The following is a 226,816-nucleotide window of genomic DNA, read 5'->3' on the forward strand; positions in this document are numbered from 1 at the left end:
TCGCTCCAGCCGTCGGTGCCCCCGGGGCGTTCCGGCAGCACGAGATAACGCACTTCCGCCGTCGAATCCCACACCTTGATCGCCTTGCCGGCGGGCAGCGTGATGCCGAAATCGGCCAGCACGCCGCGCGGGTCGCGCACCGCCTTGGACCGGTAGGGCGCCGACTTGTACCAGACCGGCGGCAGGCCGAGCACCGGCCAGGGGTAGCAGGAGCAGAGCGTGCAGACGACCATGTTGTGGGTGTCGGGCGTGTTCTCGATCGCCACCATATGTTCGCCCTGGCGGCCGACATAACCGAGTTCGGCGATCGCCGCCGTGGCGTCGTCGAGCAGGCGGCCGCGGAAAGCCGGATCGGCCCAGGCCTTGGCGACGACACGCGCGCCGTTATGCGGGCCGACCTTGGTCTCGTAGGTCTCGATCAGCGCGTCGAGGGCAGCCGGATCGACATAGCCCTTTTCGACGAGGATCGTCTCGATGGCGCGGACACGGGCGTCCATCGGCGAGAGTTCGCTATGATCGTGGTCGTGGTGATGATCATGGCCGTGCTGATGGCCATGGTCGTGATCATCATGGCTGTCGTGGTCGTCATGCATGGTCGCCTCCGGCGGATGGCCGGAGGCTAGCGCGGCTCATCCGGACTTGGAAGACGCGAAGACGAAGGTCCGCCGCAGCAAAAACACCAGGACGAAACTCAGCGCGACCGCGACGGCCTTTGCCAGGATCGGCCTGATGCCGGCGTAGTCGGCCAGCAGGGCGACGGTCGCCGCCGTCACCACCAGTCCGCAGACACCGCTCAGCGCAAATTGCCAGAACAGCCGCGCGGCCGACTTGCGGGTCGCGGCACCGTCGAAGGCGATCCGCGCCGACAGCAGGAAATGCACGGCGAGCCCGATGCCGTAACCGGCGACCGCCGCCACGGAGGCCCGTGTGCCGAGATGGATGAGGCCGAAATAGACCAGGAGGTCGATGCCGAGCGCCAGCACGCTGACCAGGCCATAGACCAGTGCCTGCTGCGGAATGCCCGAGGTCGCGAAACCCAGGATCCGGTCGGCCAGCGACGGACGGCCGGTGCCGTCCGGCCGCCGCAGCGTCAACTCAAGCGCTTCGGGCGACACGGCCGGGCACCATGCGCTGGCTGTTCAGCGCGTCCTGTGCGCCGGACTGGCCGGCTTCGTGATATTCGGCGTCCTCGTTGACATTCCAGATATCGAACAGCTTGCTGCCGGCCTGGATGTTCTTGACCGTCAGCATGGCGGTCATCATCGCGTGGTCCTGGTTGTTGTATTTGTGCATGCCGTTGCGGCCGACCAGATGCAGGTCCGGAAACGCGCCGGCGAGTTCGTCGCGGATCGCCTGGACGTTCTGCTTGTAGCCCTCGTCATAGACCGGATAGGCCTTCTTCTGCCGGACGACGCAGCCGTCGATGCACTCGGCCTCGGTGGCGAGGCCGATTTCAGCCAGTTCGCGCTTGGCGAGCGCGATCAGGTCGTCATCCGAACTGGTCCAGAGCCCGTCGCCCTCGAAGCAGAAATATTCCAGGCCGAGGCAGGCGAGGTTGGCATCCGGCACCATTTCCGGCGACCAGGAGCGGAAATTCTGGATGCGCCCGACCTTCACCGAGGGCTCGTGGATATAGATCCAGTTGTCGGGGAACAGGTCGGGCTTGTTGACCACCAGCGCGACGGTGATGAAGTCGCGATAGCGCAGCCGGGCGGCCGCCTCCCGCGAGGCCAGGGGGCGGTCGATCGAGGCCATCAGCTCGGTGATCGGCGCCGACGAGACGACATGGCGCGCGGTGAAGGTCTTGATCTCGCCCTCCACCGTCCTGACTTCGATGGTGCTGAGGCCGGTCGCTTCGTCGCGGGCGAGCTTGTGCAGCCTGTGGCCCATGTGGATGTGCCCGCCATGCTCACGGACCTTGGCGGCGGCGGCCTCCCACATCATGCCCGGGCCCTTGCGCGGATATTCGAAGCTCTCGATCAGGGTCTTGATCGGCTTGCCGTCCTTGCCGCGCGCGGTGGTGTTCGGGCTGATCGACTTGCGCAGCGCGGCTGCCAGCGCGCTCCAGAGATCCAGGCCCTTGATCCGCTGGGCGGCCCAGTCGGCGGAGATCTCGTCGCAGGACATGCCCCAGACCTTCTCGGTATAGGTCTTGAAGAAGATCGAGAACAGCCGGTCGCCGAACTGGTTCGACACCCATTCCTGGAAGGTTTCGGGCTTTTCGTTCGGGAACACCTGCTTGTACATGAAGGACAGCATGCACAGCGTGGATTCGACGTAGCCGAGATTGGTCAGGGCCTCGAAGGCCTTGAGCGGGTAGGAATAATATTTGCCGTCATAATAGATCCGGCTCAACCGCGGCCTTTCGATGAAGTCCTGCGGCAGGATCTCTTTCCAGAGATCGACCACCTCGCGGGATTTCGAAAAGAAGCGATGGCCGCCGATATCGAACAGGAAGCCCTTGTAGCTCGCCGTGCGGCTGATGCCGCCGACATAGTCGGGATCGGCTTCGACGATGGTGGTCGACACGCCTTGCTTGGTCAGCAGATAGGCTGCCGTCAGTCCGGCCGGGCCGGCGCCGATGACGAAGACGTCGGTGTGCTGCTGCTGCGTCATGGCGACCTGTCGACACGCGTTTCGATTTCCGCCGGCCGGTGCGGAGCCGTCGCGGCCGGCGGGACGCACGATGGATAGCCGATATCCGTTAAGGGGAGAGAAACGCGTCGCCGCGGCCGTCGCCGGGCAGGTTAACCAGCAAACAAGGCCTTTCCTCTAGAAGCAGGTGCCGTGGGCGCGCGCCGGCGTGTCGCCAGGAAGCTGCTTATGACTGCGATCGACGATGCCGCGCCGGGCCTTCGAATGCGGCTGCGTTGGCTGACGCAGGTGCCGGTCGCGGCCTGGCTGGCGCTGGCGGTCCTGTTCACCGCGGCGCGTGAGCTTCATTTTCGCCTGTCCGTGCTGCCCGACCGGCTCGGCGATACCGATGACGCGGTCCGGCTGCTCCAGGTCCGCGAATGGCTCGGCGGCAAATCGTGGTTCGACCTGCATACCGACCGCTTCGGCCTGGCCGACGGTCTCTTCTCGCATTGGTCCCGGCTGGTCGATGTCGGCATTGGCGGCCTGATCACGCTGTTCGGCTGGTTCCTGCCGGCGGAGCAGGCCGAGCTCACCGCCCGCGCGGTCTGGCCGCTGCTGTTGCTGGTACCCCTGTTCGGCCTCGTCGCGCGCAGTGCCGGGTGGCAGGGCGGGCGCCTCGCCGCGACGCTGGCGATCGCCTTCGCCGCCACCAGCCTGTCGGCCCTGTCGCAATTCCGGCTGGGCCGGATCGACCATCACAGCGTGATGGTCATTGCCGTTGCCGGCGCAATCCTGGTCGCGGCGCGCTCCTATGCCGATCGACGGGTGGCGCCGCTGGCCGGAATGCTCGCCGGATTCGGCCTCGCCATCGGCTATGAAGGCCTGTCCCTGGTCGTTGCCCTGATCGCGCTGGTCACCCTGATCGGCTTGTTCGAGCGCGAGGCCGCGCGCGTCGCCGCGTCGATGACCACGGCTTGCGCGGTCACGCTCACCCTGGCCTTTCTCGCCGGCGTCGCGCCCGATCGCTGGTTCGACATTCCCTGCGACGCGCTCGGTCTCAATATCGTCCTGGCGGCGGGCATCGGCGCCGCTTCGGTCCGGATGATGGCAAGCGAGACGCTGGCGCACCGGGCCCTGGCGCGATGGCTGGTCGTCGGCGCCGGCGGGTTGGCGGCCCTCGCGGCCTATGTGATGTCACAGCCGGTTTGCCTGGGCGGGCCGTTCGCCCTGGTCGATCCGCTGGTCAAGGCCAATTGGCTGGCCCAGGTTTCCGAAACGCAGTCGCTGCTGAAGCTCGCGCGGACCGCCCCGGGCGATGCGCTCACCGCGGCGCTGACCCTGGCTGCAGCCCTCGTCGCCCAGACCTGGCTTTGGCGGCTGGCGCCGCGCGACATGGGCAGGCTCGTGGGCCTGGTGATGCTCGCCGCGGCGGCGGTCCTGGCATCCTGGCAGATCAAGCTCCTGCCCTATGTCACGGTGCTGTCCTGCGTCTCGCTGGCGGTATTCGCGGCGCGGTTGCCCGCCAGTGCCGGAATCTCCGCGGCGACGCTACGCTTCTGCTTCTTCGCCCTGTTCAACCAGGTGATGCTGTCCCAGGTCGCCGGCGCCGCACTTGGCCTCGAAGGCCTGCTGCGGCCGCGGCCGGCGATCGCCGCACCCGCCGAGACCTCGGCCTGTTTCGATCGCAAGGCCGTCACCCCCCTGGCGCAATTGCCGCCGGGCCTGGTCGTCGGCCCCATCGATATCGGCCCCTTCGTCGTCGCCTTCACGCCGCACCGGGCCCTGGCCGCGCCCTATCACCGGCTCAACGCCGCGCTGCATGCGCAGATCGCGATCTGGACCAGCAAAGACATGGCCGAGGCGGAGCGGCTGCTGCGCGGTGTCGGCGCCACCTATGTGGTGGATTGTCCGTCGCTCGGGCCGAGCCTCGACAAGGCGGAAGACGTGGACCGGTTCGGCGCGCGGCTCGCGCGCGGCGACATTCCGGCCTTCCTCGAGCCGATACCGCTGCCGGCGGCAGCGCCGATCAAGGTGTTCCGGCTGCGGCCCGCCGGGCGTGGCGCCGGTGCGTGACCGGCGAAGGCGGCGGGGCGAAGGCGCGCAAGCCGCCTTGGCCCGGCCGTTCAGCCGTTCAGCCGCTTGGCCAGCTCCTCGGCGCGCAGATCCTTGCGCAGGATCTTGCCGACGTTGGACTTGGGCAACTCGTCGCGGAATTCGACGAATTTCGGCACCTTGTAGGCGGTCAGGTGCTCCTTGCAGTAGGCGCGGATCTGCTCGCTGGTGATCTCCGTGCCGGGCCGCTTGACGATATAGGCCTTGACCGCCTCGCCGGCGGCGCCGTCGGGCACGCCCACCACCGCCACCTCCAGCACCGCCGGGTTCTTGGCCAGCACATCCTCGACTTCGTTGGGAAAGACGTTGAAGCCGGACACCAGCACCATGTCCTTCTTGCGGTCGACGATCTTGAAGAAGCCGTCGGCGTCCTGGGTGGCGATGTCGCCGGTATAGAGCCAGCCGTCGCGAATGGTCTTGGCGGTGTCGTCGGGCTTGCGCCAATAGCCGGCCATGATCTGCGGCCCCCGGGCGACCAGTTCGCCCGGCTGGCCGAGCGGCACCTCGCGGCCCTCGTCGTCGACACATTTGATGTCGGTCGAGGGCACGGGGATGCCGATGGTGCCGGAGCGGACATTGCCGAGCGGGTTGAACGACAGGACCGGCGAGGATTCGGTCAGCCCATAACCTTCGATGACCGGCGTTCCCGTGACCTGCAGCCAGCGCGTGGCGACCGCTTCCTGCAGCGCCATGCCACCGGCCGAGGCGGTCTTCAGATGCTTGGGCGGGTTGTCTTTGAACCAGGCCTCGTTGTTGAGCCCGTTGAACAGCGTATTGACGCCGGTGATCGCGGTGACCGGATATTTCTCGAAGGCTTTCTTCAGATTGCTCAGCGGGCGCGGATTGGGGATCAGGATGTTGTGCGCGCCGAGATACCAGAAGCCCAGCATGTTCACCGTGAAGGCGAAGATGTGATAGAGCGGCAGCGCCGTCAGAATGGTGCCTTTGCCCTTCTCGATGTCGCCGGCGACCATTTCGAGCGACTGGGCCATGTTCATGATCAGGTTGCCATGGGTCAGCATGGCACCCTTGGAGACCCCGGTCGTACCGCCGGTATATTGCAGGCAGGCGAGCGTATCGAGGCCGATATCGTTGGAATAGCTGATGACGTCGACCGAGCCGCGCCTGGCCTCGCCGGCGGCGAGCGCGGCCTGGAAGGTGGTATGCGCCACCGGCGCCGTCTTCACCGACTTGTCCTTGTATTTCTGGACGAAACCGACGATCGCGCCCTGCAGCCACGGCATGAATTCGGTGATCCGGTTGATCACCACGTGGCGCACCTTGTGAATGGCGAAGGCGGCGGGCAGCTTGTCGGCGAACATGTCGATCACGACGAGGCAGTCCGGCTCGGCGTCGGCGAACACCTTGCCCATCTCGTCGGCGGTGTAGAGCGGGTTGATGTTGACCAGGACGCAGCCGGCCTTGAACACGCCGAAGGCGACGATGGGGAAGGCCAGCGCGTTCGGGGTCTGCAGCGCCACGCGGGCGCCGGGCTTCAACTGCAGCTGTTCCCGCAGATAGAGCGCGAAGGCATCCGACAGCCGGTCGATATCGGCGAAGGTCAGCGTGCCACCCATGCCGTTGGGCAGGCAGAGCGAGAAGGCCGGCTGGGTCGCATAGGTCCGGGCGATCGACCGCACCATGGCGGCGAGCGAGGGGTAGGGCGCCTCGTCGATCGTCGCGCGGATGCCGACGGGGTAGAATTTCGCCCAGGGCCGGTTCGGGGTGGCGGTAATCGTCGTCATGAAATCCTCCCGCGATTTTTTTGCATCCTGGCGCATTTGCGCGGATCACGCGAGCCGCGGCAACCGCCAAATTGTCACAAGCCCGCACAAGGTTCGGGCATCATCATCGCAAACGGCCGGCGGCGCGCAGCACGAAGCCGATCACTTCGGCAACCGCGCGATAGAGATCCTCGGGAATTTCCTGGTCGAGTTCGACGCCGGACAAGGCCTCGGCGAGCAGCGCATTGCCCTCCACCGCGATGCCATGCTCGCGCGCCGTGGCGATGATCTTCTCGGCGACCGCGCCGCGGCCGGTGGCGGTAACGCGTGGCGCGTGATCCTTGCCCTGCTCATATTGCAGGGCAACGGCGACGGGCGGGCGCTTCGGTCCGGTCTCGTCGGTCATGTCAGCCGGTCCAGCCGCGGCGGCTGCGGCACGGCGGCGAGCTCGCGCGGGTCGGCCGGCTTGCCGGCGACGATCGAGAGCTGATCGATGGTGAAGGCGGACGCTTCGAGCGCGTCGCTCAGATTGGCCCTGGCCTGGTCGAGGCGGGCCGCGACGCCCTCGCGCTCGGCCCAGAGCTGAACCCGGACATGGCCGTCGCGCCAACGCACGGCCGCGTGGATCGGGCCGAGCGGCTCGGCCTCCATGGAGAAGCGCATGGTCCAGTTGGCGGATCCCGGTGCGACGGGGCCGGCCGTCTTCTCCTCCTGGGAGCGTTCGCGGACGATCTGGAACTGCATCATGGCGGTCTCGTTGCCGATCCGCAGCGGCACTTCGACGGTGGTCTGCAGCGGCACATCCGGCCGGCCGATCTCGCGGGCGTCCGGCAGGGAGGCGGCCTGCAGCAAGGTGATGCGGGCGAGCGCCGCCTCGGTCCGGTCGATGAGTCTGGCCACCGTCTCGGCCGGCGTCGCGTCGGCCTGGAGACCGGAGGCGGCCGGCGGCTGGCCTTGCGGCAGGGCACCGCGCAACGGCGGCCTTTCGTGATCGGGATTGCGCGGGGCGGCCTGAGGCTGGTCGGGCAGGCCGAGATCGTGGGCCCAGGCGCCGAGCGCGCCGCGCAGCACGGCAAGCGCCGCCTTCAGGTCGGCCGGCGGCGCCGTGCCGGCTGCCAGCGTGGCCTCGAGGAAGGTCCCGGCGGACGCGACCGCCCGCGCCAGGCCGGCGGGCGTGGCGGCCGCCTCGGCGGCCAGGCGGAAGCCGAGCACCTGGGCCATGGCGCGAGCGACCGGCTCGGGCAAGGTGGCGGCGGCGGCCGGTCCGCGTCCTTCGGCGACCGCGGCGATGTCGGCGAACAGCGGGCTCAGGCTGTCCTGGCGGGCGGCGGCGGCGCGGACCGCCTCGACCAGCGCCTCGCGCGGCGTGGCCGGTTGCGGCTGTCCGGCCGCGGATTCGAGCACGCGCGAAGCATCCGGCGAGCCGCGGGCGATGACCGTCGCCCGGGCGCCGTCGACGGCGCCCGCCAGCCGCGAAGCGCTGGTCTCGCGCGCGACCAGGTCGACCAGCGCGGCCACGACATTGGCGGCGCCCTGGCCGGGCAGGAGGCCGGCCGTGGCGGCGGACAAGGGACCGGCGGCGGCCGGCGCGACGGGCAGCGCGGGTGAAAGCGCCGGTTGCGCCGTGCCGGCCGTGATCCCGGCCGGGACGGTCGCCAGCAGCAGGCGCAGCGCCTGGCCCTGGCGTTCGACCGTCATGGTCAAGGTCGCGCCGACGGGCAGGGCCTGCGGCGTGCGGACATCCAGCGTGCCGTCGCCGATCACCAGCCTGGCGATGCCGTCGGCGACCATGGCGGCGACACGCGCCTCGATCGCCTGGCCGGGCTTCAGGCCGAGCGCATCGATCAGCGCCTTGATCTGTGTGCCGTCGACCGCCGGTGTCGCGGCGACCGGGACGATACCCTCGACACTCATGCGGCCTCCGCAGGTGCGACCTGGATCCAGGCTAGGGCGGCAGGCGCCGGGCCGCAACTGTCGTGCGCCGGTGGCGGCTCAGCGCGGCAGACAGCCGAACATTTGGGAATCATGGCGAAATTGCGCTCGACCGACTTGACTCCCCGTCGTCCGGGTCACGAAGCTGTATCCAGACAGACACAGGCAGCCGACCCAGGGGGGCGGCGAGGGCCGATCGAGGCCCTCGCATGCGCAGCCCGCGGGAAAGCGAGGACGATATCATGCCGTTGCAGCCGCGTTCCTGGTTTTCCGGTCTCTTGCCCCTGGCCCTGCTGGCGGGGGCATCGCTCTGGTGGAAACAGGCCGATATCGAACGCGACCTGGCGCACCGGGCCGCCGCCGCGATCGCCGCCGCCGGGCCGACGGTCGACGGCAAGCCCTGGGCGACGGTTGCCATGGCCGGCCGCGATGCCACGATCACCGGCGAAGCGCCGGCGACCGATGCGCTGACCGGAGCCGCCCGGAGCGCCGACGATACCTTCGGCGTCAGGCGCGCCGCGATACCGCAGGGGCTGCTGCCGGCCGCCAATCCGTTCGGCTGGTCGGCCCGCCGGGACGGCCAGACGATGACATTGTCGGGACAGGTCGCCCCTGACGGCTCGCGCGGCCGGATCGTCGCGGCCGCGCGCGCAGCGGTTCCCGGTGGCGAGGTGGTCGACCAGATGACCACGGCGCGCGACGTGCCCGCCACCGCGACCGCGGCCGCGCTGATCGGCATCCAGGAGCTCGGCCGGGTCACCAACGGATCGACCGCGCTGGTCGGCTCGACCTTCTCCTTTGCCGGCAATGCCGCCGATCAGGCGACCCAGGCATTGATCACCGTGGCGCTCGGGGCGCTGCCGCAGGGTGTGGCGCGCGGTGCGGTGCAGGTCGTGGCGCCCGCGCCGCCACCGCCGCCGGCACCAACGCCGGAGCCGGCGCCGCCCGTCCCGGTCGGTCCGGCCGCGGCAGGGCCGGCGACAGCGCCGCTTTCCGAGCCACGGCCAGCGGCCGTCCCGCCGCCGGTTGCCGGCTGGAACGCCACCAAGACGCTCGGCGGCATCACGCTCACCGGAACCGTTGCCTCCGAGGCGGCTCGCGACCGCATTCTCGCCGCCGCTCGCGCCGCGACATCGGGCCAGGTGATCGACGAGATGCAGGTTGCGGCGGGCCTGCCCGAGGCGGTCGAGGCCAAGGCCATCGCCGCGCTTGGCCAGATCGGCCAACTCGCCAGCGGCACCGCGGCCATCACCGACCGGGTCTATTCGCTGGCCGGCGTCGCTGCGAACCCGGCTGCCTTCGACAGCATCGCCAAGGCACAGGATCCGGCCGACGGCTTCAGCATCGGCAACCTGGCCATCGCGCCGCCCGCGGTCAGCCCGTTCACCTGGAGCGCGACGAAGCGCGAGGGGGTGCTGACGCTTTCCGGCTTCGCGCCATCGGCGGCGGCCAAGGCGACGGTGCTGGCGCTGGCTACCGGCGCGGCGGGCCGGGCGCGGATCGTCGACGAGATGCAGGTGGCCTCGGGCCTCGCCCCCGGGGTCGACTATGCGGCGGTGAGCGGGCTGGCGCTCGGCCAGCTGGCGCGGCTGCGCGAGGGCACGGCGCAACTGACCGACCGGGCCTTCGCGCTGGCCGGCAGGGCGCCGGATTTCGACACCGCGACCGCGGTGCGCCAGGCGGTTTCGGGGCTCGGGGCGGCGGTGACCGCGCGTTCCGATATCACGCTGCCGCCGGCCGAGCTGCCGGCGCCGGTGGAGGTGCCGCCGCTCGCCGCCGATCTTACGCCGCCGCCGGCGCCACCGGCGCCTTCGCCGCCGGTCTTGGCGACGTCGGCATCCGGCGTCGGCCCTGGCAGCCCGGCTCCGCCTGCCGCGGTACCCCAGCCGGGCGTTCAGCGCTGGCCGGATTGCATGGTGGCGATCTCGACCGCGCTCGAGGGCGATCGCATCCTGTTCGACTATTGGAAGGCCGAGCAGCGCGCCGAGCATGGCCAGGTGCTCGACCGGCTGGTGGCGGCGCTCGGGCGCTGCGATCCGGCACTGCGCATCGAGGTCGCCGGCCACACCGATATCCGCAACCTGACCAATGGCAACCAGCTCTTGTCGGAGGAACGCGCGCAGGTCATCCGCGATGAACTGGTGCGTCGCGGCATTGCCGCCGAGCGGCTGGTCGTGGTCGGCCATGCCGCGTCGCGGCCGGTGGTTCCAAACGACAGTGAAGCGAACATGGCGCTCAATCGGCGGGTCGAGTTCGCCGTCTTGCCGCGGTCCTGAGGAGAACGGTCATGCTGTACCTTGTTCAGACCTTCTGGCTGCCGCTCGCCATCGCCCTTGCCGGCGGGCTCATCTGGGGCTGGGTCAGCGCCGGCCGTCCGGACAATCGCGGCCGCAGCGGCTGGGTCGGCTTCGCCGGCTTTCTGCTGGTCACGGCGGTGGTGGCGGCCCTGCTGAAGTGGCTGCCCGGCCGGCCGGGCCTCTGGCTCGACACCGCGCTCCTGTTCACCATCGCCTTCTTCGGCGGCTGCGTCATCGGCAGCCTGGCCCGCCAGACCCAGCGCGGCGAGCAGGTCGAAGAAGCGATCGAGCGGCTGGAGGCGATCGCCGAGACGTCGCTCGATCCACCGGCGGGAATGGTCGACGCGCACCCGCATGCCGCTGCCACCCAGGCGCTAACGGGCGCGGCCGCGGCCGCCGAGGCCATGGCGCGCGGCAGCAAGCCGACGGGCCTGGCCGCGCCGCGCGGCGAGGGCGGCGATGATCTCAAGCTGATCCGCGGTATCGGCCAGCAGAACGAGGCGCGGCTGCACGCGCTCGGTGTCTGGCATTTCGATCAGATCGCCGCCTGGACTCCGGCCGAAAGCCAATGGGTCGGCGGCTATCTGGCCTTCCCGGGGCGGATCGAGCGCGAAGACTGGGTTGGCCAGGCCGCGGTTCTGGCCAGGGGTGGCATGACGGAGTTCGCGGAACGGGCCAGCCGCGGCGAGGTGGCGAGTTCCAGGGACGACGGATCGCGCGGCGAAGGCAATATCGCCGACCTCGCTCAGGTCCATGGCGGAGCGCTTCCGCAGGGCCTGGTTGGCCCGCGGCTTGGACAGGCCGACGATCTGACGCTGATCAGCGGTATCGATCAGGCGATCCAGGCCAGGCTCTATGAGCTTGGCATCTGGCATTTCGACCAGATCGCCGCCATGAGCGAGGCGGAGCTGACATATGTTTCCGATTTCACCGGATTTGCCGACCGGGCCAAGCGCGAAAACTGGGCCGCAGAAGCCCGGATCCTCGCCGGGGGTGGCGAAACCGAACATGCCCAGGCGGTGCGGGCCAGCCGCCAGGCCTGAACCGGGCGCGTGTCCGCCCGCAAAGATCGAGGCCCCGGCGGTGGTTGCCGTCGAGGCCGGGTCTCCAGGTCCTGATCAGGTCAGGTAGTGCATTCCGGCGGCGATGATCAGTCCCCAGACAATGAAATTGCCGGTGAGTGTCAACGCCACGGCCTGAGTTGGCGACATCGAAAACCTCATGATCGCGCTCCATTCCCGTCCCGGAACGTCCGCTGCCGATCATCCTGGCCGAAGCGCGGAGCGGCGTCGACCGAAGGATGAAGAAACGGTTAATCCGCGGTCCCGCTTCGGTGCGGCGGGCCGTCTCGATGCGATCGGGCCTCAGCGCGTCTCGGCCAGGCGCCCCGCGATATAGCGGTGCTCCTGGGTCAGCCCGCCGAAACCATAGGCTTCGGCCCGGACGTCATGGACATAGACATAACTTTCCGGATGCAGGTCGCCGAGCAAGGCCGCCATGGCCGCGAAAATGGCAGCCACATAGGCCGCCTTCTCGTCCTTGGTATTGGTGCCGTCGACGACCTTGATGTCGAGATAGAAAGAGGCCTTGTGCTGGGCGGCGAGCGAGGGGCCGCCGACGAACCAGCGCGCCGCCTCCAACTCCTCGACGGTCACCGCGGTCAGCTTCGGGTTCTTGCGCAGGATGTCGGTGGTGATGCGCACCGCCGCGGCCGCGATCTTGTCGGGCAGGTTCGGCTGGGATGACGGAGCGGCGAACTTGATCTGGATGATGGGCATCGGGGAGGTCCCTGGTTGAGGCCGCGAAGAGCGCGGTCCGTTGACAATTGGCCCTTGCCCAGAAGGAAACAATTGTGAATTCATTTGGCTCAGTTTTTCAAAAATCGCACAAATCGGAAACGGTGCGCGCCGCTGTCGCCTCTGCCGATTGACGCGGCTCGCGACCGGCCGGGATAGTGGGTGCGCCAATGCGCGCCGGCCCTGTACCAGCCGCCGGACAACAGCTTTTCCGGAGAAGACGCCCATGTTCCGTTTGCCGTCGGTTCACTGCCTGGTCGCCGCGCTCGCGCTCGGCGCGCCGTGGTTCGCGGTGCCCGCCATTGCCGAGGAGCCGCCGCTCGAGATCGTCGGCATGGGCTCGTTCCATGTCGGCGGCAGGCTCGCGGAGGTCTCCGGACAGCCGTCGCGCGAGGTCGTCCTCACGCCCGGCGGGCCGCCGGCCAAGGTCGATCCGAACGGCCTCTACGCGGTCGAGCAGATGTATGCGCAGTGGTTCAGGCCGCGCACCGAGCGTGGCCGGGTGCCGATCCTGCTCTGGCACGGCGGCGGCCTGTCGGGCGTCACCTATGAGACCACGCCCGATGGGCGCGAGGGCTGGGTCAACTGGTTCCTGCGCCGGGGCTGGACGGTCTACAATTCCGACGCGGTGGAGCGTGGCCGCTCCGGCTGGGCCTCGCCCGACATCTGGCCGGCGCCGGCGCTGCACCTGCCGGTCGGCAACCCCTTCGAGCGCTTCCGCATCGGCCAGGGCGAGGGCTCCTACAGCAACGATCCGGCCCAGCGGCGCGTGCTGCCGGGCAGCCAGTTCCCGACCGAGGCCTATGACCAGTTTCCGCGCCAGCTCTCGCCGCGCTGGACCACCACCGACCAGCCGACCATCGCCGCCTATGTCGCGCTAGTCGACAAGGTCTGTCCCTGCGTGATCGTGTTTCACAGCCAGGCCGGCCAGTTCGGCTTCCGGGTCGCCCAGGCGCGTCCCGACAAGGTGATGGCGCTGGTCGCGGTGGAGCCGTCGAGCATCGGCGATCCGGCCAAGGCGGATGTGCTGAAGACGGTGCCGACCTTGATGCTTTATGGCGACTTCATCGAACAGGATCCGCGCTGGCCGACGATCCGGCGCACCGGCATCGGTTTCGCCGAGCGGATTCGCGCGGCCGGTGGCCATGTCGATGTCGTCGACCTGCCGGCCGCCGGCATTCGCGGCAACAGCCATATGATCATGATGGACCGCAATTCGAACGAGGTCGCCCAGGTGATTCAGACCTGGCTGCAGCAGAAGGGCCTGTGGCGCTGATCTGTCGCCGGCGGCGGAAGGTTAGGGACGTGCCGCGCCGTCGCGGCGGTTCGCCGCCGGTGCTTGCCGGCGGCGGCGCTCGCCCTCGCGGCAAAGCGGCGGCAGCTCCTGCGGCGAGTGACGGCACCAGGTCGCGCGGACCCTGCAATCCGAGGAGGTCATCCTTTGTCCATCGCTCGAAAATGCGATGGCGCAGCCATCGGTGCGCGACGGGTCGGTTTCGGCGGCGAGCCAGTTCGGCGGCTGGTTGGGTACCAGGATCTGCAGCCGGCCCTGCTCGACGCGAAAGCGCGCCTGGACCGGCCAGCCCTCATTCACGCCCGGGCCGAGCGCATCCTTCCGGATGACCACGCCCTCGACGAAATTCTCGGCGGTGATGCACAGGCGGAATTCGGTCTTTTCCTGCTGGACATCGGCGTACCAGCAATCGCCGACGCGCAATCCACCCGGCTGCGCCGCGGCGGCGAAGGCCGCAAGATCGAGGAGCAGGGCAAGGCCCCATGACGTGGCGCCGGCCGCGAAAAGCGGCGATTTCCGGAACGGGATCCTGGCGGCGACCGGCCAACGCATGAGGGATGTCTAACTCGCGGCTCGGCCTCGCGCCATGGCGGGCAGGATGGAGCGCGCCTGGCTCAGACGCTGCCCACCGTCTTCAGCCGCACCCGCGGATGGACCTCGGCCTGGCTGAGCACCGGCGTCTGCGAGCGGAACCGCTCGACGATCGAGCGCACGAAGGTGCGGATGCCCGGGCTGGTCAGCAGCACCGGGGCCTCGCCCATACGGGCGGCATCCTCGAAGGCGTCGCGCACGAGCGTGATGAATTCGGACAGTTTCGAGGGCTGCATGGCGAGCTGGCGGTCGTCGCCCTGGCCGATGATCGAGTCGGCGAAGGCCTGTTCCCAGCGCGGCGACAGCGCGATCAGCGCGAGCGCGCCGTCGGGCCCGGCATATTGGGCGCAGAGCTGGCGCGACAGACGGGCGCGGACATGCTCGGCGATCTGCGTCGGCGAGCGGGTGAACGACACCGCCTCGGCGATGCCTTCCAGGATCGCCGGCAGGTCGCGGATCGAGACACGCTCGGCGAGCATGACCTGCAGCACCCGCTGAATGCCGGAAATGGTGATCTGGCTCGGCACCAGGTCCTTGACCAGGTCGGCCTGGTCCTTGGCCATTTCCTTCAGGAGCTTCTGCACCTCGGCATAGCTCAAAAGGTCCGAGGTATTGGCCTTGAGGATCTCGGTGAGATGGGTCGACAGCACGGTCGCCGCATCGACCACGGTGTAGCCGCGGACGCTCGCCTCTTCCTTGAGATTGGCGTCGACCCAGGTGGCAGGCAGCCCAAAGGTCGGTTCGGTGGTGTGCACGCCGGGCAGGTCCACCTGACCGCCCATCGGATCCATCACCATATATTGCGCCGGCCAGACATAGCCCTGGCCAGCCTCCACCTCCTTGACCCGGATGATATATTGGTTGGGCTGGAGCTGGACATTGTCGAGGATGCGCACCGAGGGCATGACGAACCCCATGTCGGTGGCCAATTGCCGGCGCAGCGCCTTGATCTGGTCGGTCAGCCGGTCGGAACCGCCCTCGGACTGGACCAGCGGCAACAGACCGTAGCCGAGCTCGACCTTCAAGTCGTCGATCTTCAGGATGCTGGCCATCGGCTCTTCGGCGGGCGGGGCATTGGCGGCGGCGTGCTCGGTCGCGGCCTGCACCACTTCGGCGGCGGCGGTGCGGTTGGCGGCCCGCGACACCGCGAAGGCGGTGTAGCCGGCAAGGGCCGCCAGGCCGAAGAACGGAATGAAGGGAATGCCGGGCAGGAAGGCCATCAGGCCCATGACGCCGGCCGACAGGCCGAGCGCCTTCGGATAACCGGTCAGCTGGCGGATCAGGGCCTGGTCGGCCGAGCCGGTGACGCCGGCCTTGGAGACCAGCAGGCCGGCGGCGGTCGAGATGATCAGGGCCGGGATCTGCGAGACCAGGCCGTCGCCGACGGTCAGGATGGTATAGGTGCGCGCTGCCTCGCCGAACGGCATGCCCTGCTGGGCGACGCCGATGATCAGGCCGGCGACGATGTTGATGAAGGTGATCAGCAGGCCGGCGATGGCGTCGCCTTTGACGAATTTCGAGGCGCCGTCCATGGCACCGTAGAACGAGCTTTCGTCTTCCAGTTCCTTGCGCCGGGACTTGGCCACCTTTTCGTCGATCAGGCCGGCGGAGAGATCGGCGTCGATCGCCATTTGCTTGCCGGGCATGGCGTCGAGCGAGAAGCGCGCCGCGACCTCGGCGATGCGGCCCGAGCCCTTGGTGATGACGATGAAATTGACGATCACCAGGATGGCGAAGACGATGATGCCGATGACGAAATTGCCGGCCATCACGAAATTGCCGAAGGCCTCGATGACATGGCCGGCGGCGGCCGTGCCTTCGTGGCCATGCGACAGGATGAGGCGGGTCGAGGCGAGATTGAGCGCCAGCCGCAGCATGGTCGCGATCAAGAGGACGGTCGGGAAGGACGAGAATTCCAGCGGCTTGTGAATGAACAGGCCGGTCATCAGGATCATGACCGAGGTGATAATCGACACCGCCAGCATGACGTCGAGCAGCAAAGCCGGCAGCGGGAAGATCAGGATCACCAGGATCCCGAGCACGCCGACGGCCATCCAGAGATCCGGCCTGGTCAGCCAGCCGGTCATGGCGCCGAGCGACAGACCTCCCGCGCCGGCGGCCCTTGCCGCCCCACCTGCCGTCACATCGGTCATGCCACGCCCCCGGGCCGGCGAAGAGATGAACGGCCCTGGGCAAGATTTGCCGGGGGGATGGTTAACGGAGAGTTACGATCGCGGGCATGCGACAATTTCGGCCCGGGCTGCGGCATGCGCGCACCACGCCCCCGCCTACGGCTTGCCCCCGGGATGCGCTGATGTCAGTTCTTTGGCATCGGCCCGGGGCCGGACCAGATCGCATGGAGAGCAGGGAATGCCGGATTTTCGTTTGAGCGGCGCCGGCGGCACGCCGGGCGGGCTGATCCCGTTCTTTGTCGGCCTTGGCATGACGATCGCCGGCGCCTATCTCTTCACCACCCAGGTCACCGTCTCCGGCGGGTCCTGGACGCTCGGCGGCTACTCGGCCTTCGGCCTGTCGCTGGTGCCGCTCCTGTTCGGCATCGGCATGCTGTTTTTCGACGGCGGGTCGCGCCTCGGCTTCCTGCTCCTGTTCGCCGGCGTGGTGATCATCCTGGCGGGGATCCTGACCAATCTGACGATCTATTTCGTGCCGACCAGCCTGTTCAACACGATCATCATGCTCGGGCTGCTCGCCGGCGGCATCGGGGTGGTGCTGAAATCGCTGCGCTGAAGGCGATCGTTAGGCCCGCGTTAACTCCCTGGTAACCACCCACCCGGCAATTCTTGCCCACCGCACCGGCCGACGCCGGTTCGGGGGTGCAAGAGGCCCGACGCATTTGAACGGCATCCTTGAGTTCGTGAGGAACATCGGCGCGACGCGCATCGCCGCCATGGGCGCGGTGGCGCTCGGGCTGGTCGGCTTTTTCATCTACATCATCCTCCGGATGAGCCAGCCGAACATGTCGCTCCTGTTCTCCGACCTGACGCTGGAGGATTCCGCCCAGGTCGTGAAGGAACTCGAGCGCCGGCAGATCCGCTTCCAGATCCGCAATGACGGCGGCCAGATCTTCGTCACCCAGGATCAGGTGGCGCGCGTGCGCATGCAGCTCGCCGAGGGCGGCCTGCCGCGCGGCGGCGGCGTCGGCTACGAATTGTTCGACAAGGGCGACGCCCTGTCGTCGACCTCCTTCGTCCAGAACATCAACCACCTCAGGGCGCTGGAGGGCGAGCTCGCCCGCACCATCCGCGGCATCGAGCGGGTCCAGTCGGCGCGGGTCCATCTGGTCATGCCGGAGCGGCCGCTGTTTTCGCGCGAACGCGTCGAGCCTTCGGCCTCGATCGTGCTGCGCATGCGCGGCGGGCTGGAGCCGCCGCAGATCCGCGCCATCAGGCACATGGTCGCTTCCGCCGTGCGCGGCCTGTCGCCGCAGCGGGTGTCGATCGTCGACGAGGGCGGCCGGCTCCTGGCCGACGGCGCCGGCGATCCCGCGGGCATGTCGGGCACCACCGCGGACGAACGCCGGGTCGGCCACGAGCAGCGGCTGCGCGAACAGGTCGAAAGCATCATCGCCTCCGTCGTCGGCCCCGGCCGCGCCCGCGTCCAGGTCACCGCCGACATGGACTTCAACCGGATCACCCAGACCTCGGACGATTTCGATCCGGAGCGGCGGGTGGTGCGGTCGACCCAGACCCGCGAAGAGCAATCGAGCTCGGCGGACGGCAATCGCGATGGCCAGGTCACCGTCGGCAACGAACTGCCCGGCGCCAACAATACCGCGGCCGCCAACAACAGCCGCGAGGCGAGCAAGAAGTCCGAGGAGATCATCAATTACGAGATCGCCCGCACCCAGCGCACCGAGGTGGTCGAGGGCGGCCGGATCAAGCGGGTATCCGTCGCCGTGCTGGTCGACGGCATCTATGCCCGCGACGGCCAGGGCAATATCAACTACCAGCCGCGCGCGGCCGAAGAGCTCGAACGGATCGGCGCGCTGGTGCGGTCGTCGATCGGCTTCGACCAGCGGCGCGGCGACCAGGTCGAGGTGGTCAACCTGCGCTTCGCCGAGGGCCCGCAGCTCGCCGCCCTCGAACCGCCCCGGCCGTGGTGGCAGGTCTATGAACCGACCAAGGACGACGTCCGCTCGGGCATCGAGCTCGCCGTGCTGCTGCTCGTCTCCGGTCTGGTCATCCTGTTCGTGGTCCGGCCGCTGCTGAAGCGCATCGTGACGCCCGATCCGCCGGCCAAGCTGCCTGCCGTCGCGGCGGCGTCGGCGGGCGCCGCTGCCGCGGAGGCGGCGACCCAGGCCGCCGCCGCCAGCCTGCCGGTCCCGGCGCCGCCGCTGGTGCCGTCCGACAACCCGACCATGCGCATGATCGAGATGGCCCAGATCCACGGTGAAGTGCATGCCGCCTCGCTCGCCAAGGTCGGCGAGCTGGTCGACAAGAACCCCCATGAGACGGTGTCGATCATCCGTCAGTGGCTGAGCGATGCGGAGCCGAAATGAGCAGCGCCGGCACCGCCCGCGAAAGCGAATTCGCCTCCGCGCTCGCCGCCCTCTCCGGCGGCGGCCGGGTCTCGACCGATGCGGCCAAGGGACTGACCGGCGCCCAGCGCGCCGGCGTGCTGATGCTGTCGCTCGGCGACAAGGTCTCGGCCAGGATCTGGAAGATGCTGGACGACGACGAGATCCGCCAATTGTCGATCGCGATGTCGCAGCTCGGCAATATCGGCGCCGAGGTGGTCGAGGGCCTGCTGCTCGAATTCATCGGCCGGCTGTCGTCGGCCGGCGGCCTGATGGGCAATTTCGACGCGACCGAGCGGCTCCTGTCGCAATTCATGCCGTCCGAGCGCGTGGCGCTGCTGATGGAAGAGATCCGGGGACCTGCCGGCCGCAACATGTGGGAGAAGCTCTCCAACGTGCAGGAGCAGGTGCTCGCCAACTATCTGAAGAACGAATATCCGCAGACGGTCGCGGTCGTCCTGTCGAAGATCAAGCCGGAACATGCCGGCCGGGTGCTGGCGATCCTGCCCGAGGAATTCGCGCTCGACGTGGTCGGCCGCATGCTCAAGATGGAAGCCATCCAGAAGGACGTGCTGGAGCGCATCGAGCAGACCCTGCGCACCGAGTTCATGTCGAACCTGTCGCAGACCAGCCGCCGTGACAGCCACGAGGCGATGGCCGAGATCTTCAACTCGTTCGACCGGCAGACCGAAACGCGCTTCCTGACCGCGCTGGAAGAGCAGAGCCGCGACTCGGCCGAGCGCATCAAGAACCTGATGTTCACCTTCGACGACCTCGCCAAGCTCGATTCCGGCTCGGCCCAGACGCTGGTGCGCCAGGTCGACAAGGACAAGCTGGCGGTGGCGCTGAAGGGCGCGACCCAGACCATGCGCGACTTCTTCCTGAAGCAGATGTCGACCCGCGCCGCGAAGATGCTGCAGGACGACATGCAGGCGCTCGGGCCGATGCGGCTCAAGGATGTCGACGAGGCCCAGGCGATCCTGGTCAACCTCGCCAAGGATCTCGCCGCCAAGGGCGAGATCATGATCTCCAAGAACCGTGCCGACGACGAACTGGTCTTCTAGGACAACGATGATGACGAGACCGGTCAAATTCCTGTTCGACACCGAGTTCGCCGCCGAGGCGAAGCAGGAGTCCGAGCCCAAGGTGACGCTGGTCGAGCATCAGGCCGTGGTGGCGCTGGCCCGCCAGGAGAGCCATTCGGCCGGCCTGGCGCAGGGCGAGAGCCAGGCCATGGCGTCGATCGAGCGGCAGCGGGCGCAGGCGCTCAGCAGCATCGGCAGCCGCATGGTCGACGCGGCGGCCGCGCTGATGGCGCTGGAGAGCCGGCTCGAGCAGGAGGCGATCGACATCGCGGTGGCGGTCGCCACCAAGCTCGCCGCCTCGCTGGTCGAGCGCCAGCCGCTGGCCGAGATCCGCGCCCTGGCGGGCGACTGCTTCACCAATCTGCGCAGCGTGCCGCATCTGGTGGTGCGCGTGCATGACGACCTGCTCGAGGATGCCCGCACCGAGCTGACCCGGCTCGCCGCCGAACGCGGCTTCGACGGACGCCTGGTCATCCTGGCCGAACCGATCATCGCGCCGGGCGATTGCCGGATCGAATGGTCGACCGGCGGCATCGTGCTGGACCGCGACGAGACCGCCTTGAGGATCGCCGAGGCCGTGCAGCGTTACCTGGGCCCCGAGACGCCCGCCACCTTCGAGAGGACGCCATGACCGATACGCCCGAAAACGGCATGCCGCTGCCCGATCTCGAACAGGATGCCGATATCGATCTGGTGCCGGGCGAGGGCGGTTTTCCCGCCTTCGGTGCCGCCGACGGCGATGGCGGCTCGAAGACCGCGGCCGACCTGGAGGCGGTGTTCGACGTGCCGGTGCATGTCTCCGCCGTGCTCGGCCGCTCGCGCATGGATGTCGGCGAGCTCTTGAAGCTCGGTCCCGGCGCGGTGCTTGAGCTCGACCGCAAGGTCGGCGAAGCCATCGACATCTATGTCAATGATCGCCTCGTGGCGCGAGGCGAGGTGGTGCTGGTCGAGGACAAGCTCGGCGTCACCATGACCGAAATCATCAAGGCCGACCGCTGAAGGAACCCGAACCATGCGCCTCCTGATCGTCGGAACGCTCAAGGGCCAGCTCTCCATCGCCACCAAGATGGCGGTCGACAAGGGCGCCGCCGTCACCAATGCCGAGGATATCGATACCGCGCTGAGGGTGATGCGCGCCCGCGGCGCCGACCTGATCATGGTCGACGTGGCGATCGACGTGCGCGCCCTGGTGAAGGCGCTGGCGGACGAAATGATCGCCGTGCCGGTGGTCGCCTGCGGCACCTCCAACGACGCCCGCGCGGCGGTCGCGGCGATCCATGCCGGCGCCAAGGAATATATCCCGCTGCCGCCCGACCCGGAGCTGATCGCGGCGGTGCTGGCGGCGGTGGCCAATGACGCCCGTCACCTGATCTATCGCGACGAGGCGATGGCGCGGGTGGTGCAGCTGGCCAACCAGGTTGCCGGCTCGGATGCCTCGATCCTGATCACCGGCGAGAGCGGCACCGGCAAGGAGGTGCTCGCGCGCTACGTCCACACCAAGTCGAACCGCGCCAAGGCGCCGTTCGTGGCGGTGAACTGCGCCGCGATCCCGGACAATCTCCTGGAGAGCGAATTGTTCGGCCACGAGAAGGGCGCCTTCACCGGCGCCGTGGCGCGCCGGGTCGGCAAGTTCGAAGAGGCCAATGGCGGCACGCTGCTGCTCGACGAAATCTCGGAGATGGACATCCGGCTGCAGTCCAAGCTGCTGCGTGCCATCCAGGAGCGGGTGATCGACCGGGTCGGCGGCACCCGGCCGGTGCCGGTCGATATCCGCATTCTCGCCACCTCCAACCGGACGCTCGCCGACGAGGTGCGCAAGGGCACTTTCCGCGAGGATCTGCTCTACCGGCTCAACGTGGTGAACCTGAAGCTGCCGCCGCTGCGCGACCGGCCGGCCGACGTGCTGGAGCTGGCGGCCCATTTCGCCAAGAAATATGCCGAAGCCAATGGCATGGCGGTTCGGGTGCTGTCGGCCGATGCCCGCCGGCAACTGACGGTCGCCCGCTGGCCGGGCAATGTCCGCGAGCTGGAAAACACCATCCACCGGGCGGTGCTGCTGTCGTCCGGCGCCGAGATCGGCGCCGATGCGATCCGCACGCCCGACGGCGCCAGGCTCGACGAGCGGCGCGGCGGCGATGCGGTGGCGGCCCAGGCGGCGGACGTGGCGGAGGCGGTGACCCGCGGGCTCATCGGCCGGACCGTCGCCGATGTCGAGCGCGACCTGATCCTCGATACGCTCGGCCATACGCTCGGCAACCGGACCCATGCCGCCAATATCCTGGGCATCTCGATCCGGACATTGCGCAACAAGCTCAACCAATATGCCGACGAGGGCCATGCCGTCACGCCGCCGCCGCAGGGCGAGGCACGTTACGAGGCGCGCTACGGCTGAGGCGGGGCAAGGTCGCCATCTGTCCTCCGACGGGGCTTTCGCCCCGCGCCGCGATCGGCTTTGATGGCGTGACGTGCCGATACACGTCCCGTTCATCAGCCCCGGATCGCCCAAGCCCATGACGCTTCCCGCCTCGCTCGCCGGCCGCCTCCAGCTTCCGGTCATCGGCTCGCCGCTGTTCATCGTTTCCAACCCGGACCTGGTCATCGCGCAATGCAAGGCCGGCGTCGTGGGCTCCTTCCCGGCGCTCAATGCCCGCCCCGGGCCGGTGCTGGAAGACTGGCTGAAGCGGGTGATCGACGAACTCGGCGCATATGACGAGGCCAATCCGCACGCGCCCTCGGCGCCCTTCGCGGTCAACCAGATCGTCCACAAATCGAACGACCGGCTGCAGCACGACATCGATCTCTGCGTCAAATACAAGGTGCCCGTCGTGATCACCTCGCTCGGCGCCCGGCCGGAGCTGAACGAGGCGATCCATTCCTATGGCGGCATCACGCTGCATGACGTGATCAACATCACCCATGCCCGCAAGGCCCTGGAGAAGGGCGCCGACGGGCTGATCGCGGTGGCGGCGGGCGCCGGCGGCCATGCCGGCATGATCTCGCCGATCGCGCTGATCCAGGAGATCCGGCAGTTCTTCGACGGGCCGCTGGCGCTGTCGGGAGCGATCGCCACCGGCCGGGCGGTGCTGGCGGCCCAGGCCATGGGCGCCGATCTCGCCTATATCGGCTCGGCCTTCATCGCCACCCGCGAGGCCAATGCGACCGAGGCCTACAAGCAGGCGATCGTCGACGGCAAAGCCGGCGACATCGTCTATTCCAGCCTGTTCACCGGCGTGCACGGCAACTATCTCAAGGCCTCGATCGTCAATGCCGGCCTCGATCCCGACAATCTGCCCGACGGCGATCCGAGCAAGATGAGTTTCGGTTCCGGCGGTTCGTCGAAGAGCAAGGCCTGGCGCGACATCTGGGGTTCGGGACAGGGCATCGGCGCGGTCAACGGCGTCGAGAGCACAGGTGAGTTCGTCAGCCGGCTGAAGCGCGAATATGTCGCGGCGCAGGCCGAGCTCGCCGGCGCGACCCATTGGCCGAAGCGCGCCGCCGGCTGAAACAGGCGGAGACACCCGGCGTCGGGCGGCTGAAACCGCGATGGGCGAAGAGGCGCTGCCTCTTTCCCGTTTGCGGCAGCATCGCCATGACCGTGTTTCGTTTCGTCCTCGCCGCCCTCGGTTTTGCCGGAAGCCTGGGCCTGGGCTCCGGTTCCGCCGCGATGGCGCAGGTCGCGGCCGACGGCAGCCGGCATTCGTCCGGGCATGGGCTCGGCTGCTCGGTCGTGCTCGATCGTTGCGTCCTGCGCTCCGGGGTCATCGAGATCAGCCGCGGCTATGCGCCCGACGCCACCTGGGAGATCGCCGTCGTGGACGCGGCGGCGCCGGATGGAACGCTGCGCTTCGGTCCCGATTCGGGCGGTGCGACTGACACGTCGCCGCTGGTGTTTCCGCCCGCGGCCTGGGCCATGCAGGGGCCGGCCGGCCGCGCCGTGCTGCTCGACCGCGCCAAGGCGACCACATTGCTGGCACGGCTGATCGCACAGGGCGAGCGGCGCTCCAGCCTGACCGTCGATGGTCCCGGGGGCGCGCACGGCGGCATCATCGATATACCGGCGCTCGGCACCGATCTCATCTGGATCGACCGGCAGCAAGGCCGGAGGGATGCCGACAGAAACGCCGGTTCGCCGCGGGCGCCGCGGCTGGGCAATGATGCGCGCGACGCCATGGCGCAGCGGCTTGCCGGTCCCGGGGCCGGCTTCGACGCCTTGCCGCCGCAGGTCCTGGCGGTCCATCGCCGGCGCGCGCCGGAATGCGTCCGCGACGTGCCCGCGCCCGGCCGGCGCGGAGCCCCGCCGAGCGACGTCAGCGTCAATCATGGCCTCTGGCTGAACAATGGTGATGCCGTCTTCGTGGTGTTCTGCCGCCGGGTCGGCAACGTCTCGACAAGCCGGCTCTATCTGGCCGAGGGTGAGGCGCTCGACCGGATCAAGCCGCTCAGCGCGCCGGTGTGGGACCCCCAGGCGCGGCGGTTCTCGCCAAAGCTCGACCTGCCCGGCGATGTCGTGTCCTGGTCGGGCCTGCAGCAGCTCAGCCACCGCTGGACGGTCGGCGACTGCGACCTCGTCCAGACGACGCGCGTGCTGCGTGGTGAAGCCGTGGTCGTCGCGATCGCGGGCAATGGCTGCCGGACACTCGACGGCCGGCGTCAGGCCAATCGCATGGGCCAGGAGCAGGAGATCTTCCGCGCGCCGCCCGAGCATCGCTAGGGCCGGCCGTCACCGCGCCGAAGCGCTCACGCCGAGCCTTGGCAAAGTTCTTGCGAAGCCTCGTTCCGGCATGGCCGGCCACGCGACGCGTGAGCCTCAGCACGGAGCAAGACCATGATCACTCGCCGGACAGCGACCGCAGCCCTCGGCCTGACGCTTTTCGCGCCACATGTGCGGGCGCAGGCGCCGACAACGATCAAGTTCACCCTGGGATGGAAAACGCAAGGCTCCGATGCGCCGTTTTTCGTGGCGCGCGACAAGGGTTATTTCCGCGAGGCCGGCCTGGATGTGATCATCGACCAAGGCGAGGGATCGGGCGCCACCGTCACGCGCATCATGGGCGGTGCCTATGATGCAGGCTTCGGCGACATCAATGCGATTATTCAGAATGCAGCGACGCGGCCGGCCGACACGCCGGTGATGGTCTACCAGATGTGGAACCAGCCGCCGTTTGCCTTCGTCGCCAAGACGTCGAGCGGCATCAAGACCATCCGCGACCTGGAGGGACGCACGCTGGGCGGTGCGCCGGGCACGCCGACCACGCGGCTCCTGCCGGTCTTCGCCAAGGCCAACAATCTCGACCTCGCCAAGATGAAACTGACCAGCATGGCGCCCAACCTGCAGGAGCCCATGCTGATCCAGGGCCAGATCGACGCGGCCCTGGTGTTCAACATCACCAGCTATTTCAACCTGGTGCTGAACCGCCAGGATCCGGACAAGGATTTCACCTGGTTTGCCTTCGGCGACTTCGGGCTCGATCTCTATTCCAACGGCATGATGGTGTCGCAGAAGCTGATCCGCGACAATCCGCGCGCCGTGGCCGGACTGGTCAAGGCGGTGAACCGGGCGAGCATCGAGGTCGCGGCCGATCAGACCATGGCGATGGCCGCGGTGCAGGCCTATGACGGCCTGGTCAACATCCCCGTGGAGAAGCGCCGGCTGCAATATGCCTTCGACAAGCTGATCATCTCGCCGGAGTTGCGTGAGATCGGTTCGGGCGACGTCAAGGACGACCGCCTGACGCGGGCGATCGGCATGGTGGTGACCGGCTACGAACTGGCGCGCACGCCGGCGGCGGCCGAGATCTTCAACCGGACATTCCTGCCGCCGCGGGCTGAGCGCGAACTCGCCTACAAGATGAGCTGAGGGGAGGTCAGGCATTCGAACCACCTGGCTGAGCGGATCGACCGGCTGCCGCAGGGCGCTCGCCGGGGGTGACGTAGAGACCCTGCGACGCTCGTCGTGACGCCGGACGGGGACGGCCGTATGAGGGCAGCCCTCACGATCCCGGAACGATGCCCTCGGGCAGGCCGGCGACATGGGCGGCGATGGCGCCGGCGGTGCAGAGCCAGATCTGTTCGCGCCGCTCCGCGATATGGGCGAGCGCCCGGCGCAGATGGCGCAGGCGGTAGGGCTGACCGACAATATAGGGATGCAGCGCGATGCCCATGACCAGCGGCCCCGAGGCCGACTGCTCCAGCATCTCGTCGAACTGGTCGATGATCATCGCCGCGAATTGCTCGGCCGAGTCCTTGCGCGCCACGATCGCGGGAATGTCGTTCAGCTCCTGCGGGTAGGGCAGGCTGAGAATGCGCCGCTTGTCGCGGGTGGCGAACCAGATCGGCTGGTCGTCCTGGCACCAGTCGAGCAGGTAGCCGTAGCCGGCTTCGGCGAGCAGATCCGGCGTGACATGGCTCTGCGAGATCCAGGGGCCGAGCCAGCCTCGCGGCGGCGTTCCCTCGGCTGCCGTGATCGTCGCCGTGGTCTCGGCGATCAACTGGCGCTCGGAGACTTCGTCGAGCACGCCCTGGCGCTCCGAATTGCTGCGGCCATGGCCGAGCACTTCGTCGCCGCGCGCCCGGAAGGCATCCATCACCTCGGGGCAATAGCCGTAGATCGAACTGTTCACCAGCACCGAGGCGGGCAGCCGCAACTGGTCGAACAGGTCGACCATGCGCCAGATCCCGACACGGTTGCCGTAGTCGCGCCAGGCGTAGTTCAGCACGTCGGGTTGCGGGCCCGCCGGCGCGAGTTCGGCGCCGAGCCCGGTGCCGAAGGCGAAGTGTTCGAGATTGACGCCGAGATAGACGGCAAGCCGCTTGCCGCCAGGCCAGTCATAGACCGGCCGTGCCTTGATCGGGCTATAGGCGTAGCGGCCGTGGCCGGGCAGGTGCGGGGCGGACGGGGAAGCGGTCATGGCAACCTATGCGAAAGCGGTGGCGGCGCTGCGCGCCCTGGCGGTTTGACGGATCGGGCTGGTTCAAGGCAAGTGCCATGCCGACCACCGTCGTCTCGTCATGCGGGTTGCCTTCGCCGGGCGCCGCGCCATGATCCCGTTCGAGCCCTCCAGTCCGGATTTGCCATGACCGCATCGTTCCCCGCAGCTGCCGATCTCACCATCTGCTTTGCCCACGCGGCCTATCGCATGGGCGAGGAATTCGCCCGGCGCGCCACCGGCCTGAAGTCCTTCGAGGTGCGCAATGCGGAGGAGTTCGCCGCCCGCATCGGCGAGGCGGATGTCGTGGTGGTCTCGGGCATGTGGCGCAACGCGCCGGTCGAGCGTGCCGGCAAGCTGCGCTTCATCCAGTCGATCAGCGCCGGCCTCGACCAGTATGATCTCGCCGTGCTGCGCCAGCGCGGCATCAGGCTCGCCAGCGCCCAGGGCGTCAACGCCAATGCGGTCGCCGAGCACGCCATGGGCCTGATGCTGGCGCTGACCCGCAAGATTCATACGAGCCGGGACAACCAGGCCAAGCGCTTCTGGCGACCGATGATCGGCAATCCGGCCGAGCGCGAGGACGAGCTCGCCGGCAAGTCGCTGCTGATCGTCGGGCTCGGCGGCATCGGGCTGAGGCTCGCCCGCTTCGCCCGGGCCTTCGACATGAAGGTGACCGGCGTCAAGCGCGACACCTCGGTCAAGCTCGACGGGGTCGACCACCTGGTCTCGCCGGCCCAATTGGCCGAGGCGATCGGGGAAGCCGACATCGTGGCGCTGACCTGTCCGCTGACGCCGGAGACGACGCATCTGATCGACGCGTCCATGCTCGGCCGGATGAAGCCCTCGGCGCTGCTGATCAATTGCGCGCGCGGCAAAGTGGTCGACGAGGATGCGCTGATCGAGGCGATCAAGGCGGGCGGCATTGCCGGCGCCGGGCTCGACGTGCTGCGCGAGGAGCCTTTGCCGGCGACCTCGCCGCTCTGGGGCTTCGAGAACGTGCTGATCACGCCGCATGTCGGCGGTGAGACCGCCGCCTATGAGGCGCGCGTGGTCGATCTTCTGATCGAGAACCTGGCGCGGCTCGGCCGCGGCGAGGCGACGCTTGCCAATCAGGTGATCTAGCAACCGGCGCCGGGCGCCGCACGTGGGAGGAGAGCATGAGCGGACTTGATCATCTCGGTGTGTCGGCGAGCGACTATGCGCGCTCCCGCGCCTTCTACGTGGCGGCCCTGGCGCCGCTCGGCATCAAGATCCTGATGGAGTTTTCCGATCCGGGACGCGAGGTCAGCGGCTTCGGCGGCGACCGGCCGTTCTTCTGGGTCAGCGGCGGCGGCGCGCACCAGGGCCGCCTGCATATCGCCTTCAGCGCGGCGACACGCGCCGAGGTCGACGCCTTCCACCGCGCGGCGCTCGCCGCCGGCGGCACCGACAATGGTGCGCCAGGCATCCGCGCGCATTACCACCCGACCTATTACGGCGCCTTCGTCCGTGACCTGGACGGCTACAATATCGAGGCGGTCTGCCACGCGCCGGAATGAAGCCGGCGGGGCCCGTCAGCCGGCCAAGGTCACCACGACGGCGCCGTTGCGGGTGGCGACGACGGTGTGTTCGTACTGCACCGTCGGCGCCATCGGCGCGCTGTAGAGCGTCCAATCGTCGTCACCGTCCTCGGCCCATTCGGCGCCGAGCGACAGGAACGGCTCGATGGTGAAGACCAGGCCCTCGGTCATCCGCCGCCGCTCGGAGCGATCCGGCCAGGTGGCGATCTCGGTCGGCTCCTCGTGCAGGGAATGGCCGACGCCGTGGCTCGCGAGATTGCGCACCAGCGTGTAGCCGTTCCTGGCGGCGAAAGCGCCGACGGCGTCGCCGATGCCGGCCAGCGGCCGGTTGACGCCGACCTCGCGGATGCCGGCCCACATGGCGCGCCGGCCGTCGCGGCAGAGCCTGGCGACCTTGGCCGACACCGGCGGCACCGGGAAGGACGCGCCGGTATCGGCGAACAGGCCGTCCTTTTCGGCGGAGACATCGATATTGACGAGATCGCCGGCCCGGATGATGCGCGCGCCCGGAATGCCGTGGGCGATCTCCTCGTTGACGCTGATGCAGGTGGCGCCGGGAAAGCCATAGGCCATTTCCGGAGCCGGCCGGGCGCCGGCCTGGTCGAGGAGCGCGCGGCCGATGCCGTCGAGCTCGGCGGTGGTCATGCCCGGCTCGATCGCCGCGCCCATGGCCTCGAGCACACGGGCGACGATCCGGCCGATCGCCTTGAGCCGGATCAGGTCGTCGTCATTGGAAATGGTCATCTGGCGGTTCGAGCCTCGCGGGTGGCGAATGCCTCTTACACCAGCGCGCCGGCTGCGTCAGGTCGGCCGTCGGTCCGGCCGCATCGGTTGTCGAAGCGCCGGCTCAGGGCACCAGGGTGGCGAGCAAAGCCGGCCAATGGCCCTCGGCCCTGGCGATGGCGGCCTCCGGATCGGCGGCGAAGCGGGCGCGGTTGCGTTCCGAATGGAACACGTAGAGCCGCTCCTCGTGGATGCTCCAGACCGAGGGGTGGCCGGTCGCCGGATTGCCCTCGCCGACGGCGATCGGGTCATAGCCGCCGAAGCGCGGCTCGTAGACCGAGGGATCACGCATGAAGGCCGCGCGATTGCCCTCGTTCAGGAAGCGCCAGGTGGCGCCGGCCCAGGGCAGTTCATAGTCGCGCAGGCCCTCGCGTGGCGCGCGGTCGGTGAAATAGGCGACCGGGTCGATGCCATAGAGGGCGAGCCCGGTGAGACGATCGGTCACAACCCGCTCGGTGGTGGCGGCGCGTGGTGACGATTGGCCGTCGGCCATCGCGATGATCAAGGCAAAGCCCGCATAAAGCCCCGTGATCGCCATGGTCCAGGCCAGAGGGCGCAGGAACTGCCTCATCACCGACATCATCTTCCCCAAATCTGCACGTCATCGAATCACTGAGCGAGCTTCGCAATTCACGGTGTGCACTTCGTTACCGAGAACGTCGAAATCATGGCCTGGTGACCAAATGGTTACCTTCATCCACTAGCTTATTTGCCCAAGGGCGTGCCCAAGGCGGCCGCACCGACATTTGCCGCGAGGTGATCAATGCGCAGTCTTTCCAAGTTTGACCGGCGGGCCATCCTGACCGGTCTCGCCGCGACGGCCCTGGTCGGTTTCGACCGACAGGCGCTGGCGCAGCGGTCCTATCAATCGGAAACGCCGCAGACTTTTTCCGGCAACGAGGTCGTCACGGCCGGCCATCGCTTTTTCGGCGGCACCAGCCGGGGGCTGGCCAACCTGGTCGAACGGGCGACCCAGCAATGGGGCCAGCCGAGTGCCTATATCCTGGGTCAGGAAGGCTCGGGGGCCTTCGTCGCCGGGCTGCGCTACGGCGAGGGCGTGCTCTATACCAAGCACGGCGGCGACACCAAGGTGTTCTGGCAGGGCCCGTCGCTCGGCTTCGATTTCGGCGGCGACGGCGACCGCACGATGATGCTGGCCTACCGCGTCCGCAATCCCGACGATCTCTATCGCCGGTTCCTCGGCGTCAACGGTTCGGCCTATCTGGTCGGCGGGCTCAGCATGACGGCGCTGGCCGCCGACAACATGCTGGTGGTGCCGATCCGCACCGGCGTCGGCGCGCGCCTGGGCGTCAATGGCGGCTACCTGAAGTTCACGCCGAGCCCGACCTGGAACCCGTTCTGACCGGTGCCGGGCAAAGCCCGGCACATTGCTTTCATGATATGGATTGAACGGCCGCGGACCTTTCCGCGGCCGTTTTGGCGTGGCAGAAGGGAGTTGCCGACCCTGACGCGCATGGGAGTAGCCCGACCGTGACGATCGAGACCGCCATGGTCTTCGCCCTGGGGTTCCTGCTGGCCGCGCTCCTGGCGCTCGGTCTGCTCGGAGCCGTGTGGCGGCGTGCGGTCAGGCTGACCACCCGGCGGGTCGAGAATGCCATTCCACTCTCGATGGCGGAGATCAAGGCCGACAAGGATCAGTTGCGCGCCGAATTCGCGGTCGCCGCGCGCCGCCTCGAAATGAGCGCGGAGACCTTGCAGGGCAAGGTCAACGACCAGACCATCGAGCTGGCGCGCAGGACCGAGGCGATGCGCGACCTGGACGTCGAGCTGCGGGCACGGGCGGCGACGGTCGCCGGCCTGGAGACACGCAAGGCGGAGCTCGAGGCGGCGCTCGCCGCGGCTGTCGCCGCCGATGCGGAGAAGGCCAGGGAGCTGACCGTTTCAGCCACGGTCCTGGCGCAGAAGGAAGCCGAGTTCGCCGCCCTCGACAAGGAACTGGCGGCCAAGCTGGTCGAAAGCGATGGCCAGCGCGTCGAGATCGTGGCGCTTCGCACGCAGACGGAAAACCTGCGCAGCCAGGTGACCCAGCTCAGCAAGAGTTTCGCTGAGGCCGAGACCGACCTTGCCGGTCACCGGCAGTCATTCGCGGAAACCGCGACCGTGCTCACGGCTGAGCGTCAGCGGGCGGGTGAGCTTGGCGACACCATCACGGCGCTGCGCGCGAGCCTCGACGCCGAGGCGAGCCGGACCGCGCAGCTGAAGGTGGAGATCGAGAATCTGAAGGGCGCGATCGCCACCGAGCAGCAGCGGGCGAGCCGCGAGCAGGAGGCGCGCGACGCCGCCGAGCGCGCGCTCGCCACGCTGGAGGCCGAGCGCGACAAACTCAAGACCAAGCTGGCGGCCCAGACCATGCGCAATACCGAAACCGTCAAGGGCCTCAGGGAAACCGCGGAAACGCTGAAGGCCGAAAAGGGCGTGCTGGACGGTTCGCTGGCCCAGGCGCGGGACGACCGCGAGAAGATCCAGCGCGATCTCGCTCAATTGAAACGTGACATCGAGGCGGCCAAGAGCCGCGACGGCCGGGACAACGCCCTGCTGCGCGAACGGGTCAGCGCGGTGGCGGTCGAAGTCGCCCGCGTGACGGCGCTGCTCGAAGGGCCGAATTCGAAGATCGAGGCCATGCTTGCCGACTATGCCGCCGGCAAGACCGGCAAGGTGCGTGGCGAGCTCAGCCTGGCCGACCGCATCCTGGCCATTCAGGCCCATGCGGGGGCCGCCGCTCCGACGCCGGTCAACGGGGCGGAACAGCCCGCCGAATAGTCGGCCCGGCCCTGCACATTCGACGTTGACGGATTTGGCTTGCAACAAGGCCGCCCGGCAGGCCATCGCAGGCGGACGCGAGGAGGGCGCCATGCCGAATCAGCCGCCGACGTCCGTGCCGCCCGAGGCGGCCGGCCGCATGCCAGTCAACCAGGGCCGGGCCGATAACGCCTTGCGCGCGGCGATAGCAGTCGCGGCGATGGCCACGCCCGGACGCGTGGCGCGGTCCGGACCGTGGACGGGGCACGACGCATGATCACCAGCATCGCCGAGCAGTTCAACCTGCTGGCACTGCACGCGACGATGGAACTGGCGGAGGCCGGCGAGGCCGGCAAAGGTTTCACGGTGGTGGCCGCGGCGGCGGCCGGGCTCACCGAGCATGCCTGCGCGGCCGCCGGCCGAATCCAGGCGGAGATCGCGGCCTTGCGCGCCCTGCCCGATGATCTCGCCGATACATTGGCCTCGCTCGCCATCGCGATCGAGGCTGCGCAGAGCTTCGTCCAGGCGGTTGCCGTCGTCGGCAAGCAGCTGAAGCCGGCCGAGGCCTGAAATCCGGTCGAAGGGGCAGGGCCTACGGCTCGTTGAGGAAGGCCTCGACCATGGCCGCGGAGCGCGCCGGATCGGTCACCACGAACAGATGGCCGTCGTCGATCAGTTCCAGGCGCGCCTTCGGGATCAGCGTCGCCAGCAGGCGCGCATTGATCACCGGGATCAGCGGATCGTCGGTGCCCGACAGAATGAGGGTCGGCTGCTGCAGCATCCACAGCCAGGGCACGCTGGTCCAGCCGAGCATGGCCAGAAGCTGCAGCGTATAGCCATATTGCGACGAGCCGCGCATGGCCGCCGCGTGACGGTCGATCAGGTTCGGGTCCTTGCGGAAGGCGCCGCCATAGATCTCGGCGGCGATCGATTTCATGTAGCCGCGGTCGGTATAGCGCTGCGGGCTCGCCATCTTGGCCAGCACATTGGGCGCGCCCGGCAGCATGATCATGCCGGCCGACGTCGAAACCAGGACGAGCCGGCGGCAGACCTTGGGGAACTGAAAGGCGAATTGCTGCGCGAGGCCGCCGCCCCAGGATACGCCGGAGACGTCGACCTGATCGTAGCCGAGCTGGACGATCAGGTCGTAGGCGAGCCTTGCCATCGTCGAGGGCCGGTAGGGCAAGGTGGGCGCCGGCGAGCCGCCGATGCCGGGCACGTCGAAGATCACCGCCTCGGTCTCGGTGAGCGCCTCGAAGAACGGCTCGGCGAGCTCGAGATTGGCGCCGATGCCGTTGAACATCAGCAGCGGCGGCTTGTTCTTGGCGCCGGACTTGATGCCGACGCGCAGGACCTGCCCGCCGACGTCGATCATCCTGATGTCGAAGGCCGGCGGGCTCGCTGGGGCAGTCCGGGCTTGGGTCAAGGCATGCTCCTCAGGGGCGCGCGCCGGCGCGGGGAATCACCGATCGGGCTTGGTCGGCACGAAGGTTAGCAGATCGCCGTTTGCCGCAGCATCCGCCGGTGGACCTGGGGATAAGGCGGCCGGCCTCAGGGCTCGAACACATAGGTGCCGGGTGCCGGGCCGATGGGTTTGTGCGTCTTGCTGCCGGCCTGTTTCGGCGCGGCCACCTCGCCATTGCCGCGCTGCTTCAGCCAGTCGACCCAATGGGTCCACCAGGAGCCCTCCTGCTTGGCCGCGCCGGCGGCCCAGGCATCGGCATCGGCCTGTCCGGCCTTGCCGGTGACGAACCAGGCCTTGGGATTGCCCGGCGGGTTCAGCAGGCTCTGCAGGTGGCCCGAGTTGGACAGCACGAAGGTGGTGTCTTCGCCATAGATGCGGGCGGTCTGATAGACCGCCTTCCAGGGCGTGATGTGATCGGTCGTGCCGCCGATGACATAGGTCTCGGCCGTGACCTTCTGCATGTCGATCGGCGTGCCGTGGATCGCCATCTTGTTGGCGTTGACGAAGGGATTGGTGAAGATCAGGTCGAGGAAGTCGCCGTGCAGGCGCGCCGGCAGCCGGGTCGTGTCGGCATTCCAGAACAGGATGTCGAAGGCCGGCGGCTGGTTGCCCATCAGGTAGTTGTTGACCCAGTAGTTCCAGATCAGGTCGTTCGGCCGCATCCAGGCGAACATCTTGGCCAGTTCGTGGCCGTCGAGAATACCTCTCGTGGCCGACATCTGCTTGGCGGCGAGCACGGTCTCCGGGGTGACAAGGGCGGAGAAATCGGTGTCGGCGCCGGCCTCGGTATCGATCACGCAGACCGCCAGGACGATGCCGTTGAGCTTGTCCAGCTTCTGGCCGGCGAGCCAGCCGGCATAGGTCGATGTGGTGATGCCGCCCGAGCACGAGCCCATGACGTTGATCGTGTCCTGGCCGGTGATCTCGCGGGCCGCGTCGACCGCCTCGTCGAGCGCCTGGATATAGGTGTCGAGACCCCAGTCGCGCTGGCGGGCGGTGGGGTTGCGCCAGGAGATGCAGAAGGGCTGGATGCCGTTGGCGAGCAGGAAGCGGATCATGCTCTTGTTCGGCGACATGTCGACCGCATAATATTTGTTGATCTGCGGCGGCACGATCAGCAGCGGGCGCGCGAAGACCTTGTCGGTGGTCGGGGTGTAGAGGATGAGTTCCAGCACCTCGTTCTTGAACACCACCGTGCCCGGCGTGTTGGCGAGGTTCTCGCCGACCTTGAACTTGGACATGTCGACCTGGCTCGGCAGGCCGCCATTCTGCGCGAGGTCGGCAAGGTAGTTCTTCATGCCGTCGAGCAGGCTCTGTCCCTTGCTGTCGACGGCCTGCTTCAGGGCCAGCGGATTGCCGATCAGGGTGTTCGACGGCGACATGGCGTCGACGAAGATCGAGGTGACCAGGCGCGCGCGGGCGGCGTCCTTGTCGGGCAGGCTGGTCTTGGCGACCGCCTCGGTCACGGTATTGGCCCAGGCGACATAGGATTGCATGAGGCCGCGATGCAGCGCGTTCTCGCTCCAGGAGGGATGGGCGAAACGCTTGTCCTTCGGGTCGGGCGCGACCTCGGACCGGCCGGTGACGATCTTGCCGAGCTCACCGAGAAAGCCCATCCACTGCTGGGCGACGATCTGCGGCTGGGCCGCCAGCGCGCCGATCACCGTCTTCGCGGCGCTCATGAGATCCTCGCCGCGCAGGCCGACCAGCGGATTGAGCGCCAGGGTATTCTGCGAGGCCTCCTCGGCGATCTCGTCAGCGAGCGACCGGGCCGCTGGCCTGGCTTCGGCGGACGGTTTCGCCGCCCCCGCCTTGGCTGCGCCCGTCTTGGCCTCGGCCGCGCGCGTCGCGGCGGGCGTGGCGGGCATCTCGGCGGGCTCGGCCTTCGCCTTGCCTTTCGCCTTCGCCGGCGCGGCCCTGCCGGATGCGCCGGGCTTGGCAGTGGCGGCTTTTGCAGCTGCCGTCTTGGCAACAGTGGACTTGGGTGCCGGGGCGCGGGCCATGGGTCATGCTCCTGGTCATGTGATCATGCGAAGCGGTCGGGTGGTCGGTCAGGCGGCCTTGGTCATGTCCTTGATCGCCTGGTCGCGCAGTTCGCGGCGCAGGATCTTGCCGACATTGGTGCGCGGCAGATCGGTGCGGAACTCGATATATTTCGGCTTCTTGTAACCGGTGAGATTGTCCATGCAGAACTTCATCAGTTCTTCCTTGGTGAGGTTTGGATCCTTGCGGACCACGAACATCATCACGGCCTCGCCGGAATTGCGGTCGGGCACGCCGACCACGGCGCATTCGAGCACGCCGGGATGGCTCACCGCCACGCCCTCGATCTCGTTGGGATAGACGTTGAAGCCGGAGACCAGGATCATGTCCTTCTTGCGGTCGACGATGGTGATGTAGCCGCGCTCGTCCATGATGCCGATATCGCCCGACTTGAAGAAGCCGTCCGGGGTCATGACATTGGCCGTCTCGTCCGGGCGCTGCCAGTAGCCGGCCATCACCTGCGGGCCGCGAATGGCGATTTCGCCGGGCGAACCGAGCGGCACATCCTTGCCGTCGTCGTCGAGCAGGCGGATCTCGACATTGGGCAGAGGCAGCCCGATCGTGCCGGTATAGGCCGAGGAATCCGTCGGGTTGCAGGTGACGCCGGCGGAGGTCTCGGACAGGCCGTAGCCCTCGACGATCGGGCAGCCGGTCAGGGCGAGCCATTTCTTCGCCACCGCTTCCTGCACCGCCATGCCGCCGCCATTGGCGATCAGGAGATGCGAGAAGTCGAGCTTGGCGAAGTCGGGATGATTGGCCAGCCCGTTGAACAGCGTGTTGACGCCGGGCATGACGTTGAAGCGGTACTTCGCCAGTTCCTTGATCAGGCCGCCGAGGTCGCGCGGATTGGGGATCAGCACATTGACGCCGCCCATGCGCATGGCGAGCAGCGCGCAGGAGACGAAGGCGAAGACATGATAGAGCGGCAGCGCGCAGATGAAGACCGGCTGGCCTTCGATCGGCTTGCGCCTGAGCCCCGGCTGGGTCCAGGCCTCGGAGGCCAGGAGATTGCCGATCAGCGTGCGGTGGAGCAGCGTGGCGCCCTTGGAGACACCGGTGGTGCCGCCGGTATATTGCAGCACCGCGACGTCGTCGGGCGTGATCTCCGGCTTGGCGAAAGCAAGGCTCCGGCCGCGGGCCAGCGCAGTGTTGAAGCGGATCGCGCCGGGCAGCGAATAGGCGGGGATCGCCTTCTTCACATTGCGCAGCACGAAGTTGACGATGGTGCCTTTCGGAAAGCCGAGGAGGTCGCCGACCGCAGCCAGGATCACATGCTTGATCGGCGTCTCGGCGATCACCTCGCCGAGCGTCGCGGCGAAGTTCTCCAGGATGATGATCGCCTGGGCGCCGGAGTCCTTCAGCTGGTGCGCCAGCTCGCGCGGCGTGTAGAGCGGATTGACATTGACGACGATGAAGCCGGCGCGCAGCACGGCGGCGACAGCGACCGGGTATTGCAGGACGTTGGGCATCATGATCGCGACGCGATCGCCCTTCTTCAAACCGCGTGATTGAAGATAGCCGGCGAGTGCCGCAGACAGTGCATCGACCTCACCAAACGTGAGTGCCTTGTCCATGCAGATATAGGCTTTGTCGTTGCGATATTTGGCGAAGCTCTCTTCGAGCAGAGCCACCACGGAGGAGTACTTGTTGACGTCGACGTTCTCAGGAACGCCGGCCGGATAAGACTTCAGCCAGAACCGGTCCAAGAGCTTACCCTCCCGCTATTTTTTCGTTGTGGCGAGCTTAGAGCGGCTTGGCTGTCGCGTTCAAGAGGCCGCTCTCGGAGAGGTCGCGCGAATAGCTTGCGAGAATCACGAAAAATCAGCAGCTTGACTGAGGAGAGGATGGACTTGCCTTCGGTTAGCGTATCGGCGTTCAATGGTGGCACCGAGCCCCGCGCTAGGCCCTCCGCCACGGCGCAGGAGAAAATCGGCCCCAGGGGAAACGAAGATGAAACAGCTCAGCGGCATCGACGCTACGTTTCTCTACATGGAAACGCCCGAAACTCCGATGCATGTCGCGGGGCTGACGCTCTATGAAAAACCGCACGGCCTGAGCGGATCGTTCTACGACCATTTCCGCACCTTCTTCGCCACGCGCCTGCACCTGATCCCGATCTTTTCCAAGAAGCTCGCGCGCACGGTTCTCGACCTCGACCATCCAGGCTGGGTCGATGCTTCCAATGTCGATCTCGACTACCACATCAAGCACACCAGCCTGCCCAAGCCCGGGACCTTCGCGCAGCTCGAGGCGATGGTCGGCGACCTGCATTCGGTGACGCTCGACCGGTCGCGTCCGCTCTGGCAGTTCACCGTCATCGAGGGCTTCGAGAACGGTCAGGTGGCGCTCTATTCGAAGGTGCATCATGCCGCCGTCGACGGCGGCGCCGGCATGGTGATCACCAAGGCGCTCTACGATATCTCGGAGACGCCGCGCGAGGTCGAGCCGCCGCCGGAGCCGGCCCCGAAAAAGCCCAAGCCAGACCCGGCCGAAAGGGCTCTCGCCAATCTCAATACCCTCATGAGCAATGCGGTGCGCCAGCACTTCACGGTGCTCGCCGCCGGCGCGCAGATGCTGACGACGGTCGCCGGCCTGCTGGCTCCGGGGAGCGACAAGGACAAGGCCGAGAGCGGGCCGCCGACGCTGCCGACCGTGCTGCCGCCGAAGACGCCGTTCAACGTCACGATATCGGGCCAGCGCGCTTATGCCGCCCGCTCGCTGTCGCTGACCGACGCCAAGCTGATCGGCAAGGCCACCGGCACCAAGATCAACGACGTGGTGATGGCGATCTGCTCAGGCGCGCTCCGCCAATATCTGCTCGACAAGAAGGCGCTGCCGGCGACTCCGCTGATCGCCTTCGTGCCGATCTCGCTGCGCGAGGCCGGCAATACCGACATCAACAATCAGGTCTTCGGCATGAGCTGTCCGCTGGCGACCGACATTGCCGATCCACTGGAGCGGCTGATGTCGATTCAGAAGACCGCGACCACGTCGAAATCGATCGCCGGCGTCACCAAGGATGCGGCGCCCAAGGACTTCACCTTGCTCGGTGCACCGCTGTTCCTGCCCGGGATGATGCAACTGTTCGGCAAGTCGGGATTGGCCGATGTCATCCCGATGGGCGCCAACGTGGTCATCTCCAACACGCAGGGGCCGCCGTTCCCGCTCTACTGCGCCGGCGCCAAGGTGCTGGCCCTCTATCCCGTCTCTATCCCAGTGCACGGCATTGGGCTCAACCTGACAGTGCAGAGCTATCTGGACAAGCTCGATTTCGGCCTGACCGCCGACCGCCGCGCGGTTCCGGATATCGTCAGGCTCGCCGATCATCTCGGCGACGCCCTGGACGAACTGAAGGCAGCCGTGGCGAAAAGGTTCGGCGTCAGTGCCGCTCCTGCCGCCGCGGCTGAGGTCGCTACCAAGCCCAAGGAGACGGCAATGGCGAAGGCAACGGCGAAGACGAAGGAAGCTGCGAAACCGAAGGCTCCGGCCGCAGCAAAGGCAAAGGCTCCGGCCGCGGCGAAGGCGAAGGCTCCGGCCGCCGCCAAGTCGAAGGCTCCGGCAGCAGCTGCGGCGAAGGCAAAGGCTCCGGCCGCCGCCAAGTCGAAAGCCCCTGCCGCGGCCAAGGCGCCCGCGGCGGCAAAGGCCCCGGCGGCAGCGAAGGCGAAGGCTCCGGCCGCCGCCAAATCGAAGGCTCCGGCAGCAGCTGCGGCGAAGGCGAAGGCTCCGGCCGCCGCCAAGTCGAAAGCCCCTGCCGCGGCCAAGGCACCGGCAGCGGCAAAGGCCCCGGCGGCAGCGAAGGCGAAGGCGCCGGCCGCCGCCAAATCGAAGGCCCCGGCAGCTGCCAAGGCCAAGGCTCCGGCCGCCGCCAAGGCACCGGCGGCCGCGAAAGCCAAGGCGCCTGCCGCGGCCAAAGCCAAGGCTCCGGCGAAGGCGAAGGCTCCGGCGGCTGCCAAGGCGAAGGCCGCGCCGCCGGCGAAGGCCAAGGCCGCTGCTCCGCCCAAGTAGCGGCGGCAGGTGCGCCGAGGGCGGCAGCGTCCACGGCGTCCCGGCCTGAGGCGGCGGACCGAGAGCCATCGGTCGAGCTGGTCCCGATCGGATCGCAAGGTCCGACGGGACCTCCGCTCGCGCCAGGCCTTTTGCTGCCTCGATCGGCGTCCTATCTAGGATGGCACGAACCATTGCCTGTCCACAGCCGCGGACCGCCGGCTTGTGGCGACGGCAATGGAGTGATCTACCTTTGATGTCCGTCGCACATCGGCGCGGACCAAGGAGCGGGCTTTCGGATACCGGATTCCCGCATGAGAGAGGAACCGGCATGGCATCCGCATCCGAAACCCTCGCACCGCCGTCGACGGCTCTGCTGCTCATGGAAGGTCGGGCGATCCCTGAACTGGCGGCCTTCGTGGCGGCCTATCCGCTGATCGCATCCGCTCCGCGGGGCGATGGTCATCCGGTCCTTGTCCTGCCGGGACTGATCACCTCCGACCGGTCGACCGGACCGCTGAGGACCTTCCTCGCCGGCCAGGGCTATTCGGCCCACGGTTGGGATCTCGGCCGCAACTACGGCCTGCTGCCGGGCTTCGAGCGGCGCATGCTCGACCGGGTGAAACAGCTCAATGACGAGCACGGCCGGAAAGTGAGCCTGGTCGGCTGGAGCCTCGGCGGCATCTATGCCCGCCAGCTCGCCAAGGCATTGCCCGACAGGGTCCGTTCGGTGATCACGCTCGGCAGTCCTTTCGCCGGCCCGCCGACCGCCACCAATGCCTGGCGCCTCTATGAATTCACCTCCGGCCACAAGGTCGACAATCGCGACAACCACATGGGCGGCGTGGTCGCGACGGCGCCGCCGGTGCCGACGACGGCGATCTACAGCCGCACCGACGGCATCTGCGCCTGGCAGTGCTGTGTCGAGGTCGAGGGGCCGATCACCGAGAATATCGAGGTGCTGGGCAGCCATTGCGGGCTCGGGCACAATCCGGCCGCGGTCTATGCGGTGGCCGACCGCCTGGCGCAGGCCGAGGGCAGCTTCAAGCCCTTCGATCGCGGCGGCTGGCGCAAGGTCTTCTATCCGGATCCGACACGCCCGCACTGAGCGGCAGGCCGCGCGGACGTAAAAAAGGCGGGGCCGCCGGCGGCTCCGCCTTTATGTCGCGCGAAGATCCGCCAGCGCCTATTTCTTGGCGAAGCTCGCCTTGATCTCCTCGAAGCTCTCCTTCATGCGATCCTGAATGATCCGCAGGGCGTCCTGATTGGATTTCTGGATCAGTTCGGCGACATCCTTGGTGTTGCGGATGGCAGCTTCGATCGACTTCTTGGCGAATTCGGATTGCGCCGCCATCGCCTCCTGCGGGCTGCCGGGCATCTTGAAGCCCTGCGCGGCCGACTGGATGTCCTTGATCGCGGCCTCGATGATCTCGCGCTGCTTGGCGGCGAAGGCCGCAGCACCTTCCGCCGCCGCCTTGCCGCTGGCGCTCAGCGCTTCCAGGTTCTTGCGGTGGTGGGCGATGATCTTGTCCATGTCGACGCTCGGAATCTTCAGATCTTGTCCGAGCTTGGTGAACATCTCCAGGATCGACTGAGGCGTCTGAGTCATGGTCGCTTCTCCGCTTGGCACTGCACCAAGGGCACCGTCGCGCCCTGTCGATGCTCCACCTGGAAAAACTAGGCGGGTGCGCCGAAGGTTTCAAGCGATCTTGAAGACAACCTCGATGGTGTGGAGCAGAAGGCCGGCAAGGCCGCCGATCAGCGTGCCGTTCAGCCTGATATATTGCAGGTCGCGGCCGATATTGATTTCGATGAGCCGGATCAATTGCTGCATGTCCCAGGATTCGACCTGCTCGGCGATGAAACGCGACACGCCGCTCTTTTGCGTCTCGACGAAGGTCGCGAGCGCCACGACGAAACCCTGGTTGATCTCGGCGCCCATGCGGGGATCGGTCGCGAGCTTGCGCCCGATATCCGTGAGCAGGTTGCCGAGCTGTTTTTCGATCATCGACTGGGGCGAGTTCAGGTCCTTCTCGAGGAAGGTGGTCAGGCTCTTCCAGATGTCCTGGGCCAGACCGCGCAATTCCTTACGGGTCAACAGGTCCTGCTTCAGCTTCTCCGCCTTCTCGGCATATTCGGGGCTGTCGCGCAGGTTGTCGATGAAGCTCATGACGAAGCGGTCGAACTCGCCGCGCAACTGGTGTTGCGGGTTGGCGCGGATGTCGTCGAGGAAAGACAGCGTCGACTTGATGATCTTGCGCAAGAGATAGGCGTCGGCCTTGAACAGGTTGAACAGCGAGGGCAGCTCCTCGCGGATCTTGTCGCGGATGCCGTCGAGCGCCGCCTGGTCGGCGAGCAGCTTTTCCAGCGCGCCGAGCAATTCGTCGAGCAGGCGCTGATGCCGGCCGTCATCGGTGATGGAGGTGAGGATCTGGGCGGCCAGCGGCGCGATCTTGAGGCTGCCGATCTGCTCCATCAGCCGGGTCGAGATGAATTCCTTGATGCCCGATTGATCCATGCCGGCCATCGCCTGGGGCAGCAGCTTCAGCGCGAAACGCGAGAGGTTGCCGCTCTTCTCCGGGTCCGACAGCCAGGTGGCGATCAGCCCGGCGAAATCGACCTCGCGCAACTTGGCCTCGACCGGCCCCGGCGCGAGGAAATTGGTCTCAACGAATTGCCCGAGGCTCTCGGCGATCCGGCTCTGGTTCTTCTGGATGATGGCGGTGTGCGGGATCGGCACGCCCATCGGATGCTTGAACAGGGCGACGATGGCGTACCAGTCGGCCAGGCCGCCAATGGTTGCCGCTTCGGCGAAGGCGGCGACGAAACCCCAGGCCGGATGGCGATGCTCCAAGAGCTTGGCGATCACCATCAGCGACACGCTGGCGCCGAGCAGGCTGGTCGCCACGATCTTGACGCGCCGGAGCGCGCCGAGCTTCTCGCGGTCACGGGCGGTCATTTCGCCGCCGCCCGCCAAGCGGGAGGGCGCGGTGGCCTGGGGCGCTGCGTCCGGGAAAGCCATGCCTACCTCCGGCTGAACCTGCATGTCGAGATAAGGCCGCGGGCTCCGCTGGGAAAGGCCCGCAACGGCACATCTTGCGAGGCCGAAACCGGCGGAAGCCGGCCAATCGTACCGCCTGTTGCCTCGTAAGGTATTGTCTTGGAAGGGATATTCATAAATGTTGCATCGCAATGATTTTCTATGTTGCATTGCACAATAAGCTGTGCGATAAGCTTGCCATTCCCCGGGCCGCAGATGGACGGGGTCAACCATAGCTCAATTGAGGATGGAGACGACGATGACCGACAAGACCTCGAAGGCCAAGACCCAGTCCGCGGAAACCCAGACCGCCGAGACCACTGCTTTCGCACCGGTTGCCCAGATCATGGAGACGCTGAAGAGCGCCCAGGAAAAGATCCAGGTTCCCGCTGCCGCCCGTGACTTCGTCAAGCGCAATGCCGAGACCGCCAAGGCGCGCGCCGCCGATGCCGAGAAGGGCGCGCTCAATGCCACCGCGACCGTCGAGAAGGCCCTGGTCGCCGTTGTCGGCGCCGGCGCTTCGGTGTCCCGCGGCGTCATCGACGCCACCATCGCCAATGTCAATCTGACGCTCGGCGGCATCCAGTCGCTGGCCGACGCGTCGTGCCCGAGCGATGCGGCCCAGCGTTATGTGGCTTTCGTTCGCGAGCTTGGCCAGACCAACATCGTGCGTGCCCAGGACGCCTTCAACACCGTGCGCCAGGTCGCGACCGACGGCGCCAAGGCGCTGCAGGCCGAAGCCGGCAAGCTCGCTTCGTTCGGCAAGACCGCCTGATACGCCAGCCGATCGACTTCACCCTTCATGCGAAAGGCCCGCCATCCGGCGGGCCTTTTTGCATGGGTTGCTGACGATCTCGCCGTCGAAGGCGCCGGTTCCGGCTGGCCTCACCAGCCCGCCAGTGCCGGCGCGCGCGCCTGCCGCAGCGCCTTGCCGTCATTGCCTGCCGCCAGCGGCGGCGGCGCGACCAGCAAGGTGCCGACGGCCTCGCCATAACTGAAGGCGAAGCTCGCGCCGAATTTGCGGGCGAGCGCCCGCATGGCCTGGTTGTCGCTCGACGAGGTGATCCTGAGCCGGTCGAAACCTTCGGCGCGCGCGGCGGCGATCACCGCCTGGAACAGGCGAGAGGCGATGCCCTGACGGCGCAACTGCGGCTCCACCGAGAAGGCGATATCGGCCGGTTCGTCGCCTTCCGGCGGGTGCAGTTCGCCCGTGCCGCGCACGTGTCCGTCATGGTCGACCAGCGCGAAGACGCGGGTGGCGCCGGCGAAGCAACGTACGGAATAGCGCGCGATGAACGTGTCGTCGGCGATACCGTTGAAACGGTCTCTGCGCCCCTCCGGATCGAGCCGGATGAGGTGGTCGCGATGAAGCGGCTGCTCCAAGTCGGACAGTTCACGGATGGTGCCGAGCGCGGATGATGCTCGTGCCATGGTGGCGGTCTCCTCGTGGATCCGAATCCCCGAGGGCGCTCACTTCCCTAGATGGCGTATATTGTGCGCTGCAGCATACAAGTCAATGCGACCATGTGACCTGACCGGCATCGCCATGATGCCGGCGCCCGTCCCGACGCCTCAGCTTCCGGCCCAGACATCGAGGACATAGCGATTGTCGCGGCCCATGCGATCGATCCAGGCCTCGCCTTCCTCCAGCGAGACCTCCTTGTCGTCGCAATAGATGCCGACCAGCGTCCGTTTCACATCCGGCTCCATGCGGCTGCCGTCGCCGCAGACAAAAATGATCGCGCCGGCCTGGATCAGCCCCTTCAGCTTGTCGCGTTCGGCCTTGACCAGGTCCTGCACATAGGTGCGGCTGCCGTCGTGCCGCGAAAAAGCGACATGAAGGTCGACAATGCCGTCGCGGGCGAAAGCCTCCAGCTCGTCGCGATAGATGAAATCCTGGTCCGGATGGCGGCAGCCGAAAAACAGAACCGCCGGTCCGATCGATCGGCCCTCGGCTTTCAGCCGGGCGCGCTGCTGCAGGAAGCCGCGGAAAGGCGCGAGCCCGGTGCCCGGGCCGATCATGACGATCGGCTTTTCCGGATCGTCGGGCAGCCGGAAGCCGGCCTTGGTCTCCTTGACCATGGCGTGGACGGTCGCCCCTTCGCCGAGGCGATCGAGATGGTTGGAGCAGATCCCTTGATAGGTGCCGCGGCCGGAGCGCGCCGGCCCGCTGACCACGCCGACCGTGACGCTGCAGCGGTCCGTTGCGACCAGCGGTGAGGACGAGATCGAATAATAGCGCGGCGCCATCAGCGGCAGCATTTCCAGGAAGGCGCCGAAGCCGAGTTCGCAGGCCGGGAACTCCTCCAGGAGATCGAGGATCGATTTGCGCTTGGTCCAGATCTCGCTCTTGTAGCCGCCGGGTTCGACGTCCGCCGCCAGCGCAGCGAGCTTCGGCTTGGTCATCGGGCAGCGCGTGTGGTCGGCGAGCGCCTGGACCTGCTTGCGCGTCGCGACCGCCTGCAGCTCGACGAACTCGGTGAGCAACTGGCGCACCGGCAGCGCTACGTCGATCGGCAGCGCACTGCGCCGGCCGCCCTCGGTGCGCAGGCGGATCTGGCTGTCCGGCCCGAAGCCGAACTGGCGCTCGGCGCGCTCGACCAGCGCCTCGCCATTGACCGGCACGACGCTCAGGTGATCGCCGGGCCGATAGCTCGCTCCCTCAGGCAGCACCACCTCGATATGCCGGGTGGACCGATCCGACGGCGCATTGCCGGTCTTGATCTGCAGCTCGCGGTTGACCGCGACGGTCATCGGCCGGGCGCCGGCGGCGGTGACCACCGGATTGGCGGCCGACCGCTCCAGGGTTTCGACCGCATAAAGCGGGGCCGCGGCCGGGCTCTCGCTGAAATCGATGCCGAGGTCGAGCGCCTCGGAGATTGCCGGGAACAGGCCGGTGAACCAGGTCTGGAACTGGCCGTCGAGGTCTTCGCGCGCGTCGCCTTCGCCACGGTCGCGGATGCGCCGGGCGCCCAGCGCCGCCATCCGCTCGTCGATCTGGCGCGGCACCGATTGATAGGTGGAGGCCCAGTCGCGGTTGCCGCAGCCGAAAACCGCATAGGTGACGCCGGCGAGCAGCGCCGGGTCGGTCGCGTCCGCGAGCCAGGCGGCGAAGCGCGCGGCATTGTCGGGCGGACCGCCATTATAGGATGCGCAGGCGATCACCACCGCGCCGTCCTTGGGCAGCCGCCCGGCATGGCTGTCCATTTCGGCCAGGGTCACGTCGAAGCCGTTGGTCTCGGCTGATTCGGCGATGGCGCGCGCCACCTCTTCGGTCGCGCCGAGATTGGAGCCGTAGAGAACGGTCAGCGCGGTGCCATGCTTGGGCCGAGCCGCCGTCGCGGCGACGGGCGCAGCCGCCGCCGGCGCGCCGGCCGCCGCGATCGTGGTGCCGCGGGTGCGGCCGGGGCGCGGCTTGACCTTGATCTTGAAGCCGTCGGGCTTGATCGACAGCGTTTCCTTGATCTTGAGCTGGTACTTGGCGTGGTCGAACAGCTGGAAGCGCTGCAGGATCATGCCGAGCACGAGGGCGGCCTCCTGCATGGCGAACTGGCGGCCAATACAGGCGCGCTGGCCGTTGCCGAAGGGCTTGTAGGCATTGACCGGCCGTTCGGCCTCGGCCTCGCGCGAGAACTGGTCGGGATCAAAAGCTTCGGGATTGCTGCCCCAGACCGCGGGATCGCGATGCAGCATCAAGGTCAGCGCGGTGACGAAGGTCTTGGATTTCAGCTTGTACTCGCCGCCGATCACCTCGTCCTTATAGGGGTAGAGACCGAAAGCCGGCGCGGTCGGCCACAGGCGCAGCGCCTCCTTCAGGATCTGCGCGACATAGGTCAGCTGGTTGACCTGGGCGAAGGTCGGCTGCACGCCGATATCGGTGCCCAGCACGCGATCAACCTCCTCATAGGCCCTGGCCAGCACATCCGGATGGTTCAGCAGGAAATAGAGGGTGAACGACAGGAGGCCCGAGGTGGTCTCGTGGCCGGCGATGAGGAAGGTGTTGATCTGATAGCGGATATTCTCGTCGGACAGGCTTTCGCCGGTCTGCTTGTCGACACCGGCCAGCATGTAGTTGAGCAGGTCGTTCTGGCTGCCGCCCTGGCCGCCGCGCCGGCGCTCGCGAATGATGTCGTCGACCAGCTTGTTCATGAAGTCGACATCGGTCTTGAGCTGGCCGAGCCGCTTCCTCAAGAGCACGTTCTCGAACGGCAGGCCGCGCTGCATCATGCAGGTCTCGAGCGTGCGCGTCAGCGCGTCGATGAACGGGTGATAGTCACGCCGGTAGAATGAGTTGAACCGATAGTCGAAGCCGCAGATGCCGATGGTGTCGAGCGCCAGCGCGGTCATGTCGTGGACGACGTCGACCTCGTCCTCGGCGTTGAGGCGCTCCCATTTCAGCATCAGCTGGGAGGCGATATCCAGCATCATCGGCAGGTAGTTGACCATGGCGCGCTGCGAGAAGGTCGGCAGCAGGATATTATGCGCCTTGGCCCAGTTGGCTTCCTGAGTGTCGCCGGTGAACAGGCCGTCGCCGGCAATGGCGCGAATCCGTCTGAGCGACCCACGCACCGCCTTGTCGAAGCGCTTCTCGTCACAGAGTTCGTCGACGAGGGAGGCGCCGGAGGCGATCACCAGCGGCGTGCCCATCATGTCGAGCCAGAAGATCGGCCCGTTCTCGCGGGTCAATTGCATGAGGCTCTGCAGCGGCGTCTCGCTGGAGACCGTCAGCATATTGCCGACGATCGGCTTTTTCGGCGGATGCGGGATCGGAGCCAGCGGATTGGCTGCGGCCATGGATGTTTCCCCTCATGTTTTCAAGCATTGAGGGGGCGGGCCGGCACTCTGTCAACCACGACGCGAAGGCAGGGCGGCGTGGCCTTGCGCTTCGGCGCGATCAGGCGTTCAGCGCGACGATACCGGGTGCACCGTCCGGCGCTGAGGCGGCGGGGTGGTGGCCGCGGCACGCGGTTCGTCGCCCCAGCCGCCGGCGGGGGGCGTGACCCTGACGGCGCCCTCCGGCTCGGGCTTGGCGGCGAAGGTCTGCACGGCCAGGCGGACCGCCACCAGGGTTGGCGGATCGAGACGGCCGGCGACTTCGTCGCGCTTCTTGGCGGCGTCCTGGTCTCCGCCCAGGGCGGCGAGGGCGAACCACTTATAGCTCTCGGCGAGGCTCTGATCGACGCCGAGACCGCGGGCATAGAGGATGCCGAGGTTGAACTGGCTGTCGGCGACGCCATAGTCGGCGGCGCGGCGGAACCATTGCGCGGCGGTCCGGTAATCCGGGCGTTCGCTGAGGGCACCTTGCGCGAACATCACCGCGAGGTTGTGCATCGCCTTGCCGTTGCCGGCCTCCGCCGCCTTTTCGTAGAGGCTTCGGGCGCCCGGCAGGTCGCGGGTCACGCCGGTGCCTTTTTCATAAAGGCTGCCGAGCCGGTATTGCGCGGGAGCCAGGCCCGCGTCGGCGGCGCGCTGATACCAGCTGGCCGCTTCGGTGGCGCTGACCGGAACGCCGCGGCCATCGAGGTAGCGGGTGCCGAGTTCGAAGGCCGCCGCGGGGTTGCCGCCTTCGGCGGCTGCCTTGAGGGCGGGGGGAATCGTGGTCTGGCGCTCGCCGGCCCGGCCGACCGACTGCCAGCCGGCCGGCGAGACCGTCATGCCCGGCGGTATGATGCGCGGCGACGCAGGCACCGAGCCGGTGGTCGCGGGCGCGCTGTTGTCGTCCTGCGGGGCCTGCGCGGGGGCGGCCGGCGCCATGCCGGCGGGCGGCTCGGTGGCGGCCGGCGACAGCAGCGCGGGCGACAATTCGCTGGGCGCCACCTGGCGCGGCTCGGCGCTGGCGATCGGCGCCGGCTGGGTATCGATCTTGCCTTGCGGAGCCACCGCGCTCGGCGCCGGCGGCGTGGCGCCGTCCTCGGCTGGTTTCTGGCGCAGGTTGGAGATCGTCGAGAGGCCCGCCGCAACGACCAGGAGGGCAGCGGCAATGCCGACGATGATGGTGCGCCGGTTGGCGGCGAGGCGCGAGCCGATGCTTGCCTGTTCCATGTCCGACCCCACCTTTTCGATCATCGGATCGATCGGTGCGGCGGCTGCAACCGGCGGGGCGAGGTTCGCCGTGTCGCGGGCGACACGGACCTTGGCTCTGGCCGGTGTGACGTCGTCCACCGATTCGGCCTTGGGCCTGGTCACCTTGCCGCGCAATCTGGCGATGAGGGACCGGGGTTTGTCATCTGCCGGCACGGGGCCGGAAATGCTGGACTCGGAGGCAGCCTGCGCGGCACGGCGGGCGGCGGCGATGAAATCGGCCTTGGAACCGCCCATCGGCGCGGCACCGGGGGCAGGGGGCCGCAGACGCGGCGCGCCGGAGCCCGGCTCCAGCGGCAGGTCGACCCCGACCGCCGGTGCCTCGGTCCGCTGGGCGGCCGGCGGCGCTTCCGTGCGCTGAGCCGCGGGAACGCGCGGTGCCTGGGCGGCGGCCGGACGCGCCGCCGCGGCCGGCGGGGCGGCCTCCGGCGGGCGCTGGGCGACGTCCGCCTTGGCGGCCGGCGGCTCCGATACGGGCTTGGCGAAGACCGGCGGCGTCGCCGGCGGCATGGCCGGAGCCTGGACCGCCGGATCGAGCTCGGAGATCCGCCGCACCACGCGTTCGAGGGTCTGGTGGACGGCTTCCAGGCTGCCGTGGGTGCGCTCCTCATTGGCGGCCTGGGCGGTGCGCAGGCTTTCGAGGTCGCTCTTCAGCGCATCGACCTGGGCGTTCGGGGCGCGCCCGGATTTGCCGAGATCGGCCACCGCGCCACGCGCGGCCCGCTCGGCCGCGTCGATGGTGCTCGAGCGCATTTCCTCCATCTGGACGAACAGATCGGAGAGGCCGCGCTCGATGGTGCCGAGCTGGGTGAAACGTGCGTCGGAGGCGTCGATCTTGGCGGCCAGCGCGAGGATGTGCTTTTCGAGCTCACCCAGGACCTTCGGATCGCCGGACCGGCTGTGGCTCTCTTCGAGCTTGTCGGCGAGCCGCCTGAGCGCTTCCTCGAGCTGCGGGTTGACGGCGGCGGCCACGGCCGGGGCCGGTCGGCGCGAGGCCTTTTCGAGCCGGTTGGCGATTTCCTCGATGCGGGCTTCGATCGCCGCGGTGACCGCCTCGGCATGGCTTTCGCTGCGGGCGGGCACGACGTTTTCGAGACGGTCGGCAAGAGTGGCGACCTGGTCGGCCAGGGCTTCGACGGCATCGCGGGTGGCGGCGCCCGCCACCAGCTCGCGAACCGACAGGATTTCATCGGTCAGGCGGTCGAGATTGGCGTCGTCGCCGCCGCGCGCCTTGACCATGTCGAGCTTGCGCGAGATCGCCTTCAGCTCCTCGGCGATGCCCTCGGCCGGGGTCAGGCTGGTCACCGTGCGTTCGAATTCGGCGACGAGATGTTCGAGCGCCTCGGCCGGGATACCCTGGGCCCTGACGGTGGCGACCCGGTCGCCGAGGGCGTGAATTTCGGCTTCCAGCGTCTCGACGGCCCGGCGCGGCGCCAGATCATTGAGGCGGGCGGCAAGCTGGGCGATATCGGCACGCAGATCGGCCACGGCGAGATCGGTCTGCGCCGTTTCGCGGGCAGCCATCTCCTTGCGCATGGCCTCGATGCGGCCGGAGAGCGCCTTCAGCTCGCGCTCCAGGCCGTCGCTCGGCGGCCGGTTCACGGTGTCGATGCGCTGCGACAGCTTCTGGATTTCGGCCGAAATCGCGGCCCGGTCGGGGCCGGCCTCACGCGGCAGCGGATCCTTGAGGATCTGGTCCATGCGGCGGCCGAGCGAATCGAGCCGCTCGGCGAGCGGACCAAGGCCCTGCTGGGGAAGCGAGGGGGCATGGCGTTCGTTCTGGGCCGGGTCGCGGACGAAGCCCGCGGGCGGAACGGGCGTGACGAGCGGCAGCGCCTCGGGGGCATCGAAGTCGAGGACGCGCTGGCGTGCCGCGATCTCGGCGACGGTCGCGTCCAGATCCTGGTCGAACAGCCGCGGCGGTGCCTGGCTGGCGCGTTCGGCAACATGGCCGGCGGCCACGCCGGCATTCATGGCGCGGATCGAACGGGCGATCTCGTCGAGCTGGGCCTGGGGCGAGCTGTCGGCCGCGCGGGTCGCCAGCGGCACGTCGGGCTCGACGGCCGGCACGGCTGTTTCCATGCGCTGCGCGGCTGGCGCGGCTGGCACGGCTTCGCGCTGCGTGGCTTGCGCCCGCGGCGCCGGCTCGATGCGCGGCGATGCCAGGTTGCGCGCGTTGGCCAGTTGTTCGACCGCTTCGATGGCGGCGGCCGACCGGCGTTCCGAGATTTCGGCGAGGCGCGCCACGGCGTCCAGCGCCCGGACGATGTCGGTGCTGTCGTCGCGGGCCATGCGGCTGCGCGGAATGGCGGTGTCGGATTCGCGGCGATTCGCGGCATCAAGCCGCTCGGTGATCGTTTCCAGGCGTCGGGTCACCGCCGACATGCCGGGATCGGTGTCAGCCGTGCCGGTTTCGGTGGCCTGATCCGCGATCACGGTGTTCAGCCATTCGCCAAGCGACAGCCCCGAGCGCCGGGCAGCCTCCTTGGCTGCTTCCCGGGCGTCGTGATCAACACCTTTCACACTCCATGGAACGGTGTGCCGCATAACGTTCCCACCCGCCTGGCGGTTGATCGGGCGCAACGCCCCGGTCGGGGTGTACCGAGTTGCGTCCAGGGTACCCGCTTCCTGCGAATCCTTGTCGCGGCAGCGGACACTCCCATCTGGCAATCTTGGCAATCATGGTAAAGGACGGGTTAACGGCGACAAATTTTTGTTAACTTTGGTTCCTGCCTGTTAACTGATAGAATCACACATAGTGCTCCCCGGCCTTGCGATGGAGCTCAGATTCGAGCCCTATCCTAACGGTAACTAACCTATCGGAAAGCGGTGCATTGCCCTTTGAGACGTCCCTATCGGTTATGAGTGAGCCATCCCACCCGATCGTATCCCCTCGAGCTAGAGGACGGAGCAAAAAATGGAACGGAAGGCTTTGATGACACGCAACAACGACGACGACGTCTTCTGGATCGAAGACGACGCCGAAGCCGCCAAGAGCGGCCCGGCTGTCTACACGATCGGCGACCTGGCTCGTGAGTTCGACGTGACGTTGCGGGCCTTGCGCTTCTATGAAGACAAGGGCCTGCTGTCGCCGCGGCGCGAGGGCCTGACCCGCCTCTACAGCGCGACCGACCGCGTGCGCCTGCAGCTCATCCTGAAGGGCAAGCGCCTCGGCTTCACGCTGGCCGAGATCTCGGAAATGGTCGAGGCGCACGAGCGCCACGATACCGGTGCCGACCAGCAGCTCAAGCTGTCGCGCGAAAAATGCCTCGAGCAGATCACCCATCTGGAACAGCAGAAGCGTGAGATCGAGGATGCGATCGCCGAGCTGAAGCGTACTCACGAGACGCTGAACGCGATGATCGACCGCTCGAAGTGAGCGATTGACCCCAACGCCCGCGCCGGTGCCTCCGCCGCGGGATCATCTCTGTCGCATACGAAAACCGTCGCGGGGGCGCAGGACCCCACGGCGGTTTTCGTATATCTGGGCCGCTTTCGGCCGTGACGGAGCATTGGCGACTTGCGGCCATTCGCACTTCCTGCGATGGCGTGCCGCGAAGCCGAAGCCAAAAAGCCGATGCACAGCATGAGGGCCACGCCATGACGGTCGCACTGTCGCTCCCCAAGGACCGAATCAAGATCCTCCTGCTGGAAGGCATTTCCGACACGGCGGTCGGCCTGCTGCAGCACGCCGGCTACAGCAATATCCGGCGCCTGCCGAAGGCGCTCGACGGCGAGGCACTGGCCAAGGCGGTGCGCGGGGTCCACCTGCTCGGCATTCGGTCGCGTTCGCAGATCACGCCGGAGATTCTGGCGGCGGCCGACCGGCTGATCGCCATCGGCTGTTTTTCGGTCGGCACCAACCAGGTCGACCTGGTCGCCGCGAATCGGGCCGGCGTGCCGGTGTTCAATGCACCGTTCTCCAACACCCGCAGCGTCGCCGAGCTGACGATTGCCGAGATCGTCATGCTGTTCCGCCGGATCTTCCCGAAATCGGTGCGGGCGCACGAGGGCGGCTGGGACAAGTCGGCGGTGGCGAGCTACGAAATCCGCGGCAAGACGCTGGGCATCGTCGGCTATGGCAATATCGGCTCGCAGCTTGCCGTGCTTGCCGAAGCCATGGGCATGCGGGTGATCTATTTCGACCAGACCGACAAGCTGCGCCACGGCAATGTCGAACCGGCCGACGACCTCAGGGATCTCCTGGCGCGCGCCGACGTGGTGTCGCTGCACCTGCCGGAAACACCGGGGACCCAGGGGCTGATCGGCAAGGCCGAGATCGCCGCGATGAAGAAAGGCGCCTATCTCATCAACAATGCGCGTGGCACGATTCTCGACCTCGAGGCGCTTGCCAAGGCCTTGAAGAGCGGCCACCTCGGCGGCGCCGCGGTCGACGTCTTCCCGATCGAGCCGTCGTCCAATGCCGACCAGTTCGCCTCGCCCCTGCAAGGTCTCGACAATGTGATCCTGACCCCGCATGTCGGCGGTTCGACGGAGGAGGCGCAGGAGCGGATCGGCGCGGAAGTCGCGCGCAAATTCGTCGATTATTCCGATGTCGGCTCGACCTGGGGCGCGGTCAATTTCCCCCAGGTGCAATTGCCGGTGCGGCCTGCCGGCACGCGTTTTATCCAGGTGCAGCGCAACCTGCCGGGCGAATTGCGCCGCCTGAACGACGTGTTCGCCGCCCGCGAGATCAATATCGCGGCCCAATATTACCAGACCGACGGCGATGTCGGTTATGTCGTGCTCGACGCCGACGGCACGGTGGCTGACGCCGACAGCGTGCTCGACGAGATCCGGCGGCTGTCGGGCACGATCCGCTGCAGGCTGCTCTACAGCCGCGGCTGATCGGCGCGCGGCGGCCTCTGTCTCCCGGCGCGTCGTCATCGGCGCTTGACGGCACGGGCGAAAACCCGCGATCAACCCTGCAAAGGTTGAAGGCGCGGGGGTTCGTCATGACGGTGAAGATCGACGGCGTGAAGCTCAGGGGTGAGCAGGTCGTGCGCGTGGCGCGGGCCAGCGCCGCGGGCCGGTTCGAGAAGGCGGCGCTGCATCCGGCCGCCCGCGACAAGATCGCCGCGACCCGCGCCTATATCGACGCCCATTGGATGGCCGACGACGTGCCGCTGATGTACGGCTTCAACACCGGCGTCGGCCTGTTCAAGGATCAGCGCGTGCTGATCGCCGACATGATCCCCTACCAGACCAAGACGGTCTATGCCCATGCGACCGGCATCGGCCAGCCCTTCGCCGAGGATGTGACGCGCGCCACCATGCTGCTGCGCGCCAATGCCTTCGCCTCGAATTTCTCCGGGCCGCAGGTCGAACTGGTCGAGCGTCTGATCGCCTTCCTCAATGCCGGGCTGCATCCGGTCATTCCGGAGAAGGGCTCGGTCGGCGCATCCGGCGATCTCGCCCCGCTCGCCCATATGGCTGGCGCGGTCTGCGGCTTCCCGGAGGCGGAGATCATCTACAAGGGCAAGCGCATGGCGGCCCGAGCGGCGATCGCCAAGGCCGGTCTGGCGCCGGATTTCCCGATGGGCGCCAAGGATGCCTCGGCGCTGATCAACGGCTCGACCGTGTCGCTGGCGCTCGGCGTGCTGGCGAGCCATGACGCCCGGCGTCTGCTGAAGGCCGTCGACGTGGCGCTGGCACTGTCGCTGGAAGCCATGCGCGGCGAGCTCGCGGCTTTCGACCCGCGGGTCCATGCCGCCCGGCCGCACGAGGGACAGGCCCGCGTCGCGCGCAATGTGCTCCGGCTGACCGAAGGCACGAAGCGCTGCTCGCAGGCCGCCCGCGACGTGGTCTTCCCGGACGAAGCGCGGGCGCCGGGCGCGCCGGCCTCGCCGCGGGTGCAGGACGTCTATTCGTTGCGCTGCGCGCCGCAGGTGCACGGGCCGGCGCGCCAGGCCATTGCCTATGTCGACGGCATCCTGGGCACGGAGATCAATTCGGCGACCGACAATCCGCTGATCTTCGACGACGCCAAAGGCGGCTATGTGTCGATTTCCGGCGGCCATTTCCACGGCCAATATGTCGCCCAGGTGATGGATGTGCTGGCGATCGCCATTGCCGACCTCGCCTCGATCTCCGAGCGCCGGCTGGCCCGGCTGGTCGATCCGACCATGAGCTACGGCCTGCCGCGCAACCTGCTGGCCGGCAAGCGCGGCCTCAATACCGGCTTCGCCACCGTCCAGTGCTCGATGTCGGCCCTGGTGATGGAAAACCGGCACCTGGCGACGCCCGGCTCGGTCGACAGCATTCCGGGCAAGTCGAATGCCGAGGATCACGTGTCGAATTCGACCTGGTGCGGCCGCAAGGCGCGCACGGTGGTGGAAAACGCCGAGCAGATCATCGCCGGCGAGATCCTGATGGCCTGCCAGGCGCTGTCGCTGGTCGAGCCGGTGGCCAAGGGCTATCCGCTCGGCAAGGGCACGTCGGCGGCGCTCGCCGCCGTGCGCGAGGTGATCCAGCCGGCGCTCGATGGTGATCGCTGGTATGCGACCGAGATCGGCCAGGCGCTCGGCCTGGTGCGCTCCGGCGCGGTGGTCGAGGCGGTCGAGCAGGCGATCGGCACCCTGGAGTAGTGCCCTTGGCCCCGGACTTGCCTGACAGGCTTTCTCAGGCAAGCCAGGACAGGGGAGCGGCGAGTGAAGATCCGAAGGGAGCCAAAAACCGCGATATCGGCGCGGTCCGCAGCCGCGATTGCGGTGGCGTTGCCTAAGATTTATGCATTCTCGCGATCAATATCGTCTCCTGTATGCGGATTGCCTGGGGTTGCCGGCAAAGGAGACATTTGATGCCCCTGGCTGATATCGCCCCCGAGGAGGCCGAACGCATCATCGACGCGGTGGCGCCGGTGCTCGGCCTCGCCGTGCCGCAGGCGTTTCGCCCCGGTGTGATCGCCAACCTGCAGATCGCAATCCGCCTGGCGCGCGCACTCGACGCGGTCGATCTCGTCGATCACGACGAGCCGGCACCGGTGTTCGAGGCCTGAGATGACCGCGGATATCATCAGCCTGACGGCAACAGACATCGCGGCAGGCATCCGCGACGGCCGCTTCTCGGCGCGTCTGGTGGCTGAGGCCCATCTCGCCCGGATCGACGCGCACAATGCCGCACTCGGCGCCTTCACCGCGGTGACCCGTGAGCGGGCGCTCGCGGAGGCGGATGCGGTCGACCAGAACCGGGCCAGGGGGCTCGCTCTCGGCCCGCTTGCCGGCGTGCCCTTCGCGGTGAAGAACCTCTATGACATCAAGGGCATTCCGACGCTGGCCGGGTCCAGGATCAATCGCGACCATGCGCTGGCGACACGCGATGCGGCGCTGATCGCCCGGCTCGGCAACGCCGGTGCGGTGCTGCTCGGCGCGCTCAACATGGGCGAATATGCCTATGATTTCACCGGCGAGAATGCCCATGACGGTCCCTCGCGCAACCCGCACGACCTTAGCCGCATGTCCGGCGGCTCGTCCGGCGGTTCCGGCACGGCGGCCGCCGCCGGCCTGGCGCCGGTGACGCTCGGATCCGACACCAATGGATCGATCCGGGTGCCGGCGTCGCTCTGCGGCCTGTTCGGCCTCAAGCCGACCTATGGGCGCCTGTCCAAGGCCGGCACTTTTCCCTTCGTCGCAAGCTTCGACCATCTCGGTCCGCTGGCACGCTCGACCGCCGATTGCGCCGCCTTCTACGATGCCATGTCCGGTTTCGACCCCGATGACCCGGTCTGCCAGGACCGGCTGGCGGAGCCGCTGCTGCCGGTGCTGGGCCGAGGCATCGAGGGCCTCAGGATCGCGCGGGCCACCGGCTATTTCGACACCAATGCCGGCGCCCAGGCGCGCGCCGCGACCGGGTGGGTGGCGCAGGCGCTGGGCGCGGCGGCCGGTGTGGAGATCGCCGGCGTCGCCGAGGCACGGGCCGCGGCCTATGTCATCACCAATTCCGAGGGCGGGGCGTTTCATCTGGACCGGTTGAAGAGCCGGCCCCATGATTTCGATCCCGATACCCGCGACCGGTTCATCGCCGGCGCGCTCCTGCCGGCGGCCTATGTCAACAAGGCCCAGCGCTTCAGGAGCCGTTTTCGCGCGGCGATGCTCGACCTGTTCCGGGATGTCGACGTGATCATTGCGCCGGCGACGCCGACGCAGGCCCCCGCGCTCGGCCAGAAGACCTTCGCGCCGGGCGGCCGGACCTTGCCGGTGCGGGCGTCCCTCGGGCTGTTCACCCAGCCTTTTTCGTTCATCGGCCTGCCGGTCATGGCGGTGCCGGTCTGGCTCGACGGCGAGGCATTGCCGATCGGCGTCCAGGTGATCGCCGCGCCCTGGCGCGAGGATATCGTGATACGCGTCGCGGCTCAGCTCGAACGGCAGGGCGTGGCCGCGTCGAAAGTCGCAAGTCTCGGGGAGCCGGCATGATCATCAACGATCCGGAGGTGCATGCCGAGGTTTCGGCGGCGTTCGCCCGCTATGAGCAGGCGCTGACCAGCAATGACGTCGAGACGCTCGACGCCTTGTTCTGGGCGAGCCCGCACACGGTGCGCTACGGCGCGACCGAGATCCTCCACGGCTTCGACGAGATCGCCGCGTTCCGGGCGGGACGTTCGCCGGTGGGGCTGGAACGAACCCTGGAACGCACGGTCATCACCACCTATGGCCGCGACATGGCGACCGCCGCGACCTTGTTCCGGCGCGACAGCATGGCCGGCAAGATCGGCCGGCAAATGCAGACCTGGATGCGCACGCCCGAGGGCTGGCGCGTGGTGGCGGCCCATGTCAGCCTGATGGCGCTGTCGCCGGATGAGGTCGCAAGGGCCTGAGGTGGGCACGGCATCGGCTGTCGTGACGGCCCGCCCGCCGATGGGGCGGCCGGCGCCCGAGGTCAGGATGTCCGCGCCTCGGCCCAGACCCGGCCGGAACGGGGCGTATCGATCTGATAATCCGTCGCGTGGGCGGCAAAGAAATCCCGGCCGAAGCGATAGGCACTGCCCAAGGGGTCCCGTGGATCGCGCGAGACCTCGCCGCGGGCATTGCCATGGCCATGCACGAGGCCGACGAAAGTCGAGCGCGTATAGCGACTGAATTCCTGAAACTGCTGCACGATGCCTGAAGAGACGGTCGGGAACGTCTCCTCGGAGCTGAGAACAAGGCCGATGCGCTTGTGCTGCATTCCTGCGACCACGGCGGCCGATTGCGGATGGGAGGCGGCGACATAGCAGAACATGCGGTCGAAAAACGCCTTCAACTGGGCGGACATTCCATACCAATAGATCGGGGTCGCCGCGATAAAGCCGTGGGCCGGCAAATAATGATCGAAGAAATTCGTGCGGAATTCGTCGTCGATCGCACAGCTTCCGTCGGGCCGCCGGCAAACCCGGCAATCGCCGAGGAAGGATTTCACGATGTCGCCGGCGGAGATGAAGTGGCTTTCATGGCCGGCGTCGCGCAAGCCGGCCGCCACCGCGTGAGCCAAGGTCGCGGAGTTGCCGTTCTTGCGCGGGCTGGAACTCAGTATCATCGCCTTCATGGCTTTTCCCGATCCGGTGCCGTGCATGCGTCATGTCGACCGGTGGTGCGAAACGGCGGGATGACAGGCGTGCGCACAGTTGCGATATGGCAGAATTGACCGGAGTACTTAGGTCCGGCGAGAGCCGCCGGACAAGTACGCACCTTTTGGTAACGATGAAAAAACCTGTCCTTCTCCCTGCTTCCACGCAGCCCAATAAGAGCACGCCCAGTGTATTTGATCCCGAATGTTCGGCGCGACACGCACTCGAACTGATCTCCGGGAAGTGGAGCATCCTGGTCATGACGGCCCTGGCCGAAAAACCGGCGCGCAACGGAGCGTTGTTGCGCAAGATCGGCGGGATATCGCAAAAGGTTCTGACCCAGACATTGAAGGAGCTGGAGCGGAACAACCTGATCGAGCGCCACGATCTTGGGACCGTGCCGCCCCATGTCGAGTACCGGCTCAGCACACTTGGCCGCTCGCTCGGCGACGCGCTGGTCGTACTGGACCGGTGGGCGGAACGCCACTTCCCCGAGCTCGATCTGGCGCGCGAACGATATGACGCGGCGCGGCGCGACCCGTGATTCCCGGTTCAGGGCACCTCGCCCTGGGCCATCAACCGGTCGATGCTCTCGATGACCGGCATCAGGTCGGCGACGGTGTCGATCACCACATGGGCGCCGGCCGCCTCCAGCTTTTCGCGCGCCGGGCTCAGCACGCGCTCGCGCTCGGAAGGCGTCAGCGCAGTCCATTCGTCGAGCGACAGGCCGGTCTCGTTGCCTGACGCGGCGATCCCGACGGTCCAGGTGCCGGCGGCCAGGCCCTCCTCGATGCCGGGCACGGTGTCGTCGACCTTGACCACGGCGCCGGGTGGGTAGACGCCGAGATCGGCGAAGCAGCGATACATCATCAGCGGGCTCGGCCGGCCCTCGTCGAGGTCGTCGGCGCAGACGAGATTGTCGGGCTGGTAACCCTGGGCCGCCGCCAGCGGCAGGATCGGCGCCATGATCTCGCGGGTGTAGCCGGTGGTCGAGCCGATCTTCAGGCCGCGTGCCCTGAGCGCCTTGACGATCATGGCGGCGCCCGGGATCAGATCGGCGAAATTGGCGGCGACCTCGACGTTCATCGGCACGAAGACCTGGTAGACGCGGTCGATGTCGGCTTCCGTCGGCGCGCTGCCCTGGGCCTTGGTCCAGGCGGCGGCGATGCGCGGCAGCGCCAGCAACCGGGCAATGTGGTCGCGTTTCGGACGGCCCATCGGACCGCGCGCCTCGGCGATCGTCAGCGGCACGCCGAAATGGCCGAAAGCTTCGACGAAGACGCCCATGGGCCCACGCGAGCCGAAATCGATCATCGTGCCGGCCCAGTCGAAAACCACGGCTTTCAGCGCCATTCCGCCAACCCTTCCCTGGGGATGGCGGGAGCCTAGACGGTCCTGGCAGCCTGTCCAGTCGGGGTGGTCGCGAACGACGACGCAGTCTTCGTCGCGAGCCTAGAGGAAGGGGCGCAGCAGGAGCTGGACACCGAGCAGCAGGAGGCAGATCAGGAACCAGCGGCGAAACGTGACCGGGCTGACACGCCGGCGGATCATCTGGCCGAGGGCCATGCCGGCGAGCGCCGGCGCGACCGCGAGGACCGAGGCGCCGATGCTGGCGACCTGGAACGCGCCACCGCCCGCCAGCCCGATCGCGAGCGCAATGGTCGACACGGTGAAGGACAGGCCGAGCGCCTGGATCAGGTCCTCCTTGTTCAGGCCGAGGGCCTGGAGATAGGGGACGGCGGGGATGACGAAGACGCCGGTTCCGCCGGTGATCGCGCCGGTCACCAGGCCGATGAGAGGCGACAGGCGTGGTTCCAGCCGCGCCGGGATCGAGAGTTGCCAGGCCATCAGGCTGGTCGCGGCATAGATGATGAGAGCGATGCCGAGCGCCATGGTGGTCCAGCCGCCGCTGTCATTGGTCAGGAGCCAGGATCCGGCGATGGTGCCCGCCATGATGCCCAGCATCATCAGCCAGAGCCGTGCGGCCAGCGCCGCGAAGCTCGGCCCGGCCAGCAATTGCCAGACATTGGTAACGAAGGATGGCACGATCAGCAGCGAGGCGGCGCCCACCGGCGGCATGACGGTTGCGAGCAGACCCATGGCGACCGTCGGCAGGCCCATGCCGGTGACGCCCTTGACCACGCCGGCGAGGAAGAAGGTCAGGGTGATGGTCGCGAGATGCGGTGCGGAAAAATCGATCATGGCGCCATTGGACAGGAACGGGCCGCCGGGACAATGCGGAAGTCGCGCATTCAGCCTTAGGCTGGGACGAAGGCTGATCCGATGATACGCTCTGCGTCATGCGTTTCGACCTGATCGATCTCCGGTTGTTCTTCCTGGTCGTCGAGGCCGGCAGCATCACGCAGGGCGCGGCCCAGGCGAACATGGCGCTGCCCTCGGCGAGCGCGCGCCTGCGCGGCATGGAAGAGGCGATCGGCCTGCCTTTGCTCGAACGCGGCCGCAGGGGCGTCAAGCCGACGCCCGCCGGCGACGCGCTGATGCATCATGCCCGCATCGTGCTGCGCCAGATGGAGCGGTTGCGGGGCGAGCTCGGCGAATATTCGAAAGGCCTGAAGGCCCATATCCGCCTGCTCGCCAATACCGCCGCCATGACGGAATTCCTGCCCCAGGCGCTGGCGCCTTTCCTGGCGCGCCATCCCCATGTCGATATCGACCTGAAGGAGCGCCTCAGCACCGACATCGTCAAGGCGGTCGCCGGTGGCTTTGCCGAGATCGGCATCATCTCCGATGCCGTCGATCCCGGTGCCCTGCAATGCCTGCCCTTCGCCATCGACCGGCTGGTCCTGGTCGTGCCGCGCGACAGCCCGCTGGCGCGAGCGCGCAGGGTATCCTTCCAGGAGGTCGTCGACCATGACTTCGTCGGCCTGAACGCCGGCAGCGCGCTGCAGGACTATCTCGGCGAACATGCGGTCCGGGCTGGCCATCCCCTGTCGTTCCGGATCCGCATGCGCAGCTTCGAGGCCGTCTGCCGCATGGTCGAGCACGGCGTCGGCCTGGGTATCGTGCCGGAGACCGCGGCCCGCAAATGCCAGCGCTCCATGGCGATCCGGCCGGTCCGGCTGAGCGACGGCTGGGCGACGCGGCGCCTGTCCCTGTGCATGCGCGGGCTCGACCAGTTGCCGCTGCATGCGCGCGAACTGGTCGGGCACCTGGCACGGCCGGCCGGCGGCAGGGCTTGACGGACCCGGTCCGCGCGGCTTCCCTCTGCGGCCGTTTCCGCGAACACCGATCGAGGTCCTGTCTCATGAGCGAGGGCACCGCCACGCTATCCGTCTCCGGCGCCGTCGCGACGCTGACCATCGACCATGGCACGCGCCGCAACGCGCTGTCGGTGCCGGTGCGCACCGCCTTGCGTGCCGGCCTGGTCGCGGCCCAGTCTGATCCGGATGTCCGCGTCATCATTTTGACCGGCGCCGGCGGCCATTTTTCGGCAGGTGGCGACATCTCGACCATGGCGGATACGACACCCTGGAGCCTGCGCCAGCGGCTGGCGGTCGTGCAGGATTGCATCCGGCTGATTGTCAAGGGGCCGCAGCCGGTGATCGCGGCGGTGGAGGGCAATGCGGCGGGCGGCGGCCTGGCCCTGGCGGCGGCCTGCGACCTGGTGGTGGCGGCCGAGGGCGCGCAGTTCGCCGCCTCGTTCCCCAAGATCGGGCTGATGCCGGACATGGGCCTTGCCTATACGCTGCCCCGGCGGATCGGCGGCGGCGCGGCACGGCGGATCATGCTGACGGCGGCAAGTTTCGGCGCGAGCGAAGCGCTTCGCCTGGGCCTTGCCGACGAGGTTGCGCCCAATGGCGCGACGCTCGAACGCGCAGGGATCCTGGCGGCCGGCATCGCCGCGCTGGCGCCGACCGCGATCGCCTCGACCAAGCGTGTGCTGGCGACCCCGGTCACCGACCTCGACACCGCGCTCGAAATGGAGGCCCAGGCTCAAGGCCTGTTGTTTGCGACCGACGATTTTCGCGAGGGCATCGCGGCATTCCTGGCCAAGCGCAAGCCGGAGTTCAACAACCGCTGACCGAGCCCTGCCGGGAACGGGCAGGGGCTCCGCCGCCTGGCGCGTTTACAGCGTCCGCCCGCGTGCTAGCGTTCGCTCCAACATCCGGGTCAACCGGGGCAGCGCCGTCAGCTCAGCATCAGGGGAAACGCCGTGCCGTCACTCGCTTCGTCCCAGTCCACCCGGTCCTGGCGCCTCAACGCCATTTGCGAGGCGCTGGTCGCCGAGACCGAGCCGCTGCCCGTGCCGAAAGGCCGCGAAGTGCTCATCCGCGTCAGCCATTGCGGCGTCTGCCATTCCGACCTGCATATTCGCGAAGGCACCTACAATCTGGGCGCCGGGCGGACGCTCGACCTGACCCAGCGCGGCATCGCGCCGCCGCTCACCCTCGGCCACGAGATCCTCGGCACGGTCGAGGCGGTCGGGCCCGAAGTCACCGAGGTGAAGCCGGGCATGCGCCGGCTGGTGCATCCCTGGATCGGTTGCGGCCAATGCGCGCTTTGCCGGACGGGCGAAGAGAACCTGTGCGCCGCCCCGCGCTTTCACGGCGTCCAGGCGCGCGGCGGCTTCGCCCAGCATGTGCTGGTGCCGGATGCTGAATTCCTGGTCGATGTCGACGGGATCGACCCGGCGGTCGCCGCCACCTATGCCTGTTCCGGCGTTACCGTGCACAGCGCGATCAAGAAGATCCAGCCGCATCGGGCCGGCGAAAAGATCGCGGTGTTCGGCTGCGGCGGGCTCGGCCAGATGGCGCTGCAACTGCTGAAGGCGCTCGACCTGGGACCGGTCATCGCCATCGATCCGTCGCCGGAAAAGCGCGCCGCGGCCGAGACGATCGGTGTCGCCGCGACGCTCGATCCCTTCGCGCCGGATGCCGCGAAGCAGCTCTCGGCCTTCGGCCAGGGCGGGCTCGCCGCGGCGCTCGATTTCGTCGGCAGTGAGCAGACCAGCACGCTCGGCATCAATTGCGTGCGCAAGGGCGGCACCTATGTGATCGTCGGGCTCTATGGCGGCGAACTGCGTTATCCGCTGCCCTATCTGCCGATGCGCGCGGTGACCATTCGCGGCTCCTATGTCGGCTCGCTCAGGGATCTCAAGGAATTCGTCGCGCTGGCGCGCCGCGTCGGCCTGCCGCCGGTCGCGATCGAGCGCCGGCCGATGGCCGAGGTGAACGGAGCGCTCGCCGATCTCGCCGCCGGACGGGCCGGCGGGCGCATCGTGCTCGAGGCGGAACCGGTTGCATGAGCGGTCCCCGCGTCGAGGGCATCGATGCGGTTCTGTCGCCGCGCGCGGTGGCGATCGTCGGCGCCTCGGCAGATCCCGCCCGCATCGGCGGCCGGCCGATCCGATACTACAAGCAGACCGGCTTTGCCGGGGCGCTTTACCCCATCAATCCGAACCGCGCGGAGATCCAGGGGCTGAAGGCCTATCCGTCGCTGGCCGACGTGCCCGGCGGCCTCGACTGCGTGGTGGTGGCGGTGCCGCCGGAATTCGCCTTGCCGGCGCTGGAACAGGCGGCCGCCAAAGGCGCGCGCGGTGCGGTGATCTTCACCGCGAATTACGCGGAGGCAGGCCCCGACGGCGTCCTGCGCCAGCAGGAGCTGGTGGCGAGCGCACGCGCCAAGGGCATGCGCCTGCTCGGGCCCAATTGCCTCGGGGTCTACAATGCCTCGTCCGGTCACGCCGCGACCTTCGGCTCGTTCCTCGAAGGCGAACGGGCGCCGGATGCGCCGATCGGCATCATCGGCCAGTCCGGTGCCTATGCGAGCTATATCTATGTGCTGCTGCGGAGGCGCGGGCTCGGCGCCGCACGTTGGCTCGCCACAGGCAATGAGGCCGATATCACGGTCGCCGATGCGATCGGCCATATGGCCGGCGACGACGGCGTCAAGGTGATCGCGGCCTATGTCGAGGGCGTGAAGGACGGGCCGGCCTTTCTCGGCGCGCTTGCCATGGCGCGCGCTGCCGGCAAGCCGGTGGTGCTGATCAAGGTCGGCCGCTCCGAGACCGGCGCGGCGGCCGCCATGTCGCACACGGCCTCGCTCGCCGGCGACGACCAGGTGTTCGATGCGGTGGTGCGCCAGATGGGCGGCTACCGGGCGCGCACGACCGAAGAATTGATCGATGTGGTCGAGGGGCTGGCGCGGCGCGGCCCGCTCGTCGGCAACCGGCTCGGTGTCCTGACCATTTCCGGTGGCGCCGGCGTGCTGATGGCCGATGACGCCGATGATGCCGGCCTGGTTCTGCCGGTCATGCCGGAGGCGACGCAAGCGCGGCTGAAGGCCGAGAACCCGCTCGGCTCCTTCGTCAATCCGGTCGATTTCACCGCCCAGGCGATGAACGATCTCGGGCTGGTCGGTCGTGCGCTGCGCGCCATCCTGGAGGATGGCGAGGTCGATGCGGTGGCTGGCTTCTTCATGACCTGGATCGCTTCGCCGGTGATGGGCGAGAAGCTGCAAGCCGTCATTGCCAAAGCCATGCAAGGTTATGAGGACCGCACAATGGCTCTCGCTGTGTCGGCGCCGGAGGAGGTGCTGGCAGCCTATCGCGCCAAGGGTTTCATCCTGAACGAGGATCCGAGCCGGGTGGTGGCGACGCTCGGCGCGCTCGCCGCGATCGGCAGGGCGCTGAGGATGGACAAGCGGCTGGCGATCGATGTCGCCGACGCGCCGGGGCTGACCGGCGCGGAGGCGACCGAGGCCGCGGCCAAGGCGTTCCTGGTCAAGGCCGGGCTCGACGCTTTGCCCGAACAGGTCGCGGGGACGCCGGAGGCTGTCGCCGCCATTGCTGCCCGCTTCGCCGGACCGGTCGCGTTGAAAATCGTCTCGGCCGATATCACGCATAAGTCGGATGCGGGTGGCGTGGCGTTGAACGTTGCGCCCGGCGACGCCGCTGCTCGGGCGCGCGCCATGATCGAAACGGTGTCGGTGGTCCACCCGCAAGCCCGGATCGACGGCGTGCTGGTCGGCCCGATGGCGGGCGAGGGCGTCGAGCTGATCGTCGCCGCCAGGATGGACCCGGTCTTCGGCCCGGTGGTCATGGTCGGGCTCGGCGGCCTGTTCGTCGAGGTGATGCAGGACGTTGCCTTCCGCGCCGCGCCGATAGACGAGGCCGAGGCGCTGGCCATGATCGACGGGCTGAAGGGACGCGCCCTGCTCGACGGCCTGCGCGGCAGACCAAAGGTGGACGTGGCGGCCGCCGCCAGGGCGCTGGCCGCGCTCTCCCGGGTTGCCGCCGCCAATGCCGGGCGCTTCGACACGATCGAGGTCAATCCGCTGCTGGTGCGCGCCAAGGGGGCCGTGATGCTCGACGCGCTGGTGACACCAGGGGCCCGGTGATGGCCTATCTGACCGGCATTGGCCTCACCGCCTATGGCAAGCATCCAGGCCTGCAGCCGCTCGACCTGATGGAACAGGCGGTGCTGGCGGCGCTGGCCGACAGCGGTCTCGCGCGCGACCAGCTCGACGGGCTGATCACCGGTTACGCTACCACCCATCCCCATCTGATGATGGGCACGGTGGTCTGCGAAAGGCTGGGATTGAAGCCGCGCCATGCCCATCAGGCGCAATGCGGTGGAGCGACCGGCGCCATGGCGCTGGTGCTGGCACGCCACCTGATCGCGGCCGGTGCCTGCCGGCACGTGCTGGTGGTCGGTGGCGAAAACCGCCTGACCGGCCAGAGCCGCGACGATGCGGTGAAGACGCTGGCAACCGTCGGCCATCCCGATCATGAAGTGCCGCTCGGCGCCTCGATACCCGCCTATTACGCCCTGCTCGCGGCGCGCTATCTCCATGATACCGGCGCGACCGAGGCGGAGCTTGCCGAACTCGCCGTCCTGATGCGACGTCATGCCGGCGCCCATCCGCTGGCGCAGTTGCGCAAGGCCATCACGGTCGCCGATGTCATGGCGTCGAAACCGGTCTCGACACCGCTGAAGCTGCTGGACTGTTGTCCGATCACCGACGGCGGCGCGGCGGTGATCGTCTCGGCCGAGCCGCTCGGCAAGCCGGCGATCAAGCTGGCCGGCTGGGGCGAGGCCCATACCCATCAGCACATCTCGGAAATCCCCGGCGATCTCGGGCTCGGCGCCAGGATCGCCGGTGCGGCGGCCTTCGAGACGGCCGGCCGCAAGCCCGGCGACGTCAGGCTTCTCGGCATCTATGACAGTTTCACGCCGACCCTGGCGATCTTCCTGGAGGCGCTCGGCTTCGCGCCATCGGGCGGGGCAGGGCGAGCGGCCCGCGAGGGCCGGTTCGGGCGCGACGGCGCCTTGCCGCTCAACCTTCATGGCGGGCTTCTGTCCTTCGGCCATCCCGGCGTCGCCGGCTTCATGGCCCATGTCGCCGAGGTGGTCAGCCAGATGCGCGGCGAGGCCGGCAACCGGCAAATCGCGGACGCGCCGCTCGCCTATTGCCACGCCGATGGCGGAACCTTGTCCAGCCATGTCGGCTTCGTGCTGGAGCGGCTGGCATGAGCGGCATCGCCCTTCTCGCCTGCCGCGCCTGCGGCCATATCTGGCAGTTCCCGCGCGCGATGTGTCCGGCCTGCGCCGCGACCGATATCGAGGCGATCGAGGCCGGGGGCGGTGGCATGGTCTGGTCGGCGACCTCGGTGCATCGCGCGCCGACACCCGATCTCGACGTCCCCGGCGGCTATGGCATCGCGCTGGTGACGCTCGACGAAGGGCCGCGGGTGATGACGCGCGGGCCGACCGACCTCGTCATTGGCGAACGCGTCACAGTCCGTATGGAGAATGGCCTGCCGACAATTTTCCGTGCTTGACGCAATGGCGGAAATGGGGTGCCACAGGATCGCCCGTGCTGTTGAGGAGCCCGCCATGTCCGATCTCGATCTCGCCATTCGCGGCGGCACCGTCGTCACCGCGTCGGACACGATCCGCTGCGATATCGGTATCAGGAACGGCCGCATCGCAGTGCTCGCCGAGGCGGTCACGGGGGCGGCCCGCACCATCGATGCCTCGGGCCTGCTCGTGATGCCCGGCGGCATCGACAGCCATGTTCATTTCGACCAGGATTCCGGGCCGGACGTGACCATGGCGGACGGTTTCGAGACCGGCTCGCGCTCGGCGGCGGCCGGCGGCAACACCACGGTCATCCCCTTCGCCATGCAGATCAAGGGCACGTCGCTGCGCGCCTGCGTCAGCGATTATCACGCCAAGGCCGCGGGCAAGTCGCTGATCGACTACGGCTTCCATCTGATCGTCTCGGACCCGACGCCGACGGTGCTGAACCAGGAGCTGCCGGCCTTGTTCGCCGACGGCTGCACCTCGTTCAAGGTGTTCATGACCTATGACGACCTGGTGCTGAGCGACCGGCAATTGCTCGAGGTCTTTTCGGTCGCCCGGCGCGAGCAGGCGCTCGTCATGGTCCATGCCGAGGGTTACGACTCGATCAAGTTCCTGGCCGACCGGCTGGAACAGGCGGGCAAGACCGCGCCCTTTTATCACGGCGTGTCGCGGCCCGAGATCGTCGAGCGCGAGGCGGCGCACCGCGCCATCAGCCATGCCGAACTCCTCGACGTGCCGATCATGATCGTCCACGTCTCGGGCCGCGAGGCGATGGAGCAGATCCGCTGGGCGCGCCAGCGCGGCCTGAAGGTCTATGCCGAGACCTGCCCGCAATATGTCACGCTGACGGCCGATGACATGAAGGGCCTCAACATGGACATGAGCGGGGCCAAATATGTCTGCTCGCCGCCGCCGCGCGACAGTGACAGCCAGAAGGCGATCTGGGAGGGCCTGCAGCAGGGCGTGTTCCAGACCTTCTCGTCGGACCATTGCCCGTTCTTCTACGACAGCCCGCGCGGCAAGCTGAACCCTAAGGGCAAGACCTCGTTCCGCTGGGTGCCGAACGGCATCCCGGGCGTCGAGACGCGGATGCCCATCCTGTGGTCGGAGGGCGTTGCCAAGGGCCGCATCTCGGCCAATGAATTCGTCGCGCTGACCTCGACCAATCACGCCAAGATGTATGGGCTCTATCCGAGGAAGGGCACGATCGCGGTCGGCGCCGACGCCGACATCGTCTTGTGGGACGCCAACCGCAAGGAAACGCTCCGCCAGGCGATCCTGCATCACGGGTCCGACTACACACCCTGGGAAGGTTTTGAGGTCACCGGCTATCCTGTCATGACGATCGCCCGCGGCAAGACCGTGGTGGAAGAGGGCAAGGTGCTGGGCAGCCCGGGCGATGGCCGGTTCCTCAAGCGCGACAAGAGCCCCTACGCCTTGCCGCTGGGGGCGTGAGGCGCGAAACCATCGCGCTTTCCCCGGGCTTTTTCGGCCTTCTAAGGATATGTCCGTATCCAAACCGCTGGCCTCGCACTTCTAGAGTGAAAGCAGAGGCGGCGTGCTCGAGACCGCCACCAGAGGAGTATGAGAATGTCGCCACGGTCCTTTGCGCGCCGGCTGCTTGCCGGTGTCGCCGTTGTCGCGGGTTTGGCTCTTGCCGGCCCCGCGAGTGCGCAAACCAAGGTCTCGATCGGGATTTCCGGCTGGACCGGGTTCGCGCCGCTGACGCTGGCGAAAGAGGCCGGCATCTTCGCCCGCAACGGCCTCGACGTGACCATCCGCAAGATCCCGCAGGCAAGCCGCCACCTCGCCATCGCCTCGGGCGACGTCCAGTGCGCCGCCACCACGGTGGAGACCTGGATTTCCTGGAACGCCAGCGGCATCGCCACGACCCAGCTGTTCCAGCTCGACAAGAGCTACGGCGCCGACGGCCTGGCGGTCCGCGCCGGCATCAATTCGATCCGCGACCTGCGCGGCAAGACGATCGCGGCCTCGCCGCCCGGCACCGCGCCCTATTTCGGTCTCGCCTGGATGCTGCGCGAGAACGGGCTGACCATTCGCGACGTGACCGTGGTCAATCTCGAGCCGGGACCGGCGGCGCAGGCCTTCATCGCCGGGCAGAACGACGGTGCCATGACCTACGAGCCCTATCTGTCGGCGGTGCGCGACGCGCCGCAGGCCGGCAAGATCATCGCGACCACGCTCGACTACCCCATGGTGATGGACACGTTCGGCTGCACGCCGGCCTTCATCCAGGCCAATGAGACGGCGGTGCGGGCGCTGGTGAAGAGCTATTTCGAAGCGCTCGAGCTGATCAAGTCGGACCAGACGCGGGCCTATACGCTGATGGGTGCCGACGTTCGCCAGACGCCCGAGCAGTTCGGCGCCTCGGCGCGCTATCTGCGCTGGTCGGGACCGGAGGAGAACCGCGCCTTCTTCGCCAATGACTGGCTGCCGTTCACCGAGAAGGCCGCGAGCCTGCTGCTCGACCTCGGCATCATCAGGCAGAAGCCGGACTTCACCCGCATGGTCGATACCCGCTTCATCCAGTGAAGCGACGCTTCGCTGTTGCGGTGAGACAACGGCCCGCGGGGCGCGGACTGGTTTCCATTGCGTGAAAATGCTTTAGAAGCGTGCCGCCGCTCCCGGTCATCCGGGTGCGGCGGTCTTCATTTCCGAGTGCATCCGCCGCATTTCCGCCTGCGCATTTTTCCGTCACCTTCGCCCGGGCGACCCGTCGCCCATTGTGCGGCGCCCGACCGACAAAGGACGTCATGAGGCCTCTTCAACCTGTCTCCGCGACGTCGCGCGTGATCCTCGGGATCAGTTTCTTCGTCCTGTTCTTCGCGGTGTGGAGCTTCTTCACCTTTGGCGGTTTCGTGTCGCGGATCTTCCTGGCCGATCCGCTGACCATGGTGAATGACGGCTGGACGCTGTTGACCAAGCACGGCTTCATCTTCGACATCGGGATGACCGTCTGGCGCGTGCTCGGCGGGTTCGTCATCGCCGCGATCATCGCGGTGCCGATCGGGCTCGCCATGGGCGCCTACAAGCCGGTCGAGGCCTTTTTCGAGCCCTTCGTGTCCTTTGCCCGCTATCTGCCGGCTTCCGCCTTCATTCCACTGCTGATCCTGTGGGCCGGCGTCGGCGAAGTGCAGAAGCTCCTGGTCATCTTCGTCGGGTCGGTGTTCCAGATCATCCTGATGGTGGCGGTGGCGGTCGGTTCGATCCGCCGCGACCTGATCGAGGCGGCGCTGACGCTCGGCGCCAAGGACCGGGGCATCGTCGCCCGCGTGCTGATGCCCTATGCCGCGCCGCAGATCGCCGAGATCCTGCGCCTGGTGCTCGGCTGGGCCTGGACCTATGTGATCGTCGCCGAGCTGATCGGTTCGTCCTCCGGCATCGGCCATATGATCATCGAAAGCCAGGCGCTGCTCGCCACCGGCCAGATCATTTTCGGCATCATCGTCATCGGCGTGATCGGGCTCATTTCCGACTACCTGTTCAAGGCGCTGAACCGGAAGCTGTTCCCGTGGAGCGCAGTATGAGCGACCTCGTCATCAAGGCCGTGTCCCGAACCTTTCCGGGTGTCCATGGCGGGCCGCCGACGCAAGCCCTGGCGCCGGTCGACCTGACCGTCTCGGAAGGCGAGTTCGTCGCCATTCTCGGGCCCTCGGGCTGCGGCAAGTCGACCCTGCTGCGTGTCGTCGCCGGCCTCGACCAGCCGACCTCGGGCAGCGTCACGCTCGATGGCGCGCCGGTGAAGGAACCGGGCGCCGATCGCGGCATGGTGTTCCAGAGCTACACGCTGTTCCCCTGGCTGACGGTTGCCGAGAACATTGCCTTCGGGCCGCGCGAGCGTGGCGTCGGGCTCGCCGAGCGCCAGGCGATCGCCGAAAAGCTGATGGCCCAGGTAGGGCTCACCCAGTTCGCCAATCACTACCCGAAGATGCTGTCCGGCGGCATGCAGCAGCGCGCCGCGCTGGCCCGCGCGCTCGCCAACAATCCGAAGGTGCTGATCCTGGACGAGCCGTTCGGCGCGCTCGACCACCAGACCCGCTCGCTGATGCAGGAGCTGCTGCTGTCGATCTGGGAGCAGCACCACAAGACCGTGCTGTTTGTCACCCATGACATCGAGGAAGCGGTGTTCATGGCCAACCGCGTGCTTGTCATGAGCGCGCGGCCGGGCCGGTTCAAATGCGAGGTGCCGGTGCCGTTCCCGCATCCACGCTCCTACAAGATCAAGACCACGGCGGAATTTGCCGCGCTCGAGGAGCGGCTCACCGAGGAGATCCGCGGCGAGACCATGCTGGCGGTGTCGAGCGGGCTCTGAGCGGTTTCAATGGCGGGGCGCGTCGAGCGCCCGCAGCCAGGCGAGCCCCTCGGCCAGCCAGCGCGCCTTGACCTCGTGGCCGCCGGGATGGCTGCAGAAGGCCAGCGCGCCGCCGGCGGCGCAGCCGCGCCAGGTCGAACAGTTCTGGCCGTGCTCTTCGCTTTGCGCGGGCACGGCGGCGCAATGGTCGGTACGAATCAGGGCGGCCAGGCTCGCCCTGACATCACCTTGCTTGGCGCCGGCGCCGACCCGGCGGCCGGCCATCGGCACCGTCCCATCCCATCGGCCATGGACATGGCGCAGCCGGACCGGGCCGCCGGGACAGGGCCCCTCCGGCACCGGCTCCCAGAAGGCGCCGGCGACCGGCAGGAAGCCGGTGAACCGGCCGGGGCGATAGCAGGCGAGGTTCCAGGTGATGAAGCCGCCGGCCGAGAAACCGCCGGCGACCACCATGCGCGCGTCCACGGGATAGCGGGCCATGACGTCGTCGAGCACCGCGGTGACGAAGGCCAGATCGTCGCGGGGGGCGGGTGCACCGGGGCGGACATACCAGCGCCGGTCAAGACCCGCGGGCAGCACCAGCAAAAGGTCCTGGCTGTCGGCCAGCGAACCGATGTCGGAATTGGCGAGCACGCCGGCGGGCGTGTCGGCGAAGCCGTGGAAGAACATCAGCAGGGGCAGCGGCCTCCGGCCGTCCCAATGGGCCGGCAGCCGCAGCACGTAGTCGCCGGTCGCGACATGGCACGGCGCCTCCACCGGGCAATCGCCGGCAGCGGCAACATCCGCGCCGGCAAGGCTCATTGCCAGCGCCGCGATGGGGACGAGACGCATGCGCGGCTCCCGGGATCGGCACCGCCCAGTCTAGAGACGCCTGCCTCTCGGGATAGACGGTGCCTCGTCACACTTCCTTGAAGCCGTAGTCGGGGATGCCCTGCTCGTTGCCGTAATATTTATAGGGCAGGAATTTGCCCGACATGGCGATCTTGACCCGGTCGCCTTTCGGATTGGCCTCGCGCTCGATTTCGATATTGAAGTCGATCGCCGACATGATGCCGTCTCCGAATTCCTCCTCGATCAGGGCCTTCCAGGCGGGTCCATTGACCATGACCATCTCGTAGAAGCGGTAGATCAGCGGGTCGGTCGGCGGCATCGCCGTGCCGCGATAGGGCACCTCGTTGAGCATCTTCTCCTCGTTGGCGGTGAGGCCGAACAGGGCGGCCGCCTTGGCGGCCAGCGGCTTCACCAGTTTCATCTGGCCGAGCAACGCGCCGACGATCAGCACCGGCGAGATGCCGCCGATCTCCTCGGTGATGTATTTCCAGGTCCAGTCCTTCTCGCGCTTGATGTCGAGAATCTTCTCGGTGAGCTCTTCGCGGATCATGTCCGTCTCCAAAACCATCTGTCGGGGAACGCAGCGCTGAAGAGCCATCAAGCGGCGTGCCAGTCGCACCGCGCCGCAGATGCGCAAAAGGTGGCCTTGAGTGAGAGCTCTGGTGGCGGCCATGCTGGCTCTTCTGCTCATCAAACAGGCAGTGAACGTTGGACGCTGGCGCCGCCGGGAGAGAGCCTCCCGGCCTGCCGGCAAGGCATGGAGACAGCTTGTGGAACGCGTGCGGATCTCTGGTGTGGGCCTTGCTTATTCCGGCGCGGAAGACGTGGCCGGGTTGATGATGCCTCGTGTGGTCGTCGCTCGCCAAACAGTGGAAGGAACAGCGGCATGAGCCGGATCATCACAGTCGGGGCCGCCCAGATGGGCGCCATCCAGCGTGCCGACAACCGCGCCGCGGTGGTCAGGCGCATGCTCGAGCTGATGCGCGAAGCTGCCTCGCATCGCTGCGACCTCATCGTTTATCCCGAGCTGACGCTGACCACCTTCTTCCCGCGCTGGTGGATGGAGAGCCAGGACGAGATCGATTTTTTCTTCGAGCGCGAAATGCCGTCGAACGAAACCGCGCCGCTGTTCAACGAGGCGGCCAGGCTCGGCATCGGCTTTTCCTTCGGTTATGCCGAGCTCACGCCCGAGGGGCGGCATTTCAACACCGCGCTGCTGGTCGATAAGACCGGCCGGCAGGTCGGCAAATACCGCAAGATCCACTTGCCCGGCCATGCCGGACACGAGCCCTGGCGCGCCTTCCAGCATCTTGAAAAGCGCTATTTCGAGGTCGGCGACCGGTCCTGGGGCGTGTGGAACGCGCTCGGCGGCCATATGGGCATGATGATCTGCAACGATCGCCGCTGGCCCGAGAGCTACCGGATGATGGGCCTGCAATCGGTCGAGATGATCCTGCTCGGCTACAACACGCCCCGGCACAATCCGCCGGCGCCCGACCATGACCGGCTGAGCGAGTTCCACAACCAGCTGGTCATGCAGGCCGGTGCCTATCAGAACGGCACCTGGGTCGTCGGCGTCGCCAAATGCGGCGTCGAGGAAGGCTGCGAGATGATCGGCGCCTCGTCGATCGTGGCGCCGACCGGCGAGATCGTCGGTCAGGCCTTGACTCAGGAAGACGAGCTGATCGTGGCGCGCTGCGATCTCGACCTGACGAAGAGCTACAAGGCGACGATCTTCAATTTCGACATGCACCGCCAGCCTGAGCAGTACGGACGGATCGTCCAGCAGCGCGGTGCGGTGCCGCCGGAGGGGCGTGGGGAGGGGTGAGGCGGAGGGCCAATGTGGTTGAGGGAGATACCCTCGTTTCGCACAACGTCTGGCGATCTCATTGCTCGGCGATGGCAGGTCACTAAGCGCGGATGCTGTGCACTCGAACCTCTACGTCATCCCCGGCCGAGCGAAGCGAGGGGAAGGGGATCCAGGGGTTGCAGGGCTTAAACGTCGAAGCTGCGGAGTCTGCTCTAAACTTGTGTTGAAGGCGGAGCCCGCCGGCCCTGGATCCCCTTCCCCTCGCTTCGCTCGGCCGGGGATGACGTAGAGACCCTGCCGGCAGGCGATGGGCTCGGCCCAAATGCCACACCACACCGTGGAGCCTCGCCCCAACGCGCTATTCCGCGGCCTCCTGGTTCGCCGTCTCCCAGCCGAGCAGCTTGCCCGGGTTCATCAGGCCGTGGGGGTCAGCCAGCCGCTTGAACTCGGGCTGCGGCGCCTTGATCTGTTTCCAGCCGGCATTGTTCAGCACATAGGTGTGCGGGTTGGACACCTGGATGCCGGCTTCCGTCGCTTGGGCCATGATCTGCTCGAGCCGTTCGCGCGTGGTGTATTTGACCAGCGGCAGGCTGGAGGGCACCACCTGGCCGTGGCGGCGCTGGAATTCGAGGTGCAGGTAGACGTCGTCGTGGAATTGCTTCTCGGCCCAGGCGACGAGTTTCAGGCTGTCGGGTGGCGGGTAGCGCAGCTGCAGATAGGTGATGGACGGATCCATCTTCATGGCGTGCAGCGTCGTGTGGTTCCAGGTGTATTCGTAGAGAGGGCCTGGGCCGCCGCGCTCCTTGTGGGTGCCGAAGGCGACCGCCTTGGCCTCGTCGGCGCCGCGCCGGAAGGTGACCTTGCCGGCATGGTCGGCGATCAGGAGATCGAGGGTATCGGCCTGCGGCTCGGAAATCATCAGCACCGCGAAGGCGCGGTCCTTGTCGAGATAGGGCGCGAGCCGGCGCAAATAGGGCCCGATGCGCGGATCGTGGATCGAGACGAGCTTCTTGGCGAGGCCGTCGCATTCGGTGAAGGCCTCGCCGAAGCGGGCGGCGGCGGTGAAGCTGTCGAAGGTCACGATGCGTTCGGCCCAGTCATGGGCGGGCGCGGTCGGCACCTCGACTTCGGTGATGATGCCGTTCACGCCATAGGCGTGCATCACCTTCAGGATGTCCTTGCCGCGCAACTCGATCAGCCTGGGCTCGGCCTCCACCGTCATCACCTCCAGCGCGGTGACCGCGCCGAGATTGTCGATCTGGCCCCAGGTGCAGGAGCCGGCGCCGGCCGCCCCGCCGGCGACGAAGCCGCCAATGGTCGCCTGGGCCCGGGTCGAGGGATGGAAGCGCAGCTCCTGGCCGTGCGGGTCGAGCGCCTTGTCGATGTCGAGCAGGTTGGCGCCGGCCTCGAAACGGGCTGCCCCCTTGCGCGCGAAAATCATGCGGTCGAACTTGCGCATGTCGACGATCAGGCCGCCGGCCAGCGGCACGGCCTGGCCGTAATTGCCGGTGCCGCCGCCGCGAATGGTCAAGGGCACGCGGTGGCGGGCGCAGGCCGAAGCGATCCGGGCGAGTTCGTCCTTGCTGCGCGGCACGGCGACCAGGTCGGCGTGCTTGCCGTCGAGTTCGGCCTTCAGGATCGGCGAGAACCAGAAGAAGTCGCGGCTGGCCATGCGAATGGAGGCGGGATCGTCGGCAAGCGTGAGGCCGGCGAGATCGGCGCGCAGGCGGTCGAGAGCGGGCGAGAGCGCATTCGCGGGTACGGTCATCAGCTGTCCTTGAGCCTGGCTGAACTGGATCGCGGTCAAGATACTCCCGGCGTGCGGGCATTGCACGGCGGTGTGAATCAAACCGGCCACACGCTCAAGGCTATGGCAAAATGCCGATAACTTGTGCATGGCTGGTCAGTGAAGCCATACAAAAGCCAGGGATAAAGCGGCACGCGCGTTGCTCGTTGCGCGCTATCGAATTAGTCCTGCAAGGACAAAACCGAAGAGGTCGCCATGTCTCACGTTCGTCTGACGCGCCGCACAGCCCTCAAGCTCGGCGCGGGTGTCTCCGCAGCCTATCTGATGACGTCGGGCCAGGTGACGGCGCAGGGCCTCGACAAGGTGTCCTACCAGACGAACTGGCGCGCTCAGGCCGAACATGGCGGCTTCTACCTGGCGCTGACCAGCGGCATCTATCGCAAATACGGCATCGACGCCGATATCCGCATGGGCGGACCGCAGCAGAACCCGTCGCAATTGCTGCTCGGCGGCCGCGTCGACATGATCATGTCGAACTCCTTCGAGGCGATCCGTTATGTCCAGGAGGGCCTGCCCTTCCTGTGCATCGGCTCGATCTTCCAGAAGGACCCGCAGGTGATCATCTGCCACCCGGGGGTCGGCAATGACAGTTTCGAGGCGCTCAAGGGCAAGACCATCCTGGTCGCCGCCGGCGGCCGCTCGTCCTACTGGCCCTACCTCAAGGCCCGCTTCGGCTTCGTTGACGAGCAGGTCCGGCCCTATACCTTCAACATGGCGCCGTTCCTGGCCGACAAGAACATTTGCCAGCAGGGCTTCCTGTCGTCCGAGCCTTTCGCGATCCAGCAGCAGGGCGGCGTCACTCCGCTCGCCCATCTGATCGCCGATGCCGGCTTCGCCAATTACAACACCACCTTCAACATCTCGCGGAAGATGGTCGCCGAGCGTGCCGACGTGGTGCAGCGCTTCGTCACCGCCTCGCTCGAAGGCTGGGCCGAATATATGAAGGGTGGACCGGGCGTGGAGGCCGCGAACGCCGCGATCCTGCGCGACAATCCGGACATGGACATCGCCAAGATCAACTATGCGGTGAAGGTGATGACCGAGCGCGGCATCATCCTGTCGGGCGACGCCCTGACGCTCGGCATCGGCGCCATGACCGATGCCCGCTGGGAGACCTTCTATACCCAGATGCGCGACGCCGGCGTATTCCCGCCCGGCATCGACTACAAGAAGGCCTATGATCTGAGGTTCATCAACAAGGGTGTGGGCAAGGCCTGACGTGTCGGTTGTGATATCCCCGAAAAGTGCCGCGAGCGACGCGAGGCCGCTCGTCTCGATCCAGCACGTGTCGAAGCAGTTCGCCAACGGCACCATTGCCGTGCGCGACGTCAATCTCGACTTGGCGGCCGGCGAATTCGTCAGCCTGCTCGGACCGTCCGGCTGCGGCAAGTCGACATTGCTCAGGATGATGGCTGGCCTCGGCGATCCGAGCGTCGGCACCATCGACTGGCCGGCGGCGGCGGAGGCCAGTGGCGACCACGAGCTCGGCTTCGTGTTCCAGGACCCGACCCTGATGCCCTGGGCAACCGCGCTCGGCAATGTCGTGCTGCCGATGAAGCTGAAGGGGGTGTCGCCAGGCGAGGCGGAGGCGCGCGGCGCGGCCATGCTGGGGCTGGTCGGCCTGAAGGGCTTCGAGCGCAGCTATCCACGCGAACTCTCCGGCGGCATGAAGATGCGCGTGTCGATCGCCCGCGCGCTGGTCACCCAGCCGAAGATTCTCCTGATGGACGAGCCCTTCGCGGCGCTCGACGAAATCACCCGTCACAAACTCAATGACGACCTGCTCGGTCTCTGGGAGACCAATCGCTTCTCCGCCGTCTTCGTCACCCATTCGGTGTTCGAGAGCGTCTACCTGTCGCAGCGCATCGTGGTGATGGCGGCAAGGCCCGGCCGCGTCATGGCCGATCTCCGGGTGGAAGCGCCTTATCCCCGCGACGAATTGTTCCGCACCTCGGCCGACTACGCCCATTGGTGCCGGATCGCCTCCGAAAAGCTCAAGGAGGCCATTTCAGCATGAGCGAGGCCACCCTCAAGACGCCGGTCGTCGCCCAGACAGCCGTCGCCCACCCCGCCGTCGCCCATGACGGCACCGACGCTGAAGCCCGGCCGATCTATCGCGAGGACCGCAAGGTCCTGGGCATTTCGACCGAGACCTGGCCGGGCATCATCGCGCCGCTGGTGATCGGCATCCTGGCGCTCGGCGCCTGGGAGGCGGTGGTCCGCATTCGCGAGATCCCGGCTTTCATCCTGCCCGGGCCGCTGCTGATCGCGCGGACCCTGGTCGAGGATTGGGCGTCGCTGTCGGCTTCGCTGTGGGTCACGTTGAAGATCACCGCCGCCGCGCTGGTCGCCGCGGTGATCCTGGGCGTCGGCCTCGCGGTCCTCTTCACCCAGTCGAAATGGCTGGAGAAGTCGCTGTTCCCTTACGCGGTGATCCTGCAGGTGACGCCGGTCGTGTCGATCGCGCCGCTGATCATCATCTGGGTCGGCGACATCAACCTGTCACTGCTGATTTGCGCGTGGCTGGTCGCCTTCTTTCCGATCCTGTCGAACACGATCCTCGGGTTGAATTCGGCCGACCACAACCTGATCAACCTGTTCCAGCTCTACGGCGCCTCGCGCTGGCAGACGCTGCGCTATCTGAGGCTGCCGGCGGCGCTGCCCTATTTCCTCGGCGGCCTGAAGATCTCGGGCGGCCTCGCCCTGATCGGCGCGGTCGTCGCCGAATTCGTCGCCGGCTCGGGCGGTTCGTCCTCGGGGCTCGCCTATCGCATCCTGGAGGCCGGCTATCAGCTCAAGATCCCCCGCATGTTCGCGGCCCTGATCATGATCTCGCTGACCGGCATCGCGATCTTCCTGGCGACCAGCTGGCTGTCGCACGTGCTGCTGCGGCGCTGGCACGAAAGCGCGCTGAAGCGCGAGAACTGAGGGAGAGGGGGTTCAACCCGAGCCCTTCAGAGGCCGACCTCGCGGCTTTCTCGTCTTGGCCGGGCTTGTCCCGGCCATCCACGTCTTCCGGCCGTTTTTCGCGCAGACCGGCGTTCTTTGTGTCAGCGGCCAGTACAAGTCGGAGCTGAGATAATTCGTGGATGGCCGGGACAAGCCCGGCCAGGACGAAGGGCGCGGCCTACCGCACCGGTACGAAGCTCTTCATCTTGCCGGGGTTCAACAGGCCCATCGGATCGACATCGGCCTTGAAGCCGAGCTGGTCGGCGTCGGCGCGCTTGTGGCGCGAGCCGTCCTCCAGGCTGACGACATGCGGATTGGCGACGAGCACGCCGTGCTCCTCATGCAGCGCGATGATCTCGTTCAGCCGTTCGGGCGTGGTGTAGCGGACGATCGGCAGCGCGCTGCAGGTGATATTGCCGGCGAAGCGGATGAATTCGAGATGGGGCAGGACCTCGCCCTCGAACATCGTCGTCATCCTGCGCACACTCTCTTCCAGCCGGTCGAACGGATAGAGCAGCTGCAGATAGGTGATGGAGCGGTCGGTCTTCAGCCATTGCAGCGTCGTGTGGTTCCACGAATATTCGTAGAGCGGCACCTGGCCGGGGCCCTCTTCCGACGGCGCTTCGTGGGTCACCGTGCCGCGGCCGGCCAGGATCGCCTTGAAACTGTCGAGGAAGGGCTCGGCGATCATGCAGAGCAAAATGCTCTTGCCTTCGGGGCAGGCGCTCTTCAGCGCGCCGAAATAGGAGGGAATGGGCGCGGCGATCGGCGTGATCAGCTTCTTCACCACGCCGTCGGCCATGGCGACCGCGCGGCCCGCCTCGAAAGCCTCCCAGAACGTGTCGAAGGCGACGATGACGTCGACCCAGGGCCAGGCCGGTGCCAGCGGCATTTCCAGCTCGGTGATGATGCCGGTCGTGCCATAGGCGCGGTTGACCTTCTGGGCCGCGTCATCACGGAGTTCCAGGACGCGCGGCTGCTCCTCCACCGTGATGATGCGGGCCGCCAGGATATTGCCGGGTTCGCGCAAGCCGCCATAGGCGACCGAGCCGATGCCGCCCGAGCCGCCGGCAACGAAGCCGCCGACGGTGGCGGTGCGCTTGGTGGACGGATGCATGCGCAGCTCGAAGCCGTGCTCGCGGGTCGCCTTGTCGAGGCTCAACAGGTTCATGCCGGCCTGGACACGAACGACGCCGGGCTTCTGCCAGATCACCTGGTCGAGCGCCGTCATGTCGAGCAGCACGCCGCCGGCGAGCGGCATGGCCTGACCGTAATTGCCGGTGCCGCCGGCGCGGACCGTCAGCGGGATCCGCAGCCGCGCGCAGGCGGCCGCAGCCGCGATGACATCGGCCTCGTTGCGCGGCTTGACGATGATGTCGGCCGCTACCGATTTCAGCTCCTCGGCGAGGATGGGTGAATACCAGAAGAAATCGCGCGAGCGGCGACGCACGATCACCGGCTCGGTGACGACGGGGACATCGCCGAGCGCCGCGATCAGGCCGGCGATGTCATAGGTCTGCTTCTGGCCGCGGGCGGGATCTTGAGGGGGCTGATGAATGGTCATGCTGCTGGTTGCCGCGTTTTGAGGCGTCATGCAAGGCCCCTTGAGGCCGTCACGAAACGCTTTCGTTCAGGGCTTCACGGCGGAAAGCAGAACAGAATCCCGGACTGCGGGCCGCCGCCAGCGGATGCCAAACGTCGCTTTTTTTATCATTTTGCCGGGAAAACAGGCAGCCAGTGGTATCTCCGTATGGGTTTGTTAACCATTGGAAGGCCGTTCTCAGTAACCGCATAAGAAAATTCATCTCCGGGGGAATGCCGGTGCAGATCAAGACCCGTCTCTTCGCAGTCATTGGCAGTCTCGCGGCCGCCGCCCTGATCATCGGCGGCGTCGCGGTCTATGGCTTCCAGCGTTATCAGGGGGCGGTGGGGAGTATCGAGCAGAATGCGCGGATAACGCAACTGGCCGAGCGGGCGAACGCCCTGATTTTTGCTGTCGTCATGGAATCGCGCGGCATTTACATGTCGTCGGACAAGGATGTGCTCGAGCGCTTCGCCAAGGCACAGGACCAGCAGCTCGCGCGGTTCAGCGCCACCATTGCCGAATGGGCCGCCCTGTTGCCGGTGTCGGAGGAGGCCAGCAGGCGCCGCTTGCTGGAACAGGCGGATGTCTTCGTGCGGTTGCGCAACGACCTGGCCAATGCCGGCCGGACGCAGGGCAATGGCGCGGCGCGCGTGATCGGCGACAATGACGCCAACCGCACCACGCGGCAGCGGCTCAACACCGAGATGGCGGCCCTCGCCGAGGCCAACAGCCAGCGCGTGGCCGTGCTGTCGAGCGAGATCGAAGCCGCCAAGCGCAGCCTCACCTGGCTGATCATCGTCACCATCGGCCTGGCTATGTTGGCCGGCCTGGTCGCGTTGTGGACCGTGCTGCGCGGCGTCACCCGGCCGCTGTCGCGCCTGACCGCTTCGGTCAGCGCCGTGGCCGAGGGGCGGACCGATGCCGCGGTGAGCGATACCGAGCGGCGGGATGAGATCGGCGCGCTGGCGCGTTCGGTGCTGGTATTCCGCGACAATGCCATGGAGGTCGCGCGGCTGAAGGCGGCGGATGCCGCGCATGCCGAGGCGAACCGGGCCGAACGGGCGCGGGACATGGCGGTTCTCGCCGACGAATTCGCCGCGACGGTCCAGTCGGTGGTCGCCACGGTCGCCGGCTCGGCCGAAGAGATCGTCGGCAATGCAGCGCGGGTCGGCGTCGTCGCCCGCAATGTTTCGGACCTCGGACAGGCGCTTGCCGCAACCTCGGCCGGGACCGCCGGCAGCGTCGAGAGCGCCGCCGGATCGGCGCAGGAACTGGCGTCCTCGATCGGCGAGATTTCGAGCCGTACCGCCCAGGCCCAGCAGATCGCCGCTTCCGCCGTCGACCAGGCGACCCATACCGGCGAGATCGTCGGCACGCTGGCGGTTTCGACCCAGAAGATCGGCGACGTCGTCAATCTGATCAACGCGATCGCCGCTCAGACCAATCTCCTGGCGCTCAACGCGACGATCGAGGCCGCCCGCGCCGGCGAGGCCGGCAAGGGCTTCGCGGTGGTGGCCTCGGAGGTGAAGAGCCTGGCCTCGCAGACCTCCAAGGCGACCGAGGAGATCGCGAGCCAGATCGGCGCGGTTCAGTCGGTGACCGCCGAGGCGGTGGCGGCGATCGAGGCGATCAACAAGACGATCGGCGAGATCAGCTCGGTGTCGTCGTCGATCATGGCGGCGGTCGAGGAACAGTCGGCCGTCACCCACGGCATTGCCGGCGCGGTGGCCGATGCCGCCGAGGGCACGCGGACGGTGGAGACCGATATCGGCCGGGTCACCCGCGCGGCCGACGAGACCCGGGAGGCGGCGGGCGCGATGACCAATGCCGCGTCGAGGCTGAAGGATGGCTCGCATCAGCTCGACGGGGCGGTGTCCGGGTTCCTGGCACGGATCCGGGCGGCCTGACCGCCCGGCCGCGGCTCAGGCGGTCGCGAGCTTCTTGAACTTGTTCGAGCGCTTCGGGTGCCACCACTTGCCGCCGATGACGGTGCCCTCGGAGACGATCTTCTTGTCGGCGATCAGATGTTCGCCGACCACGTCGACATAGTCGAAGCGACCTTCCTTGATGGTCAGGATGGTGGCGTCGCCCACCGAGCCGGGCTTGAGGCTGCCGAGCTCGGGGCGCTTCAGCGCCATGGCGGCATTGACCGTGGAGGCCGCGATCACCCGGTCGAGCGGCATGCCCATGACCAGGAACTTCGACAAGGTGGTGACCTGGTCGAAAGCCGGGCCCTCGATGCACAGCGAGTGGACGTCGGAGGAGATGACGTCCGGCTCGAAGCCGCCGGCCAGCATGTTGCGCGTGGTCTTGAACGAGAACGAGCCCTTGCCGTGGCCGATGTCGAAGATGACGCCCTTCTTGCGCGCCGCGATGACCTCCGGCTTGATCGCGCCCTGCGCCGTGCAGGGCGCATTGGGGAAAGGCCGGAAGGCATGGGTCAGCACGTCGCCGGGGCGCAGGCGGCCGATGACATGCTCATAGGACGGCGGGGGATGGTCGATGTGGCACATCAGGGGCATGCCGACCTCGTTGGCGACCTGCAGCGCCAGGTCGAGCGCGCTTTCGCCATTGGTGCCCGAGGCATGAAGGCCGACGCGCACCTTGATGCCGACGATCAGGTCGCGATTCCTGTCGGCGACCTCGACGCAGTCGATCGGGTTCATGTGCATGATCTCGCGGCTCTCGCCGACCATGACCCGCTTGTCGAAGCCGTAGATGCCGGCGTGGCTGACATGCAGATAGGCCAGGATGCGCACCTGGCTCTTCTCGATCACATGCTTGCGGAAGCCCATCCAGTTGCCGGGACCGGCCGAGCCGGTGTCGATCGCGGTGGTGACGCCCGAGGTCCGGCAGAAATCCTCGGCATCGATGCCGAGCGAAGTGCCGCCCCAATAGACATGGGTGTGCAGGTCGATCAGCCCGGGCGTGACGATATAACCGGAGACATCGCGGATTTCGGTGCCCGATCCAGGCTTCAGATCCTTGGCGACGGCGGCCACCTTGCCGCCGGCAAAGCCGACGTCGCGCACGCCGTCGAGCTTCTGCGAGGGATCGATCACGCGGCCACCGCGCAGGATCAGGTCGAAATTCATCAAGGCACTCCCGCTCTCTGGAACTTTGCTGCCGGCGCGAACCATGCGAAGGCATGGGCCCGGGCCGGCGATTGCGCAGGAGATTGCGCGCGGTCGACCGCCTTGCGCAACCGCCAACACCGTTCGTTTCTGGAGACCTCCCATGCCGTCACGCCACTGGGGTGACCTGAAGACCACCGATTTCGATCGCCTGGATCCGGCTCGCACGGTCGCGATCCTGCCGCTTGCCGCCACCGAACAGCACGGCCCGCATTTGCCCGTCTCGACCGATACCAGCATCATGAAGGGCATGATCGAGACGGCGTTCCCGCTTGTCGGCGCCGACGTCACCGCGCTGTTCCTGCCGATCGAGGCGGTGGCCAAGTCGAACGAGCATATTCATTCCAAGGGCACGCTGACCTTGTCGGCGGAAAGCGTGCTGCGCTCCTGGATCGAGATCGGCGAGAGCGTCAAGCGCGCCGGCATCGACAAGATCCTGCTGATGACCTCCCATGGCGGCAATCTCGATCCGATGAAGGTGGTGGCGCGCGAGCTGCGCATCCGCTGCGGTCAGCTCGCCGTGGTGTCGAGCTGGACCGCCTTCGGCCGGCCCAAGGGGCTGTTCGGCGAGCTCGACGTCAATCACGGCATTCATGGCGGCGACGTCGAGACCTCGCTGATGCTGCATTTCCGGCCGGACCTGGTCGACCTGAGCCAGGCGAAGCTGTTCGAGCCGATCATGGTCGGCATGGAGAAGGAATTCACCTATCTGCGACCGACGGTGAGCCACGCCTTCGGTTGGATCGCCCAGGACATTCATCCCGACGGCACGGCGGGTGACGCCTCGCTGGCGACGGCCGAGAAGGGGCGCCAGACCGCCGAGTTCCAGGCCGGCAACTTCGTCAAGCTGATCGACGACATGGCGCGTTTCGATATCGGCCGGCTGTGGAAGCCGAAGGCCTGAGGCGGCATCGCGGCGGTTGACCCGCCGCGCCGATCCCCCGATCATCGGGCTCGCATCGACGGCCGAGGGGGTGGTGGGCATGCATACGGTGATGGTGGTCGCGGGCGGCCTCTTGGCGCTCGCGGTGTTCGTGCTCGTCGCCCGATTTTTTGGCGGCGACGCCAGCGGGGCGATCGGCACCGCGGTCAAGATCTTCCTGCCGGTCTGGCTGGTCTGCGCGCTGGTGAACATGTGGATCGGCGTGTCGCGCGCCGGCTATTCGGTCGCCGACGAAGCGCCGATCCTCGCCCTGGTCTTCGGCTTGCCGGCGCTGGCCGGCTTGTTCATCTGGTGGAAATTTTCTTGAAGCGAGGCGGTTCGCGGGGGGCGATCCGCCTCGCCGAGACGGCTCAAGCGCGCGGGTGAATGATGGTTTCACTGTTCAGGCATGCCGGCTTCCTGCGCGACAAGATGTCTGAGCAGAGGGGGCGGGTGACATCGGTCGAACTGTTCTTCGATCTCGTCTTCGTCTTCGCCATTACCCAGCTTTCGCACGCCCTGCTGCACAAGCTGTCCATGGCCGGCCTGATCGAAACCACGTTGCTGTTCTTCGCGGTCTGGTGGGTCTGGGTCTACACGACCTGGTCGACCAATTGGCTCGATCCCGACCGCACGCCGGTGCGCGTGGCGCTGTTCGTGCTGATGCTGGCCGGCCTCGTCATGTCGATCTCGATCCCTTCAGCCTTCGGCGCCGGCGGGCTGGCCTTTGCCGCGGCCTATGTCTTCATGCAGGTTGGCCGCACCGCTTTCTGCGTCTGTGCCACCGGTCTGGCGAGCGAAAGCAATCGTCGCAATTTTCAGCGCATCCTGTCCTGGCTGGTGCTGTCCGGCGTGTTCTGGATCGCCGGCGGCCTGGCCGAGGGCAATGCGCGGCTGGCGCTCTGGGCCATCGCCATCGGCCTCGAATATCTCGGGCCCTGGGCCGGCTTCTGGGTGCCGAAACTCGATCGTTCGTCGACCGCCGACTGGGACGTCGACGGCCACCACATGGCCGAGCGCTGCAGCCTGTTCGTGCTGATCGCGCTCGGCGAATCGCTGATCATCACCGGCTCGACCTTCGAGAAATCGGCCGTCAGCGTGACGACGGTCGCGGCACTCATCTCGGCATTCGTCGGCACCGCCGCCATGTGGTGGATCTATTTCGCCATTGGCGCCGAGCGCGGCACCCATCACATCGCGCATGCCGCCGATCCGGGGCGGGTGGCGCGCATCGGCTATACCTATCTGCACATCGTCATCGTCGCCGGCGTCATCGTCGCGGCGGTGGCCGACGAACTGGTGCTGGCCCATCCCGGAGGCCATGTGGAAGTGCCGGCGCTGCTCGCCATCGTCGGTGCGCCGGCGCTGTTCCTCCTGGGCAATGGCTGGTTCAAATGGCTGAGCGCGCCGAATTTCCCGCTGTCCCATCTGGCCGGGCTGGTCTTACTGGCACTGGTCGGCGCCGCCGAGTTGCAGTTCCACCTGTTCACGCCGCTCGCCCTGTCGCTGGTGACGACAGGGGTGCTGGTGCTGGCGGCGATCTGGGAATGGCTGTCGCTGACGGCGCGCGAGGCCGAGCCGCACCGGGCCTGACCGGCGCCGGCGTGGGCCGGTTCAGGCCGCGACCGGCTTGACGTCGACGGCAACCGCGATCTCATGATCGCCCGATGTCACCAGGACGCCGCCATTGGGCGCGACATCGGCGAAGTCGCGGCCGATCGCCAGCACGATATGGTCGCGGTCGACGATCAGGCCATTGGTCGGATCGAGGCCCCACCAGCCGAGTTCGGGCCCGCACCAGACCGATACCCAGGCATGGGTCGCGTCGGCCCCCTCGAGGCGCGGCTGGCCGGGGGGCGGGTTGGTGCGCAGGTAGCCGCTGACATAGGCGGCCGGCAGCCCCAGGCCGCGCAGACCCGAGATCATGATATGGGCGAAGTCCTGGCAGACGCCGCGGCGCATGGCGAATGCTGCTGCCGCCGGCGTGTCGTTCTCGGTCGCCTCGGTGTCATAGATGAAGTCGGCGTGGATGCGCGTCGCAAGATCGAAAGCGGCGTCCAGGATCGGCCGGCCGGGCGGAAAGCTCGCGGTCGCATAGGCACGGATCGTCGGATCGCGCGGTACATGGCGGCTGGCGAACAGGGCATGCACGGGCGATGCCGGCGAGAGATCGGCCGAGGCGAAGGCGGTTTCGCGGACGCGTTCCCAGGGCGGGTCCATGCCGGGTAGCGGCCGGCTGCGCCCGGCAATCGCCACGCGGGCCCGGGTGTCGATCCTGATCTGGCTGTGCGGCGTGTCGAAATTCAGGAAGACCACGTGATTGCCGAAGAAGTCGGTGGTGTCGCGCCGCTGCGTCGGCTTCGGCGCGATCGTCAGATCCCAGGCGATGACGCGCTGCCCCAGGCGGTCGACCGGTATGACGCGCAGCACATGCTGGGCGGCCGCCACCGGCGCGGCATAGGTGTAGTCGGCGACCTGGCGGACTTCATAGATCATCACTGAATCTCGTCCGCGTCCGCGCTCATCGGCCGTTCGGCCTCGCGGTGGGTGAAATATTGGCCGGAAACCTCGTCGGACAGGTCCATCAGGCGCTGTTCGAGTGCCAGGATCTGTTTGGAATCCAGGGTGTGGGCATCGGCCGTCTGCAATTCGACCAGGACACGGGCAATCAGCCTTTCGGCGCTGTTGAGCCGGCCGTCGGAGGAATGCAGCGGCAGGGCCTTGAGGTGCTGGCTGATCCGCTCGACCTGGAAAGCCACCGAGCGGGGATTGTTCGGATCGAGCACGACCAGATCCAGCACCGGCGCGCGCGCGGCGACCATCACATAGCGGCGGCGATAGGTGATCTGGCTGTCGGCGAAGCTCAGCAGCACGTCGAGACCGCCGGCACCGGCCTTGGGGTCGGCGAACTGGCGGGTGGCGCGGCAGGTCGCGAGCGCCCGCTCGACCCGCTTGCCGATGGACAGGAAACGCCAGCCGGCAAGCTGGTTCATGTTCTCCTGCGCCAGGCCGGAAAAGGCGGCGGCAATGCGCAGTCCGGCATCGGCCCGGTCGAAAATATCGGTGTCGGCGGCATTGGCCGAGGTCCGTCCGGCCAGCGCGACCAGGTCGGTGATGGTCAGCCAGGCATCGGGGGAGAAGCGGTCACGAATGACCGAGGCCGCGCCCCTGGCCGATTGGGCCAGCGCGACGAGCCCCCCCGGTGTCTGGCCATGGAGCACCGTGGCGGCGACCGCGGCGGGATCGGTGATGATGTGGTCGCGCGGCAGCGCCTCCCAGGCGCCGAGCAGATCGACGATCCGGCGTACCGCCTCGCCGGCCATCGACTGGCCGGTGCCGGCCTGGTCGCCGAGCGCCCGGACCAGCCTGAGGGTTGCTTCGGCGCGTTCCATGTAGCGGGCGAGCCAGTAGAGATTGTCGGCGGCGCGGCTCGGCAGCGAGGCGGTCGAGCGGCGCAATTCCACCTTGTCCGAGGTCGGCAGCAAGGTCGTTTCGTCGACCGGGCCATCGGCCAGCACGCAGACATCGGCCGAGCGGCCGTCGCGCTGCATGGTCACGGCGCGGGCGTCGATGCGGTCGCCGACCCGGCAGAAGCCGCCGGGCATGACGGTCCAGCGGCCGTCGACCTTGGCGAGAAACAGCCGGAGGATGAACGGCCGCGGCTCCAGGTAGCCATCGCGCCAGACCGGCATGGTGGAGAGCTTGACCACCTCCTGGGCGACGAAATCGGAACCGCGCAGGCGGATCTCCTCGGCGAGCCTCAGCTTGGCCTCGGCCGAGAGATCGCCGGCCAGGACCGGGCCGTCGTCGAGCACGCCCGGGACGGTCTGGCCGAAGGCCGGCGCCACCACGAAGCTGTCGAGATCGGCGATGACCGCGCCGCGTTCGAGCGGCTGGCCGCACCACCATGTGGCGATATGCGGCAATTGCAGGTCGCGGCCGAGCCGGACGCGGGCGATCGGCGGCAGGAAAGCGAGCAGCGAGCGGGCCTCGGCGACGCCGGTGCCGAGCCCATTGGCAAGGGTCACCTTGCCGGCGCGCAGCGCGCCGACCAGGCCGGCGACGCCGAGCCGGGAGCGCGGATTGAGCTCGAGCGGATCGGCGAAGTCGGCGTCGAGCCGGCGCCAGACCATTTCCAGCCGTTTCAGGCCGGACACGGTGCGAATGTAGAGCGTGTCGTCGCGCACCGTCAGGTCGGCGCCCTCGGTCAAAAGGAAACCGAGATAGCGGGCGAGATAGGCATGCTCGAAATAGGTCTCGTTGAGCGGACCGGGCGTGAGCACCGCGACGCGCGATTCGGTGCCGGCGGCCAGCGCGGAGAATTGCGCGCGCATCGCCTGGAAGAAGCCGGCGAGCCGTTCGACCGGCAAGGTGCGATAGATCTCCGGCAGCGAGCGGGCCATGGCGAGCCGGTTCTGCAGCGCGTAGCCGGCGCCCGACGGCGCCTGGGCCCGGTCGCCGAGAACCCACCAGCGGCCGTCGGGGCCACGGCCGACATCGGCGGCATAGAGCCAGAGATGCTCGCCGCCCCGCGGCTTGACCCCGACCATCGGGCGCAGGAAGTCCGGCGAGCCGGCAAAGGCGGCGGCTGGCAGCAGCCCGTCGCGAACCAGGTCGCCCGCGCCGAACAGGTCGGCCAGTGTCGTCTCCAGCAGTTCGGCCCGCTCGGCGAGGCCGGCCGAGAGGCTGCGCCACTCGTCGGGCGCGATGACCAGCGGCACATGGGCGAGCGGCCAGGTGCGCTCGGCGCCGGTCTGGTCGCCATAGACCCGGTAGAACACGCCGCTGTCGCGCAAATAGCGGTCGGCGGTCGAAAAGCGGCGGTCGAGTTCGCGCGGCCCGAGATCGGCGAGGCTCGCCAGCACCGGCTTCCAGTGCTCGCGCGGTTCGCCATGGCCGTCCAGGATCTCGTCATAGATCCCGGGCAGCGGCTGGTAATGGGCCAGAAGCGCCAGGATGCGTTCGGCCCTGGTGTCGGTGGAGCGTGGTCCGCGCAGAGTCATGGTCGAGATTTCCCGCTCCCGGCTCAATGAACCGGCGGACGGCGCAAGTCGAGGGTGACGGGGAAATCGCCGGTGCGTTCCGGCTTCGGCGGGTCGACCAGCCCGGGCGTGTGGCCGTGGTCCTGGAAGCGGGCGCGCCGGCGCGCTTCCGCCTCGTAGGAATTGACCGGGAAGGTTTCGTAGTTGCGGCCGCCGGGATGGGCGACGTGATAGACGCAGCCGCCGCGCGAGCGCCGGCTCCAGGCGTCGACGATGTCGAAGGTCAGCGGCGCATGGACCGGAATGGTCGGATGCAGGCCGGAGGCCGGTTTCCAGGCCTTGAAGCGGACGCCGCCGACATATTCGCCGCTGCGGCCGGTCGAGGTCAGCGGCACCGGCCGGCCGTTGCAGGTGACGACATGGCGTTCGGGCTGGACGCCGGTGACCTTCACCTGCAGCCGCTCGACGGAGGAATCGACGAAACGCACGGTGCCGCCGATCGCGCCCTCCTCGCCCATGACGTGCCAGGGTTCGAGCGCCTGGCGCAGTTCCAGCCTGACGCCGGCATGGTCGACCATGCCGGCGAGCGGGAAGCGGAACTCATATTGCGCTTCGAACCAGGCAGGGTCGACCGCATAGCCGGCACGGTCGAGATCGGCGAGCACGCCGAGAAAATCCTCCCAGACGAAATGCGGCAGCATGAAGCGGTCGTGCAGCGCGGTGCCCCAGCGGGCCAGCGGCCCGTCCTGCGGCTCGCGCCAGACCCAGGCGATGATGGCGCGGATCAGCAATTGCTGGGCAAGGCTCATGCGCGGGTCGGGCGGCATTTCGAAACCGCGGAACTCGACCAGGCCGAGGCGGCCCGACGGGCTGTCGGGCGAGAACAGCTTGTCGATGCACAATTCGGTGCGATGGGTATTGCCGGTGGAATCGACCAGGAGGTTGCGGAACAGCCGATCGACCTGCCAGGGCCGGGGCGGCACGCCCTCGCCGGGCTTCGGCACCATGCTCATGGCGATCTCAAGCTCGTAGAGCCCGTCATGGCGGGCCTCGTCGACACGCGGTGCTTGGCTGGTCGGGCCGATGAACATGCCGGAGAACAGGTAGGACAAGGAGGGATGGCGCTGCCAGTAGAGCACCAGGCTCTTCAGCAGGTCGGGCCGGCGCAGGAACGGACTGTCCGAAGGCCTGGCACCGCCGACCACCACGTGATTCCCGCCGCCGGTGCCGGTGTGGCGTCCGTCGAGCATGAATTTCTCGGTGCCGAGCCGCGACAGCCGGGCTTCCTCGTAGAGGCCCTGGGTGATCGCCACGCAGTCGCGCCAGGACGCGGCCGGGTGGACATTGACCTCGATGACGCCGGGGTCGGGGGTGACCTTCACCACATTGAGGCGCGGGTCGGTCGGCGGCGGATAGCCTTCGACATGGACGGCGAGCCCAAGCGATTTGGCGGTGGCCTCGGTCGCGGTGAGGAGCTCGAGATAGTCCTCCAGCCGTTCGGTCGGCGGCATGAAGACGCAGAGACGGCCGTCGCGCGGCTCGACCGCGAGCGCGGTGCGGACCGAATTGTCGCCCGAGATGATCTGCTCGACCTGTTCGGCGCGGCCGGCCTCGCGCTCGTGCTCGGCGGCGACCCGCTGGGTCACCTGCGCCGCGATCTCCTGCGGGTCGGGCAAGGTCTCCGGCACGCTGCCCGGATCGGCGTCGATGACATAGGGGTAGGAGGTCGGCGGCACATGGGGCAGGGCGCCGAGCGGCAGGCGGTACCCGACCGGGCTGTCGCCGGGCACCAGGAACAGCCGCTCGCGCCGGAGCTTCCACTTCTCGGTCATCCAGTTGCGCTTGGCCGGCTCGGCGTTCCAGCGCTGGATCGGCAGGACGAAACCCGAGGGCTTGGTCAGGCCGCGCTCGAACACGCGGGCGATGCGGGCGCGCGCCTCGGCGTCCTCGAGCTTGGAATCGAGCGCGTCGACATTGACCGGCAGGTCGCTCTCCTTGAGCATCCAATGGGCCGGGTCCTCATAGGCCGGCACCGCCGCCTCGGCATCGAGACCGAGCCGGGTCGCAATGCCGGCGGCAAGGGCACCGGCGTCATCGACACTGACCGGGGCCGCGCCGGTTTCCTTGGCGATCAGGCGCGCGTCGCCCCAGATCGGCTTGCCGTCGCGGCGCCAGTAGAGCGCGAAGGTCCAGCGTGGCAGGCTTTCGCCCGGATACCATTTGCCCTGGCCGTAATGGAGGAAGCCGCCCGGCGCGTAGAGGTCACGCAGCCGGCGTATCAGTTCGTCGGCGCGTTCGCGCTTGGTCGGGCCGACCGCCGCGGTATTCCATTCGGCGCCTTCATAGTCGTCGACCGAGACGAAGGTCGGCTCGCCGCCCATGGTCAGCCGGACGTCCTGGGTGGCCAGGTCGGCGTCGACCTTGCCGCCGAGCGCATCGAGCCGGGTCCAGGCCTCGTCCGAGAAGGGCGCGGTGACCCGCGGCCGCTCGTCGATGCGATCGACCCGCATGTCGAAGGCGAAACTCACCTCGGCCGGCTCGACATTGCCCGAAATTGGCGCAGCCGACCGGAAATGTGGCGTCGCCGCGAGCGGGATATGGCCCTCGCCGCAGAGCAGGCCCGAGGTCGGGTCGAGGCCGATCCAGCCGGCGCCGGGGATATAGATCTCGGTCCAGGCATGCAGGTCGGTGAAGTCCTTGTCGGTGCCGGCCGGACCGTCCAGCGCCTTGAGATCCGGCTTCAGCTGGATCAGATAGCCGGAGACGAAGCGCGCCGCGAGGCCGAGCCGGCGGGCGATCTGGACCAGCAGCCAGGCCGAATCCCGGCAGGAACCCGAGGCCCGCTCGAGCGTCTCGTCCGGGGTCTGGACGCCCGGCTCCATGCGAATGACGTAGCTGATGTCGTTCTGGAGCTTCTGGTTGAGCGCGACCAGGAAATCGATCGTCTGGGTGGGGCCACGCGCGATCCCACCGAAATAGCTCTCGAAATGCGTGTCCGAAGGCTCGATCACCAGATAGGGCGCCAGCTCCTCGGCGAGCGCCGGCGTGTATTGGAAAGGATAGGTTTCGGCATAACTCTCGATGAAGAAGTCGAATGGGTTGACCACCGCCATGTCGGCGGTGAGATCGACGGTGACCGAGAACTCGGTGGTCTTTTCCGGAAACACGAAGCGCGCCAGCCAGTTGCCGTGCGGATCCTGCTGCCAGTTCACGAAGTGGCTCTCGGGCACGACCTTCAGCGAATAGCTGGGGATCGTGGTGCGGCTGTGCGGCGCGGGGCGCAACCGGATGACCTGGGGGCCGAGGCCCACCGGCCGGTCGTAGAGGTAACGCGTGACGTGGTGCAACTGCGCGAGAATGGCCATGATCCTACCGGTAATGCCTTCCGGAGAGGGCGTCAAAGACAGCTTAAGCAAAGTTCGCGCCGTGGCGTGCGTGGCACTACCAATAGTCTTCGCTGCGTGGCCGTGATCGGATCAATGCGGCTTGGGGGCGGATCATCATCGTCGAGATCATGCCGATGCAACCGCGCGAGCCCGTCGTCCATCCGGTCGCCATCACCGACCTTCGCCCGACCCAGATCACCGTGGGCATGCGCGAGGTGGAGGAGAAGCGCCGACGCTGGCGCACGACCGAAAAGAAGGGCGACTTCCTCGGTCGCCACATGATCCCGGTGCTGAAGGGTCCGAAGGACCGCTTTTACGTCATCGACCACCACCACCTGGCGCGCGCGCTCGTCGAAGAGGGCGTCGAGGATATCCTGGTGACGGTGATCTCCGACCTTTCCAGCCTCGACAAGGACAATTTCTGGACGGTCTGCGATCTCAAGGGCTGGACCCATCCCTATGACGCCAGCGGCGTCAGGCAGCATTTCCAGGACATACCGAAAAACGTGACCGAGCTCGTCGACGATCCCTATCGCAGCCTGGCGGGATCGTTGCGCCGGGCCGGCGGTTTCGCCAAGGACACCACGCCGTTTTCGGAATTCCTGTGGGCGGCCTATTTGCGCCTTCACATCAAGCGCAAGGTCATCGACATGGATTTCGAAGCGGCGCTGAACAAGGCGATGACGATCGCCCGCGGCGACGAGGCCGGCTACCTGCCCGGCTGGTGCGGGCCGTCCGACGACGCCTGAGCAGTCGGCCGCCTGACGCATCCGGCCTCTGCCATCGGCCGGATATCCCCTGCCGCGCCGAGCCATTATGGTCCCAGCGCGGAGACCCGAAGCCATGCCCCTGACCTTGCCGACTGCCGACGATCATGCCGACCTGCGCGATGCCATGCGCGCGCTGTGCGCCACCTATGACGACGCCTATTGGCGCAAGGTCGACGACGAGCGCGGCTATCCGGAAGCCTTCGCCGAGGCGCTGACCAAGGCCGGCTGGCTGGCGGCCCTGATCCCGGCCGAATATGGCGGGTCCGGGCTCGGCCTGACGGAAGCCTCGATCATCATGGAGGAGATCAACCGGTCCGGCGGCAATGCCGGCGCGGTCCACGGCCAGATGTACAATATGGGGACGATCCTGCGCGGCGGTTCGGCCGAGCAGAAGGCCAAATACCTGCCGCGGATCGCTTCCGGCGAGTTGCGCCTGCAATCCATGGCGGTGACCGAGCCGACCACCGGTACCGACACGACCAAGCTGAAGACCACCGCGGTGAAGAAGGGCAATGACCGCTATGTCGTCAACGGCCAGAAGGTGTGGACCAGCCGGGTGCAGCATTCCGAGCTGATGGTGCTGCTCGCCCGCACCACCCCGGTCGACCAGGTCGCCAAGAAATCCGACGGCCTGTCGGTCTTCCTGGTCGACCTGCGCGAGGCGATCGGCCGGGGCATGACGGTCCGGCCGATCCGCAACATGGTCAATCACGAGACCAACGAGGTGTTCTTCGACGACCTCGAAATACCCGCCGAGAACCTGATCGGGGAAGAGGGCAAGGGCTTCAAGACCATTCTCTCGGGCCTCAATGCCGAGCGAACCCTGATCGCCGGCGAATGTATCGGCGACGGCTACTGGTTCATCGAGCGGGCCAAGAAGTACGGCACCGAACGAATCGTCTTCGATCGTCCGATCGCCAAGAACCAGGGTATCCAGTTCCCGATCTCGCGCGCCTATGTGAACATTCGCGCGGCCGACCTGATGCGCTTCCAGGCCGCGGCGCTGTGCGATGCCGGCGAAGCTTTCGGCGCCGAGGCCAACATGGCCAAGCTGCTCGCGGCGGATGCCTCGTTCGAGGCGGCCAATGCCTGCCTGCAGACCCATGGCGGCTTCGGCTTCGCCGCCGATTATGATGTCGAGCGCAAGTTCCGCGAGACCAGGCTCTACCAGGTGGCGCCGATCTCGACCAACCTGATCCTCGCCTATGTCGGCGAACATGTGCTGGGAATGCCACGATCCTACTGACACGGCCCGCCGGGTTGGAGCCCTGCGGCCAAAAGCCTTGACGCGGCAGGGATTTTCCGGTCCTTCGGAGGTCAACCCGATCATCGCCGGGGTGAGCCGTGCAGCTTTACCTGCCCATTGCCGAACTGCCCGTGAACATGCTCCTGATCCTGAGCATGGGGCTGGCGGTCGGGTTTATTTCCGGCATGTTCGGCGTCGGCGGCGGTTTTCTGCTGACACCGCTGCTGATCTTCATCGGCATTCCGCCGGCTATCGCGGTGGCGAGCGTCTCCGGCCAGATCGCGGCGTCGTCGCTGTCGGGCACGCTCAGCTACTGGCGCAAGAACGCGGTCGACGCGAAGCTCGCCTCGGTGCTGCTGGGCGGCAGCGTGATCGGCTCGGCCGGCGGTGTCGCGGCGTTCTCGCTGCTGCGCCGGGCCGGCCAGCTCGACCTGTTCATCGCGCTGTCCTACGTGACGCTGCTCAGCGGCATCGGTCTGCTGATGGTGATCGAGAGCGGCCGGGCGATCGCCCGCTCGCGCTCCGGCGAGCCGCCGAAACCGGTGCCGACGCGTGACCGGCGCGTCGCTTCCAGCTTGCCCTTCGCCATCCATTTTCCGCGCTCGCGCATCACCATATCGGTCATCCCGGTCATTGCCATCGGGCTCGGCATCGGCTTTCTCGGCTCGATGATGGGCATTGGCGGCGGCTTCCTCCTGGTGCCGGCACTGATCTATCTCCTGCGCGTCTCGACCTCCGTCGTCATCGGCACATCCAGCCTGCAGACGCTGATCACCATGTTGCTGACGGTGATCTTCCACGCCATCACCAATGCCTCGGTGGATGTCGTGCTGGCGCTGCTGCTGATGATCGGCGGCGTGATCGGCGCGCAGTTCGGCGCCCGCACTTCCCTGACGATGAAGGGCGAGGAGCTGCGCCTGATGCTCGGCCTGGTGGTGCTGGCGGTCGGCATCCGCTTCTTCGTCGACCTGGTGCTCAGGCCGGACGACCCGTTTTCCAATACGATCATGGAATGGGTGGTCCGATGACCCGGCTGGCGATCGCCCTCATCGGCCTGATCGCCGCGACCGCCTCGGCCCGGGCCGAGGCGCTGATCACCTCGCTGTCGACCCACCGCCTGCAGATCACCTCGAATTTCGTCGGCTCGGAGATCGTGCTGTTCGGTTCGATCGAGCGCGACAGCCAGACCGTGGCGCGCTCCGGCGGCTATGACATGGCGGTGGTGGTGCGTGGCCCGCGCGCCAAGGTCATCACGCGCCGCAAGGACCGGATGTTCGGTATCTGGATGAACACCGACGCGCGCGAATTCGTCGAGGTGCCGACCTTCTATGCGCTCCTGTCCAACAAGCCGGCGGAGGCGCTGGCCGATCTCGACGTGCGCCGGCGCCAGCAGATCGGCCTGCAGGGCATCGCGCTCGCGACCTCCAGGCCCGGCACCAACCCGGAAGGCACGGTGACCTTTCGCGAAGCCTTCCTCCGGATCAACCAGACCCGCGGGCTGTTCCGCGAGAACCCGACCGGCGTCACCTTCCTGACGCCGACCCTGTTCCGCGCCACCATCCCGGTGGTCGCCAATACGCCGGTGGGCGCTTTCGATGTGGACATCTATCTGATGTCGGGCGGCGTGATCCTGGCGCGTGAGAATACCAATTTCGAGGTGACCAAGACCGGCTTCGAGGCTTTCGTGGCCAATGCGGCGCGCGACAACGGCCTGATCTACGGCATGGCCGCCGCCGCCATGGCGCTGTTCACCGGTTGGGCGGCGAGCGTGGTGTTCCGGCGCGACTGACGCGGGTGACCGCCGTCATCGAACCGTCGCATCGGCATGACAGTCAGCCTTGGGCAGGCACCGGCGTCTTTTTCCTTTTGTGCGATCGGGAGACGCTTTTTTGCCTCTTCGTCATCCTGCCGACGTGAACCGGTAGCCTCCGCGTTCGAAAATGCTTTAGGAACACATCCATGGACGACGAGTTGGAACCGCCACGACTGCAGGGCTGGCAAGGGCGCGTCCTGCTCATGGTCGTGGCCTTCCTCGTCGCCGTGTTCCTGATCGTCTGGCGCAAGGTCGAGTGGCCTTATGCCATCGGTTCGGTGGCGGTGTTGACGGTCGCCGCGCTGATCGTGCGGCGCACCAGCATCGCGCCGATCCCGCCGGATCCGGAACAGCTGGCGCGCCGGGCCGCCCGGCTGACCGACCTCACTATCGAAGGGCTGATCGCGGCCTTGCCGGCGCCGGCCATGCTGATCGATCCGAAACTGATCGTGCGCAGCCACAATGCCAGGGCGATCGACCTGATCGCCGGCCTCAAGCGCGGCGAGCCGCTGACCTTGGCGCTGCGCACCCCCGAAGTGGTCGAGGCGGTGCGCCGGGCGCTCGCCACCAATGCCAGCCAGGAGATCGACTATACCGAGCGGGTGCCGGTCAACCGGTGGTTCCGCGTCGAGGCGGCGCCGGTGGCGCTGACGGTGAAGGCGCGCGACGAAGCGACCCCGGATTTCGTGCTGGTGTCGCTGCGCGACCTGACCGAGGAGCGTCGGCTGGAGCGCCTGCGCGCCGATTTCGTCGCCAATGCCAGCCATGAGCTGCGTACGCCGCTGGCCTCGGTGGTCGGTTTCGTCGAAACCATCCAGGGACCCGCCAAGAACGATCCGGCGGCCCGTGAGCGGTTCCTGGCGATCATGCTGGCCCAGGCCAATCGCATGGCCCGGCTGATCGACGATCTGCTCTCGCTGTCGCGGGTCGAGCTGAACGAACATGTCCGCCCGATGGCGCGGGTCGATCTGGTGCCGCTGCTCGGCCAGGTGCGTGACAGCCTTGGTCCCTATGCCCAGACACTTGGCGTCAGTGTCGGCGTCGCGGCCGCCGAGCCGGCGCTGGTGGTGCTGGGCGACCAGGACGAGCTGTTCCGGCTGTTCGAGAACCTAGTGCAGAATGCCATCAAATATGGCTCGGAAGGCAAGACCGTGGAGATCACGCTCCGGCGCGAGCCGCGCGGCAAGCGTCGCGACGAGGCGGTGGTCGCGGTCCGCGACCACGGCCCGGGCATTCCGCCGGAACATCTGCCGCGCCTGACCGAACGCTTCTACCGCGTCGACGTGGCGTCAAGCCGCGAAAAGGGCGGTACCGGCCTCGGCCTGGCGCTGGTCAAGCATATCGTCAAGCGCCACCGCGGCCGCCTGGCGATCGAAAGCGAGGGGCGGGACGGGGCGACCTTCACGGTCCGGCTGGAAACCGCGGCGGCGGCCGAGCAGGCCGAGGCGCCGGCCGCCGGGGCACCGGCACGCAGCGGGTCGCCTGCGGCAGAATAGCCGAGTCGGCCGGCAAATGCTTGTCGGCGGTCCTGTCGCATCTCATCTAAGCAATTGAAGCCTTGCGTGATTCACCGTCATTGATGTGTCACGTCGCAAGCATAGAACCGTCGTCATATCAGGGTAGGGAAAAGCCCCCTTTTCCCTGCCCACCAGGAGACCCGCATGACCGAGCACATCGTCAGCGCATTCGAGAACGAGCTGAAAGGGTTGGCGCAACGCGTCGCCGAAATGGGCGGGCTGACCGAAAAGCAGATCGTCGGCGCCATCGACGCACTGATCCGCGGCGATGTCGCGCTGGCCTCGACGGTGCGCGCCGCGGACCCGACCATCGATGCGATGCAGCGCGAGATCGAGGAGGTCGGCATCCTGGTCATCGCCCGGCGCCAGCCGATGGCGATCGACCTGCGCGAGATCGTCGGCGCCTTGCGCATCGCGGCCGACCTGGAGCGGATCGCCGATCTCGCCAAGAACATCGCCAAGCGGGTCATCGCCATCAACGGCTCGATGCCGCTGCCCAAGGTGACCGGCGGCTTCGATGCTATGGCGCGCCTGGCGCTCGAGCGCATCAAGGAGGTGCTCGACGCCTTCGCGCAGCGCGACGTGGCTGCCGCCCTCGACGTCTGGAAGTCGGATGGCGACATCGACGCCCTCTACAATTCGCTGTTCCGCGAGCTCCTGACCTACATGCTCGAGGATCCGCGCAATATCGGCGCCTGCACGCATCTGCTGTTCTGCGCCAAGAACCTGGAGCGCATCGGCGATCACGCCACCAATATCGCCGAGACGATCTACTACGTGGTCAATGGCACGACGCTCGCCGAAGAGCGGCCGAAGCTCGACACCACATCGATCGTGACGACGGCCAGTTAATCGCGAAGGATAATCTCATGACCGCACGCATCATGGTGGTCGAGGACGAGGAACCGATCACCGTTCTCCTCCGCTACAATCTCGAAGCCGAAGGCTACCGCGTCGAAACGGTGATGCGCGGCGACGAGGCCGAGGTGCGGCTGCGTGAGGCGGTCCCCGATCTGATGCTGCTCGACTGGATGCTGCCGGGGCTGTCGGGCATCGAGCTTTGCCGGCGCATCCGGCTGCGCGCCGAAACCGAGCGGCTGCCGGTGATCATGCTCACCGCCCGCGGCGAGGAAGGCGAGCGGGTGCGTGGGCTCGCCACCGGCGCCGACGACTATGTGGTGAAGCCGTTCTCCGTCCCCGAGCTGCTGGCGCGAATCCGGGCGCTGCTGCGCCGGGCGAAGCCCGAGCACCTGTCGAGCCTCTTGAAGTCGGGCGATATCGAGCTCGATCGCGAGACGCGCCGGGTCCATCGCTCCGGCCGCGAGATCACGCTCGGGCCGACCGAGTTCCGGCTGCTCGAATTCCTGATGCAGTCGCCGGGCCGTGTCTATACCCGCGAGCAATTGCTCGACGGCGTCTGGGGCCGTGACGTCTATATCGACGAGCGCACGGTCGACGTTCATATCGGCCGCCTGCGCAAGGCGGTGAAGCGTGGGCGCGAGGCCGACCCGATCCGCACCGTGCGCGGTTCCGGTTATGCCTTCAACGAGCGTTTCGCCGGCGCGGCCTGAGGCTCTTGCCGGGCGGTCTTGGTCATCGCCCGGCCGCCCTTCCTTGCAGGATCATCCAAGCGCGTCGTTCAAACGATGCTGTGCTCGAACATCCTTGGCTCAAATCAGCTCAATTGTGCGATGAGCTTGCCGAGCACACGCTTGTAGTCGAGAAAATCGATGAAGATGCCGTGCGGCCCCGCATCCTTCGGTCGCGGCGCCGCGCAATGGCGGGCGATCTCCCGGCGGAAGGCGCTGGCCTTGTCGGGCGCGTCGCGACGGGCCGTCAGATAGGCCACAACCGCTCGCGCCTGCAGGTCGCGGCCGGGCCAGCCGATGCCGGCGCCTTCGATCATGCCGACGACGAACAGGTTGTTGTCGGCAGGCGGGAAAATGTTCAGATGCAGGTGCGGCGCCGGCGTCCGCCAGTTCAATTCAGCCGCGAGGGCCGCCTCGTCGAGAAACGGGAAGGTGATGCGGTAGCCGGTGGCCAGCAGTACGAGATCGACCTCGTCGGCCCGGCCATCTGTGAAGATGACGCGGTTGCCGTCGAGCTCCTCGATCGGCGGGCGGACCTGGATGTCGCCCTGGCCGAGATGCTGCAGCACCAGCGAATTGACCACCGGGGTGCGGTCATAGAGCCGGTGCATCGGGCGCGGCAGTCCGAAGTTTTCGGGCGCGCCGACGACGAAGCGCAGCACCGCCTCGTGCAGGATCGAGCGCAGCCGGCGCGGCAGCGCGAATTTCGCCTTGTGACTGGCTTCGTCGGCAGGCCTGCCGCGCAGGAATTTCGGGGTGAAGTGATTGCCCGAGCGGACCGACCACAACACTTTGGTGGCCCGGTGCACCGCGTCGACCGCGATATCGCAGCCGGTATTGCCCATGCCGACGATCAGCACCCGCTTGCCGTCGAAAATGGCGGCGTTCTTGTAGGTTTTCGAATGCATCAACTCGCCGGAAAAGCTGCCGGGGATCTGCGGCAGTTCCGGATCGGTCAGATGGCCGTTGGCGATCACCACGCCCTCGTAATCGCGGCTGCTCGCATCGTCGAAGGTCGCCTGCCAGCCATCCGCCCGGCGCGCCAGCCGGGTCACCGCCCGGTTGAAGCGGATCGACGGGTAGAGGCCGAAATGGCGGGCATAGCTCCTGAGATAGCCGAGCACCTGGGCGTGGTGGGGATAGGCCGGCCAGTCCTCGGGCATGGGATAATCGGCGAAGGCCGTGGTGGTCTTGGACGAGATCAGATGGGTCGAGGCATAGACGCCGCTCGACGGCGCGTCGTAGAGCCACTGGCCACCGATATCGGCATGGCGTTCGACCACCTCGAAAGGCAGGCCCGCCTCCTTGAACACCCGGACGGTGGCGAGCCCGGCCGGTCCGGCGCCAATGACGAGGAAGGTCATGACCGGGCCCTCGCCTGCCAGTAGCGGTCGAAGACCTCCGCCGCCGCCAAGGCCGGCACATAACCAAAGACGGTCTTCAGGCGGTCATTGGACAGAACCGGCCGGTATTGCAGGAAATTGACCTGGGCCGGGCCGAGCCGGGTCAGCGTCAGCTGGTTGGCCAGCCGCAGCGCGCCGCGCAGCAGGGCGGGCGGCAGCGGCCAATAGGGCTTGCCGATGCGCGCGGCGATCTCGGCGAGCGACAGGGTGCCGTCACCGGCGAGATTATAGATACCCGATGGGCTTGCCGGATCGGTCGCGCGGACCAGGGCAGCAATGACATCGGTCTCGCTGATCAGGCTGAAGGGCGTGGCGCTGCCGGCGAGGCCGATGACCACCGGGCGTTCGAAAATGGCGGTGATCTGGTTGCGGACACCGGGCCCCAGCACGGTGCAGGGGCGGAACACCACCTGTTCGAGCTCGGCATGGGTCGCGCGCGCTTCGGCGAGCAGTTCCTCGACCAGCCGCTTGTGGCGCGAATAGGGGAAGTCGTCATTGCCGCGCAACGGATCTGCCTCGCTGAGCGGCTGGGGATTGTCGCCATGATAGCCATAGGCCGCGCCGCTGGAGGTCACCACCAGGCGGGTGACGCCGGCGGCGAGGCAGGCCCTGACGACATTGCCGGTACCGACCACGTCGATGGCATAGTCGCGCTCGGGATCGCCGCCGGCAGCGACCACGGATGCCAGATGCACCACGACCCGCGGCTTGTGGCGTTTCATGAGCGCGACGAGCGAGCCGTCGCAGATGTCGCCGCGCTCATTGACGACACCAGGCACCGGTTGCGCCGGCGCGCGGATGTCGAGCCCGATGAGCGCTTCGCCACGCGAGGCCAGTTGCCTGACCAGGCCCTGGCCGATGAAACCGGCGGCGCCGGTCACCAGGATGCCCCGGTTCATTCCGCGGCCGCCTTGCTGTCGCGCCGGGTCCAGAAAGCCGCCAGCGCCCAGCCCGACACGATATGCCAGATGCCCCAGCCGGCCGCGATCAGGGCGGCGCCGCCCAGCGCGTCGAACTGGTTGAGAATGAGGGCCAGCCCCAGACCCGAATTGTGCATGCTCACCTCGATCGCCATCGCGCGGGTGTCGTAATCGCTGAGCCGCCAGAACCGCGCCGCCAGCCAGCCGATCGCGACCGCGATGGTGTTGTGCAGAATCACCAGGGGAATGATGTCGCTGACGAAGGTGAGGAAATAACGGCCATTGGCGGCGGTCGCCGCGACGATGAAGCCGATGAGGAAGACGAAGGAGGCGATCTGGAACGGCCGTTGGAGCCGCTCCGCCAGGCGCGGCCGGAAATGCACGGTCAGCATGCCGGCCGCCAGCGGCAGGCCCAGCAGCAGCACGGTGGTGCCGAGGAACGAAGCCGGTTCGATGCTGACCTGGCGCAGCAGCGCCGCGGTCGCCGGATTGAGGCCGGCCCAGAACAGGATGTTGAGCGGCGTGGTGACCACCGCCAGGATGTTGGAGATGCCGGTCATCGAGATCGACAGCGCGGTATTGCCGCGCGCCAGATGGGTCATCAGGTTGGAGATATTGCCGCCCGGGCAGGCGGCGACGATGATCATGCCCAGCGCCACGCTCGGCTGGGGTTTCAGGATCATGGTGATCACAAAGGTCACCGCCGGCAGGATCAGGATCTGCGCGACGAGGCCGGTGACCGGCGCCAGCGGCCGGGAAAAGACTTCGGTGAAGTCCTTCCAACGCAGTTCCAGCGCCACGCCGAACATGATCAATGCCAGGATCAGGTTGAGCGCCAGCTGACCCGTCGGATTGATCTGGATCAGAACGCTGTCGATCCCCATGCCGCTTCCCCCGGAGTGTCAGCCCGGGCGTCTGGCGGCCCGATTCAACCTCTGCGGGAGTGAGCATCGCAAGATCGCCGGCAGGCTTCAAGCCGGCGAAGCGTCTGCGGATTTCCGGGCTTCAGGCCTCGAGGCTTTCCTTCAGCAGTTCGAGCTCGAGCCAGCGCTCCTCGGCCTCGTGCAATTCGCCCTGCGCCTTGGCGAGCGCGGCGGAAGCCTTGTCGAAAGCGGCGCGATCGCGCGCGAACAGGCCGTGATCGGCCAGGATCGCCTGCAGCTTGGCGATGTCGCGGCCGAGCGCATCCATGCGCTTGGGCAGGCTGTCGAGATCGTGCTTCTCGCGAAACGACAGCTTGCGCTTGGCGCTGGCCTGCGGGCCGTCGTCACGCGCTGCCTGGGGCTCGGCGGCGCGCCTGGCCTGTTTCTCCGCCGCCCGGGCGGTGACGCCCACGCCGCGCTGCGCGACCATGTCGGAATAGCCGCCGGCATATTCGAGCCAGCGGCCTTCGCCTTCGCTGACCAGGACGGAGGTGCAGACCCGGTCGAGGAAATCGCGGTCGTGGGAGACCAGGATCACCGTGCCGGGGAAATCGGTCAGCATTTCCTGCAGGAGGTCGAGGGTCTCGAGGTCGAGATCATTGGTCGGCTCGTCGAGCACCAGCAGGTTGGCCGGGCTCGCCAGGGCGCGGGCGAGCAAAAGCCGGCCGCGCTCGCCGCCGGAGAGCACGCCGACCGGCGTGCCCTTCTGCTCGGGCGTGAACAGGAAGTCCTTCATATAGCCGATGACGTGGCGGTTCTCGCCATTGACCGTGACATAGTCACCGCGGCCGAGCGTCAGCGCGTCCATCAGCGGGGTGGTGGGGTCGAGCGCCTCGCGCTTCTGGTCGAGCGTCACCATGGCGAGATTGGTGCCGAGCTTGATGCTGCCGGTGTCGGGCGCGAGCGTGCCGGTGAGGAGACCGACCAGCGTGGTCTTGCCGGCGCCGTTCGGGCCGACAATGCCCAGCCGGTCGCCGCGCAGGATGCGGATGGAGAGGTCGTCGACGATGACCCGTTCGCCGAAAGCCTTGGTGATGCCGCGCGCCTCGACCACCCGCTTGCCGGAGGGATCGGCGTCGCTGATCGTCATCGAGACATTGCCGACCGCCTTGCGATGTTCGCGGAAGTCGGTGCGCAGGCCCTGGAGCTGGCCGAGCCGCCGGACATTGCGCTTGCGCCTGGCCGAGACGCCGTAACGCAGCCAATGCTCCTCGCGGGCGATCTGCCGGTCGAGCTTGTGCTGATCCTTTTCTTCCTGCTCCAGCACTTCGTCACGCCAGGCCTCGAACGAGGCAAAGCTCTTGTCGAGGCGGCGGGTGGTGCCGCGGTCGAGCCAGATGGTGGCGCGCGACAGGTTTTCCAGGAAGCGCCGGTCGTGACTGATCATGACGATGGCGGATGGCGAGGCGGCAATGGTCTTTTCCAGCCATTCGATGGCCGGCAGGTCGAGATGGTTGGTCGGCTCGTCGAGGATCAGGATGTCGGGCGAAGGCGCCAGGGCTCTGGCCAGCACCGCGCGCTTGACCTCGCCGCCGGACAGCGAGGTGGTCCCCTCCTCGCCCGAGAGGCCAAGCTCGTTCAGCAGATAACGCGCGCGATAGGGATCGTCGCCGGGACCGAGGCCGGCCTCGACATAGGCCAGCGTCGTGGCGAAGCCGGTCAGGTCCGGCTCCTGCGGCAGGTAGCGGATGGTGGCGCTCGGCTGGGCGAAGCGCGTGCCGCCATCGGCCTCGATCAGGCCGGCGGCGATCTTGAGCAGGGTCGATTTGCCCGAGCCGTTGCGCCCGACAAGCGCCAGCCGGTCGCCGGCCTCGACCGACAGATTGGCGCTGGTCAGAAGCGGAGTGCCGCCAAAGGTGAGGCGGATATCCTGCAATTGCAAAAGAGGAGGAGCCATGGGCAGCCCTCTACCATTGTCGCGCCCGGAGTGCACCCGGTCATTGGCAGACGGCCACGCCGATCATGCGACGCGGCGCGTCAGGCGGCGGCAACCTCGCTCAGGAAGCCGTCGACCGAGGCGGACAGCCGCTGGCCGGCATGGGTCAGCGCGTCCGAGGCGGTCAGGACGCTGGCCGACTGGGCCGATGTCTCGCCGATCACGCCCTTGACGCCCGAGACGTTGCGCGACAGCTCCGTCGTGCCGGTCGCGGCGCGCTGAATGTTGCGGGCGATCTCGGCGGTGGCGGCGCCCTGTTCCTCGATCGCGGCCGCCACCGTGGCGGTGACGCTGGTGATCTCGCTCATCGTGCCGGTAATGGTCCGGATAGCCGCCACCGCGCTGCCGGTCGAAACCTGGATCCCGGCGATCTGGGCGGCGATGTCGTCGGTCGCCCGGGCGGTCTGGGTTGCCAGGCTCTTGACCTCTGCGGCGACCACCGCGAAGCCCCGGCCGGCGACACCGGCCCGGGCGGCCTCGATGGTCGCATTCAGCGCCAGCAGATTGGTCTGGGCGGCGATCGCGCGGATCAAAGCGACGACGTCGCCGATCCGGCCGGCGGCGTCGGCAAGCCGGTTGACCTCGCCATTGGTGCGGCTCGCGATGTCGCCGGCCTGTCCGACGATCGCCTGTGCCTGCGTCACCTGGCTCGCGACTTCCCGGATCGAGACGGCGAGCTCCTCGGCGGCGGCGGCCACCATCTGGACATTGGCCGAGGTCTGTTCGGATGCCGCAGCGGCGGAATCGGACTGGCTGTCGGCCTCGCGGGCGATGACGTTGAGCGAACGGGCGGTGGTCTCCATCCGCTCGGTATTGCTGCGCAGCACGGTCACGACGTCGGCCATGTCGGTGCGGAACCGGCCGAACAACTGGTCGACCCGGGCCTGACGCCGTGCCCGGACAGCGTCCTCGTCGCGGGCCGCCTCCAGACGCAGGCGCTCGATCGCGCCGTCGCGGAAGACCGTGACGGCGCGGCCCATTTCGCCGAGCTCGTCCTGCCGCTCCGCCTCGGGTATCGTCAGGTCGGTTTCGCCGGCCGCCAGCCGCGACATGGTGGAGGTCAAGGCGCGGATCGAGCGGATCAGGCCGGTGCTGAAGAACAAGGCGAGGCCGGCGAGCATGACGGTCAGCAGGATCGAGGCGCCAATGGTCAGCACCAGGGCGGTGGCGGCGGTCTCGTCGATGCGGCGCTGCGCCTCGGATTGCTGGAGCGCGGCGCGATCGATCAGTCTCTGGATGCCGGCAACGGCCGCTTCGCCGGTATGCACGCCATTGGCGAGCTCCCGTGTCCGTTCCTGCACGGTTTCGGCCCAGGCGGAAAACCCGCGGACATAGCCGGCCAGCATGTCCTTCATCTTGGCCTGGGCCGGCAGGGGCAGCTCATTGTCCTGCAGCAGGGCGTCGAATTCGGCGACGCCTTTGCGAAACCGCTCGAGTTCCTCGGTGGTCAGGCGCAGCATGAAGTCCTTTTCGGAGCGGCGCAGGCGCAGCATGGCGATCTGAAAGTTGCGCGTGTCGGCGCAGCAGACCGAGGCGAGCTTCTGCAGCGTGTCCTCGACGCCGTGGATGGCGCGGCGCAATTCGCCGTTCAGGCCTGAATCGGCATCCCGTCCCAGGCGTTCCTGGACGGCAGCGAGCCGGTCGAACACGGCCGCGACCTGTTTCGGTGCCGCAAGGCCGAGCGTGAGATCCTCGGGCGCGAAGATCGCTGCGAGCGGCGAGGTGGCGATCGCCGCGGCGTCGCGGCCGGCCCGTTCGGCGAGGCGGGCGAATGGCGCACCCTGATCGCCGTCTTCGGCGGTCGCCGGAAGGCTGATGGCCCCGCTCATCGCACGCACCGTCGTGCGCAGGTCATAGGCGCTGCGGAGCAGGTCGTTGGCGGCCGTCAGCTCGACGATCGCGTGGTTCGTCTGGCGCGACGACCACCAGGACAGGGCCGTCAGCCCGACCAGTCCGACGATCGGAATGACGGCGATGACGAGGATCCGCGCACGGACTGAAAGGGCGTTGGACTGCGGCATAAAAATGGTCTGCACTGGCCATGGGAAAGCTGCCGCAACCTCGGCGACTCACCTGAACCAAGGGTTAAACTTAGCCGGGGCGAGCGTTCCATTTTTTTGGTAAATTCAGTAGTCGACTCAATAGTTTAATATGCCTTGATTCGGGTGTCCGGAAGGACGTTTCCCGTGGTATCGACAAGGTCCGTGGGACATGCGTTTTCTCGTCGTCTATTGCCATCCCTGTCCGGAGAGTTTTACCGCGGCGATACGCGACACCGCGGTCGCGGCGTTGCAGGACGGCGGGCATGAATTGCGTGTCCTCGACCTGTACGCCGAGGGCTTCGATCCCGTCATGTCGGCCGAGGAGCGGCGCGCCTATCACACAGCCGGCGTCAACGAAGCGCCGGTCGCCGGGCACCTCGCGGCGCTGCGCTGGTGCGAGGCCCTGCTGTTCGTCTATCCGACCTGGTGGTACGGCCTGCCGGCCATGCTGAAGGGCTGGCTCGACCGGGTCTGGGTGCCGCACGCGACCTTCGGCATGCCGGAGGGCCGCATGCCGATCGGACGGGTGATGACCAATATCCGTTTCATCGGCGCGGTCTCGACGCTCGGCTCGCCCTGGTGGTGGTGGCGTCTCGTCATGTCGGAGCCCGGCCGGCGCACCTTGCTGCGCGGCCTGCGGCCGCTGGTTCATCCACGCGCCAGAACCTTGTGGCTGGCGCTGCACCGGATCGACACCGCCTCGCAGGACGATCGCGAGCGTTACCTCGCCAAGATCAGCCGGAGTCTCGGGCGGGTTCGCTAGCGGCGGCGGGTCGTTGTGATGGCGAGAGGCGGCGTGCGGCAGGATTTTCCATGTCCGCAGCCGGGCTGTTCCTGGCGCCGGACGACCGCTGCCGCTCAGCCGCCAAGGGCCGACGGGCGGCGAAGCTTCGGCCGGGCCGGGACGCCGGCCTCCACCGCGCTCCAGGCCTTGGCGAGGCTGTCGCGGATCAGGTCGACGGCCTGGTCGATGCGGCCGAGATGCGGGCCCCGGATGAGCCGGACATCAAAATCGAGCGGCATGTCCGGAACCAGCAGACGTTTCAGGCCATGGCGCCGCGCATAGGGCGCGAGACGGCGTGCCGGCACCATGCCGATACCGACGCCCTGAGCGATCAGCGCGGTCTGCAGGTCCAGACCCTGGACCTCGGCGGCGATGCGGATGCCGGCGCCGGCGGTCGCCAGAAGCGCGGTGAGGGCGTGGCGGGCATCGCAAGGCTCCGGGCTCAGCACCCAGTCCATGGCACCAAGCGTGGCGCAGCTCAGCCGGCGCGGCAGCACCCGCTCCGCCGGCGCGACCACCACCATGCGCTCGCCGGCGATCGTCTCGCTGCGCAGTCCGGAGGGGGACACCGTCGCTGCGCCGGCCGTCAGCATGACGGCCGCGTCGAGCTTGTCCGCACCGACCAGATCGGCGAGATCGCGGGCCCAGCCGCCGATGACGCGCAGCTCGACCTTCGGAAATTGCGCCCGGACCGCATGGACCGCGTCGGCAATGGTCTCCGCCGCCAGCGCCGAGGCAAAGCCGATCCGAAGGGTGCCATGTGGCTCGGCGCCGGCAGCCGTGCTCGCCTTGAGGTCGCCAATGGCGCCGAGGATGGCCCGGCAACGTTCGAGTGCTTCCAGTCCCGCCGGCGTCAGGCGCGGCGGCTTGACGCGGCGGTCGAGCAGGATCGTGCCGAGTTCGGTTTCCAGGCGCTGGATCTGCCGTGTCACGGCCGACTGGGTCAGCGGCAGGCGCTCGGCGGTCAGTTGGATCGAGCCGGTTTCGGCGAGCAGCACGAAGCTGCGCATTTCATCCAGCATCATGTCTCCAGGGCATAATTATTCTGAGAATAATGAATTTGCATACTAGGCCGGCTTGATCAAAAGCTCAAACCCATCGCGACCCCGGACCCTGGAGAAACCGGACATGAGAGCTTTTGTCATCGAACAGCACGGTATCGCCAATCTCAGCGAGGTCGAACGGCCGATCCCCGCGCCGCGCCACGGCGAGGTGGTGATCCGGGTGGCCGCCGCGGCGCTGAACTATCGCGACGTCGAGATCATCGAGGGCAGCTATCACACGGGCTTCGATCTGCCATTGATTCCGCTCTCCGACGGGGCCGGCGAGGTGGTGGCGGTCGGCGAGGGCGTCACGCGGGTCGGCGTCGGCGACCGGGTCGCCGGCACGTTCTGGCAGAGTTGGGTCGGCGGCGATTTCGCCATGGCCGAGGCCGGCGGCCAATTGGGCGGACCGATCGACGGCATGCTGGCGGACTATGTCCGGCTCCGCGCCGACGGCGTGGTTCGCGTGCCGGCGCATCTGACCGACGAGGAGGCGGCGACCTTGCCCTGCGCCGGGCTCACCGCCTGGCATGCGCTGGTCACCGAAGGCCGGATCAAGCCGGGTGACACGGTGCTGGTGCAGGGCACCGGCGGCGTCTCGATCTTCGCGCTGCAATTCGCCAGGCTGGCAGGTGCCGGCGTCATCGTCACATCGAGCAGCGACGCCAAGCTGGAACGCGCGAAGGCATTGGGCGCGCGTGGCGGCATCAATTACCGCGATGTTCCCGCGTGGGGTCCGGACGTGCGCGATCTGGCCGGTGGCGGCGGGGTCGATCATGTCATCGAGGTCGGCGGCCCAGGCAGCTTCGCCCAGTCGCTGACGGCGATCCGGCCGGGCGGGCAGATCAACGTGATCGGCTATCTCGGCGGGATCGACGGCACCATCAATCCGCTCGACATCTTCAGGCGCAAGGCCCGGGTGCGCGGCATTCCGGTCGGCTCGCGCGAATCGTTCGAAGCAATGAACCGGGGCATCGGGCAAAGCGGCCTGCGGCCGGTCATCGACCGGGTCTTTCCGCGGGCGGAAGTGCGCGCCGCGCTCGACTATTTCCGCTCCGGCCGGCATTTCGGCAAGGTCGTGCTGCGGTTCTGAAGGCGACGACCGGCGCCGCTCAGTCCTCGAACAGGCTCGAGACGCTCTCTTCGCTGGCGGTGCGCGCGATGGCCTCGCCGATCAGGCTGGCGATCGACAGCGTGCGGATGTTGCGGGCCACCCGCACGGCTTCAGTCGGCAGGATGGAATCGGTGATCACCAGTTCCTTCAGCTTCGAAGCGGTGATACGGGCCACCGCGCCGCCCGACAGCACGCCATGGGTGATATAGGCGGAGACGTCCTTGGCGCCGCGCGCCAGCAAGGCTTCGGCGGCATTGACCAGGGTGCCGCCGGAATCGACGATATCGTCGACCAGGATGCAGCTCTTGCCCTCGACATCGCCGATGACGTTCATCACCTCGCTCTGGCCGGGCTGTTCGCGGCGCTTGTCGACGATGGAGAGCGGGGCATCGATGCGCTTGGCGAGCGCGCGGGCGCGCACCACGCCACCGACATCGGGCGACACCACCATGACCTTGGAAAGGTCGAGCCGCTCCTTGATGTCGCGGGCGAGCAAGGGCGCGGTGAACAGGTTGTCGGTTGGAATATCGAAGAAGCCCTGGATCTGCCCGGCATGCAGGTCGAGCGTCATGACGCGGTCGGCGCCGGCGCGGGTGATCAGGTTGGCCACCAGCTTGGCCGAAATCGGCGTGCGCGAGCCGGAGCGTCGATCCTGGCGGGCGTAACCGAAATAGGGAATGACCGCCGTGATGCGCTTGGCTGACGAGCGACGCAGGGCGTCGCAAATGATCAGCACCTCCATCAGGTGGTCATTGGCGGGAAACGACGTCGACTGGACGATATAGACATCCTCGCCGCGCACATTCTCCTGGATCTCGACGAAGATCTCCATGTCGGCGAAGCGCCGCACCGAGGACTTGGCCAGAGGCGTCTGGAGATAAGCGCCGATCGCCTCGGCGAGCGGACGGTTGGAGTTGCCGGAAACGATCTTGATCCCGGGTTTTCTCGACATAAGGCTTGTCCCGCTGGCTTTCGGCTGCGGGGCCCTCATAGCAACCGTGGTCTCACGCGACAATGGCATGAAGGCCAGAGAATCCGGCGATCAACAGGCTGTGACGCGGAAATGACAGTCAGCGGGACCCGGAAACCGGTATCAACGGGCCGCCGGTGCCAACCGTGGATTGTGGCGGGGCGGCGACGGGCGCCGCCTGGGGCGAGGCGAAGGTCATGACCTGCGTGGTGCCCGACGCCCCGGCCGACGAGGCGACAACCGGTTGCGCGGCCGGCGCGGGCTCGGGCGCCGGGACTGTCGCGGTCGCCGGCGCGGCCGCCGGTACGCCCTGCGGCGTGGCGAGCCAGGTGGCGATCTGGTCCATGCTGCGGCTGGCGATGCGGCTTGCCGCGGCCTCGTCCAGCCCGCTCCAGGCATCGCTGCCACGAGGCTGCACGCGCTCCTCGCCGACGATGCGGGTGGAGCGCCGGCGCTCGGGGTCGAAGACATCCCAGACATAGGAAACGGTGGCGGTATCGCCGGAACGGGCGGTGGCCATGTAGCCGCGCACCCGGTAACGCGCGCCGTCGCGGTTGCCGACGACCTGGATCTGGCGGGCCTGGGCCTCGCCGGCCAGCCGCCCGGCCACCCGCTGGTTGACCGCCGAGGGTGCGCCGTCGATCGGCTCGAAAGCGATCGCCCCACGCGGCGGCGTGCTGCCGGCGACCGGTCCGTCACCGCCGGTGCAGGCACCGAGCGTGAGCGAAGCGAGCAGGAGGGCGACGCTTCCGTCGAGCAGGTTTCTGGCCATGGCTCATCTCCGATCGCCGCCAGGGATAACCGACGCGCAGGCGTCGGTCCAGGCGGCGTTCATCATTTGCTAACCATCACGGTTAACGGGCAAGCGTGATGGCGGCGATGTGGCGGCCGTAGTCGGGCTCGCGGCGATGGGTGGTGCGCCGGTAGGAATAGAAGCGCTGCGGGTCCGAATAGGTGTCGAAGCCGAGATCGTCGATCGTGCCGATGCCGGCCGCGCCGAGCCGGTGGGCGATGAAACCGGGCAGGTCGAACTGCGCGTGGTCGGGCTTTCCCGCAACGAAGAAGCGGGAATAGGCGGGGTCGGAAGCAAGGAACTGATCGACGAAGGCGGTCGAGACCTCGTAGCTCGGCTGGCGGATCAGCGGGCCGATGGCGGTCCGGATCCGCTCGCGTGCGGCGCCGAGCCGCTCCATCGCCTCGATGGTCGATTCCAGCACGCCGCCCAGCGCGCCCTTCCAGCCGGCATGGGCGGCTCCGACGACGCCGGCCTCGGCATCGGCGAACAGCACGGGTCCGCAATCGGCGGCCGCGACGCCGCAGGCGATGCCGGGCACGCGGGTCACCACGGCATCGGCACGCGGCCGGTCGCCGCCGTCATGCGGCTTTTCGGCGACGATGACGTTGGGCGAGTGGATCTGGAAACAGGAAATCAGCGCGTTCTCGGCGACGCCGAGGGCCTCGGTCATCCGGCGGCGGTTTTCGCGTACATGCTCGGGCACGTCGTTGGAGCCGATGCCGGCATTGAGCGAGCCATAGATGCCCTCGGAGACGCCGCCTTCGCGGGTGAAGAAGGCATGGCGAATGCCGGGCAGGGCGGCGAGGGCGGAAGAGGACACGAGCATGGCGGGACCAAATCCGCTTCGCGCTCAGCTGTCAAACGCCGGGACGATCACATCGGCTGAATGGATAACGAGGGCCTTGAACAAGGACCCCATTCCCGTCGGTGCCGGGTCTATCAGCCGCTCGACGGCCGCCTTCAGGCCGACCAGGGCCCCGGGATTGGCCTTGGCCAGGGCTTCCGCGCGCGGCTGTAGCCCGAGCCGGAACAAAAAGTCGCGCTGGGTGACGATGGCGCTCGCCCGAAGGCCGTGAGCGGCGGCCTGCCGGCCAAGCGCTTCGAAATCGACATGGGCGGTGAGATCGGCCTCGCCCGGTTCGGCCAGCGGATCGACGAAGCCATGGGCCTGGACCGCCTGCAGGGTTTCGCCATGGGCCGGGCGGGCGTGGCCATAATCGATGAACAGGGCGGCCAGCGGTCCGGTCGCACGGCGTTCGCCGAGCGCGGCGGCAAGGCTCGGGAAGGACGGGCAGATCTCGACCACGGCGCCGGCGGTCGCCTGGCGCAGCCCGGCCGGGATCAGCGCCGGTGGGACCGGATCGGGTGCCAGCCCGAAAGCGAGCTTGTCATCGACCAGGCCGACCACGCGTTCGCGCCAGCCCCTGTCGGTCATGACGAACTGGCGGATCGGCAGGGCATCGAGAAATTCATTGGCGATCAGGACGGCCGGGCCGGGCGGCACGGTGGCGAGATCAGCATGCCAGTTGGCCTCGATCCCGGCGGCGGCCATGGCCTTGCGCTGGCGGGCGATGAGCACCGGCGAAGTCTCGACCAGGTGAAGGTCGATGGCGGCGCGGAAATCCGGCGCGGCGCGGATCGCACGGACCAGGTCCTGCATCAGCGTGCCGCGGCCCGGTCCGCATTCGATCAGGCGCAGGCGGGGCGGGCGGCCCATCGCCTCCCAGGTCGCGGCCGCCCAGGCGCCGATCAATTCACCGAAAACCTGACTGATTTCGGGCGCGGTAATGAAGTCGCCGCGCGCGCCCAGCGGGTCGCGCGTCATGTAATAGCCGTAGCGCGGGTGACCGAGGCAAAGCGCCATGTAGCGGTCGAGGGGCATCGGGCCTTCGGCCGCGATCAGCGCGGCGATCTCGGCGCCGAGCGCGGTCATTGCGGCTGGCGGCGGGCGCGCAGGACCAGCCAGAGGCCCACCAGGATGGCCGGGATCGACAGGAGCTGGCCCATGGTGGCGCCGGCGAACAGGAAACCCAGCTGGGGGTCCGGCTGGCGGAACAATTCGCCGAAGGAGCGGGCGAGCCCGTAGCCGATGCCGAAGCAGCCGGCCATGAAGCCCGGTCGCTTGAGGCCGCCGGAGCGGGCGATCAGCAGCAGCACGACGAACAGCAGAAGCCCTTCGGTGGTCGCCTGGTAGAGTTGGCTCGGATGGCGCGGGTCGGGCCCGGCGCCGGGAAAGATCACGCCCCAGGGCATATCGGTGACCCGGCCCCAGAGCTCGCCATTGATGAAATTGGCCAGCCGGCCGAGCATGATGCCGATCGGGGCGACCACCGCGGCGACGTCGATCAGGCTGAGGAAGGGGACCTTGTTCTTGCGCGCGAAGATGAACAGGCCGACCACCACGCCGACAATACCGCCATGGAACGCCATGCCGCCGTGCCAGACCGCGATCATCTCCGCGGGATTGGCCAGGTAATAGTTGAAATTATAGACCAGCACGAAGGCGAGCCGGCCGCCGAGAATGCCGGCGAGTGCGGCCCAGACGATGGCGTCGTCGATCAGCGCGGGATCGAAGGGCGAGGTGCCGCCGCGCCACAGCGAGGCGGTCGCGACCAGCCGCTTGGCCAGCCACCAGCCGAGGAAGAAGCCGGCGATATAGGCGAGCGCGTACCAGCGGATCGCGAAGGGCCCGACCTGGATCAGGACGGGATCGAAGGCGGGGAACATGATCGCGGAAACCGGCATGGCGCGGGTTTGCCCGGCGCGGGGAGCGCGTGTCAAGCGGCAGTCGAGGTCTCACGAACTCTTGCGCCGGTCTCTTGCACTCGTCGTCGAAGCTCCCCATACCCATGGCTAGCCTGGAGAGACGCCATGACCCAGACCACCGATCGCATCGCAGACGAGTTCGCCAAGTTCATGACCGACGCAGCCGGGCTTGCCCAGGGCTTCAAGCGCGAAGCCGATACTTTCGTGAAGACCCAGGCCGAGCGCCTGCTGCGCGACCTCGACCTGCCGACCCGCGAGGAGTTCGAGGTGGTGCGCGACATGGCGGTGAAGGCGCGCGAGGAGAACGAGGCGCTCAAGGCGCGGCTCGACGCGCTCGAGGCCGGCCTCGCCAAGGATGCGACAAGCGCCAAGAGCAAGTAACTCCCAGGAGCAAATGGCGGGCGCGGCGACGTCTCCGGCCCGCCGGCGGTCGCGAAGATCATTGCCGCGGAAGCCTTTCGCGCTGCTCGCCTGGCCCGTATCGGGGCCGCGGCAACCGCTATCCGCGACCTGGCATGCGGGAATCGCTAGCTGCGCCGTGCCGCATCGCTGAGGGCGGCCACGACGATCTGCGGCGCGGTCGCGACGATGATCATACCGATCAGGCCAATGGTCTCGATCAAGGTGAGTGGCGCCCGCGGGAACAGGGCGCCGGCTTGCTCGAGCGTGCCCCAGCCCCAGGCCAGCAGCGCGCCCATGGCGGCGTAGGCGATGAAGGCCAGGATCACCCGTGCCAGCCGGCCCCAGGTGAAGCCCCAGGACCAGTCGACGATCATGCGGGCGAGCCCGGTGACCAGGCCGAGCATGACCCCCGATATGGCGCCGCCGAGCAACAGGCCGGCATCGACGCCGGTGATACGGGCGTCCAGGAGGGAGAAGCCGCCGCCCATGAAGCCCGGCCGCGCGATGATGCCGCCGAAGGTCGGATATAGGGCTGCGGCGAGCAGCAGGGCGAGGGCTGGAATCAACAGCAGGAGGCGCATCAGGATATTGGGGCGATGCGCGAGGATCGCGACGACCAGGACGCGAACCAAAACGAAGATGACGGCGAAGGCCAGGGCCGGGAAGCGCTCGGCGAAGAAGCCGAGGATCAGATAGGGGCTGCCGACCGCCGTCTCGATCGAGCGGGCGGTGGTGCCGGTGGCATAGGTGGCGATGATGGCGCCAAGCGTCACGACAAGCGGCGCGAGCGCGCCGATGGCCGCCCGTCGATCGATCCCGGCCATGGCCAGCTCCCCCGGATACACGCCCTGGATGTGGAGCCTAGCAGGCCGGCGGGGCGGATGGGAATCCTAGGAGAGGCCCTAGGGTCGATCGTCGATCGACCCCGGGGCAGATCGCGATGAGATCAGCCCGGCCAGCGCTGGGCCTTGGACACCAGGAAGTCGCGGAAGACCTGGACGCGGGCGACCGATTTCAGCTCTTCCGGATAGACGAACCAGGCATCGAGCACCGGCATTTCTTCCTCGTCGAGGATCTGGACGAGCCCCGAGCCGTCGCTCACCAGATAGTCGGGCAGGACGGCGATGCCGATGCCGCGCTCGACGGCCGAGACCAGGCCGACAATGTTGTTCATCGTCATGGCGAAGGGACGCGGCGCCAGGCCGTTGCGGCCGGCGGTCGACAGCCAGGTGACGTTCTGCATGTAGTTCGGCGCACGTCCGCCGAAGGCCAGGATGCGATGGCCGTCGAGGTCGAGGCCGCTCTTCGGCGTGCCGTGGCGCTTCAGATAGTCGGACGAGGCATAGGCGTGGAACTTGATCTGGAACAGCTTGCGCTGGATCAGGTCCGGCTGCACCGGCTGGCGGACGCGAATGCCGACATCGGCCTCGCGCATCGACAGATCGAGCTCCTCGTCGGTGAGGATCACCTTGATCTGGATGTCGGGATAGAGGTCGAGGAACTCGCCGAGGCGGGGCGCGAGCCAGGCGGTGCCGAGGCCGACCGTGGTGGTCACCTTGAGCTCACCGTGCGGGCGCTCCTTGGAATCGGTCAGCTTGATCTTGGCGCTTTCGAGCTTCATCAGCACGTCTTGCGCGGTATGGTAGAGGAGCTCGCCCTGTTCGGTCAGCACCAGCCCACGGGCATGGCGGTGGAACAGCGGAACCTTCAGGTCCTGCTCCAGCGAGGAAACCTGCCGGGATACCGCCGACTGGGACAATCCGAGCGTATCGGCGGCATGGGTAAAACTGCCGGCGGCGGCGGCCGCGTGAAAAATCCGCAACTTGTCCCAATCCATGGGCTTTCTCCCTCGGGCTGGGTGCTGGCTGACTTATTCTGCGGCTTGGCGGATTGTCGCGTGGTGGGCGAGAAACCGTTCTGCTTCGAGGGCGGCCATGCATCCCATGCCGGCGGCGGTGACCGCCTGGCGATAGATGTCATCGGTGACGTCGCCGGCGGCGAATACGCCGGGAACGTCGGTGGCGGTGGAATCGGGCGCCGTCCACAGATAGCCCGACGGCTTCTGCTTCAGCTGCCCGATGAAAAGCTCGACGGCGGGCGCATGGCCGATGGCGACGAACACGCCGTCCACCTTGCGTTCGTCGATGGCGCCGGTGCGCAGGTTCTTCAGCCGCGCATGGGTGACCGCGGTCGGACTGTCTTTTCCGCGGATCTCCTCGATCACCGAATCCCAGACGACCTCGATCTTGGGATGGGCGAACAGCCGTTCCTGCAGCATCTTTTCGGCCTTGAAGGCGTCGCGCCGGTGGACGACGGTGACCTTGGAGGCGAAATTGGTCAGGAACAGCGCCTCTTCGACCGCGGTATTGCCGCCGCCGACGACCAGCACGTCCTTGTTGCGGTAGAAGAAGCCGTCGCAGGTCGCGCAGGCCGACACGCCGAAGCCGCGGAAGGTCTGTTCGGACGGCAGATCCAGCCATTTGGCTTGGGCGCCGGTGCAGACGATCAGGGCGTCGGCGGTATAGCTCGCCCCCGATTCGCAATCGATCCGGAACGGCCGTGACTTCAAATCGACCTTGCTGACCTGGTCGGACATGATGCGCGTGCCGACATGCTCGGCCTGCTTCTGCATCTGCTCCATGAGCCAGGGGCCCTGAATCACGTCGGCAAAGCCCGGATAATTCTCGACATCGGTCGTGATGGTCATCTGCCCGCCGGGCTGGATTCCCTGGATCATGACCGGCTTCAGCATGGCACGGGCCGCATAGATCGCAGCCGTGTAGCCAGCGGGACCGGAACCAATGATGACGACGCGTTCGTGTTGGACGCCCATAGCGGACTCCGGGCCGATCTGTGGGGACGGATGAGGAGAAACAGGACGCGAGTCCGTAAGAACCCTATACTGTTATAGCCATGCGCCCGGCGCAAGGCTCGTCTGGTGATTTTAGCTGATAGCGCGGATTTGTTTGATGAATAGGTCGTGCTCCCGGGCGTCTCGCGGCGCCCGGGTGAAAGCCTGTTCGGCTCTGGCTTTGGCCGGTTTCAGGGACTGCCGGGGCGTGCGGCCTCAGGCCGCGCGCCCGGTGATGAAGCGGACGAATTTCTTGAACTTGCTCGAGCGGGCGTGGCGGCCCTGTTCGTGGTCGACGACCGCCTGGCTGGTCACCCAGTTCATCTGGATGGCGCGGCGCTTGCCGGCGAAGGGCTCGTGGCCGTGCCAGGATTTGTCCGAGCGCTTGAACACCAGGAGCGTGCCGCCATCGGGCGGGATCTCGGCGGCGAAGTCATTGAGGTCGCTGCCGTTGTTCAGCACCCGCAGCCGGCCACCGTCGGAATCCCAAGCATCGTTCATATAGAGCAGAACGGTGATGATCTTGGTCTCGGAATCGGTGTGGATCTTGCCGTCGGTCGCCCGGGTGAAGCCACGCACCGTATACATGGTCGGCTTGCCGGCGAGGTCGACGCCGAACTTTTCCTCGACCGCCTTGCGGAACGGCGCCTGATCGAGCTCGGCCATGAGGCCGGCGAAGTCGCCCTTGATGGTCAGGACCGAGGGGGGATGGGATCCCGGGCCCGGCACGTCGGGATAATCCTTCAGGACGTCCTGAAGCCGTTCGGGGCGGACGAAATTGCGGACCACCACATAGTCGTAAGGGGCGGTCTCGGCGGGCGTCGCGCGGAAACGCTCAATATCAATGAAGCTCATCTGAGGGTCTCTCGATCTCGATCAATGGCCCAACATATGAGGTCTCGCGCGTCGTCTGTCCATGTGGCGGCCCGCACAACAGAACCGTTCTCGACTGGCGGGGCTGTTATCGATGCCGGCGGCGGTTCTGGTGTCGTGGCCGCAACAGTGTCGTTGCGCATGGCACGGCTGACGCGAAATTTTGTTGCGCGCGGCATCCGGCTGGGCTATCCGGCAAGCCTGTTCCTGCCCCTTCCCAGACATTGGAGACGCGCCCCGTGAAGGCCCGCCTGGACGCGATCGATTGGAAGATTCTTAGGGAATTGCAGGCCGACGGGCGCATCACCAATGTCGAATTGGCAAGCCGCGTCGGCATTTCCGCGCCGCCATGCCTGAGGCGGGTGCGCGCGCTCGAGGAGATGGGCGTCATCACCGGCTACCGGGCGCTGGTCGCCGGCGCCAAGCTCGGCTACGGCGTGACGGTTTTCGCGATGGTCCACCTGGCGAGCCAGGCCGAAGCCGACCTCAACGGCTTCGTGGCGAAGGTGCGCGGCTGGCCGATCGTGCGCGAGTGCCACACCGTGTCGGGCGATTTCGATTTCGTCATGAAATGCGTGGCGCCCGATCTCGCGAGCTTCCAGTCTTTCGTCGGCGAACTGACGGCAACCCCCAATGTCCGCAACGTCCGCACCGTCCTGACCCTGAACCAGGTGAAGGACGAGGCCGCCGTGCCGATGGAGATCGCGCCGGCCGGCTGACCGCCGCGCGGCCTCGAAGCATGGGCGCCCCCCTTGATGACGACATTTTCCTCCTCCACCGGCACGCGTCTTTCGCTGCCGCTTCCCGATGGAACCTTGTCCGGCCTGCGCTGGGGGGCGGAGAAGAGCTCGCCCGATCTGCTGTTTCTCCATGCGACCGGCTTCAACGCCCAGACCTACGCTCCGCTGCTCGACCCGCTGAGCGCGTCTTATTCCATCATGGCGCTGGACCAGCGCGGCCACGGCTTCTCCGACCTGCCGACCGATCCGCAGGGGATCGTCGACTGGATGCCCTATGCACGCGACCTGATGCTGGTTCTCGACCGGTTGGTGCCTGAGGGCGCCAGGCCGCTGGTGCTTGCCGGCCACTCGATGGGAGCGATCGTTTCGTTGCTGGCGGCGGTGGGCCGGCCACGCGCGGTGCGCGGACTGGTCCTGCTCGATCCGGTGATGATGAGCCCGCTCCTGAGGCTTGCGACCTATACGCCCTGGGGGCGCGCCAAGTTCAAGAATTTCAGCCTCGCGGTCGGCGCCGCCAAGCGCCGGGCGGTGTTCGGCTCGAAGCAGGAAGCGGTCGAGACCTACCGGACCCGCAAAGCCTTCCAGAGTTGGCAGCCGGGCTTTCTCGAGGCCTATGTCGATGGCGGCTTCGTCGCCGATGCTGAGGGGGTGCGGCTCGCCTGCGCGCCGATCTGGGAATCGGCGACCTTCTCGTCGCACCGGCACAATTCCTGGGGGGCGCTGAAGCGGGCCCGGATGCCTGTTCACCTGATGGCCGCCGCCCACGGATCGACCGTCACCGGCGGTATCGGCAAGGTGCGCCGCGCCGCGCCGCAGGTCGAGACCGAGGTGGTCGCGGGCACCAGCCACTTCTTTCCGATGGAGCGCCCCGACCACGTCCGGGCGGCGCTGGAGGCCATGCTCGCGAAGACGTGAAGACCGGACAGCCCAATGTGACCGGCCACGTCAGGTCGGGGCAAGCCCGGTTCGTGCTAAGAAGGGGATGGGCTTGCATCAAAGCCTGTCACATCCCTTTCTTGACCGTTTGGCGGCATGTCCGGCACGACTCCATTCGCAACCTGGTTCTGGCGCGGCACCCCTTCGGCGGCCGGCGGACGGATTGCGCGTGATCCGCGCGTCGATGTCTTCCGCGGCCTGGCGCTGCTCGTCATCTTCATCGACCATGTGGCCGGCAACTGGCTGACGCGCGTGACGCCGTCGGCGATGGGGCTTTCCGACGCCGCCGAATATTTCGTCCTGCTCGCCGGCTTTTCGGCGGCGATCGCCTATGGCGCGGTGATGGACGAGCGCGGGCTGCTGACCGGCTCGGCCCATGTCGTGGCGCGCATCTGGCGGCTCTACACCGCCCATCTCGGCCTGTTCGTGTTCATGGCGGTCGCCGTGGCCCTGATGGCGGTGAAGGTCGGCAACCCGCTCTATTACGAACACGTCGCGATCCTGCCCTTCTTCCAGGACCCGGCCAATTCCATCCTGGAAATGGCGGTTCTGCTGTTCCTGCCCAATTATCTCGACATCCTGCCGCTCTATATCGTGCTGCTCGCCATGTTGCCGGCGCTGTGGGTCCTGGCGCGCGTCGCGCCGGCGCTGGCGGTGGCGGCCTCCGTGGCGCTCTATGTCGCGGCCTGGATGCTCGAGCTCGCCATTCCCAATGTGCCGACCGGCGGTGTCTGGTTCTTCAATCCGTTCGCTTGGCAGCTGATCTTCACGATCGGCCTGGTGGCCGGTCACGCCTCGCTGCACGGCGTCGGCCTGTCGCGATCGCGCCTGGTGCTGGCCGCGGCGCTGGCGATGGTGGCGTTCGGCCTGGTCAATGCCGCGCCCTGGGCCTTTATCCCGGGGCTGGAGAACCTGACTTTGCCGGATCTCTGGCGGCTCGACCCCGACAAGACCAACCTGTCGCCCTGGCGGCTCGCCCACGCCGTGGCGCTGGCCTATCTCGTCGCCCGTTTCGTGCCGGTGGATGCCCACTGGATGACCAGCCGGATCGGCCGGCTGCTCGACGATTGCGGCCGCCATTCGCTGCCGCTGTTCTGCCTCGGGGTGATCCTGTCGCTGCTCGGCACCTTCGTGTTTTTCGAGATCGGCCGCGGCGCCGCGATGCAGATCGCGGTGAATCTGGTCGGCTTGGGGCTTTTGTTTGCATCCGCTCGTGTGCTTCAATGGTATAAGGTAGCAGCAGCCAAGACGCCGGCCATCCGGACGGCAGCCCTGAGCGAGGCCCGAAACCATTGATCCATGCCAAGGCCCGGAGCTTGCTTGCGGCGGTCGTGATCGCCGGGTTCTCGACCGTGCTCGCCGGCGCCGCCGAAGATCAGGTGGCGGCCGGGCGTTCGCGTTGCGCCGTCAGTGGCGAGTTGCGCGCCTTTACCCAGGACCTGCCGAACGCCCGTGCGGCGCTGCGCGAGGGCCGGACGCTGACCATCGTGGCGCTCGGCTCCTCGTCGACCCAAGGGGTGGGCGCCACTTCGCCCGAGACCAGCTATCCGGCCGTGCTGCAGGCGGAACTGACGCGGCTTCTGCCGGGCCACGACATCAAGGTGATCAACCAGGGTGTCGGCGGCAATTCGGCCCTGCAGATGTTTCATCGCATGGATGACGACGTCCTCGAGGAGAGCCCGTCGCTGGTGATCTGGCAGACCGGCGTCAACGACGCGATCCAGGACATCGGCATCGACCGCTTCAAGCGGATCCTGCGCAAGGGCATCGTCAAATTGCGCGAAGCCGGCACGGATGTGGTGTTCATGGATCACCAGCCGGTGCCGCGGGTGGAGCGCTATCCGCTGTACCACGACTATCTGATGGCGCTGCGCGAGGTCGCGGCCGAGACCCGCACGCCGGTCTATCGGCGCTTCGACGTGATGGCGGAGCTGTTGCGCGACGGACGGCTGCGCAACGACGAGATCTTTTCCGCCGATTCGCTGCACATGGTCGACGGCGGCTATTTCTGCGTCGGCACGACGCTCGCCCGGACCATCGCCGAGAAACTGTCGCCGAGGGCGGCCGAAGCGGTCCGGTGAGGCCGGCGCCCCAGTGCGATCCAAGGCCGGCCGGCATGATCCCGGCAAAGCATCCGGCACGTCCTCCCGTCCGTGACACCGATCGCGGCCCTGTGGCCAAGCTGGCGCTCGCGGCTTCCCTTGGCGGGAAAAGCCGTCTATAGGGGCGCCTTAATCACGCGACCCGACTTGGATACGGGTGTGCGGTTGCGGGAGGCTGGCTCGATCACATGAGTCCGGCCTCTTTTTTTGCGCCGCGCGTCCTTAGCCGCCAGCGAGCCTTAACAGGGCCGGAGAACCATGCCGAAAAGAACCGACATCTCCTCGATCCTGATCATCGGCGCCGGCCCCATCGTCATCGGTCAGGCCTGCGAGTTCGACTATTCGGGCACCCAGGCGGTGAAGGCGCTCAAGGAAGAGGGCTATCGAATCGTCCTGGTCAATTCGAATCCGGCCACGATCATGACCGATCCCGATCTGGCCGATGCGACCTATATCGAGCCGATCACGCCGGAAGTGGTGGCGAAGATCATCGAGAAGGAGCGCTATGCGATCCCCGGTGGTTTCGCGCTGCTGCCGACCATGGGCGGCCAGACCGCGCTGAACACCGCGCTCAAGCTCGCCGAGATGGGCGTCCTGGAGAAATTCGACGTCGAGATGATCGGCGCCAAGGCCGATGCCATCGACAAGGCCGAGAACCGCGAGCGGTTCCGCCAGGCCATGGCCAAGATCGGCCTCGCCACGCCGAAGAGCCATGTCGTGCAGACGCTCGGCCATGCCCTCGACGTGCTCGACGATATCGGCCTGCCGACCATCATCCGGCCGTCATTCACGCTCGGCGGCACCGGCGGCGGCATCGCCTATAACAAGGCCGAATTCATCGAGATCTGCGAGCGCGGCCTGGATGCCTCGCCGACCAACGAGATCCTGGTCGAGGAATCGGTGCTCGGCTGGAAGGAATTCGAGATGGAGGTCGTGCGTGACACGGCCGACAACGCCATCATCATCTGTTCGATCGAAAATCTCGATCCGATGGGCGTGCATACCGGCGATTCGATCACCATCGCGCCGGCGCTGACGCTGACCGACAAAGAATATCAGATGATGCGCGACGCCTCGATCGCCGTGCTGCGCGAGATCGGCGTCGAGACCGGCGGCTCGAACGTCCAGTTCGCGGTCAATCCGGAAGACGGCCGGCTGGTCGTCATCGAGATGAATCCGCGCGTGTCGCGCTCCTCGGCGCTGGCCTCCAAGGCGACCGGTTTCCCGATCGCCAAGGTCGCCGCCAAGCTCGCCGTCGGCTATACGCTGGACGAGGTCCGGAACGACATCACCGGCGGCGCCACGCCGGCCTCGTTCGAGCCGACCATCGACTATATCGTCACCAAGGTGCCGCGTTTCGCCTTCGAGAAATTCCCGGGCGCCGATCCGGTGCTGACCACCTCGATGAAGTCGGTCGGCGAGGTCATGGCGATCGGCCGCACCTTCCAGGAATCGCTGCAGAAGGCCATGCGCGGCCTGGAAACCGGCCTGACCGGCCTCGATGAGATCGAGATCGAGGGCCTGGGCAAGGGCGACGACAAGAATGCGATCCGCGCGGCGCTCGGCACGCCGACGCCGGACCGGCTGCTCAAGGTCGTGCAGGCCATGCGGCTCGGCATCTCCAATGACGAGATCCATTCCTATTGCCGCATCGATCCCTGGTTCCTCGCGCAGATCCGCGGCATCGTCGACAAGGAAGCCGAGATCCGCGCCAAGGGCGTGCCGGTGACGGCCGGTGCCTTCCGCAGCCTGAAGGCCATGGGCTTTTCCGACGCGCGGCTGGCGGTGCTCACCCACAAGACCGAGGCCGAGGTCTCCAAGGCGCGCCGGGCGCTCGACGTCCGGCCGGCCTATAAGCGCATCGACACCTGCGCCGCAGAATTCGCCTCGCCCACGGCGTACATGTACTCGACCTATGAGATGCCCTTCGCCGGTCAGGTCGCCGACGAGGCGCGGCCGACCGACCGCACCAAGGTGGTCATTCTGGGGGGCGGTCCGAACCGCATCGGCCAGGGCATCGAATTCGACTATTGCTGCTGCCATGCCTGTTTCGCGCTCGCCGATGCGGGCTATGAAACCATCATGATCAACTGCAATCCGGAGACGGTGTCGACCGACTACGACACCTCCGACCGGCTCTATTTCGAATCGCTGACGGCGGAAGACGTCATCGAGATCCTCGAGCGCGAGAAGACCAACGGCACACTGAAAGGCGTGATCGTGCAGTTCGGCGGCCAGACGCCGCTGAAACTCGCCCGCGCGCTGGAAGAGGCGAGGATCCCGATCCTCGGCACCTCGCCGGATGCCATCGACCTCGCCGAGGATCGCGACCGGTTCAAGCGGCTGCTCGACAAGCTCGGCCTGAAGCAGCCGAAGAACGGCATCGCCTATTCGGTCGAGCAGGCCCGCCTGATCGCCGCCGAGCTCGATTTCCCGCTGGTCGTGCGGCCGTCCTATGTGCTCGGTGGCCGCGCCATGCAGATCATTCACGAGGAGAGTCAACTCGGCGACTACCTGCTCGGCACGCTGCCGGAGCTGGTGCCGGCCGACGTCAAAGCGCGCTATCCCAACGACAAGACCGGCCAGATCAACACGGTGCTGGGCAAGAATCCGCTCCTGTTCGACCGCTATCTGTCGGATGCGATCGAGGTGGACGTCGATTGCCTCGCCGACGGCAAGACCACCTATGTCGCGGGAATCATGGAGCATATCGAGGAAGCCGGCATCCATTCCGGCGACTCGGCCTGCTCACTGCCGCCCTATTCGCTGTCGGCCGAGACCATCGCGGAGCTCGAGCGCCAGACCAAGGCGCTGGCGGTGGCACTCGAGGTCGGCGGCCTGATGAACGTGCAATACGCCATCAAGGACGGCGATCTCTATGTGCTCGAGGTCAACCCGCGCGCGTCGCGCACGGTGCCCTTCGTCGCCAAGGTGATCGGCGAGCCGATCGCCAAGATCGCCTCGCGTGTCATGGCCGGCGAGAGCCTGGCCTCGTTCGGGCTGCAGCCGAAGGTGCTCAAGCATATGGGCGTCAAGGAAGCGGTGTTCCCGTTCGCCCGTTTCCCCGGCGTCGACGTCCTGCTCAGCCCGGAAATGAAATCGACCGGCGAGGTGATGGGTCTCGACCGCACCTTCCCGGTGGCCTTCGCCAAGAGCCAGCTCGGCGCCGGCACCAAGGTGCCGACCGGGGGCACCGTCTTCGTTTCGGTGCGCGATCAGGACAAGCCGCGCATCCTGGACGCGATTCGTTCACTGCACGATCTCGGTTTCAAGATCATCGCGACCTCGGGCAATCAGCGCTTCTTCGCCGAGCAGGGCGTGCCCTCGGTCAAGATCAACAAGGTGCTGGAAGGCCGGCCGCATATCGTCGATGCGATCAAGAACGGCGGCGTGCAACTGGTGTTCAATACCACCGAAGGGGCGCAGGCGCTGGCCGACTCGCGGTCCCTGAGGCGCGCTGCCCTCTTGCAGAAGGTGCCTTACTACACCACTCTGGCAGGAGCGATCGCGGCCGCGCAGGGCATCAAGGCCTATCTCGAGGGTGACCTCGAGGTGCACGCGCTGCAAAGCTATTTCGACCGTTCCTGACGCAGTCGGGTTATAGTCGGAAGACAGAAGTTTGCGTCATATTTGGAAGGCTCGCGTGGTCGGCGTCCTCGGCCCGCGAGCCCCTTTTTCGTTATTGAAAGGTCAGGGCGGACATCATGGACAAGATCCCGATGACCATCGGCGGCTTCGCCAAGCTCGAAGCGGAATTGAAGCAGCGCCAACAGATCGAGCGTCCGCGCATCATCGCGGCGATCTCCGAGGCGCGCGCCCATGGCGATCTCTCCGAGAATGCCGAATATCATTCGGCCAAGGAACAGCAGTCGCATAACGAGGGCCGAATCGTCGAACTCGAGGCGACGATCACCCGCGCCGACGTCATCGATGTGACGAAACTGTCGGGCGATACCGTCAAATTCGGCGCCACCGTCAAGCTCATCGACGAGGACACCGAAGAGGAGAGGGTCTGGCAGATCGTCGGCGACAGCGAAGCCGATGCCAAGGCCGGCCGCATCTCGATTTCCTCGCCGCTGGCGCGCGCGCTGATCGGCAAGAAGGCCGGCGTCAGTGTCGAGGTGACGACCCCGAAGGGCGCCAAGAGCTATGAGGTCGTCGAGGTGAAGTGGGGCTGAGCCGCGAACGGCTCACATCCGCCATCCCGTCGCCGGTCTTGAAGTCCGGACCGTTTCATGGCCTCTACCGGCATGGGGGCTGACGAACGGGATTGATATCATGCCGCCTTCCGTCTTTTTTCGCGCCGCGGTCGTTGCCGCGGCGCTCGTTTTTCCGGTTGCGGCCTCCGGTCCGGCCCAGGCGCAGGCGCCCGCCGCGACTTCGCCGGCCGCTGCTCCTCCGGCCTCGATCGAGGCCGGCGGAAGCGACCTGCAGGCGGCCATCGCCAAGTCCAATGCCTATACGGCGCTGATGAACCGCACGCTGCGGGCGATCCAGTCCTGGGAGCGCTATCGCAGCTGGGTCGACATGAGCCGCGGGCCGACCGGGCGCGAGCGCTATATCTCCTATGGTCTCTACAGCCTCTACGACGTCGCCGGCGAAATCAGCCGGGCCGAGGCGGCCACGGCGCGCGAACCGGTCATGCCGGAGCTCGACCAGACTGTCGGACGCTATATCCAGGCCTATCAGGCGCTGGCGCCGCTGATCACCCGCGCCGAGCGCTATTACGAGCGCAAGGACTATCGCGACGACAACCTGGCCGAGGGGCGCGACCTGCATGCCCGCATGGTTCCGGCGGCTGAAGCCTTCCTGCGGGAACGGGCGGCGCTGGATGCTCAGATGCGCAGCTTCAAGAGTGATCTCGACGGGCGCGAACTGGCGGCCATCGAGAAGCGCGAGGGACGCTCGGCGCGCTGGCAGGTGCGCAACATCATGATCCAGGCGCGGGCGGTGATGGACCTGATGCCGAGCAATGAACGGCCGATCGTCGACCTCAAGGCGTTCGATGCGGAGATCGCGCGCTATGCCGCCGCGGTGCGCGAGATGGATCGCTTCAAGGAGGCGAATCCCTCCGGCGTCCCGATGATCGAAAGCCAGGCCAGCTCCTGGCTCGGCAAGCTCAGGGACTTCCGCGACAAGCTGGCGCGGTCACGTGGCGATGTCCGTCGTGGCGCCGCCAATGACGCCAATTGGCTGGTCAATTCCTACAACACCATGGTGTCGCTCGCCGATACCGCCATGCGCCTGCCGCGCTGAGGCGGGTCTCGGCGGCAGAGCCGTAAGAGGGTTGCGACAAAACGCCCGGCGCCGAGAGGCGGCCGGGCGTTTGAAGATCGGGTCAATGCGCCGGGGCGTGGCCGGCAACGAGGGGCGAATCAGCCGCCGAGCAATTGCTTCACGGCTGGCGAGGCCTTGCCGAAATCCATGCGTCCGGCGAAACGGGTTTTCAATTCGCCCATCACCTTGCCCATGTCCTTGAGCCCGCTTGCGCCGATCTCGGCGATGACGCCGGCTATCGCGGCCTTGGCCTCGGCCTCGTCCATCTGCTGGGGCAGGAAGGCCGCGATTACGGCGATCTCGTCATTTTCCTGCTGCGCCAGCTCGGCACGGCCGCCTTCGGCATAAAGCCTGGCGCTTTCCTGGCGCTGTTTGATCATCTTCTGCAGCAATTGCAGAATGTCGTCGTCGCTGAGCGGATCCTTGCCGAGGCCGCGCGCCTCGATGTCCTTGTCCTTGAGGGCGGCCTGAATCAGGCGAATGGTCGACAGGCGAAGCTTCTCGCCGGCCTTCATTGCCACCTTGAGGTCGTTCGTGAACTGGTCGCGCAGCATGGCGGTCTCCGGGTCGGGGAGGCGATCGGCGGCAGGCTGCCGGAACGGCTCTCCCATGAGGCCTAAGCCTCTGAATTTTCTTTCAGAAATTTCCCCGCGAGCGGGCCGCAATGTTCCCGCGCAGGGTTGACGAAGAGATCGTCCGACCTTAACTGTCTCGGCAGATCCCGCGCCGGGCGAGCCCCGGCGCTCGCGCGCGGTCGGTGCCCGTCTCGCGGGGGCTTTCGGGCCTTCGTCCAGCGCGCTTGCAACGAGCCTGATAGACGAACCATGACCGACACTCAAGATCGCGCCGCCAAGACGGCCACGACCACGACCACGGCCGGCTGGACCGAGCCCAAGGCCACAGCCCTTCTGGTGCTGGCCGACGGCACGGTGATCGAAGGTTTCGGCCTGGGCGCCGAGGGCGATGCCGCGGGCGAGGTGTGTTTCAACACCGCCATGACCGGCTATGAGGAAATCCTCACCGACCCGTCCTATGCCGGCCAGATCATCACCTTCACCTTCCCGCATATCGGCAATGTCGGTACCAACGAGGAAGATATCGAGACGGTCAACATGGCTGCCGCCTCGGGGGTCCGCGGCGTCGTGCTGAAGGCCGGGATCACCGATCCCTCCAACTATCGGGCGACCGCCAATCTCGACCAGTGGCTGAAGCGGCGCGGCATTGTCGGCCTGTCCGGCATCGATACCCGGGCGCTGACGGCGCTGATCCGCGACAAGGGCATGCCCAACGCGGTCATCGCCCATTCGCCGACCGGCGTGTTCGACGTCGAGGCGCTGAAGCGGAAGGCCGCCGCGCTCCATTCCATGGACGGTCTCGACCTGGTTCCCGGCGTCACCTCGAGCCAGCGCTATCCCTGGTCGGAGACCGTGTGGGTCTGGAACGAGGGTTACGGTGCCGCCGGCGAGGCGCGCCATCACGTGGTCGCGCTCGACTATGGCGTCAAGCGCAACATCCTGCGGCTTCTGGCCAATGCCGGCTGCAAGGTGACCGTGGTGCCGGCGACCGCCAGCGCCGAGGACGTCCTGGCGCTGAAGCCGGACGGCGTGTTCCTGTCGAACGGCCCGGGTGATCCCGCCGCCACCGGCATCTATGCCGTGCCGGTGATCAAGGCCGTGCTCGACCGCAAGATCCCGACCTTCGGCATTTGCCTCGGCCACCAGATGCTGGGCCTCGCCGTCGGCGCCAAGACGCTGAAGATGCACCAGGGCCACCACGGCGCGAACCACCCGGTGAAGGACCTGGACACCGGCAAGGTCGAGATCACCTCGATGAACCACGGCTTCGCGGTCGACGAGGCGACATTGCCCGGCAATGCCCGGTCGACCCATGTCAGCCTGTTCGACGGCTCCAATGCCGGCATCACCTTGACCGACCGGCCGGCCTTCTCGGTGCAATATCACCCGGAGGCGAGCCCCGGCCCGATGGACAGCCACTATCTGTTCGATCGTTTCATCGCGCTGATGGACGACGCCAAGAAGGCCTGAGGCGAGGCCGCGAACCGGGCGTTTCCGGCTGCCGGCGCGGCCTGAGTTATCCACTATATCCACAGGCTGACGTGGCAGGTGAGGTGTGCCGGGCGGCGGTCGAAAACCGTCCGTGGCATGCCGGTGCTTTGGCAAATTATCTTTTAATTACAGGGGCTTGTGACTGGCGACGCGAGGCGCTCGCGATGCCCGTGGTTGCGCGCTCAAATTTCGGCGGCACGCTTGGGATGGCGGCGGGCGGGCGCGCGCGGGATGCCGATGTGGCGGTGAGCGAAACGCGTCGTCGTCGCGGTCTTCGGTAGGAGATCGGCGGGGTGATCGGCGACCGGTCGAACACCTGCGATATCATCATCGCTGTCCGGATGGGCCGAGGGCGCGGCGGGGTTCTGGGGTCATTGGCGACCCCATCCACCATGCCAGACCGTGAAACGTCAGAGCCGGGCGATTTGGACCCGGCCGACGCCACGCTGGATCAGGCCGATATGGCGGGCGGCGCCGCGCGACACGTCGACGATGCGGCCACGGACGAAGGGGCCGCGATCGGTCACGGTCACCACGGCCGAGCGGCCGTTGGACAGGTTGGTGACCCGGATGCGGGTGCCACAGGGCAGGCTGCGATGCGCTGCCGTCATCGCTTCCGGGTTGTTGCGGGCGCCGCAGGCGGTGCGGCCGGGCAATTGATACCAGGACGCCATGCCCGTACCGGCTTCGCCGGCTTCGGCGGATGCGATGGGAGCAAATGCAAAACAAGCGGCACCGAGCGCCGCCAAGCGCTTCAAATTAGCCATCAGTGGGGAGCTCTCGTCTCGCGCGGGAGACTAACGTCTGATCCCGCGGATGGGTTCCGGCGGCGCTGAAATACATGCGCGCCACCAACGGACCCTGGTGCTCGTAGAGATGAATTGAGACGAGAATGAGGTAGGGATGAGCTGAGGCTATTGACCTAACGTCAGCTCATCAATGCTTTCACGCCCACAGCCTCTCGCTCTGGCGATCCTTGTAGAGCCCGGCGACATATTCGCCATAGCCATTGAAGACCTGGGTCGGTACGCGCCGGCCGCTGGTGCCGATGAGCTCTTCCGTCGCCTGGCTCCAGCGCGGATGGGCGACGGCCGGGTTCACATTGGCCCAGAAGCCATATTCGCTGGCCTGCATCTTTTCCCAGAAGGATACCGGGCGCTCGGCGGTGAAACTGATCCGGACGATCGATTTGACCGATTTGAACCCGTATTTCCAAGGCACGATGAGGCGCAGCGGCGCGCCGTGCTGGCGCGGCACCGGCCGGCCATAGATACCGGTCACCAGGATGGCCAGGTCGTTGGCGGCCTCGTCGATGGTCAGGGCCTCGACATAGGGCCAGGTGAACCAGACCGCCTTCTGGCCTGGCGCGACCTTTGGATCCTCGAAGGTTTCCATGCGCATATATTTGGCCGAGCCGAGCGGCTGGACCATGTCCAACAGCGCCTTGATCGGGAAGCCGGTCCAGGGAACGGTCATGCCCCAGGCTTCGACGCAGCGGAAACGATAGACCCGCTCCTCGAGCGGCATGCGGCGGATCAGTGCGTCGATGTCGATGGTCTGGGGCTTTTCGACCATGCCGTCGATCTTGACCGTCCAGGGCCGCGTCGGCAGCGCCTGGGCGGCGCGGGCGACCTGCTTGGAGGTGCCGAACTCGTAGAAATTATTGTAGTTCGAGGCGATCTCCTGCGGCGTCAGATCGCGCTCGACCGTATAGGTCTCATTGCGCTTGGCCGGGTAGAGGTCGAGGGTCGGATCGGCATCGGCCACGCGCTGGGCGCTGGCGGGCGCGCTCAAGCCGCCGACGGCAAGACCTGCCGCCGCGCCGATCAGGCTGCGTCGGTTGAGGAACAGACTTTCCGGGGTCACCAAATTTTCCGGCAATTCCCAGCCGCGCTTCGATTTGATGAGCATCGAGGTCTCCCTTCGCCAGCGGTCAAGCCTTATAGAAGCTGGCGTCCATGGACAAATCACGCTGCGGCGAGACAGGTTGCACGCCGCTGGAGGCATCATGCTTGCGCCGACCCTCGTTCCCTTTATCGGATTGGCCGCCGCGATCGTTACGACGCTCTGCTGGATTCCGCAGGCGTGGCACATCATCCGGACCCGCGACACCCGGGCGATCTCGCTGCCGGCCTATGGCGCCTTCACCGGCGGCATCCTGCTCTGGCTCGTCTACGGGTTGTCGCTCGGCGACCTGCCGCTGGTGCTGGCCAATTCGGTATCGCTGGCGCTGCAACTGACCATTGTCGGGTTGAAGCTGCGTTACGGCTGATGCTTTGGCGGCCCGGCGGCGAAATTTTCGCCGGCCTGTCGGAAAGAGCCGCTATCGTGCGCGGCGCGGTTGTTCTCGAGGGGATTGCAGGGGCGGCATGACAACGGCTTTTTCAAGCGGCATTCCCGCGCTCGATCGCTACCTTGGCGACGGCTTCGATCGGGTCAGGGGCATGTCGTCGCGCTTCTCGGCCACCATTTGCGGCCATATCATGCGCCGGCAGAGCGAAATGGGCATTCGCGGCGGCGTCGCCGAGATCGGCACTTTCGAGGGACGGTTCTTCATCGCCATGGCGCTGGCGCTTTCGCCGGGCGAGCATGCCTATGGCTTTGACCTGTTCTCCTGGCCCGACGACCAGGTGCTCGACCGGCTGATGGCGAGCGCGGCCCGGCATGGTCTGACCGCCGAACGCTTCACGCCGCGCCCCTTCGATACCGGCACGTTGACCCCCGAGGATTTCGCCGGCCTGACCGGCGGCCGGCCGCTGCGTTTCATCCATATCGACGGCGATCATTCGCCGGAGGCCTTGACCCACGACCTGGCGCTTGCCCATCACAGCCTGCATCCGCAGGGCCTGATCTGCCTCGACGACATGCTGCACCCCGGCTATCCGTTTCTGGTGGTGGCGGTGCACGACTATCTGAAGCGCCAGCCGGACATGCGGCTGATGTGCGTGATCGACCGCGAGGACATCGTCGCGGCGCCGAAATTCCTGATCTGCCGTGCCGACGCGGTCCGTCTCTATGAAAATGACCTGATGACCCGCTTCGCGCCCCAGCACTTCATCCTGGGCGGCGATGCCATGGGGCACCATTGCGTGGTGCTGACGCCGCACCCGCGCATCGCCGAGGTCTGAGCGGGGCAGGCGGCCACCGGCATCCCGGTCCTAGCGTCCCCTGGGCCTGACGCTGAGGAGCTGGCCGTCGGCGGCGTCGGTCAACAGCCAGAGCGCGCCGTCCGGGCCCTGCTGGACGTCGCGGAAGCGCTGGCCGAGATCGGTCAGCAGTCGCCTCTGCTCGACCACACGCTCGCCGTCGAGAACGATGCGCACCAGCAGCTGCCCGGCCAGGGCGCCGGAAATGAGGTTGCCGCGCCAGGCCGGAAACAGGTCGCCGGTATAGAATGTCAGGCCGGAGGGCGCGATCGACGGCGTCCAATAGGTCAGCGGCTGCTCCAGGCCGTCGGCGGCGGTGGCGCCGCCATTGACCGGCCGGCCGTCATAGTGGGTGCCGTAGGAGATCAGCGGCCAGCCATAGTTGCGGCCGGCGCGGGCGACGTAAAGGCCGTCGCCGCCGCGCGGTCCGTGATTGGTGATCCACAATTCGCCGGTCTGAGGATGCAGGGCGGCGCCCTGGACATTGCGATGGCCGATCGACCAGATCGCGGCGTTCCAGCCCGGCCGGCCGGCGCCGGGATTGCCGGCGGCGGGCGCGCCATCGGTGGTGATCCGCACGATCTTGCCAATGGTATTGGCCGGGTTCTGGCTCTCGTTGGGCAATTGGAAACGCTCACCCGACGTGACGAACAGCGCGCCGGAACGATCGAAGACGAGCCGCGAGCCGAAATGCAGGCGGCTGGCGAAAGCCGGCTCCTGGCGATAGATGATGCGGCCGGCTTCCAGTCCGGTGCCGGCCAGGTTGAGCCGGCCGCGGAACACCGCCGTGGCATTGGTGTCGCCCGAGCGCCGTTCAGCGAAGCTCAGATAGATCAGCCGGTTCTCGACGAAATGCGGATCGAGCGCGATGCCGAGCAGGCCGCCCTGGCCGGCCGCGTAAACGGCGGGCACACCGGCAAGCGGCGGCAGGATCCGCCCGTCGCGCTCGATGAGGCGCAGGCGCCCGGGCCGCTCCGTGACCAGCATCCGCCCATCGGGCAGGAAGGCGAGCCCCCAGGGATGATCGAGCCCGCGGGCAACGACCTTGACGTCGAGCTGTTCGTCGCCCGCGGCGGCGGTCTGAGCCTGGGTTGGTCCGGCCAGCAGCGTCAGGGTCAGGGCGAGAAGGGCAAGGCGCACGGCATTCTCCCGGCGAACGGCGCTGTCGCGGCGCGGGACCTGCCCGCCGCGAGACCCGCCATCTTAGATGGAGCGGGGGGTCAAAAACAAAACCCGCGAGACGGCGGTCACGCGGGTTTCGGGCTGTCGGCAGCGTTTTGAAACCGGCTCAGACCGGAACGATCGGATCCTTGTCGTGGCTGTTGGCGCCCTTGCGCAGCATGTGCACCAGGAGCCCGGAAAAGCCCAGAATGGCAATCAGCACCGTGCCGGACATGACCAGGGTTTCCGGATCGGCGCCGTCCTCGAACGTGGAGGGATCGACCAGCTCGGACGACAGGAAGAAGGCGGCAACGGCGAGCGCCACCAGCAGCGCGATGACGACGCCGGCGGAGATGATGGTGGGAACACGCGGATGCGCCTGCGGGAAACCGCGGCGGCCGGGCCTTCGAAGCAGGGGATGCGAAGCACGAGGCATGAAGCGGTCTCCGTCGATCCGGACTATTCCGGGAACGCCCGAGCGGGGAAAAGGTTCGCGGCGCAAGCCGAGGCCGCGCCGTCCGTTCCGCTCAGTTCAATCCCGATGCGTGCACTGTCATGCCAGAATGGGGCCGGCGCTTCGCCCAACGATGACGGTGCGGCGATATTTGCAGGCAAAAATGCGGCAGGCTGTCACGACTGCGTGAAATCATGGGCGGAAAAGGTTTCCGAAGCATGAACCCGGTCTTAACCTTGATCGATCGATAATGGAATTCCGACACCTTTCAGTTTTGCGTGAGGTTCTGGAATGTCCCGTTTCGTGCTTTTTCTGATCGCCGCCGCCGCGGTGGTCTTCGCTCAATATGTCGATCGCAGCACGGCCCATCTGGACGGCTCGCAAAGCGTCGCCCATCGCGATCGCGGCGTGAACCCGGATGATGCCCTCATCACCGGTACGACGCGTCGCCAGCCGCCGCGCTGAAACCGCCCATCTCCGTCAGTCCGCCGGCCGTCGCGCTTTTCGCTGCAGCGCGAGATTGATCCCTTGCGTCCGCGCTGCGGCGGCGCGAGCATCGGTCGTACGTGAGGTCCCATCAACAAGACCCTCCGTTTGTCCCGTCACTTCCGGGTCGACCTTCTTGCCCGGGCCCCGATCGACGAGGGAACTGCCATGGGTGAAGCAGGCGGCAGAAGAGCAACGGGTCCCCGGTGCATCGCGCTGGTGGGCCCGTTCCAGAGCGGCAAGACCACGCTGCTCGAGGCCATCCTGGAGCGCACCGGCGCCCTCCAGCGCATGGGATCGGTGGAAACCGGGACGACCGTCGCCGATGCCAGCGCCGAGGCGCGGCAGTTCAAGATGAGCATCGAGGCGGGCATCGCCACGACCAGCTTCATGGGCGAGAGCTATACGTTCATCGATTGCCCGGGCTCGGTCGATTTCCTGCACGAGATGCGCAACATCGTGCCGGCGGTCGACGCGGCCGTGGTGGTCTGCGAGGCCGACGAGAAGAAGGTTCCGGCGCTCGGGGTCATCCTCAGGGAACTCGAGGACCGCGGCATTCCGCGCATCCTGTTCATCAACAAGATCGACAAGGCCGACAAGCGCATCCGCGAGACGCTGACCACGCTCCGGCCGGCCTCACGCGTGCCCTTGCTGCTGCGCCAGATTCCGATCTGGTCGAACGGCATCGTCTCCGGCTTCGTCGATCTGGCGCTCGAACGCGCCTTCGTCTATCGCGAACACGCCGCCTCCATGGTGGTGCCGCTCGACGGCGACGACCTGACGCGCAATCGCGACGCCCGCTTCTCGATGCTGGAAACGCTCGCCGATCACGACGACGAACTGATGGAGGCCCTGCTCACCGATCTCGAACCGCCACGCGACAAGGTCTTCGACGATCTCGGCAAGGAATTGCGCGACGGACTGGTCTGCCCGGTCCTGTTCGGCTCGGCGACCCGGACCAATGGCGTGCTGCGCCTGCTGAAGACGCTGCGCCACGACGTTCCCTCCGTCGAGGAGGCGGCCGACCGTCTCGGCGTCAAGCCGGATGCCGCGGTCGCGCATGTGATGAAGACCATCCACACCGCCCATGGCGGCAAGCTCTCGGTGTCGCGCATTCTCTCGGGCGCGGCGACGGATGGCGCCATGCTTACCGGCTCGGGCGGCCATACCGAGCGGACGTCGGGCCTGTTCAGGATGTTCGGCCCGGCCCTGGAAAAGGTCACGGAGGCCAGGGCCGGCGACACGATCGCCTTCGGCAAGCTCGACCATGTCGCGACCGGCGACGCGGTGACCACGGCGAAGACGCCGCATCCGCGCCTGGCCGAAGCGCCGCCGCCCCAGCCGGTGCTGTCGGTGGCGCTGTCCGCCAAGGACCGCAAGGACGACGTCAAGCTGGGGCTGACGCTTGCCAAGCTCGCCGACGAGGATCCCTCGCTGTCGGTGGTCCATGCCGGCGAGACCGCCGAGATGGTGCTGGCCGGCCAGGGCGAGATGCATCTGCGGGTGGCGGTGGCCAAGCTGGCCAACCGCTACGGCATCACCGTCAACCAGACCAAGCCCGGCGTCGGCTATCGCGAGACGATCAAGAAGAGCGCCACCGGCATACGCGGGCGCCATCGCAAGCAGTCCGGGGGACACGGCCAGTTCGGCGACGTGGTGATCGATGTCCGGCCGCTCGGGCGCGGCGAGGGTTTCGTCTTTTCGGACAAGATCACCGGCGGTGTCGTGCCGAAGCAATATATCCCCGCGGTGAAGGACGGCATCGAGGACACGATCAGGAAAGGACCGCTGGGGTTCCCGGTGGTCGACATCGGCGTGACCCTGACCGACGGCAGCTATCACACCGTCGATTCATCCGACATGGCGTTCCAGCAGGCCGGCCGGATCGCCATTCAGGAGGCCTTGCCGGTGTGCCATGCCGTGCTGCTGGAGCCGATCCATCGGGTCGAGGTGGCGGTTCCCTCGGAGGCGACCGCCAGGATCAATGCGATCGTATCGGGCCGGCGGGGGCAGATCCTCGGCTTCGACAGCCGCGACGGCTGGGCCGGCTGGGACGTGGTGGCGGCGCTGATGCCGGAATCGGAGATCGGCGACCTCATCGTCGAGATTCGCTCGGTGACGGCCGGCGTCGGCAGCTTCACCTCGCGCTTCGATCACCTGGCCGAGCTGACCGGGCGCGAAGCCGACAAGATCGTGCAGGCGCGCGCGGCGGCCTGAGGCCTGTCGTCCGGGCGAAAAAAAAGCCGAGCTGAAAAGCCCGGCTTTATGAGTTTCGGCCGCTGACGCTAGGCATCTTGCGGCCGCCTTCCAGAGGGGAACGCCGACGGCGACATGGGAACACAGGGAGGAAGTATTCCGTAACACCGTCGACGCATCAGATATGGCGCTTTCGTGTGCAGCGCACAACAGAAGCGGGTGCATGGCTGGATCTCGGATGCCGCACGCCTCGGCGTTATGCCTAAAAAACGAGCTAATTCGAACATTTTTTCCGAACGCGGCGGTCGCCCTCGGCGGGCCGTTCAGTGAGCTGTGCACGGCGGTCCGGCTGGTGTGGATAATCGCGACGGTGCGATTGCGGAAACATGACGAATCCAAGATCGCTTGTAGGGTCAGTAGGCAGCGCCTTCATCCTGCGTTAGGGTCTGGTCAAGGATCGATTCGGGCAGCCGAATCAAACGGTTGCCGGCGGTGACGCCGGTCTCCCAGAAGAGGTCCTTCTGTCCAGTTGCGTCCGTCGCGTCTGTCCGACAACCGAGCGAACCGCACGGGGGCGGAATGTCCTTGATCGACTTTGAGACCACCGATCGCCAGGTCAATCCTGTCGATCTCGTGGAAAATCTGGCGGCGTTGAACGACTGGTCGTTCGACCGCTCCGCCGACGACGAGATCACCCTTTCCGTGACAGGGCGCTGGGGTGACTACCACGCCTCCTTCACCTGGATGGATGATATCGAATCGCTGCATCTGGCATGCGCCTTCGATCTCAAGGTGCCCGACCGGCGCCGTGCCGAGGTCAAGGAGCTGATCCAGCTGGCCAACGAGCAGCTCTGGCTCGGCCATTTCGACCTCTGGCCGCAGGAAGGCGTGGTGATGTTCCGCCATGGCCTGCTGCTGGCCGGCGGTGCGGAGGCCTCGGGGCGGCAATGCGAAGCCCAGCTCGATGCGGCGATCGAGGCCTGCGACCGCTATTACCAGGCCTTCCAGTTCGTCGTCTGGGCCGGCAAGAGCGCACGCGAGGCCATGGACTCGGCTTTGTTCGAGACCGTCGGCGAGGCGTGACAGGGCGGCGCGGCGCGGGTATCGATCTCGGTGGATCATTCCACCGAGGTTGTCATGCCGAACCTGCCCCATGCCGCGCTCTCGCCTGAAAAATTGCCGCTCGATGCCTTCAACGGCCATCTCGTGCTGGTGGGGGCCGGCCAGATGGGCGGAGCGCTGCTGGCCGGCTGGCTGAAGCTCGGGCTGGCGCCGGGGCGCGTCACGGTGATCGATCCGAAGCCGCCCGCGACGATCCGCGCGATCATCGATGCCCATGGCATCGCGCTCGATCCGCCGTCGCCGGCGATTGCCGATGTCCTGGTGCTGGCGGTCAAGCCGCAGCTCGCGGACGAGGTCATGCCGCTGGTCAAGCACCTGGTCGGCAAGACCACCGTCGTCGTGTCGGTCATGGCCGGCAAGACCATCGCGCGCATGGAGCAGGTCTACGGCGCCGACACCGCGGTCGTGCGCACCATCCCGAACACGCCGGCGGCGGTCGGGCGCGGCATTACCGGAGCGGCGGCCAACCGTCACGTCAATGAAGCCCAGCGGCTGCTGGTCGACAATCTCCTGAGCGCGGTCGGCCGCGTCGAATGGCTGGCGCGCGAGGACTGGATCGACGCGGTCACCGCCGTTTCCGGATCGGGGCCGGCCTATGTCTTCCTGCTGGCCGAGACATTGGCCAAGGCCGGGGTTGCGGCCGGCCTGCCCCCCGAGCTCGCCGCCCGTCTGGCGCGCGCGACGGTGGAAGGTGCCGGCGAGCTGCTGCACCGTTCGCCGCAGGTGGAACCGGCGACGCTGCGCCAGAATGTCACGTCGCCCAACGGTACCACCCATGCCGCGCTGCAGGTGCTGATGGCGGCCGACGGCATCGACCCGATCTTCGTCGCGGCGGTCGCTGCCGCGACGAAACGCTCGCGCGAGCTGGCGGGCTGACATCGCGCACCTATCTCAAGGTAAGAGTCGACCCAGGACCTGCGTCGACGCAAGAGACCGGAGGACAGCATGGCCAAGGCTTCTAAATCCGCCTCATCCCAGCCGCCGCGCGAGCTTATCGTCGACGCCTATATGGCGCTGCTGGCGGACAAGCCGCCCTATGAGATCGGACTTGCCGAAATCGCCGAGAAGGCCGGCGTGTCGCTGGCCGTGCTGCGCGATGCGTTCGGCTCGAAGTTCGATATTCTCGCCGCCTTCGTAAAGACCGTCGATACGGCGGTGCTCGAAGGCATCGATGCCGATCTCGCCGACCAGCCGACCAAGGAAAAGCTGTTCGACATCCTGATGCGAAGGCTCGACGTGCTCGGACCCCACAAGGCGGCGATCCGCAACCTCGCCCGCGCCATCCGGCGCGACGCGGCCATGGCCATGGGGATGAACCGGCTGGCGCTTCGTTCGCACCAGTGGATGCTGGCCGCGGCCGGGGTCGAGACCAGCGGTCGGGGCGGGGCGCTGCGGGCCCAGGGCATGGCGGTAATGTTCGCGCGGGTCCTGCGGGTCTGGCTCGACGACGACGATCCGGCGCTCGCCAGGACGATGAAGGCTTTGGACGAAGGGCTTGCCAGGGCCGGGCGGGCTGCGCGAGCGCTCGACGATGTCGAGCGGCTGACGGCGCCGCTCAGGTCGCTGTTCGGCGCGCCCCGGGCCTTCTGTTCGCGGCGCCGTCCGGACGACCGTGACAGGTCGGAGCCGCGGCCGGGCAGCTGGCGCGGCGACGACTTCCGCGATCCCAATGTCACTCCGGTCTGAATGGACAGAACATGAATGCGCATGAGCCGGCCGGCCCGATTTCCTTCGACGATTTCCTGAAAGTGGATATCCGGGTCGGCAGGATCGTCGAGGCCGAGCCCTATCCGGAGGCGCGCAAGCCGGCCTTCAAGCTGGTCATCGATTTCGGCGGCGAGATCGGCCGGAAGAAGTCCTCGGCGCAGATCACCAGATATTATGCCCCCGAGACCCTGATCGGCCGGCAGGTGCTGGCAGTGGTCAATTTCCCGCCGCGCCAGATCGGCAAGTTCATGTCCGAGGTCCTGACCCTGGGCGTGCCCGATGGGACCGGGGAGGTGGTGCTGCTGACCCCCGAGCAGGATGTCCCGCTCGGGGGCCGGCTGTTCTGATCGCGATCGCTTCCGGTCAGGCGGCCTTGGGCAGCACCTCGGCCGAATAGTCTTCCATGATCACCTTCGACATGTTGCCGGGGGTGAATCGGTAAGGGCCGATCTCCGAGACGGGGGTCACCTCGGCGGCGGTGCCGGTGATGAAGCATTCGTTGAAGCCCGAAAGCTCCTCCGGCATGATCCGCCGCTCGATCACCTCGAAACCGCGCTTCTTGCACAGGTCGATGACGGTGCGCCGGGTGATGCCGTCCAGGAAGCAGTCGGCCTTCGGCGTATGCACCTGGCCGTCCTTGATGAAGAAGACATTGGCGCCGGTGCATTCGGCGACCCGGCCCTGCCAGTCGAGCATGAGCGCGTCGGCATAACCCTTCTTCTCGGCCCGATGCTTGGAGATCGTGCAGATCATGTAGAGGCCGGCTGCCTTCGAGGTCGACGGCGCGGTCGCCGGATCCGGGCGGCGGTAGTCCGCCATATCCATGCGGATGCCCTTCATCTTGGTCGCCGGGTCGAAATAGCTCGGCCAGACCCAGCTCGCGATGGCGAGGTGGATGGTGTTGTCCTGGGCCGAGACGCCCATCATTTCCGAGCCGCGCCAGGCCACGGGCCGGACATAGGCGTCGACCTGGCCGTTGGCCGCGAGCGTCGCGGCCTTGGCGGCATCGATCTCGGCGACCGAGAAGGGGATCTCGAAATCCAGCAGCTCGGCGGACTTGCGCAGGCGCGCCGAATGCTCGGTCGACTTGTAGATGACGCCGCCATAGGCCCGCTCACCCTCGAAGACGCAGGAGCCATAGTGCAGCCCGTGGGTCAGCACGTGGATCTGGGCCTCGCGCCAGGGAACCAGCTTGCCGTCCATCCAGATGAAGCCGTCGCGGTCGTGGAACGGGATGAGGGTCATGCGTCTATCCTCCTGCTACTGTACCGGCGCTGGGCGGCCCGATTGCGCTTTTGCGAAGCGGCCCGGGTCCGGCTAACCTTGCGTGGAAAGCGTCGCCGTCAAGGGACGATTCTCGCCAAGGCCAAAGGCCGATTTGGTACGATCGTTTCGTGAATGCGGGCAAATGAGTAACAATCGGCATCGAATATGTCAACATGGCTGACATAAATGTCTCACCGGCGGCGCGCCGGCAGTCGTCAGGTCCAGCCGGCGCGGGCCCGGAAGCGGGCGCGCGCGAGCCTGCCTACGACCTGATCGAATTGATGTTCTTCGCTTATCGGGATTTTGTCGGCGATCCCGACCATGTGCTGGAGCGGTTCAATTTCGGCCGCGCGCACCACCGGGTCCTGCACTTCGTGTTCCGGCATCCTGAAATTCGCGTGGCAGACCTGCTCGACATCCTGAAGATCACCAAACAAAGCCTGGCGCGGGTTCTGCGCGAGCTGGTGGAGCAGGGCTTCATCCTGCAGAAGGAAGGCCAGGTCGACCGGCGCCAGCGGCTGCTGACCGTCACCGACAAGGGCCGGGCGCTGGCGCTCGAACTGTCGCGCCTGCAGACCGAGCGGTTCGCCCGCGCCATCGCCGGTTCCGGGACATCGCGCGATGCCGCGGTGCGCTTCCTGTTCGCGATGATCGACCCGGAGGCACGCGAGGACGTGACGCGCCTGATCACCAAGGCGGACCGCGTCGCCGCACGGGCCAAGGAGCGCTGAGCAATGCCGCCTGCCAAAGCCCTGCCGGACGACGCGCATCACCTGCTCGTCGTGGACGACGACCGGGTGATCCGGCAAACCTTGGCGCGCTATCTGAACAATAACGGCTATCGGGTGACGACGGCCGAACATGCGGCGGCGGCGCGCGCGCGCCTGGATGGGTTGAGCTTCGACCTGCTGATTCTCGACGTGATGATGCCGGGCGAAACCGGCTTCGACCTGGCCCGGGCGATCCGCGCGGGCAAGACCGAACAGGCGGCGGCGGTGCCGATCCTGATGCTGACCGCGCGCTCGGATCCGTCCGACCGGATCACCGGGCTCGAGATCGGCGCCGACGATTACCTGCCCAAGCCGTTCGAGCCGCGCGAATTGCTGCTCAGGATCGGCGGCATCCTGCGCCGGTCCATGCCGACGCCGCAGCCGGTGGTGGAATCGGTTCGGTTCGGCGATTTCCATTTTCATCTCGGTCGCCTCGAACTGCGCCGGGGCGACGAGATCGTGCGCTTGACCGATCGCGAGAAGGAGATGCTGCGCGTGCTGGCGGTAAAGCCCGGCGAGACCGTGCCGCGTTTCGACCTGGCGGCGCCCGGCGGCGACATCAACGAGCGCACCGTCGACGTCCAGGTCAACCGGCTGCGGCGCAAGATCGAGATCAACCCGGCCAACCCGATCCACCTGCAGACGGTGCGGGGCATCGGCTACCGGTTGATCGCGGCGCCCTGAGCATCCTGGCGAAACATCCGGAAGGCGGCGTGCCGTCCCGCTGAAACAGTGCCGTGCGACGTCACGACGCAGCTTTCAGAGGGGATCTCCATGAGCATGGATTCGGACAATGACTGGTCATCCACCGCCTCCTCCGGGGTGGATGCGAACGGTCCGGGCTCACCGGACGGCGACAGCACGACGGAAAATGTCGGATTCTTCCAGCGGCTGATGCAGTCGCTGGTCGGCATTCTCATCGGCCTCGCGTTGGTCGGCGCCACCATCTGGGGCGTGTTCTGGAACGAGGGACGGGCGATCGGCACCGCCCGCGCGCTGAACGAGGGCGCCGCCGCCGCGATCAGCGTGCCTGCGGCCCGTGTCGATCAGGCCAATGAAGGCCGCCTCGTCCATCTGACCGGCGACCTGCGCGCCGGCGCGCCGCTCGCCGACGAGGAGTTCCAGGTCCGCACCCAGGCGATACGGCTGGAACGCCGGGTCGAGATGTATCAGTGGAAGGAAGATCAGAAGACCGAGAGCCGCAGCAATACCGGCGGCTCGCAGACCCGCACCACGACCTATTCTTATGAACAGGTGTGGTCCGACCGGGCGATCGATTCCTCGCGGTTCCGCCAGCGCGACACCCATTCGAACCCGCGCATGCCGATCGCCGGCCGCACCCAGGTGGCGCCGAATGCGACGCTCGGCGCGTTCCGCGCCGACGACCGGGTCATCGGCCTGTTCGGCAAGAGCGCCGAACGGAGCTTCGCGGTGACCACCGACGCGCTTCAGCCCTTCGCCGCGCGCTTCGGCAATCGCACCCGGCTCTCGGACGGTTCGGTCTATGTCGGCGACGATCCGGCGAACCCGCGCATCGGCGATATCCGCATCAGCTATTCGATCCTGGCCGAGGGGCCGGTCAGCGTCGTCGGCCGCCAGATCGGCAATGGGCTGACCGCCTATGTCGCCGGGAATGGCCGGGAGGTCTTTCTGGGCGAGACAGGCACGAAGAGCTCGGCCGAGATGTTCACCCATGCCCAGGAGGCGAACAGCACGATCACCTGGATCCTGCGCGCCGTGGCGCTGCTGGTGATGTGGATCGGCTGGTTCCTGGTGTTCCGTCCCTTCGTCATCCTCGCCGACATCATTCCGATCCTCGGCAGCGCCATGGCGGCCGGTGCCGGGCTGGTGGCGCTGGCCCTGACGCTGGTCGTCTATCTGCCGGTGATCGCGCTGGCCTGGTTCTGGCACCGGCCGGTCATGTCGATCGTGCTGATCGCCGTGGGATTTGCCGGCGCCTATGGCCTGCGCGTGCTCGGCCAGAGCCGGCGGGCCGCCAAGGCCGCGGCCGTACCGGTGCCGCAGCCAGGCTATGCCGCTCAGCCCGGTTACCCGCAGCCCCAGGCCTATCCGGCCTCGCCGCAGGCGGCGCCGGCGTCCTTCCTCGACGTGCCGTCGTCGCTCGGCGGCCGCAGCGGCTCGCGCTGAGCGCCCGCACGAGAAAAACGCCCCGCCGGCCGGCGGGGCGTTTTTTCGTCTCAGGTCATGGTCAAGGGATGAGGATCATCGAGCCGGTGGTCTTGCGGCCGGTCAGGTCGGCATGCGCATGGGCCACCTGCTTCAGGCCATACTCCTTGGGCTTCTGGATCTTCACCGTGCCGTTCTTGACGACCTCGAAGACATCCTTGGCATTGGCCAGGAGGTCCTTGCGTGCGGCCACGTAGTGGAACAGCGTCGGACGCGTCAGCGATGCCGACTTGGCGGCAAGCGCGCCGGGGGCAATCGGATCGGGCGCGCCGGATGCCGCGCCGAACAGCACGAGATGGCCGCGCACGGCGAGACATTCCAGCGATTTCAGGAAGGTGTCCTTGCCGACGCCGTCATAGACCACCTGGACGCCCTTGCCGCCGGTGATCTCCTTCACCCGGGCGACGAAATCCTCCTTGGTGTAGAGGATCGGATATTGGCAGCCGTTCTTCTTGGCGAGCTTGGCCTTGTCCTCGGTCGAGGTCGTGCCGATGACGATGGCGCCGAGCGCTTTGGCCCATTGGCACAGCCACAGGCCCATGCCGCCGGCGGCCGCATGGATCAGCACGTAGTCGCCTTTCTTGACGTGATAGGTCTGCTTCAGGAGATAGCGCGCGGTCATGCCCTGCAGCATGATCGCCGCGGCGGTCTTGTCGTCGATCGCCTTCGGCACCTTGACCAGCGTCGCCGCCGGAATGAGCCGCTTCTCGGCATAGGCGCCCGGAGGCCCGCCGGCATAGGCGACCCGGTCGCCCACCGTCACCTCGGTCACGCCCTGGCCGATCGCCTCGACCACGCCGGCGGCTTCCATGCCGATGCCATGCGGCAGGCTCGGCATCGCATAGACCCCGGAGCGCTGGTAGATGTCGATGAAGTTCACCCCGATGGCGGTCTGGCGAACATAGGCTTCGCCCGGGCCCGGGGGTTTAAGGGATACGTCCTCATAGACCATGGCATCCGGACCGCCGGGTTTATGGATACGGATCGCCTTCACCATGTCTGGTCCCTCGCTGTCGGCTGCTGCTTCGGCCTGAACGCCTGATATCTGCGTCGACTGAAGAAATCGATTTCATCGGTTCGTTGTAATGCGATTTCGGGCGCGGCGTCGATATGCCGCATAGCCCGCGCCGCGGTCAAATCGGCCGGTTTCGCGCCGGGGGCGGCCGCTGCGCCTGTTTTCGCCGGTCATCTTCGATTCAGCATCCCGACGCTATCGCACCGCCGCGCGGCCGCCGGCCTTGCCGGCCACGCGGAGCAGGCATAGCCCTTGCGTAGCGAGGGTCGAGGTGTCCATGCTGTCCCGACGAGAGACCCTTTTGACGGCCCTGAAGGCCGCTTGCGGAATTTCCGTGAGCGCGGCGTCCCCATTGGGGACGCTGCTGGCGACACCGGCGGCGGCGCAACCGGCGCTGCGCCCGCCGTCGCAATGGCTGTTTCCGTTCGGGGCCGCCCTGCGCGACGGGCCGCTTGCCGGCGAGCCGGATTATCGGGCCGCCATTGTCGCCCACTGCCGCCAGGTGGTCGGCGAGGGCGGCTTGAAATGGTTCGATCTGCGTCCTTCGCGCGAACGCTTCGTCTTCGACCAGGCCGACAAGCAACTGGCCTTCGCGACCGAGAACGGCATGGACCTGCGCGGCCATACCCTGGTCTGGTACGGCGCCATGCCGGACTGGACCAAGACGATCGCGAGCGCCGCCGAGGCCGAGCGCGAGTTGGTGCGCCATATCGAAACGGTCATGGGCCGTTATCGCGGCCGCATCAAGAGCTGGGACGTGATCAACGAACCGATTCCGGACGATCCGGCCAGCCGCTCCGACATCCGCCCGTCGATCTGGCAACAGCGGCTCGGCGAAAGCCATATCGCGCTGGCGCTGCGCACCGCCGCCAGGGCCGATCCGGAGGCCAGGCTGGTCATCAACGAATATGACATCGAATTCATCGGTGACCGGTTCCGCCGCAAGCGCGATGCCCTGCTCAGGCTGGTCCGCGACCTGAAGCTGCGCAACGTGCCGCTTCACGCGATCGGCCTGCAGGGGCACCTGCGCGGCGACCTCGCCATCGATCAGGAAGGACTGTCGGCCTTCGTCTCGGAAATGCGCGCGCTCGGGCTCGACGTGCTGGTGACCGAACTGGACGTTGTCGACGACAAGCTGCCGGGCCCGCCCGTGCTGCGCGACATGCTGGTCGCCGCGCGCGCCTATGACTTTCTGCGCGCTATCCACGCCGCGGCGCGGCCGGCCGCCGTGCTCACCTGGGGCATCACCGACAAATACACCTGGGTGCCGCTCTGGTTCAAACGCAGCGACGGCCTGGCGAACCGGCCCTTGCCGCTGGACGACGGCTACCGGCCGAAGCCGCTGATGCGGGTTCTCGAACATTTCGGCCAGGGCCTGCACTGATGCTGATCCGCCAGACGTCCACCTATATGGTCGCGCACGGCACCTCGGCCGCCCTCGGCTTCCTGTCGGTCGTGCTGTTCACCCGCCTGCTGACGCCGACGGAATACGGCTTCTATGTCGTCGGCATGGGGATCGCCGGCATTGTTTCGGCGCTGCTGTTCACCTGGGTCAGGCTGTCGGTCCTGCGCTTCCAGTCGGAGGGCGACCAGGTCGATATCCGGCTGACCGCGCTGATCGCCTATGGCATTTCGGTGGCGTCGACGCCGGTGGTGTTCGCGGTGACGGCTTATGCGGTCGGCGTGCCGGTCGAGCGGGCGGCGGCCGCGATCATGCTGGCGCTGGCGCTCGGCCTGTTCGAACTCGGCCAGGAGATCCTGCGCGCAAGGCTTCAGTCGGGCGCCTATATGCGCGCCGCCATCGTCCGGGCGGTCATCGCCATTTGCCTGTCGCTGACGCTGGTCCATTTCGGTTACGGCGGCTTCGGCCTGGTGGCGGGTGTCGCCGGTGCCTATCTCGCCACCGCGCTGTGCTTCTCCGGGGCGATCTGGCGCGCGCCGCTGAAGCCGTTCAACCGGGTGGTGTTTGCCGAGATGCTGCGCTTCGGCGTGCCGATGGCCTTGTCGGGCGGCGTCTTCGCTTTGCATTCGGCGCTGGATCGCCTGCTGGTCGCCTATCTGCTCGGCGACCATGCCGCCGGCATCTATGGTGCGGCGGCCGACCTGACCCGCCAGATCATCCTGTTCCCGGCTTTGTCGGTCGCCTCGGCGGTCGTGCCGCTGGCGATCCGCTCGCTGGCCGAAGACGGTCCGGCGGCGGTCGACGCCCACCTGACCAGGAGCGGCGAATTGCTGCTCGCCGTGGTCATGCCGGCGGTCGTCGGCCTCGCCATCGTCGCGCCGCATCTCGCCGCCCTGATCCTCGGGCCGGAATTTCGCGCCACGGCGGCAAGCCTGATCCCGATCCTGGTTTTCGCCTGGCTGTTCCAGACCATTTCCCAGCAATTCGTCCAGGTCAGTTTCCACCTCGCCAAGAAGCCGAAGCTGATGGTGGTGCATGGCACCGCCATCCTGATCGTCAATGTCGTGGCCATGATGCTGCTGGTCGGCCCCTTCGGCCTGAAGGGCGCGGCCTTCTCGCTGGTGCTGGCGGAAGCCGCCGGCGTGGTCGTCGGCTATCTCCTGTCACGGCAGGCTCACCCGCTGCCCTTCGCCTGGCGTCCGATCGTCAAGGTGGTCGCGGCGGTGGTGGTCATGGCGGTGCCGACCGCGCTGATCGAATGGAGCGATGCCGAGGACAGCATTCTCGGCCTTGCCATGAGCATCGTGACCGGCGTCGGGCTCTATGCCGGCGTGGCGCTGCTGATCGATCTCGCCGGCGTGCGCAGCGCACTGGTCGGCCGGCTCGCCTATCTCCGGCAGCGCCGGGGCGAGGCCTGAGGCCGACGTTCTCGCAGGGATCGCGACCTTGCCTGTGAGGGCGACGCGGGTCAGCGGTCCCAGCGGACCGCCGCCACGTGCGCGGCGAGCAGCTGGTCCTCTTCATGCCGTGCCGGGTCGAAGGCCTCGCGGCCGGTGCGGGCATATTTCCAGCTGTCGCTGATCTCGCGGAAATGCCGGTAGGAGAACCTGTCGGTCATCAGCCGCGAGGCCGGATGTCCGCCAATGGCGTGGATCCGCCACTGGGCATCCGGCGGGCATTTCGACGGCACGATGGTCCATTTCGGCGGGCAGCGATCGGCATCGATGGTGATCAGCCCGAAACGCTTGGCGGGACGCTCGCGCCGCACCACGTGGTAGTCGCGATGGCGCTTGTCGGCTTTGTCCGGTGCCGGCTCCCGGCCCTCGATGCCCATCACCCAGCGGCCGTAATATCGGCAGACGCCGAAGTGCTGGTTCTCCGCAGCCTCGAAGATGCTGCCGCCGTCGCGCGACAGGATCAACTCGTCGACATCGGAACATTGCACGCTCGCGGCGGCGGCCAGGAAGCGCCGGCGGCCGTGCTCCCAGACGCCGTGCTGGCCGTAATCGGAATCCCAGAAGCGCTTGGCGTCGAAGCCTTGGGGGCCGAATTTGTAGGGCCAGGACACGACACGGGCGACGGCGATGCCGTCGAGCGTGCCAAGGGCCTCGGCGAGATCGGCGACGGAATAGGAGGTCGAGCCATTGTCGTAGATCAGCACCGCATCGGCGCCGTGAACGTCGCGCGAAAATCGCACCCAGTCCTGAATCCAGCCGAGGTGATTGTTCTTCGATTGGGTGAACATGACGCGTCGGCCGGCGAACAGGTCGACCTCGCTCGGGCTGACCGCGATCTCGGTGGTGCCGAAGGCCGCGCTGAGCGTCAGGCTCGTCGTGCCATCAGGCGCGTCGACATGGATCTGGCCGTGGCGGTCCATCTCGCGGATCCGGAACGAGCAGACGGCACCGGACGGCTTGGCCGTCAGGGTCATCCGTTCGAGAGCGGGCTTGAGGTTCAGGAACGGCGGACCGACCAGCACGATGCGGCGGTCGGTGTCCGGAAAGGCGTCGTAGAACAGAGTGTCGGCATCATATTTCGCGTCGAATTCAGCGTCGCGATGCGCCACGGGCCGCGTCGGTTCGCGCCGCGCATCGGAGAAGGCCGACAAGATCACCGGCGAGGGCTCGACGATCGCGATCCGGCGGGACATTTCTGGATGCATCGTGGCCTGGCCGTTCTCGCAATTCTCAGCTTGGACCATTGGTGGAGCGTCCGGGCCCTGTCAAACGGCTTGTGCCGACCCTGCCGCGCCGCCGCCCGTCCGGTTCAGGCCGAGCGGGTGGCCATCAGGTAGATCGCCCTGGGATTGGTGACCGCGTAGCGCCAGAACAGCCGGCGCGGCTCCAGCCAGACGCGATAGGCCCATTCGAGGGAGGCCGCCTGCATCCAGTCGGGTGCGCGCCGGTTGGTCCCCGACAGGAAATTGAACAGGCCGCCGGAGGTCTTGATCAGGCCGACCTGGCCAAGCTTGCCGCCATGGTCACGGACGAAGCGCTGCTCGTGCGGAACGCCCATGGCGAGCCACAGAATGTCCGGTGCCAGCCGGTTGATCTCGTCGAGCTTGGCGTCGAGCGCGGCGCCTTTGAGAAAGCCGTGGCAATGACCGACGATGTCGAGGCTGGGATAGAGCCGCCGTGCCGCATCCACCGCCCTGGCATTTTCCTCCTCGGTGGCGCCGAGCATGTAGAACGAGACACCGGCCCTGACCGCGCGCTTGGCCACGTCATGGAACAGGTCGGTGGTTCCGACGCGCTCGGGCAAGGGCTGGCTGCACAGGAACCGCGAGGCGGTCACCATCGGCTGGCCGTCGGCGACGATCTGGTCGGCGGCCAGGATCAGGGCCGCGATGTCGGGGTCGGCCGCGGCGCGCGCGATGACTTCGCCATTGGCCGAGGTCAGGTAGAGCGGCCGTCCGCCGCGGCGGCGTTCGCGGGCGGCACGGATCATCCAGTCGGCGGTCTGGTCACGGTCGAGCACCGTGATCGGCAATCCGCCGATCGTCACCGTCGGCAAGGCGCGGAAGGCGTGATCGAAACTGTTGGGCATGGCGATGGCAACCGTCACCTAGTGGACCAGTCGTGCGACCGGCAAGCGCGGGGCGTTCGTCCGGCGCGCCGCCGGCGTGGGCACCGCTCCGGGGAAGACGAGGGTGAGCAGCAGGGCGAGCGCCGCGCCGGTGCCGATGCCGCCGACGAAGCCGGCCGCCGCGACCACCACGCCGCGCGGCGGGAAGGTGCGGTTGCGGGGCGGCTGGGCAACGGTGATGATGCGCGCATTGTTGGTGTCGATCCGCTCGAGTTCGCTGGTCTCGCGCGAGCGGCTCAGGAACGAGTTGAGCAGGTTGCGGTTGACGTCGACCTCGCGCTGCATCTCGCGCAGCTGGACGAAGGCCTGGCCGGCGTCGGAGGCCTGGTTGCTCAACTGATCGACGATCCGGCGCTGGGCGGCCTCGGCCGCCTTGGCGCGCTCGAGATCGGCGCGTGCCGACTGGGCGATGCGGCCCAGTTCCTCGGCGATGCCACGCTCGAGATCGGCGACCTGGGCCTGGGCATTGCGGACGCTCGGATGGCGCGGACCGAATTCGGTCGAGGCATCGGCCAGCCGGCGGCGGGCTTCGGCCTGCTGGCCGCGCAGCGCGGCGATCGTCGGCGACACCACGGCTTCCGGCAAGGCGCTCGCCTGGCCGACATTGCGCAGCGCCTGGCGGATCTGGTCGTTGCGGGCCTGCGCTTCGCCCACGCGGGACTGGGCCTGGCTCAGCGCGGTGTTGGTATCGGTCAGCTGCTGTTCGCTGACCAGCTGGGTACGGGTGCCGACCAGGCCGTTGCGGCGACGGAAATCCTCGACCTTCTCTTCGGCGACACGGACGCGGTCGCGCAATTCGTCGAGCCGGTTGGTCAGCGACAGGGTGGCGCGGCGCGCCGCTTCGGAGCGGGCCGCCGTCTGGGAATCGATATAGGCATGGGCCACGGCATTGGCGATCTGGGCGGCCTTCTCGCCCGAAGCCGCGCGAGCGGTGACCTCGATCACGAAGGTGCGCTCGGGGCGGCGCACGACGACGCGATCATAGAGGGCTGCGAGCGCCGACTGCTCGCGCACCTCCAGGCTCTCCTGGACCTCACGCTTGAGGCCGAGGCTCTTAAGCAAGGCGACGGCCCAGGGCGCGCCGCCGGCGCCGCCACCGCCGAATTCAGGATCGTCGGCCAGGCGTTCGCCGTCGACGACACGGGCCAGCACGCTCTGCGAGGTGATGATGCGGACCTGGCTCTCGACGAAATTGATCGCCGTGTTGGAGTCCTGCTGACGCGAGTTCGGGTCGCTGTCCAGCACCTGCAGGCCGCGCGGGTCGATATAGATCTGGGCGGTCGCCAGGAAGCGCGGCGTGGCGAACTGGGAGGCCACGAAGGCGCCGACGGCAAACAGCGGGCCGAGGACGGCAATCAGGATCCAGTAGCGGCGAAGCGCGCCGATGATATCCAGGCCGCCTACGGCCTTGCCGTCCTGTTGCGGCGCTGGACGCGGCGCGATGGGCTCGGCCCGATCGTCGTCGTACATGACTTGCCTCTCCTGCCGATCCGGAACGAGGCGCTTGGCCAAGTCCCGAATTGGAACACACCCGTGGAACTGTGTTCTGTCTGCGCAAGGAAGAGGCCAGCACGATCTGTGCGGTGTCGGGGCATGCCCGGATCGGGATGGGGCCGGATCGGCGGCGTCAGGCCGCGCCGATGCGATCCAGCGCGTCACGCATCGGCAGGACGTCGATGCCGCGCCGATGGGCGCCTTCGAGCGCTGCCCGGACGAGGCCCGGCGAAGCGCCGAACCGGGTCGGTTCGGTGGCGATGTCGTGGGTCAGGAAGACCAGCCAGCCGCGGCGCGCCACCACTTCGTCGAGCAGCCGCTCGAGCCTGGCCGTTGTCAGGCCGCAATCGATCAGCTCGACCGCCTTGACGAAATCGAGGTCCAATCTGCCGGCATTGACGCCCGGCTGAACCGAGCGGCTGGCCCGGACGAGGCGGCTCAACTGGCGCTTGCGCGCATAGCCGGCGAAACCATAGGGATAGGCGAAAGTCTCGCCGGCGAGGCCCGGAATGAGCCGGCGCAAGGCCGCCCGGTTTGCGGCGATATCGGCTTCGAACTCGCGGCGGGCCATGTCGAAGACGGCGCGGTGCGAGTGGGTATGCAGCCCGATCTCGTGACCGCGATGGTGGAGGTCGACGACCGCCTCGGGACCGGCAATGGTCCAGAGCGGACTGGATTCGCCGAGCAGGCCGGTGGCGGCGAAATAGGTGCCGCGCACGCCATGGGCTTCGAGCAGCCCGGCGCCGACCTCATGGGCGGATGCCGGGAAGTCGTCGAAGGTTATCGACACGATCGGCCGTTCGTTGCCGAACGGTATCGACCTGACCGGCAGGCGCCTGGCCAGGGCGTGGCCGAGATGCGCGCCGAACCGATCAATGATCGCGTCGCCATTGCTGTTGGCGGCTTGCTTAGCCGGCGATCGGCCGGGGCGGGCCGCCGGATCTGCCATCGGTTCGAGCGAACCGCTATGACCGTCGCTCATCGACGTCTCCTCGACCGCATGACATCGCCGCGCGCCGTCCGATATGCGATCGGCTGTGCCGTGCTATGCGTGCCACCTTGGGATGGATTCCCTAATATTCGATCCGGTCATCCAATTGTAAGCAAGCGGGAGGCCACGGCCAGGGTTTTGCTCTCCTGTTGTCCAGGCGGTCGCCAGGCCGCATTCTTGATCCAGAGCGAGACCCCCGACCATGGATGTGTCCCCGGGCGAGACGATGCTGAAGCCTGAAGTTGCGGCGAGTCGAGAACTCGCGTCGAGCCCGAATCTGAACCGGTCGGCCATGCGCGCGGTGGTTGTCGTGCCGACGTTCCGCCGGCCGGAGATGCTGGCGGCGACCCTCGCCTCGCTGCGCCTGCAGACCTGCGCCGCGCCCTTCGCCGTGGTGGTGGTCGAAAACGACGCGGCGGGGGGCGCCGGCGCCGCGGTCGCGCGGGCCGTGTTCGGCGCCGGCGAGCTCGCGGGGCTCTGCGTGGTGGAGGCGGCCCAGGGCAATGTCCATGCGATCAATGCCGGCTTTTCGACCGCGCTCGACGCCTTTCCTCAGGCCGACTATTTCCTGATGATCGATGATGACGAGGTCGCCTCACCCGGCTGGCTCGACGCCATGATCGCGGCGGCCGATCGCGAGAAGGCGGATGTCGTCGGCGGTCCGGTCGTGCCGCGTTTCGCCGATGGTGCTCCGGCGCTGATGGTGCGCCATCCGGTATTCTGGCCGGCCTACGAAACCAGCGGGCCGGTCGAGATGATCTATGGCAGCGGCAATTGCCTGATGCGCCGGCGCGTGTTCGAGCGACTCGGCCGGCCGGCCTTCGATCCCCGCTTCAATTTCCTCGGCGGCGGCGACATGGATTTCTTCACCCGCTGCCGCCGCGCCGGGTTCACGTCCTATTGGGCGGCCGAGGCCGTCATCACCGAGACGGTGCCGGCCGAGCGTGCCAAGGTCGGCTGGATCGTCAAGCGCGGCCTGAGGATCGGTGCCATCAACCGGGCGGTCGACCGCAAGAACGCGCCGGGCGCGCGCGGCCTCCTGCGCATCCTGGCGAAGGACCTCGCGATCCTGCCCTTGTCCGTCGGCCGGGCCGTCGGCGTGCTGGTCAGGACCGGCAATCCGCTGATCGCCGCACACCCCCTGGCGGTCGCGGCCGGTCGCATCGGCGGCATTCTCGGCCAGGAGCCGCAGCCCTATCGGGCGGCGAGCATGCCCTCGCCATGAGCCTTGCAGCCCCGTTGCCCGCGCTCGCCCCCGCGACCGCGCCGCGCATGCTGGTCATGAGATCCGACAGCATGACGCCCTGTGGCGTCGAAGCTTTCGCTCGCCGGCTGGCGTCGACCGCCGGTGAGCGTGCGACGACGCGGGTGCTGGATCGCGATCTCGGCGGGCTTCGCAGCGCGCTCGAGAACGCCGACGCGATGGTGCTCAATCTGCCGGTGGTCGCCTGGAAGACCAAACTGGCCGAACCGACGCTGGCCGCGACCATCGCGCGTGCCGGGCGCCGGGATGTCGTGGTGATCCTGCACGAATGGGCCGATCTCGACTGGAAGCGGCGCGCGAGCTATGCACCGCTCCTGCCGCTCGCCACGACGGTGCTGTTTTCCTCTCCCGAGGTCAGCAGGCAGTTCGCGGCCAGCCCGGTCTCGCGTGTCACCACCGGCCGGCGCGGCATCGTGCCGATCCCGCCCAATCTGGCGCGACCGGCCAGGACTTTGCCGTCGGGCGCCACCGCGACGCTTGCCGGCGCGCGGGCGGCGGGCCGGTTGATCCTTGGCCATTTCGGCTCGATCTATCCGAAGAAGCAATCGACCCTGGTGCTCGACGTCGCCGCCGCGTTGCGGGCGCGGGGCGAGGATCCGTTCGTCGCTTTCATCGGCTCGTTCGTGAAGGGCAGCGACCGTGTCGAAGAGGAGTTCCTGGCGCGGGTCGGCGCGCTCGGCCTTGCCGACCGGGTTCTCGTCACCGGCTACGTCGCCGACGATGCCGAGGTGTTCGGCCTGTTCGATCAGGTCGACGTCTTCCTCTATGCCTTTGCCGAAGGGCTCACCTCGCGACGCGCCAGCGTGCTGGCGGCGACCGCTTCCGGGCGGCCGCTGGTGGTCAATGCGCCGCGCGAGGCCGGAGCCTTCGATCACCATCCGACCTATTTGCGGCTGCTGCGCGAGGGGCGGCTCCGGTTGGTGCCGACCGAGGCCACGGTCGAGGATCTGGCCGGCGCCGTGGCGGCGGCGCGCGCCGCCGGCCTGCCCACCGGGGTGCTCGACGAGCAGTCGGCCTGGCGCGATGCGCTCGCCGCGGTCGACGCCGGGCTGCGGCCCTAGGATGGGCAGATGCGGTTCGGCCCGGATCGGGCCGTCCGGCGCTAGAGTCCGCTGGGTTTCGGTGCGACCAGCGCCCGCGCCCATTTGGCGAAATCGGATTGCCGCCAGGCGGCGAGCGTCCGCCTTGCGCTCTTGAGCGCAAAATAGACCGGGCCGCGCCAGGTCACCCGGGCGGAATGGTCGGACAAGGGCACGGGCCGCGTCGACCACAGCTCCCGATAGGCCGGGTTGTCGGCACCGAGATCGAAATTGCGGTGTCCCAGTGTGAAGGATCGGCGGATCAGCGCGATCAGCAGCCGGGTGCCACTGGAGAAGCGGCCATAGGTTTCGGTCTCGTGAGCGGTCAGCGCGAAGGAGAAGCGATCGGGTTCGATGAAACCGAGCAGGGCCGCCGTCACGGTATCGCCGCAGCGTTCGACGGCGAGATCGGCGAACTTGCCGAGCCGGCCTTCGGCCAGGGCGCCGCGATAGAAGGCGAGTTGGCCGCTCGCTTCGAACCGGTCGTGGCCGTCGCGCTGCAGCCATTGCCGCCGCCTGAGCGCGACCAGGGTCTCGAACAGGCTCGCGGCCTCGTCGGCCGAGCCGGCCAACGTGAAGGAGACCGGCCCGAGGCGCGCCATTTGCCGGCGGCGGCTCTCGATCTTGCCGATTTCGGCGCGGCGGGCCTTGGTGGCGGCATAGTCGTCGAAGGACTGGCCGGCAATCTCGATCAGGCCACCGGCGGCGGCGTGACCAACAGGGCCGAGATCGACGAGCGGATTGCGCCGATCCTTCACATGGCCGGGGATCTTGCCGAGATCGACCGCGTCGACCGCGGGCAGAGACCGCAGGATCTGGGGCCAGAGCGTGAGCAGGGCGCCGGGGGCCAGATCCACGTCCCCGGCCAGGATCGGCGCATTCACGGCCGCCACGCCGCCATCCATGAAGCGCAGCACGGCAAGGCCGAATCGGGTTTCGACGGCGAGCGGCAGGTAGAGGACCGGTGTGTCGTCGGCGAGGCTGACGATCACGCCGAAGCCGCGGGCGCCGCGTCTCGGCCCGATCGTCTCGCACCAGAGCGTGACGAATTCGCGCGATTGGAAGACGTAGCCGGTGGTCTCGACCGACCGGTTGGACGGCCAGCCGACGAATGGCAGGTCGGCCACGGGAACGACACTGATATGACAGGCCGACGCCTCGACCGACGGTGCGGCCGAGGCGAAGGCGAGGGGGGGCAGGTGCAGGCGCGTCACGCTCGGCATGTCCTCAGAAGGCGTTGTCATAGGCCTTCCGGGAGAAGACGGTGCGGGCCATGATTTCGAGGTCGAGCAGCACCGACCAATGGTCGATGTAGTAGAGGTCGTGCTCGACCCTGGCCTGCATCTTCTCGACGGTGTCGGTCTCGCCGCGCAGTCCGTGAACCTGCGCCCAGCCGGTAATGCCCGGCTTGACGTTGTGGCGGCGGGCATAGAGCGCGATGCGGTTGTCATAGTGGCGGTCGTGGGCGATGGCATGCGGGCGCGGACCGACCAGCGACATCTGGCCCGACAGCACGTTGATGAGCTGCGGCAGCTCGTCGAGATTCCAGCGCCGCAGGAACCGGCCGATGCGGGTGATCCGCTGGTCGCCGCGGGTGGCCTGGCGCACGGTGTCGCCGTCATCGGCAACCGTCATGGTGCGGAACTTGACGATCGAGAAAGCGCGCTGGTTGAAGCCGAGCCGGCGCTGCCGGAACAGGGCCGGGCCGGGGCTGTCGATCTTGATGGCGAGCGCGATCAGCAGCAGCACCGGGGTGAACAGGAACAGGGCGAAGGAAGCCAGCCCGATATCCAGGGCGCGCTTGGCCATGATCTCGCCGGCGGACAGGGGCGGACGGCCGAGCTGCAGGCTGGCGATGCCGCCGGTCTTGGCGATCCGGATGTCGTCGAAGCGATCGAAGATGCGTTCCGGGCCGAGATGGATCGCCACGGGAATGCGCATGAACGCATCGATCAGGCCGTCGATCGTCTCGGTTTGGGACCAGGGCACGATGATCAGCACGTCGTCGAGATACATTTCACGGGCCTGGGCGACGATACGCGCGATGTCGCCGCGGCCGGGCTCGGTGGTCGCGTCGGAGGCCAGGAGACCGGTGCCGGCAATATGCATGCCGGCATTCCACGGCTGGTAGCGCATGGCGAAGGCGGTGACGTCGGTCTCACGACCGACCAGCATGACGCGGCGGGCCGGGATCATGCCGATCTTCGAGCCGATGGTCATCAGCCGGCCGGCGACGTGCCGGGTGAGCAGAACCAGCGGAAAGCCCGTGACGAAGGTCGCGATGACGGCGACGCGGGAGAAACCGTCGCTGGTCTTGGTGGCGAAGGCGAAGGCCATCAAGGTGACGAACGTAGCGCCCCAGAGCGTCAGAGGCGTGCCGATCGAGCGCTCCGGCACGATATAGTGGCCGAGCTGATATTGCCCGCGAACCACGTTCAGCATGACGAACAGGCTGGAAACCAGCAAGGCCAGGTCGATCTGGGCCTTGACCGTCCACCAGTCGCCGCTGCTCAGGCGATTATAGACGAGCGATACCATGTAGGAGGTGCCGGCGATGACCAGCCAGTCGGCCGCCGCGGTCGCCACCATCAGCGTCAGGCGGGTCCAGGCATAGCCGCCACGCCCACGTCGGGCGATCACGCCGACGGGCAGGTCCAGATCCTTCAATGTCATGGCCCAGGTTCTCGCGCGTTCGTCGGCGGTCCCGATCCGGCGACGGTGCCTCGGGGCACCGTCCCGGACTGGGACGCTCGGTTAGACTGACGTAACGCTAAGCAGGAGCCGTGCCGCTCTCGGCCTGGCCGAGGGTGGGCGCAGTCGTCGGGGCTTTCCAAGTCGCGGCCGCGGCGAGGGTATGGACGAAAAGAGCATCCCGGGCGGCGGCCGGAGTCAGGTCGTGATCGGTCTTGGCGACGAAGTTCAGCCGGACCTCGGGCATGCGGCCGAGCCACCGGCCGCGCGCGCCGAAATGACGCGCCAGCTCTTCGAGGCCGGCGTCGTCCTCGCTGAACACGATGTCGACCGGCACGCCGCGCCGATGCAGCTTTGCCATCAGGTCCCGGGCCGCGCGGGTCTCAGCGGAGGGAATGAAGCCGCGCGCGCGGGCCGCCAGCCGCTTGGTCAGCTCGAGCGCCAGGGGCAGCAGGGGCCGCTCGCCGGTCAGCAACTTGGTCCAGGCGCGCCGGTCCCAGAGCTTTGCGACATAGCTGGAGGCAATCGCATAGCTGGAGGCGATCGCCTGCTCGACCGTTTCGCCTTCACGCCAGACGAAGCGCTGAATATTGACCAGCACCACGCCGCCGATGCGATCGTCGTCGGCGGCCGTGTGCAGCGCCAGGTGGGCGCCGCTGCAACTGCCCATCATGGCGATCGACCGGTAGCCGCTGGCGTCGAGCAGGTCGACCGCGGCGCCGACCTCGGGGGCGAGCGCGGGATTGTAGAGGACGGCGTCGATCGTATCGGCCGCATCGGGCCGGTCGACCCCGTCGCCGACCCCGCCGAGATCCATCCGGAACGAGGCGATGCCCTGGGCCGCCAGCCGGCGCGCGAGGCTGACGCCGCCCCGTGCCCAGCCGACATGGGAGTTGCGCCCGGCATTGACGATGAGCAGCACCGGGCCGGAGGCGCTGGCCGCCGCGGGCCGGCACATGACGCCGAACAGCCGGCCGCCCGGGCCGAAGGTCGAGGCCTCCTCGATGAAATCGCCGCCCGTCAATATCGCGGGCGCCGGGGCACCGGTGAAACGCGTGCCGGGATCGGACAGGGTCCCGAGCCAGGCGACGACGCGGTCGAAAGCGGCACGCGGCGTCACGGCCATGGTCGGGCTCAGCGCGATGCCGTCGAAGCCGGCGGCATCTTCCAGGGTGACCGGGGCCGCGGTCCACGCCGCCGCGAGGGCGGCGGCGTCCTGCGCGCCCTTGCGGCGCAGGACGAGCGTCGGCACCGTCGGGGTGACCATCTTGGAGGCATCGAGGGTGCGCAGGGCCTCCAGCGTCGCCGTGCTGGTCAGAAGGCCGCCGATCAGCAGGCCGTCGGGCGTCGACGTCGCGTCGGGATCGAGGCGGGCGCCTTCCGCGACCGCGCGCGCCGTGACGGCGAGCTCACGGGCATAGCCGCGGCCGCGCACCACGGGGTCGAGCAGCACGAGGCCGGCGAGATTGTCGATGCCGGGCGCGGCACGCACCGCCAGCAGGGCGCCGAAGCGCAGCCCGACGACGACCGTGCCGGTTGTCCCGGTCTGGGTCGACAGCAGCTTCGCCGCGGCGGCGATGCTGCGGGTCCAGGCCTCGATGCGATCCGGATCGGCGTCGCTGCCGAGCGAGTCGCCGGTGCCGGGCAAATCGAAGCGCAGGCAGGCATGGCCGGAGGCGGCGATCGCATCGGCGAGCAGGCGCAGGCTCTTGGTCGCGGCGAGCGCCTCCAGGCCATGCGGCGGCACGATCACAACGCCGAGCCCCGAAATCGAGGCCCCGCGCGCGGGGTGGATCTTGGCCATCACGCCGTCGAAACTCACGGGGATCATGAAGCGTCCCCATAGGCGACGGAATGACTGTTGAGGGCGCGAACCCGCCCTCGCGGAACAGCCTCTACGTGGCCGGCAGTCAGTCGGATCAGCCGGCTCTCGCCGGGCACCAGGCAGAAACCCTGGTCGTCGGCCTGGAAATGGTCGTCGTCAATGGTGACGAAGCGGGCGAAACGATCGGTGGAAAGCCGGAGCGTCGGGCCGTCGGCCTGCACGACGATCTCGGCCTTGAGGCCAATGTCGCGCGGCGCGGCAGCCCGGCCGGGCAGCACGTGGACGGCTTCGGCGACGATCATGCCGGCCGCATCGACGAGGCGCGCGACGGTGGCGTCATGGGCCGGCGGGCCGAAACGATAGGCGTGGGTGATGTCGAAGAAGCGGCCGATCAGCGCGTCGCTGGACAGGCTCGTCGCGGTGCGGGGGCCAAGGGTCAGCGCCGCTTCGGTCTTGACCAGGGGATGCACGGCCTCGCCATAACAGGCGAGCCGGAGCGTCAGGTCCCGTGCCGTCGCCGTCTCATTGACCAGATGGATGCCGAAGCCGTTGAGCCCCTCGTCGGTGAGCCCGACATGAACCGGGCGGAACGCCCGTTTCAGCGCGAAATAGGTCGATTTCGGCTCGCCCGCCGCGTCGATCACGCCCCAGCCGGCGCCCGGCGCGAGGTCGTTCAGGAACCAGACGAGCCCGCCGGCGCAGGAGGAGCCGGACCGCCGCCATTCGGCGAAGACCGCCTCCATCACCTCGGCGGGCGCGGCCCGGCCGATGTCGAGATAGCGTTCGGGCTCGTCGTCGCGCAGGGTTGCGGGATCGCAGCCCGCGATCAGGCCGACATAGTGATCGCGGGTGTCCTCGAAATCCCAGTCGGCGCCGGCGTCGCGCGGCACGCCGGCCTTCCAGCCGAGATCGCCCGGTGCCCGGACCGCCGAGGCGCGCAGCCGCGCCGGGCTCGGCAGGTTGGCGAAGGCGAGGCATTCCGAGGCGAAACGCACCTCGGCGCGGCGGGCATCCTCGATCGGCCGGCAATAGGCGCCGACGCCGAAATAATGGGTCACGCCTTCATTGGCGGTGAAGGGCAGGGGGCCGCCCCAGGGCGTGTGCGGTACGTAGATCGCCTGGCCGGCGAGCTCGGCGGCAAGCCCGGGGAACAGCGTGTCGAACAGCGGGTTGGCTGCCTGCGCCGGCGTCAGGCCGAGCATGACCGCCTGCTGGGCGATCTCGCTGCCGCCGCAGACGATCGCGGCCGATGGCGAGGCCTGCAGCCGGCCGAGCAACTGGCGCGCCTCCGCTTCGACCAGGCGGACGAAAGCGGGATCGGCGGCCGGATAATCGAAATTGGCGAAAGGCAGGTCGTGCCAGACCAGGATGCCGAGCGCGTCGCAGGCGTCGTGAAAGGCCTGGGATGCCGGCACCGTGGTGCCGGAGATGCGCAGCATGTTCATGCCGGCATCGCGCGCCAGCGTCAGAAGCGGCAGGAGATCGCCGGCGCCGGGCGTGACCGGATCGGGCGGCATCCAGGAGGCGCCGCGGCAGAACACCGGCTCACCATTGACGACCAGCGCGAAACCCCGGCCGTCGGGGCCGCGATCGCATTCGAGCGAGCGGAAGCCGACGCGGCCAAGAGCGATGCCGGTCTCGCCGACACGGATGGCGGCGTCGTGCAGGGCCGGTTCGCCGTGGGTATGCGGCCACCACGGCGCGATGCCGTCGAGCTCGAGGCGGCCGGAAAACCGGTCCGCTGCGATACGGTCGAGCATGATGCTGGCGCCGGCGCAGGTCAGTTCGACCGGCGTCTCGATGGCCTGGTCGAAGCCGACCGCAATGTCGAGAACGCCGCGGGAGCCTTCGAGCCGCGGCACGAGGTCGAGGCTGGTGACCCGGAACGGCGCGCGGCGCGCGACACAGGTGACGGCGCGCCAGGGGCCGATGGTGGCGACCGGTGGCGCCCAGCCGGGCATGTGGCCGAGCGCGGTGGTGCGGATCAGGCGCAGGGTTCCCGGCGTGATCATCATGGGCCGCCAGCGGGGGCGGGGGCCCTTGGCCGCGGCCAGCGCCGGGTTCAGGGCCTTGAAACGGATCGCCAGGGCGTGCCGGCCGGTGCCGGTAAAATCGATCTCGTGGCGCAGGAACATCGATTCCGAGGTCAATATGCTCCGGCCGTCGAGAAACACCTCGGCCAGCGTCGCAAGGCCTTCGAAACACAGGGTCTGCGGCCCGCTCGCGGCAAAGGAGGTGCGGTACCAGACGTCGTGGTCGTCGAGGACGCCGGGCGCGTCGAGCGACCAGCGGCCCGCGGCGCGCAAGGCTTCGGCCGCGGTGCCCGGCACTGTCGCCGGCAGCCAGCCGGTCAGGCTCTCGGCTTCGTCCGGTGTCGTCGCCGCATCGGGCGGGCTGAGCGCCATCGTCCAGCCGGTCTCCAGCGCGGCGACCTCGTCGCCGGATATGCCGCGAACAACAGCCATGCCGCGCCTAGGATGCCGCTCGAACCGGAGCGCGGGTCTCTGGAGAGGAAGCGAAGCGGAAGATCCCGGAGATTTCGCCGATCAGCCGGTCGTAGTCGCGGGCGAGCGTCTCCAGGGCCGGATCGAGCCCGTCGAAACGCTTGCGGGCCAGCGCCCGCGCCAGCAGGAACTGGAAGGTCTTGGCGGCGGTGGTCATGCGGTCGCAAAGGCCGATCGCCTCGCCGAGGCCGGCAATGCCGGTGCCGCCGAGCCAGGCCAGGTGCGCGCCGGCCAGTGCGATATTGGCGCCGAACTGGCGGGCCGTGTTGAACGCATAGGGATGGAACGAGCAGGGCGGCTCGGTCGCAAGCCGGGCGAGATCGCGGGGCAGCGCCGCGCGATAGGCATCGATCGGATTGGTCGCCGGCCGCCGGGCCCAGTGGCCGGCAAGGCGCTGAACGGCGGCGTCGCGCAAGGCGGCGCCGGTCAGGCCGGGGCCGATCACCTTGACGAATTCGACATAGGGCGGAAGCACCGGCTGCGGCACCGATCCGAAGCCGAACATGGCCTCGACATCGGCGCCCTCGGCTTCGAAATAGCCGGCATTGTGAAAATAGCCGAGCCTGACCGGGGCCCGTTCGAACCGGTTCACCGCGATGGTGGTCTTGGAATGGTCGGTCTTGTAGGTGACGCCGCGGGTATCGGGCAGGAAATGGGCGTCGACCTCGATCAGCACCAGCCGGCCGCGCGCCAGCTGCTCGTCGATATGGTCGACCAGCGGCCGATAGATCGACAGTTCCTGGACGTCGAGGCCGAACAGGGTTTCGAGATCGGCCGTCGCCATCTTGAAGAAGGTGAACTGGTCGCCCTCGAAATCCTGAGCCAGGGTCATGCCGAGGCCGGCCGCCGGCTCGCGGCCGAGCGTGTGCAGGATCTCGACGAACAGGTCGGTATGGCAATTGGTCTCCGGCCAGTGATTGGCCGGATCGTGCAGCGGATGCCGCATGTAGGTTCCGGGATCGAGCGACGGGAAGACCGGAGCCATGATCAGCCCCAGAGTGCTTTGCGCACGCCCGCCGGCCAGGTTTTGACGTCGGTGCCGTGATGCTTCAGCAGCGCCAGGATGACCCGCTCATGGCCGAAGCCGACGCAGGCCGTGTGGGCGGTCTCGGGGCCCGCGGTTTCCAGCCCGAAGGTCTTGCCGAAATGGTCCTGGTGATAGTTGAAGCTGAGACAGGCGGTCGGATTGGCCTCGCTTTCGATCGGGATCAAAAGCTCGAATTTCAGCCGCTGGTCGCGCTGGTTGACCGCCAGCATCTTGCCGGTGCGGCCGAAGAACGGATCGTTGGCGACATCGACCGCGAAAGGCAGGCCGATTTCGGCGATCAGCTTCTGGCCGCGATCCAGCCAGTCGGCCCGGAACGCCGTGACCTGGTCCGGGGTGCCCATGCGGACGAATTCGCGCATGCGGAACATCTGCTGGCGCGCCGGGTCGCGCGACGGCTCATGGCGGAAGCAGTAGGACATGAGGTCGTAGAGGCGGCCCTCGGCCGGCAGCGTGCCGCGCTTGGCGGCGGTCGGATAGAGCGGATAGCAGGCGGCCGGCGTCAGCACGACCTCGCTCGCCGTCTGGCCCTTGGTCCAGTCGCCCTTGGCCTCGATGGTCTGCATGAGATCGAGATGGGCGGCGCCGTCGCCATGGAAGCAGTGGATGGTGCCGGCGAGCTGCGGGAAGCTCTTCATGTAGCCGGAACGCTCGAACACCGCCCGGCTCATCGCCGGCGGAAAGCGAACGACCTCGGCATTGTCGGTGCCGGCATAGCGGGTGACCAGGTTCTGGAACCCGTCACCGATCTCCTCGAACAGGCCGGAGCGGCCGTAGATGCCGTCGACGCCAGTTTCGATCAGCAGGCCCTTGTCGAACAATTCGTCGAGAAATCCGGTCGCGGCCAGCATTTTCAGCCCTCCAGGTCGGCATCGAGCCGAGACATCAGCAACATGGTCGAGGTGTTCGCCATGATGCGGTCATTGGCGATCATCAGGGGCGCGGACAGGATGTCGCGCAAATGGCGGCCGACCGCGAAAGGCGTGTCGTTCTTGTAGCCCTGGATGCCGATAATGGTCAGGGCTTGCTGAACGATGCCGACGGCTTTCTCGGAGGCCTGTACCTTGACGGCATTCATGGCGATGGCGAAGGCCATGGAATTCAACTCGTCGTCGTGGTGGCGGGCCCGCTCGAACCGGGCGATGCCGTCGCGCACCAGCGCCTTCAGGCTGGCGAGTTCGGCCGCCGCGGCGGCAAGCCGGACCGCCCCGGGCGGCGCCACCGTCGGTGCCTTGCGGGCGGCGGCGCGGACGAAGGCCTGCGCCTTCGACAGGGCACCGGCGGCGATGCCGAACCAGAGGCCGGACCAGAACAGGTGGGAACTCGCCAGCATGCTCTGGGCGGCGATCTCGGCGAAGGGTTTGGGAAAAACCTGCACGGCGGGCACCCGCGCCTTCAGCTTGAAGCCGTGCGAGGTGGTGCCGCGCATGCCGAGCGTATCCCAGGTCGAGGTCTGCTGGAGGTCGGCCTGGGCCCGCTCGATGACCAGCAGGACCTGGTCGGACGAGGCCGCCTCCGGCGCGCGCCGGGCGGTGGCGAGAATGGCGTCCGCATCGAGCGCATAGGAGATGACGATGGCGTCCTTCTCCAGCGTGACGTGGTCGCCGTCGGGCACGACCGAGCAGACCGAGTTGCGCAGGTCGCCGCCGATGCCGGCTTCCGAGGTGGAAGAGGCGAGCAGCAACTGGTCGCGCGCCAGGCGGGTCATGAAGTCGCGGTGCCAGGCGCTGGCGCCGCCATGATGGACGAGGCTCGCCGTCTTGATCTGGTGCATGGCGAAAACCATGCCGGCCGCCGAGCAGGCGGCGCCGAGCAAGGTGCAGAGCTCGGCGATCTCGCCGAAATCGGCGCCCTCGCCGCCACAATCGCGGGGCACCATGATGCCGAGCAGGCGCTGGGCGCGCATCGCCTCGACCGCTTCGCGCGGGAAGCGGGCGTCGCGGTCGACCTGATCGGCTGCCTCCGCGGCAATCGCCGCGACGGTCTTCATGCGGGCAGCGAGCGTCGTTGCGCTGCGAACGCCCTCGGAACCGGCCGCGTCGAGCATGGTCAATTCTCCGCCCGTTCGGCGACAAGCTCTTTCAAGGCGGCACTGATGGACGAAACGGACGAGAACAGCTTGCGGTTCAGCATCCGCTCGGGAAATTCGATGTCGAAGGCTTCCTCGAGTGCCAGCATGAGCTGCACCGAGCCAAACGACGTCATGCCGGCCTCGTAGAGGTCGGAGGTATCGGTCAGGCTGTCGATGCCGGCGGGCAGCTCGACGGTCCTGGCGATGATGCTGCGGATCTCTGTCGTCATGTCGGACGGTCCCCTTCGAGCCCATCCCCGTTCCTGAGGGGATGAATAGGCGCAATTTTAGCAATTAAGCAATTGCCGATTGCCGGTATGGTTATCTCGCTGACCCACAGGCAGGCTGAGAGTCCGCCTCGATGCACTCAAGCATGCCGGTGATCTCGGTCGAAGAACGACTTTACCGGGAAATATATACTCGTTCGTTTACCGCGTTGACGTCGGTGGCGTTGACGGCGCTTGCGGTGCGCAGATCAGGCCGACCGCGGAAGCGGCGAAGCCTTCGAGATCGCCGATCTCGGCGCCGATGCGCGCCCTGACGGCAAGCGTATCGAAAATGGCGCCGCCCAGCCGGGCGCGGGCCGCCGGCGACGGCTCGGCGGCGAGCTCGCCCGCCGCGACCGCCCTGACAAAAGCCCGCCGCAGCGCGTCTTCGTTCCCCGCGATGAAGCTCGCGGCGGCTTTCGCGATATCCGGATGGGTCGGCGCCTCCACCGAGGCGGTTCCCACGATCATGCAGCCCTGGGCGCGCGGCGGCGCGGTATAGAGGCGGATCGCTGCCCGATAGAGCCGGTTCAGGCGCTCCTCGATCGGGCCGTCGCCCGCCATGATCGCGTCGATCCCGGCGACGCTCTGCATGCCGTAATGGGTGAGCACGGCGAGATAGAGCTGCTCCTTGTTGCCGAAGGCGGCGTAGAGGCTCGGCCGGTTGAGGCCGGCGGCCTTGGCGAGGTCGTCGACCGAGGCCGCCGAGAACCCCTTTTCCAGGAACACCGCGCGGACGCGAGTGAGCACCTCGGCCTCCGTGAAGGAGCGCGGTCGGCCCGGGGGGCGCTTCATATGTTTTGTACTGTCTTGCATAAAATCACTTGACGCTCTCGCGATCGGGCGCTCTAGTTATGTACCGTATCGCATAAAACTCAGGGAGGTCACCATGCACCTTTACGCTTCACCCATGGCCTGCTCGCTCGCCTCGCACATCACCGTCCTGGAAGCCGGGCTGTCGGTGACGGTGCACTATGTCGACACCAACGCCAAGCTGACCGATGACGGCGAGGATTATTGGAGCATTTCGCCGAATGGCTATGTGCCGGCGCTGCGGCTCGCCTCAGGCGAGGTGCTGAACGAGGGTCCTTCGGTCCTGCAATATCTGGCCGATCAGAAACCCGATGCGAAACTCGCGCCGGCCTGGGGCACGACCGCGCGCTACCAGCTGATCGACGTGCTGAACTATCTGTCGACCGAAGTGCACAAGCGCGTCTTCAGCCCGCTGCTCGCGACCAAGTCGCCGGAGGCGGTCAAGGAGCGGGCGAAGACGCTGCTCACACCGACGCTCGACGCCATCGCGCGCCGGCTCGGCGAGCGCGACTATCTCATTGGCGACAGCTTTACCGTTGCCGACGCCTATCTGGTGGTGCTGCTCAACTGGTACCGCCATGTCGGCACCGACCTGAGGCAATGGCCCGCCGTCGCGGCCTATCACAAGCGGCAGCTGGCGCGGCCGACGGTCGCAGCTGCGGTGGCGCAGGAATGGGCCGAGCACCAGCGTCGCGCGGCGTGAAGTTTGATTGATTTTCTGGTGCGAAGGGCCGCTCCGGCCGGGCGGCCCTTTGCTTGCCGGATGGCGCGTGCCTTCGGGATCTCGGCTTGGCCCCAAGTCCCGGCCTCTCTCAAACAGGGGCTCGGGGGGGCCTGGCCAAGCCCATTGCGATTGCCAACCCTCGCGCTATCTTTTTTGTGGGATAGTGCGGGGCGGCTTGGCGCGCCGTATCGCCTGTCACGTGTCTATTGTTCCTTCGAAGAATCCGCGCGGTGCATCGATGACGAAAAGGCCCGCTGCGACCTGGCGGATGACAGACGCGCTCGCAACCAAACTACGATCGCTCGAAGGCAAGGCGCGGGTGCGTCATTTCGCGGAAGGTGACCAGCTTTATCGGCAGGACGAGGTCAACATTCACTTCTATTTCGTGAAGTCGGGACTTGTCCAAGTGTCGATCTTCAGGCGTGACGGGACCGAGGTCGTGCTGGAAAACATGGGGCCCAACACCGTGTGCGGTGAAGGCGCCGCGTTCGATGGATTACCGAGATTTTCGACGGCCGTTGCGGTTCAACCGACAGAAGCGCTCGAGTTCGATGCGGCAAAGCTGGAGTTTCTCATTCGAGAGGATCCGGAGTTCGCTCTGGCCATGCTCCGGCTGACCAGCTTGAAGCAGCGCGTTCTCGCGCTGCGGTTGGAACATCTCGTCTCGAACGATCCGGAGGAGCGCATACTCGAACTGCTCAGGCGGCTCAGTCGGATGTTTGCCGTCGATCACGCGCGAGGCCGAAAGATTCTGACGCACCTCACCCACGAACAGATCGCTTCGATGACGGGTACCTCCCGCGTGACCGTCACGCGGACGCTTGGCCGGTTGCGCGACAAGGGAAAGCTGTCCGTCGAGGATGGTTTCACGATCCTCGCCAAGAACCTCGACGTTTGAGGCGCTGCTCATCCCGTCCACCAGAGATCGTCGATGCGTTGTTCGGCGCCCTGGCCGGGTTCATCATAGGGAAGGCGGGCATATTTGCCGCCATGGTAGAGCAGCGGCGCTGCCGCGGTCACCGGACCGAACATCTCTTCGATCCTGCCTATGAGGATGCGGTGGTCGCCGCCGGGATGTTCCGCAACGAGCCGGCAGCGGAAGGTGGCGTTGGCCCCCTCGATCCAGGGCACGCATTCGGTTTCCCGCCAGCGCCAGGTCGGCGCTGGAAGCGGTCTGCCCGCATGATGTGTCGAGACATCCTGCTGATCCCCCGCAAGCAGGTTGACCGAGAACGTGCCGACATTGGCGATCCGCCTTGCCGTCGCGCTGGTCAGGGAAGCGCAAAATAGCAGCAGTGGGGGGTCGAGGCTCACCGGCGTGAGGGAATTGACCGTCATGCCGGTCGGACCCGTTTCCCCCCCGACCGCGATCAAGGTCACGCCGGTCGTCAGCCTTCGGAACAGCATCCGAAAGTCCTGGGTGGTTTCCCGGTTCATGTCGACGATCTCCGCAAGCTGGGCCGTTCAGAGACCCGGTTTTACGATCAACAACCTGTCCACGACTGTATCCAGCAGCACAAAGCAGCCGATGTATACGCAGATACAGCGCAGCGCGACGCAACAGTGCGACGGTGGAGACGTCACGACAACCGTGAGGGGGCACATGACCATGATCACGAGGCGCGCGGCCGTATCGTTGAGTATATCCACGCTGCTTTCCGCCAAAGCCACGGCAATCTTCGGTTCTCGTTCGGCGATTGCTCAGGAGAAACCGGAACTCCGCATCGCCGCGATCATCGCCGTGACGGGACAGGCATCGGCACTCGGAGCGCCCGAGCGGAACGCCGTGGAGCTGTTCGACAAGACATGGTCGAACCGCCAGGACCTTCCCTTCAAGATCAAGGTCATTTCATACGACGACGGATCGGACCCGACAAAGTCGGTCAGCCTGACGCGCAAGGCGATCGAGGAAGACAGGGCCCACGTCGTGGTGGGCTGTACGACGACGCCGAGTTCCATGGCCATCATCGACACGGTGAACGCCGCCAGGATCACGATGATCTCGATGGCCTCATCGGCAAACATCGTCGAGCCGGCGAGTGCGCGTCCGTTCACCTTCAAGACGCCGACGTCCGACAAGCTCATGCTCCAGCGCACGCTCGACTATATGAAGCGCCAGGGCATCAAGAAAATCGGGTTCTTCGGTCTCGAGGATGCATATGGCGAAAATGGGCTCAAGGAGCTTCAGAGCGTCGCCAAGGAAGTCGGCATCGAGCTTGTCGCTGCCGAGCGGTTCGCCCGTCAGGACACCAATTTCACGCCGCAGGCGTTGCGATTGAGACAGGCTGGACTGGATGCCGTGTACATTCACGCCATCCCGCCATCGGCCAATCTTTCTCATGAGGCCCTGAAGAGGGTTGGGTTTACCGGGCCGATCTATCACGGTGCCGGTTCGTCGATTAACGCGTTCGTCGACATCGGCAAGGCGAGTGTCGAGGGCGCCATCGTCGGCGTCGGAGCGTTGAACGTCTACGATCAGATCAAGGCGGACAACCCTCTTCGCCCGGTGCTCGCGACGTTCGCCGAGCTCTACGACGGGGTGTACGGCAAAGGGAAAATGGACCTTTTTGCCGGCCAGTCGTGGGATGCGATGATGCTGGCCGTGAACGCCTATCGGAGCGCAACCGCCGCCGGCGCCAAGGTCGACGATCTGGCCGCGATGCGCGTGGCGATCAGGGACGCGATGGAGCGGACCAGGGAATGGCCGGGCGTCAACGGCGTCTTCAACATCACCCCGACCGACCATCTTGGCCTGGACAGGCGCTCGACTTTCCTGGCGCAGATCAGGGCAGGCAAGTTTGTCCTCATCGAGGAGTGACCCTTGCTCGACACGTTCCTATTCTTGCTGGCCGACGGCGTCACCAACGGTGCTGTCTACGGGCTGGTCGCGCTCAGCCTCATCGTGATTTATACGGTGACCCGCGTGGTGAACATCGCGCAGGGCGAATATGTGACGATAGGGGCGCTCTCGTTCGCGAGCGCGCTCTCGGGGGCGTTCAACGTATTGAGCGTCATCGTCGCTGGCGGACTCGCAGCGTTCGCGTTGAAGGACGTTGCAGATCGACGTTTGTCGGCTGCCCTCAGGGTCCGCATTATTCTCTCGCGGGCGCTGTGGATTTTGGCGGTGCTCGCCACCGCCTGGGCGGCCAGGCTTCTGCCGGGGTCCTATTGGCTCGCCGTCCTCACCTCGCTGGTGGCGACGGCTTCACTGGGAACGCTGGCGTATCGCTTGACCGTTGAGCCCGTGTCCGGTGCATCTCCGATTGTGCTCCTGATCGTCAGCGTCGGCGTCTACATGGTCTTTCATGGCACCGCCGTCATGATCTGGGGAGCGGAGCCGCGTTCCGTTCCGCCGGTCGTGGCTGGCGGCCTCACGCTGGGGCCCGTCTTTGTCACCTATCAGAGCCTTTGGATCTGCGTGTCCTCAGTCGTCGCGATGATCGCGCTTTATCTCTTCTCGGAGAGAACGCTGGTCGGGCAGGCATTGCAGGCCACGGCGGTCAATAGGACCGGCGCCCAGCTCTGCGGTATTCCTGTCAGTGTGGCCGGTCAGCTCAGTTTCGCCATCGGGGCCGCGTTCAGCGCGCTTTCCGGCCTGCTGCTCGCGCCGCTGGTGACCGCGAACTACGACATGGGCTTTCCGATCGGCCTGAAGGCTTTTGTCGCGGCGGCTCTCGGCGGGATCGTCGAGTATCCCACGGCGCTGATCGGTGTCCTGCTGGTCGGACTGATCGAGTCGTTCTCCGCATTCCAGGTGAGCGCGTTTCGCGACGTCATCGTCTTTCTGATGGTGATCCCCATTCTGCTCTGGCGGAACGCCGTCCGCCCCCCCGAAGCGCACGAGCACTGACCATGATCCCGCCCCAGCCGGAAGCCTGGTCGTCCTGGCGGACGCCCGGCATCGCTTCGCTCGCCGTCGCGATTTGTCTTTTTGCGCTTGCCTGCGCCATCGCGGTTCTCAGCCCGCAATATAACGTGACGCTCCTCGTCACGGTGGGTCTGACAGCTCTCGCCGCGATGGGGTTGACGCTCCTGCTGATCGCCGGCCAGGTGTCGTTGGGCCAGGCCGCCTTCATGGCCATCGGGGCCTATGTCTCGGCGATTCTCGCCCGTGACACTGGCGTCCCTTCGATCCTTGCTCTCTTTCTCGGGGTCGCGACGACGGCGCTCGCCGGATTTGTCGTGGGTGCCGTCACCCTCCGGCTCAAGGGGCATTTTTTGCCCCTCGCGACGCTCGCGATCGGCATCGCGACCAGCGCCGCCATCGTCGCCGCCGGATGGTTGACGGGAGGCGCCTCAGGGTTTGGCCAGATTCCTCCGCTCGCGATCGGTTCGTTCGAGCTGGTGAACGAGCGCACATTCGCGATCGTGGTCTGGCTGATCGTCGTGACGGCGGGCGGTGGATTTTCGCGGCTGCTCTATAGCCGGACCGGGCGCGCCGTCGCCGCGCTAAAGGTCAATGCCGAGATGGCGGAAGTATTCGGCGTGACTGCCGCCCGCCTTCGGCTTCTGGTGTTTGTCGTCGCCGCCACGCTGGCGGGGCTTTCGGGCGGTCTATACGCTTTCTACTTCAAATTTCTCAGCCCGGCACCGTTCGGAATAACGTCGAGCGTGAATCTGCTGATCGCGTGCATCTTCGGTGGGATGTCCCATCCGTTTGGCGCGGTGCTCGGAGCGGCGGCGATCACTGCGCTCGAAATGATGTTGCAGAACACGGTGGCTCGCATGCTCGGATTGTCGGGACATGTCGAAATGATCGTATTCGGCATCGTGTTGATTGGCGTGTTGCTGCGCTGGCCAGGCGGCCTCTGGTCCGCGTTGCAACGCGTCTGGCCCGCATTCTCAGTGGCCCGGTCGAGCCGAAAAATCGAGCTGACGCCGTCCAGGCGTGGCGACCGGAATGAGAATCTGCTGACGGTAACGGCAATCGAGAAGAACTTCGGCGGAATAAAAGCGCTGCAAGGTGTCTCCTTCTCGGTCGGGCCCGACCAAATCGTCGGTCTGATCGGTCCCAACGGGGCGGGCAAGTCGACCACCTTCAATATCGCAACGGGCCTTCTCGAACCCTCCGAGGGCACTGTTCTTCTCATGGGGGCGCCGCCACCTCTGCAGGTTTCGGATCTCGTGCATCGCGGAGTTTCCCGCACGTTCCAGCATGTGCGGATCATGCCGGAGCGGACGGTGCTCGAGAACGTGGCCTTCGGCGCCTATGCTCAGGGGCGTTCCGGAATCATTTCCGGCATGTTCGGGTTCGACCGCGTCGAGGAAGCCGCGACGTTCGCGAAGGCCTGGCGCGCGCTGGAGATCGTGGAACTCGACGGGCTTGCCCATGAGCCAGCGTCGCGTCTGGCGATGGGACAAGCCAGGCTGGTCGAAATTGCACGCGCATTGATCAGTCAACCAAAGCTGCTCCTTCTGGACGAACCGGCGGCGGGCCTGCGCACAGGCGAAAAGCTCAAGCTCGTTACCTTGCTTCACCGTCTCAAGCGGGCAGGAATGTCGGTTCTTCTTGTCGAGCACGACATGGACCTGGTCATGAACTGTGTCGATCAAGTCGTCGTTCTCGATCGGGGCCAAGGTCTCATGACGGGCCATCCGGATGAGGTCCGTCGCGACGAGCGCGTTATCGCCGCTTATCTGGGGACCTGATCATGCCGCACCTGCGCGTCACTGGTTTGAACGTGGGCTACGGCCGGGCAACCGTCATCGAATCCCTCGATCTCGAGGTAAGACCGGGAGAGCTGGTAACGGTTCTCGGTGCCAACGGAGCGGGCAAGACGACCCTGCTCAACGGAATTATGGGCCTTTGTCCGCCACGCGCGGGAACGGTGACGCTTGACGGCGCCGAACTCGCGGGCCTCCGCCCGGAACAGCTGGTCAACCGCGGTGTCGTCCTCGTGCCCGAACGGCGAGAGCTGTTCGGGACCCTCACCGTGGAGGTCAATCTGCGGCTCGGTGGCTATCGATCCGGCGCGCCGGCCGGATCGCTCGACAGGATCTACGGATTGTTTCCGATCCTAGCCGAGCGGCGCCGCCAGAAGGCAGCGACGCTGTCGGGAGGTGAGCAGCAGATGCTCGCGGTCGGCCGGGCATTGATGGCTGAACCTCGCCTGTTGATGCTCGATGAGCCGTCGATCGGTCTGGCGCCGCTGATTGTCCAAGAAATTCTGCGTGTCATCGGACAGCTCAAGTCGGAAGGGCTGACGATCATCTTGGTCGAGCAGAACGCGCGTCTTGCTTTGTCGGTCGCGGATCGCGGCTACGTGCTGGAAGTTGGCCGCGTCGTGCTTCAAGGCTCCAGCGCCGAGCTTTCGACCAATCCTCGCCTGAGCCAGGCGTATCTCGGAGGCGCGGCGGATTACGCCGCCGCGCGGGATCAGGTCTATGTCGACTGAGGGCGAAGCCGTACTGCTGCACGAACGCTACAAGCGCGGCGAAATTTCTCCGGTCGATGTCGCGCGAGAGCAACTCGATGCGGTCGCCCGTTTAAACCAGCGCATCAACGCGTTCGTCCTCGTCGACGATGCCGTCGCGCTGGAAATGGCGCGGGCGTCCGCGGCTCGGTATCAGCGCGGCGAGGCGATCGGTCCGCTCGATGGCGTTCCGATTACAATCAAGGACACGCTCAATGTCCGCGGCTGGCCGACACGGCGGGGATCGCGAACGACGTCGGAAGCGCCGGCGCCGCGGGATGCTGTTTCCATAGCGCGTCTTCGCTCGGCGGGCGCTGTCCTCCTGGGCAAGACCACGACGCCCGAGTTTGCCTGGAAGGGTTTGACGGAGAACCTGCTCGATGGCGTGACCGTGACGCCGCTGGATTCGACGCGTCACGCAGGCGGCAGCAGCGGCGGCGCAGCGGCGGCGACCGCGCTGGGGCTCGGAATCCTCGGAATAGGCACCGATGCCGCGGGATCGGTTCGCATTCCGGCGGCGTTCTGCGGCGTGGTCGGATACAAGCCGACCTTCGGAACGATACCTCTGAATCCCTATCCTGCCGCGTTCTGGCAATTGCCGCATATCGGGCCGATCGCGCGGAGCGTGTCCGATGCGGCACTCGCCGCCTCTGTGATGAGCGGCGCGAGCGGCGCAGATTGGACGTCCCTCAGTCAGACCACTCTCGGCGAGCGCCTGTCACGCCCAGAGCTGCCGGCGAAAATCCGCATTGGCGTGCCGGCCGGCGTGGCGGGCTATCTTGATCCGGACGTCAAGCGTGCCTGGGACGACGCGCTCTCGGTCATCGCGGCGAACGCGTCCATTTCGACCGTCGAGATTCCGATCGACGAGTCGCGGGACATTGTCGGTGCGCTTTATCGTCTTGGTTGCGCTTATGCCGTGTCTCAAGTCCCTGAAGATGGGCGCGGCGACCTCCACGGTGCTCTTCTCCAATTCGTCGAGCCCGTGAGGCAGCTGACTGCCGAAGCCTTGCTGTCGCTGCAACGCCGCCGCGAAGACATTGCGGGCAGGCTATCCGCACTGCTCATCGACGATGTCGACGTCTTGCTGACGCCAACCATGCCATGCCTGCCAATTCGCACGGATGCGCCGGCGTCCGCGATGGTCGATTGGCTCCAATGGTGTCCGTTTACGCCGCTGTTCAATCTGTCGCACGGCCCCGCGATCTCGGTGCCGTGGCACGCCGAGGCGGTCGCGCTGCCCATCGGTTTGCAGATTGGGGCCGCACCGGGAAGGGACGGCGTCGCCATTGCTGCCGCCGCGATGGTGGAGGCGCTTGGCGGATGTCGGCGTGCGCCAGAATCACGGATGTCCAGGCATGTCGGCTGATCAAGCGATGCGTCATGTTCTGGAGGTTGGCTCTACCGCGGCCGGCGGGCGAGCGCATCTCTCGTTCCTGAGAGCGGGAAAGGGAGAACCTGTTCTTCTTCTGCACGGGTTCGCTTCCGACGCAAACGACGACTGGGTCGAGACCGGATGGCTCGATGCACTTGTCGTCGCGGGATTTGAGGTGGTGGCCCCGGATCTGCGGGGGCACGGCCGCAGCGTGAAGTCTCGCGATCCGGTGGACTATCGGCTGAACGCGTTCGTCCGCGACGTGCTCGCGCTGTGCGACCACTGCTGGGGAGATCGTCGGGTCCGTGTGATCGGCTATTCGATGGGAGCGCATGTCGCGATGTCATTCACGCTTGCCGTCACCGATCGGGTCACGAGCCTCGTCTTGGGTGGCATGGGCGACCGGATCGCCGCGACGGTCGGGCTCTCGCCGGAATTCGCCGCCGCGCTCGACGGCCAGGAGGGCAGCCAGGAGCAGCGAGAGCTTCCGCCCTATGCTGTTCGCTTCAAGCAGCATGCGGCCTCGCGACCGTTCAACGACCTAGAGGTTCTCGCCGCGTGTCTGCGCGGGCAGTCGGGGGCTTTTGCTCTCGATCGCCTGGCGTCGGTGGCTGCACCCACCCTCGTCATCGTGGGCGACCAGGACAAGTTGGCGGGCTCGCCATATCCCGTGGCGGCGTTCTTTGCGGCAGGCATTGGGCAGACGATTCCTGGCGTCAATCACGCCTCGGCGCTTGCCGACCGTAGTTTCCGCGAACGAACGGTCGCCTACGTCGCAGGCGATTGCACTGCGGCGATTGCACTGGGGAGTTCAGGATGACGGCGAGATCACGGACCTACGATGCGTTGCCCGCCCCGTTCGGAAAGTTCGCTCATGCGACTGTGCTGCCGCTCGCGGGTACGAAGCTGGTGTTCGTCTCGGGCGTCACGGCGCGAGAGTCCGGTGCTCAGGATGCCGAAGCGCAGACACGCGTCATTTACGAACGCATCCGATCTCTCCTCGAGGATGAGGGCGGTGGATTTCAGCACGTCTTGAAGATGAACGTGTTCGTGCTCGACATCCGCGACTATCCCGCGACCAACAAGATCCGCGAAGAATTCTTCGCGACGCGGGATGCGCCGGCGAGCACGCTCGTCGAAGTTTCGAAATTCGTGCGCTCTGATGTCCGGGTGGAGATCGAATGCATAGCGGCAATTCCAGAAACATGAACCGAGAGATCCACGGTGTTCCGGCCATGCGCGAGATATCGCTTTCAGACAAGTTCGATGTGACGGACGGTACGATTTTCATCGCCGGAAAGCAGGCTCTGGCGAGGGTGCCCATCCTCCAGCGGGAACTGGACCGCAGGCGTGGCTTGCGCACCGCGGGCTATATCTCGGGTTATCGGGGCTCTCCACTCGGTACGATCGACAACGAACTTCTCAAGATCGCTGATCGCCTGAAGGCCGCGGACATCGTTTTTCAGCCGGGCCTGAACGAAGACCTCGCGATGACCGCCGTTTGGGGCAGCCAGCAACTCGACTTCGTACCGGGGCGCCGCGTCGATGGTGTGTTCGGCATGTGGTACGGCAAGGGACCAGGCGTCGACAGGTCGGGTGATGCGATCAAGCATGCCAATATGTCGGGCACCCACCCGAATGGCGGTGTTCTGCTGGTGTTCGGCGACGACCATGCCGGGAAGTCGTCTTCCTTGGCGCACCAGAGCGATCTCGCACTCGCCGCCCATGAGGTCCCGATCCTCTATCCGTCGGATGTGCATGAAATTCTGAAATTGGGCTTGGCCGGTTTCGCGATGTCGCGTGAATGCGGGCTTCTCGCCGGACTGAAACTCGTCAACGAAACCGCCGACTGCACCCAGGCGGTCGCGTTTTCGCTCGACGACATCGCTCCCATTCTCGAGGAGAAGCCGTCGGCTCGCAATGACGTCAGCATTCGCGTGGAAATGTTGGCGGTGACGGCGCAGGACGAAAGGATGGTTCGAAGCAAGCTGCCGCGCGTCCATGCGTTCACGCGGCGGAACGGCATCGATCGCGTTGCATTCGGAGCGCAGCGGCCGTCCCGCCTGGGCATCGTAACCGCTGGCAAAGCCTTCCAGGACGTGGTCGACGGGCTACGGCAGGTCGGCGTCGATGATGCCCTCGCCCGCCGACTCGGCATCGGCGTATTCAAAGTCGGCTTGATCTATCCACTCGATCCGGAACCGTTGAATGCGTTCGCGCAGGACGCAATGGAGCTCCTGTTCGTCGAGGAAAAGCGCGCCCATATGGAGCTTCAGGCTGCGGCGCTGATGTACCATTGGGCCAGGCGGCCGGATATTTCGGGGAAACGAACGCCGCGTGGCGAAGCGTTGCTCCCGGCGGATGAACCGTTGGATGCGGTCACCGTAGCCCTGGCCGTCGGCCATCGGATTCTGGCGCTCGCTCCGGAGGATCTCGCGGAGGCCTCGGCACTGCGCGCAAAGCTGAAAGATCTCTCCGGACGGGTTGCCTCGTCCAGGCAGGTCGCGGTGGGGCCGCTCGCGCGCCGTCCGGTCTTCTGTTCGGGATGCCCACACAATCGGTCGACGAAACTTCCGGATGGCGCATTCGGGGTCGCCGGCATCGGCTGCCACGGCTTGGTGCAGTTCATGGACCGCAACCCGTTGCCCTGCACCCACATGGGTGCCGAAGGGGTGAACTGGATCGGGCTGTCGCATTTCACGGAAACGAAGCATGTATTCGTGAATCTCGGTGACGGCACTTTCTCCCACTCTGGCTCGCTGGCCATTCGCGCGGCTGCCGCGTCCGCCGCGAATGTGACCTTCAAGATACTCGTCAACGATGTGGTCGCCATGACCGGCGGCCAGACCGTCGAGAGTGGTCTGTCGGTCGAGGCCATCGTTCGAATGGTCTTGCTGGAAGGTGCCAGGCGCGTCGTGGTCGTCGCCGAAGATCCGGCGGGTATACATTCTGAACACGCGCTGCCGGCCGACGTCGTGGTTCTTGACCGCACCCATATGGAAAGTGTGCAGCGGGACCTGCGCGAGGTGCCGGGAACGACTGTCGTCGTCTACGTCCAGATGTGCGCGACGGAGAAGCGCAGGAGACGTAAGCGCGGCAAACTCCCCGCCGCCTCGAAGCGGGCCGTCATCAATCCCGCGGTGTGCGAGGGATGTGGAGATTGCTCCCGCGCGTCGAACTGCATGTCCGTGCAGCCGCTGGAAACCGAATTCGGCCGCAAGCGCCGCATCGATCAGGCGAGTTGCAACAGTGACTTGTCTTGTCTCGAAGGCTTCTGTCCCTCGTTCGTGACGATCGAAGGCGGCGAACTCGTGAAACCCGGGTCTATCGACCTCGACGCTATCGTCGCCGGTTTGCCGAGGCCGGGAACCAAGGGGGCCGACGGCGAGACGTTCGGCATTCTGTTCGCGGGTATCGGCGGAACGGGCGTGGTGACGGCGTCCGCGATCGTCGGCATGGCAGCCCATCTGGAGGGGCGCGGCGTCGGCATTTACGACATGACTGGGCTCGCGCAGAAGGGTGGAGCGGTCTACAGCCACTTGCGGATACTTCCGACGACCCAGAGCGTGGCGCCTCTTCGCCTCGGATTGGAAGATGCCGGGCTGCTCATCGCTTCCGATGTCGTGGCCGCAACACAGCTTGAAGCATTGAAGACGGTCGGGCGCTCGACGACGGTCCTTGTCGACGATGAGGTGGTGGCGACGCAAAAGTTCCACGAGAACGGCAGTCTCGATCTCGATGCCGAACGGTTTGTCCGCCGTCTCGAAGGGCGGGCCGAACAGCGGCCTGTTCGCGTACCGGCGAACGACCTTGCGAGGCGCGCGTTCGGCGATCCTATCGCAGCCAACATGGTCATGCTTGGATATGCGTTGCAAATGGGAGCGCTGCCGCTATCGCCGGAGTCGGTGGAGCGGGCAATCCGGCTGAATGGCGCCGATGTGGCTGGAACGCTTCGTGCTTTCCACCTCGGCCGGCTGTATTTCGCCGATCCGGAGAAGGTGGAAAGTTTGCTGGTTTCGGACGAACCGGCGACGGCAATGGCGCCCAAGCCTGTCCACGCTCTGGAGGAGCGCATTGCCGTTCGAACCGACGCATTGCGAGCCTATCAGGATGCCGGGTATGCCGAACGCTTCCGCGTTCTGATCGAGCGCGTGCGGAGTGCAGAGGAGAAAGCGGCCCCCGGCTCGACATCGTTGACCGAGGCGGTCGCCAGGAACGCCTTCAAACTCATGGCCTACAAGGACGAATACGAAGTCGCCCGCCTGCTGACCGACCCATCTTTCTGGGACAGCGTGCGGCGGCGGTTCGATGGTGGCACGGTCAGGCTGCATCTGGCTCCGCCGCTGCTGTTCGGCCGCGATCCGGCCACCGGGCGGCCGCGCAAGAGAGCGTTTTCGGCGCGCCTTCTATTGCCCGTTCTACGGGTCCTGGCGCGAGGCAAGGTATTTCGTGGTTCCGCGCTCGATCCTTTCGGCTGGACGCGGGAACGTCGCACCGAACGGAGGCTGCGTGATCAGTACTTCGTCTTGATCGACGAGATTGTGGTTCACCTCACTGGCGCGAATCTCGAGGCGGCAATAGCCCTGGCCTCGTATCCGGACGAGATTCGAGGCTTTGGCCTTGTCAAAGATGAATCGGTGAAGCGAACCGAAATCCGTCTCGGGGAACTGCGCGAGAATTTCGAAACGAATTCGCGACGCGGGTTGGCGGATGCGGCGTAGCGGCTGACGGCGCCCTTCGGGCGTTCGTACGGGCTGGCTGAGGTCCATTGCGATATCGGCCCATGACGCACTCATCCTGAAATTCGCGACGGGTATCTGGAGATACAGTCCGCCCGAATATTTGTGCGCTATCCAGTCGCAACGACTGGAGTGGATGCAATGAACGCCACGGAAATGATCGCCCTCAACACGGCTCCCGCCGCAACCGGTCCTGATCGCGTCCTGGCCAAGGTGGCCGCGTTGACCCCTTGGCTTCAGGACCAGGCTGCGACTGTCGAGCAGGCGCGAAGGATCCCCGATGCTGTCGCGGACCGCCTGTGTGAGACAGGCGTGTTCCAACTGGTCCGACCCTCGCGTTTTGGCGGATTGGGCGCGTCGCCGAGCATGGCCTGGAAGGCGACGTTTGAGGTGGCGAAGGGTTGTTCGTCCTGTGCGTGGCTCACGGGCCTGACGAGCGCCAATATCATGATGCTGGGCAAGTTCTCGGCGGCGGCTCAGGAAGAGGTTTTCGCCCCCGGTGTCTCGCCGATCGTTCCGATGCTGACCGGCGGTGTCGGTCAGGACATCGTCGTGGAGCCCGTGCAGGGTGGCATCGCGCTTTCAGGAAAATGGCGCTACGCCTCGGGCATCGACGTCTCCGACTGGGTCGGTCTCCTCGTCGGCGTCCCGCGTCAGGGCGGCGCGCCGGAACTCGATATCCTGCTCGTGCCGAAATCCGAGTTTCGCATCGATCATGATAGTTGGCGCGTGATGGGAATGCGGGGGACAGGCAGCAAAAACGCGAGCCTCGAGAAAGCGTTTGTGCCCGAGCATCGCTTTATGAGTTGGGCCGAACTTCAGGCCGGCCGAAAGCACCCGACGAGCTGCAATACGGAGCTCTGCTACGAGTTTCCGCTCAATACGGCTTTCGCCATGTCTGTTCTCGCTCCGACATTGGGTGTTGCGAGCGCAAGCAGCGAGGAGTGCATCAAGATCATTCGAAGCCGCGTGCGATCCAGCAACCAGACGGCTCAGATCGGCGACAAGCTCTCGCATGTCGATGCAGGCACGAGCGCGGCCACGATGGCTCTCTTCCGGGACGCACTGATTGCCGAAACCATCGCGATCGAGCGGAGGATCGGGGAAGGGGCGCCGCTGACCCCCGAGGAGCGCGGACTCAGCCGCACAAAGATCGCGGTCGCATCGCGTCAGGCGCTCGCCATGGCACAGCGCATGTTCGCGGGAATTGGCGGCTCGCTTCTTCCCGAGGGAACCCGCATCGAGCGCCTGTTCAGAGACGTTCACGCGATGAGTTCGCACTTCCTGTTGCAGCCCGAGCAGATTGCAGAAGCCTATGGCCGCCTTTTGCTCGGTCTCGAGCTGCCGCCGGAAACCCGCCTCTGATTGGTCAGGAGAATGTCCCCATGTCGAAGACTGTCTATGCCTCGAACAATCCGATGTTTGCCGCTGCGGGCGGAGGAACGATCTTCGATAAATTTCAGTATTCGTCGGCCGTGAAAGCTGGAGGCCTTCTCTTCGTCGCCGGGCAGATCGGGCTCAATGCCGACGGCAGCTTGCCGGAGGATCCCAAGCAGCAATTCGTCAATGCGTTCGAACGGATGAAGCTGCTCCTGGGCGAAGCGGGAGCCGGGATGGAGGATCTTGTCGAACTGGTCTCGTATCATGTCGGCCTGAGCTCCCACCTCGCCGATTTCATGGAAGTCAAAAGCCGCTATGTACCGGCGCCTTTTCCCACCTGGACCATTCTCGATATCGCCGGATTAGCCCGTCCGGGCCTCATCATCGAAATCAAGGCTGTCGCTGTCGCGAAATCCTGAAACGCGACCACGGTCCCCGCGGAAATCCTCGTTTGTCGTCGCGGGGACCTCGAGGCTTTCTTGTCCAGGAGGTGACACCATGATCGACCTGAAAGGACAGCGCGTCCTCGTCGTCGGAGGCACGTCCGGGATCGGATTGGCGACAGCGCGACTTGCGACGCGGCGGGGAGCTGCCGTGACGGTCGCCTCGCGATCCGGATCGAAGGTCGCCGCGGCGGTGGAAATCATCGGACCGGCTGCGACGGGACGCACCCTGGATGTGACCGACGAACATGCCGTTGAGGACTTCTTCGGTTCGCGCGACCTGTGGGATCATGTCGTGACGACGGCTTCAGCCGTCAGGATTGCTCCCGTCCGCGATCTCCCGATGGCAGACGCGCTCGCGGCAATGGATAGCAAATTCTGGGGCGCTTACCGCGTCGCCCGCCACGCGGCAATCCGGGATGGCGGGTCACTGTCATTTCTCGCCGGCTATCTCGCGACGCGCCCGGCGCCTGGTCGAGCCCTGATGACCGCCATCAACGCGGGCCTGGAAGGCCTTGCTCGGGGGCTGGCTCTGGAGTTTCGTCCCGTCCGGGTCAACGCCGTTTCACCTGCCTTCGTCGATACCCCGCTTTGGGACGGCATGCAGGCGTCCGAGCGAGCCGCGCTCGTTGCCAGAAACACGGCGCTCTATCCAGCCGGCCGCGTCGGGACGGCGGAGGACGTCGCCGCGATGCTGTTGGCGTTGATATCGAATCCTTACGCGACAGGAACAGTCGTGACGCTCGATGGCGGCGCGTCGCTCGTTTAGCTGAGGAGCAATGATGACCCGGAAGTTTGCAAGCCAAGGCGACCTCGAGGAGAAGAAGGAGGTTTTCTCCGAGCTTGCGCCAGGCGTCTATGCGTTGACCGCCGAAGGCGATCCGAATTCAGGTGTCGTCGTCGGAGACGATTCCGTTCTCGTGATCGACGCGCGCGCCACGCCTCGCATGGCGGGTGATCTCGTCGCGCGGGTGCGAGAAGTGACCGACAAACCGATCCGGCACGTATTGCTGACCCATTACCACGCTGTGCGCGTGCTGGGCGTTTCAGGTTATCCCGACTGCGTAAATGTCATCGCGAGCGAGGTTGCGCGGGACATGATCGTCGAGCGGGGGCGTCAGGATATGGAATCCGAGATCCAGCGCTTTCCGCGCCTGTTCCGCGGCAAGGAGGAGATCCCCGGGCTGACTTGGCCGACCGTCACTTTCAAGGGTGAGATGACGTTATGGTTGGGCGCGCGCGAGATTCGTATCATCCACGCCGGCCGAGGCCATACGGCCGGCGACACTATCGCGTGGCTGCCGAAGGAGCGCGTGCTGTTTTCGGGCGATCTCGTCGAGTACGGCGCAACCCCGTATTGCGGGGATGCGCACTACCGGGATTGGCCGGGGACCCTTCGGGTGCTGGAGGAGCTGAATCCCGCGGCGGTCGTTCCTGGTCGAGGTGAGGCGTTGACCACACCAGCGCAAATCCGTGAGGGCTTCGAGGGCACTCGCGCTTTCGTAAGCGATCTGTACGCCATTGCAGTGGCCGGCGTCGCAGCGGGTCACGACCTCAAGACGGTGTACGACCGGGCCATGAGCGAGATGCGTCAAAAGTACGGGCACTGGGTGATTTTCGATCATTGCATGCCGTTCGATGTCAGCCGCGCCTACGATGAGGCAAAGGGTATCGACAGGCCGCGAATCTGGACGGCCGAACGCGATATCGAGATGTGGCGCGCTTTGGAGAGCTGATCTCCGACGGGCGTGATCTGCCACGACGAAGCAGGATTTCGAGACGGAGCTATATCCTCGGTGCACGCTCGCGATCGCTGATCAACGCGGCGCCGGGCGTGTCCTTCAAATGCGCTGCGTTGGCGGCATTTCCGCGGTTTGCGATGCGGCCGAGCGCAATTTTGATCGGCAGTTCGTCGATGAGGCCGGGATCGTAATCGTCGGCCCATTCCTTGGTTTCGGCGTGATCAGGGTGGCCGGGATCGGCGATTGCCTCGAGCGTTTCGCAGAAGCCAGGGATGCCGCCGCAGTCCTCGGGTGGCGCGTTTCTTTCGTCCCCGACATAAGCTGACCGATGACGGCGAGGACTATTGGAGCATTTCGCCCAATGGCTATGGGCCGGCGCTGCGGCTTGGCTCCGGCGAGGTGCTGAACGAGGGTCCCTCGGTCCTGCGATATCTGGCCGATCAGAAACCCGAAGCGAAACTCGCGCCGGCCTGGGGCACGACCGAGCGCTACCAGTTGATTGACGTCCTGAACTACCTGTCGACGGAGGTGCACAAGCGCGTCTTCAGCCCGCTGCTCGCGACCAAATCGCCGGAGGCGGCCAAGGAGCGGGCGAAGACGCTGCTCACCCCGACGCTCGACGCCATCGCGCACCGCCTATCTCGTGGTGTTGCTCAACTGGTACCGCCATGTCGGCATCGACCTGCGACAATGGCCGGCGGTCGCGGCCTATCACAAGCGGCAACTGGCGCGGCCGACGATCGCCAAGGCGGTCGCGGAGGAGGTCGTCGAATTTCAGCGCCGCGTCGCCTGAACGGCCGCGTGCGGGCGATTCATCCGGTAGCCAAAACAAAAAAAGGCCGCCACGAGGGCGGCCTTTTGCAGACCCTTTCAGGCCGGCTCAGTAACGCGCGACAACCGGGCCTCCGCCGGTCGAAAACAGGTAGCTCACGCCGAGACGAACGTCGTGGGTCGTCAGGTTGATCCGCGTTTCCTCGTTGGGGTCCGTCGGGATCGGGTAGCGCTTGCGGCCGTAATCGGTATAGCGATACTCGACGCGCGCGGTCCAATTGGCGGCCAGGGCATATTCCATGCCGGCGCCCAGTGTCCATCCCACATGCGTGCTGGATTCCGGCAGCGTACCGCTGACAACATAATTTGGCGTCACCCGGTATTCACCCAAGGCAACGCCGCCCGTCACAAAAGGCATCAGGCGATCGATGGCATAACCGAGCCGGACACGGGCCGAGCCGTTCCAGGTCAGCCTTGACGTAACCGAATTGGGCGGGCGAGGCACGCCGGCCGGGTCCGATACGGTCACGCGTCCGCCCACGCTGCTGAGGTTGGCATCGGCTTCCAGGCCCAGCACCAGGTTGCCGGTCTGATAATTGTAGCCGACGTGCAATCCTCCGAAGATGCCCTTCGGATCCACATTGCCGCTGCCGTCGACCACATTGGCCGGGGCAAAAACGAGCTCGGCCCGGGAGCGTCCCCAACCGTAGCCGACATGGGCGCCAGCGTAGAATCCGGTCCAACTGAACGTGGGCACCATCACCGCGGTGGCGATCGGCACGCCGGGCACACCGAGGTCGGCGGCCGAGACAGAGGAAGCCAACGCAATAACTGCAACACCGGCCAGCAGAAATTTCTTCATGGCGACCCTCCCAAAGAAACCAGTCACCTTTTCATGACGTTGTTGTCGCCGGCGCGCAACATTTCGCAGGGGATGTCGCCCCGATACCTGGGATGTGTTGCGCAATCTCCACGGTTGCGGTGCGTCAATACGGCCGATCTTCACGAACGGCGCCGGTTCGACAGGATCAGCCGGGAGGGATCCGCAGCGGCACCGAGGATAATGTGCAGATCGACGTCAGGTCGCGGCCCGGGCCCATTTCCGCGAGACCGGCGATTGAAGACGTCGCGCGTCGGCCGAAGCGATCCGCAAGCTCATCGATCGGATGGTCGTTGCGCGTGGCCCGGCAACTGTCGAAATCAAGGATTGCCAGGCGGCCTTGACGGAGCGCCCGTCCATCGGTGGCACGCCCGTCCATCGCTCTGGCCCCGGACAACACTCGAGTGTTGTTGTCGGTCTGGTAGCGGGAGGCAGAGTCGAACTGCCGACCTCAGGGTTATGAATCCTGCGCTCTCACCAACTGAGCTACCCCGCCCCAAAGAGGCTTCCGGGCCGCCGAAGCAATCCGGAGAGCGCGGATATAGTGCCCCATGCGAAGGGGTGTCAAGGCGAACCGCCTGCGGTCAGCGTGCTATTCTGCCGAGGCCGCGGTCGATCGCCACCAATGCGAGGCCGAGGCCGAGAAAGGCGAGCGTCAGGATGGCGGCGTTGATCATCACGCCCTGGTAGCCGAGCGCATCGGCATTGAGGAACGGGTAGGCCCACCAGCCGGAGCTGGCGCCACGGGCCAGTGCGAAGATGAAATAGCCGAGCGGGAAAGCGAGCCAGCGGACCGCATCGCGCCAGGCCAGCCGCCCCTTGGGCGCGAAGCCGAGCCAGAAGGCGGCCGCCAGGAGGGGTGTCACGTCGTGCAACGCCATGTCGGCGACCTTCTGCCAGCCCTGCGGGTTCCAGGTGGCGCGCAGCAGCAGCGCATAGACGATGCCGACAATGATGATGAACAGTGTGACGGCGCCGGTGAGCGAGGCGCCGACGCTGCGGCCGAGCGCCAGCGCGGTCAGCACCGCCGCGAGCAGCAGGTTGGTCAGGATGGTGAAATAGCTGACGAAGACGAAGACGCCGCCCGCGATCGAACCGCCATTGCGCAGCACCAGGGTGACGCTCAGCCAGAGCTGGAGGGCGAGCGCCGACCAGGCGATGAGCGCGATGAGGGCTGCGGCCGCGCGGCCGGCCGGGCTGATGTCGTTCCGGCTGGCCGCGGCGATCCCGCACATCGGACGCGCTCCCGGAGATTCCTAGGCGGCGGCCGTCGCGACGGCCGCCGGGTTGTCCGCCTTGTTGAAGCGGACCAGCGTGAACAGGCCGCCGAAACCCGCCGAGCGCTTTTCGACAACGGTCAGTTCCGGCTCGCCGGTGACGCGGGAAAACGGAAAGTCGGGATGCCAGCCGAGCTTGTCGCCGAAGGGCGCTGCGGCCTTTTCGATCAGCGCGCGGAACCCCCGCTCGGCGGCGAAATGGTTGACCAGGATGACCTCGCCGCCGGGTTTGCAGACGCGGTTCAGTTCGCGCATCACGCCTTCCGGGTCGGGCACCACGGTGATCAGGAACATGGCGACGACGCAATCGAAGGAGGCGTCGGCGAAAGCCAGGCGCCCGGCATCCATCTGGAGGATGCCCTCGACATGGGGCAGGCCGTCGTCGACCCGCTTGCGCGCGATCTTCAGCATGTCGAAGGACAGGTCGAAGCCGATGACCCGGCAGTTGCGGCCGTAGTCGGGCAGCGCGATGCCGGTGCCGACGCCGACCTCCAGGATACGCCCGCCGACCTTGGTCGCGGCGGCGACCGCGGCCCGGCGGCCGGTGGTGGTGATCGAGCCGAACAGGGTGTCATAGATCGGCGCCCAGCGGGCATAGGCCTTCTGGATCGAATGGGTATCGAGTTCGGCTGCTGCCATGCGGGCTCCGATCAGAGCGCGGCGTGAAGAGGAGCGGAGATCGCGGTCCGGGCCTGCGCCTCGGGCCGCTTGATGAAGCCGCCGCCGAGCACGCGGGACGGCCCGTCGGCGGCATCATAGAGCACGCAGGCCTGGCCGGGGGCCACGCCTTCCTCGCCGTCGAGCAGTTCGACTTCCATGCCGGCCTCGGTGGCGCGCAGGATGGCGGCCTTGGGCGGCCGGGTCGAACGGACCTTGGCGAAGCAGTCCATCGTCTCGCCGGGCTGCAACGGCCGGTCACCCAGCCAGTTGACGTCGCGCAGGCCGATGGCGCGGGTGGCGAGCGCCTCCTTGGGGCCGACGAGGACGCGCCGGCCGGGAGCATCGAGGCCGACCACGTAGAGCGGCTCGCGGGCGGCGATGCCGAGGCCGCGGCGCTGGCCGACGGTGAAACGCATGATGCCGTCGTGGCGGCCGAGCACCCGGCCGTCGATGTGGACGATGTCGCCAGGCTCTGCGGCCTCCGGCTTCAGGCGCTCGACAATGGCGGTATATTTGCCCGACGGCACGAAGCAGATGTCCTGGCTGTCGGCCTTGTCGGCGACCGACAGGCCGAAGCGGCGGGCATGCTCGCGGGTTTCCGGCTTGGTCATGGTGCCCAAGGGAAACCGCAGCAGTTCGAGCTGGGTCGGGGTCGTGGCGAACAGGAAATAGCTCTGGTCACGGTCGGCATCGACGGGACGATAGAGACCGCGCCGGCGGTCCGCCAGCCGCCGGCTCGACACGTAATGGCCGGTCGCCAGGGCATCGGCGCCGAGGTCGCGGGCGGTGTCGAGCAGATCGGTGAACTTGACGTGGCGATTGCAGTCGACACAGGGGATCGGCGTCTCGCCGGCCGCATAGGACTGGGCGAAGCGATCGATCACCGCCGCCTTGAAGCGCTCTTCGTAGTCGAGGACATAGTGCGGAATGCCGAGCCGCTCGGCCACCCGGCGGGCGTCGTTGATGTCCTGGCCGGCGCAGCAGGCGCCCTTGCGGTGAATGGCGGCGCCGTGGTCGTAGAGCTGCAGCGTCACGCCAACCACGTCATAGCCCTGTTCGGCCATCAGCGCGGCGACCACGGACGAGTCCACGCCGCCGGACATGGCGACGACCACGCGGGTCGCATGCGGGGGCTTGTCGATGTCGAGGCTGTTGAGCATGGGCGCCGGGTTCAGAACGATGGGACCGCTATATAGGGCCGACCGGCCATCGGCGCAAAGTCTTCATCGCATCATGAAACAGGGGCGGACCTGTCCGGCACGCAGCGGAAACAACGGGACGGCAGAAGCAGCCGGCATGACGGTGCAGGGAAGGTTGTTCGATGGCTACCACATGGATGCCGGTTCTGGTGCTGCTCGCGGGGCTCCTCGGGTTCGCGCCCGGCGCGCGGGCGCAAGCCTGTCCGGCGAGCCAGCCGGCCGCCGAGCGGGCGGCCTGCCTGGTCCAGGCCATGGCGGAAGCCGAGGCCGCGCTCGAGGTCGCCCGCGTGGACGCCACCAAGGCCATCGCCGAGTGGCGCGGCGAGCTCAGCGAAACGGACCGGGCGCGGTGGCGTGAGGAATTCGACAGGGGGTTCGCACTCTGGGTGACGTTCCGGGACAAGGTCTGCGCAGCGCCGCTGCTGGCCCGGGAGCAGGGTCTCGACGCGGCAAGGGCGCAGATCGCGAGCCTCGCCTGCCGGATCGGCATCAGCCAGGTAATTTCAGGCGACCTGACCAATCGCTTCGGCGAGGCTGTTCCCGACAAGGCGCGCGGCCATCTCGCCGGTTTCCAGCGCGGGCCGAACCGCCGCGAACTGATCGGGACCGAGGGGCGCCAGCCGCTCTGCCGCCACCCCGGCCGGGGCGGCGACTATGCCCCGCTGACCGCCTGCTACGAGCGGCAGGTGGCGCGGGTCGATGCTGAACTCAATGCGGTCTGGGCCAGGGCGCTGGCGGCCATTCACGGGCGCCACGACCTGTCGGCGGCAGAGCGGGCGGCCTGGATCGAGATGCTGCGCGCCGCTCAGCGGCCCTGGGCCGAGCTGCGTGATCTCGCCTGCCGGCTCGAGACCTATGAGACCCCCAACCGGTTCGCTCATTCGATCTATTCCGGCTTGGTCGGGCCGTGCCTGATCGTCGAGACCGAGGCGCGCATCCGCAGCCTCCGGACGGCTTATGGCCTGCGTGGAACCGGACGCTGAGCCGGCACAGAGGTCTTGAGCCTGTCATCGCGGCCGGCTAAGGGCTCCGGCCATGACCACACGCTACGCCATCTATGCCGCGCCGCCGCCCGACGATCCGCTGTGGAGCTTCGGTTCCGCCGCGATCGGTTACGATGCCGCCACCGCCCGCGATCTGCCGTTTCCGGCGGAACCGCCGGGCGACGCGGCCGATTGGGCCGAACTGACCGAGGATCCGCGGCGCTATGGTTTCCACGGCACGCTGAAAGCACCGTTCGAACTGGCCAACGAGGCGAGCGAGGCCGATCTGCTCGAAGCGGTCATGGTCTTCGCCGATCGTCGCCCGGCGGTCACCGTGCCGGCCTTGACGGTGGCGACGCTCGGCTCCTTCGTGGCGCTGGTGCCGGCACAGCCTTGCGCAGATCTCCTGACGCTGGCCGCCGATTGCGTCCGTGTCTTCGACCCGTTCCGGGCGCCGATGAGCCCGGCCGACCGGGCGCGCCGGCTGAAGAGCCCGCTGACCGAACGGCAGATCGGCCATCTCGACGACTGGGGCTATCCCTATGTCTTCGAGGACTTCCGCTATCACATGACGCTGACCGGCTCGCTGCCGGAGGCACGGCGCGAGCCGGTCCGCTCCGCTTTGGCGGAGCGCTACCAGGCGGTCGCCGCGCCGTTCCGGCTCGACGCCCTGGTGGTGTTCAGGCAGGCGCGGCGCGACCAGCGCTTCACCATTCTCGGGCGCTTCGCCTGCGAAGGCTGAGCCGGCCGTCCCGGCGGGAGGCCGGCCGCGATCAGATCGGCTGGCCGACGTCGATGCGGTTGCCGTCCGGATCCTCGAAGACGAAGGCCCTCAGGCCGTAGTCCTTGTCGCGCAAGCCCTTGATGATCCTGATGCCGTGGCGCTGACAGACGGCATGCAGGCCGTCGACGTCCTCGACCATCAGGTGAATGACGTTATAGGGCGGTGCCCGATAGGTCGGGTCCAGCGTCAGATGCAGTTCGGCCTTGTCGCGCTTCAGGATCATGAAGCCGACCGGGTCGCCGTTTTCGAAGGTTTTCGTGAAGCCCAGGATCTCGGCATAAAAGGCTTGGGCCTTGGTGATGTCGCGCACCGGCAACATCGCGGCGATCCGTCCGAAACGGATGCCGTGGTCAGCATTTTCGGTCATGGCATGAACTCGATTGGGAAGCGGCTGGCCGGGCCGGACGGTGCCGGTAAGACGCCAGTGCCCCTGGTTTCGGTCATGAGACGGTGCCCACGACGGCTTCCATATCATCGCCGGCCGGTGCCGCCAACGGTTCTGGTTGCGCCGGCTGGCCGCGCGACCTCGTGGTCTTTCGCCGATCTGATCTCGTCGATCGGCTCTCACCCCTTATCGGCGCGCCCATGTCCGCTATAATCAACCGCGAGCCCGGCCCCGGCCGGTCCAGGGACATCACGGAAAAACATTCCAGGGAGGACGACCCATGCCGATCATTCTCAACCGCCGCGGCGCGCTGCTGGCCGGCGCCGGCGGCGCACTGGTGCTCGGTGCGCCTGCGCTCGCCCAGTCGCGCCAACGGCTGACGGTCGCCACCGGCGGCACCGGCGGCGTCTATTTCGTCTATGGCGGCGGTCTTGCGCGCGTCCTGTCCGAGAAGGTGCCGAATACCCATGTGACGGCGCAGGTGACCGGCGGCTCGGTCGACAATGTCAATCTGGTCTCCACCGGCGACGCCGATGTCGGCTTCTCGACCCTCGATTCGGTGGTCGACGCGCTCGCCGGCACCGCTGCCTATGCCCAGGGCGGCAAGCGTGAGGTCAGCGTGGTCGCGGTGCTCTACGACAATGTCTTGCACGTGGTCGCCAACCCGTCCCTGAACTCGGTCGCCGACATGAAGGGCAAACGCATCGGCGTCGGCTCGGCGGGATCGTCGACGGAGGGCTGGGCGGACCGCACGCTGGAGGCGGCCGGCCTCAACCCGCGCACCGACATCACGCGCGACAATCTCGGCGTGGCCGAATCGGCCAATGCGCTCGCCGACGGCAAGATCGCCGGCTTCTTCTGGGGCGGCGGCGTGCCCACGGCCGCGGTGCGCGACCTCGCGCAGGGCGGCCGGACACCGATGAAGATCCTCGATTCGTCGAAGGAACTGGTCGCCATCGACAAGAAATATCCCGGCCTCTACCGGCTCTACACGATGCAGCCGAATTCCTATGGCGGCCAGACGACGGCGGTCCCGTGCATTGGCGTCGCCAATGTCCTGGTGGTCAATTCCAAGGCGCCGAATGCCCTGGTGAACACCATTCTGGAGGGCATTTTCAGCAACCTGACCGATGTCGCGGCTATTCATCCGGAGGCGCGGCGTCTCACCCTGCAGAGCGCGGCCACCAAGACCGCCGTCGCGTTTCACCCGGCGGCCGAGGCTTTCTACAAGTCGAAGGGCGTGGCGATGTAAGCTGCGGCCGGCCAGCGCAATGCGCAAGCGGGTTTCGTGAAAAGAGCCGGGATGGCGGTGCCGTCCCGGCTTTTTTTGTGCCGCCAACCGGTTATGGTCGCCCCGACCATGGGGACAGGGCCGCATTGAACGGACCGTCCCGGGTATGCGAGGGGACGGCGAATGACGGCAAGCGCAGCGAGGACTCCGGCGGCGGCCCAGGCCGAAGAACGGCAATTGAGCGCCGAGGAGATCGAAGCTCTCTCTTCCGATTCGGAAGGCGGCCCGGCGCGGCGCTTGTCGGGATGGCTCGGCTGGCTGACCGGGGGAACCTGCTTCCTGATCGGCGCCTATGCGCTCTACTGGACCCAGTTCTCGATCAATACGACGATCTATCGCTCGTCCTTCCTGGTCATGTGCCTGGCGCTGACCTTCATTCTCTATCCCTTGACCAAGACCGGCGCGGACGGCCTGCCGAAGACCCGCCGGCCGGGCGTCGAGGAAATGCTCTGCGCGCTGACCTCGGTGGCGCTGATGCTCTACCTCCTGCACAATCCGAACCCGATGTTCGCGGTGTTCGGCCGATCGACCTTCGCCTATGGCCTCGGCGTCGTCGTGGCGTTGTGCTTCCTCAGCTACCCGCTGCTGGTCAGCAACCAGACCCTGGCGCGCTACCAGCCGGTCGACTGGATCTTCGCCGCCATCGGCATCTACGCGGCGGTCTATCTGGCCTTCAACATCGAGGAATACAAAGTCCGCTCGATGCGCCCCTCGGCCGATGAGATGGTGCTGGGGCTGACGCTGATCCTGCTGATCCTGGAGGCGACCCGGCGCACTGTCGGCTGGATCCTGCCGGCGATCGCGGTGGTGTTCCTGATCTATTGCTATGCCGGCACCGGCTGGCTGATCCCCGACGTGTTCGAGCATCGCGGCTTCACGCTGAACCGCATCATCGGCCAGAATTACCTGACGCTCGAAGGCATCTTCACCACGCCGCTCGACGTCGCGGCGACCTTCATCATCCTGTTCACCATCTATGGCGCGGTGCTCGATCGCGGCGGCGCCGGCAAGTTCTTCATCGAATGGGCCTTCGCGCTGTTCGGCAAGAAGGCCTCGCCCTCGGCGCCGGGCCGCGCGGTGGTCGCCTCGGGTTTCCTGCTCGGCACGGTCTCGGGCTCGGGCGTCGCCACCACGGTGACCGTCTCGTCGCTGGCCTGGCCGATGCTCAAGCGCTCGGGTTATACGCCCGAGGTCGCCGGCGGCATGCTGTCGGCCGCCGGCATCGGCGCGACGCTGTCGCCACCGACGCTCGGGGCCGCAGCCTTCATCATCGCCGAGTTCCTCGACGTCGATTACCTGCAGATCCTGATCTACGCGACCATCCCGACCATCCTCTATTACGTCTCCTGCTGGCTGATGACGGAGGCCGACAGCCGGCGGCTCAACGTGCGCTCGGTGCGCACCTCGGATGCTTCGCTCTGGGAGCTGACCAAGGCCGGCGGCTATCACTTCCTGTCGCTCGGCGCGATCGCGGTGTTCCTTGTGCTCGGCTATTCCAGCTTCATGTCGGTCTACTGGTCGATCGTCGTGGCTTTCGTGCTGTCGATGCTCCGGCCGGAAAGCCAGCTGGTGACGCGCACGGCTTTCGCCGCCGGCTGCGTCGGGGCGGTCGCGGCCTATCTGTTCGGCAGCTCGGACCTGCCACGCGCCGTCGGGCTGCACGAATTGTTCGACGCGCGCGTTTCGGTGGCGAGCTTCTGGGGCATCGCCGTGGCGATCGTGGTGTCGGGGGCACAGAGCCTGATCGCCATGCGCGCCGGCCGGCCGGCCCCCGACGGCGGGACCGGCATGATCGACGCGCTGGTCGACGGCACGCGCTCGACGCTCGGCATCGTCGCGACCTGCGCCTGCGCCGGCATCATCGTCTCGGTGGTCAATCTCACCGGCCTCGGCCTGACGATCTCGGGCATCATCATCTCGGCCGGCGGCTCCAATGTCTTCCTGATCCTGCTGATGGCGGCGCTCGCCATGTGGATCCTCGGCCTGTCGGTGCCGGTGACGGCGAGCTACATCATCGCAGCGGTCATGCTGGTGCCGGCGCTGGTCAAGGTCGGTGTGGCGCCGGCCGCGGCCCACATGTTCATGTTCTATTATGCCGTGCTCGCCGACGTCTCGCCGCCGACGGCGCTGGCGCCCTTCGCGGCCTCGGCCATTACCGGTGGCGACCCGTTCCGCACCACCATGCAGGCCTGGAAATACACCTTGCCGGCCTTCATCGTGCCTTTCATGTTCTGCCTGACGCCGGAAGGCGCGCAGCTCCTGATGCTGGTGCCGTCGGGCGTGAACGCGGCGGGCGCCACCATTTATGGCGCTCCGAGCGGCATGTTGGCCTGGATCTCGGTGATCTGGGCGACGCTCACCGGCTGCCTGGCGCTGGTCGGCCTCTGCGTCATGTTCACCGGCTATGCCCTCGATCAGGCCAACTGGCCGGAGCGGCTGCTCTGCCTGGTCGGCGGCGCCCTGCTGCTGACCACCAATACCTATGCGGACTTCGCCGGTCTCGTCTTCCTCGGCGCGGGCTTGGCCTTGCACTGGGTGCGGGTGAAGAATGCAAAGGCCATCCCGACCTGACAGGACACCATGATGACGCATCGCCTCGACGCCGGCGCCGACACCGCCCATTGGGGCTATTTCGAAGCGGCGCTCGCGCCCAGGCTGACCATCGGCTCGGGTGAGCGGGTGACCATCTCGACCGTGTCGGGCGGCGCCGACGTGCTGCCGGATCCGAGCTGGGGCATTCCGCCCGGGCTGACCGCGATCCAGCAGCGCTTCGGCGGGCCGGCCTTGCCCGGCCATATCTGCACCGGCCCGGTGGCGGTCACCGGGGCAAAGCCCGGTCATGTGCTGCAAGTCGATATCGAGGCGATCGAGCTGCATTACGACTGGGGCTATACCTTCGTCGCGCCGCTGGTCGGGGCGCTGCCCGATGACGTCAAGGCGCGCCGGCTGTTCCATTCACGCATCGACCGGCAGGCCCGGCTCGCCCGCATGCCCTGGGGCCACGACATCCCGCTCGACCGGCCGTTCTTCGGCGTGATGGCGGTGGCGCCGCCGGCCGAATGGGGCCGGATCAACACGCTGCCGCCGCGGCGCAATGGCGGCAATCTCGACAACAAGGAACTGGTGGCCGGCACCACGCTCTACCTGCCGGTTCATGTCGCCGGCGCCAATTTCTCGGTCGGCGACGGCCATGGGGCGCAGGGCGACGGCGAGGTCTGCATCACCGCCATCGAGACCGGGCTGATCGGCACGTTCAAGCTGACCGTGCGCGACGACATGAGCCTGACCTGGCCCATGGCGGAGACGCCGACCCATGCCATCACCATGGCCTTCGATCCGGATCTCGACGCGGCCGTTCAGATCGCCTTGCGCGGCATGATCGACCTAGTCACCGCCCGTTCGGGCCTCGACCGCGACGAGGCTTTCGCGTTGCTGTCACTGGTCGCCGACGTCCGGGTGACCCAGGTGGTCAACGGTAACAAGGGCATCCACGTGATGATCGACAAGAAGTGGCTCGAGAAGGTCAGGTGAGGGGAGGGGAGCGGACGTGTGACACGGACCGACCGGCGGCCGGGAAATCGCGACGTCATCCCCGGCCGAGCCCGGCAGAAGCCCGTGCTTCTGCCGACGCGAGGGGAAGGGGATCCAGGAGTCGACAGGCTGCGACGTCAGCGCATCAATTCATAAGGAATCCACCGGGATGAGGTGATTTCGCAGCGGCACGGCTTCTGCCCTGCAACTCCTGGATCCCCTTCCCCTCGCGCCGCTCGGCCGGGGATGACGTAGAGCATTTTTCGGCCACGGGTTGGTGCACCCACCGCCTCATTCCCACGGAACACCCTTGACGATCACCTCGGCGAGCGCGGTCACCGCCACCGCCTGCAGCTTCTCGCCCTTGGCGCGCGATGCCTTGCGTGCGTCGCCGATGACGCCCGAAGGGGCGAAGCTCCTGATCGAGCGCCAGCGCTGCACGACCGGCAGCAGCACGTCGCGCGAATTGGTGAAATTCGGTCCATGGGCCTCGGCGAACCTGTCCTCGCGCACGGCGTCGGGGGCGGCCACCATCATCATCGAGGTCTCGACCTCGCAGGCATGCAGCACGCTGTCCTGGTCTTCGAGCAGCGGCGCGAAGGCCGGCTGGGCCAGTTCGAAATAGGTGGTGGCGGCGACTTCGACGCCGGTCTCCCTGGTGATATCGGGCAGGAACGCGTTCAGCGCGGAGACATTGCCGCCATGGCCGTTGACGATCAGCACGCGCTTGAAGCCATGGCGCTTCAGCGAGGTGACCAGGCAGATCAGCACGGCCCGGTAGGTCGGAATATCCAGGGTGAAAGTGCCGCCATGGTCCATGTGATGCTCGGCCATGCCGACCCAGAGCGTCGGTGCCACCACGACCGGACGCCGGTCCTGAGCCTGTTCGGCGGCCAGCCGGCAGACCGTGCCGCACAGGATGGTGTCGACGCCGGTGCCCAGATGCGGCCCATGCTGTTCGGTCGAGGCGACCGGCAGGATGACCAGCGCGCCGGCCGCCGCGAGATCGTTCAGTTCGGGCGCGGTGAGCTTCAACCATTCGACGGAAGGCAGCTTCGGTCTCGGCATGTCGGTCTCCCTCTGAGGCCCGGGAGACTTCCACGCCGGCGGCGAGGGGTCGAGCGGCGTTGTACCGCAGCAGCGCATCCCCCTTATTCACCAGAACGAGGTTGTTCTTGGCACGCCGATCGCTAGTGTCCCCGCCATGACAACGCCCGACATCATTCATCTTGCCACCGACATTGGCGGCACCTTCACCGACATCGTCCTCGAAAAGGGCGACGAGCGCTTCACCACCAAGGTGTTGACCACGCCGCACGCGCCCGAGGAGGCGGTGGTCGAAGGCACGCGCCTGGTGCTGAAACAGGCCGGCATCGGCTTCGCCGACCTGGGCGTCTTCGTCCACGGCACGACGCTCGCCACCAATGCGGTGATCGAGCGCAAGGGCGCGCGCACCGCGCTGATCGCCACCGACGGCTTTCGCGACGTGATCGAGATCGCCGACGAGGGCCGTTACGACCAATACGACATCTTCATCGACAAGCCGCGCCAGCTGGTGCCGCGCAAGCTGCGCTACACCGTGCCCGAGCGCATCGACGTGATGGGCAAGGTCTGGGTGCCGCTCGACGAGGCGGCCCTGCGCAAGGTGGCGCAGGAGCTGAAGGCGCAGGATGTCCAGGCGGTGGCCGTCGCCTTCATCCATTCCTATGCCAATGGCGCCCATGAGGCGCGTGCCGGCGAGATCCTGGCCGAGGAACTGCCCGGCATCGAGGTGACGCTGTCATCGGAAGTCTGCCCGGAAATGCGCGAATACGAGCGCACCTCCACCGCCATCGCCAATGCCTATGTCCAGCCGCTGATGGCCGGCTATCTCGGCCGGCTGAAGTCGCGCTTCGCCGCGGAAGGTTATCAACGGCCGATCCACCTGATGACCTCGGGCGGCTCGCTGGCGACGCTGGAGACGGCGGCGCGCTTCCCGATCCGCCTGGTCGAATCGGGCCCGGCCGGCGGTGCGATCCTGGCCGCCCACATCGCCGCCGAACGCGCCGAGGACAAGGTCCTGTCCTTCGACATGGGCGGCACCACCGCCAAGATCTGCCTGATCCACGACGCCACCCCCTATAAGGCGCGCACCTTCGAGGTCGACCGCCAGTCGCGCTTCATGAAGGGCTCGGGCCTGCCGGTGCGCATTCCGGTGATCGAAATGGTCGAGATCGGCGCCGGCGGCGGTTCGATCGCCCGGGTCGACGGCCTCAAGCGCATCACCGTCGGGCCGGATTCGGCGGCCTCGGTTCCCGGCCCGGCCTGTTATGGCCGTGGCGGCACCAATCCGACGGTGACCGATGCCGACGTGGCGCTCGGCAAGATCGATCCCGGCCGTTTCGCCGGTGGCGCGATCACGCTTTATCCCGAGCAGTCGGCGGCGGCGCTCGAAGCCTCGGTCGGCAAGCCTTTGTCGCTCGGCATGTCGATGGCCGCCCATGGCGTTGCCGAGATCGTCGACGAGAACATGGCCAATGCCGCCCGCGTCCATTCGGTGGAGCGCGGCGTGGTGGTCGGCGACCATACCATGGTGGCCTTTGGCGGGGCGGCGCCGCTGCATGCGGCACGGCTTGCCGAAAAGCTCGGCATTTCGCGCATCATCATTCCCGCCGATGCCGGCGTCGGCTCGGCGATCGGCTTCCTGCGCGCGCCCGCGGCCTATGAGCTGGTCCATTCCAAGTTCATGCGGCTGGACAAGTTCGATGTCGCCGAGGCGACGGCGCTGCTCAGCCATATGAGTCAGGAGGCGAGCGCGCTCGCCAAGGCGGCGGCCGGCGGCCGGCCGCTGCACGAAACCCGCACCGCCTTCATGCGCTATACCGGCCAGGGCCACGAGATCGCCGTGGCGCTGCCGAACCGGGCACTGACGGAAGCCGACATCGCGATGATGCGCGAGCATTTCGAGACCGGCTATCGCCAGCTGTTCGCCCGCCATATTCCCGGAGCGGCCATCGAGATCCTGTCCTGGGCGCTGCTGGTGACCACCGACACGGCCAAGCCGGCGGTGCTGAAGACGCCCGAGCGCAAGGCCGGGCCGCAGCCGATCGGCTCGCGGCCGGTGTTCGACGGCCGCAGCGGCAAGACCGTCGACGTGCCGATGATCGACCGCTCGACCATGACGCCCGGAGCGGTGGTCGCCGGTCCGGCGATCATCGTCGAGGCGGGAACCTCGACCTTCGTCACCGCCACGTTCGACGCCGAACTCGATGCCGGTTTCGGCCTGGTCCTGACCGCCAAGACGGCGGACAAGACCGCTGCCGCCAAGGGAATTTGATCGCCATGACCCAGCTTTCCGATATCGATCTGCAGGTCATGTGGAACCGCCTGATCGCGGTGGTCGAGGAACAGGCCCAGGTGCTGCTGCGCACGGCCTTTTCGGCGATCGTGCGCGAGGCCGGCGATCTCTCCGCCGGCGTGTTCGACCGCGAGGGCAACATGCTGGCCCAGGCGGTCACCGGCACGCCCGGCCACGTCAATTCCATGGCCGAAAGCGTCAGGCACTTCGTCCGCACCTTCCCGGTCGAGACGATGCGCGAAGGCGACATCTACATCACCAACGACCCGTGGATGGGCACCGGCCACCTCAACGACTTCGTGCTGACAACGCCGGCCTTCCACAAGGGCAAGCTGGTGGCGCTGTTTTCCTGCACCAGCCACCTCATGGATATCGGCGGCATCGGCTTCGGTCCCGATGCCACCGACGTGTTCATGGAAGGGCTCTACATTCCGCTGTTGAAGCTCGCCGACAACGGCAAGCTCAACGAGACCCTGATGGCGATGATCCGGGCCAATACGCGCCTGCCGATCGACACCGAGGGCGACGTCTATTCGCTCGCCGCCTGCAACGATGTCGGCTGCGAGCGGCTGTCCGCCATGATGACCGAGTTCGGGCTCGACGATCTCGACGTGCTGTCGGAGCATATCCTCAGCCGTTCGCGCGCCGCCGTGCTCGAGGCGATCGCCGCCATGCCGCAAGGCTCCTGGTCGAACACCATGACGGTCGACGGTTATGACGAGCCGGTGACGCTGGCCGCCACCGTCACCGTGTCGAAGATCGGCATCCATGTCGACTTCGCCGGCACCGGACCCGCTTCGCGCCGCGGCATCAACGTGCCACTCGCCTATACCACCGCCTATACCGTGTTCGGCCTTGCCTGCATTGTCGGCAAGGACATTCCGAACAATGCCGGGTCGCTCGCGCCGCTGACCGTGTCGGCGCCGGAGAACTCGATCGTCAATGCGCTGAAGCCGAAGCCGGTCGCCTCGCGCCACGTGATTGGCCAGATGCTGCCCGACGTGGTGTTCGGCGCGCTGCGCCAGGCGATCCCCGAGCGGGTGCCGGCCGAGGGCACGTCCTGCCTGTGGAACCTCAATGTCCGTGGCCAGACCGAGGATACCGGACTCGGCAATTACGGGTTCACCATGGCGGTGACCTCCAATGGCGGCACCGGTGCCCGGCCGTTGAAGGACGGGCTGTCGGCGACCGCCTATCCCTCCGGCGTCAAGGGCACGCCGGTCGAGATCGCTGAATCGATCACCCCGCTGATCTTCTGGCGCAAGGAGTTCCGCGAGGATTCCGGCGGCGCCGGCAAGACGCGCGGCGGTCTCGGCCAGGTGATCGAGGTCGGCAGCCGCATCGGCAAGCCGTTCGACCTGCTCGCCGCCTATGACCGGATCGACCATCCGGCGCGCGGCCGCGACGGCGGCAAGGACGGCGCCGCCGGCGCCGTCGCGCTGAAATCGGGTGTCAAGCTGAAGGGCAAGGGCTTCCAGCTCATTCCCCCTGATGACCGCCTGGTGGTGATGACGCCGGGCGGCGGCGGCATCGGCGATCCGACGGCGCGTGACCGGGCGGCGCTCCACCAGGACCTGTCGGAGGGCCTGGTCAGCCAGGCCGGCGCCAAGGTTTATGGCGGCTGAGCTTCGACATCTGGCGGCGGGCGGGCGCCAATGCCCGCCGAGCGGCCCGACGCCCGATGATCAAAGGCTCGCGGCCGACCGGGTCGCCTGGTCATAGAGGCCGGAGAGCGCACGCATCTCGGCCGCGATGCGGCTCAGCTCGACCGCGTCGGAGCCGAAGGCCTGCACCCCCTTGATCAGCAGGGCTTCACGGATCTCGCGGTAGCGCAGGCAGAATTCGGCGCCCTTGGTAGTGGTCCCGATCGCCTTTTCCTTGCCCACCTTCTCACCCTTCACCAGGCCTGCCGCCTCCAGCTTCTTCACCGCATAGGTGACGAGGTGGGTGTCCTCGACATTCAGCACCAGGGCGATATCGGCCATGCGCTTCGGCCGGCCGCGATGATTGACGGTGTGGCAGATCAGCACTTCGAGCGGCGACAGGCCGGGCATTCCGGCGGCGGCCGAACACCGTGTCATCCAACGGTCGAAGGCGTGGCCGACCAGGATCAATCCGAACTCGAATTCCGACAATGCCGGCATCGCGCCGGAGGCGAGATGGGCCGAGGAGACGATCGGACCGAGCGTCGGTGCGGGAGCCGTTGGAGCGGCGGGCGTCGGGGTCGAGGGCATCGGCGATTCTCTCGCGGATTGAGGCTGGGCGACGAGGCTTGATTTAAGGAGGGGATCTTATCGAAATCAAATCAATAAAACGATGATAAATTATCGACGATACGTTGACATCAGATTTTTGTTGCGCAATTCTCCTGCCTGAGAGTTGTTTCATGTCGCAGGCGAGGGGCGCGGCGGGCGAATTCGCGCGTTCCAGTGTGCACCGCAATGCACGCGTGCCTCTTGTCTTGAACGTGAAACAGCGATCCAATTGCCGGATAAAGGCAAGCAGCCTCGACCGCCTGACAAAGGCGGGACCATCCAGAGATCAGGGACTTCAGGAGCTTCTCCCATGTTCGACCGCCGTCAGATTCTCGCCGGCATGGCCGGTGCGACCGCGCTTGCCGCGCCGACCGTTTTGCGCGCCCAGACCTCCTGGGACATGCCGGTGCCCTATACCGACGGCACCTATCACACCCAGAACGTGCGCTGGTGGGTCGAGGAGATCACCAAGGCGACCGGCGGATCGATGAAGATCCAGGTCCATTCGAACAATTCGTTGATCCGGCTGCCGGAAATCCTGCGCGCGGTGTCGACCGGCCAGGTCGCCGCCGGCGAGATCCTGGTCAGCCAGTTCGGCAACGAGGATCCGTTCTACGAACTCGACTCGATCCCCTTCCTGGCCCAGGGCCTCGATCAGGCGATGAAGCTGCACGAGGCCTCGAAGGCCCAGCTCCAGGCCTCGCTGCAGAAGCGCGGCATCCGCATGCTCTATGCCGTCGCCTGGCCGAGCCAGGCCTTCTATTCGAAGACGCCGATCAATTCGGGTGCCGACATGCGCGGCATGAAGTTCAGGACCGTCAGCCCGATCACCTCGCGCATGGCCGAACTGCTCGGCGCCGTGCCGACCGCGGTGCAGGCCTCCGAAGTGCCGCAGGCCTTCGCCACCAATATCGTCACGGGCATGATCACCTCCGGCGCCACCGGCGTTCAGTCGCGCGCCTGGGAATTCTCGAGCCAGTTCGTCAACCTGCGCGCTTCCATGCCGAAGAATGCCGTTCTGGTGAACGAGCGCGCCTGGCAGCGCCTGCCGGAGCCGGTCAAGCAGGCCATGCTGGCCGCCTCCGCCCAGGCCGAGCCGCGCGGCTGGAAGCTCGCGGCGGAAGTCGAGATCGCCTCGATCGAGGAGTTGCGCAAGAACGGCATGACCATTGTCGAGCCGAGCGCGCAGCTGCTGACCGACGTCAAGGCGGTCGGCGCCAAGCTGACCGAGGAGTGGATCGCCAAGACCGGCGATACCGGCAAGTCGGTCATCGAGAAGTTCCGTTCGAGCGTGCGCGCCTGATCGGTCGAGACAGCTCGCGACCCGATCGCACCGGTAATCGGCGCATCCCGCGCCGGTTGCCTGTTGTGCCGTGGTTGCCGCGGCCCTGATCCGGTCTCTTGCGGGCCGCCGATATCGCCATGTTCATCCGTTCCTGACATCTCGCTCGCCGTCGCCGCATCCTCAGGGGATCGCGGCCGCAAACCACAGGCTGGTCATGCGAAAATTGCTCGATAATCTCTATTTCGGAACGGCTCTGCTCGGCGCCGTGGCGGTCTTCGCCATCTGCGCCATCATGATGGCGCAGGCCACGTTGCGATTGAGCGGCACCTTGCTGCGCGGCGCCGATGACGTCACCGCCTGGGTTTGCGCCGCCGCCGCCTTCCTGCCGCTGGCCGCGACCTTCAAGCGCGGCGAGCTGGTGCGCATGGGCATCATCGTCGAACGCTTCTCGGACAAGACGGCGCGCTGGATCGAGCTCGTCGCGCTCGCCATTTGCGCTGCCTTCGGCGCCTACCTGTCCTATTGGCTCTGCAATATGGTCTATGAGAGCTTTGTCTTCGACGAGCGCGGGCAGGGGCTGTTGCCGATTCCGATCTGGATCCCGCAGGCGCCGGTGGCGATCGGCGCCATCGTGCTCGCCATCGCTGTTGTCGACGAGTTCGTCCGCGTCGCCTCCGGCCTGGTGCCGACCTATGTCCAGCAGGTCCGCGACCGCCATGCGGCCGGCGATTATTCGGGCGAGGTCTGAACCATGGGCGCGCTCACCATCGGCACCCTCCTGCTCGTCGTCATGTTCGCCACCCTGACGGTTGGCGCCTGGATCGGCTTTTCGCTCGCCATTACCGGCTGGGTCGGCATGGCCTTCTTCACCAATTCCTCGCCCGGCCTCAATCTCGCGACCGCGGTCTGGCAGTCGGTCGCCTCCTGGGAACTGGCGGCACTGCCGCTGTTCGTCTGGATGGGCGAGATCCTGTTCCGCACCAATCTGGCCAACCAGATGTTCGTCGGGCTGGCGCCCTGGCTCAGGCGGCTTCCCGGCCGGCTGCTGCACGTCAACGTGCTGGCCTGCGGCATTTTCGGTTCGGTGTCCGGCTCGTCGGCGGCGACCGCCGTCACCATCGGCAAGATGACCGTCCCGGAACTGAAGCGGCGCGGCTATCCCGACTCCATTTCGCTCGGTTCGCTCGCCGGCTCCGGCACTCTCGGCATCCTGATCCCGCCATCGATCATCATGGTCGTCTACGCGGTCGCCGCCGAAGTCTCGATCATCCAGATTTTTCTCGCTGGCTTCCTGCCCGGCCTGCTCGTGATGGTGCTGTTCTCCGGCTATATCGTCGTCTGGGCATTGCTCAATCCGGACAAGGTGCCGGCCGACGACCTCGGCGAGATGAGCTTCAAGGAAAAGCTCGTCGCGTCGAAAGAGCTGATCCCGTGCATGCTGCTGATCGTCATGGTCATCTGGGTGATCGTCGCGGGCTATGCGACGGCGACCGAGGCCGCGGCCTTCGGCGTGGTCGGGTCGCTGGCGCTGGCCTGGTGGGGCAATTCGCTGACCTGGGAGCATTTCCAGGAAAGCCTGTTCGGCGCCACCCGGCTCTCGGCCATGATCATGTTCATCCTGGCCGGCGCCGCCTATCTGACGCTCGCCATGGGCTTCACCGGCATCCCCCGGGCGCTGGCCGAATTCGTTGCCTATCTCAATCCGTCGAAATTCCAGCTGATCGCGGTGCTGACGGTGATGTACATCATCCTCGGCACGGCGCTGGACGGCGTCTCGATGATCGTGCTGACCACCACCATCGTGCTGCCGATGATCCAGAAGGTCGGCATCGATCCGGTCTGGTTCGGCATCTTCATCGTGCTGCTGGTCGAGATCGCCGAGGTGACGCCGCCGGTTGGCTTCGTGCTCTTCGTGCTGCAATCGATGAGCGGCCGCGACAGCTGGTTCGTCGCCTATGCCTCGCTGCCGTTCTTCCTCATGCTGGTCATCGCCATTGTCATCATCACGGTCTTCCCCGATATCGTGACGGTGCTGCCACGCATGTTCGTGGAGGCGACGCAGGCCGGCGGTCCACGTTAGGATCGCCGGACTACCTCGCCATCCAGCCTGGTCCCAGTTCATGAGGTCCGCGATGGGCGCGCCCATCCCGCCGCGCTTCCTTGCCTGCGGCGACACCGCCGTCACGGTGGAGTTCGGCACCGAGATCGACGACGCGGTCAACGCGCTCTGCCTCGCCTTCGACGAGGCATTGACCGCGGCGGCCATTCCGGGGGTCGTCGAGACCTTGCCGACCTATCGCTCGGTGATGGTGCAGCTCGATCCCCTGACCATCGACATGGCGGCATTCGAGGCCCGGGTGCTGGCCGTGCTCGACGGTCTCAAGCCTTCGGCCGCCAAGCCGAAACGCTGGAAGGTGCCGGTGGTCTATGGCGGCGAATTCGGCATCGATCTCGCCGACGTCGCGAGCGCCCATGGCCTGACCGTCGAGGAGGTGATCCGGCGCCATTCGAGCCGGATCTATCGTGTCGCCATGCTCGGCTTCCTGCCGGGCTATTGTTACCTGTCGGGCGCCGATCAGAGCATTGCCTTGCCGCGGCGCATCGATCCGCGCATCAAGACGCCGGCCGGCACCGTGTCGATCGGCGGCGTCCAGGCGCTGTTTGCCTCCGTCGAGGCGCCTTCCGGCTGGCATTTGCTCGGCCGGACGCCGGTGCGCAATTTCATGCCCGATCGCGATCCGGTGTTCCTGGTCGGCGCCGGCGACGAGGTGGTGTTCGAGCCGATCGAGGCGGCACGCTGGGACGCGCTCGACCGTGCGGCGGCGGCCGGCGAACCGGTGGTCGAGGAGATCGTAGCATGACGCATCTCCTGGTCAGGGATTGCGGCGCCGGAACCACGATCCAGGATGCCGGACGGTTCGGCTACCAGCGCTACGGTGTCGGTCCGGCCGGCGCCATGGACCGTGTCGCGCTGGCGATCGCCAATATGTTGGTGGGCAACGCGCCGGGAACCGGCGCGATCGAATTCACCGTCATGGGCGGGTCGTTCCAGGTCGAGGGCGGCGAGGTTCGCCTGGCGCTGGCGGGGGCTGCGGCCGACCTGAAGGTCGACGGCGAGCCGGTGCCGCCGCTGTCGAGCGCCACGGCGCGCGCCGGCCAGGTCGTCAGCGTCGGTCCGGCCAGGCTCGGCAGCTTCATGATGCTGGCGGTGTCGGGTGGCTTCGATCTGAAACCCGATCTCGGCAGCCAGTCGTTTCACCTGCGTGCCGGCCTCGGCGGTGTCGGGCGCGAGCGGGTGAAGGCCGGCCAGAAACTGCCGGTCGCCGGCGCGCCGGCCGGGCCGGAACTGACCGTGACGGTGCCACCGCGCGTCAATGCCGGCTCCTATCGCGTCGTGCTCGGACCGCAGGACGACTATTTCTCCGAAGCCGGCATCGCGACCCTGACCGGCGAGGCCTATGCCGTCTCGGCCCAGGCCGACCGCATGGGCTATCGCCTGAGCGGGCCGAAGATCGCCCATTCCAAGGGGTTCAACATCGTCTCCGACGGCATCGCCATGGGCGCGATCCAGGTGCCGGGCTCCGGCGAGCCGATCGTGCTGTTGGCCGACCGGGGGACCACCGGCGGCTATCCCAAGGTCGCCACCATCATCTCGGCCGACCTGCCGCGCTTCGTCCAGCAGCGGCCGGGCAGCGAGGTGCGTTTCACGGTCATCTCGCGTGAGCAGGCGATCGCCGCCGCGCGCGATCAGGCGGCCATGCTGGCGGCGGTCGCGGCCGGGCTCAAGCCGGCCGGTGGCGGGCTCGATGCCGAGCGGCTGCTGTCGCTCAACCTGGTCGACGGCTGGATCAGCGCCCATGGCGCCGTGCCCATGCCGCATGACAACGACATGTGAGAAGGAGAACGATGATGGCCTCGGTCGATCTCAATTCGGACATGGGCGAGGGCTTCGGGCCCTGGCAGATGGGCGACGACGCGGCCATGCTCGACATCGTCAGTTCAGCCAATGTCGCCTGCGGCTGGCATGCCGGCGATCCCATCATCATGCATCGCACCGCCGAGGTCGCCAAGGCCAAGGGCGTGGCGATCGGCGCCCATCCGGGCTTCGGCGATCTCTGGGGCTTCGGCCGCCGGGTCATCCGCGGCGACAGCATGGCGGACCTGGAAAAGCAGATGGCCTACCAGATCGGCGCCATGCAGGCCTGCGCGGCGCTCGCCGGCCACAAGGTGACCCATGTGAAGGCCCATGGCGCGCTCGGCAACATGATCAATGACGACGAGGACATGGCGCTGGCGATCGGCCGGGCCATCAAGGCGATCGATCCTGGTCTCGTCTATGTCGTGATGCCGGGGCTGCCGACCGAACGGGCTGCCGAAAAGCTCGGCCTGCCGATGGCGCGCGAGGTGTTCGCCGACCGGACTTATGACGACAGCGGCAACCTGACCAGCCGCAAGGTCGCCGGCGCGGTGATCCATGATGCCGAGCTTGCCGCCGAGCGGGTGCTGCGCATGGTTGAGGACCGGCGGATCGTCACGGTTACCGGCAAGGTGCTCGACGTCGCGATCGATACGATCTGCGTTCATGGCGACAATTCCGCCGCGGTCGCCATGGCGCGCCGTGTCCGGGACAGGCTGGAGGCGGCGGGCATCGCCGTGAAGGCGTTCAGGTGATCAGCGGCCGCCGGTGAGCTGCGCCAGCGCACCGGCAAAGGGTTCGAACGCGAAGCGCACCGTCGCCTTGCCGGCCGGCACCTCGACCGCCCGGATCAGGCCGAAGGCGCGCCGGATCGGCACGTCGCGGCCGTCGATCCGCGCGACCCACCAGGGGTGCCAGGCATCGGCGAGCACGAGGATGCCGCCGTCGCGGGTCTCGGTTTCCACCACCACCGCGGCATTGGCGTAGCTGACGATGCGGGCAGCGCCGCCGGCGGCACGGCGGGGCGGTACCGGCCCTTCGATCGGCACGGTGTCGCGTGGATCGAGATCCAGTCTGAAGCCGGTTTCGGCCAGGCGTGCGGGTGTCGGCTCGGCGGCGGGTGCGACCCAGACACGTGGCAGGGCGCGCGGATTTTCGTAGACATAGGCGTCGTTGGTGCGGCCGACGAGCGTGAGCGCCAGTGGCGGCAGGCGCTTGTCGACCTCGGCGATCGGCACGCCGGAGACGATGAAGCGCAGGCCCAGGATGTCCGCGAGCGTCGAGCGATAGGATGGGAAGGTTGGAGGAAACCGTCGCTGCTCGGGCAGCGAGGCGATGTCCTCGGCGCCGACCAGACCGGCATAGGCGGCCGAGCGGACCGGGTTGAAACCAAGCGTGTCCTCGAAGCCGTGGACCATCGCGGCATTCTGCCAGAAATAGCCGAGGCCGATCAGCTCGACGCGATCGCGCCGGGTGGCGTCGCGGACCTGGCTGGTTCTCAAGAGCGCGACCGTGGTATTGCCGGTATCGGATCTGAGCACGTCATAGGTGTCGGGCGGCAGTGCGGTGGATTCGCTCGGTGCGTTGGTCACCGCGAGATCCAGGACCAGGACGGCGGCGAGCGCCAGCGGCAGCAGGGCCGGCTTGAATCTCGGCGCCATGGCAAGGGCGACCCATGACAGGGCGAGCGTGCCGGCGCCGATGGCCAGATGTTGCCAGGCGCTGGCCGGCGCACCTTTGAGGACGATCGCCAAGACGGCCGCGACGACGAACAGGGCTGCCAGGCCGGCCGAGGCAAGGCCGCCGGGCTTGAGCCGGCCGGTCAGCAGCAAATGCGCGCCATAGCCGGCGAGCATTGCATAGAGCCCGCCAATGACGAAGACCGCATCGGCCGGGCGGCGGAACAGGCTGACCCCGGGCAAATGCCAGAACAGCTGCAGCGCGGGCGTGTACCAGCCGAGCGCGAAGACCAGCATGACGATCAGCGCGATCGTGACATAGCGGATTTCGGCGGCCAGCGCCGCGCCGGTGCCGATGACAGCGAAGACCAGGAAGAACGGGATGGCGCCGGCATAAAGCACGCCCATGTTGCGGGCCAGGAACAGGCCGGTGTCGCCCCAGGTCGGGCTCGGCGGCCCCCAGTACTGGGCGAGCGGCCCGGCGGCGCCGTAGAGATTGCCGATGGCGAGGGTGAGCAGCGCGCCCGGATGCAGCGAGCCGCGGCCGGCGCCTTCGAGATCGATGGCGACCCGGTTCGACTGTTCGCCCCAGAGCGCGGTCAGGACGACCGGCACGGCAATGAGCGCGAGCCCGGCGACGGCGCCAGCCGCGAGCGGCGGCAGGCTGGCGCGAAACCGGGTCATGCGTCCGGCGCCGGCGAACCAATGGGCGGCGACATAGGCGGCCAGGAGATAGGTCAGCAGCAGCGCCACCTGGTCGCGGCCGAGCACCATGAGCGCGGCGGCGATGCCGGCGGCGATGCCATAGAGGAGCGACGAACGGTCGAGCGCGCGGGCGAGGAGCCACCAGGCGACCGGCCACCAGCACAGCGAGAACACCTGGTTGACGTGCTGGATGCGCCAGCTCGCCGCCGCCCCGAAGGCAAAGGCAATGGCGGCGACCAGGGCGCCGCCCCAGTGCCAGCCGCGATCGCGGAAGATCAGGATCACCGCGATGCCGCCGATCAGCAGCATGGCGAAGACCGCACGGTCCATCGCGGCGAGCGAAGGCGCGGGATCGAACAGGGCGAGCGCCAGGAGCGGGGCGGAGAAGAGCACCGATTGCGGATCGGCGATCTCCGGCGAACCGGCGAAGATATTGGGCGTCCAGAAGGCACCGCCGCTGCCATGGAGGGCGCGGGCGACGAAACCGAGATGGGGATACCAATGGGCCTTGGCGTCCCAGGGAATGGTGACGCCGCCGCTGAGCCAGGGAAAGGCCAGGATCGCCCAGGCCAGGATGAACAGCCCGACCGTGGCAGGCAGGTTGAACGGCGCGCGCGCAGGCACTTGCATCGACGGATCCGGGCTCAAGACCGGACCTTGATAACGTACCTCGGGTGTCGGCGCGATCACCCGCCGGGCACGGCCGGCATGGTCAGGCCCGCTGCAAGCGGGCCTATTCGCCGGCCTTGAGCCTGGCGAACAGCGCGTCGGTGTCGATGAAATGGCCGGCGCGCTCGCGTTTCGAGGCGAGATAACGGACATTCTCATCGGTCGGGCGACCAATGACCCGGCGTTCGGAGACGACGTGCAGCCCGGCGTCGCGCAGCGCCGCCACCTTGACCGGATTGTTGGTCATGATGTCGACCTCGGCGATGCCGAGCTTCTTCAGCATCTCGGCGGCGAAGTCGAAATGGCGCTGGTCCAGGTCGAAGCCCAGCACCTCGTCGGCGTCATAGGTGTCGAAGCCGAGCGACTGCAGCTTGTAGGCGCGCATCTTGTTGGCAATGCCGTTGCCGCGGCCTTCCTGGTCGAGATAAAGCAGCACGCCGCCGCCATTCTTGGCCATCCACTCGACGGTGCCGCGCAACTGGTCGCCGCAATCGCATTTGAGCGACCCGAAGAGATCGCCGGTGAGGCAGGCCGAATGCAGCCGGACCGGTACCGGCTTGGCGAGATCGGGCTTGCCGACGACGATCGCCACCTGATCGCGCAGGCCCTCGCCGCCACGGAACACAACGAATTCGGTCTCCGGCGCTCCTTCCAGCGGCACCGGGGCGCGGCCGACGATGCGCAGGCGCCGGACCTCGTTGCGGCGGAAATTCTTCACCGCCTCGACGCTGACCCGCTCGACATTGCTGCCGTCGAGGCTCGCAGCGTCGACCGGCACGACCACCACCACGGGCACGGTGAGCGCCAGGCGGGCGAGCTCCAGCGCGGTCTCGTCGAGGGCGTCGACCGGTGCCACCGGGGCATCGGTCTTGGCGTCGATGACCAGCGCCAGCTGCTCGATGCGCTTGAGATCGATGCTCGGCAGGGCGACGCGGCCGGGCTGGCTGCGCTCGAGCCCGAGACGCCGCAGGCGCGCGGCGGGCAGGACCAGCCGCGGCGTGCCGCTGGCCAGCTTGGCGAGCGCCTCGGCGAGCGGCGGCTCCAGGCCCTCGACGCCGCAAACCAGCACCGCCTCCGCCTCGCTCGCGATCAGGACCGGGCGCGCCGCACGAAACTCGGCAAGAGCGCGCTCGACACGGGTTTGATCGAGGTCGGCGCGAGAGCCTAGAATCCCATTCCCATCCGTCATAGAACTGCCTTCAGGCCCTGCCGTGCATGCCGACGCGAATTGCGCGCTCGGATCGATGTCCGACCGCATGTAGGAGTTTCGACATGCCAATCAAGCGCGACCGGCGCCGGAATCCCAGTTCGGGAGGCTCCCTTGTCTGATGTGGCGGAGCCAACCGTGTTTTTACACGTTGACCCTTCCGGATGCGAGAGGAGATCGACCGGCGATGCGGCAGGGCCGTTCGCCGGTTTCGACACGGCTCCCTCGACGCGCCCCTTCGTGGTGGCGCAACTCGGACAGTCGCTCGACGGGCGTATCGCGACGCTGACCGGCCATTCCAAATATATCAACCGGTCGGCGGCGCTCGATCACCTGCATCGACTGCGCGCCCAGGTCGACGCTGTCGTGGTGGGGGTCGGCACGGTGGTCGCCGACGATCCCTTGCTGACGGTCCGCCGGGTGCCCGGCCGCAGCCCGGCACGGGTGGTGATCGATGCCGGCGCCCGCTTGCCGGCCGGCGCCAAATGCCTGGCCGATGACGGCGTCAGGCGGATCGTGCTGCGCGCCGAGCCGAGCGCCGTGCCGGCAGGGGTCGAGCAATTGCTGGTGCGACGGCTCGGCCCCTCGGCCTTGTCGCCCCACGCGATCGTGGAGGCCCTGTTCGAAGCCGGGCTGAAGCGGATCCTGATCGAGGGTGGCGCCCGAACGATCTCGCTGTTCCTGGAACATCGGGCGGTCGACCGCTTGCATGTTCTGGTCGCGCCGATGATCATCGGCTCGGGAGTGCCCGGGATCGAATTGCCGCCCATCTCGGTCGTGGACGATGCCTTGCGCCCGGTGACCCGGGTGCATCAGCTGCCCGACGGAGATGTCCTGTTCGACTGCGATCTCAGGCTTGCAGCGAGCGAGGACAATGCGGATGCAGCAGCCTAAGACCATTCCAGCCGTCCAACACGCCTATTCGGCGCCGCAACGTGCGGTGCACTGGATCATGGCGGTCCTGATCATCGGCATGGTGCCGCTCGGCGTGTTCATGACCAACATTCCGTGGGAGCCGGCGCCGGGCGCCAACCCGGTCTTGAAGGGGCGCCTCTACGAACTGCACAAATCCATCGGCCTGATCATCTTCATGCTGGCCGTCCTGCGTGTCCTGCTCCGGATCTTCAAGGGCGCGCCGCCGCCCGAAGCCAGCCTTACGCCGTTGGAACGGGTGGCTTCCACCACCTTGCATCACCTGCTCTACCTCCTGATCTTCATCGTGCCGATCAGCGGCTGGGTCGCCACCTCGATGTGCTGCCCGCCGGTCAACCTGTTCTGGACGGTGCCGTTGACCTTGCCGATCTCGGGCACGCTGGAGAGCTCACAGCCGGTCTATCTCGTGCATTTCACCGCGGTCGCGCTGATGAGCTTCCTGGTCGTCGGCCATGCCGGCGCGGCGCTGATGCACCTCGTCATCAAGCGGGACGGCGTGTTCCGGCGCATGTGGCCGGCGCGGGCCTGAGCACGGCGGTTGCGGGGGCTCAAAAACGAAACCGCCGGCGCCCAGGAGGCTGCCGGCGGTCCGTTTATCGGTTCGGCCGCGCCGTGCGCGGCCATGATCCGGTGGGATCTCCTTTAGTGCACACTCCGTACACCGGCTTTCAGCCGTGTGATCTCGTCCTTCAAAAGCAACTTGCGTCGTTTCAGATCGACGATCTTTTCGTCAGGTGACGAAGGACTCGCAACGATTTCTGCCAGTTCTCGATCAAGCGCCTGATGGCGCCGTTCCAATTCCGATAGGTGCGACTGCAGGCTCATCCATGTCTCCTTTTGAGAATGGGCGTGCCGACAACGTCTCGGACGGGGTCCGCAACGCGTCGGACGACCGATGTTTTACCCCTTCTCCGGCAAAGTAAAATCACGGAATGTTACGAGCCCGGCCACAGCGACAATGCCCGGAGCGCGATATCGCCCACGGCCGGGCCGGCTGCCTTGCCCTTGGCCGCGGCGGGCGCGATAGTCGCGGCCGGCGCTTCCACGCGAGCGCGTCCGATTCCCTTGACCGGTGCGACGATGCCATTGACCGAGGACGAAGAGCGCGACATTTCGCTCGAACTGGAGCGGTTGAGGCAGGAACATCGCGACCTCGATACGGCGATCGAGGCTCTGGCCGCCCTGGTGGTGGCCGACCGGCTGCAGCTGCAACGGCTGAAGAAGCGCAAGCTCGCGCTGCGCGACCGGATTTCCTATCTCGAGGATATGCGGACACCCGATATCATTGCCTGAGCCGGGCTTTCGGCCTCCATCAGGGCCTTGCGCTCCGCCTTGCGGGCATACATGGCGAGGTCGGCGCGTGCGGTCAGGCCGGCGACGGTGTCGCCCGGCTGCGCCAGCGCCATGCCACAGGAGGCGCCGACCGCCAGGGCGTGAATTCCGGCCTGAGTCGGCGTGGTCGCGACCGCGGCCTCGATCGACCGGGCCTTGGCGGCCGCGATTTCAGCATCGAGATTCCACAGGACCAGGCCGAACTCGTCGCCGCCGAGGCGCGCGACGCTGTCGGAGCTCCTGATCGCGCCGACAAGGATCTCGGCCACGTGAACGAGCAGGACATCGCCGGCGGCATGGCCGTGGCGATCGTTGATCGGCTTGAAGCCGTCGAGATCGAGAAAGGCGACGGCCAGCGAACCGCCATAGCGGTGGACATGGTCCAAGGCCCGGCCGAGTTCGCGGTCGAACCCGCGCCGGTTGAGCACCGGGCAGAGGCTGTCCTGCTCGGACCGCGTTTCGAGGTCGCGGACGTGGCGCCGGCTCTGCTCCAGTTCGTCGCGCAGGCGATCGACCTCCGCCGCGAGCCGACGGATCGCCGAGGCAAACGGCGGCGGGCGTGAGGCCTGCGCGAGCCGTTCGTCGCGCGGGTCGGTCGGCGTGCCGGTCGCGGCACGCCTGAAGCGCAGGATTTCGGCAGAGCTACGCATGGGCAGGGCCACTCCGGACGCCGGAGATTTGGCAAATCGTGGTTAAGGCCGGGTGAATGGCGCGCCGTGCATCTTGTGGCCTTGCCGCTCGGCGTGGCTCTGCCTATGCTCTGGCGCTTCTTTCGCGAGGCCGACCGGGCCGCTGGGGAGCAGTTTGATGCCGGGAAATGCCGCGAACGGGGTGCCGCCCGTCGCCATCATCATGGGGTCCCAGTCCGACTGGGCGACCATGAGACATACCGCCGAGACGCTGGATGCGCTTGGTGTCGCGCATGAGCCGCTGATCGTCTCCGCGCATCGGACGCCGGACCGGCTCTATGATTTCGCCAAGGGCGCCAAGGCCAAGGGCTACAAGATCATCATTGCCGGCGCCGGCGGCGCTGCCCATTTGCCCGGCATGGCCGCGGCGCTCACCATCCTGCCGGTGTTCGGCGTGCCGGTGGAGAGCAAGGCATTGTCGGGTATCGACAGCCTGCACTCGATCGTCCAGATGCCCGGCGGCATCCCGGTCGGCACGCTCGCCATCGGCAAGCCGGGCGCGATCAATGCGGCGCTGCTCGCCGCCGCCTGCCTCGCGCTCCATGACGAGGCGCTGGCATCCCGGCTCGAAGCCTATCGCGCCAAGCAGACTGCCAGCATCGCGGAGCGGCCTCGTGACGACCACTGAACGGTCGGCCGGTCCCGATCAGATCATCGGCATCCTGGGCGGCGGCCAGCTCGGCCGCATGCTGGCGCTGGCCGGCGCCAGGCTCGGCCTGCGCTGCCAGGTGCTGGCGCCCGAACCGGAAAGCCCGGCCTTCGACGTGGTCCGGCGGATCACGGAAGCCGACTATTCCGACGAGATCGCGCTCGCCCGCTTCGCCGAAGATGTCGACATCGTCACCTATGAGTTCGAGAACGTGCCCGACAAGGCGGCACGCTTCCTGTCGAGCCGGCTGACCGTGCGCCCCGGCCCACGCGCGCTGACCGTGTCGCAGGACCGGGTGGTGGAAAAGACCTTCGCCCGCGACTGCGGGCTGGGCGTGCCGGATTTCGAGCCGGTCGACGACGAGGCCGATCTCGCGCGCGCGCTCGCCCGTCTCGGCCGGCCGGCGGTGCTGAAGACCCGCCGCTTCGGCTATGACGGCAAGGGCCAGGCGGTGATCCGCGACGGCGACGATGCCGCGGCGGCCTTTGCCACGATCGGCCGCCAGCCGGCGATCCTGGAGGCCTTCGTGCCGTTCACCCGCGAGATCTCGGTCATCGTCGTGCGCGGCGCGGACGGTGAGATTCGCCACTATGATCCGGTCGAGAACGTCCATCGCGACGGCATTCTACGGACCTCGACGGTGCCGGCGCGGATCGCGCCCGATCTCGCCGAGGAAGCCGCCCGGATGGGCGAGGTGCTGGCCGAGAAGCTCGACTATGTCGGCGTGCTGGCGGTCGAGCTGTTCGTCACCGCGGACGGCCGCCTGGTGGTCAATGAAATGGCGCCGCGCGTGCACAATTCCGGCCACTGGACGGAAGCCGCCTGCCATTGCTCGCAGTTCGAAAACCACATGCGCGCGGTCGCCGGCCTGCCGCTCGGCTCGACCGCCCGGCATTCGGATGCGGTGATGGAAAATCTCATCGGCGCCGATGTCGAAGCCTGGCGGGCGATTGCCGCCGAGCCGGGTGCGGTGCTGCATCTCTACGGCAAGCGCGACCAGCGCGCCGGCCGCAAGATGGGCCATGTCACGAGGCTGACGCCGCTGGCGTAGGGGCGAATAGCGAGTGGCGGTTGGCGAATGGGGGGCTCGGCGCGCGGGAAACCGGTCGGGCCTCGCCAGTCGCTGGCCGGGAGTGACGAAGAGGTTCAGGTGCGAGTCCGGCGGGTGAGATGGGCCGCCATCCGAGACCCTATTCCCCAATTCGCCACTCGCCCCTCTCACCCCAGCGTCAGCAGCACCGCCACGCCGATGACGATCAGCGCGATGCCGATGGCGTCGCGCGGGCTGGTCGCCTGCTTGATGATGGCGCCGGAGACGAGGCCGGCGAAGATCACTTCGACGAGGGCCAGCGTACGCACCTTGGCGACCGTCTCGAGGGCGAAGGCGAGGAACCAGAACTGCGAGGCGAAGGAGCCGAGGAAGCCGGCGAAGATCGACTGGCGCCAGCTCTTGAAGATGGCGATCAGCCCGGGGCGATTGAAGATCGCAAGGTAGCCGGACAGGAGCACGGTCTGGATGCCGAGGCCGCAGACCAATGTGGTGGTGGCGGCGAGCACGAAGCTGTCGGCGTCGAGCGAGCGGATGGCGCCGCGAAAGCCGATGGCCGAGACGCCGAACAGGGCCGCCGAGGCGATGCCGAGCAGAGCCGGGCGCACGGCGTTCTCCGCGCCGGGGCGCCAGGACATGAACAGGATGCCGGCGGTGGCGACGAAGATCGCCACCCAGGCCCAGAGCCCGAGATGGTCGCCCAGGATGATGACGCCGAACAGCGCCACCAGCACCGGTTCCAGCTTGGTATAGGCGGTGGTCACGACGAAGGAGCGTTCCTGCATCGCGGCGAGCATCAGGGCGGTGGCGCCGATCTGCGCCAGCGCGCCGGCCACGGTCCAGGCGAAGAAGGTCGCGTGCAGCGGGATGCCGGCGCTGGGAAGCGTCAGTTTCACCAGGCCGAGGAAGATCAGCGAGAACGGGAAGCCGTAGAGAAAGCGCACATGGGTCGCGCCAATGGTGCCGAGCGTCGTGGTGAGACTGCGCTGCATGGCATTGCGGGCGGTCTGGGCAGCGGCGGCGACGACGGTGAAGACGGCCCAGAGCCAGGGCAAGGCGAGCATGTGCGGATCTCCTGATGGTTTCGACCATCACGAGCGGCCTCGACGCGGTCAATCCGGGGCGTTTGCAGGGGTGATGTGCGGCCCGGCGCTCAGCGAAGCCCGGTTTCCAGGATCGTGGCGCGGCAGCCCTCGGTCAGGCGGGTCTTGTTGGTGCGCAGGCAGGCCTCGATACGCGGGCCATTGGTGCCGGCGTCCGGACAATGCTGGTTGAGGTCGGCCCGGCAGGCGCGATAGATCGCCAGCTTCTGGGTGAAGGACAGGCTGTTCTCGGCGGCCGATTGCGCGGCGGCCGGCATCGGGGCAAGGGTCAGGAGGCCGAGGATCGTGACGCGCTGCATCGACAGGCTCCGTTACGGGTCGACGGGAAAGACGTCACCCCAGCCGATCTTGCGGGTGCGTCTGGCGAGATCGCGGTCGCGCGCGGCGACCGTGCGGTGCTGCAGGCCCTCGGTGGTGCAGAGGCTGAAACTGGTCGCTGGCTTGCTCGCCTTCGGCGGCCGCAGCACGCGTGCCGGTGCCGGCCGAATGACGACGCCGGGCCTGGCGACGGCGACATAGGAATAGCGCTCGTCCTCGAACGGTACATCGGCGCCCTTGGCGGCTTTGTGGGCGCGCAGGCGCGGCAGGCGCGCGGAGAAATGGCACCAGTCGGGCGCCGCGAGCGGGCAGGGGCCGTCATGCGGGCAAGGCGCGATCACGGCGCCGCCGGCGGCGATCAAGGCGCCGCGCGCCCGCTCGATGACCGCGAAGCCCTGCGGCGTGCCGGGCTCGACGATGACCACGACGGCGGTTGCCGCCGCATAGAACTGGTGGGCGAGGGTGGCGACGTCGTCGAGCGGGACTTCGTTCAGGGCATAACCGGCGACGACCAGATCCGCCTTCGCGGCGCCTGGCAGATGCCGGGCCATCGGCGCCTCGATCCAGGCGGCGCCGGCGAGCGCGCGCGGACCCTGCACGGCAAGCTGCCGTCCGAGGCCGATCATGCCGGCATGGGCATCGACCAGCGTGGCCGCCGCGATATCAGGGAAGGCATCGAGGGCGGCCCAGGCCGCGGTGCCGGGGCCGCAGCCGATATCGATCAGGCTCGCCGGCGCGAAGTCGGCGCGTTCCGCGACCTCCTCCAGCACCGCGCGAAAGGCGGCATAGGTCGCCGGCATGCGCGCCACCGCATAGGCCGCCAGATCGACCGGGGCGGCGAGCCGCGTGCCGCGGCCGCCGCGATAGTTGTCGGTGAGCCGGGCGCTGGCCTCGCCGAGCGCCCGGCCGGCATGGCCGGCGGCCAGCGCCTCCAGCCCGGCGCGCAATTGTGGTGGCAGCTCGCCGCTCAATCCTTCACCGGCACCGTATAGTTGAGGCCGATGCGGCCGCCATCGGCATAGATCGTCTGGCCGGTGATGTAGCTCGAGCCGTCGGAGGCCAGGAACAGGGCGACCTTGGCGATTTCGTCGGGATCGCCGATGCGGCCGAGCGGGGTGCGCGACAGCAGGCGGTGGCGCGCGGAGGCGTCGTTGTTGACGCTTGCCAGCATGTCGGTGGCGATCGAGCCCGGGCCAATGGCATTGACCCGGATGCCGTGTTCGGCAAGGCCCAGCGCCATCACGTTGGTGAGCTGGCGGACGCCGCCCTTGGAGACGCAATAGGGCGTCTGGTTGAGAATGCCGAGCACGGCATTGACCGAGCTCATATTGACGATGGCGCCGGGGGCCTTGCCCGCCTTGACCTGCTCGACCATGCGCCGGGCCACCGCCTGGCCGACCAGGAACGAACCCTTCAGATTGACCCGCAGCACGCGATCGAAGTCGGCTTCGGCCAAATCGAGGAAATCGGCATTGTGCGAGATGCCGGCATTGTTGACGAGGATATCGATATCGCCGGTGAAGGCTTTGGCGGCCGTCGTCACCAGGCCGTTGACGGAGGCCTGGTCGCCGACATCGCAGGCGACGAAGACCGCCTTGCCCGCCTTCGACAGTTCGGCGGCGGTTTTTTCTCCGGCTTCGACCAGGATATCGGCGATCACCACCTTGGCGCCCTCGGCGACGAAGCGTTCGGCGATCGCGCGCCCGATGCCGCGCGCTGCGCCGGTGATGACTGCGACCTTGCCGTCGAGAACGCCCATGCTCTGCTCCTGATGCTGAGATATCAGCCTTTCTAGACAGAAATCCTGGGCAGCGGGAGAGCCCCGGACATCAGGTCAGACCGTCAGCACGATCTTGCCGATATGCGCATTGGTCTCCATGCGGGCATGGGCCCTGGAAGCCTCGCGCAGCGGGTAGGTCGAATCCATCACCACCTTCACCTTGCCGGAGGACAGGAGCGGCCAGACCTTGGAATGGAGCGCGTCGGCAAGCGCGGCCTTGAAGGCCGTGTCGCGGATGCGCAGGGTCGAGCCGGTGAAGGTGACGCGCTTCAGCATCAGCCAGCGCAGATCGACCTTGACCTCCGAGCCGTGCAGGAAGGCGATCTGCACGATCCGACCGTCAGCCGCGACGCAGTTCAGGTTGCGCTCGACATAGTCGCCGCCGACCATGTCGAGAATCACGTCGACGCCTTTCCTGGCGGTGATCTCGCTGACCGCTTGGACGAAGTCCTGGTTGCGGTAATTGATCGCGTGATCGGCGCCGAGCGCCTTGGCGGCCGCGCATTTGTCGTCCGAGCCGACGGTGGTCAGCACAGTGGCGCCGAAAGCCTTGGCGAGCTGAATGGCGGTGACGCCGATGCCGGATGTGCCACCATGGATCAGAATGGTCTCGCCCGCCTTCAGGCCGCCCCGGTCGAAGACATTCGACCAGACGGTGAAGAAGGTCTCGGGGATGCCGGCCGCCTCGACCATGGAGAGGCCGGCGGGGATGGCCAGCGCATTGGTCTGGTGCACCACGCAATATTCGGCATAGCCGCCGCCGGCGACCAGGCCGCAGACCTTGTCGCCGAGCCTGAAGCGGTCGGCGCCGGCGCCGAGCGCCACGACCTCGCCGGCGATCTCCAGGCCGGGAATGTCGGAGGCGCCTTTCGGCGGCGGATAGCCGCCGGCCCTTTGCACGACATCGGGGCGGTTGACCCCCGCGGCGGCGAGCCTGACCAGGATTTCGCCGGGACCCGGGGTCGGCACCGGCCGGGACTCGGGCACCAGGGCCTCCGGGCCGCCGGGGACCGGGATCGCGATGGCGGTCATGGTAACGGGGAGCGCTGCGGTCGAGGTGGTCATGGGCCTTGTCCATTTCGACAGGGAAGGGTCGATGGTGATAACCTCTGGCCAAGCGCCACGCCAGCCGGCCTATCGGAGGTTCACCATGGATGACGATCTGAAGCCCCGTCCGAAGCCGCCCGCCCATGAGATCGGCAGCGATCTGGCGACCTTGTCCATCCATGAACTGGCCGAACGGATCGACCTGATGAAGACCGAGATCCGGCGGCTGGAAACCGCCATCGCGGCCAAGACGTCGAGCAAGAGTGCGGCCGAAAGCGTCTTCAAATTCTGAGCGGGCCATTGCCCGCGCCGCGCATCCGGGACGAATCGGCAGCTGCAACGACTGAGGTTAACCAGGGGTTAACCTTTCCAGTTTATAACCGGAATCGTTCAGTTCGCTGGACGCGAGTGGCTCCTGTCCACTCTGTTTGACGCCTCCCTGTTAATTACTTTCGGGCCGCCCTCGGGCGGCCTTTTTTTGCAGACGATCCTGCTGCACGATAGCACCGAGTCGTCCCACGGCGGGACAAGGGACCTTGGCATCGTGCTTGCTCGTTCAAGGCCAGCGCCGCGTTTACCTTCTCTTAAGCATGTCCTGGACAGCGAAGGGCAACGACGGCACAGACGAAGCCTGAGGGAGTTAATGCGTCATGTCGAATGAGTTCGCATCCGAAATGCAGCCGACCGTCGCCTTCGCAGCACGGCTGGCGAGCTCGCCGGCATTCAAGGATCTGTTCCGTGACGGGATGGGCCTGGTCGAGGAGACCGCGACCTATCTCGACGGATCCGGACGGGCCGAGAGCAAGGGGCTCGATCGCGGCGCGGCACTCGCTTATGCGACCGAAAGCATGCGGCTGACCACCCGGCTGATGCAGCTCGCGTCCTGGCTGCTGCTGCAGCGGGCGGTCAACGAGGGCGAGCTGACGCAGGAGCAGGCCGCCCAGGAAAAGTCCAAGGTCAGGCTGTCGTCGGTCGGCGCCGCGACGCCGGATGCGACCCTGGTCGACCTGCCGGAAGCGCTGCGCGAGCTGATCGGCAAGGCCATGCGCCTGCAGGAGCGCGTCATGCACATGGACAAGCTGCTCTATTCGGGCGCCGAGCCGGCCGCCGCCAATCCGCGCAACATGGTCGCCGGCCAGATCGACCGGCTCGCCGCAGCCTTCGGCATGAAGCGCTGAGCCGGCACGGCTGCCGTCTGGATTTCGGCTGAACCCGCGCCTATAAGACCCGCCAAATCGCCGCTGGCCAGACGCGGTGCGCCCACGCGCCCTGCCGGCCGGCCAAACAGCGCCACAAGCGCGGGGTCAAGAGGGTCACGATGGCCGGCCATTCCCAGTTCAAGAACATCATGCATCGCAAGGGCCGCCAGGATGCGGTCCGCTCGAAGCTTTTCGGCAAGCTCGCGCGCGAGATCACGGTCGCGGCCAAGATGGGCATGCCCGACCCGAACATGAACCCGCGCCTGCGCCTGGCAATCCTGGCCGCGCGCGCCGAGAACATGCCCAAGGACAATATCGAGCGCGCCATCAAGAAGGCGGCGGGCGGCGATACCGAGACCTATGACGAGATCCGCTACGAAGGCTATGGCCCGGGCGGCGTCGCCGTCATCGTCGAGGCGCTGACCGACAACCGCAACCGGACCGCTTCGGAAGTGCGCTCCTATTTCACCAAGAGCGGCGGCAATCTGGGAGAAACCGGCTCGGTGTCCTTCATGTTCGACCGCGTCGGCGTGGTCGAGTTCGACGCCGCCAAGGCTTCCGCCGACGCCATGCTGGAGGCGGCGATCGAAGCCGGCGCCGACGACGTCGTGTCCTCCGAGGCCGGGCACGAGATCACCACCACGGTGGAAAGCCTGGTCGAGGTGACCAAGGCGCTGGAAGCCAAATTCGGCGAGCCGCGCAAATCGGCGATGACCTGGAAGCCGCAGAACACCATCGCGGTGGACGACGAGACCGGCGAGAAGCTCTTGCGCCTGATGGACGTGCTCGACGAAAACGACGACGTCCAGAACGTCTATGCCAATTTCGAACTGTCGGATGCGCTGGTCGCCAAAATGGGCGGTTGAGAGCTCGCCGGCCGGGACCGGACGGCCGGGCTATCTCAGCCAGCCGTCCAGCACCGGCAGGCTGGTCAGCGCCGCGGCCGCGATCACCGCGAAGGCCACCGGGCGGAACAGCCGGGCGTCGGCGCTGTGGAACAGCAGCGAGCCGAGCCAGATGCCGATGCCGTAGGGCACGATCGCCCAGGCGGCAATGCGCAGCACCTCCCAATTGAAGATGCCGGCAATGGCGAGAAGCGCGCCGGACAGGATCGAGGCCGGCACGAAGAAGGCGACCGAGGAGCCCCGGACCGCTTCGTTGCGGCTCGGGCCGGCCAGCCAGAACAGCGACAGCACCATGCCGCCGAGGCTGGCGATCCCCGAGATGAGCCCGGACACCGCGCCGGTCGCCATTGTCGCCGGCAGGCCCGGCGAGGTTTCGATGCGCCGGGCGGTGAGCAGCATGGCCAGCGCGACGACGATCGAGATCGAGGTGGCCCAGCGGATCGGGCCGGGCTCGAAGGTCATCAGCACATAGACGCCGAGCGGCAGGCCGACGACGTAACCGAGAAACAAGGGGCCGATCTCGCCCCAGCGCGCGTGTTTCCAGGTCGAGCGGACCATGGCGAGCTGCAGGATGGCGTCGATGATCCACATGATGCCGATGGCGGTCTTCGGGCCGAGATAGGCGCCGGCGACCGGCATGAAGATCATCGCTGAGCCGAAACCGGTGTAACCGCGGACCGCGCCCGCCACGAGCGCCGCGACGAGAACGAGCAAGGGCGGCGAATCGCCGAGGCGGGTGAGAAAATCCATGATCTCCGTGGATTAGAGCGAATTGTTCTCCGGCGGAACGGCGGAACGCACCGGATCAGCCCTGCCGGCAGAACAGGTCGGCGGTCGAAATGCCGGCGCGGTAAATTTACCGCACGGGCCGCGTGAGGGGGGTCTTATCGGATAAGTTGGCAGCCATGTCCGACACGATTCGCATTCTCGGCATCGATCCGGGGCTCCGCCGTACCGGCTGGGGCATTATCGACGTCACCGGCAACCGGCTGGCTTTCGTGGCCTGCGGCACGGTGACCTCGGATGCCGAGACGACCCTGGCCGAGCGCCTGGCCGAGCTCTATCGCGGCATCGAGGGCGTCATCCGCAGCTTCACGCCCGACGAGGCCGCGGTGGAGAACACGTTCGTCAACAAGGATGCCACGGCCACCTTGAAGCTCGGCCAGGCGCGCGGCATCGCCATGGTGGTGCCCTCGCTCGCCGGACTGCCGGTGTCGGAATACGAGCCGAACAAGGTCAAGAAGTCGATCGTTGGGGCGGGCCATGCCGACAAGAAGCAGGTCGAGATGATGATCGGCATCCTCTTGCCCAAGGCCGATCCGAAGACCATGGACGCGGTCGACGCGCTCGCCATCGCCATCACCCACGCCCATCATCGCGGACCGGCGGCGCGCCTGCGCGCCTGACCGGCGTTGACCTCGGCCGCATGCTCGCGGAATGGTTGGCGCCATCAAGGTTTGCCCGGAGCTCCTCCCGTGATCGCATTCGACAAGATCCAGGCACGCGCCGAGCGGCGCAAGGGCGGCGCTGCCGACCTCAAGGCACTGCTGCCGCCGGTCATGGCGAAGGCCGAGCTGTCGGCGCTTGCCGACGACCGGGTGCTGGCGGAAATGGCGCGGCGGGTTTTCTGCGCGGGTTTCGTCTGGCGGGTGATCGACAACAAGTGGCCGGGCTTCGAAGAGGCCTTTCTCGGCTTCCAGCCGAAACCGCTGCTGTTTCAGCCGGACGAGTTCTGGCACGACCTCGCGCGGGATCCGCGCATCGTCAAGAATGCCATCAAGATCAGGAGCGTGCGCGAGAACGCCGCCTTCGTCACCGATATCACCGCCGAACACGGGTCTTTCGGCAAGTTTCTGGCGGCTTGGCCGGCCGACGACCAGATCGGACTGATGGATGTCCTCGGCAAGCGCGGCGCCAGGCTCGGCGCCCGCACCGGCCAGTATTTCCTGCGCTTCATCGGTTATGACGGCTTCGTGGCGGGGCGCGACACGGTGGCGGCGCTGCGCGACGCCGGCCTCGATATCGCGGCCGAGCCGACCTCCAAGGGCGACCTGAAGAAGATCCAGGCCGTGTTCAACGACTGGGCGCGCGAAACCGGCCTGCCGCGCGTGCACCTGTCGCGTATCTGCGCGATGTCGATCGGTGAAAATTACGATGCCGCGACGCTGATGCGTTATGGTGGGGGTGAAGAGTGAACAAGCCATCCTTGCGGCCGGCGAATCCCCTATAAGGGGGTCAGGATGCAGGGACGGATGACGCCATGATCGGCAAGTTGAAGGGCACGATCGACTCCTACGGGCCCGATTGGGTGATCGTCGACGTGCATGGCGTCGGTTATGTCGTGCACTGCTCGTCGCGCACATTGCAGGCCCTGCCGGCGGCGGGCGAAGCGGCGGTGCTGTCGATCGAGACCATGGTCCGCGAGGATATGATCCGGCTCTACGGTTTCGCCAATGACCTGGAGCGCGAGTGGTTCCGCCTGCTGCTGGCGGTCCAGGGTGTCGGCGCCAAGGTGGCGCTGTCGGTGCTGTCGACGCTGAAGGCGAGCGATCTCGCGACCGCCATCGCCATGCGCGACAAGGCCGCGATCGGCCGGGCCAATGGCGTCGGGCCGAAGGTCGCCGAGCGCATCATCACCGAATTGAAGGACAAGGCACCGGGTTTCACCGATATCGACCCGACGCTCGCCAAGCTGGTCGGCGACGTCGACGACAAGCGCGCGCCCGGCCCGATCCGCGACGCCATCTCGGCGCTGACCAATCTCGGCTACGGCCAACCGCAGGCCGCCGCGGCGATCGCCGCCGCCGCCGGCAAGGCGGGCGAGGCGGCCAATACCCAGACGCTGATCCGCATGGGTCTGAAGGAATTGAGCTCGTGAACGGAGGAGCAGGGGCGGAAACCGAGCCTCTGCCTGATGTTGAAGCCGCTGCTCCGGCTGAGCGGCACACCATGAGCCTTCGGGCTCATCGGTGGTGGGTTTTCCTGGTCTTTGTCGTCTTCGGGCCGCCTGTGGGAGCGGTGGTCGCAATATTCATTCTTCGCTTGCTCTCGACATCGCTGCTGCCGAGAGGGGAAGTTTTTTTTGTGATGATCATCCTTTCCCACATTGGCGGTGGTTTCCAAGCTGCAGTTGTCGGGTGCGGCGCGGCCTTCTCTGTCCGCAGCGACGGTTATGTGCCTCTGAAGTGGATCGTTCTTTCCGTCCTTGCGCTGCTTGTCGTGGATGTTTTTCATGTATTGGCGATTGATCGCCTTATCGGCGTTTTCGGGCGGCCATCGATCGAGACCTATCTGGTCAAAGTGGCCACGGGGCTATTCAGCTCGTTGATCGTCTATTCCGGCGCATCGGCTGTCTGTTGGTCTATTTGTTACGCCCGGTATCGATGGCCAGCTTTCCGGTGAGCATCGCTGTGGTCCAACGCGAGCGGATGTCATACGACCCTGTCGAACCGGCTGCGCTACGCTAAGCTGTCGCGAACCGACTCGATCGTGTAACCAGCCGGAATGACCGAAGCCCGCCGCATCCTTTCAGCCGAGCACCGCGACGACGATGCGGATGTGCATCTGCGTCCGCAGCGGCTGACCGAATTCATCGGCCAGGCCCAGGCGCGCTCGAACCTGGAAGTGTTCATTTCAGCCGCCAAGAGCCGTGGCGAGGCGCTCGACCATGTGCTGTTCGTCGGACCGCCGGGCCTCGGCAAGACGACGCTGGCGCAGATACTGGCCAAGGAGCTCGGCGTCAATTTCCGCTCGACCTCCGGTCCGGTCATCGCCAAGGCGGGCGATCTCGCGGCGCAATTGACCAATCTCGAAGAACGCGACGTGCTGTTCATCGACGAGATCCACCGGCTCAATCCGGCGGTGGAGGAAATCCTCTATCCGGCCATGGAGGATTTCCAGCTCGACCTGATCATCGGCGAGGGGCCGGCGGCGCGCTCGGTCAAGATCGACCTCGCCAAGTTCACCCTGGTGGGCGCGACGACGCGCGCCGGCCTTTTGACGACGCCGCTGCGCGACCGCTTCGGCATCCCGATCCGGCTGCAGTTCTATACCGTCGAGGAACTCGAATATATCGTCACCCGCGGCGCCCGGGTGCTCGGCGTCGGCATGACCGCCGACGGCGCCAACGAGATCGCGAGGCGCGCGCGCGGCACGCCGCGCATCGCCGGCCGGCTGCTCCGGCGGGTGCGCGATTTCGCGATCTACCGGGATTCCGACACGGTCACCCGCACCATCGCCGACGAGGCGCTGACCCGGCTCGAGGTCGATGCCGCCGGCCTCGACGCCATGGACCGGCGCTACCTGCAGGGCATCGCGCTCAATTATGGCGGCGGGCCGGTCGGGATCGAGACCATGGCGGCGGCGCTGTCGGAGCCGCGCGACGCCATCGAGGAAATCATCGAGCCCTTCCTGATCCAGCAGGGTTTCCTGCAGCGCACGCCGCGCGGGCGGCTCCTCACCAGTCATGCCTTCAGGCATCTCGGCCTTGCCGAACCGGCGCGCGACGCGGCCCAGTTCCAGCTGTTCAAGGGTGATGAGGACGAGGCCTGATCGGCACCGGGCCGATGCCAGGGACGCGTTTCTTTGTCACCAACGAGGCCGAGCTGAACAGCGCGCGATCAGAATTGCGCGCGGAGACCGACATTGCCCTTGAGGATGTAGCTGTTGTTGAAACCACGGAGCGGCATGTTGCCGGAGAGTTCACCATGGACGGTGAAATGCTTGTGCCAGGTCACGCTCGCACCAAGGCCGAGTTCGCCCCACAGCCTCTGGTCGGCGTAGTCGATGGGCGTGCCTGAGACAGAAGTGCGCATGCCATCGAGCCACTCATAGCGGACATTGGCGATGCCATAGATGCGGCTGCGGCCGCCGTCCCATGCGCTCTGATGATCGAGCGCGATGCCCCAGCGCGTTTTCAGGCTGTCGTTCTTGTCGGCCGCCACGTCGGCACCCGACGGATCGGTGAAGCGATCGAACCGGACATTGGAATAGACCGCCTGGAACTGCGGCGTGATGCCGAACCTCTCACCGAACGAGATCCGCTTGCCTGCTTCGATGCTGAACGCCTCGCCGCTGCCGCCATTGCGGTGGGCGAGCGAGCCGCGAAGTTCGGAATTGAGGTCGCTGCGATAGCGGTTTACCTGCACCTGAGTGTCGACGTAGAAGCCGGTGACGCCATACCAGGTCAATGTCGCGCCCAGGCCGTAGCCGTTGGTCTTCAGCGCGCCGTTGCCGAATACCGAGTTGATCCGGCTGGTGGCCTCGCCATAGGAGGCGTTGAAGCCTGCCACCAGACGTCCGTTGTTGTCGGTATCGACAAGCAGCCGATCGGCACCCGCCTGCATCTTCCAGGTATCGATGGTCTGGTCCAGACCGGTCGTCGACACCGCGTTGTTATTGAAACGCCCGTGGGTGCCTTCCGTCCGGCCCCAAATTCCGTTGCCGTCGCCATTTGCGCCGGGGCTCCAGATGCGGTCGCCGACACGTTGCTGCAGCGTCGGCAGAGTGTTGAGCGACTGCAGATTGGAGCCATAGGCCTCATAGACCGGTACGCCAGGCTGATAGAGTGGCGTCGTGGTGGGACCGCCGGGCGTGCCCGGATCGATCAGGGAGGAACGCAGATACCAGTCGCCATCCGCGGGAGTGGAGAGGCCGCCCTGATAGAGACGATAGGCATAGGCGCCGGCAATCAGCGCGGGTGCGTTCTGGAAGACATAGTTGCCGTTGAGCACGAAAGTGCCGTTGGACGCACCCGTCACGTCGACAATTTTGATGCCCTCGACCGTCCGTGCGCCGAGGCCGCCACGGTTGATGACGCTGACTTGCGTCACGCCCGAGGTCGAGCCGTTGATCGCAAGGCGGCTGGTCGGCGAATTGTCGTCGCCCAGAGCGGTCGCTATTTCAAGGCGTCCGCCCGTGCCGACATAGTTGCCCTGGATGGTGAGGGTGCCCATGGCATTGCCATAGCCCGGCGCGACGACGCCGCTATTGACCACATTGCCCACGCGGCCCGTGCCCACGAGCCGTCCGGCCGTGTCGACCAGCATGTTGCCGCCAAGCGCGCCGT

Annotated in this window: 207 protein-coding genes and 1 tRNA gene (2 of these 208 cut by a window edge); 120 read left to right on the forward strand and 88 right to left on the reverse strand. The window is 67.1% G+C overall.

All coding sequences use genetic code 11. The annotated features are described in order from the left end of the window. The 3 genes in view from nthA to AC07WJ_RS08070 are tightly spaced (at most 36 nt apart) and all read right to left on the reverse strand, a layout consistent with a single transcriptional unit that may run on beyond the window. Positions 1-593, reverse strand: the 5' portion of a protein-coding gene (gene nthA / locus AC07WJ_RS08060) for a nitrile hydratase subunit alpha (protein WP_494934042.1). 76 nt of this gene lie to the left of the window's left edge; 593 of the gene's 669 nt are visible here — the first part of the coding sequence; its start codon is at positions 591-593; the stop codon falls past the left edge of the window. A 36-nt stretch (positions 594-629) separates the two neighbouring features. Beyond that, a complete protein-coding gene (locus AC07WJ_RS08065; RefSeq protein ID WP_494934043.1) occupies positions 630-1,115 on the reverse strand; it encodes a GtrA family protein in 486 nt (161 codons plus the stop codon). Continuing rightward, positions 1,096-2,616, reverse strand: a complete 1,521-nt coding sequence (locus tag AC07WJ_RS08070; protein WP_494934044.1) for an NAD(P)/FAD-dependent oxidoreductase — start codon at positions 2,614-2,616, stop codon at positions 1,096-1,098. Before AC07WJ_RS08070 ends, AC07WJ_RS08065 begins: the two co-directional genes overlap by 20 nt. Before the next feature lie 207 nt (positions 2,617-2,823). On the opposite strand from AC07WJ_RS08070, the gene AC07WJ_RS08075 reads away from it, so the two are divergent. Further along, complete coding sequence (locus tag AC07WJ_RS08075) at positions 2,824-4,650, forward strand: hypothetical protein (RefSeq protein WP_494934045.1); 1,827 nt, start codon at positions 2,824-2,826, stop codon at positions 4,648-4,650. 50 nt (positions 4,651-4,700) lie between these two features. Here the strand turns inward: AC07WJ_RS08075 and AC07WJ_RS08080 are convergent, their stop codons facing one another. The 3 genes from AC07WJ_RS08080 to fliK form a co-directional block, all read right to left on the reverse strand. Beyond that, positions 4,701-6,434, reverse strand: a complete 1,734-nt coding sequence (locus tag AC07WJ_RS08080) for an AMP-binding protein (RefSeq protein WP_494934046.1) — start codon at positions 6,432-6,434, stop codon at positions 4,701-4,703. A 103-nt stretch (positions 6,435-6,537) separates the two neighbouring features. Continuing rightward, positions 6,538-6,819 carry an EscU/YscU/HrcU family type III secretion system export apparatus switch protein gene (locus AC07WJ_RS08085; protein WP_494934047.1) on the reverse strand — a complete coding sequence of 94 codons (282 nt, stop codon included), beginning with the start codon at positions 6,817-6,819 and terminating at the stop codon, positions 6,538-6,540. After that, positions 6,816-8,327, reverse strand: coding sequence for a flagellar hook-length control protein FliK (gene fliK / locus AC07WJ_RS08090; RefSeq protein WP_494934048.1), 1,512 nt, complete (start codon positions 8,325-8,327; stop codon positions 6,816-6,818). The genes AC07WJ_RS08085 and fliK overlap by 4 nt, the downstream gene beginning before the upstream one ends. A gap of 260 nt (positions 8,328-8,587) precedes the next feature. On the opposite strand from fliK, the gene AC07WJ_RS08095 reads away from it, so the two are divergent. Then, positions 8,588-10,621 (forward strand): OmpA family protein, encoded by a 2,034-nt coding sequence (locus AC07WJ_RS08095; protein ID WP_494934049.1) that lies wholly within the window; start codon positions 8,588-8,590, stop codon positions 10,619-10,621. Between the two features lie 11 nt (positions 10,622-10,632). After that, positions 10,633-11,685 carry a helix-hairpin-helix domain-containing protein gene (locus AC07WJ_RS08100; protein WP_494934050.1) on the forward strand — a complete coding sequence of 351 codons (1,053 nt, stop codon included), beginning with the start codon at positions 10,633-10,635 and terminating at the stop codon, positions 11,683-11,685. Positions 11,686-12,006: 321 nt separating this feature from the next. On the opposite strand, the gene AC07WJ_RS08105 is transcribed toward AC07WJ_RS08100, so the two are convergent. Next, positions 12,007-12,420: a tautomerase family protein gene (locus AC07WJ_RS08105; RefSeq protein WP_494934051.1), complete on the reverse strand. Its 414-nt coding sequence runs from the start codon at positions 12,418-12,420 to the stop codon at positions 12,007-12,009. Between the two features lie 244 nt (positions 12,421-12,664). Here AC07WJ_RS08105 and AC07WJ_RS08110 point away from each other — a divergent pair, with 244 nt between their 5' ends. Beyond that, entirely contained in the window at positions 12,665-13,714 is a 1,050-nt protein-coding gene (locus tag AC07WJ_RS08110; RefSeq protein WP_494934052.1) for an alpha/beta hydrolase, read from the forward strand. 21 nt (positions 13,715-13,735) lie between these two features. Here the strand turns inward: AC07WJ_RS08110 and AC07WJ_RS08115 are convergent, their stop codons facing one another. Continuing rightward, positions 13,736-14,284: a hypothetical protein gene (locus AC07WJ_RS08115; RefSeq protein WP_494934053.1), complete on the reverse strand. Its 549-nt coding sequence runs from the start codon at positions 14,282-14,284 to the stop codon at positions 13,736-13,738. A 62-nt stretch (positions 14,285-14,346) separates the two neighbouring features. Then, on the reverse strand, positions 14,347-16,476 hold the full coding sequence (gene flhA / locus AC07WJ_RS08120) for a flagellar biosynthesis protein FlhA (RefSeq protein WP_494934054.1): 2,130 nt from the start codon (positions 16,474-16,476) through the stop codon (positions 14,347-14,349). A gap of 217 nt (positions 16,477-16,693) precedes the next feature. Between flhA and AC07WJ_RS08125 the strand changes: the two genes are divergently transcribed. The 9 genes from AC07WJ_RS08125 to AC07WJ_RS08165 all read left to right on the forward strand — a co-directional run bounded on the left by AC07WJ_RS08125 (position 16,694) and on the right by AC07WJ_RS08165 (position 25,802). Next, complete coding sequence (locus tag AC07WJ_RS08125) at positions 16,694-17,071, forward strand: hypothetical protein (protein ID WP_494934055.1); 378 nt, start codon at positions 16,694-16,696, stop codon at positions 17,069-17,071. A 106-nt stretch (positions 17,072-17,177) separates the two neighbouring features. Further along, entirely contained in the window at positions 17,178-18,842 is a 1,665-nt protein-coding gene (gene fliF, locus AC07WJ_RS08130; RefSeq protein ID WP_494934056.1) for a flagellar basal-body MS-ring/collar protein FliF, read from the forward strand. Beyond that, on the forward strand, positions 18,839-19,924 hold the full coding sequence (gene fliG, locus AC07WJ_RS08135) for a flagellar motor switch protein FliG (protein ID WP_494934057.1): 1,086 nt from the start codon (positions 18,839-18,841) through the stop codon (positions 19,922-19,924). Before fliF ends, fliG begins: the two co-directional genes overlap by 4 nt. A gap of 10 nt (positions 19,925-19,934) precedes the next feature. Then, complete coding sequence (locus AC07WJ_RS08140; RefSeq protein WP_494934058.1) at positions 19,935-20,576, forward strand: FliH/SctL family protein; 642 nt, start codon at positions 19,935-19,937, stop codon at positions 20,574-20,576. Further along, a complete protein-coding gene (fliN, locus tag AC07WJ_RS08145) occupies positions 20,573-20,944 on the forward strand; it encodes a flagellar motor switch protein FliN (protein ID WP_494934059.1) in 372 nt (123 codons plus the stop codon). The genes AC07WJ_RS08140 and fliN overlap by 4 nt, the downstream gene beginning before the upstream one ends. Positions 20,945-20,957: 13 nt before the next feature. After that, positions 20,958-22,337 (forward strand): sigma-54-dependent transcriptional regulator FlbD, encoded by a 1,380-nt coding sequence (flbD, locus tag AC07WJ_RS08150; protein ID WP_494934060.1) that lies wholly within the window; start codon positions 20,958-20,960, stop codon positions 22,335-22,337. 118 nt (positions 22,338-22,455) lie between these two features. After that, positions 22,456-23,448, forward strand: a complete 993-nt coding sequence (locus AC07WJ_RS08155; RefSeq protein ID WP_494934061.1) for an NAD(P)H-dependent flavin oxidoreductase — start codon at positions 22,456-22,458, stop codon at positions 23,446-23,448. A gap of 86 nt (positions 23,449-23,534) precedes the next feature. After that, the gene (locus tag AC07WJ_RS08160; RefSeq protein WP_494934062.1) at positions 23,535-24,656 is read left to right on the forward strand and encodes a hypothetical protein; all 1,122 of its coding nucleotides are present in this window, start codon (positions 23,535-23,537) and stop codon (positions 24,654-24,656) included. A 114-nt stretch (positions 24,657-24,770) separates the two neighbouring features. Further along, on the forward strand, positions 24,771-25,802 hold the full coding sequence (locus AC07WJ_RS08165) for an ABC transporter substrate-binding protein (protein WP_494934063.1): 1,032 nt from the start codon (positions 24,771-24,773) through the stop codon (positions 25,800-25,802). A gap of 133 nt (positions 25,803-25,935) precedes the next feature. Here the strand turns inward: AC07WJ_RS08165 and AC07WJ_RS08170 are convergent, their stop codons facing one another. Further along, complete coding sequence (locus tag AC07WJ_RS08170; protein ID WP_494934064.1) at positions 25,936-26,853, reverse strand: polysaccharide deacetylase family protein; 918 nt, start codon at positions 26,851-26,853, stop codon at positions 25,936-25,938. A 165-nt stretch (positions 26,854-27,018) separates the two neighbouring features. Between AC07WJ_RS08170 and AC07WJ_RS08175 the strand changes: the two genes are divergently transcribed. Continuing rightward, positions 27,019-27,996, forward strand: coding sequence for a D-2-hydroxyacid dehydrogenase (locus AC07WJ_RS08175; RefSeq protein ID WP_494934065.1), 978 nt, complete (start codon positions 27,019-27,021; stop codon positions 27,994-27,996). A 35-nt stretch (positions 27,997-28,031) separates the two neighbouring features. Beyond that, a complete protein-coding gene (locus tag AC07WJ_RS08180; RefSeq protein ID WP_494934066.1) occupies positions 28,032-28,412 on the forward strand; it encodes a VOC family protein in 381 nt (126 codons plus the stop codon). Positions 28,413-28,427: 15 nt separating this feature from the next. Here AC07WJ_RS08180 and map read toward each other — a convergent pair whose 3' ends face one another. Both map and AC07WJ_RS08190 read right to left on the reverse strand, forming a co-directional pair. Continuing rightward, a complete protein-coding gene (gene map, locus AC07WJ_RS08185; protein WP_494934067.1) occupies positions 28,428-29,177 on the reverse strand; it encodes a type I methionyl aminopeptidase in 750 nt (249 codons plus the stop codon). 103 nt (positions 29,178-29,280) lie between these two features. Next, positions 29,281-29,796: a YHS domain-containing (seleno)protein gene (locus AC07WJ_RS08190; RefSeq protein ID WP_494934068.1), complete on the reverse strand. Its 516-nt coding sequence runs from the start codon at positions 29,794-29,796 to the stop codon at positions 29,281-29,283. A 183-nt stretch (positions 29,797-29,979) separates the two neighbouring features. On the opposite strand from AC07WJ_RS08190, the gene AC07WJ_RS08195 reads away from it, so the two are divergent. The 3 genes from AC07WJ_RS08195 to AC07WJ_RS08205 all read left to right on the forward strand — a co-directional run bounded on the left by AC07WJ_RS08195 (position 29,980) and on the right by AC07WJ_RS08205 (position 32,546). Beyond that, the gene (locus tag AC07WJ_RS08195; protein ID WP_494934069.1) at positions 29,980-30,579 is read left to right on the forward strand and encodes a DUF1134 domain-containing protein; all 600 of its coding nucleotides are present in this window, start codon (positions 29,980-29,982) and stop codon (positions 30,577-30,579) included. Between the two features lie 128 nt (positions 30,580-30,707). Next, positions 30,708-31,997, forward strand: a complete 1,290-nt coding sequence (locus tag AC07WJ_RS08200; RefSeq protein WP_494934070.1) for a hypothetical protein — start codon at positions 30,708-30,710, stop codon at positions 31,995-31,997. A 252-nt stretch (positions 31,998-32,249) separates the two neighbouring features. Then, on the forward strand, positions 32,250-32,546 hold the full coding sequence (locus tag AC07WJ_RS08205) for a methyl-accepting chemotaxis protein (protein WP_494934071.1): 297 nt from the start codon (positions 32,250-32,252) through the stop codon (positions 32,544-32,546). Positions 32,547-32,568: 22 nt separating this feature from the next. Here the strand turns inward: AC07WJ_RS08205 and phaZ are convergent, their stop codons facing one another. From phaZ to AC07WJ_RS08220, 3 genes are all read right to left on the reverse strand, one after another. After that, positions 32,569-33,402 carry a poly(3-hydroxyalkanoate) depolymerase gene (phaZ, locus tag AC07WJ_RS08210; protein ID WP_494934072.1) on the reverse strand — a complete coding sequence of 278 codons (834 nt, stop codon included), beginning with the start codon at positions 33,400-33,402 and terminating at the stop codon, positions 32,569-32,571. 125 nt (positions 33,403-33,527) lie between these two features. Next, positions 33,528-35,444, reverse strand: coding sequence for an alpha/beta fold hydrolase (locus AC07WJ_RS08215; RefSeq protein ID WP_494934073.1), 1,917 nt, complete (start codon positions 35,442-35,444; stop codon positions 33,528-33,530). 48 nt (positions 35,445-35,492) lie between these two features. Then, positions 35,493-37,190: a long-chain-fatty-acid--CoA ligase gene (locus AC07WJ_RS08220; RefSeq protein ID WP_494934074.1), complete on the reverse strand. Its 1,698-nt coding sequence runs from the start codon at positions 37,188-37,190 to the stop codon at positions 35,493-35,495. Positions 37,191-37,434: 244 nt separating this feature from the next. Here AC07WJ_RS08220 and AC07WJ_RS08225 point away from each other — a divergent pair, with 244 nt between their 5' ends. Together AC07WJ_RS08225 and AC07WJ_RS08230 are read left to right on the forward strand one after the other, a co-directional pair. After that, the gene (locus AC07WJ_RS08225) at positions 37,435-39,489 is read left to right on the forward strand and encodes a WS/DGAT/MGAT family O-acyltransferase (protein ID WP_494934075.1); all 2,055 of its coding nucleotides are present in this window, start codon (positions 37,435-37,437) and stop codon (positions 39,487-39,489) included. A 310-nt stretch (positions 39,490-39,799) separates the two neighbouring features. Then, positions 39,800-40,576: an esterase/lipase family protein gene (locus AC07WJ_RS08230; protein WP_494934076.1), complete on the forward strand. Its 777-nt coding sequence runs from the start codon at positions 39,800-39,802 to the stop codon at positions 40,574-40,576. A 78-nt stretch (positions 40,577-40,654) separates the two neighbouring features. On the opposite strand, the gene AC07WJ_RS08235 is transcribed toward AC07WJ_RS08230, so the two are convergent. Beyond that, positions 40,655-41,077: a phasin family protein gene (locus AC07WJ_RS08235; RefSeq protein WP_494934077.1), complete on the reverse strand. Its 423-nt coding sequence runs from the start codon at positions 41,075-41,077 to the stop codon at positions 40,655-40,657. 90 nt (positions 41,078-41,167) lie between these two features. Beyond that, positions 41,168-42,427: a DUF445 domain-containing protein gene (locus AC07WJ_RS08240; protein ID WP_494934753.1), complete on the reverse strand. Its 1,260-nt coding sequence runs from the start codon at positions 42,425-42,427 to the stop codon at positions 41,168-41,170. 340 nt (positions 42,428-42,767) lie between these two features. Here AC07WJ_RS08240 and AC07WJ_RS08245 point away from each other — a divergent pair, with 340 nt between their 5' ends. Beyond that, positions 42,768-43,283: a hypothetical protein gene (locus AC07WJ_RS08245; RefSeq protein ID WP_494934078.1), complete on the forward strand. Its 516-nt coding sequence runs from the start codon at positions 42,768-42,770 to the stop codon at positions 43,281-43,283. Positions 43,284-43,393: 110 nt separating this feature from the next. Here AC07WJ_RS08245 and AC07WJ_RS08250 read toward each other — a convergent pair whose 3' ends face one another. The 3 genes from AC07WJ_RS08250 to AC07WJ_RS08260 all read right to left on the reverse strand — a co-directional run bounded on the left by AC07WJ_RS08250 (position 43,394) and on the right by AC07WJ_RS08260 (position 51,112). Then, positions 43,394-43,939 carry a GNAT family N-acetyltransferase gene (locus tag AC07WJ_RS08250; RefSeq protein ID WP_494934079.1) on the reverse strand — a complete coding sequence of 182 codons (546 nt, stop codon included), beginning with the start codon at positions 43,937-43,939 and terminating at the stop codon, positions 43,394-43,396. Between the two features lie 141 nt (positions 43,940-44,080). Next, positions 44,081-47,302 (reverse strand): bifunctional cytochrome P450/NADPH--P450 reductase, encoded by a 3,222-nt coding sequence (locus tag AC07WJ_RS08255; RefSeq protein WP_494934080.1) that lies wholly within the window; start codon positions 47,300-47,302, stop codon positions 44,081-44,083. 108 nt (positions 47,303-47,410) lie between these two features. Then, a complete protein-coding gene (locus tag AC07WJ_RS08260; RefSeq protein ID WP_494934081.1) occupies positions 47,411-51,112 on the reverse strand; it encodes a hypothetical protein in 3,702 nt (1,233 codons plus the stop codon). A 412-nt stretch (positions 51,113-51,524) separates the two neighbouring features. Here AC07WJ_RS08260 and AC07WJ_RS08265 point away from each other — a divergent pair, with 412 nt between their 5' ends. The 6 genes from AC07WJ_RS08265 to hpxZ all read left to right on the forward strand — a co-directional run bounded on the left by AC07WJ_RS08265 (position 51,525) and on the right by hpxZ (position 57,401). Beyond that, entirely contained in the window at positions 51,525-51,968 is a 444-nt protein-coding gene (locus AC07WJ_RS08265) for a MerR family transcriptional regulator (protein WP_494934082.1), read from the forward strand. Between the two features lie 221 nt (positions 51,969-52,189). Further along, a complete protein-coding gene (gene serA, locus AC07WJ_RS08270) occupies positions 52,190-53,437 on the forward strand; it encodes a phosphoglycerate dehydrogenase (protein ID WP_494934083.1) in 1,248 nt (415 codons plus the stop codon). 107 nt (positions 53,438-53,544) lie between these two features. Next, positions 53,545-55,176 (forward strand): HAL/PAL/TAL family ammonia-lyase, encoded by a 1,632-nt coding sequence (locus AC07WJ_RS08275; protein ID WP_494934084.1) that lies wholly within the window; start codon positions 53,545-53,547, stop codon positions 55,174-55,176. A gap of 212 nt (positions 55,177-55,388) precedes the next feature. Further along, positions 55,389-55,586, forward strand: coding sequence for a DUF4089 domain-containing protein (locus AC07WJ_RS08280; protein WP_494934085.1), 198 nt, complete (start codon positions 55,389-55,391; stop codon positions 55,584-55,586). Position 55,587: 1 nt separating this feature from the next. Then, positions 55,588-57,000, forward strand: coding sequence for an AtzE family amidohydrolase (locus AC07WJ_RS08285; RefSeq protein WP_494934086.1), 1,413 nt, complete (start codon positions 55,588-55,590; stop codon positions 56,998-57,000). After that, entirely contained in the window at positions 56,997-57,401 is a 405-nt protein-coding gene (gene hpxZ, locus AC07WJ_RS08290) for an oxalurate catabolism protein HpxZ (protein ID WP_494934087.1), read from the forward strand. Before AC07WJ_RS08285 ends, hpxZ begins: the two co-directional genes overlap by 4 nt. A 62-nt stretch (positions 57,402-57,463) precedes the next feature. Here the strand turns inward: hpxZ and AC07WJ_RS08295 are convergent, their stop codons facing one another. After that, complete coding sequence (locus AC07WJ_RS08295; protein WP_494934088.1) at positions 57,464-58,108, reverse strand: flavodoxin family protein; 645 nt, start codon at positions 58,106-58,108, stop codon at positions 57,464-57,466. Positions 58,109-58,263: 155 nt separating this feature from the next. On the opposite strand from AC07WJ_RS08295, the gene AC07WJ_RS08300 reads away from it, so the two are divergent. Beyond that, positions 58,264-58,674, forward strand: a complete 411-nt coding sequence (locus AC07WJ_RS08300; protein ID WP_494934089.1) for a winged helix-turn-helix transcriptional regulator — start codon at positions 58,264-58,266, stop codon at positions 58,672-58,674. Positions 58,675-58,682: 8 nt separating this feature from the next. Here AC07WJ_RS08300 and phnX read toward each other — a convergent pair whose 3' ends face one another. Together phnX and AC07WJ_RS08310 are read right to left on the reverse strand one after the other, a co-directional pair. Further along, positions 58,683-59,483 (reverse strand): phosphonoacetaldehyde hydrolase, encoded by an 801-nt coding sequence (gene phnX, locus AC07WJ_RS08305; RefSeq protein WP_494934090.1) that lies wholly within the window; start codon positions 59,481-59,483, stop codon positions 58,683-58,685. 99 nt (positions 59,484-59,582) lie between these two features. After that, positions 59,583-60,332 carry a sulfite exporter TauE/SafE family protein gene (locus AC07WJ_RS08310; protein ID WP_494934091.1) on the reverse strand — a complete coding sequence of 250 codons (750 nt, stop codon included), beginning with the start codon at positions 60,330-60,332 and terminating at the stop codon, positions 59,583-59,585. A gap of 98 nt (positions 60,333-60,430) precedes the next feature. Between AC07WJ_RS08310 and AC07WJ_RS08315 the strand changes: the two genes are divergently transcribed. The 10 genes from AC07WJ_RS08315 (at position 60,431) to AC07WJ_RS08360 (ending at position 71,291) form a co-directional block, all read left to right on the forward strand. Beyond that, a complete protein-coding gene (locus AC07WJ_RS08315) occupies positions 60,431-61,330 on the forward strand; it encodes a LysR family transcriptional regulator (RefSeq protein WP_494934092.1) in 900 nt (299 codons plus the stop codon). A gap of 65 nt (positions 61,331-61,395) precedes the next feature. Next, on the forward strand, positions 61,396-62,172 hold the full coding sequence (locus AC07WJ_RS08320) for an enoyl-CoA hydratase/isomerase family protein (protein ID WP_494934093.1): 777 nt from the start codon (positions 61,396-61,398) through the stop codon (positions 62,170-62,172). Between the two features lie 132 nt (positions 62,173-62,304). Further along, positions 62,305-63,396 carry an alcohol dehydrogenase gene (locus AC07WJ_RS08325; protein WP_494934094.1) on the forward strand — a complete coding sequence of 364 codons (1,092 nt, stop codon included), beginning with the start codon at positions 62,305-62,307 and terminating at the stop codon, positions 63,394-63,396. Then, positions 63,393-65,489 (forward strand): acetate--CoA ligase family protein, encoded by a 2,097-nt coding sequence (locus AC07WJ_RS08330; protein WP_494934095.1) that lies wholly within the window; start codon positions 63,393-63,395, stop codon positions 65,487-65,489. Before AC07WJ_RS08325 ends, AC07WJ_RS08330 begins: the two co-directional genes overlap by 4 nt. Beyond that, a complete protein-coding gene (locus AC07WJ_RS08335; protein ID WP_494934096.1) occupies positions 65,489-66,625 on the forward strand; it encodes a thiolase family protein in 1,137 nt (378 codons plus the stop codon). Before AC07WJ_RS08330 ends, AC07WJ_RS08335 begins: the two co-directional genes overlap by 1 nt. Next, positions 66,622-66,933, forward strand: coding sequence for a Zn-ribbon domain-containing OB-fold protein (locus AC07WJ_RS08340; protein ID WP_494934097.1), 312 nt, complete (start codon positions 66,622-66,624; stop codon positions 66,931-66,933). The genes AC07WJ_RS08335 and AC07WJ_RS08340 overlap by 4 nt, the downstream gene beginning before the upstream one ends. A gap of 55 nt (positions 66,934-66,988) precedes the next feature. After that, complete coding sequence (gene hydA, locus AC07WJ_RS08345; protein WP_494934098.1) at positions 66,989-68,413, forward strand: dihydropyrimidinase; 1,425 nt, start codon at positions 66,989-66,991, stop codon at positions 68,411-68,413. 135 nt (positions 68,414-68,548) lie between these two features. After that, the gene (locus AC07WJ_RS08350; RefSeq protein ID WP_494934099.1) at positions 68,549-69,511 is read left to right on the forward strand and encodes an ABC transporter substrate-binding protein; all 963 of its coding nucleotides are present in this window, start codon (positions 68,549-68,551) and stop codon (positions 69,509-69,511) included. Between the two features lie 221 nt (positions 69,512-69,732). Continuing rightward, positions 69,733-70,506: an ABC transporter permease gene (locus AC07WJ_RS08355; protein ID WP_494934100.1), complete on the forward strand. Its 774-nt coding sequence runs from the start codon at positions 69,733-69,735 to the stop codon at positions 70,504-70,506. Beyond that, positions 70,503-71,291: an ABC transporter ATP-binding protein gene (locus AC07WJ_RS08360; protein WP_494934101.1), complete on the forward strand. Its 789-nt coding sequence runs from the start codon at positions 70,503-70,505 to the stop codon at positions 71,289-71,291. Before AC07WJ_RS08355 ends, AC07WJ_RS08360 begins: the two co-directional genes overlap by 4 nt. 6 nt (positions 71,292-71,297) lie before the next feature. Here AC07WJ_RS08360 and AC07WJ_RS08365 read toward each other — a convergent pair whose 3' ends face one another. Beyond that, the gene (locus AC07WJ_RS08365) at positions 71,298-72,122 is read right to left on the reverse strand and encodes a CE1 family esterase (protein WP_494934102.1); all 825 of its coding nucleotides are present in this window, start codon (positions 72,120-72,122) and stop codon (positions 71,298-71,300) included. A 67-nt stretch (positions 72,123-72,189) separates the two neighbouring features. After that, positions 72,190-72,672 (reverse strand): cyanase, encoded by a 483-nt coding sequence (gene cynS / locus AC07WJ_RS08370; RefSeq protein WP_494934103.1) that lies wholly within the window; start codon positions 72,670-72,672, stop codon positions 72,190-72,192. Positions 72,673-73,008: 336 nt separating this feature from the next. On the opposite strand from cynS, the gene AC07WJ_RS08375 reads away from it, so the two are divergent. Next, on the forward strand, positions 73,009-73,950 hold the full coding sequence (locus tag AC07WJ_RS08375; protein WP_494934104.1) for an N-carbamoyl-D-amino-acid hydrolase: 942 nt from the start codon (positions 73,009-73,011) through the stop codon (positions 73,948-73,950). Positions 73,951-74,290: 340 nt separating this feature from the next. Here AC07WJ_RS08375 and AC07WJ_RS08380 read toward each other — a convergent pair whose 3' ends face one another. Next, positions 74,291-75,700 carry an FAD-binding oxidoreductase gene (locus tag AC07WJ_RS08380; RefSeq protein WP_494934105.1) on the reverse strand — a complete coding sequence of 470 codons (1,410 nt, stop codon included), beginning with the start codon at positions 75,698-75,700 and terminating at the stop codon, positions 74,291-74,293. 234 nt (positions 75,701-75,934) lie between these two features. On the opposite strand from AC07WJ_RS08380, the gene AC07WJ_RS08385 reads away from it, so the two are divergent. Genes AC07WJ_RS08385 through AC07WJ_RS08395 form a run of 3 tightly spaced genes read left to right on the forward strand, consistent with a single transcriptional unit; the run spans position 75,935 to position 78,667 of the window. Next, positions 75,935-76,957 carry an ABC transporter substrate-binding protein gene (locus AC07WJ_RS08385; protein ID WP_494934106.1) on the forward strand — a complete coding sequence of 341 codons (1,023 nt, stop codon included), beginning with the start codon at positions 75,935-75,937 and terminating at the stop codon, positions 76,955-76,957. 58 nt (positions 76,958-77,015) lie between these two features. After that, complete coding sequence (locus AC07WJ_RS08390) at positions 77,016-77,756, forward strand: ABC transporter ATP-binding protein (protein WP_494934754.1); 741 nt, start codon at positions 77,016-77,018, stop codon at positions 77,754-77,756. After that, positions 77,753-78,667: an ABC transporter permease gene (locus AC07WJ_RS08395; RefSeq protein WP_494934107.1), complete on the forward strand. Its 915-nt coding sequence runs from the start codon at positions 77,753-77,755 to the stop codon at positions 78,665-78,667. The genes AC07WJ_RS08390 and AC07WJ_RS08395 overlap by 4 nt, the downstream gene beginning before the upstream one ends. Before the next feature lie 199 nt (positions 78,668-78,866). Here the strand turns inward: AC07WJ_RS08395 and AC07WJ_RS08400 are convergent, their stop codons facing one another. Next, the gene (locus AC07WJ_RS08400; protein WP_494934108.1) at positions 78,867-80,282 is read right to left on the reverse strand and encodes an FAD-binding oxidoreductase; all 1,416 of its coding nucleotides are present in this window, start codon (positions 80,280-80,282) and stop codon (positions 78,867-78,869) included. A gap of 227 nt (positions 80,283-80,509) precedes the next feature. Between AC07WJ_RS08400 and AC07WJ_RS08405 the strand changes: the two genes are divergently transcribed. Then, positions 80,510-82,180, forward strand: coding sequence for a methyl-accepting chemotaxis protein (locus AC07WJ_RS08405; RefSeq protein ID WP_494934109.1), 1,671 nt, complete (start codon positions 80,510-80,512; stop codon positions 82,178-82,180). Positions 82,181-82,195: 15 nt separating this feature from the next. Here the strand turns inward: AC07WJ_RS08405 and AC07WJ_RS08410 are convergent, their stop codons facing one another. Next, the gene (locus AC07WJ_RS08410) at positions 82,196-83,368 is read right to left on the reverse strand and encodes an amidohydrolase/deacetylase family metallohydrolase (protein WP_494934110.1); all 1,173 of its coding nucleotides are present in this window, start codon (positions 83,366-83,368) and stop codon (positions 82,196-82,198) included. Between the two features lie 142 nt (positions 83,369-83,510). On the opposite strand from AC07WJ_RS08410, the gene AC07WJ_RS08415 reads away from it, so the two are divergent. The 3 genes from AC07WJ_RS08415 to AC07WJ_RS08425 all read left to right on the forward strand — a co-directional run bounded on the left by AC07WJ_RS08415 (position 83,511) and on the right by AC07WJ_RS08425 (position 85,922). Continuing rightward, a complete protein-coding gene (locus AC07WJ_RS08415; protein WP_494934111.1) occupies positions 83,511-84,311 on the forward strand; it encodes a creatininase family protein in 801 nt (266 codons plus the stop codon). Between the two features lie 79 nt (positions 84,312-84,390). Next, positions 84,391-84,657 (forward strand): hypothetical protein, encoded by a 267-nt coding sequence (locus AC07WJ_RS08420; protein ID WP_494934112.1) that lies wholly within the window; start codon positions 84,391-84,393, stop codon positions 84,655-84,657. A 59-nt stretch (positions 84,658-84,716) separates the two neighbouring features. After that, positions 84,717-85,922, forward strand: coding sequence for a low temperature requirement protein A (locus AC07WJ_RS08425; protein WP_494934113.1), 1,206 nt, complete (start codon positions 84,717-84,719; stop codon positions 85,920-85,922). Positions 85,923-85,943: 21 nt separating this feature from the next. Here the strand turns inward: AC07WJ_RS08425 and AC07WJ_RS08430 are convergent, their stop codons facing one another. Genes AC07WJ_RS08430 through AC07WJ_RS08440 form a run of 3 tightly spaced genes read right to left on the reverse strand, consistent with a single transcriptional unit; the run spans position 85,944 to position 92,676 of the window. Further along, positions 85,944-86,825: a transglutaminase family protein gene (locus tag AC07WJ_RS08430; RefSeq protein ID WP_494934114.1), complete on the reverse strand. Its 882-nt coding sequence runs from the start codon at positions 86,823-86,825 to the stop codon at positions 85,944-85,946. After that, positions 86,825-89,332 (reverse strand): circularly permuted type 2 ATP-grasp protein, encoded by a 2,508-nt coding sequence (locus AC07WJ_RS08435; RefSeq protein ID WP_494934115.1) that lies wholly within the window; start codon positions 89,330-89,332, stop codon positions 86,825-86,827. Before AC07WJ_RS08435 ends, AC07WJ_RS08430 begins: the two co-directional genes overlap by 1 nt. A 23-nt stretch (positions 89,333-89,355) precedes the next feature. After that, positions 89,356-92,676, reverse strand: a complete 3,321-nt coding sequence (locus AC07WJ_RS08440) for a transglutaminase family protein (protein ID WP_494934116.1) — start codon at positions 92,674-92,676, stop codon at positions 89,356-89,358. Positions 92,677-92,831: 155 nt separating this feature from the next. Between AC07WJ_RS08440 and AC07WJ_RS08445 the strand changes: the two genes are divergently transcribed. The 7 genes from AC07WJ_RS08445 to phoB all read left to right on the forward strand — a co-directional run bounded on the left by AC07WJ_RS08445 (position 92,832) and on the right by phoB (position 99,614). Then, positions 92,832-93,446, forward strand: coding sequence for a ParB-like protein (locus AC07WJ_RS08445; RefSeq protein ID WP_494934755.1), 615 nt, complete (start codon positions 92,832-92,834; stop codon positions 93,444-93,446). 94 nt (positions 93,447-93,540) lie between these two features. Further along, on the forward strand, positions 93,541-94,713 hold the full coding sequence (locus tag AC07WJ_RS08450; RefSeq protein WP_494934117.1) for an acyl-CoA dehydrogenase family protein: 1,173 nt from the start codon (positions 93,541-93,543) through the stop codon (positions 94,711-94,713). Between the two features lie 98 nt (positions 94,714-94,811). Continuing rightward, the gene (locus AC07WJ_RS08455) at positions 94,812-95,741 is read left to right on the forward strand and encodes a sulfite exporter TauE/SafE family protein (RefSeq protein WP_494934118.1); all 930 of its coding nucleotides are present in this window, start codon (positions 94,812-94,814) and stop codon (positions 95,739-95,741) included. Next, the gene (locus tag AC07WJ_RS08460; protein WP_494934119.1) at positions 95,726-96,502 is read left to right on the forward strand and encodes a TIGR02186 family protein; all 777 of its coding nucleotides are present in this window, start codon (positions 95,726-95,728) and stop codon (positions 96,500-96,502) included. Before AC07WJ_RS08455 ends, AC07WJ_RS08460 begins: the two co-directional genes overlap by 16 nt. Before the next feature lie 170 nt (positions 96,503-96,672). After that, the gene (locus AC07WJ_RS08465) at positions 96,673-98,022 is read left to right on the forward strand and encodes an ATP-binding protein (RefSeq protein WP_494934120.1); all 1,350 of its coding nucleotides are present in this window, start codon (positions 96,673-96,675) and stop codon (positions 98,020-98,022) included. 165 nt (positions 98,023-98,187) lie between these two features. Next, positions 98,188-98,895: a phosphate signaling complex protein PhoU gene (gene phoU / locus AC07WJ_RS08470; protein WP_494934121.1), complete on the forward strand. Its 708-nt coding sequence runs from the start codon at positions 98,188-98,190 to the stop codon at positions 98,893-98,895. Positions 98,896-98,912: 17 nt separating this feature from the next. After that, entirely contained in the window at positions 98,913-99,614 is a 702-nt protein-coding gene (gene phoB, locus AC07WJ_RS08475) for a phosphate regulon transcriptional regulator PhoB (protein WP_038307673.1), read from the forward strand. A 104-nt stretch (positions 99,615-99,718) separates the two neighbouring features. On the opposite strand, the gene AC07WJ_RS08480 is transcribed toward phoB, so the two are convergent. The 5 genes from AC07WJ_RS08480 to AC07WJ_RS08500 all read right to left on the reverse strand — a co-directional run bounded on the left by AC07WJ_RS08480 (position 99,719) and on the right by AC07WJ_RS08500 (position 106,835). Beyond that, positions 99,719-100,996, reverse strand: a complete 1,278-nt coding sequence (locus tag AC07WJ_RS08480; protein ID WP_494934122.1) for a flavin-containing monooxygenase — start codon at positions 100,994-100,996, stop codon at positions 99,719-99,721. After that, the gene (locus AC07WJ_RS08485; RefSeq protein ID WP_494934123.1) at positions 100,993-101,934 is read right to left on the reverse strand and encodes an SDR family oxidoreductase; all 942 of its coding nucleotides are present in this window, start codon (positions 101,932-101,934) and stop codon (positions 100,993-100,995) included. Before AC07WJ_RS08485 ends, AC07WJ_RS08480 begins: the two co-directional genes overlap by 4 nt. Next, positions 101,931-102,839 (reverse strand): bile acid:sodium symporter family protein, encoded by a 909-nt coding sequence (locus AC07WJ_RS08490; RefSeq protein ID WP_494934124.1) that lies wholly within the window; start codon positions 102,837-102,839, stop codon positions 101,931-101,933. Before AC07WJ_RS08490 ends, AC07WJ_RS08485 begins: the two co-directional genes overlap by 4 nt. Before the next feature lie 121 nt (positions 102,840-102,960). After that, complete coding sequence (locus AC07WJ_RS08495; RefSeq protein WP_494934125.1) at positions 102,961-104,775, reverse strand: ABC-F family ATP-binding cassette domain-containing protein; 1,815 nt, start codon at positions 104,773-104,775, stop codon at positions 102,961-102,963. Between the two features lie 80 nt (positions 104,776-104,855). Continuing rightward, positions 104,856-106,835 carry a methyl-accepting chemotaxis protein gene (locus AC07WJ_RS08500; RefSeq protein WP_494934126.1) on the reverse strand — a complete coding sequence of 660 codons (1,980 nt, stop codon included), beginning with the start codon at positions 106,833-106,835 and terminating at the stop codon, positions 104,856-104,858. A gap of 190 nt (positions 106,836-107,025) precedes the next feature. On the opposite strand from AC07WJ_RS08500, the gene AC07WJ_RS08505 reads away from it, so the two are divergent. Continuing rightward, on the forward strand, positions 107,026-107,619 hold the full coding sequence (locus AC07WJ_RS08505) for an NAD(P)H-dependent oxidoreductase (protein WP_494934127.1): 594 nt from the start codon (positions 107,026-107,028) through the stop codon (positions 107,617-107,619). A 95-nt stretch (positions 107,620-107,714) separates the two neighbouring features. On the opposite strand, the gene AC07WJ_RS08510 is transcribed toward AC07WJ_RS08505, so the two are convergent. Further along, positions 107,715-108,662, reverse strand: a complete 948-nt coding sequence (locus AC07WJ_RS08510; protein ID WP_494934128.1) for a LysR family transcriptional regulator — start codon at positions 108,660-108,662, stop codon at positions 107,715-107,717. Between the two features lie 106 nt (positions 108,663-108,768). Between AC07WJ_RS08510 and AC07WJ_RS08515 the strand changes: the two genes are divergently transcribed. Beyond that, entirely contained in the window at positions 108,769-109,776 is a 1,008-nt protein-coding gene (locus tag AC07WJ_RS08515; RefSeq protein WP_494934129.1) for a zinc-dependent alcohol dehydrogenase family protein, read from the forward strand. Positions 109,777-109,795: 19 nt separating this feature from the next. Here the strand turns inward: AC07WJ_RS08515 and AC07WJ_RS08520 are convergent, their stop codons facing one another. The 5 genes from AC07WJ_RS08520 to lgt form a co-directional block, all read right to left on the reverse strand. Then, a complete protein-coding gene (locus tag AC07WJ_RS08520; protein WP_494934130.1) occupies positions 109,796-110,749 on the reverse strand; it encodes a ribose-phosphate pyrophosphokinase in 954 nt (317 codons plus the stop codon). Positions 110,750-110,867: 118 nt separating this feature from the next. Continuing rightward, complete coding sequence (locus AC07WJ_RS08525; protein ID WP_494934131.1) at positions 110,868-111,539, reverse strand: hypothetical protein; 672 nt, start codon at positions 111,537-111,539, stop codon at positions 110,868-110,870. A gap of 82 nt (positions 111,540-111,621) precedes the next feature. Next, complete coding sequence (pgeF, locus tag AC07WJ_RS08530) at positions 111,622-112,389, reverse strand: peptidoglycan editing factor PgeF (protein ID WP_494934132.1); 768 nt, start codon at positions 112,387-112,389, stop codon at positions 111,622-111,624. 24 nt (positions 112,390-112,413) lie between these two features. Beyond that, positions 112,414-113,496 carry a class I SAM-dependent methyltransferase gene (locus AC07WJ_RS08535; RefSeq protein WP_494934133.1) on the reverse strand — a complete coding sequence of 361 codons (1,083 nt, stop codon included), beginning with the start codon at positions 113,494-113,496 and terminating at the stop codon, positions 112,414-112,416. Then, positions 113,493-114,308, reverse strand: a complete 816-nt coding sequence (gene lgt, locus AC07WJ_RS08540; protein ID WP_494934134.1) for a prolipoprotein diacylglyceryl transferase — start codon at positions 114,306-114,308, stop codon at positions 113,493-113,495. Before lgt ends, AC07WJ_RS08535 begins: the two co-directional genes overlap by 4 nt. Positions 114,309-114,434: 126 nt before the next feature. On the opposite strand from lgt, the gene AC07WJ_RS08545 reads away from it, so the two are divergent. Beyond that, positions 114,435-114,710: an accessory factor UbiK family protein gene (locus tag AC07WJ_RS08545; RefSeq protein ID WP_494934135.1), complete on the forward strand. Its 276-nt coding sequence runs from the start codon at positions 114,435-114,437 to the stop codon at positions 114,708-114,710. Between the two features lie 146 nt (positions 114,711-114,856). Here AC07WJ_RS08545 and AC07WJ_RS08550 read toward each other — a convergent pair whose 3' ends face one another. From AC07WJ_RS08550 to AC07WJ_RS08565, 4 genes are all read right to left on the reverse strand, one after another. Beyond that, positions 114,857-115,555 (reverse strand): hypothetical protein, encoded by a 699-nt coding sequence (locus AC07WJ_RS08550; protein WP_494934136.1) that lies wholly within the window; start codon positions 115,553-115,555, stop codon positions 114,857-114,859. Between the two features lie 122 nt (positions 115,556-115,677). Further along, positions 115,678-116,568 carry a LysR family transcriptional regulator gene (locus AC07WJ_RS08555; RefSeq protein WP_494934137.1) on the reverse strand — a complete coding sequence of 297 codons (891 nt, stop codon included), beginning with the start codon at positions 116,566-116,568 and terminating at the stop codon, positions 115,678-115,680. Positions 116,569-116,601: 33 nt separating this feature from the next. After that, positions 116,602-117,564 (reverse strand): thioredoxin-disulfide reductase, encoded by a 963-nt coding sequence (gene trxB, locus AC07WJ_RS08560; protein WP_494934138.1) that lies wholly within the window; start codon positions 117,562-117,564, stop codon positions 116,602-116,604. Between the two features lie 234 nt (positions 117,565-117,798). Beyond that, entirely contained in the window at positions 117,799-118,437 is a 639-nt protein-coding gene (locus AC07WJ_RS08565; RefSeq protein WP_494934139.1) for a 2OG-Fe(II) oxygenase, read from the reverse strand. Between the two features lie 257 nt (positions 118,438-118,694). Here AC07WJ_RS08565 and AC07WJ_RS08570 point away from each other — a divergent pair, with 257 nt between their 5' ends. From AC07WJ_RS08570 to AC07WJ_RS08600, 7 genes are all read left to right on the forward strand, one after another. After that, positions 118,695-119,174 carry an Lrp/AsnC family transcriptional regulator gene (locus AC07WJ_RS08570; protein ID WP_494934140.1) on the forward strand — a complete coding sequence of 160 codons (480 nt, stop codon included), beginning with the start codon at positions 118,695-118,697 and terminating at the stop codon, positions 119,172-119,174. A gap of 36 nt (positions 119,175-119,210) precedes the next feature. Beyond that, on the forward strand, positions 119,211-120,110 hold the full coding sequence (locus AC07WJ_RS08575; RefSeq protein WP_494934141.1) for an alpha/beta fold hydrolase: 900 nt from the start codon (positions 119,211-119,213) through the stop codon (positions 120,108-120,110). 117 nt (positions 120,111-120,227) lie between these two features. Next, on the forward strand, positions 120,228-121,427 hold the full coding sequence (locus AC07WJ_RS08580; RefSeq protein WP_494934142.1) for an OpgC family protein: 1,200 nt from the start codon (positions 120,228-120,230) through the stop codon (positions 121,425-121,427). A 20-nt stretch (positions 121,428-121,447) separates the two neighbouring features. Then, positions 121,448-122,212, forward strand: a complete 765-nt coding sequence (locus AC07WJ_RS08585; RefSeq protein WP_494934143.1) for an SGNH/GDSL hydrolase family protein — start codon at positions 121,448-121,450, stop codon at positions 122,210-122,212. Between the two features lie 279 nt (positions 122,213-122,491). Then, complete coding sequence (carB, locus tag AC07WJ_RS08590; RefSeq protein ID WP_494934144.1) at positions 122,492-125,821, forward strand: carbamoyl-phosphate synthase large subunit; 3,330 nt, start codon at positions 122,492-122,494, stop codon at positions 125,819-125,821. Between the two features lie 113 nt (positions 125,822-125,934). Then, positions 125,935-126,411 carry a transcription elongation factor GreA gene (greA, locus tag AC07WJ_RS08595; protein ID WP_494934756.1) on the forward strand — a complete coding sequence of 159 codons (477 nt, stop codon included), beginning with the start codon at positions 125,935-125,937 and terminating at the stop codon, positions 126,409-126,411. A 100-nt stretch (positions 126,412-126,511) separates the two neighbouring features. Beyond that, on the forward strand, positions 126,512-127,489 hold the full coding sequence (locus AC07WJ_RS08600) for a YiiG family protein (protein WP_494934145.1): 978 nt from the start codon (positions 126,512-126,514) through the stop codon (positions 127,487-127,489). A gap of 119 nt (positions 127,490-127,608) precedes the next feature. Here AC07WJ_RS08600 and AC07WJ_RS08605 read toward each other — a convergent pair whose 3' ends face one another. Beyond that, entirely contained in the window at positions 127,609-128,064 is a 456-nt protein-coding gene (locus AC07WJ_RS08605) for a GatB/YqeY domain-containing protein (RefSeq protein ID WP_494934757.1), read from the reverse strand. Between the two features lie 270 nt (positions 128,065-128,334). Here AC07WJ_RS08605 and carA point away from each other — a divergent pair, with 270 nt between their 5' ends. Beyond that, complete coding sequence (carA, locus tag AC07WJ_RS08610; RefSeq protein ID WP_494934146.1) at positions 128,335-129,555, forward strand: glutamine-hydrolyzing carbamoyl-phosphate synthase small subunit; 1,221 nt, start codon at positions 128,335-128,337, stop codon at positions 129,553-129,555. Positions 129,556-129,986: 431 nt separating this feature from the next. Here carA and AC07WJ_RS08615 read toward each other — a convergent pair whose 3' ends face one another. Further along, positions 129,987-130,343 carry a septal ring lytic transglycosylase RlpA family protein gene (locus AC07WJ_RS08615; RefSeq protein WP_494934147.1) on the reverse strand — a complete coding sequence of 119 codons (357 nt, stop codon included), beginning with the start codon at positions 130,341-130,343 and terminating at the stop codon, positions 129,987-129,989. A 178-nt stretch (positions 130,344-130,521) separates the two neighbouring features. Further along, entirely contained in the window at positions 130,522-131,487 is a 966-nt protein-coding gene (gene msrP, locus AC07WJ_RS08620) for a protein-methionine-sulfoxide reductase catalytic subunit MsrP (protein WP_494934148.1), read from the reverse strand. 97 nt (positions 131,488-131,584) lie between these two features. On the opposite strand from msrP, the gene AC07WJ_RS08625 reads away from it, so the two are divergent. Together AC07WJ_RS08625 and AC07WJ_RS08630 are read left to right on the forward strand one after the other, a co-directional pair. Next, on the forward strand, positions 131,585-131,848 hold the full coding sequence (locus tag AC07WJ_RS08625) for a SemiSWEET family sugar transporter (RefSeq protein ID WP_494934149.1): 264 nt from the start codon (positions 131,585-131,587) through the stop codon (positions 131,846-131,848). Between the two features lie 97 nt (positions 131,849-131,945). Continuing rightward, positions 131,946-132,704, forward strand: coding sequence for a class I SAM-dependent methyltransferase (locus AC07WJ_RS08630; RefSeq protein WP_494934150.1), 759 nt, complete (start codon positions 131,946-131,948; stop codon positions 132,702-132,704). Positions 132,705-132,734: 30 nt separating this feature from the next. On the opposite strand, the gene AC07WJ_RS08635 is transcribed toward AC07WJ_RS08630, so the two are convergent. Next, on the reverse strand, positions 132,735-133,862 hold the full coding sequence (locus AC07WJ_RS08635; protein ID WP_494934151.1) for a PQQ-dependent sugar dehydrogenase: 1,128 nt from the start codon (positions 133,860-133,862) through the stop codon (positions 132,735-132,737). A 148-nt stretch (positions 133,863-134,010) separates the two neighbouring features. Next, on the reverse strand, positions 134,011-134,319 hold the full coding sequence (locus AC07WJ_RS08640; RefSeq protein ID WP_494934152.1) for a hypothetical protein: 309 nt from the start codon (positions 134,317-134,319) through the stop codon (positions 134,011-134,013). 309 nt (positions 134,320-134,628) lie between these two features. Between AC07WJ_RS08640 and AC07WJ_RS08645 the strand changes: the two genes are divergently transcribed. The 6 genes from AC07WJ_RS08645 to AC07WJ_RS08670 all read left to right on the forward strand — a co-directional run bounded on the left by AC07WJ_RS08645 (position 134,629) and on the right by AC07WJ_RS08670 (position 140,195). After that, positions 134,629-134,802 (forward strand): hypothetical protein, encoded by a 174-nt coding sequence (locus AC07WJ_RS08645; RefSeq protein WP_494934153.1) that lies wholly within the window; start codon positions 134,629-134,631, stop codon positions 134,800-134,802. A 189-nt stretch (positions 134,803-134,991) separates the two neighbouring features. After that, complete coding sequence (locus AC07WJ_RS08650) at positions 134,992-137,040, forward strand: elongation factor G (RefSeq protein WP_494934154.1); 2,049 nt, start codon at positions 134,992-134,994, stop codon at positions 137,038-137,040. 558 nt (positions 137,041-137,598) lie between these two features. After that, a complete protein-coding gene (locus AC07WJ_RS08655) occupies positions 137,599-138,102 on the forward strand; it encodes a type III secretion system chaperone family protein (RefSeq protein WP_494934155.1) in 504 nt (167 codons plus the stop codon). Positions 138,103-138,156: 54 nt separating this feature from the next. Then, positions 138,157-139,017, forward strand: a complete 861-nt coding sequence (proC, locus tag AC07WJ_RS08660) for a pyrroline-5-carboxylate reductase (protein ID WP_494934156.1) — start codon at positions 138,157-138,159, stop codon at positions 139,015-139,017. A 69-nt stretch (positions 139,018-139,086) separates the two neighbouring features. After that, positions 139,087-139,827: a TetR/AcrR family transcriptional regulator gene (locus tag AC07WJ_RS08665; protein ID WP_494934157.1), complete on the forward strand. Its 741-nt coding sequence runs from the start codon at positions 139,087-139,089 to the stop codon at positions 139,825-139,827. An 11-nt stretch (positions 139,828-139,838) separates the two neighbouring features. Continuing rightward, positions 139,839-140,195, forward strand: coding sequence for a tRNA-binding protein (locus AC07WJ_RS08670; RefSeq protein ID WP_494934158.1), 357 nt, complete (start codon positions 139,839-139,841; stop codon positions 140,193-140,195). A 16-nt stretch (positions 140,196-140,211) separates the two neighbouring features. Here the strand turns inward: AC07WJ_RS08670 and AC07WJ_RS08675 are convergent, their stop codons facing one another. Further along, positions 140,212-141,093: a branched-chain amino acid aminotransferase gene (locus AC07WJ_RS08675; protein WP_494934159.1), complete on the reverse strand. Its 882-nt coding sequence runs from the start codon at positions 141,091-141,093 to the stop codon at positions 140,212-140,214. A 194-nt stretch (positions 141,094-141,287) separates the two neighbouring features. Between AC07WJ_RS08675 and AC07WJ_RS08680 the strand changes: the two genes are divergently transcribed. The 3 genes from AC07WJ_RS08680 to AC07WJ_RS08690 all read left to right on the forward strand — a co-directional run bounded on the left by AC07WJ_RS08680 (position 141,288) and on the right by AC07WJ_RS08690 (position 144,032). Continuing rightward, the gene (locus AC07WJ_RS08680) at positions 141,288-141,845 is read left to right on the forward strand and encodes a MarR family winged helix-turn-helix transcriptional regulator (protein WP_494934160.1); all 558 of its coding nucleotides are present in this window, start codon (positions 141,288-141,290) and stop codon (positions 141,843-141,845) included. Positions 141,846-141,848: 3 nt separating this feature from the next. Next, a complete protein-coding gene (locus AC07WJ_RS08685) occupies positions 141,849-142,568 on the forward strand; it encodes a response regulator (RefSeq protein ID WP_494934161.1) in 720 nt (239 codons plus the stop codon). A gap of 90 nt (positions 142,569-142,658) precedes the next feature. Further along, on the forward strand, positions 142,659-144,032 hold the full coding sequence (locus AC07WJ_RS08690; protein ID WP_494934162.1) for a TMEM43 family protein: 1,374 nt from the start codon (positions 142,659-142,661) through the stop codon (positions 144,030-144,032). Between the two features lie 61 nt (positions 144,033-144,093). Here AC07WJ_RS08690 and AC07WJ_RS08695 read toward each other — a convergent pair whose 3' ends face one another. Further along, positions 144,094-145,068, reverse strand: coding sequence for a quinone oxidoreductase family protein (locus tag AC07WJ_RS08695; RefSeq protein ID WP_494934163.1), 975 nt, complete (start codon positions 145,066-145,068; stop codon positions 144,094-144,096). Positions 145,069-145,420: 352 nt separating this feature from the next. Here AC07WJ_RS08695 and AC07WJ_RS08700 point away from each other — a divergent pair, with 352 nt between their 5' ends. Together AC07WJ_RS08700 and AC07WJ_RS08705 are read left to right on the forward strand one after the other, a co-directional pair. Then, entirely contained in the window at positions 145,421-146,470 is a 1,050-nt protein-coding gene (locus AC07WJ_RS08700) for an endo-1,4-beta-xylanase (protein ID WP_494934164.1), read from the forward strand. Continuing rightward, positions 146,470-147,906 (forward strand): lipopolysaccharide biosynthesis protein, encoded by a 1,437-nt coding sequence (locus tag AC07WJ_RS08705; protein ID WP_494934165.1) that lies wholly within the window; start codon positions 146,470-146,472, stop codon positions 147,904-147,906. The genes AC07WJ_RS08700 and AC07WJ_RS08705 overlap by 1 nt, the downstream gene beginning before the upstream one ends. A gap of 50 nt (positions 147,907-147,956) precedes the next feature. On the opposite strand, the gene AC07WJ_RS08710 is transcribed toward AC07WJ_RS08705, so the two are convergent. The 4 genes from AC07WJ_RS08710 to AC07WJ_RS08725 all read right to left on the reverse strand — a co-directional run bounded on the left by AC07WJ_RS08710 (position 147,957) and on the right by AC07WJ_RS08725 (position 152,549). Continuing rightward, positions 147,957-149,138, reverse strand: a complete 1,182-nt coding sequence (locus tag AC07WJ_RS08710; RefSeq protein WP_494934166.1) for a hypothetical protein — start codon at positions 149,136-149,138, stop codon at positions 147,957-147,959. A gap of 116 nt (positions 149,139-149,254) precedes the next feature. Continuing rightward, positions 149,255-150,052 carry a WecB/TagA/CpsF family glycosyltransferase gene (locus tag AC07WJ_RS08715; protein ID WP_494934167.1) on the reverse strand — a complete coding sequence of 266 codons (798 nt, stop codon included), beginning with the start codon at positions 150,050-150,052 and terminating at the stop codon, positions 149,255-149,257. Then, on the reverse strand, positions 150,053-151,543 hold the full coding sequence (locus AC07WJ_RS08720; protein ID WP_494934168.1) for a GumC family protein: 1,491 nt from the start codon (positions 151,541-151,543) through the stop codon (positions 150,053-150,055). 157 nt (positions 151,544-151,700) lie between these two features. After that, positions 151,701-152,549 (reverse strand): polysaccharide deacetylase family protein, encoded by an 849-nt coding sequence (locus AC07WJ_RS08725; RefSeq protein ID WP_494934169.1) that lies wholly within the window; start codon positions 152,547-152,549, stop codon positions 151,701-151,703. 301 nt (positions 152,550-152,850) lie between these two features. Here AC07WJ_RS08725 and AC07WJ_RS08730 point away from each other — a divergent pair, with 301 nt between their 5' ends. Together AC07WJ_RS08730 and AC07WJ_RS08735 are read left to right on the forward strand one after the other, a co-directional pair. Next, positions 152,851-153,783, forward strand: a complete 933-nt coding sequence (locus AC07WJ_RS08730) for a glycosyltransferase family 2 protein (protein ID WP_494934170.1) — start codon at positions 152,851-152,853, stop codon at positions 153,781-153,783. Continuing rightward, a complete protein-coding gene (locus AC07WJ_RS08735; RefSeq protein ID WP_494934171.1) occupies positions 153,780-154,883 on the forward strand; it encodes a glycosyltransferase in 1,104 nt (367 codons plus the stop codon). The genes AC07WJ_RS08730 and AC07WJ_RS08735 overlap by 4 nt, the downstream gene beginning before the upstream one ends. A 41-nt stretch (positions 154,884-154,924) precedes the next feature. On the opposite strand, the gene AC07WJ_RS08740 is transcribed toward AC07WJ_RS08735, so the two are convergent. The 9 genes from AC07WJ_RS08740 to AC07WJ_RS08780 form a co-directional block, all read right to left on the reverse strand. Beyond that, a complete protein-coding gene (locus AC07WJ_RS08740) occupies positions 154,925-156,145 on the reverse strand; it encodes a GNAT family N-acetyltransferase (protein ID WP_494934172.1) in 1,221 nt (406 codons plus the stop codon). Next, complete coding sequence (locus AC07WJ_RS08745; protein ID WP_494934173.1) at positions 156,129-157,574, reverse strand: undecaprenyl-phosphate glucose phosphotransferase; 1,446 nt, start codon at positions 157,572-157,574, stop codon at positions 156,129-156,131. Before AC07WJ_RS08745 ends, AC07WJ_RS08740 begins: the two co-directional genes overlap by 17 nt. 97 nt (positions 157,575-157,671) lie before the next feature. After that, a complete protein-coding gene (locus AC07WJ_RS08750; RefSeq protein ID WP_494934174.1) occupies positions 157,672-159,423 on the reverse strand; it encodes a hypothetical protein in 1,752 nt (583 codons plus the stop codon). After that, complete coding sequence (locus AC07WJ_RS08755; protein WP_494934175.1) at positions 159,420-161,882, reverse strand: glycoside hydrolase family 2 protein; 2,463 nt, start codon at positions 161,880-161,882, stop codon at positions 159,420-159,422. Before AC07WJ_RS08755 ends, AC07WJ_RS08750 begins: the two co-directional genes overlap by 4 nt. Positions 161,883-161,889: 7 nt before the next feature. Then, entirely contained in the window at positions 161,890-162,906 is a 1,017-nt protein-coding gene (locus tag AC07WJ_RS08760) for a DUF1839 family protein (protein ID WP_494934176.1), read from the reverse strand. A gap of 2 nt (positions 162,907-162,908) precedes the next feature. Continuing rightward, positions 162,909-163,817, reverse strand: coding sequence for an amino acid--[acyl-carrier-protein] ligase (locus tag AC07WJ_RS08765; RefSeq protein WP_494934177.1), 909 nt, complete (start codon positions 163,815-163,817; stop codon positions 162,909-162,911). A 2-nt stretch (positions 163,818-163,819) separates the two neighbouring features. Beyond that, positions 163,820-165,013: an acyl-CoA dehydrogenase family protein gene (locus AC07WJ_RS08770; RefSeq protein WP_494934178.1), complete on the reverse strand. Its 1,194-nt coding sequence runs from the start codon at positions 165,011-165,013 to the stop codon at positions 163,820-163,822. A 2-nt stretch (positions 165,014-165,015) separates the two neighbouring features. Beyond that, positions 165,016-165,267: an acyl carrier protein gene (locus tag AC07WJ_RS08775; protein WP_494934179.1), complete on the reverse strand. Its 252-nt coding sequence runs from the start codon at positions 165,265-165,267 to the stop codon at positions 165,016-165,018. Between the two features lie 198 nt (positions 165,268-165,465). After that, complete coding sequence (locus AC07WJ_RS08780) at positions 165,466-166,053, reverse strand: TetR/AcrR family transcriptional regulator (RefSeq protein WP_494934180.1); 588 nt, start codon at positions 166,051-166,053, stop codon at positions 165,466-165,468. 139 nt (positions 166,054-166,192) lie between these two features. Here AC07WJ_RS08780 and AC07WJ_RS08785 point away from each other — a divergent pair, with 139 nt between their 5' ends. Next, positions 166,193-166,819 carry a glutathione S-transferase C-terminal domain-containing protein gene (locus tag AC07WJ_RS08785; protein ID WP_494934181.1) on the forward strand — a complete coding sequence of 209 codons (627 nt, stop codon included), beginning with the start codon at positions 166,193-166,195 and terminating at the stop codon, positions 166,817-166,819. Positions 166,820-167,015: 196 nt separating this feature from the next. Then, positions 167,016-167,738, forward strand: coding sequence for a Crp/Fnr family transcriptional regulator (locus AC07WJ_RS08790; protein ID WP_494934182.1), 723 nt, complete (start codon positions 167,016-167,018; stop codon positions 167,736-167,738). Positions 167,739-167,746: 8 nt separating this feature from the next. On the opposite strand, the gene AC07WJ_RS08795 is transcribed toward AC07WJ_RS08790, so the two are convergent. Next, complete coding sequence (locus AC07WJ_RS08795) at positions 167,747-168,277, reverse strand: flavin reductase family protein (RefSeq protein WP_494934183.1); 531 nt, start codon at positions 168,275-168,277, stop codon at positions 167,747-167,749. Between the two features lie 166 nt (positions 168,278-168,443). On the opposite strand from AC07WJ_RS08795, the gene AC07WJ_RS08800 reads away from it, so the two are divergent. The 12 genes from AC07WJ_RS08800 (at position 168,444) to AC07WJ_RS08855 (ending at position 182,926) form a co-directional block, all read left to right on the forward strand. After that, positions 168,444-169,658 carry an ABC transporter substrate-binding protein gene (locus tag AC07WJ_RS08800; protein ID WP_494934184.1) on the forward strand — a complete coding sequence of 405 codons (1,215 nt, stop codon included), beginning with the start codon at positions 168,444-168,446 and terminating at the stop codon, positions 169,656-169,658. Between the two features lie 3 nt (positions 169,659-169,661). Next, positions 169,662-170,690 carry a branched-chain amino acid ABC transporter permease gene (locus AC07WJ_RS08805; RefSeq protein WP_494934185.1) on the forward strand — a complete coding sequence of 343 codons (1,029 nt, stop codon included), beginning with the start codon at positions 169,662-169,664 and terminating at the stop codon, positions 170,688-170,690. Between the two features lie 2 nt (positions 170,691-170,692). After that, entirely contained in the window at positions 170,693-172,489 is a 1,797-nt protein-coding gene (locus AC07WJ_RS08810; protein WP_494934186.1) for a branched-chain amino acid ABC transporter ATP-binding protein/permease, read from the forward strand. 2 nt (positions 172,490-172,491) lie between these two features. Then, on the forward strand, positions 172,492-173,235 hold the full coding sequence (locus AC07WJ_RS08815; RefSeq protein ID WP_494934187.1) for an ABC transporter ATP-binding protein: 744 nt from the start codon (positions 172,492-172,494) through the stop codon (positions 173,233-173,235). Continuing rightward, positions 173,225-174,622 (forward strand): amidase, encoded by a 1,398-nt coding sequence (locus tag AC07WJ_RS08820; RefSeq protein ID WP_494934188.1) that lies wholly within the window; start codon positions 173,225-173,227, stop codon positions 174,620-174,622. The genes AC07WJ_RS08815 and AC07WJ_RS08820 overlap by 11 nt, the downstream gene beginning before the upstream one ends. Beyond that, entirely contained in the window at positions 174,612-175,448 is an 837-nt protein-coding gene (locus tag AC07WJ_RS08825) for an alpha/beta fold hydrolase (RefSeq protein ID WP_494934189.1), read from the forward strand. The genes AC07WJ_RS08820 and AC07WJ_RS08825 overlap by 11 nt, the downstream gene beginning before the upstream one ends. Further along, on the forward strand, positions 175,445-175,837 hold the full coding sequence (locus AC07WJ_RS08830) for a RidA family protein (protein ID WP_494934190.1): 393 nt from the start codon (positions 175,445-175,447) through the stop codon (positions 175,835-175,837). Before AC07WJ_RS08825 ends, AC07WJ_RS08830 begins: the two co-directional genes overlap by 4 nt. Next, complete coding sequence (locus tag AC07WJ_RS08835) at positions 175,810-179,349, forward strand: indolepyruvate ferredoxin oxidoreductase family protein (protein WP_494934191.1); 3,540 nt, start codon at positions 175,810-175,812, stop codon at positions 179,347-179,349. Before AC07WJ_RS08830 ends, AC07WJ_RS08835 begins: the two co-directional genes overlap by 28 nt. Before the next feature lie 159 nt (positions 179,350-179,508). Next, positions 179,509-180,732, forward strand: a complete 1,224-nt coding sequence (locus tag AC07WJ_RS08840) for an acyl-CoA dehydrogenase family protein (protein WP_494934192.1) — start codon at positions 179,509-179,511, stop codon at positions 180,730-180,732. Positions 180,733-180,752: 20 nt separating this feature from the next. Beyond that, positions 180,753-181,166, forward strand: coding sequence for a RidA family protein (locus tag AC07WJ_RS08845; RefSeq protein WP_494934193.1), 414 nt, complete (start codon positions 180,753-180,755; stop codon positions 181,164-181,166). A 79-nt stretch (positions 181,167-181,245) separates the two neighbouring features. Then, entirely contained in the window at positions 181,246-181,959 is a 714-nt protein-coding gene (locus AC07WJ_RS08850; RefSeq protein ID WP_494934194.1) for an SDR family oxidoreductase, read from the forward strand. Between the two features lie 13 nt (positions 181,960-181,972). After that, the gene (locus AC07WJ_RS08855) at positions 181,973-182,926 is read left to right on the forward strand and encodes an MBL fold metallo-hydrolase (protein ID WP_494934195.1); all 954 of its coding nucleotides are present in this window, start codon (positions 181,973-181,975) and stop codon (positions 182,924-182,926) included. Between the two features lie 49 nt (positions 182,927-182,975). Here the strand turns inward: AC07WJ_RS08855 and AC07WJ_RS08860 are convergent, their stop codons facing one another. Continuing rightward, positions 182,976-183,362 (reverse strand): IS1096 element passenger TnpR family protein, encoded by a 387-nt coding sequence (locus AC07WJ_RS08860; RefSeq protein WP_494934758.1) that lies wholly within the window; start codon positions 183,360-183,362, stop codon positions 182,976-182,978. A gap of 213 nt (positions 183,363-183,575) precedes the next feature. On the opposite strand from AC07WJ_RS08860, the gene AC07WJ_RS08865 reads away from it, so the two are divergent. Beyond that, positions 183,576-183,725 (forward strand): hypothetical protein, encoded by a 150-nt coding sequence (locus AC07WJ_RS08865; protein WP_494934196.1) that lies wholly within the window; start codon positions 183,576-183,578, stop codon positions 183,723-183,725. Positions 183,726-183,812: 87 nt separating this feature from the next. Here AC07WJ_RS08865 and AC07WJ_RS08870 read toward each other — a convergent pair whose 3' ends face one another. The 6 genes from AC07WJ_RS08870 to mnmA all read right to left on the reverse strand — a co-directional run bounded on the left by AC07WJ_RS08870 (position 183,813) and on the right by mnmA (position 187,680). Then, positions 183,813-184,565 carry an outer membrane protein gene (locus AC07WJ_RS08870; RefSeq protein ID WP_494934197.1) on the reverse strand — a complete coding sequence of 251 codons (753 nt, stop codon included), beginning with the start codon at positions 184,563-184,565 and terminating at the stop codon, positions 183,813-183,815. A 166-nt stretch (positions 184,566-184,731) separates the two neighbouring features. Beyond that, complete coding sequence (locus AC07WJ_RS08875) at positions 184,732-184,962, reverse strand: hypothetical protein (protein ID WP_494934198.1); 231 nt, start codon at positions 184,960-184,962, stop codon at positions 184,732-184,734. A 40-nt stretch (positions 184,963-185,002) separates the two neighbouring features. Beyond that, positions 185,003-185,079 (reverse strand) — tRNA-Met (locus AC07WJ_RS08880). An 88-nt stretch (positions 185,080-185,167) separates the two neighbouring features. Then, positions 185,168-185,818, reverse strand: a complete 651-nt coding sequence (locus AC07WJ_RS08885) for a Pr6Pr family membrane protein (protein WP_494934199.1) — start codon at positions 185,816-185,818, stop codon at positions 185,168-185,170. Between the two features lie 21 nt (positions 185,819-185,839). Beyond that, complete coding sequence (locus AC07WJ_RS08890; RefSeq protein WP_494934200.1) at positions 185,840-186,499, reverse strand: class I SAM-dependent methyltransferase; 660 nt, start codon at positions 186,497-186,499, stop codon at positions 185,840-185,842. An 11-nt stretch (positions 186,500-186,510) separates the two neighbouring features. After that, on the reverse strand, positions 186,511-187,680 hold the full coding sequence (mnmA, locus tag AC07WJ_RS08895; protein ID WP_494934201.1) for a tRNA 2-thiouridine(34) synthase MnmA: 1,170 nt from the start codon (positions 187,678-187,680) through the stop codon (positions 186,511-186,513). A 161-nt stretch (positions 187,681-187,841) separates the two neighbouring features. Between mnmA and AC07WJ_RS08900 the strand changes: the two genes are divergently transcribed. Both AC07WJ_RS08900 and AC07WJ_RS08905 read left to right on the forward strand, forming a co-directional pair. Then, positions 187,842-188,702, forward strand: coding sequence for a lysozyme inhibitor LprI family protein (locus AC07WJ_RS08900; RefSeq protein WP_494934202.1), 861 nt, complete (start codon positions 187,842-187,844; stop codon positions 188,700-188,702). Positions 188,703-188,754: 52 nt separating this feature from the next. Further along, entirely contained in the window at positions 188,755-189,444 is a 690-nt protein-coding gene (locus tag AC07WJ_RS08905; RefSeq protein ID WP_494934203.1) for a DUF1045 domain-containing protein, read from the forward strand. Positions 189,445-189,475: 31 nt separating this feature from the next. Here AC07WJ_RS08905 and AC07WJ_RS08910 read toward each other — a convergent pair whose 3' ends face one another. Beyond that, positions 189,476-189,853 (reverse strand): glyoxalase superfamily protein, encoded by a 378-nt coding sequence (locus AC07WJ_RS08910; RefSeq protein WP_494934204.1) that lies wholly within the window; start codon positions 189,851-189,853, stop codon positions 189,476-189,478. A 298-nt stretch (positions 189,854-190,151) separates the two neighbouring features. On the opposite strand from AC07WJ_RS08910, the gene AC07WJ_RS08915 reads away from it, so the two are divergent. The 3 genes from AC07WJ_RS08915 (at position 190,152) to AC07WJ_RS08925 (ending at position 194,693) form a co-directional block, all read left to right on the forward strand. Then, the gene (locus tag AC07WJ_RS08915; RefSeq protein ID WP_494934205.1) at positions 190,152-191,123 is read left to right on the forward strand and encodes a TAXI family TRAP transporter solute-binding subunit; all 972 of its coding nucleotides are present in this window, start codon (positions 190,152-190,154) and stop codon (positions 191,121-191,123) included. Positions 191,124-191,285: 162 nt separating this feature from the next. Beyond that, positions 191,286-193,733 carry a TRAP transporter permease gene (locus tag AC07WJ_RS08920; protein ID WP_494934206.1) on the forward strand — a complete coding sequence of 816 codons (2,448 nt, stop codon included), beginning with the start codon at positions 191,286-191,288 and terminating at the stop codon, positions 193,731-193,733. A gap of 9 nt (positions 193,734-193,742) precedes the next feature. Beyond that, positions 193,743-194,693, forward strand: coding sequence for an acetamidase/formamidase family protein (locus tag AC07WJ_RS08925; protein ID WP_494934207.1), 951 nt, complete (start codon positions 193,743-193,745; stop codon positions 194,691-194,693). 291 nt (positions 194,694-194,984) lie between these two features. Here the strand turns inward: AC07WJ_RS08925 and AC07WJ_RS08930 are convergent, their stop codons facing one another. Further along, the gene (locus AC07WJ_RS08930; protein ID WP_494934208.1) at positions 194,985-195,761 is read right to left on the reverse strand and encodes a creatininase family protein; all 777 of its coding nucleotides are present in this window, start codon (positions 195,759-195,761) and stop codon (positions 194,985-194,987) included. A 136-nt stretch (positions 195,762-195,897) separates the two neighbouring features. Between AC07WJ_RS08930 and AC07WJ_RS08935 the strand changes: the two genes are divergently transcribed. Then, positions 195,898-198,009: a hydantoinase/oxoprolinase family protein gene (locus AC07WJ_RS08935; protein WP_494934209.1), complete on the forward strand. Its 2,112-nt coding sequence runs from the start codon at positions 195,898-195,900 to the stop codon at positions 198,007-198,009. A 5-nt stretch (positions 198,010-198,014) separates the two neighbouring features. Beyond that, positions 198,015-199,655, forward strand: a complete 1,641-nt coding sequence (locus tag AC07WJ_RS08940) for a hydantoinase B/oxoprolinase family protein (RefSeq protein WP_494934210.1) — start codon at positions 198,015-198,017, stop codon at positions 199,653-199,655. 60 nt (positions 199,656-199,715) lie between these two features. Here the strand turns inward: AC07WJ_RS08940 and AC07WJ_RS08945 are convergent, their stop codons facing one another. Continuing rightward, positions 199,716-200,264 (reverse strand): winged helix DNA-binding protein, encoded by a 549-nt coding sequence (locus AC07WJ_RS08945; RefSeq protein WP_494934211.1) that lies wholly within the window; start codon positions 200,262-200,264, stop codon positions 199,716-199,718. A gap of 331 nt (positions 200,265-200,595) precedes the next feature. On the opposite strand from AC07WJ_RS08945, the gene AC07WJ_RS08950 reads away from it, so the two are divergent. The 6 genes from AC07WJ_RS08950 (at position 200,596) to AC07WJ_RS08975 (ending at position 206,241) form a co-directional block, all read left to right on the forward strand. Next, positions 200,596-201,588, forward strand: coding sequence for a TRAP transporter substrate-binding protein (locus AC07WJ_RS08950; RefSeq protein WP_494934212.1), 993 nt, complete (start codon positions 200,596-200,598; stop codon positions 201,586-201,588). Positions 201,589-201,784: 196 nt separating this feature from the next. Continuing rightward, positions 201,785-202,318, forward strand: a complete 534-nt coding sequence (locus AC07WJ_RS08955) for a TRAP transporter small permease (RefSeq protein ID WP_494934213.1) — start codon at positions 201,785-201,787, stop codon at positions 202,316-202,318. Positions 202,319-202,321: 3 nt separating this feature from the next. Further along, positions 202,322-203,650, forward strand: coding sequence for a TRAP transporter large permease (locus AC07WJ_RS08960; protein WP_494934214.1), 1,329 nt, complete (start codon positions 202,322-202,324; stop codon positions 203,648-203,650). Between the two features lie 52 nt (positions 203,651-203,702). After that, positions 203,703-204,431, forward strand: a complete 729-nt coding sequence (gene pxpB / locus AC07WJ_RS08965; RefSeq protein WP_494934215.1) for a 5-oxoprolinase subunit PxpB — start codon at positions 203,703-203,705, stop codon at positions 204,429-204,431. Beyond that, positions 204,428-205,465: a 5-oxoprolinase subunit C family protein gene (locus tag AC07WJ_RS08970; protein ID WP_494934216.1), complete on the forward strand. Its 1,038-nt coding sequence runs from the start codon at positions 204,428-204,430 to the stop codon at positions 205,463-205,465. The genes pxpB and AC07WJ_RS08970 overlap by 4 nt, the downstream gene beginning before the upstream one ends. A gap of 14 nt (positions 205,466-205,479) precedes the next feature. Further along, entirely contained in the window at positions 205,480-206,241 is a 762-nt protein-coding gene (locus tag AC07WJ_RS08975) for a LamB/YcsF family protein (protein WP_494934217.1), read from the forward strand. Here AC07WJ_RS08975 and AC07WJ_RS08980 read toward each other — a convergent pair whose 3' ends face one another. Both AC07WJ_RS08980 and ribA read right to left on the reverse strand, forming a co-directional pair. Further along, positions 206,242-208,500 (reverse strand): hypothetical protein, encoded by a 2,259-nt coding sequence (locus AC07WJ_RS08980; RefSeq protein WP_494934218.1) that lies wholly within the window; start codon positions 208,498-208,500, stop codon positions 206,242-206,244. A 103-nt stretch (positions 208,501-208,603) separates the two neighbouring features. Next, positions 208,604-209,728: a GTP cyclohydrolase II RibA gene (gene ribA / locus AC07WJ_RS08985; RefSeq protein ID WP_494934219.1), complete on the reverse strand. Its 1,125-nt coding sequence runs from the start codon at positions 209,726-209,728 to the stop codon at positions 208,604-208,606. Between the two features lie 156 nt (positions 209,729-209,884). On the opposite strand from ribA, the gene AC07WJ_RS08990 reads away from it, so the two are divergent. Both AC07WJ_RS08990 and AC07WJ_RS08995 read left to right on the forward strand, forming a co-directional pair. After that, on the forward strand, positions 209,885-210,640 hold the full coding sequence (locus tag AC07WJ_RS08990) for a RibD family protein (RefSeq protein ID WP_494934220.1): 756 nt from the start codon (positions 209,885-209,887) through the stop codon (positions 210,638-210,640). After that, positions 210,627-211,208 carry a cytochrome b gene (locus AC07WJ_RS08995; RefSeq protein ID WP_494934221.1) on the forward strand — a complete coding sequence of 194 codons (582 nt, stop codon included), beginning with the start codon at positions 210,627-210,629 and terminating at the stop codon, positions 211,206-211,208. The genes AC07WJ_RS08990 and AC07WJ_RS08995 overlap by 14 nt, the downstream gene beginning before the upstream one ends. Positions 211,209-211,321: 113 nt before the next feature. On the opposite strand, the gene AC07WJ_RS09000 is transcribed toward AC07WJ_RS08995, so the two are convergent. Next, positions 211,322-211,504 (reverse strand): YdcH family protein, encoded by a 183-nt coding sequence (locus AC07WJ_RS09000; RefSeq protein ID WP_494934222.1) that lies wholly within the window; start codon positions 211,502-211,504, stop codon positions 211,322-211,324. 255 nt (positions 211,505-211,759) lie between these two features. Here AC07WJ_RS09000 and AC07WJ_RS09005 point away from each other — a divergent pair, with 255 nt between their 5' ends. Continuing rightward, positions 211,760-211,972, forward strand: coding sequence for a YdcH family protein (locus AC07WJ_RS09005; RefSeq protein ID WP_494934223.1), 213 nt, complete (start codon positions 211,760-211,762; stop codon positions 211,970-211,972). Here AC07WJ_RS09005 and AC07WJ_RS09010 read toward each other — a convergent pair. After that, positions 211,933-212,661 (reverse strand): GGDEF domain-containing protein, encoded by a 729-nt coding sequence (locus AC07WJ_RS09010; RefSeq protein WP_494934224.1) that lies wholly within the window; start codon positions 212,659-212,661, stop codon positions 211,933-211,935. The two genes, AC07WJ_RS09005 and AC07WJ_RS09010, sit on opposite strands and share 40 nt — an antisense overlap. Positions 212,662-212,818: 157 nt before the next feature. Between AC07WJ_RS09010 and purE the strand changes: the two genes are divergently transcribed. Together purE and AC07WJ_RS09020 are read left to right on the forward strand one after the other, a co-directional pair. Beyond that, positions 212,819-213,328 carry a 5-(carboxyamino)imidazole ribonucleotide mutase gene (gene purE / locus AC07WJ_RS09015; protein WP_494934225.1) on the forward strand — a complete coding sequence of 170 codons (510 nt, stop codon included), beginning with the start codon at positions 212,819-212,821 and terminating at the stop codon, positions 213,326-213,328. Further along, entirely contained in the window at positions 213,315-214,400 is a 1,086-nt protein-coding gene (locus tag AC07WJ_RS09020) for a 5-(carboxyamino)imidazole ribonucleotide synthase (protein WP_494934226.1), read from the forward strand. The genes purE and AC07WJ_RS09020 overlap by 14 nt, the downstream gene beginning before the upstream one ends. 167 nt (positions 214,401-214,567) lie before the next feature. Here AC07WJ_RS09020 and AC07WJ_RS09025 read toward each other — a convergent pair whose 3' ends face one another. The 5 genes from AC07WJ_RS09025 to AC07WJ_RS09045 form a co-directional block, all read right to left on the reverse strand. Then, positions 214,568-215,461 (reverse strand): EamA family transporter, encoded by an 894-nt coding sequence (locus AC07WJ_RS09025; RefSeq protein ID WP_494934227.1) that lies wholly within the window; start codon positions 215,459-215,461, stop codon positions 214,568-214,570. 89 nt (positions 215,462-215,550) lie between these two features. Continuing rightward, positions 215,551-215,799, reverse strand: coding sequence for a cysteine rich repeat-containing protein (locus tag AC07WJ_RS09030; protein ID WP_494934228.1), 249 nt, complete (start codon positions 215,797-215,799; stop codon positions 215,551-215,553). A gap of 12 nt (positions 215,800-215,811) precedes the next feature. Then, a complete protein-coding gene (locus tag AC07WJ_RS09035) occupies positions 215,812-216,789 on the reverse strand; it encodes a small ribosomal subunit Rsm22 family protein (protein ID WP_494934229.1) in 978 nt (325 codons plus the stop codon). Further along, positions 216,786-217,577 carry an SDR family NAD(P)-dependent oxidoreductase gene (locus AC07WJ_RS09040; RefSeq protein WP_494934230.1) on the reverse strand — a complete coding sequence of 264 codons (792 nt, stop codon included), beginning with the start codon at positions 217,575-217,577 and terminating at the stop codon, positions 216,786-216,788. The genes AC07WJ_RS09035 and AC07WJ_RS09040 overlap by 4 nt, the downstream gene beginning before the upstream one ends. 75 nt (positions 217,578-217,652) lie before the next feature. Further along, positions 217,653-218,663, reverse strand: a complete 1,011-nt coding sequence (locus tag AC07WJ_RS09045) for an NAD(P)H-quinone oxidoreductase (RefSeq protein ID WP_494934231.1) — start codon at positions 218,661-218,663, stop codon at positions 217,653-217,655. An 85-nt stretch (positions 218,664-218,748) separates the two neighbouring features. On the opposite strand from AC07WJ_RS09045, the gene AC07WJ_RS09050 reads away from it, so the two are divergent. The 3 genes from AC07WJ_RS09050 to AC07WJ_RS09060 all read left to right on the forward strand — a co-directional run bounded on the left by AC07WJ_RS09050 (position 218,749) and on the right by AC07WJ_RS09060 (position 220,710). After that, positions 218,749-218,937, forward strand: a complete 189-nt coding sequence (locus AC07WJ_RS09050; RefSeq protein ID WP_494934232.1) for a DUF1192 domain-containing protein — start codon at positions 218,749-218,751, stop codon at positions 218,935-218,937. A gap of 358 nt (positions 218,938-219,295) precedes the next feature. Continuing rightward, positions 219,296-219,823 carry a protease adaptor protein RcdA gene (gene rcdA, locus AC07WJ_RS09055; protein WP_494934233.1) on the forward strand — a complete coding sequence of 176 codons (528 nt, stop codon included), beginning with the start codon at positions 219,296-219,298 and terminating at the stop codon, positions 219,821-219,823. A gap of 140 nt (positions 219,824-219,963) precedes the next feature. Beyond that, positions 219,964-220,710, forward strand: coding sequence for a YebC/PmpR family DNA-binding transcriptional regulator (locus AC07WJ_RS09060; protein WP_494934234.1), 747 nt, complete (start codon positions 219,964-219,966; stop codon positions 220,708-220,710). A gap of 30 nt (positions 220,711-220,740) precedes the next feature. Here the strand turns inward: AC07WJ_RS09060 and AC07WJ_RS09065 are convergent, their stop codons facing one another. Next, positions 220,741-221,499, reverse strand: coding sequence for a TSUP family transporter (locus AC07WJ_RS09065; RefSeq protein ID WP_494934235.1), 759 nt, complete (start codon positions 221,497-221,499; stop codon positions 220,741-220,743). A 155-nt stretch (positions 221,500-221,654) separates the two neighbouring features. On the opposite strand from AC07WJ_RS09065, the gene ruvC reads away from it, so the two are divergent. The 5 genes from ruvC (at position 221,655) to ruvB (ending at position 225,300) form a co-directional block, all read left to right on the forward strand. Further along, positions 221,655-222,155 carry a crossover junction endodeoxyribonuclease RuvC gene (gene ruvC / locus AC07WJ_RS09070; RefSeq protein WP_494934236.1) on the forward strand — a complete coding sequence of 167 codons (501 nt, stop codon included), beginning with the start codon at positions 221,655-221,657 and terminating at the stop codon, positions 222,153-222,155. Positions 222,156-222,224: 69 nt separating this feature from the next. Continuing rightward, on the forward strand, positions 222,225-222,944 hold the full coding sequence (locus tag AC07WJ_RS09075; RefSeq protein ID WP_494934237.1) for a DNA-3-methyladenine glycosylase I: 720 nt from the start codon (positions 222,225-222,227) through the stop codon (positions 222,942-222,944). Between the two features lie 65 nt (positions 222,945-223,009). Next, positions 223,010-223,627, forward strand: a complete 618-nt coding sequence (gene ruvA, locus AC07WJ_RS09080) for a Holliday junction branch migration protein RuvA (RefSeq protein WP_494934238.1) — start codon at positions 223,010-223,012, stop codon at positions 223,625-223,627. Then, positions 223,624-224,151 (forward strand): hypothetical protein, encoded by a 528-nt coding sequence (locus AC07WJ_RS09085; RefSeq protein ID WP_494934239.1) that lies wholly within the window; start codon positions 223,624-223,626, stop codon positions 224,149-224,151. The genes ruvA and AC07WJ_RS09085 overlap by 4 nt, the downstream gene beginning before the upstream one ends. Before the next feature lie 102 nt (positions 224,152-224,253). Then, complete coding sequence (gene ruvB, locus AC07WJ_RS09090) at positions 224,254-225,300, forward strand: Holliday junction branch migration DNA helicase RuvB (protein WP_494934240.1); 1,047 nt, start codon at positions 224,254-224,256, stop codon at positions 225,298-225,300. A 68-nt stretch (positions 225,301-225,368) separates the two neighbouring features. On the opposite strand, the gene AC07WJ_RS09095 is transcribed toward ruvB, so the two are convergent. Continuing rightward, on the reverse strand, positions 225,369-226,816 hold the 3' portion of the coding sequence (locus tag AC07WJ_RS09095) for an autotransporter family protein (protein WP_494934241.1). It continues 1,366 nt past the right edge of the window; the window shows 1,448 of its 2,814 coding nt (coding positions 1,367-2,814); the start codon falls outside the window, past its right edge; the stop codon is at positions 225,369-225,371.

The sequence above is a fragment of the Phreatobacter sp. GW821-FHT04C01 genome (genome assembly GCF_059420385.1).

Coding starts and splice junctions, on each gene's coding strand:
- AC07WJ_RS08490 (WP_494934124.1), bottom strand. CDS start 102,839: ATGGGGATCGACAGCGTTCTGATCCAGATCAATCCGACGGGTCAGCTG.
- AC07WJ_RS08725 (WP_494934169.1), bottom strand. CDS start 152,549: ATGAGCGACGGTCATAGCGGTTCGCTCGAACCGATGGCAGATCCGGCG.
- AC07WJ_RS08710 (WP_494934166.1), bottom strand. CDS start 149,138: ATGTCCCGCCGGATCGCGATCGTCGAGCCCTCGCCGGTGATCTTGTCG.
- AC07WJ_RS08835 (WP_494934191.1), top strand. CDS start 175,810: ATGCATAGCGGCAATTCCAGAAACATGAACCGAGAGATCCACGGTGTT.
- phoB (WP_038307673.1), top strand. CDS start 98,913: ATGACCGCACGCATCATGGTGGTCGAGGACGAGGAACCGATCACCGTT.
- AC07WJ_RS08165 (WP_494934063.1), top strand. CDS start 24,771: ATGATCACTCGCCGGACAGCGACCGCAGCCCTCGGCCTGACGCTTTTC.
- AC07WJ_RS08915 (WP_494934205.1), top strand. CDS start 190,152: ATGCCGATCATTCTCAACCGCCGCGGCGCGCTGCTGGCCGGCGCCGGC.
- AC07WJ_RS08685 (WP_494934161.1), top strand. CDS start 141,849: ATGCCGCCTGCCAAAGCCCTGCCGGACGACGCGCATCACCTGCTCGTC.
- AC07WJ_RS08320 (WP_494934093.1), top strand. CDS start 61,396: ATGAGCGAGGGCACCGCCACGCTATCCGTCTCCGGCGCCGTCGCGACG.
- AC07WJ_RS08705 (WP_494934165.1), top strand. CDS start 146,470: ATGCTGATCCGCCAGACGTCCACCTATATGGTCGCGCACGGCACCTCG.
- AC07WJ_RS08955 (WP_494934213.1), top strand. CDS start 201,785: ATGCGAAAATTGCTCGATAATCTCTATTTCGGAACGGCTCTGCTCGGC.
- AC07WJ_RS08375 (WP_494934104.1), top strand. CDS start 73,009: ATGAGCCGGATCATCACAGTCGGGGCCGCCCAGATGGGCGCCATCCAG.
- AC07WJ_RS08195 (WP_494934069.1), top strand. CDS start 29,980: ATGCGCAGTCTTTCCAAGTTTGACCGGCGGGCCATCCTGACCGGTCTC.
- carB (WP_494934144.1), top strand. CDS start 122,492: ATGCCGAAAAGAACCGACATCTCCTCGATCCTGATCATCGGCGCCGGC.
- fliG (WP_494934057.1), top strand. CDS start 18,839: ATGAGCAGCGCCGGCACCGCCCGCGAAAGCGAATTCGCCTCCGCGCTC.
- AC07WJ_RS09040 (WP_494934230.1), bottom strand. CDS start 217,577: ATGGGCGTTCTCGACGGCAAGGTCGCAGTCATCACCGGCGCAGCGCGC.
- AC07WJ_RS08565 (WP_494934139.1), bottom strand. CDS start 118,437: ATGAGCTTCATTGATATTGAGCGTTTCCGCGCGACGCCCGCCGAGACC.
- AC07WJ_RS08085 (WP_494934047.1), bottom strand. CDS start 6,819: ATGACCGACGAGACCGGACCGAAGCGCCCGCCCGTCGCCGTTGCCCTG.
- AC07WJ_RS08505 (WP_494934127.1), top strand. CDS start 107,026: ATGCGTTTTCTCGTCGTCTATTGCCATCCCTGTCCGGAGAGTTTTACC.
- AC07WJ_RS08515 (WP_494934129.1), top strand. CDS start 108,769: ATGAGAGCTTTTGTCATCGAACAGCACGGTATCGCCAATCTCAGCGAG.
- AC07WJ_RS08395 (WP_494934107.1), top strand. CDS start 77,753: ATGAGCGAGGCCACCCTCAAGACGCCGGTCGTCGCCCAGACAGCCGTC.
- AC07WJ_RS08230 (WP_494934076.1), top strand. CDS start 39,800: ATGGCATCCGCATCCGAAACCCTCGCACCGCCGTCGACGGCTCTGCTG.
- AC07WJ_RS08980 (WP_494934218.1), bottom strand. CDS start 208,500: ATGCAAGTGCCTGCGCGCGCGCCGTTCAACCTGCCTGCCACGGTCGGG.
- AC07WJ_RS09000 (WP_494934222.1), bottom strand. CDS start 211,504: ATGAGCCTGCAGTCGCACCTATCGGAATTGGAACGGCGCCATCAGGCG.
- AC07WJ_RS08285 (WP_494934086.1), top strand. CDS start 55,588: ATGACCGCGGATATCATCAGCCTGACGGCAACAGACATCGCGGCAGGC.
- AC07WJ_RS08740 (WP_494934172.1), bottom strand. CDS start 156,145: ATGACAACGCCTTCTGAGGACATGCCGAGCGTGACGCGCCTGCACCTG.
- AC07WJ_RS08650 (WP_494934154.1), top strand. CDS start 134,992: ATGGGTGAAGCAGGCGGCAGAAGAGCAACGGGTCCCCGGTGCATCGCG.
- AC07WJ_RS08615 (WP_494934147.1), bottom strand. CDS start 130,343: ATGGCTAATTTGAAGCGCTTGGCGGCGCTCGGTGCCGCTTGTTTTGCA.
- AC07WJ_RS09060 (WP_494934234.1), top strand. CDS start 219,964: ATGGCCGGCCATTCCCAGTTCAAGAACATCATGCATCGCAAGGGCCGC.
- AC07WJ_RS08745 (WP_494934173.1), bottom strand. CDS start 157,574: ATGACATTGAAGGATCTGGACCTGCCCGTCGGCGTGATCGCCCGACGT.
- AC07WJ_RS08180 (WP_494934066.1), top strand. CDS start 28,032: ATGAGCGGACTTGATCATCTCGGTGTGTCGGCGAGCGACTATGCGCGC.
- serA (WP_494934083.1), top strand. CDS start 52,190: ATGACGGTCGCACTGTCGCTCCCCAAGGACCGAATCAAGATCCTCCTG.
- pgeF (WP_494934132.1), bottom strand. CDS start 112,389: ATGCTCGTGTCCTCTTCCGCCCTCGCCGCCCTGCCCGGCATTCGCCAT.
- AC07WJ_RS08935 (WP_494934209.1), top strand. CDS start 195,898: ATGACAACGCCCGACATCATTCATCTTGCCACCGACATTGGCGGCACC.
- AC07WJ_RS08785 (WP_494934181.1), top strand. CDS start 166,193: ATGCACCTTTACGCTTCACCCATGGCCTGCTCGCTCGCCTCGCACATC.
- AC07WJ_RS08825 (WP_494934189.1), top strand. CDS start 174,612: ATGTCGGCTGATCAAGCGATGCGTCATGTTCTGGAGGTTGGCTCTACC.
- AC07WJ_RS08730 (WP_494934170.1), top strand. CDS start 152,851: ATGCGCGCGGTGGTTGTCGTGCCGACGTTCCGCCGGCCGGAGATGCTG.
- AC07WJ_RS08640 (WP_494934152.1), bottom strand. CDS start 134,319: ATGCCTCGTGCTTCGCATCCCCTGCTTCGAAGGCCCGGCCGCCGCGGT.
- AC07WJ_RS08500 (WP_494934126.1), bottom strand. CDS start 106,835: ATGCCGCAGTCCAACGCCCTTTCAGTCCGTGCGCGGATCCTCGTCATC.
- AC07WJ_RS08945 (WP_494934211.1), bottom strand. CDS start 200,264: ATGCCCTCGACCCCGACGCCCGCCGCTCCAACGGCTCCCGCACCGACG.
- fliN (WP_494934059.1), top strand. CDS start 20,573: ATGACCGATACGCCCGAAAACGGCATGCCGCTGCCCGATCTCGAACAG.
- AC07WJ_RS08235 (WP_494934077.1), bottom strand. CDS start 41,077: ATGACTCAGACGCCTCAGTCGATCCTGGAGATGTTCACCAAGCTCGGA.
- AC07WJ_RS08655 (WP_494934155.1), top strand. CDS start 137,599: ATGTCCTTGATCGACTTTGAGACCACCGATCGCCAGGTCAATCCTGTC.
- AC07WJ_RS08680 (WP_494934160.1), top strand. CDS start 141,288: ATGGCTGACATAAATGTCTCACCGGCGGCGCGCCGGCAGTCGTCAGGT.
- AC07WJ_RS08480 (WP_494934122.1), bottom strand. CDS start 100,996: ATGACCTTCCTCGTCATTGGCGCCGGACCGGCCGGGCTCGCCACCGTC.
- AC07WJ_RS08140 (WP_494934058.1), top strand. CDS start 19,935: ATGACGAGACCGGTCAAATTCCTGTTCGACACCGAGTTCGCCGCCGAG.
- AC07WJ_RS08190 (WP_494934068.1), bottom strand. CDS start 29,796: ATGTCGGTGATGAGGCAGTTCCTGCGCCCTCTGGCCTGGACCATGGCG.
- phoU (WP_494934121.1), top strand. CDS start 98,188: ATGACCGAGCACATCGTCAGCGCATTCGAGAACGAGCTGAAAGGGTTG.
- AC07WJ_RS08605 (WP_494934757.1), bottom strand. CDS start 128,064: ATGCTGCGCGACCAGTTCACGAACGACCTCAAGGTGGCAATGAAGGCC.
- AC07WJ_RS08755 (WP_494934175.1), bottom strand. CDS start 161,882: ATGGCTGTTGTTCGCGGCATATCCGGCGACGAGGTCGCCGCGCTGGAG.
- AC07WJ_RS08920 (WP_494934206.1), top strand. CDS start 191,286: ATGACGGCAAGCGCAGCGAGGACTCCGGCGGCGGCCCAGGCCGAAGAA.
- AC07WJ_RS08365 (WP_494934102.1), bottom strand. CDS start 72,122: ATGCGTCTCGTCCCCATCGCGGCGCTGGCAATGAGCCTTGCCGGCGCG.
- cynS (WP_494934103.1), bottom strand. CDS start 72,672: ATGATCCGCGAAGAGCTCACCGAGAAGATTCTCGACATCAAGCGCGAG.
- AC07WJ_RS08295 (WP_494934088.1), bottom strand. CDS start 58,108: ATGAAGGCGATGATACTGAGTTCCAGCCCGCGCAAGAACGGCAACTCC.
- AC07WJ_RS08430 (WP_494934114.1), bottom strand. CDS start 86,825: ATGATCTATGAAGTCCGCCAGGTCGCCGACTACACCTATGCCGCGCCG.
- AC07WJ_RS09025 (WP_494934227.1), bottom strand. CDS start 215,461: ATGCTCGCCTTGCCCTGGCTCTGGGCCGTCTTCACCGTCGTCGCCGCC.
- AC07WJ_RS09005 (WP_494934223.1), top strand. CDS start 211,760: ATGCCATTGACCGAGGACGAAGAGCGCGACATTTCGCTCGAACTGGAG.
- AC07WJ_RS08885 (WP_494934199.1), bottom strand. CDS start 185,818: ATGTGCGGGATCGCCGCGGCCAGCCGGAACGACATCAGCCCGGCCGGC.
- AC07WJ_RS08555 (WP_494934137.1), bottom strand. CDS start 116,568: ATGGATTGGGACAAGTTGCGGATTTTTCACGCGGCCGCCGCCGCCGGC.
- AC07WJ_RS08275 (WP_494934084.1), top strand. CDS start 53,545: ATGACGGTGAAGATCGACGGCGTGAAGCTCAGGGGTGAGCAGGTCGTG.
- ruvB (WP_494934240.1), top strand. CDS start 224,254: ATGACCGAAGCCCGCCGCATCCTTTCAGCCGAGCACCGCGACGACGAT.
- AC07WJ_RS08115 (WP_494934053.1), bottom strand. CDS start 14,284: ATGCGTTGGCCGGTCGCCGCCAGGATCCCGTTCCGGAAATCGCCGCTT.
- AC07WJ_RS08125 (WP_494934055.1), top strand. CDS start 16,694: ATGCCGGATTTTCGTTTGAGCGGCGCCGGCGGCACGCCGGGCGGGCTG.
- AC07WJ_RS08875 (WP_494934198.1), bottom strand. CDS start 184,962: ATGGACGGGCGTGCCACCGATGGACGGGCGCTCCGTCAAGGCCGCCTG.
- AC07WJ_RS08970 (WP_494934216.1), top strand. CDS start 204,428: ATGACGCATCTCCTGGTCAGGGATTGCGGCGCCGGAACCACGATCCAG.
- AC07WJ_RS08495 (WP_494934125.1), bottom strand. CDS start 104,775: ATGGCTCCTCCTCTTTTGCAATTGCAGGATATCCGCCTCACCTTTGGC.
- AC07WJ_RS08355 (WP_494934100.1), top strand. CDS start 69,733: ATGAGGCCTCTTCAACCTGTCTCCGCGACGTCGCGCGTGATCCTCGGG.
- AC07WJ_RS08950 (WP_494934212.1), top strand. CDS start 200,596: ATGTTCGACCGCCGTCAGATTCTCGCCGGCATGGCCGGTGCGACCGCG.
- AC07WJ_RS08360 (WP_494934101.1), top strand. CDS start 70,503: ATGAGCGACCTCGTCATCAAGGCCGTGTCCCGAACCTTTCCGGGTGTC.
- AC07WJ_RS08870 (WP_494934197.1), bottom strand. CDS start 184,565: ATGAAGAAATTTCTGCTGGCCGGTGTTGCAGTTATTGCGTTGGCTTCC.
- AC07WJ_RS08205 (WP_494934071.1), top strand. CDS start 32,250: ATGATCACCAGCATCGCCGAGCAGTTCAACCTGCTGGCACTGCACGCG.
- rcdA (WP_494934233.1), top strand. CDS start 219,296: ATGTCGAATGAGTTCGCATCCGAAATGCAGCCGACCGTCGCCTTCGCA.
- purE (WP_494934225.1), top strand. CDS start 212,819: ATGCCGGGAAATGCCGCGAACGGGGTGCCGCCCGTCGCCATCATCATG.
- fliK (WP_494934048.1), bottom strand. CDS start 8,327: ATGAGTGTCGAGGGTATCGTCCCGGTCGCCGCGACACCGGCGGTCGAC.
- AC07WJ_RS08765 (WP_494934177.1), bottom strand. CDS start 163,817: ATGCTGGCCGCGACCGGATTTCTCGACGAATTGTTCGACAAGGGCCTG.
- AC07WJ_RS09030 (WP_494934228.1), bottom strand. CDS start 215,799: ATGCAGCGCGTCACGATCCTCGGCCTCCTGACCCTTGCCCCGATGCCG.
- AC07WJ_RS08575 (WP_494934141.1), top strand. CDS start 119,211: ATGACGACATTTTCCTCCTCCACCGGCACGCGTCTTTCGCTGCCGCTT.
- AC07WJ_RS08645 (WP_494934153.1), top strand. CDS start 134,629: ATGTCCCGTTTCGTGCTTTTTCTGATCGCCGCCGCCGCGGTGGTCTTC.
- AC07WJ_RS08775 (WP_494934179.1), bottom strand. CDS start 165,267: ATGACGACAGAGATCCGCAGCATCATCGCCAGGACCGTCGAGCTGCCC.
- AC07WJ_RS08265 (WP_494934082.1), top strand. CDS start 51,525: ATGACACGCAACAACGACGACGACGTCTTCTGGATCGAAGACGACGCC.
- AC07WJ_RS08695 (WP_494934163.1), bottom strand. CDS start 145,068: ATGGTGAAGGCGATCCGTATCCATAAACCCGGCGGTCCGGATGCCATG.
- ruvA (WP_494934238.1), top strand. CDS start 223,010: ATGATCGGCAAGTTGAAGGGCACGATCGACTCCTACGGGCCCGATTGG.
- AC07WJ_RS08525 (WP_494934131.1), bottom strand. CDS start 111,539: ATGGCCAGAAACCTGCTCGACGGAAGCGTCGCCCTCCTGCTCGCTTCG.
- AC07WJ_RS08840 (WP_494934192.1), top strand. CDS start 179,509: ATGAACGCCACGGAAATGATCGCCCTCAACACGGCTCCCGCCGCAACC.
- AC07WJ_RS08250 (WP_494934079.1), bottom strand. CDS start 43,939: ATGGCACGAGCATCATCCGCGCTCGGCACCATCCGTGAACTGTCCGAC.
- AC07WJ_RS08845 (WP_494934193.1), top strand. CDS start 180,753: ATGTCGAAGACTGTCTATGCCTCGAACAATCCGATGTTTGCCGCTGCG.
- AC07WJ_RS08510 (WP_494934128.1), bottom strand. CDS start 108,662: ATGCTGGATGAAATGCGCAGCTTCGTGCTGCTCGCCGAAACCGGCTCG.
- AC07WJ_RS08890 (WP_494934200.1), bottom strand. CDS start 186,499: ATGGCAGCAGCCGAACTCGATACCCATTCGATCCAGAAGGCCTATGCC.
- AC07WJ_RS08630 (WP_494934150.1), top strand. CDS start 131,946: ATGACAACGGCTTTTTCAAGCGGCATTCCCGCGCTCGATCGCTACCTT.
- AC07WJ_RS08385 (WP_494934106.1), top strand. CDS start 75,935: ATGTCTCACGTTCGTCTGACGCGCCGCACAGCCCTCAAGCTCGGCGCG.
- AC07WJ_RS08940 (WP_494934210.1), top strand. CDS start 198,015: ATGACCCAGCTTTCCGATATCGATCTGCAGGTCATGTGGAACCGCCTG.
- AC07WJ_RS08095 (WP_494934049.1), top strand. CDS start 8,588: ATGCCGTTGCAGCCGCGTTCCTGGTTTTCCGGTCTCTTGCCCCTGGCC.
- AC07WJ_RS08810 (WP_494934186.1), top strand. CDS start 170,693: ATGATCCCGCCCCAGCCGGAAGCCTGGTCGTCCTGGCGGACGCCCGGC.
- AC07WJ_RS08450 (WP_494934117.1), top strand. CDS start 93,541: ATGCCCCTGACCTTGCCGACTGCCGACGATCATGCCGACCTGCGCGAT.
- AC07WJ_RS08175 (WP_494934065.1), top strand. CDS start 27,019: ATGACCGCATCGTTCCCCGCAGCTGCCGATCTCACCATCTGCTTTGCC.
- hydA (WP_494934098.1), top strand. CDS start 66,989: ATGTCCGATCTCGATCTCGCCATTCGCGGCGGCACCGTCGTCACCGCG.
- AC07WJ_RS08550 (WP_494934136.1), bottom strand. CDS start 115,555: ATGGCCGGGATCGATCGACGGGCGGCCATCGGCGCGCTCGCGCCGCTT.
- AC07WJ_RS08160 (WP_494934062.1), top strand. CDS start 23,535: ATGACCGTGTTTCGTTTCGTCCTCGCCGCCCTCGGTTTTGCCGGAAGC.
- AC07WJ_RS08080 (WP_494934046.1), bottom strand. CDS start 6,434: ATGACGACGATTACCGCCACCCCGAACCGGCCCTGGGCGAAATTCTAC.
- phnX (WP_494934090.1), bottom strand. CDS start 59,483: ATGGCGCTGAAAGCCGTGGTTTTCGACTGGGCCGGCACGATGATCGAT.
- AC07WJ_RS08245 (WP_494934078.1), top strand. CDS start 42,768: ATGACCGACAAGACCTCGAAGGCCAAGACCCAGTCCGCGGAAACCCAG.
- AC07WJ_RS08580 (WP_494934142.1), top strand. CDS start 120,228: ATGTCCGGCACGACTCCATTCGCAACCTGGTTCTGGCGCGGCACCCCT.
- AC07WJ_RS08520 (WP_494934130.1), bottom strand. CDS start 110,749: ATGTCGAGAAAACCCGGGATCAAGATCGTTTCCGGCAACTCCAACCGT.
- AC07WJ_RS08425 (WP_494934113.1), top strand. CDS start 84,717: ATGATGGTTTCACTGTTCAGGCATGCCGGCTTCCTGCGCGACAAGATG.
- AC07WJ_RS08445 (WP_494934755.1), top strand. CDS start 92,832: ATGCAACCGCGCGAGCCCGTCGTCCATCCGGTCGCCATCACCGACCTT.
- mnmA (WP_494934201.1), bottom strand. CDS start 187,680: ATGCTCAACAGCCTCGACATCGACAAGCCCCCGCATGCGACCCGCGTG.
- AC07WJ_RS08535 (WP_494934133.1), bottom strand. CDS start 113,496: ATGACCGCGCTCGGCGCCGAGATCGCCGCGCTGATCGCGGCCGAAGGC.
- AC07WJ_RS08460 (WP_494934119.1), top strand. CDS start 95,726: ATGGGTGGTCCGATGACCCGGCTGGCGATCGCCCTCATCGGCCTGATC.
- AC07WJ_RS08280 (WP_494934085.1), top strand. CDS start 55,389: ATGCCCCTGGCTGATATCGCCCCCGAGGAGGCCGAACGCATCATCGAC.
- carA (WP_494934146.1), top strand. CDS start 128,335: ATGACCGACACTCAAGATCGCGCCGCCAAGACGGCCACGACCACGACC.
- AC07WJ_RS08485 (WP_494934123.1), bottom strand. CDS start 101,934: ATGAACCGGGGCATCCTGGTGACCGGCGCCGCCGGTTTCATCGGCCAG.
- AC07WJ_RS08815 (WP_494934187.1), top strand. CDS start 172,492: ATGCCGCACCTGCGCGTCACTGGTTTGAACGTGGGCTACGGCCGGGCA.
- AC07WJ_RS08600 (WP_494934145.1), top strand. CDS start 126,512: ATGCCGCCTTCCGTCTTTTTTCGCGCCGCGGTCGTTGCCGCGGCGCTC.
- flbD (WP_494934060.1), top strand. CDS start 20,958: ATGCGCCTCCTGATCGTCGGAACGCTCAAGGGCCAGCTCTCCATCGCC.
- AC07WJ_RS08420 (WP_494934112.1), top strand. CDS start 84,391: ATGCATACGGTGATGGTGGTCGCGGGCGGCCTCTTGGCGCTCGCGGTG.
- AC07WJ_RS08800 (WP_494934184.1), top strand. CDS start 168,444: ATGACCATGATCACGAGGCGCGCGGCCGTATCGTTGAGTATATCCACG.
- AC07WJ_RS08315 (WP_494934092.1), top strand. CDS start 60,431: ATGCGTTTCGACCTGATCGATCTCCGGTTGTTCTTCCTGGTCGTCGAG.
- AC07WJ_RS08545 (WP_494934135.1), top strand. CDS start 114,435: ATGACCCAGACCACCGATCGCATCGCAGACGAGTTCGCCAAGTTCATG.
- AC07WJ_RS08415 (WP_494934111.1), top strand. CDS start 83,511: ATGCCGTCACGCCACTGGGGTGACCTGAAGACCACCGATTTCGATCGC.
- AC07WJ_RS08340 (WP_494934097.1), top strand. CDS start 66,622: ATGAGCGGCATCGCCCTTCTCGCCTGCCGCGCCTGCGGCCATATCTGG.
- AC07WJ_RS08995 (WP_494934221.1), top strand. CDS start 210,627: ATGCAGCAGCCTAAGACCATTCCAGCCGTCCAACACGCCTATTCGGCG.
- AC07WJ_RS09010 (WP_494934224.1), bottom strand. CDS start 212,661: ATGCGTAGCTCTGCCGAAATCCTGCGCTTCAGGCGTGCCGCGACCGGC.
- AC07WJ_RS08225 (WP_494934075.1), top strand. CDS start 37,435: ATGAAACAGCTCAGCGGCATCGACGCTACGTTTCTCTACATGGAAACG.
- AC07WJ_RS08110 (WP_494934052.1), top strand. CDS start 12,665: ATGTTCCGTTTGCCGTCGGTTCACTGCCTGGTCGCCGCGCTCGCGCTC.
- ruvC (WP_494934236.1), top strand. CDS start 221,655: ATGTCCGACACGATTCGCATTCTCGGCATCGATCCGGGGCTCCGCCGT.
- AC07WJ_RS08410 (WP_494934110.1), bottom strand. CDS start 83,368: ATGAATTTCGACCTGATCCTGCGCGGTGGCCGCGTGATCGATCCCTCG.
- AC07WJ_RS09065 (WP_494934235.1), bottom strand. CDS start 221,499: ATGGATTTTCTCACCCGCCTCGGCGATTCGCCGCCCTTGCTCGTTCTC.
- AC07WJ_RS08975 (WP_494934217.1), top strand. CDS start 205,480: ATGGCCTCGGTCGATCTCAATTCGGACATGGGCGAGGGCTTCGGGCCC.
- AC07WJ_RS08240 (WP_494934753.1), bottom strand. CDS start 42,427: ATGACCGCCCGTGACCGCGAGAAGCTCGGCGCGCTCCGGCGCGTCAAG.
- AC07WJ_RS08330 (WP_494934095.1), top strand. CDS start 63,393: ATGAGCGGTCCCCGCGTCGAGGGCATCGATGCGGTTCTGTCGCCGCGC.
- AC07WJ_RS08820 (WP_494934188.1), top strand. CDS start 173,225: ATGTCGACTGAGGGCGAAGCCGTACTGCTGCACGAACGCTACAAGCGC.
- hpxZ (WP_494934087.1), top strand. CDS start 56,997: ATGATCATCAACGATCCGGAGGTGCATGCCGAGGTTTCGGCGGCGTTC.
- AC07WJ_RS08930 (WP_494934208.1), bottom strand. CDS start 195,761: ATGCCGAGACCGAAGCTGCCTTCCGTCGAATGGTTGAAGCTCACCGCG.
- AC07WJ_RS08670 (WP_494934158.1), top strand. CDS start 139,839: ATGAATGCGCATGAGCCGGCCGGCCCGATTTCCTTCGACGATTTCCTG.
- AC07WJ_RS08300 (WP_494934089.1), top strand. CDS start 58,264: ATGAAAAAACCTGTCCTTCTCCCTGCTTCCACGCAGCCCAATAAGAGC.
- AC07WJ_RS08335 (WP_494934096.1), top strand. CDS start 65,489: ATGGCCTATCTGACCGGCATTGGCCTCACCGCCTATGGCAAGCATCCA.
- AC07WJ_RS08735 (WP_494934171.1), top strand. CDS start 153,780: ATGAGCCTTGCAGCCCCGTTGCCCGCGCTCGCCCCCGCGACCGCGCCG.
- AC07WJ_RS08440 (WP_494934116.1), bottom strand. CDS start 92,676: ATGGCCATTCTCGCGCAGTTGCACCACGTCACGCGTTACCTCTACGAC.
- AC07WJ_RS08905 (WP_494934203.1), top strand. CDS start 188,755: ATGACCACACGCTACGCCATCTATGCCGCGCCGCCGCCCGACGATCCG.
- pxpB (WP_494934215.1), top strand. CDS start 203,703: ATGGGCGCGCCCATCCCGCCGCGCTTCCTTGCCTGCGGCGACACCGCC.
- AC07WJ_RS08750 (WP_494934174.1), bottom strand. CDS start 159,423: ATGATCCCCGTGAGTTTCGACGGCGTGATGGCCAAGATCCACCCCGCG.
- AC07WJ_RS08795 (WP_494934183.1), bottom strand. CDS start 168,277: ATGAACCGGGAAACCACCCAGGACTTTCGGATGCTGTTCCGAAGGCTG.
- AC07WJ_RS09050 (WP_494934232.1), top strand. CDS start 218,749: ATGGATGACGATCTGAAGCCCCGTCCGAAGCCGCCCGCCCATGAGATC.
- lgt (WP_494934134.1), bottom strand. CDS start 114,308: ATGCCGGTTTCCGCGATCATGTTCCCCGCCTTCGATCCCGTCCTGATC.
- flhA (WP_494934054.1), bottom strand. CDS start 16,476: ATGACCGATGTGACGGCAGGTGGGGCGGCAAGGGCCGCCGGCGCGGGA.
- AC07WJ_RS08855 (WP_494934195.1), top strand. CDS start 181,973: ATGACCCGGAAGTTTGCAAGCCAAGGCGACCTCGAGGAGAAGAAGGAG.
- AC07WJ_RS08925 (WP_494934207.1), top strand. CDS start 193,743: ATGATGACGCATCGCCTCGACGCCGGCGCCGACACCGCCCATTGGGGC.
- AC07WJ_RS08075 (WP_494934045.1), top strand. CDS start 2,824: ATGACTGCGATCGACGATGCCGCGCCGGGCCTTCGAATGCGGCTGCGT.
- AC07WJ_RS08170 (WP_494934064.1), bottom strand. CDS start 26,853: ATGACCGCTTCCCCGTCCGCCCCGCACCTGCCCGGCCACGGCCGCTAC.
- AC07WJ_RS08770 (WP_494934178.1), bottom strand. CDS start 165,013: ATGCTCGACGCGGCCGGTTCCGAGGGCGTTCGCAGCGCAACGACGCTC.
- msrP (WP_494934148.1), bottom strand. CDS start 131,487: ATGCTCATCAAATCGAAGCGCGGCTGGGAATTGCCGGAAAATTTGGTG.
- AC07WJ_RS08665 (WP_494934157.1), top strand. CDS start 139,087: ATGGCCAAGGCTTCTAAATCCGCCTCATCCCAGCCGCCGCGCGAGCTT.
- AC07WJ_RS08215 (WP_494934073.1), bottom strand. CDS start 35,444: ATGGCCCGCGCCCCGGCACCCAAGTCCACTGTTGCCAAGACGGCAGCT.
- AC07WJ_RS08690 (WP_494934162.1), top strand. CDS start 142,659: ATGAGCATGGATTCGGACAATGACTGGTCATCCACCGCCTCCTCCGGG.
- AC07WJ_RS08400 (WP_494934108.1), bottom strand. CDS start 80,282: ATGACGCCTCAAAACGCGGCAACCAGCAGCATGACCATTCATCAGCCC.
- AC07WJ_RS08070 (WP_494934044.1), bottom strand. CDS start 2,616: ATGACGCAGCAGCAGCACACCGACGTCTTCGTCATCGGCGCCGGCCCG.
- AC07WJ_RS08310 (WP_494934091.1), bottom strand. CDS start 60,332: ATGATCGATTTTTCCGCACCGCATCTCGCGACCATCACCCTGACCTTC.
- ribA (WP_494934219.1), bottom strand. CDS start 209,728: ATGACGGATGGGAATGGGATTCTAGGCTCTCGCGCCGACCTCGATCAA.
- AC07WJ_RS08830 (WP_494934190.1), top strand. CDS start 175,445: ATGACGGCGAGATCACGGACCTACGATGCGTTGCCCGCCCCGTTCGGA.
- AC07WJ_RS08850 (WP_494934194.1), top strand. CDS start 181,246: ATGATCGACCTGAAAGGACAGCGCGTCCTCGTCGTCGGAGGCACGTCC.
- AC07WJ_RS08100 (WP_494934050.1), top strand. CDS start 10,633: ATGCTGTACCTTGTTCAGACCTTCTGGCTGCCGCTCGCCATCGCCCTT.
- AC07WJ_RS08625 (WP_494934149.1), top strand. CDS start 131,585: ATGCTTGCGCCGACCCTCGTTCCCTTTATCGGATTGGCCGCCGCGATC.
- AC07WJ_RS08155 (WP_494934061.1), top strand. CDS start 22,456: ATGACGCTTCCCGCCTCGCTCGCCGGCCGCCTCCAGCTTCCGGTCATC.
- AC07WJ_RS08675 (WP_494934159.1), bottom strand. CDS start 141,093: ATGACCCTCATCCCGTTCCACGACCGCGACGGCTTCATCTGGATGGAC.
- AC07WJ_RS08105 (WP_494934051.1), bottom strand. CDS start 12,420: ATGCCCATCATCCAGATCAAGTTCGCCGCTCCGTCATCCCAGCCGAAC.
- AC07WJ_RS08350 (WP_494934099.1), top strand. CDS start 68,549: ATGTCGCCACGGTCCTTTGCGCGCCGGCTGCTTGCCGGTGTCGCCGTT.
- AC07WJ_RS08960 (WP_494934214.1), top strand. CDS start 202,322: ATGGGCGCGCTCACCATCGGCACCCTCCTGCTCGTCGTCATGTTCGCC.
- AC07WJ_RS08900 (WP_494934202.1), top strand. CDS start 187,842: ATGGCTACCACATGGATGCCGGTTCTGGTGCTGCTCGCGGGGCTCCTC.
- AC07WJ_RS09045 (WP_494934231.1), bottom strand. CDS start 218,663: ATGACCACCTCGACCGCAGCGCTCCCCGTTACCATGACCGCCATCGCG.
- AC07WJ_RS08255 (WP_494934080.1), bottom strand. CDS start 47,302: ATGGCCGCAGCCAATCCGCTGGCTCCGATCCCGCATCCGCCGAAAAAG.
- AC07WJ_RS08435 (WP_494934115.1), bottom strand. CDS start 89,332: ATGACTCTGCGCGGACCACGCTCCACCGACACCAGGGCCGAACGCATC.
- AC07WJ_RS08760 (WP_494934176.1), bottom strand. CDS start 162,906: ATGGCTCCGGTCTTCCCGTCGCTCGATCCCGGAACCTACATGCGGCAT.
- map (WP_494934067.1), bottom strand. CDS start 29,177: ATGACCATTTCCAATGACGACGACCTGATCCGGCTCAAGGCGATCGGC.
- AC07WJ_RS08910 (WP_494934204.1), bottom strand. CDS start 189,853: ATGACCGAAAATGCTGACCACGGCATCCGTTTCGGACGGATCGCCGCG.
- AC07WJ_RS08380 (WP_494934105.1), bottom strand. CDS start 75,700: ATGACCGTACCCGCGAATGCGCTCTCGCCCGCTCTCGACCGCCTGCGC.
- AC07WJ_RS08465 (WP_494934120.1), top strand. CDS start 96,673: ATGGACGACGAGTTGGAACCGCCACGACTGCAGGGCTGGCAAGGGCGC.
- AC07WJ_RS08720 (WP_494934168.1), bottom strand. CDS start 151,543: ATGTACGACGACGATCGGGCCGAGCCCATCGCGCCGCGTCCAGCGCCG.
- proC (WP_494934156.1), top strand. CDS start 138,157: ATGCCGAACCTGCCCCATGCCGCGCTCTCGCCTGAAAAATTGCCGCTC.
- trxB (WP_494934138.1), bottom strand. CDS start 117,564: ATGGGCGTCCAACACGAACGCGTCGTCATCATTGGTTCCGGTCCCGCT.